We start from the raw sequence: 211,966 nt of genomic DNA on the forward strand, positions 1-211,966 counted from the left end.
TCCACAGCGGCGCGGCGGCGGCCCGCAGGCCGGCCTGCTCCAGCCGCGGCAGTGCCTTCGCGTCGACGATGTCGACCAGCCAGCCGTCGATCACGCCGCCTGCCGTGCGGGCACCGTAGTGCAGCCCGACGCCGGCCGCGCTCACCTCGGCGCCGACGGCGGCGAGCATCTGCTCGGCCATGCCGCGGACGTGGCTGCCGCCGATGATGGGGGAGACGCCCACGACCGGGGCCGACGTGGCCCGGAGCACCTCGCGCAGCCCGGGTACGCCGAGGATGGTGCCGACGGAGACCACCGGGTTCGACGGCGGTACGACGACGAGGTCCGCGTTCGTGATCGCGTCCAGCACGCCAGGTCCGGGCGTTGCCGCGTCCAGGCCGACGAAGACGAGCTGCTCGGCAGGTACGGCGGCGTGCAGCCGCACCCAGTACTCCTGGAAGTGCACCACCCGCCGGCCGGAGGGCGAGTCGGGGTCGGCGATCGCCACGTGCGTCTCGACCCGGTCGTCGGTCATCGGCAGCAGCCGGACGCCCTCGCCGTACTTGGGTCGGAGCCAGCGCTCGCACAGGGCGTCGGTCACCTGGGAGAGTGCGAAGCCCGCCTCCAGCATCTGGGTACGCACCAGGTGGGTCGCGATGTCGCGGTCGCCGAGCCCGAACCAGGTGTTGGGCGCGCCATAGGCCTCGAGGTCCTCCTTGACGCTCCACGTCTCCTGGGTGCGGCCCCAGCCGCGATCGTGGTCTAGACCGCCCCCCAGGGTGTACATCACCGTGTCCAGGTCGGGGCAGACCTTGAGACCGTGGATCCAGAGGTCGTCGGCGGTATTGGCGACGACGGTGACTGTCGCGTCGGCCGCGACGCCGGGCAGCGTGCCGGCAGCGATGCCGTGCAGCAGCCCATCGATGAACTTCGCTCCGCCGTGTCCGCCGGAGAGGACGGTGATGTGACGCATGGCGACAGCCTCTCAGACCACTGGATGTGACTGGTGTGACGGGTGGTGCTATAGCAGAGGTCGGGCTTGACTTCGGGTTACGACAGGCATGTAATTTCACTCGTGTCATTCCGTTGGAGCTGAATCACTCAAGCGTCCAGCCGACACGCCGAAACTGTGAACAAGGTTGCGCAACGGCGGACCGCTTGGGCGGCGCGTCGAGTATGACGAACATCGAAGGTCACTGCTAAGAGTCGGGAAGGGCTGAGATCGATGAGGGAACTCTTTCTCCTCGAGTCGAACGCCGACGACGGGGGCTGGCAGGAGCGTGCGCTCTGCGCTCAGACTGACCCGGAGGCGTTCTTCCCTGAGAAGGGTGGATCGACCCGGGAGGCCAAGAAGGTCTGCCAGACCTGCGAGGTGCGAGACGATTGTCTGGAGTCGGCGCTGATGAACGATGAGCGCTTCGGCATCTGGGGTGGGCTCTCCGAGAGGGAGCGCCGCAAGCTCAAGAAGCGAGCGGTCTGAGCCGGCCCTGGGCCGGCTCAGCACCGTGACAGATGTAGCAGGACCCCGGCACGTCCGGGGTCTGCTGCATTTCGACGGCTCGGGAAGGCGGTGAGCGCGCTGCGCGCGCTGACTCCCTCGCTCGCGAGCAGCGCCCGAGCTTCGTCCCTCGCTCGCTCCGTCGTCTAAGGTTGCCGATCGTGCGTCCAACGGTTGCCCTGCTCGTCGTCAGCCATGACGGAGCCCGCTGGCTGCCCACCGTCATCGAGGGCATCCAAGCGCAGACGGTCGCGCCCGATCGCGTGGTCGCGGTCGACACCGGCAGCAAGGACGACTCCTCCGAGCTGCTCGAGCAGGCCTTCGGTACGGCGCTGCGCGTACCCGGCTCGACCAGCTACCCCGAGGCGGTCACCCTCGGTCTGGAGCGCCTGACCGAGGACGAGCCGGACTGGATCTGGCTGCTGCACGACGACTCCACGCCTGCGCCCGACGCGCTCGAGCAGCTGCTCGCCGCCGCACAGGCGCATCCCGAGGCCAGCATCCTCGGCCCGAAGCTGCGCGAGTGGCCCTCGCTGCGACGCCTTCTCGAGCTGGGCGTCACCATCTCCGGGACCGGGCGGCGCGAGACCGGGCTGGAGCGCGGCGAGTACGACCAGGGACAGCACGACCAGGTCCGCGCCGTGCTCGCCGTCAACACCGCCGGCATGCTGGTGCGACGCACCGCACTGACCGAGGTGGGCGGCTTCGACACACAGCTGCCGATCTTCGGCAACGACATCGACTTCGGCTGGCGCGCTGCCTCGGCCGGCCATCCCACCGTGATCGTGCCGCAGGCGATCGTCTTCCACGCCGAGGCTGCCCACCGCGGCGTGCGACGTACGCCGCTGACCGGCAAGCACACCCACTACGAGGAGCGCCGCGCCGCCCTCTACACGCTGCTGGCCAACTGTCGGCCCGGCGTGCTGCCGTTCCAGCTGGTCAGGCTGGCTCTCGGCACGGTGCTGCGGATGATCGGCTTCCTCGTCGTGCGCGAGGTCGGTGCCGCGCTCGACGAGCTCGCCGCGCTCGTGTCCGTCTATCGCCGGCCCGGCCTGGTGCACGCCGCCCGCCGACGCCGTCGTGAACGTGCCACCGTCCCGTCCGCGCAGGTGCGCGAGCTGCTGGCGCCGCCCTGGCTGCCCTACCGACACGGCCTGGACTTCGTCGGCGATGTCGTCAGCGCGCTGACCAACCAGGCCTCCGACGTGGCCGAACGCCGTCGTACGGCGGTGGCCGAGGCCGATCCGGCATCGTTCGCCGCACGTGAGCTCGCGGCCCGCGAGGCAGCGGCCGTGGACGACGACGAGATCCCCGTGGAGAACGGCTGGATCGTCAGGTTCTTCACCAACCCGGTCGCGCTCGCGCTCACCGCGGTGGTCGTGCTCGGCCTGATCGGCTCGCGGCCGGCGTGGCACGCCATCGCCGGCGGTGGCCTCTCACCCGCCCCCACCGGAGTCGGGGAGTGGTGGCAGTTGCAGTACCAGTCCTGGCACCCGCTCGGGATCGGCACCGCGGTGCCGGCTCCGCCGTACCTGCTCCCGCTGGCGCTGCTCGGCACCATCCTCGGCGGCAACGCGGCCCTGACCGTCAGCGTCGTCCTGATCGTCTCCTTCCCGATCGCGCTGTGGGGCGCCTGGCGGCTGCTGCGGGTGGTCGGGCGACTGATCAGCCACCGTGGTGCGCCGCGCTGGCTGATCCTGTGGGGCGCCACCACCTATGCCCTGATCCCGGTCGTCAGTGGTGCCTGGGGCGACGGCAGGCTCGGTGCCGTCGTCGCCGCGGCCCTGCTGCCCTGGCTGGCGCACGCCGCGCTCGGGTTCGCCGAGCCGGACGCCGACCGCCGCTGGCGAGCTGCCTGGCGCACGGGACTCCTGCTCACCCTGACCAGCTGCTTCACGCCCTCGGCGTGGCTGGTCGCCCTGGTGCTGGCCCTCATCGTGGTGGTCGCCGCCTTCCGGATCGTTCCCGGCGCGATGCGCGAGCGTTCCGTGTGGGGCCCCCCGGCCGCCGCTCTCGGTACGGCGCCGATCCTGCTGCTGCCCTGGTGGCTGCCGGCGCTGATCCACGGTGCCGGTGCAGGTCTGGTCCTGGACGCGGGCCGCCTGCCGAGCCCGCAGCTCGGCGGCGCTCACCTGCTCGTCGCCCGGCTCGCCGACATGGGTGCGCCGTGGTGGCTGGGCCTCGTGGTTCCGGTGCTGGCCATCGTCGCGCTGGTCCCGGTGCGCACCCGGATCCCGGTGCTGGTCTGCTGGATCGGCCTCCTGGCCACCGCGGTGGTCGCGATGCTGCTCGGCTTCCTCTCGCTCCACCTCGCGCACGGCACCACGCCTGCGGGGCTGCTTTTCCCGATGGTCTGCCTGCAGGGCAGTGCCATCGTCGCCACGGTGCTCGGCGCGCAGGGCGTCCTCGCCGGCGGTCTGGCAGGCTGGCGGCGTACCACCGCTGGAGTCGTCGCCGTGGTGGCGGCCGTGGTGCCGCTGGTCGGTCTGGGCTGGTTCGTCGTGGACGGCAACGAGTCGCTGACCACGCAGTGGCACGACGGTGTGCCGTCGTACATGGTGGAGAACGCCGAACAGGATCCGCACAACGGAGTCCTAGTCATCCGCGGCAGCACGTCCGGCGGTCTGCGCTACTCGATCGTGCGCGGCGACGGCACCACCATCGGCGACGACGAGATCATCACCCTGACCCCCGAGAACCATGCGTTCACCGACCTGGTGCAGCAGCTGGTCTCCCATCCCACCGACCAGGTCGTGCAGGGTCTGGCGGACGCCGGCATCCAGTACGTCGTGCTGCCGCCGCGGGTGGACCGCTCGGTCGCGGCGGCCATCGATGCCAGTGGCGCCGTCACCCAGGCGAGCGCTGCCAATCGGGCCACCCGCGCGTGGCAGCTCGATGTCGATCCACGCGGCGACTTCGACGATCACCGCTCCTGGTTGCGGATCGGCCTGCTGGTGATCCAGGCTGCCGGCATCGTCCTGGTCGTGGTGCTGTGTCTGCCCACCCTGGAGCGGAGGCGCCGCCGATGAGCCGATCCACCCGATCCACCCGATCCGATCGCACCGGGCCGAGCCGCTCGAACCGCTCGAACCGCTCGAACCGCTCAAGCTCGAGCCGCATGCCGATCGATCTCACCTTCGGACTCGCGATCGCGCTGCCGCTGCTGGTCGCGTTGGCGCTGTTCCTGACCACCCCCGGCTTCGGCACCGGCTACTTCCACCCGCCCACGACCTCGCCGCTGACCCGCGCCACGCTGGTCTGCCCCGGTTCCCTGGGGAGCGGGGACCACACCGGTGTCGGCTCAGCGGGCTCCGGTGACGTCACCGCCGAGGAGCAGGGGGGCAGCCAGAGTGTGACAGTGCCGGCCGGCGGTGTCGGCACGGTGAGCGCGGGCAAGGATCCGGTCGTGATCACCGCCAGCGGCGCGGCCGCGCCAGGCCTCGTCGCGACGCGCTTCTCGACCAAGCCGGTCGCAGCAGCGTCGTGCGCACGACCCCGCTCGGACCAGTGGTTCACAGGCCTCGGCGCCGGGCCTACGCACGACTCCCACGTGGTGCTGGTCAACCCCAACCCCGGGCAGGCGATCGCGGACCTGACGGTCCTCGGCGACACCGGTCCGATCGACGTACCCGCGCTGCGCGGCATCGCGGTGCCCGGTCACTCCAGCCAGGAGATCGACCTCGGTGCGGTGATGCCGACCCAGAGCGCGCTCGCGCTGCATGCCGTCGTCGAGCGCGGCCAGGTCGCGGTGGCGGTCCGTGACCAGGCCGCCCACCTCGTGGGTAACCACGTGGACGAGGACTGGCTGCCGGCTCAGACCCGTCCGGCGCGACGGGCGCTGCTCCTCGGTCTCAGCTCCGGCAGCGGCAACCGGCAGCTCACCGTCGCCAACCCGTCGGACCGTGAGGTCACTGCCACCGTCCGGCTGGTCTCGTCCAACTCGGTCTTCACCCCGGACAACGCGCCGACGCTCGACATCGGGCCGCAGTCGGTCGCACGCGTCGACATCGGCAAGCTGCTGGAGTCGGCCGGGTCGGAGGGTGTGCTCGGCGTCCAGGTCGTCGCCACCGGCGTCGTGACCTCGTCGCTGCGCTCGGTCGTGGGTGGTGACGTCTCGCTCATCGCCCGATCCCAGCACAGCAGGACGGCCAGCAGCGCCATCGTGCCGACCGGGACCAAGCAGCTGATCGTCGGCGGTGCACCCCGTGTCGGTGCGCTCACGGTGGTGGCACGCGCCGCAGACGGCAGGCAGCTCAGCTCGCAGCGGGTCGCGATCAGCCCACGCCAGGCACTGAAGGTCTCGCTGCCGAACGGCGCCGTTCGGGTCGACGTGACGCCGGAGCGTACGGCGTTCCGCGGCTCGGTGCTGGTCAGCCTGCACGACGGCGACGCGGTGGTGCCGCTGTCTCGGCTGCAGGTCACCACCCGGGTGCCGTTCGTGAAGCCCGGCCTGCCGCGATAGCGCAGGCCGGTGCGGGCCGCTTGCGGCGTCAGCTCGAACGCTGGTCGTCGGCCACCACGATCAGGGCCCGACCGGTTGCCTTGGCCTCATACATCGCCGCATCGGCGCGGCGCATGGCTGCCTCGAGCGGCTCCTCGCCGCGCCAGTTGGCGATGCCGCCGCTGAACGCCACGGAGATCGACGCACCTTCGTAGGCGATCGGTTGATGGTGCAGCAGGCGGAGCGCGTTCTGACCGATCTGCTGCACACTGTCCACCGCCGCGGAGGGGAACGTCACCGCGAACTCCTCTCCGCCGAGGCGGCCGATGACGCTGTCCTGACCGCCGACGCTGCGCAGCGCGGTGACGAAGTGGCGCAGAGCGACGTCGCCGGCCGCGTGGCCGTACTGGTCGTTGACCTCCTTGAAGTGGTCGAGATCGGCCAGCAGGATCGGTAGGTCAGCGTCAGTCGAGGCCCGCAGCCGCTCGACGGCGCGATGCCAGCCCCGCGGAGTGAGGACGCCGGTGAGGAAGTCGGTGTCGGCTTCGCGGGCGCGCTCGCTGATCAGCCTGTCGTTGCCCACCAGCACGACCCCCAGGATCAGGGCGGCGAGCGCGAGTCCGTTGAGCGCCAGGAAGGCGGTGTTCCACGGCTGCGGATCGCCCAGTGTGCCGACCCGCTGCATCCCGGATGCGTAGACGACCGCGCGGGTGCCCTGCAGCAGGATGTCGAACAGCAGCGCGACGATGGTGAACCAGCGGCCGTAGGCCGCGCGATCGACGGGCGTCGTCGGCCAGACCACGCGCACCAGGCTCAGCATCAGCACAACGTGCCCCGCCGAGACGATGACGACCCGCGCGGTCATCGATGGCCAGATGACAAGCTCGGCGATGTAGGCGAGCGCGAAGACTGGCGTCCCGACGGCGAGAAGGCGCACTGGCACGCGACGCTCGCTGAGGCGGCACAACGCGACGTAGAGCAGCAACACCGCCGCGACGATGACGAAGTTGCCGACGAGCAGGGCCGGCGTGGTCGGCCAGTCCCACCGCAGGGTGGCCCACAGCACCGTCGTGGAGACGAATGCGAGCGCGTTGGCGGCCACGGCGAGCCGGATGCCCGGCAGCTGAGCGCGCGCCAGCGACATCAGCGCGCCGAGGCAGAGCAGGGCGAAGAACGCGGCGATGAAGAAGACGTCGGCCGGGCCGATGGACACGCTTCCCTCCTCGCATCTCCGCCGTGCGCCCACCGGCGGGCGCACGGCGGAGATGCGAGGGTACCGAGGAGAGGATCCGAGGAGGGGGTCCTGGGAGGGGGCTACTCGTCCTCGTAGCGCGGGTCGACCATCTCCGGGGTGATGCCGAGCAGCTCAGCCACCTGCTCGACGATCACCGTCAGCAGCATGGCCTCGAGGTCGGTGCGTGACTCGCAGCGGTGCTCGATGGGACGCCTGAAGACCACCAGTCGGGTGGGGGTGGTGCCGCTGCCGCGGATCAGCGAGGAGAGCGGGACGGTCTCGGTCGTCCAGTCGTCCGGGATCTGCGGGGTGTCCTCGACGGCGTACTCGACCAGTCCGAGCCGTTCCTGCCATCGCTCATCGATCTCGGTGACGATGCTGAGCACGAGGTCGTCGAAGCGCTCCCGGCGGGTGCGCAGCTCCGGGCGTCCGGGAACCCGCGGCATCACCGCCGGCCCACGCATCCCTCGCCCCCGACGATCGCGCAGGCCCCTCATCGGGACGCTCCCCGCACCGGTCGGGGCGGCGCTCCCTGCGCGCAGGAGGCGCACCCGGCGCCGTCATGAATGGCTCGCTCGCTCACGCCGCGAGCCTAATCCGACCCGGCCACAACCGGTTGTACCGTGTGGCCGTGACCCCTGCCCGTCGTTGTTCGCGTACTGCCTGCACCCGCCCCGCGACGTGCACGCTGACCTACGTCTACGCCGACCAGACGGCGGTCCTCGGTCCGCTCTCCACCTTTGCCGAGCCGCACGCCTACGACCTGTGCGAGGAGCACGCGGAGCGGCTGTCCGCCCCGCGCGGCTGGGAGGTCGTCCGGCTAGTTCGCGAGCACGTGCCGCCGGGTCCCTCCGACGACGACCTGCTGGCGCTGGCCAACGCGGTGCGCGAGGCGGGTCGGCCGGCGCCGTCCCCGCCGCCGCGCCCCGCTGCCGAGTCCGGCACCCGCGAGACCGGTCGCCGTGGCCATCTCCGCGTCCTCACCACGGACTGAGGCGCGTCCCGGAGGGTCGCGCGCGGCACCGCTAGGGTGAGCCTCATGCCTGAGCCCACCATCGATCCTGCGACCGTGCTGGCGATCTTCAAGGCCTACGACGTGCGCGGCACGGTCCCCGATCAGCTCGACGAGGACCTGGCTCGTGCGACCGGCCGCGCCTTCGCCAAGGTGCTCGGCGCGCCCAGGATCGTGGTGGGGCACGACATGCGGCCCAGCTCTCCCGGCATGGCCGCCGCCTTCGCCCAGGGCGCCTCCGAGCTGGGCGTCGACGTGGTCATCATCGGCTTGGCCTCCACCGACCAGCTCTACTTCGCCTCCGGCCACCTCGGCCTGCCCGGCGCGATGTTCACCGCGAGCCACAACCCGGCTCGCTACAACGGCATCAAGATGTGCCGCGCCTACGCCGTACCGATCGGTCTGGAGACGGGTCTGTCCGAGATCCGCGACCAGGTGATCGCCGGCGTACCGCTCGCTCCCACCATGGCTCCCGGGATCATCGAGCAGGGCGACGTCCTGGAGGCGTACGCCGCGCACCTACTCACCCTGGCTCCGATCAGGGGTCGCCGGCTCAAGGTGGTCGCCGACGCGGGGAACGGGATGGCCGGGCACACCGCGCCGGCCGTCTTCGGGCGGGTCGGCGCGGATCAGGTCGACCTCGTGCCGATGTACTTCGAGCTCGACGGCACGTTCCCCAACCACGAGGCCAACCCACTCGACGAGTCCACCCTGGCCGACCTGAAGGCGCGGGTGGTCGCCGAGCGCGCGGATGTCGGCCTGGCCTTCGACGGCGACGCCGACCGGTGCTTCCTGGTCGACGAGCTCGGCCAGGCGGTCAACCCCAGCGCGATCACGGCGTTGATCGCCGAGCGAGAGCTGGCCAAGCATCCCGGCGCTCACGTGATCCACAACCTGATCACCTCCCGAGCGGTCCCGGAGATGATCGCCGAACAGGGCGGCATACCCGTCCGCACCCGGGTGGGTCACTCCTACATCAAGGCCCGGATGGCCGAGACCGATGCCGTCTTCGGCGGCGAGCACAGTGGCCACTTCTACTTCCGCGACTTCTGGCGCGCAGACTCCGGCATGCTGGCTGCGCTGCACGTGCTCGCCGTGCTAGCCGACACCGACCGGCCGCTCTCCGAGCTGATGGCCCGCTACGCCCGCTACCCGATGAGCGGCGAGATCAACTCCACCGTGCCCGACCAGGCCGGCGCCATCGCCGCGATCAAGGCGGCGTACGGCGAACGCGACGGGGTCGAGCTCGACGAGCTCGACGGTCTGACCGTCAGCCACGCCGACTGGACGTTCAACGTGCGGGCTTCCAACACCGAGCCGCTGCTGCGGCTCAACGCCGAGGGCAAGGACCTGGCGACCATGGAGGGCGTCCGCGACGAGGCGCTCGCGATCATCCGGAAGGACAGCTGATGGCAACCACCCTGGGGCTCGACCCCACCCTGCTCGAGATCATCGTGTGCCCCAAGTGCCACGGGAAGCTCGAGCCCCGCGAGATCGCCGGCGCCGAGCCGGGCACCGGTGAGCTCGCCTGTCTGGGCGAGTGCGGACTGGTCTACCCGGTGCGTGACGGCATCCCGGTGCTGCTGGTGGACGAAGCGCGGAACTGATCCGAGCGAGAGGGGCGCAGCGGCGATGACGTGGTTCGACGAATCCCGACTCGACGACGAGCAGGCGCTGGCCATCGCCGACCTGCGACTGCGGGCGCTGGCCGAGTCGGGCGCGCGCGTACGCCGCGAGCTCGGCGCCACCCGTGACGCCGTCGCCGAGGCGGTCGACCGTCGCGACGGAGCCGGCCGCCCTCGCGCGGTCGTCGCAGCCGGACCCGACTCCCGGTTGCTGCGCGTCGTGCTCGAGCCCACCTGCCCGGTGCCGTTCGTTGCCTGGCCGGCGCCGGGGTTGCCCGGCTGGGTCGGCTCCCTGGACCTCGTCGTGGTGCTCGCGCCGAACGGTGGCGATCCAGGCGCGGCCGGTGCTGTCGCCGAGGCCGGTCGTCGCGGCGCCCAGGTCGTGGTCGCCAGTCCCGCCGCGTCACTGGTGGGGGAGCACGCGACCGGTCGTGACACCACGCTGCTGCCCGCCGAGACCGCCGATCCGCTCGCCCTCGCGGTCGTCATGCTGACCTTCCTCGACCAGGTCCAGCTCGGTCCGGCGACCGACGCCGAGGCGGTGGCCGTCGCTCTGGACGAGGTCGCCGTGGCGTGCTCGCCGTACCGCGACCTGGCGATCAACCCGGCCAAGGCGCTGGCGATCGCTGTCGCCGACACCACCCCGGTGGTGTGGGGAGGTTCGGCCCACGCCGCCCGTGCGGCGCGCCGGGTGGCCGAGGAGCTGCGCCGGGCGATGGGCCGATCCGCGATCGCCGGCGATGCCGAGCACCTGCTGCCCGTCCTGGAGGCGGCGCGAGTGCGTGACGTCTTCGCCGATCCGTTCGACATCTCGGCGGCCTCAGGGCCGCGGAGCGCCGGGGAGGCGCGTCCCGGTCTGCTCGTGCTCGACGACGGCGACACGGCGCCGCTGTCGGTGGAGCAGCGTCGCCGCCTGGTGGAGGTCGCCGACGCCCGTGGCGTACGCGTCGAGATCGTCTCCTCCGGGGGAGAGGGGCAGATGGCTCGCTACGCCTCGCTGCTCCTGCAAGGCCGCTACGCGGCCGAATACCTGCGCGTCGGCCTGGTCGAGGACTGATCGACCGGTGGGCCGACTGAGACATCGGTTACAGCGCCCCGCCTGTGGCCGAGGCGCTCTTGCTTGAATCACAGACTCCCCGGGTACACACGACCGGGTGTCACGACGCGATCCCTGGCTCGACAACGCCAAGATGCTGCTCGTCGCCCTCGTGGTGGTCGGGCACTCCCTGACGCTGCTCCCGTGGGGAGGCTTCCACGACCACCTCTACGACTTCCTCTACCTGTGGCACATGCCGGCGTTCGTGCTCGTCACGGGTTACCTCAGCCGCAACTTCAGCTACAGCCCACGCCGGCTGTGGGGGCTGGTGCGCGGGCTGCTCATCCCGTATGTCCTGGTGGAGGCGGCCCTGGTCGCCTTCCGCGAGATCGTCGGCGGAGAGCGGCACTTCCACCACCTGTGGATCGCCCCGCACTGGCCGCTCTGGTACCTGCCGGCGACCTTCTGCTGGCGGCTCGCGACACCGCTGTTCCGTCGATTGGGCATGCTGGCGCTGCCGGTAGCCGTCGCGATCAGCCTGGTCGGCGGCTTCGTCGAGTGGGACTACCTCGACGTGCGCCGCATCCTCGGGTTCCTGCCGTTCTTCGTGCTCGGCGTGGTGGCCACCCCAGAGGCGACGGAGCGGCTGCGCGCCGTGCCGGTCCGGGTCGCGGCCGTGGCGGTGCTGGCCGGAGTGTGGCTCTGGGCAGGCTCGCTCGGCGACTGGGCCCAGACGCGCTGGCTCTACTACTCCTGGACCTACGCGAACCTGCACTCCTCGCTCTCGCCCGAGCTCACCCGCGGCGTCCTCCTCGCGGTCGGTACGGCGGCGGCCCTCGCCGTACTCGCCCTCGTGCCCTCGCGTGGGGGCTGGTTCAGCCGGATGGGCGCGGCGAGCCTGGTCGTCTACCTGTGCCACGGCTTCGTGGTGAAGGGCGTCAGCTACACCGGCTTCCCGGACTGGGCGGCCGACCACGTCACCCTCTCCCTGTGGGTGACCGTCGCGGCGGCGATCGTGGTGGCGTTGCTGCTCGCCTCGCCGTGGCTGGCCCCGCGGCTGGAGCGCGCGATCGATCCGTTGACCTATGCCGAGAACCGGTTCGACCGGGCGCGGGACCTGCACGTTCACGCTGATGGGCTGGAACGTGAGAAGGTCCCCGCATGAGCGAGCGCAGCGAGCAAGGAGTCCGATGAGCGCGGGGCTCTTCGGACTCCTCGACGACGTGGCGGCCTTGGCCAAGCTGGCTGCGGCCAGTGTCGACGACGTCGGTGCTGCCGCGGGCCGGGCGACGGCGAAAGCTGCCGGCGTCGTGGTCGACGACACCGCCGTCACCCCGCAGTACGTCCAGGGCGTCACCGCTGAGCGCGAGATCCCGATCGTCAAGAAGATCGCCTGGGGATCGATCCGCAACAAGCTGCTGATCATCCTCCCGCTGGCGCTGCTGCTCAGTCAGTTCGCCGAGTGGGCGCTGGCGCCGATCCTGCTGGTCGGCGGCTGCTACCTGGCCTACGAGGGCGCCGAGAAGGTGTGGGAGCGGCTGTGCGGCCAGGAGGCCCACGGTCTCGGTCAGGACCCGGCCTCGGAGAAGGACCTGGTGGCGGGCGCCGTGCGCACCGACCTGATCCTGTCGACCGAGATCATGCTGATCGCGCTGGACCAGGTCGCCGACGAGTCGTTCTGGTCGCGGCTGGTGATCCTGATCGTGGTCGCGATCGCCCTGACCATCGGCGTCTACGGCGTGGTGGGCCTGATCGTGAAGATGGACGACGCCGGCCTCGCGCTCACCCAGCGCCGCTCGAGGCTCGCCCAGCGGGTCGGCCACGGGCTGGTCTCCGCCATGCCGAAGCTGCTCGAGACGATCTCGGTCGTGGGCATCGCCGCCATGCTGTGGGTCGGCGGTCACATCATGATCAACAGCCTGCATGACATGGGCTGGCATGCGCCTCATGACGCGATCCACCACCTGGTCCACGCCGTGCACGGCGGGGTGGCCGGCTGGCTCGTCGAGACGGTCGTCTCGGCGATCATCGGCGCCGTGGTCGGCGGCGTGGTGCTCGGGGTGCTGCACCTGCTGCCGCGGCGTCGGCGATGAGGGTGCCGTCTGGGGATTGAGAAATGGGTCACTCGGGGATCTAGGCTGGCGTTCGTCCGCGTGGGAGATCCCGTGAGTGCGCAGATGCGCGACGCAGACCCGCATCCGAGTCCTAGGAGACATCGATGGACTTCAAGGTCGCCGACCTGTCCTTGGCCGAGTTCGGCCGCAAGGAGCTCACCCTCGCCGAGCACGAGATGCCCGGCCTCATGGCACTGCGCGAGCGCTACGGCGCGAGCAAGCCGCTCGCCGGTGCGCGGATCGCCGGCTCGCTGCACATGACGATCCAGACCGGCGTGCTCATCGAGACGCTGACCGCGCTCGGCGCCGACGTGCGCTGGGCGTCCTGCAACATCTTCTCGACCCAGGACCACGCCGCCGCGGCGATCGTGGTCGGCCGCGACGGTACGCCGGAGGCGCCGCAGGGCACCCCGGTCTTCGCCTGGAAGGGCGAGACCCTGGCCGAGTACTGGGACCTCGCGGAGAAGGTCTTCGACTTCACCGACGAGGCCGGCAACGCCGTCGGTCCGAACATCCTTCTGGACGACGGTGGCGACATCACGATGCTCGTCCACCTGGGCGTCGAGTTCGAGAAGGCCGGCGCGGTGCCCGGTCAGGACACGACCGACAACGAGGAGTACAAGGAGGTCCTCCGGGTCCTCGCGCGCTCCCTCGGCAACAGCACGGGTCGCTGGACCGCGATCGCCAACGACATCAAGGGCGTCTCCGAGGAGACGACCACCGGTGTGCACCGCCTCTACGAGCGGTTCAAGGAGGGCTCGCTGCTCTTCCCGGCGATCAACGTCAACGACTCGGTCACCAAGTCGAAGTTCGACAACAAGTACGGCTGCCGCCACTCGCTCATCGACGGCATCAACCGCGCCACCGACGTGATGATCGGCGGCAAGGTCGCGGTCGTGTGCGGCTACGGCGACGTCGGCAAGGGCTGTGCGGAGTCGCTGCGCGGCCAGGGCGCCCGCGTCATCGTCACCGAGATCGACCCGATCTGCGCGCTGCAGGCGGCGATGGACGGCTACGAGGTCAAGCGCCTCGAGTCGGTCGTCGACACGGCGGACATCTTCGTCACCACCACGGGCAACTTCGACATCATCCGCACCGAGCACTTCGAGCGGATGAAGCACCAGGCGATCGTGGGCAACATCGGCCACTTCGACAACGAGATCGACATGGCCGGCCTGGCCAAGATCTCGGGCATCGTCAAGGACGAGATCAAGCCCCAGGTCCACCAGTGGATCTTCGCCGACGGCAAGAAGATCATCGTGCTGTCCGAGGGTCGTCTGCTCAACCTGGGCAACGCCACCGGTCACCCGTCGTTCGTGATGTCGAACTCCTTCACCAACCAGGTGCTCGCCCAGATCGAGCTCTTCACCAAGACCGACGAGTACGAGGTCGGCGTCTACGTGCTGCCCAAGCACCTCGACGAGGAGGTCGCCCGCCTCCACCTCGACGCCCTCGGCGTCGAGCTGACCGAGCTGACCCAGGTGCAGGCCGACTACATCGGCGTCCCTGTCGGGGGCCCGTACAAGCCGGAGCACTACCGCTACTGACGCTTGGCGGCGCCCAGCACCAACGCTGGGCGCCGCTAGCCAGCGTTAGTGCACAATCACCTCCATGAGTGCGTTGGGCGAGCAGATCTCCAAGAGCCGCGTCCTCGTCGTGGACGACGACGCCTCCCTTGCCGAGATGCTCTCCATCGTGCTGCGGCAGGAGGGGTTCGAGACGGCTACCGTGCACCGCGGCGACCACGCGCTCGAGTCGTTCCACCGTTACCGCCCCGACGTGGTGCTGCTGGACCTGATGCTCCCCGGCACGGACGGCATCGAGGTCTGCAAGCAGATCCGGCGCGAGTCCGGCGTCCCGATCGTCATGCTGACGGCCAAGGGCGACACCACCGATGTGGTCCGGGGCCTGGAGTCGGGCGCTGACGACTACGTCGTCAAGCCCTTCAAGCCGAAGGAGCTCATCGCGCGCATCCGGGCACGGGTGCGGCGCTTCGACGCCCAGGAGTCCGAGCCGCTGACCATCGGCGACCTCGCCATCGATGTGGCCGGCCACCAGGTGGCTCGCGACGGTACGCCGATCAGCCTCACCCCGCTGGAGTTCGACCTCCTGGTCTGCCTGGCCCGCAAGCCGAACCAGGTGTTCTCCCGTGAGGTGCTCCTGGAGCAGGTCTGGGGCTACCGCCACGCCGCCGACACCCGGCTGGTCAACGTGCATGTGCAGCGGTTGCGCTCCAAGGTCGAGCACGACCCGGAGAACCCGGAGATCGTGGTGACCGTGCGTGGCGTCGGCTACAAGGCCGGCAAGCCCTAGGACCATCGACATGCTCCGCCCCCGCGGGAGAGGCGCTCTGCGCCATGGCTGGACCTTCTGGCGCCGCTCGATCCAGGCGCGCGTCGTCGTCACCACCGTGCTGCTCTCGGTCGTCGCTGTCGGCGTGGTCGGCTGGTTCCTCCTGCAGCAGACGCGCTCGGGCCTGCTCGACCATCGCGTCTCGCTGGTCACGGCCGAGGCCGCCAGCGAGGTGCAGGACGCCCGGACGCGGCTCAGCGCCGCCTCCGGTATCGACGTGGACGCCTCGGGCCAGCGGCGCGACCTGGTAGAGCCGATCATCCAGCGCGGCCTGACCCGCGGCTTCGAGGTGGTGCTCGCCGGCCCGGTCACGGGTTCGAGCAGCGGCCGGATCGCCGACGGCGGTGCCGAGTTCTCACCCTCGCTCGACATCACGAGCGTCCCGACGTCGCTGGAGCGGCACTTCACCGACCCGCAGGCCAGCACCGCGTGGACCTACACCGTGATCCGCAACCAGCAGAGCGGCGGGGCCCCCAGCGCCGTACCTGGGATCGTGGTGGGCTCACAGGTCGAGCTGCCGGCCGACGGCCAGACCTACACGCTCTACCTCCTCTTCCCGCTCGAGGACGAGCAGGACACCCTGCACCTGGTGGTCCGGGCGATGCTGGCCGCGGCCGTGCTGCTGGTCCTGCTCGTGGGCGCGGTCGCCTGGTTGGTGGCGCGCCAGGTGGTGACCCCGATCAGGATGGCCCGCCAGGTCGCCGAGCGGCTCGCGGCCGGGCACCTCCAGGAGCGGCTGCGGGTGACCGGCGAGGACGACCTCGCCCGGCTGGCGCTCTCGTTCAACCAGATGGCCAGCGTGCTGCAGAACCAGATCCGCCAGCTCGAGGACCTCTCCCGCGTCCAGCGCCGCTTCACCGCCGACGTCTCGCACGAGCTGCGCACGCCGCTGACCACGGTGCGGATGGCCAGTGACGTCCTGCACGATGCGCGCGACAGCTTCGATCCGGCGACCGGTCGGGCGGCCGAGCTGTTGCAGAGCGAGCTCGACAGGTTCGAGGGCCTGCTCGTCGACCTGCTGGAGATCAGCCGCTTCGACGCCGGCGCGGCGGTGCTGGAGACCGACAACGTCAACCTGGTCGATGTGGCGCATCGGGTCGTGGATGCCTCCCGGCCGCTGGCCGACCAGCGGCACGTGCAGCTGAGCGTGCACGCGCCCGCCCATCCGTGCCTGGCCGAGGCCGACGTACGACGGGTGGAGCGGATCGTGCGCAATCTGGTCGCCAACGCGATCGACCACGCCGGGGAGTCCGACCATGTCGACGTGTACGTCGGCGGCGACGAGCACAGCGCCGCTATCGCGGTGCGCGACCATGGTGTCGGGCTGGCGCCCGGTGAGGCGGCGATGGTGTTCAACAGGTTCTGGCGTGCCGATCCCGCACGCGCCCGCTCGACGGGCGGCACCGGGCTCGGTCTGTCGATCTCGTTGGAGGACACCCATCTGCACGGCGGCTGGCTGCAGGCCTGGGGGCGCCTCGGTGAGGGCGCTCAGTTCCGCCTGACCCTGCCGCGCCGGGTGGGCGCGCCGCTGCGCCGCAGCCCCATCCCGCTGGTGCCGCACGATGCTCCGCACGAGGTCACACCGCCCCCGCCTCCGCCCTCGGCTGTCTCGGAGGTGGAGGAATGAGTCCGCGGCGTCGCTCCCTGCTGACGGTGCTGATGACGGCCTTCGCGCTGGTGCTCACCGCCTGCGCCTCGATGCCGACCTCGGGGCCGGTGGTGAAGATCGCGCACGTCAGCACGCCGACACCGGACGGCGGTTTCGCGATCACGCCGCGCGGCCCGCAGGCGGGCGCCTCGCCGACCGAGATCGTGCAGGGCTTCCTCGACGCGATGCAGGCGACGCCGGTGCAGACGTCGACGGCGCGGGAGTTCCTCTCCGCCGAGTTCGCCGACGCCTGGGACCCGCAGCGCGAGACAGTCACCTACAACGACCTCACACCACCGCACGGCTCCAAGATCGTCAGCGTCGACCTCAGCGACGCCAACCACCTCGACGAGCAGGGCGTCTGGCGCGGAGCCGCGGGGATGGCCGACTCGCAGCTGCACTTCGCGATGGTCCAGGAGAAGGGGGAGTGGCGGATCTCCTCGGCACCGAACGCCCTGATCGTGCCGCAGTCGTGGTTCGACGCCCGCTTCACCCAGGTCTCGCTCTACTACTTCGATCCGAGCGGGCGCATCCTGGTGCCCGAGCCCGTGTTCGTGCCGCGCGGCGAGCAGCTGGCCACCACGCTGGTGCGCGGCCTCCTCGCGGGCCCGAGCGATGCGCTGACCGGTGTGGTGCGCACCTTCCTGCCGACGGGTGTCAGCGCCGGACTCTCGGTACCGGTCGACCGCAACGGTGTCGCGAGTGTCGACCTGAAGGGCGACCTCGGACAGCAGAGCGACCATGCCGTTCACCTGATGAGTGCGCAGCTCGCCTGGACGCTGCGGCAGGACGACAGCATCCAGGCGATCCGGCTCTCGATCGGGGGCCGGCCGGTGGACCAGACCAGCAACGGCGTCATCGCCGTCGACACCGGCGCGCAGTACGACCCTGCCGGCTACGCCAGCAGCAGTCGCCTCTTCGGGATCGCGGCCGGTGCTGGGGTCGACGCCACGTCCGACAAGCTCGATCCGCTGCCTGGCCCGCTCGGCAGCGGCAAGCCCGCACTGCGGACGATGGCCGTCTCGCTCGACGCCGCTCAGGGCGCGGGCGTGACGGCGGACGGTCGCGAGCTGCGCAGCGGCTCGCTGGAGGAGGGCGCGACGGCCACGGTGCGCATGACCGGGACGGACCTGCTGCGGCCGGCGTGGGACTTCGCCGACCGGCTGTGGGATGTCGACCGCACCTCCGAGGGAGCCGTCGTGCACGTCAGCGACGGCAAGCGGATGCGACGCGTCGTCGTACCAGGGGTGACGGGGCAGGACGTACGACGGTTCCTGGTGTCGCGCGACGGCTCGCGGCTGATAGCACTGGTGCGGCACAACGACGGCGACGAGGTCGTGGTCAGCCGGATCCGGAGCAGTGACCAGGGCAGGGTGCTGGGTGCGGTCGGTACCCAGGTCATCTCCGACCTGGGTGAGGGCGCGCGGATCCGCGACATCGGCTGGCACTCTCCGACGTCGGTGGTGACGCTGCAGCAGCTCTCCGGCACAGCGCTGATCCGCACGCTCTCGGTGGACGGCGCTGTCTCGGGCTTCCCTGCGGTCACGCTCACCGTGGGCGACCGGCTGCGCGCACTGGCCGCCTCGCCGCTCGCCAGCGACACCCTCTACGGCGTCTCCTCCGGCAGCCTCGTCGACCTGTCCGGTGATACCGGGTCCACGGCGCTCCCGGGGCCCGTCACCGCCCTCGGGTACGTCGGCTGACCCGCTTGTCCACAGCTCCGGAATCGAGCGTTGTCCGAGCCGCCCGGTGCTGATCTGATCGGTCGGGTGAGCCTGCGCGACGCCTACGCCGACCTGATCCTCGGGGCCGTCTGCCTGGGCTGTGGCACGGCCGGCCGGATGCTCTGCCCGCGGTGTGCCGCCGCTCTGCCGACGACCGCCTACGACACCCGGCCGGTCCCGTGCCCGTCCGGCCTGGCCCGGGCGGCGGCCACCGCTCCCTATGAGGGCCTCGTCAAGGCGATGGTCCTCGGGCTCAAGGAGCGGCAGCTGCTCGGGCTGAGCCGTCCTCTGGGTGACCTGCTGGCGCTGGCCGTCGGCCGGCTGATCGCGGGGACCGCGCCGGGATCGCCTGTGGTGCTGGTCCCCGTGCCGTCGCGGCGCAGCAGCGTGCGCGCCCGCGGCTTCGACAGCACCCGCGCGCTCGCCACCCGGGCGGCTCGCGTCCTCGAGGGCGATGAGGTTGGTCGGGCCGCGGCCGCTCGGCCGATTCCCGTGGTGCCGCTGCTGCGCACGCGTGTCGGTCTGCAGGACCAAGCGGGCCTGGATGCGAGCGGTCGGGCCGCCAACCTGGCCGGTGCCCTGACCTGCCCCGCGGGTGGGTTGCGTCGGCTCGCCCGCACGCACCCCGCTGCCCTCGTCGTACTGTGCGACGACGTGATCACCACCGGCGCTACCGCACGCGAGGCGCAGCGAGCGCTGGCTGATGTCGGTCTGCCGATCGTCGGGATCGCCGCGGTGGCGGCGACCGTTCGCAGGACTTTGCCGGTGCATCCGCGTGGAAAACTTTCGCCAGGCGTCCAAGGGAACTAACGTCTGTGTATGGAGTCCGTCCGGGTCCGTGGTTGCGTCGTTCAGGCGCCCGGTCTCCGGGTGCGCGAGCGACTAGCCGATGCCAGTCGCAGGCAAAGCGGTCCACGTAACCCCGGCAACGGGGGATCACGGTGCGGCTTAGACGTAAGTCCTGCCTCGTGGCCATCGTCAGATACGACGGCGTACGGGAGAAGGCCGGTAGTGGCAGAGAAGCTGCGGAAGCCTCAGCAGGCGATTGTGGGGTCGAAGACCAGGTCGGCCGGACGGACTCCTCTCCTCACCCAAACCGACATGACGTCGGGCTACAGGAGGTTCACATGGAAGTTGTCGTCACGGCTCGCAACTGCGAGATCACGGATCGCTACCGCGCACACGTCTCGGAGAAGCTGACCCGGTTGGAGAAGCACGACCATCGCATCATCAGGGTGCACGTCGAGGTCGATTGCGAACCCAATCCGCGTCAGCACAAGGGCGCTGTACACGTGGAGCTGACCGCTTTCTCCAAGGGCCCGGTGATCCGGGCCGAGGCATGCGCCGAGGACAAGATGGGTGCCCTCGACCTCGCACTGGACAAGATGGCCTCGCAGATGCGCAAGGCGGCCGACCGTCGCCGCGTCCATCGCGGCCGCCATGCGCCGGTATCCGTCGGGCAGGCGCTCGCCGATGTCCCGGTCGAGGAGACCGACGAGGTCGACGAGGACTCGCTGGAGCGCAAGGTCGGACCGATCTCGGTGCTCGGCGATGGTCCTTTGGTGGTGCGCGAGAAGGCGCACACGGCAGCGCCGATGACCTTGGATCAGGCGCTGTACGAGATGGAGCTGGTCGGCCACGACTTCTTCCTGTTCGTGGACAAGGAGACCGAGCGACCCTCGGTCGTCTACCGGCGCCGCGGCTACGACTACGGCGTCATCACCCTCGATCTGGCCGTGGAGGCCTAGCCCCAGGTTCGGACCTAGTCCGAACAGGTGGCATCGACGGCAACGGGGTGGTCCGGACGGACCACCCCGTTACCGTGTCCGAACCGGCCCGCTCGGGGGGTAGGTATGGCTGAGTCGTGCCATGATTCGGTTGTGCCCACCACCACCGCCCCGAATGCCGAGCCGGTACGGGTCCTCGTCGTCGACGATCAGGAGCTGTTCCGGCGCGGCCTGACCATGCTGCTCGGCGCGGAGCCCGGGATCGAGGTCGTCGGCGAGGCCGGCGACGGAGACGAGGGGACGGCGCTCGCCGAGTCGGTCGCGCCCGACGTCGTCCTGCTCGACATCCGGATGCCCAAGCGATCCGGCCTGGAGGCGTGCTCCACGATCAAGCAGGTCGTGCCGTCGGCCAAGATCATCATGCTCACCGTCTCCGACGAGGAGGCCGACCTCTACGAGGCGGTCAAGTCCGGTGCATCCGGCTACCTGCTCAAGGACTCCTCGATCGAGGAGGTCTCGCAGGCGGTTCGCGTCGTCGCCGACGGCCAGTCGCTGATCAGCCCCTCGATGGCGGTCAAGCTGATCGACGAGTTCAAGCAGATGTCGCGGCCTGAGCGTGAGAGCCCCGGCGGCCTGCGCCTGACCGAGCGTGAGCTCGAGGTGCTTCGGCTGGTCGCCCGGGGGTTGAACAACCGCGAGGTCGCCAAGCAGCTGTTCATCTCCGAGAACACGGTCAAGAACCACGTTCGCAACATCTTGGAGAAGCTCCAGCTGCACTCGCGGATGGAGGCCGTCATGTACGCCGTCCGGGAGAAGCTGCTCGACATCCCGTGAGCAGTCGAGAGGTCAGTTTCCGCGGGTTGAGTGTCCAGCGAGCTGGACATTCAACCCGCGGAAACTGACCTCTCGACCGTGTCTAAGGTGTCCTCCGTGGAGTCGCTCTCACTCGCCCAGGCACGCCGGATCGCCCTCGCGGCTCAGGGCTTCCTCGACCCTGCTCACGAAACGCCCACGATGCGCACGCTGCAGCGCACCGTCGAGCGCACCGGGGTGCTGCAAGTGGACAGCGTCAACGTGCTGCAGCGCGCCCACTACATGCCGCTCTACTCCCGGATGGGCAGCTACGACATCGACCTGCTGAGGCGGGCCTCGACCGGCCCCAAGCGCCGCCTGGTCGAGTACTGGGCGCACGTGCAGGCGTTCATGCCGGTCGAGCTGTGGCCGGTGATGCAGCATCGGATGCAGCACTACCGTGACCGCCGCGGCAAGTGGTCGATCGTCGAGGCCGAACCCGGCCTCGAGGAGAGCCTGGTCGAGGAGATCAAGGAGCGGGGCGCCTCCACGGCGCGCGAGCTCGACGCGGGCCTGCCGCGCGTCAAGGAGCACTGGGGGTGGAACTGGTCGAACGCCCGCCGGGTGCTGGACTGGCTCTACACCACCGGCGACCTGGCGATCGCCGGCCGCAACAGCCAGTTCGAGGTGCTCTACGACCTGCCTGAGCGCGTCATCCCGGCCGAGATCCTGGCCCGCCCGACGCCGACGCCCGACGAGGCGCACCGTGAGCTGGTCCGGCGGGCGGCGCGGTCCCACGGCGTCGCCACCGTCGCCGACCTGCGCGACTACTACCGGATGAGCGTCGCGGACACCGCTCGCGCGGTGGCGAGCCTGGTGGAGGATGGGGAGCTGGAGCCGGTGACCGTCGAGGGTTGGCGGCGCCCGGCGTACCTGCATCGCGATGCGCGCCTGCCCCGCCGAGTGCAGGCGCGGGCGCTGCTCAGCCCGTTCGACCCGGTGGTGTGGGAGCGGGCCCGCACCGAGGCCCTGTTCGACTTCCTCTACCGCATCGAGATCTACACGCCGGCCGCCAAGCGGGTGCACGGCTACTACGTGCTGCCGTTCCTGCTCGGCGACCGGATCGTGGGGCGGGTCGACCTCAAGGCGGACAGGCCTGCGCGTCGCCTGATCGTGAAGTCCGCGTACGCCGAGCCGGGCGCTCCGACCGAGACCGCCGAGCATCTTCGGGCCGAGCTGGAGCGGCTGTCGGGGTGGCTCGGGCTCGACGACATCGTCATCGAGCAGCGCGGAGACCTGACTCCGGCCCTCGTAGCATTGGCGCGCGGGTAGAGTGAGCGCGCTCATAGCTTCGTCCTGACACAAGGAGCCAGCCCTCGTGGCCATTCTCGACAAGATCCTCCGCATCGGCGAAGGAAAGATCCTGCGCCAGCTGGAAGTGGTCGCCAAGCAGGTCAACGCTCTCGAGCCCGAGTTCGAGAAGATGACCGACGAGGAGCTCCAGGCCATGACGGCGGAGTTCCGGGAGCGCTACGCCAACGGCGAGCGTCTCGACGACCTCATGCCGGAGGCGTTCGCAACCGTGCGCGAGGCCGCGCGTCGCGTCCTCGGCATGCGTCACTTCGACGTCCAGATCATGGGTGGCGCGGCGCTCCACCTCGGCAACATCGCCGAGATGAAGACCGGTGAGGGCAAGACCCTCGTCGCCACGCTTCCGGCGTACCTGAACGCCATCTCCGGCGAGGGCGTCCACGTCGTCACCGTGAACGACTACCTGGCGACCTACCAGTCCGAGCAGATGGGTCGTGTCTATCACTGGCTGGGCCTCACCGTCGGCGTGATCACGCCCGACCTGGACCCGCCGGCCCGACGCGAGGCCTACAACTGCGACATCACCTACGCCACCAACAACGAGCTCGGCTTCGACTACCTGCGCGACAACATGGCGGGGTCGATCGACGACCTCGTGCAGCGCGGACACTTCTTCGCCGTGGTCGACGAGGTCGACTCGATCCTGATCGACGAGGCGCGCACGCCGCTGATCATCAGTGGTCCCACCGAGGACGACGTGAAGTGGTATGACGAGTTCGCTCGGATCGCGGCCAACATGCAGATCGACCTGCACTACGAGGTCGACGAGAAGAAGCGCACCATCTCGGTGCTCGAGGACGGCATCACCATCGTCGAGGACGCGCTCGGCATCGAGAACCTCTACGACAGCGTGAACACCCCGCTGATCTCCTTCATGAACAACTCCATTAAGGCCAAGGAGCTGTTCCGCCGCGACAAGGAGTACGTCGTCCAGGACGGCGAGGTGCTGATCGTCGATGAGCACACCGGCCGCATCCTGTCCGGCCGTCGCTACAACGACGGCCTGCACCAGGCGATCGAGGCGAAGGAGGGGGTGGAGGTCAAGGAGGAGTACCAGACCCTCGCGACCATCACCCTGCAGAACTACTTCCGCATGTACGACAAGCTCTCCGGCATGACCGGTACCGCCATGACCGAGGCGAGCGAGTTCGACAAGATCTACGGCCTCGGCGTGGTCCCGATCCCGACCAACATGCCGGCCGCGCGCATCGATCAGGCCGACCTCGTCTACCGGACGGAGGAGGCCAAGTACGACGCCGTCGTCGAGGACATCGTCGAGCGGCACGCCAAGGGCCAGCCGGTGCTGGTCGGCACCGTGTCCGTGGAGAAGTCGGAGTATCTCGGTCACAAGCTGCGCCAGCGCGGCGTGGCGCACACGGTGCTCAACGCCAAGTTCCACGCGGACGAGGCCAAGATCGTCGCTCTCGCGGGGCACAAGGGCGCCGTCACCGTCGCCACCAACATGGCCGGCCGAGGCACCGACATCATGCTCGGTGGCTCGGTGGAGTTCCTCGCCGACCAAGAGCTGCGCAAGCGCGGCCTGGAGCCGGTCGGCGAGAACGCCGAGGCCTACCAGGAGGCATGGCAGGCGACCGTCGACTCCTTCAAGGAGCGCGTCGCCGCCGAGCACGAGGACGTCACCGACCTCGGTGGCCTCTACGTCATCGGCACCGAGCGGCACGAGTCCCGCCGCATCGACAACCAGCTGCGTGGTCGTTCGGGCCGCCAGGGCGACCCGGGCGAGTCGCGCTTCTACCTCTCGCTCCAGGACGAGCTCATGCGGCTGTTCAAGTCCGACTGGGTCGATCGCATCCTGGTGATGCTGAAGATTCCGGACGACGTACCGATCGAGAACAAGCGCGTCACCAACGCCATCGCCTCGGCGCAGGCGCAGGTGGAGTCGCAGAACTTCGAGTCCCGCAAGAACGTCCTCAAGTACGACGACGTGATGGACCGGCAGCGCAAGGTCATCTATGCCGAGCGCCGCGAGGTGCTGGCCGGCCGAGACATCGAGGAGCAGGTCCGCGCCTTCCTCGACGACACCGTCACCGGCATCGTCACAGGTGCGACCCAGGACTTCGCCGAGGAGTGGGATCTCGACCAGCTCTGGACCGACCTGCGCCAGATCTGGCCGGTCTCGTTCGGACCTGAGACCCTCATCGAGGAGGTCGGCGAGAAGGCCAACCTGGATCGCGACGAGATCATCGCCGCGCTCAAGGAGGACGCCCAGGCCGCCTATGACCGCCGCGAGGAACAGGTCGGCGAGGAGATCATGCGCGAGCTGGAGCGGCAGGTGCTGCTCTCGGTGCTCGACCGCAAGTGGCGTGAGCACCTCTACGAGATGGACTATCTCCGCGAGGGCATCTACCTGCGCGCCTACAGCCAGCGCGATCCTCTGGTCGAGTACCAGAAGGAGGGCTTCGAGATGTTCGCCACCATGATGGACGGCATCAAGGAGGAGTCCGTCGGGTTCCTGTTCAACCTCGAGGTCGAGGTCGAGGAGCACGGCGACCACCAGCACCTCACCATCACCGGTCTGCCGGACGGCGGCGGCGAGGACGACGAGCTGGAGGACGTGGACGACGAGGTCGAACACGACCACGCCACCGACGCCGAGGCCGAGGCCGAGGCGATGATGGCGCCGCAGTTCCGCGCCAAGGGCCTGGAGCGTCCGAACGCGCCGCAGCAGCTGAGCTACAGCGCTCCGGCCGAGGACGGCGCGGCCGCCGTCGTGACGCAGGGCCTGCCGAAGGTCGACCCCTACGCAGGCGTCGGTCGCAACGAGCAGTGCCCGTGTGGCTCGGGCAAGAAGTTCAAGCAGTGCCACGGAGCGGTCGGCCGCTGATCCGCAGACCACGAGGGCCCAGCCGATCGGATCGGCTGGGCCCTCGTGGCGTCTGGCGTCTCAGGCCCACTCCAGCGCGGTGCACACCCATCGGGTGTGTCGCGCCTCGAAGCGAGCCGCCAGCGCGCGGGACCTGGCGCCGTACCGGATGTGGATGCTGGCCTCGACGACGCCGGGCGTGATGAAGGACGACCTTGCACTGACGACCTTGGGCCGGACCGGTTGCACCCGCCCCTGTCCCGGCTGATGGTGGCCGGCACGGGCGACCAGGAGTGCGCGCCGCTCGAGCTCGGCATAGACCCCGGCGCTGGTCCAGCGAAGCAATTGCGTGACCGGGCGGTCGCCCCCGACGATCTCCACCGCTGCCTGGGCGAACCTGCTCACCCACCCGTCGAGCTCGTGGCGCTCGTGGCGCTCCGCGCGATCGATGGGTACGACGTCGGCCTCGTCGTCACCGCCGTTCTGCGTGGCTCTGGGCGACATGCCGGCCGTGTTTCTGCTGCCGTCTGCAGGATCGCCGGCGCCATAGGTCATCCAGGTGGTGCGCGGCAGCCCAGAGGGCGGCGCCTGCCGGGGTTGGAGGTCGAGCGCGAGCGTGCCCTGCACTTCCGCGATCGGCACGCGGCGGGGGAGTCGAACGACTCTGTCCGGCTCGGTCATCTCACTCACCAGCCTTGCGGTCGGGCGAGTCGCTGGCCCGGCTCGACGTGATCGGGATCGGCGCCGATCAGCTCGCTGTTGGCCGCGTAGAGGCGCCGCCAGGCGTGCTCGATGGTGGCATCGTCGGCGTCGCGTGGGAGTCGATCGGCGGTGAGCCGCCACAGCGAGTCGCCGGCGTGGACCACGATGGCGTCGGCGTCGGCGACATCAGGGACGGGCGCCCGCAGATGCATCGGCGCGCGCGCCTGGGCCGACGGAGCAGCGGTCACGGCGGGTTGCGGACCCAGATGCACCGGCCCGGGTGTTGCCAGGGCGGGCGTCGCCGCGCCGGCGGAGAGGGCCAGACCACAGGCGCCCAGAACAAGGCGTCGGTACGCCGTGGGGATGCCGCGGCGCTGCGGCTGCAATGGCTGCAATGGCTGCCCACTCGGCATGCGGATGGCCTCGGCGAGCACGAGGCTGGTGAGGAGCCAGGCCCAGCCGGCGCACCCGAGCAGCACGACGGCACTCCACTGGGCGAGCAGGGCCGCGAACTGTTGGCCGGGATCGAGATCGATCGTCCGGCCGAGGGAGACGAGCAGACCGAGCAGGGTGGCCGTGCTGGCGACCGCGAGTGCGGTCGCTCGAAGAGCGACGCTGCGCTGTGAAGTATTCATCCCGAGATTCCTTGCGTTTGCGTTGGTTTGCCTATCTGAACTCTCGTACGATCTGTTGTCAACAGGATGAGTTGAATTGTGGAAAGGCTAGGCTCCGGGGATGGTCACGCGGTGACGGCTGCTGCATCCTGAGGCAGTGGTCACTCCACTCACCGCGGACCGCTTCCACGCGTTCTCGGCGCAGCACTACGTGCTGATGCTGATCACCGCCGTGGGCGTGGTGGTGGCCATCTGGTGGGGTCGGAGCCACCGCGGCACATCTCAAGAAGTCATGGCGCGCCGCGGATTCGCATCCGTGGGTCTGCTGGTCACTGTGGGGATGCAGATCTACTGGCTCACTCCCGGCGTCAGGGACGTGCGCAACTCCTGGCCTCTCCAGCTCTCCGACCTTGCCGACTACACCGCCGCCTACGCGCTATGGACCAGAGGGCTGCGGACCTCGGCCTTCACCTACTACGTCGGTCTCTCGCTGACCCTGGCGGCGGTGATCACACCTGCCCTCACCCAGCCCTTCCCGGATCCGCGCTGGTTCGGGTTCTGGGCGCGCCACATCTTCGTCGTGTGGGCAGCGGTGTATCTCGTCTGGGGCCTCGGAATCCGGCCGACCTGGCGTCTCTACCGAACGACGGTGGTGGCGGTCCTCGGGTGGGCGGTGGTGGCCTACGTCTTCAACGTCGTCATGGGCACCAACTACGGATACCTGGTCGAGACTCCATCCACGTCCACCCCGCTTGATCTGCTCGGACCGTGGCCCTGGTACGTCCTCGGAGCGATGGCGATCCTGCTCACCTTGTGGGCTGTGGTCTTCACGCTGCCGTGGGAGCGGGCGCGTGCCCGCGCGGCCGCTACCGGTGCGGGCAGCCTTCCCCGGGTCTGACGGCGCAAGGACGACTGCACGAAGTGACTCACCGGCGGTGGTGGAGGAGCGTCGTGGTCCTGCGGCGGTAGCGGTAGTCGCCGTTGGCGAGTCTGATGGTTTCGTAGGTGGGGTCGTGGGCGCGTCGGTGGTGGTGGCCGCAGAGGAGGGCGGCGTTGGTCAGATCCGTCGGGCCTCCCAGACTCCAGGGATTTTCGTGGTGGGCGTCGCACCAGGTCGCGGGGACGGTGCAGCCCTCGGCGCGGCAGTGCCGGTCGCGGATCTTGAGGGCTTTGTGTTGGGCGGGTGAGAAGAGGCGTCGGGCTCGGCCGAGGTCGAGGGGTTCGGATCTTCCGCCCAGCACGTAGGGGATGATCGCGGCGGTGCAGGCCAGTCGCCGTGCTTCTCCGGCGGGGACGTTGGTGTCGCCGAGTTGGGCGGTGCCGAGCTCGCTGCGCAGCTGGTCCAGGGGGATGGTCACGATCACGGCGGTGGCGTCCCCGCCGTGGGCGGGGACGCCGTCGCCGTTCACGCATTCGAGGAGTTGGGCGAAGGCGTCGGCGAAGAGCCGGTTGCGGGGGCGCACTTTGCCGTCGGCTTCTAGGGCGGCGACCCGGGGCTGGGCGAACGCCTCGAGCAGGGTGCGGAGGCGTTCGCCGACGGCTTCGGGCACGAGCGCGTGGATGCGGGTCATGCCGTCGCCGTGGTCGCTGATCGTCAGGCTGGCTTTGGCGTGTGCGGCTTCTTCGAGTCGGTGGATGGCTTCTGCTTCTGCTGCCTCGGCGATCTCTGGGGCGACGACCTCGAGGAGGTGCGATGCGAGGTGGCGCAGGTCCTTGGGGCGGTGCTGGGTGGCGAGGTCGCACAGGTGTGCCTCGGCCCGGGCGACGACATCGGTGGGTAGGTCCTCGGGCAGCGCCGCGATTCCGCCGAGGATGACGCGGGCATGCTCCACGCCGAACCGACCGTCGGCCAAGGCGGCGCGTACCACCGGCCGCTGCTCCAGGCCGCGCGCCAGGGCCAGCGCAGCATGTGCCGGGCGGCTGTCGGCGACCTCTTGTGCGACCAGCCAGGACGCCACGTCACGCGCGCCGATCTCCTCAGCGACGTCCTGGCTGGCGGCCATCACCCGCAGCCGCAGCTCGGCGAGCTGTGCTTCCAGCCGTGTCAGTGCGAGCAGCGCGGCGGTTTTGTCGGTGGTGGAGAGGAAGATCGGATTCGCATCCGCAGCCTGACTCAGGGCGGCATCGATCGCGACCACTGTGGTCTGGATCTGATGCATGGTCACCACCCGTGAGAATCGCTTCGAACACGTATTCGAACGATATCAACTCAGATGAGGCCGCACAACCCTCTTTCGAGGACGCGGCACGCCAATTCTTCGCCGTACCTGATCACAAGCGTGGTGGCCCGACGCAACCGATACGAAGGCACCCAACCCGGCCAAGACACGTGACCACGCTGGGACTGGCCCACGTCTTTCGTTTGTCTCAGCCGCCCTGCCACCTGGGGGCGCCTCGACAGGCTCGGCGGGCGTTGCTCGACGTGCGCGGGGCGCCTCGACAAGCTCGGCGGGCGTGGCTCGGCGGCCGGGGCGCCTCAACCCGCCGAAGCTGACCCCTCAACCCGCCGAAGCTGACCCCTCAACCCGCAGAAACTGACCCCTCAACCCGCAGAAAGTGACGTCTCGAGCGTCAGGAACTGACGTCTCGACCCCGCAGACGGATCCGAGCGAACGGAAGGCCGAACGCCAGCGCTGTCGCCGCACCCAGCACCCAGCCGACGAGTACGTCGCTGAGCCAGTGTGCGCCTAGGTAGATCATGGCTGCCCCCACCACGGCGACGACGAGGCAGAGGGACGCTACGGCGATGCGGCGTACGGCTCGGGTGGGCCAGCGCAATGTCACCAGGAGTGCGATCGCGGCGCCGGCGGTCAGGGCCGCGATCGTGGAGGGCATCGATGTCCCCGTCGTCGTCACCAGCGCGAGATCGGCAGGTGGGCGAGGACGGTCTGCGAGTGCCTTGAACGCTGTGGCGACCGCGCTGGCGGTACCGCCCGCCACGATCGCGATCCACACCGCACCGACCTGGTCGATGGCGATGCCGAGCACGAAGATCACGACCAGGCCCAGCCCGAGTGCACGAGAGCCCCCGCCGGCCATGATCGTGCGGGCGACATCGGTGAGCGCATCGGTGCGATGCGACGCGATCCACTGGAGCAGTCGCAGGTCGAGGTCCACGTCCTTAGGCTGTCAGGTATGTCTTGGGAGGAGGAGCTCTTCGCGCTCTTCGACGATCTCGAGTCGCAAGCATCGGCTGCGTTCGCCGATGATCGCGCGGCCGAGATCGCCGACCGGAGTCGGGCCGAGTATCAGCAGGTCACGCTGGCCGCTCGCCTGATGGCGAGTGTCGGGAGCGAGCTGAGCGTCGGCGTGTACGGCGTCGGGCTGCTGCGAGGGACCTTGGAGCGTGTCGCGACCGGCTGGCTCCTGCTGCGCACCGGTCCGGAACGGGACTGGGTCATCCGGGAGGCTGCGATCACCGGCGTCGTCGGCGCATCCGAGCGCGCGGTGCCGGCGGTGGCCTGGGAGGCTGTGGCTCGACTGGGCCTCGGCAGCGCCCTGCGTCGCCTGGCGGAGGGCGGCGAGCGCTGCGTGCTGCACCTGCTCGACGGCACCCGCCACGAGGGCGAGCTGCGCAGGGTGGGTGCCGACTTCGTCGAGGTGTACGACGCCGGACGCCTTGCCCTCGTGGCGTTCGCTGCGCTGGCTGCGGTGCAGCGTCGCGACTGAGGCTGCCTAGCCCGGCGCGCGGCCGTGCGGCGTCACGTCGCGTCGAGGTCGTACGGCGGCAGCTCGCCGGCACCGAGCGGCGGCAGCTCGGGACCGGCCGCCGCCTCGGCGGCGTCGGCGGCGAGGACCGCCTCGCGGACCTGGCGCGCCACGAAGCGGCGCGGGTCGAGATCGGTGAGCTCGAGGTCGGCGTACTCCGGGCCGAGCTCGTCACGCAGCTCGTCGCGGACGGTGTTGGCGATCGCGCGGCCGCGGCGTACGAGTGCTGCGGCCTGACGGGCGAGCTCAGGAAGCTTGTCCGGGCCGAAGACCAGCACCGCCACGAAGGCGATCACCAGCAGCTCGGGGAAGCCGATCCCGAACATCGGCTCAGAACTTGTTCGAGGGAGTGAGGCCGAGCTGCAGGCCAGCAAGGCCCCGACCGCGGCCGGCGAGCCGGGTCGCGATATCGGTCAGGACGACGGCCGCCGTCGCCGTCGGGTCGGACTCGACGATCGGCTTGCCGACGTCGCCGCCCTCGCGCAGCGAGGTGTCCAGTGGGATCTGCCCGAGCAGCGGGACCGGTGTGCCGAAGCGCTGCGAGAGCGTGTCGGCGACCCGCGCGCCGCCACCGGAGCCAAAGATCTCGATGCGGTGCTCGTCACCGCAGTGCGGACAGGGCAGGTAGGACATGTTCTCGACCACGCCGACGACGCGCTGATGCATCATCTCCGCCATCGTGCCGGCCCGCTCGGCGACCTCCGCGGCAGCCTCCTGCGGGGTGGTCACCACGAGGATCTCAGCATTGGGCAGGTGCTGGCCGAGTGAGATGGCGATGTCGCCTGTGCCCGGCGGCAGGTCGAGGAGCAGCACGTCCAGGTCGCCCCAGTAGACATCGGCGAGCATCTGGCGCAGCGCGCGGTCGAGCATCGGGCCGCGCCAGGCGACGACCTGGTCGCGCCGAGGCTTGAGCATGCCGATGGAGATGACCGAGACACCGGAGGCGGTCGGGACGGGCATGATCAGGTCGTCGACCTGCGTCGGCCGCGAGTCGGCCACGCCGAGCATCGCCGGGATCGAATGGCCGTAGATATCGGCATCGACCAGGCCGACCTTGAGGCCCTGCGTCGCCATCGCGACGGCCAGGTTCACCGTGGTCGAGGACTTGCCCACGCCGCCCTTGCCGGAGGCGATCGCGAAGACCTTTGTCAGCGAGCCTGGCTGGGCGAAGGGGATCTCGCGCTGGGCCGCACCGCCGGTGAGAGAGTTGCGCATCTCGGTGCGCTGCTCATCGCTCATCACGCCCAGCTCGATCACCACGTCGGTGACGCCGGGCACCCTGGAGACGGCAGTGGTGACGTCACGGTTGATGGTGTCCTTGAGCGGGCAGCCGGCAACGGTGAGGAGCACCTTCGTGCTCACGACACCGGTATCGGAGACGTCGACCGACTCCACCATCCCGAGCTCGGTGATCGGGCGCTTGATCTCCGGGTCGTTCACGGTGGCCAGCGCAGCGTTGACCTGGTCGAGGAGGGTGCTCACGGTGACCAAGGGTACGGCGTAGCCCTCAGCGGGCCGCTATCCGGCCTCCTCCTCGGGCGGGCCTGCCTGCGAGCCGCGATCCTCCAGCTCGGCGAGCAGCGAGCGCAGCTCGGAGCGGATGTAGTCACGGGTCGCCACCTCACCCAGCGCCATCCGCAGCGAGGCGATCTCGCGGGCGAGGAACTCCATGTCCGCCTGCGCCTGGGTGTTGACCCGGCGGTCCTGCTCGGCGATCACACGGTCGCGAGCCTCCTGGCGGTTCTGTGCCAACAGGATCAGGGGCGCCGCGTAGGAGGCCTGCAGCGAGAGCATCAGGGTCAGCAGGATGAACGGGTAGGTGTCGAAGTGCAGCGACTTCGGTGTGGCGATGTTCCAGATCAGCCAGACGAAGACGAAGACCGTCATCCACAGCAGGAAGCGCGCCGTACCCATGAAGCGGGCGAACTCCTCGGCAAACTTCCCGAACGCGTCGGGGGAGAAGGTCGGGCGTCGCACGAGGGGGCGGCGGCGCACCTCGAGCGGCGTGTCGAGGCGGGTGCGTCGGGTCTCAGCCACGGCCGCCCTCCTTCGCACGCTCGCGCCAGTTCTCCGGCAGCAGGTGATCGAGTAGGTCATCGACGGTCACGGCGCCGACGAGGTGGCCGCCCTCGTCCACCACGGGGGCTGCCACCAGGTTGTAGGTCGCCATCACCGCGGCGACGTCGTCGAGCGTGCTCGTCGGGTGCAGGGGATCGAGGGCGTCGTCCAGCGCCCCCGCGACCAACGAGGAGGGCGGCTCGCGCAGCAGCCGCTGGATGTGCGCGATGCCCAGGTACTTCCCGGTGGGGGTCTCCAGCGGCGGACGGCAGACATAGACCACCGCGGCCTGGGCGGGGGTGAGCTCCGGGTTGCGCACATGGGCGAGAGCGTCGGCGACAGTGGCGTCGGGACCGAGGATCACCGGCTCCGGGGTCATCATCGCGCCGGCGGTGTTCTCGGCGTACGACATCAGCCGCCGGACGTCTTCGGCCTCTTCAGGCTCCATCAGCTCGAGCAGCGTCTCCGCGGTCTCGGGAGGCAGGTCGGCGATGAGGTCGGCCGCATCCTCGGGCGACATCTCCTCCAGGACGTCGGCGGCGCGCTCGGAGTCCAGCAGGGCGACGATCTCGACCTGGTCGTCCTCGGGCAGCTCCTCGAGCACCTCGGCCAGGCGCTCGTCGTCGAGCGCCGTCACCACCTGCAGGCGGCGCTCGAGCGGCAGCTCGTGGATCATCGCCGCCGCGTCGGCGGCCTTCATCTCCTGGATGGCCTGCAGCAGGTGGGTCGCACCCTGGGTGGGGGAGCGGTGCGCGAGACCTTCGACATCGCTCCAGTCGACGGCGTGCGTCTGCCCGCGGCGGCGCAGGCTGGCCGGGCCGATCTTCTTGGTGGAGGGCTCCTGCACGGCGACCCGGGAGAGCACCCAGTCTCGGTTGCGGGCCTGCTCCATGGCCACGTCGTACACGATGCCGGTGACGCCGCTGGAGCGGATGGTGACCTGCCGGTCGAGCATCTGACCGATCACCAGGGTCTCGGTGGAGCGCTGCTCGAAGCGTCGCATGTTGAGCAGCCCGGTGGTGTACACCTGGCCGCTGTCGATCCCTGTCACGCGCGTCATCGGGACGAAGATCCGTCGCCGGCCGAACACCTCGGCGACGAGACCCAGGACGCGCGGTTGGCTTCCTTCGCGACGCATCGAGACCACGAGGTCACGCACCTTGCCGACCTGATCGCCCTGGGGGTCGAAGATCGGCAGGCCGACCATGCGGGCGGCGTAGACGCGGACGGGGGTGGTGCTCACGGCGACACGCTACCGGCCACCGGCCGTCGGGGGTGCCCCGGGCGGCCCGCGTCGGACGGCGCGTCGTACGTCACGAGCTGCGGGCGGCTGCTCCGGCGATCGGCTGAAGCGCGGGGTCGTGCGGGAGCGCGGTCACGGGAGCGTGGAAGACGTTGAGGTCGCGGCCGCTGTCGAAGATGCTGCCGGGAACCGCAGGCAGGCCCAGGGCGGAGGTCGCCAGGTCGGCGACCGCAGCGTTCCGGACCGGCTGGCCGACCGTCAGGCCAGGGTTGGCAGAGCCGGGACTCAACGTCGCCGGGTTCAGCGCGTAGAGGTCCTGGCCGGCGGCCACACCGTGACCCCAGACGATGAACGGCACCCGGAAGTTGGCCGTCTTCGTGCCGCCCGTGGAATGGCCCTTCCCGCCGGCGCTGGAGGTCACCACGACCAGGGTGTTGGTGGCCGTCGCCCGATTCGCCTGGATGGCGTGCACGATCGCGGCGATCCGGTGGTCGAGGGTCCTGACCGCCTTCTTGTACTTCTTGGTGCTCCACCCGCTGCGCTGGCCTGCGTGCACCGCACCCGTCAGCTGCACCAGCGAGAAAGCCTTGAGGTGGGCGATGTGCTTGCGGAAGGAGGCGGTCACCGACTTGTCGGAGGTGGAGATCACCGACTTGCTGATCTTGTTCCTGCCGTTGCTGGCGCCGATCCGGTCGGCCGCGCCGTGCGCCTTGGACCAGGACCGCTTGACCAGCTTGGCCACGGGGTCGCTGGAGTAGAGCGCGGTGCTCCGCCCGAAGTCGTGCACCACGTCGTAGACCGAGGAGACGTAGCCCTTGGCATGCGAGGCGACGGTCTTGCCGTCGTCGCCGGAGCCCTTCACGCCGTGTCCGCCGCCGCCCTTCTTCAAGACCTTGCGGCCGGTCAGGATGCCGATCGTGTTGGGCAGCAGCTTGGTGCTGTCCGGCTCGGTGCGCGCCGACAAGGTCGAGGTCCCGCCGCGGCGCATGGCGTTGAGATATGGCGCGTAGCGGCCTCCAGACGCCGTCAGCGCACTGGAGGTCAGCCCCTCGGCGTCGATCGCGACCACGTGGGTGATGCCTGGCCGAGGGGCCGCTGTCGCCTTGACCGTGGCGTCGGCCCAGTAGAGCGGGTGATCACTGGCCACGGCGACGACCGCGTCCTTGACCCGGGTGGCGCCGCTGAAGGCGACGTCGGGCGTCCCGACGATCCAATCGATCGGCTTGTACGTCGTCTTGCCGCTCACGAACGTCGGTGGCGTGCACTGATCGGCTGGTGAGAACGCGTGCGTTCCGCCGTACGCCGCGTGCACCGGCGCCGCGGCGGTGACAGGGCAGTAGAAGTTGTTCGAGTCGTTCATGTCGCCGGTGAGGAGCACCGGGATGTTCGGGTGCGTGGAGCGCAGCCGAGTGATCAGCGCGGCCTCGATCGCCACCGCCTTGTTGCGCCACGCCAGCGCGTTGCCGCGCACGTCGGCCGGGTTGTGCGTGTTCATCACGTACACCTCCTGGCCGGTGTGGATGTTCTGCAGCAGCACGAGCGGGCGACGGGAGTACTTGCCGTAGAAGTACGGCACCGTGAACGTCGTCGCCGACATCAGCCGCCAGGTGTCGTTGCGCCAGGCGATGTTGTTCGCCACCACCAGCTGGTCGGTGTCGTCGCCGGGATAGGTGCCGTAGGTGCTCCCGGTGAGGTGCTTGAACGCGGCGTACTGCACGCGCTCCATCTCCTGGAAGCCGATGATCGAGGGCCGGCCCTCGTTGATGGCCTGCACGGTCTGCGTCATCCGCTTGGTGCCCGACGGTCGGGTCGACTCGTCACCGTGCGTGGTGGTGTGGCTGTTGCCGAGCACGTTGAAGGTGGCGATGCGGAAGCTGGTGCTGCCAGCGGGTGTGCTCACCTGGTCGGTCGAGGCTGCCCCGACGGCGATCGCATCGTTGGCGGAGGCACTCGAGGTGCCGACGAGAAGGCCGGTGCCGAGCGTCGCCGCCACGACGCCCGCGAGGACGGATGCTCCGAGACGCATGGGAGCGAGGGTACGTCGTCGGCAAGCGACGCCAGTGCCGATTCCGCTGTGGCACTGCTGTGAGTCTCCCCGGGCGCGAGTCCGCGACGCAGGCACGGGCATGGTCCAATGGGGCCCCGGAAGACAGCCTGTGAAGAGGGGATCGGATGACGCCGCGACGTCCTCGTCCGTTGGACGCCGTGCTGATCGGTGCACTGGTCCTGATCGTGGCCGCAGTGGTCTTCCTGCAACTCCACCTCGGCGGCGACAAGACGTCGGCCACCTCGTCGCCGACCGCCACGCCGAGTTATCTGCAGACCTCCTCGGTGGGCAGCGCGGCCGCCTCGCCCTCCGGTGTGCCCAGCTCCACCCCGGTGCCGTCCACGAGCCCCGGCGCTTCGGGAGCGCCCAGCACCACCGTCGCCCCCGGTACGAATGCCCCGGGCCCCGGCGCGCTGGCGTCCTCGCTGGCCGCCCAGGCCCAGTCGCTGGCCGCGCAGCAGCCGGCCACCTTCCGGGTGGCCACCCTCAACGTGCTCGGCTCCTCGCACACCGGTGGTCATGGTGACGAGGCCAGCCGGCCGTCCGGGGTGTGGCGGATGGCGCGCTCGGTCTCGGTGCTGAGTCAGCACGACGTCCAGGTGGTGGGGCTGCAGGAGTTCGAGACCATCCAGGCGCAGACCTTCCTCGACCAGACCCACGGCGCCTGGCAGATCTACCCGGGCGTCTCAGGTGACACCCGAGACGCGATCGCGTGGCGCACCGACACCTTCGAGGTGGTGCAGGAGCAGGTCGTCCAGATCCCCTACTTCAATGGATCGAACGTCGACATGCCGGTCGTGCTGCTGCGTGACCGCAAGACCGGCAAGCAGGTCTACTTCTTCAACGTGCACAACTCGGCGGACACCTACAAGTACCACCACCAGCAGGGCAACCGCACCAGCGCTATGTCGCGGGAGGTGCAGCTGATCAAGCAGATGCACGGTTACAAGATCCCGGTGATCTTCACCGGTGACCTCAACGAGCGCGCCGACGCCTACTGCCTGCTCACTGCCGACGCGCCGCTGCACGCAGCGTACGGCGGTGGCAACGCGGCCACCGGCTGTCAGGCGCCCTCGATCGGCGGCAGCGTGCCGATCGACTGGATCTTCGGCACCCCGGACGTGACGTTCTCCGACCCGGTGATGGACCACTCCAGCCTCGTCCGTGCCGCGACCGACCACCCGTTCTACGCCGCCACCGTGACGCTGCGTTGAGCCTGCTCTCCGCCACTGCCGCCCGCGCCGCCTGACTCGCCCGCTCGCCTAGACTCCTCCCCATGCCGGTCACTGACGTCCGAGTGGACGACGAGGGCATCTATGCCCGCTCCGCTCGTGAGGTCATCCTCGACGTGTGCTTCGACGGGCGACGGATCTGGTCGTTCTGGTTGCAGCGCGACGGCGCCGTCCGCGACGGTGGCCACCTGGTCGCCTGGCCGGAGTCGCTGCGCGCCTACCTGGACGGCACCACCCGCCTGAGCCTCAACGAGCACGGCCAGGAGCGGGCGCTGTACGACGTCGACGTCCGCCTCGGCGCAGGCGAGGGACGGATCGCGGTGGTCGACAAGCAGGGCAACCCGCTGGCCCTGGACAAGGACAACCGCCGGGTCAAGACCTTCGCGGGTCGCAGCGCCGAGCACGTCCGCCCACTCATGGACGCGATCGAGGAGGTGCTGGCCGCTCTCGGCAAGGTCGGCATCGAGGGCTTCCTCGCCTATGGCACCCTGCTGGGCGCGGTGCGTGGCGGACGGCTGATCGGACATGACTCCGACGCCGACCTCGGCTACGTCTCGACCCATACCGAGCCGGCGGACGTGGTGCTCGAGTCGTTCCGGATCCAGCGCGACCTGGCCTCGCTGGGCTACCGGATCACCCGCTACTCCGGTGCGGCGTTCAAGATCCTGGTGCCGGAGAGCGACGGCAGCCTGCGCGGCCTCGACGTCTTCGGCGGCTTCCTGCGTGAGGGTCACCTGCACCTGATGGGGGAGATCCGCGCCCCCTTCGAGCGGGAGTGGGTCTTCCCCCTCGGCACCGCGACGCTGGAGGGCCGCGAGTTCCCCGTGCCTGCCGACACCGGTCGGTTCCTCTCGGTCACCTACGGTCCGCACTGGCGCACCCCGGATCCGGCGTTCAAGTTCGAGACGCCCCGCTCGACCACCCGTCGCCTCTCGGGTTGGTTCCGCGGCATCCGCACCAGCCGCAAGGAGTGGGACCGGGCCTACGCCCAGCGCGGCTACGGCCGCGGCAAGGGGCCCTCGGCGCTGCTGCGGCGCATCCACGGTCGCGAGGAGCCGCCCGCGTCGTACGTCGATGTCGGGTGCGGGCGCGGGCGCGACGTCTCGGCCGTCACCGAGTGGTACGCCGTGCCGAGCCTCGGCCTGGACGTGCAGCCGAACGCGCCCCGCGTGCAAGCCGAGCGCCAGGCCGGCAACGAGGACGTGCGGTTCTGGACGTTCAACCTGCTCGAGCACCGCCATCACGGTGCGGTCGCGGCGTACGCGGGGTGTGCGCTGCCCGCTCCCCGGCTGGTCACGGCCCGCCACCTGGTCGATGCGATCGCGCCCGATGGGTTGCCGGTCGAGCGGCTCGCCGAGCTCGGGCGAACCCTGCTGGTCGACGGCGCCGGACGCCTCCACCTGGAGTTCCTGGTTCGGTGGGGCAACGACGGCTACGGCGAGGAGCTGCACCTGGCCGCGGCCCTCGATCCCGACGCCGTGTCGGCGACGCTGGAGCTTGCCGGCGCTCGCATCCTCGGGCGCGAGCTGCATCCGGTCTCCGAGGACCCGGGCGCATCGATCACCTGTCACCTGGTCGCGGACTGGCCCGCGCGCACTGCTGGAGGTAACTGAGTTGAGCATCAAGGACCGGCTGAGCCGAGGCGCCGCACCGACCGCGGAGCTGGAGCGGCGCGTGGCCGAGCTCGAGGCCGAGGTGCAGGAGTGCCGCAACGTCAACCTGCGGGTGGCGGAGCTGACCGACCTGGTCACCCAGCTGCTGGTGCCGCTGGCCTCAGGCGACCAGGAGCGCGTCCGAGAGCTGGTTGAGCGCTACCACGCCTCACTCTGACGGTTGAGAGGTCACTTTCCGCGCGTCGAGTGGTCAGCGAACCCGGACACTCAACCCGCGGAAAGTGACCTCTCGGTGCGCGGGCACCACCACAGCTTCTTGCCGCCGACGGTGCGGGTGACGCAGGCCTTCTGGTCGGTGCGGGCGGCGACCGTGACGGCGGTGCGGATCATCTCGTGGTCGCTGACCTCGCGGTCGCGGGTGCTCCAGTCGGCCACGTGACCGCTGAACGAGACGTCGTGGGTGCCGAAGACCCAGTCGACGGTGGGATAGGGCTTCATCGGCACCGTGCAGCTCCCATCGGAGATCTGTGCGCCGTCGGAGGCATGCACGTCGGCCTGCGTCATCATCGGGCAGGCCGCCTCCTGCCGGTCGTTGAAGTCGCCGGTCTGGATCACCGGCGTGCCGTCGGCCGAGAGCTTCTTGACCAGCGCCGCCTCGATCTGGACCGCCGCGTCGCGCTTGCCCTGTGCGTTCCCGTGGTCGTCGGAGGGATTGTGGTAGTTCGCGAACCACACCAGCCTGCCGGTCCGCTTGTTGCGCAGCAGCACGTGCGGCATCCGCACCGGCGGCCCGTAGTAGGGGATGGCGGTCAGGTCGGCCTCGACCAGCGTCCAGTCGGCCGTGCGCCAGGCGATGGAGTTGTCTGAGGGCGTCCCGCCGACCGACGTACCGGGATAGACCGCGTACTGCGGCGCCACACTGGCGAAGGCGTGCGACTGCGGCGCCTCCAGCTCCTGCATGCCGACCACGCTGATGTCGTAGCTGCGCAGCAGACCGGCCACCCTGCCGATCCGTGAGGTCCCGGTGGGCCAGCGCGGGTGGGCGCTCTTCTTGGTCGAGGTGTGCATGGCGCCGAGGACGTTGAAGGAGGAGACCTTGAAGTCGGTCTCCTGTGTCGCGCCCTTGCCGACCCGCTCCAGGCCGCGCCTGGCGTACTTCGCGTCGAGCTCGGCCGCGGTGGGCACGTGTCGCGCAAGGCGCACGCCGGGCACCACTGTCGCCGCTGCCGCGACGGCGACATTCCCGGCCCGGTCGGGATGATCGGTGCTGGAGTGGCTGGCGGCGGTGGTGAACATGCCGCTGACCGGGCCGCCCGCGGTCAGGTCCACCACCAGTCCGGCGGCGACGGCGATCCCGATCAGGCCGGCGACGGTCGGCAGAAGGCGGACCCGTCGAGGCGGCCGGGTGGCGCGGTGGCCGCGATGGCTGCCCACGTCGTCTCCCGTCCCTTGTGCCTCGGTCGTGCTCGCCCCCGAACCGCGATGCTAGCCAGAGTCCCAAGCACAGCGAAATGAATCACACTGGGTATCGCAACGAAGTGGTGCTCGACATACTGATCGGCGCACAGGTTACTCGTGCGTTAACTAAGTCGTCGCTGAAGGGAAGTGCTCGATGGGCCGCCTTGCTCAGACCGAAGGTCTCACCGATATCCAGGAGGAGATCCTCAAGACCGTCCACGACTTCACCGAGGCGCGGATCATCCCGGTCGCCCAGGAGCTCGAGCACTCCGACACCTATCCCGCCGAGATCGTCGAGGGGCTCAAGGAGCTCGGTGTCTTCGGGATCATGATCCCCGAGGAGTACGGCGGCCTGGGCGAGTCGCTGCTGACCTACGCGCTGTGCGTGGAGGAGATCGCCCGCGGCTGGATGAGCGTGAGCGGTGTGATCAACACCCACTTCATCGTGGCCCACATGCTGATGAACCACGGCACCGAGGAGCAGAAGCAGAAGTACCTGCCCCGGATGGCCACCGGCGAGGTCCGCGGCGCGTTCTCGATGTCCGAGCCGGGGCTGGGCTCGGACGTCTCCGCGGTCTCGACGAAGGCGGTCAAGCAGGACGACGGCAGCTACGAGATCACCGGCAACAAGATGTGGCTGACCAACGGCGGCACCTCGACGCTGGTCGCCGTACTGACCAAGACAGACGAGGGCGCGGAGTCCGTCTATCGCAACATGACGACCTTCCTGGTGGAGAAGACGCCCGGCTTCGGCGAGGTCGAGCAGGGCATCACCGTGCCCGGCAAGATCGACAAGATGGGCTACAAGGGCATCGACACCACCGAGATGGTCTTCGACCACCACAAGATCGCCGCCGAGCAGATCCTCGGTGGTGAGCCGGGCAAGGGCTTCTTCCAGATGATGGATGGCGTCGAGGTGGGCCGGGTCAACGTCGCCGCGCGTGCGTGTGGCCTGGCGATCCGTGGCTTCGAGCTCGGCATCGCCTACGCGCAGCAGCGGCACACCTTCGGCAAGGCGATCGCCGAGCACCAGGCGATCCTGTTCCGGCTCGCGGAGATGGCCACCAAGGTCGAGACCGCGCACGCGATGATGGTCCGCGCCGCACGGCTCAAGGACACCGGCGAGCGGGTCGACGTCGATGCCGGCATGGCCAAGATGCTGGCCTCGGAGTACGCCAACGAGGTCGTCGAGGACTCCTTCCGGATCCACGGCGGCTACGGCTACTCCAAGGAGTACGAGATCGAGCGCCTGATGCGTGAGGTCAAGTTCATGCTGATCGGCGAGGGCACCTCCGACATCCAGAAGATGATCATCGGACGCCAGCTGCTCAAGGAGTACAAGGCCTGATCGGGGTCTGATCGCGGCCGGGGCCCGTCCCGGGTCGACCTGGCGTGGGCCGGGATGCAAGGGTGGAAGCCCGGCATCCCGGCCGACGTATCTTCGGAGGAACCCCCATGACCAACGACGACCTGAAGGCGAAGATGCGCGAGGCGCTGGAGAAGAAGAAGGGCGCCCAGCACGGATCCGCCGACTCGGCAGGGTCGAAGGAGAAGGCACACGGCTCCGAGGTGGTCGGCGGCGGCCCGAAGCTGCACCGCCGCAAGTCCGGCTGACCGCCCGCCGACGCATGGGTCTGCCGGAGCGGATCGCGGCGGGAGACAGCGGCCTGCTGCTCTTCAGCATCACACCGCCGAAGCTGGCGACCACGCCCGAACAGGCCCAGCGGATCGCCGACGCCGTCCTGGAGCGCCTCCGCGGGGTCGACGTGGATGCGTTGGTGCTCTATGACATCGACGACGAGAGCGACCGCAACGCCGAGGAGCGCCCCTTCCCCTACCTGCCGACCATGGATCCCGCCCGCTTCCTCGACGCCCATCTGAGTGGCTGGCAGCGATCGGTCGTGGTCTACCGCTGTGTCGGCAAGTACGACGAGCGCGAACTCGGCGCCTGGCTCTGCGAGCAGCCGGCGGCGTGGGTGCTGAGCGTCTTCGTCGGCGCCTCCTCGGGCAGCAAGGAGGTCCGCACCTCGCTGCCGGCCGCGCAGAAGCTCCGCGCCACCGAGCGGCCCGACCTGCGGATGGGCGGCGTCGCCATCCCCGAGCGCGGCACCGCTGAGCCACGGCGGATGCTGCGCAAGCAGGACGCAGGCTGCTCGTTCTTCATCACGCAGGTCGTCTACGACACCTCGGCGGCGAAGAGCATGGTCTCCGACTACCTCCTCGCCTGCCGTGATCGGGGCATCGCACCGGCGCCGGTGCTCTTCACCCTCTCGGTCTGCGGCTCGCTCAAGACGCTCGCGTTCTTGGACTGGCTGGGCGTGGACGTGCCGCGATGGATTCGCAACGACCTCGAGCACGCCCAGGACCCGCTGGCGACCTCCTTCGACCAGTGCGTAGCCACCGCCCGCGAGCTCGCCGCGTTCTGCGAGCGGCTGGGCGCGCCGTACGGGTTCAACGTGGAGAGCGTGTCGAACCGTCGCGTCGAGATCGAGGCGTCGGTCCGGCTCGCGGCCACGCTGAGGACACTGGCTCTCGCGTGACATTCGCCACCGTCGGCGCCGTTCACGAGGCGTTCGCTGTTCGGCAGGATGGCCTTTCGTGAGCAAGACCGTCAGCATGACACAGGGTTCGAAGACCGCCGCGGGCAACTTCTTCGAGGACTTCGCCATCGGCCAGGTCATCGTGCACGCCACGCCCCGCACGGTGACCGAGGGCGATCGAGCGTTGTACGGCGCGCTGTACCCGACGCGCTTCGCCGTACCGTCCTCGGCGCAGTTCGCCGCCGCGGTGGGTCTCCAGGCGCACCCGGTCGAGGAGCTGATCGGCTTCCACATCGCCTTCGGCAAGACCGTTCCGGACATCTCCCTGAACGCGGTGGCGAACCTCGGGTACGCCGAGTGCCGCTTCCACCAGCCGGTGGTTCCGGGCGACACGCTCTCGACCCGATCCGAGGTGATCGGCCTCAAGCAGAACTCCAACGGGAAGTCGGGCGTGGTCTACGTCCGCTCGACCGCCACCAACCAGCGTGGCGAGGTCGCGATCGAGTGGGTGCGTTGGGTGATGGTGCACAAGCGCTCTGCGCAGAGCCCGGCGCCGGAGACGGTGCTGCCCGTGCTGGCGCCGGCCGTGGAGCCGGCGGACCTGGTGGTGCCGGCGGGCCTGGACTTCACCTCCTACGACTTCGCCGCGGCAGGCGAGCCGCACCGCTACGACGACTACGAGGTCGGCGAGAAGATCGACCACGTCGACGGGGTCACGCTCACCGATGCCGAGCACATGATGGCGACGCGGCTGTGGCAGAACACCGCCAAGGTGCACTTCAACACCGAGGCCCGCGCCGACGGCACCCGGCTCGTCTACGGCGGCCATGTCATCTCGCTGGCCCGCGCGCTCTCGTTCAACGGTCTGGCCAACGCCCAGCTCATCGCCGCCATCAACGCGGGCTCGCACGTCGCGCCGGCCTTCGCGGGCGACACGATCTATGCCTGGTCCGAGGTGCTCGCCAAGGCGGCGACGTCGGCGCCGGGAGTCGGTGCGCTGCGACTGCGACTGGTCGCCACCAAGGGCCGTGACGAGGCGATGGCGCTGCGCGACGGCGAGGGCAAGTACGCCGCCGGCGTCCTGCTTGATCTGGACTACTGGGCCCTTATCCCGCGCTGAGTGTCCTTCGCTCGCTGAGCCTGTCGAGAGACGCCTCGACAGGCTCGGCGGCCGTGCCCTAGCGTCGCGGCCATGCTGGTAGTGACGACGAACGACCTGCCCGGGTGGGAGATCCAGCGGGTGTGCGGCGAGGTGATGGGCCTGACGGTCCGCTCGCGCAACGCTTTCTCACAGATGGGCGCCGGCTTCAAGTCGCTGGTCGGCGGCGAGCTGAAGGGCATGACCCAGAACCTCATCAACAGCCGGAACGACGTGATGACGCGGATGATCGAGGAGGCTCGCAACCGGGGTGGCAACGCGATCGTCGCGATGCGCTATGACACCTCGGAGATGAGCAACACCTGGACCGAGATCTGCGCCTACGGCACCGCCGTGGTCGCGAAGCCCGTTACCGATGCGGCACGTGAGACGGCGCGCCAGCTCGGCTATCAACGCTGACGGGCGGGCACCTCGACGGTGGTGACGGCGAACGCGCGGGCCAGCGGCAGCATCGCCAGGATCAGCACCATCGGTACGGCGAAGCCGATCCGCAACGAGCTCGAGCCGAAGACACCGGTCATCACCGATCCGAGCAGCGCGCCGACGTAGTTGAACTGGTTGAACCGCGCGATCACCGCATCCACCCGCTGCTGGCTGCCGCCGGCGATCCGGGCCGCGGCGGAGAAGCTGAGCGGTGCGATCACGGCGACCCCGGCGCCGAGCACGGTGAACCCGACGACAGCGACCGGCCACGACGGCGCGAAGACCACGACCGCCAGCGCGGCGCAGGCAACCACGGCGCCGATCCGCAGCACCGGGACGACGCCGTGCCGCGTCACCAGGGCGTCGCCGGAGAGCCGGGTGACCAGGGAGGCCAGCAGATAGGGGAACGTCGCCAGTGCCACCAGGTGGTGCGGCGTCGGGAAGACGTCGTCGAGGTAGATCGGTCCCCAGGTCTGCACGGCCGTGTCGACCATGTAGAAGAGCACCATGCCGAGCCCGACCAGCAGGATCGGTCGCCACGGGATGCCGCCGAGACCGACGTCGACGGTGGCGCCGACGCGGGGCAGCAGGGGGCCGGCCGCTGCGATGAGCGGCACCACCAGCAGGAACGCGTCCGCCCACAGCGGCGCGCCGCCGAGGGCGAGGGCGAGCGCGCCGCCGATCACCCCGCCCAGCGTCCAGGCCCCGTGGAAGGACGGCAGGATCGGGCGGCCGTAGGCATGCTCCAGCGCCACGGCCTGCATGTTCGTGCCGGCATCGACCGCGCCGAGCGCCACGCCGTACAGGGCCAGGCCGAGGATGAAGAAGGGCATCGCCGGTGCCGTGGTGATGATCGGGAGCGCGACGGCGATCAGCACGAGTCCGCCGCGCAGCAGGCGCCCGCTGGGATGCCGCTTGGCGAGGTTCTCGGCGACGACCGAGCCGACGCCGGCCAGCAGCACCATCATCAGCAAGAGCCCCGACAGGCCGAGGTCGGAGAGGTTCCAACGGTCCTGGAAGCGCGGCAGCCGGGCCGTCAGGCTGATGTACACCAGCCCCTGGGTGGCGAACGCGACCTGGGCGGCGCGGCGCGAGCGCGCCAGGTGCACCGATGGCGTCGGCGCAGCGTCGGGGATGGTCATGGGGTGATCGTGGCAGCAGTCTCGTCGGTTCGCCTGTCAGACTCGCGGCGTGAGTGAGCGAAGCGAGCGAACCGTCCGACACCGACTCCCTCGTGCCTCGGGCGCGCATGGAGCGCAGCGAGCGCGCGCATGAGCCTCTACCTCGCGCGTCATGGTGCCACCGAGTGGAGCGAAGCGGGGCGGCACACCTCGACCACTGACCTGCCGCTGCTGCCCGAGGGTGAGGAGTCCGCGCGCCGGCTCAGGCCGCGGCTGGCGGAGCACAGCTTCGAGCACGTGCTCACCTCGCCGCGGCAGCGTGCGCGGCGTACCGCCGAGCTGGCCGGCTTCCCCGACGCGGTCGTCGATGAGGACCTGGTCGAGTGGGACTACGGCAGCTACGAGGGCATCACCACCACCCAGATCCGCGAGCACGACCCGGACTGGAGCATCTGGACCGGCGTGACTCCCGGCGGCGAGACCGCCCAGCAGATCACCGCTCGGCTGGACCGTGTGATCGCGCGTGTGCGTGCCCTGGAGGGTGACACGCTGGTCTTCGCGCACGGACACTGCCTGCGGGCGCTCGCCGCGCGTTGGCTGGGGGAGCCGGTGTCCTTCGGTCGGTTCCTCGTGCTCGGCACCGCCACCCTCTCCGTGCTCGGCGACGATCGCGGCCAGCCCGCCGTGTTGACCTGGAACTGCTGACGTCGGCCCGCCGGTCGAGGTGCGAGCAGCGCACGTCCTGACGTGCGGGTCTCCACCTCTTGACCGGCGCCCGTGCGCGCGGGACGGTGGGGGACATGCCGCCGCTGGCCCCCGGTTGCCCGCGCTGCCCCACGCCCGTCGCCCGGGTGGGTGAGGGGGGCAGCTGGGCATGCCCCGACCACGGTCCGGTCCGTCCGTTGTGGCGGCCTGCACAACCCAGCTACGACGGGTTCGTCGCCCACCTGGATCAGGCGGACGGGTTTCCGACGTACCTGCCCTGGCCGTTGAGGCCCGGCTGGGAGGTCACCGACTTCGCTGTCGTCGGCGACGACCGAGGCGCGACCGCGACCCTGACCTGCGTCTCGGGGCCGAGCGAGCTGGACGGGCCGGTCGACGTGCTCGTGGTGGCGGAGGAGGCCGGGGTGGGCCTCGGCGCCCGCTGCGCCGGTACGTCGGGGGCCGACCCGGGCACCGAAGCGGGAGACGGGCCGCCGGCGGCCCGGCTGCGGATCGGCAGCCAGCCGGTGCCGCTGTGGCCGGTGGCGTCCTGGCACACCACGGGTGAGCCCTTCCCCGGCACCGGGTGGAGCGCCACGGATGGCGGCCCCGACGGCCCGGTCGACACCGCGGCGGCCGGCCTGAACGGCGAGTGGGACAGGTCGGTGGTGGTGGGCGAGGCCGCGGGCCGGTGGCTGTGGCTGGTGCTACGGCCCGCTTCCGCGATCCTCCTGCTGAACGACGAATGGCAGTTGCGTGACGTCTCCGGCCTCGGGATGGCGCTGGTGGAGGTTCCCTTCGGCGGACCGCACGGCACGTGGTGAGTACGCTCCCAGAGTGCGCATCGACCTCCACACCCACTCACGGGTGAGCGACGGGACCGATTCGCCCGCCGAGCTGGTGGCGGCCGCCGCCGCGAGCGGGCTCGACGTCGTGGCGATCACCGACCACGACAGCACAGCGGGCTGGCCCGAGGCCTTGGCCGCCGGAGCCGAGCACGGCGTGACGGTGGTGCCAGGCATCGAGATCAGCACCGAGTACGCCGGCCACAGCGTCCATCTGCTGGGCTACCTGCTCGACCCGACCCTCCCTGAGCTGGTCACCCAGCTCGACCACGTGCTGGCCGGCCGGTCCGCCCGGGTGCCGACGATGGTCTCCCAGCTCCAGGAGATCGGCATCCCGATCACCGAGGACGACGTCTACCAGCAGTCGGCCGAGGCGGCTGCGACCGGCCGTCCGCACGTCGCCGACGCGCTGGTGGCGCTCGGTGTCGTCGGCCACCGCAACGAGGCGTTCGACCGCTACCTGTCGTGGGGCCGGCAGGGGTTCGTGGACCGCTACAACGCACCGCTGGAGGAGGTCATCCGGCTCGTCGCCGAGGCCGGTGGCGTCACCGTGATAGCGCATCCCTGGGGTCGCAGCGGGCGGCACGAGCCGTCCGAGGAGCACATCGCCGGGCTGGTCGCACTCGGCCTCGGCGGTCTCGAGGTCGACCACCAGGACCATCCGCCATCGACCCGGGATGCCTTGCGCGCGATCGCGCGCAACCTCGACCTGATCGTCACCGGCTCCAGCGATTACCACGGCACCGGCAAGACCGGGCACCCTCTGGGCGTGAACACCACCGATCCCGCCGAGCTGCGTCGACTCCTGGACCGGGCTGCGGCGGCGTCGGCGGCCGCCGGACGTCCCACGCCGCAGGTGGTGCTGCCGTGATCACCGGTGCGTTGTTCGGCGAGACCTTCGTCACGCTGTTCGTGATCATGGACCCGATCGGCACCGTGCCGATCTTCCTGTCACTGACCAGCGGCCGCTCGGCGGCGACGGCGCGACGGGCCGCCTGGCAGGCCGTGCTGGTCGCCTTCGGCGTGATCGCGGCGTTCGCGTTCTTCGGGCAGGCGATCCTCGACTACCTCGGCATCTCGGTGGCGTCGCTGCAGTGCGCCGGTGGCCTGCTGCTGCTCCTGGTCGCGCTGGAGCTGCTGACCGGGAAGTCCGACGACCAGCCGGCGTCGGGGGACACCAACATCGCACTCGTCCCGCTCGGTACGCCGCTGCTGGCCGGACCGGGAGCGATCGTGGCGACGATGGTCTTCTCCCGCCGGGTGCACGAGTTCGCCGACTTCACCGCGGTCGCGCTGGGCGTCATAGCCGTCCACGTGGCGCTGTGGCTGGTGATGCGCTTCTCGCTGCCGATCCTGCGACTGATCCGGGAGGGCGGCGTCATGCTGGTCACCCGGATCGCCGGTCTGCTGCTGGCGGCGATCGCCGTGCAGATGGTCGAGGATGCGGTGCGGGTCTTCATCGAGAGCGCCTAGAACGGTCGCCTAGAACGGTCGCCGAACGTGTCGAGGCGCCTCGACACGTTCGGCGTACGTCGCTCGGCGTACGTCACTTGCGGCCCAGCGACTGGAACCGCTGCAGCACGCCCTTCGGGATCGCCCTGGTCACGCCCACGACCGCCTTGTACTGCGCCGACGGGATCGAGAAGACCTTCTTCTTCCGATAGTCCTTGAGGGCTGCGGCGACGAGGTCGTCGACCTCGAGCCACATGAAGCCGGGCGCCGAGCCGCGCGAGACGCCCATCCGCTCGTGGAACTCGGTCTTGGTGAAGCCGGGGCACAGCGCCATCACGTGCACGCCGCGCTCGGCATACTCGTGCGAGGCCCACTCGCTGAAGCTGTTCACCCAGGCCTTGGCTGCGCTGTAGGTGCCGCGGGGGAGGAAGGCCGCGACACTGGAGACGTTGATGATGCCGCCGCGACCGCGGGCCGCCATCGGGCCGAGGGCGGCGTGCGAGAGACGCAGTACGGCGACCACCAGCACGTCGAGCATCTCCTGCTCCTGGTCGGCGGTGTTGTCCAGGAACCGCTGCTTGAGTCCGAAACCGGCGTTGTTGACCAGGAGGTCGACCGGACGCTCCATGTCGGTCAGCCGCTCCTCGACGGTGCCCAGCTGGGCACGGTCGCCGAGGTCGGCCGCGAGGACCTCGACCTGCACGCGGTGCGTGGTGGTCAGCTCGGCCGCCACTTCCTCCAGCCGACCCTTGTCGCGGGCGACGAGGACCAGGTCGTGACCCTGGGCGGCGAGCTGGCGCGCGAAGGCGAGGCCGATGCCGGCGGTGGCGCCGGTGATGAGTGCAGTCTCGGACATACCGTCAGTCTGACACCGACTTCGCCAGCCGTCGGGCATGATGGACCTGATGACCACCACGCTCGCGATCGCCAACCAGAAGGGTGGCGTCGCCAAGACCACTTCCGTCGCCTCGCTCGGCGCCGCGCTTGCGGAGCTCGGTCACAGGGTGCTGCTCGTCGACCTGGACCCGCAGGCCTGCCTGACCTTCTCCCTCGGCATCGATCCCGAGGACCTCGAGCTGTCCGTGCACCACGTGCTCACCAAGCGCACCGACCCGGCCGAGGTCATCCTGCATACCGAGGACGGGGTCGACCTGCTGCCGGCGACGATCGAGCTGGCCCGCGCGGAGGCCGACCTGTTGACCCGGACCGGCCGCGAGCACGTGCTCAGCGCGGTGCTGGAAGACGTGGACGACTATGACTGGGTGCTGCTGGACTGCCCGCCCTCGTTGGGTGTGCTGACGGTCGCCGCACTCACCGCTGCCGACGGCGTACTTGTCCCACTGCAGTGCGAGACCCTCTCGCACCGTGGTGTCGGACAGCTGCTCGACACCGTCCACGACGTACGCCGCTTCACCAACAAGGACCTCGAGGTCTGGGGCGTCCTGCCGACGCTCTACGACGGTCGCACCACCCATGCACGGACCGTGCTGGAGACGATCTCGGAGACCTACGGTCTCGACGTGATCGAGCCGCCGATCCCGAAGACGATCAAGTTCGCGGAGGCACCGGCCGCCGGGAGGTCGATCCTGGCGACCTCGCGGTCGAGCAAGGGTGCGCAGGCCTACCGGGAGGTCGCGGTCCACCTCGCCGAGCGTGCCGCACGGAGCCGCCGGCCGTGAGCAAGCATCGCGCTGACGCCCGGCCCCGCTGGGGGCGGATCGGGCTGCTGACGGCCGCGATGGGGGTGACTCTCATCGCCGTGCTCGCGGGCTTCGGGATCTTCTCCGGCTCGCCCGACCGGTCGGTGGCGACCGATCCGGCCGCCGCTGCGGCGTCGCTGCCCAAGAGCGCCGTGTCGGCTGTGCCGACCGCCTCGCCGTCAGCGTCTCCGTCGTCGGCCGCCTCCTCCGATGCCGGGTCGGCATCGGCCGGTTCGTCTGCTGCGTCGGGCTCCAGCTCGTCGTCGGCACCCGCAGTCTCGGCGGATGCCGACACCGCGCTGCCGGCCGGCTCGGGTACGGGCAAGCGGGCCGTGTTCTCCCAGACCGAGCAGCGGGTGTGGATCGTCGGCTCCGACGGCACGGTCGAGCGCACCTACCCGGTCTCGGGCAGCGACGAGGACAACCTCGTAGCCGGCACCTATCACGTCTACGGGAAGTCCCGCTGGGCCGTCGGCATTGACGACTCGGGCGTCATGCAGTACTTCGTCCGGTTCGCGCACGGCACCGACAACGGTGCCTCGATCGGCTTCCACAGCATCCCGACCAAGGGCGGCAAGCCGCTGCAGACCGTCGCCCAACTGGGTCAGCGGCTCTCACACGGCTGCATCAGGCAGAAGACCGACGATGCGATAGCGATGTGGGACTTCGCCTCGGTCGGCACCGAGGTGGTCGTCGTCGCCTGAGGCGGCGGGGATATGGATTGACCCCCAGGGGTCAAAACCGCAGGTTGTCGGCCAAAGCTCTGCCCATCAACGTGCGGTTCTGACCCCCAGGGGTCAAAGCCGATTCACTCAGCGGCAGCCGGGGCGCCCTCGCCGGCCGGCTTGGCACCCGCCGGGCGACGGCGGCGACGGCGGTTGCGCGACGGCGTGCTCTCGCCGTCGGCACTCTCGGCACCCTCGGGGCTACCGGCCACAGCTGCCTGCGGGCTGTCGCCCGCGCCGTCCGGCGTACCGGCGACGACCTCGCCGCTGCGGGAGCGGGTGCGGCTGCGCGACCGGTTGCGCGGGGCGCGCTCGGAACGCTCACTGTCCTTGCTGGCGGGCCGCTCGGCCCTCGGGGCGGGCTCGGACTTCTTCAGCCGGCCCTTGGTGCCCTTCGGGATGCCCATGTCGTGCAGGAAGTGCTCGGAGGAGGAGTAGGTCTCCACGAGCGCGTCGAACGGCAGGTCGAGGGCCTTGTTGATCATCTTCCACTTGTGCAGGTCGGCCCAGTCGACCAGCGTGACGGCGATCCCGGAGGCGCCGGCGCGGCCGGTGCGGCCGATGCGGTGGACGTAGGTCTTCTCATCGTCGGGCGTCGTGTAGTTGATCACGTGGCTGACGCCGGTCACGTCGATGCCGCGGGCGGCCACATCGGTGCAGACCAGGATCTGCACCTTGCCGTCGCGGAAGCGCTGCATCGTCTTCTCGCGGGCGACCTGTGCCATGTCGCCGTGCAGGGCGCCGGCGTTGAAGCCGCGGTCGGTCAGGTCGTCGGCGACGCGCTGCGCCTGGCGCTTGGTCCGGGCGAAGACGACGACCTTGTCGACGCCCTCGGTGCCGACGAGGATGCGGCCGATCATCTCCGGCTTGTCCAGGTCGTGGGCCTGGTAGACGTACTGGGCGGTCGCCGGCACCATCGAGGTGTCGTACGACGACTCGGCGCGGATGTTCATCGGGTGCCGCATGTGGGTGCGGGCCAGCGCCACGATCGCGCCCGGCATGGTCGCCGAGAACAGCATCGTCTGGCGGGTCTCCGGCGTGAGGCTGAGCAGCTTCTCCACGTCGGGGAGGAAGCCGAGGTCCAGCATCTCGTCGGCCTCGTCGAGCACGAGTGCGTGCACGTGGGAGAGGTCGAGCACCTTGCGGTTGGCCAGGTCGATGAGGCGGCCCGGCGTACCGATCACGATGTCGACGCCGGTCTCCATCGCCTCGATCTGCGGCTCGTAGCCCACGCCGCCGTAGACGGCCACGGTGCGCAGGCCGCGCAGCGAGCAGGCCACTGTGATGTCGCCGTACACCTGCAGCGCCAGCTCGCGCGTCGGTGCCACGATCAGCGCCTGGGGCTTGCCCTGCGGAAGGTCGACGTAGTCGGGGTCGGTGGGGGAGACGCTGCGCTGCACCACGGGGATGCCGAAGGCGAGGGTCTTGCCGGTGCCGGTGCGGGCCTGGCCGATCAGGTCGGTGCCCTGCAGGGCGACGGAGAGGGTCATCTCCTGGATGGCGAACGGCTCGATGATGCCCTTGCTCTCGAGCGCGTCGCAGATCTCGGGCATGACGCCGAGGTCACGGAAGGTGGTCATGATTCAGCTGTCGCTTTCGCTTGACGGGGAGCGGCTCTGACGTCTCAACCAGGTCGTCTCAACCAGTCAGGGAAAGCGCAGTGCCGCGCACATACAAGTCCCAAGTCTATCGGTAGGGTGCTCCCGTGGTTGCATCTGTGGCTCCCGACCTGTCCGACCCGCACTATCGTGCGGCCATCGTCGACCTGCTCGGCGCCATCGGGTACGGCGAGATCTCCGCCTGCGAGCGGCTCACCGAGGACGCCGGCCGTGCGCCGTCGCTGGCCGACAAGCTGGAGTTGCTGCAGCTGGCCAATGCGCAGTTCGCCCAGGTGACGCCGATCCTTGAGGGGCTGCGCGAGCTCGGCGCCGACCCATACGAGGCGATGGCGCCCTTCCGGGTCCCGATCGACACCTTCCACGAGTACACCGCCCCCGCCGACTGGTGGGAGTCCCTCGTCAAGGCGTACGTCGGGGACAACCTGGTGCGCGACTTCTACCGCGAGTTCGCGGTCCACCTCGATCCTCGGACCCGATCGCTGATCACCTCCACACTGGTCGAGGACCGCAGCGAGTTCATCGTCGACCGGGTCCGGGCGGGCATCCGGGCCGACCACCTGATCGCCGGCCGGCTGGCGCTGTGGGGACGTCGGATCATGGGGGAGGCGTTGACCCAGACGCAGCACGTCGCGGCCGAGCGGGACACGCTCTCCGAGGTGCTGGCGGGCGACGTGATCGGCACCCTGGACCTGGCCTCGATCGCCGATATCTTCGGCCGCATCACCCAGCGGCACATCGAGCGGATGGGGCAGCTCGGGCTCGAGCACTGAGCGCGCGACCTGAACGCAGGGTGGCTGGAAAGTAAAGAGAAGCCGGTTCTTCTTCTCACCAGCCGGTGCCGGGGGCCGATCAGGAACACCGCGCCCGTCGCGCCTGGAGCTCTTCCGCGGACGGCCGCCGTTCCCGTCCGTCTCCTACGGAAGAGTCTTCATGCTCCGTATCACCACTCGGCTGCGCCGTTCCCTCGGCGTGGCCGTGGCCGGCTGCATCGCCGCCACAGGTCTCACTCTCGCTCTGCCGGTCGCCGCGCACGCCGGTGGGCTGCCGTCCCAGACGATCGACTTCCCAACGGTCCCGGCCACGCCACTCTCGGCCGGCAGCGTGACGGCGGCCGCTACGGCGCTGACCGGCGCTCCCGGGACACCGTCGGGTCTCTCGGTCAGCTATGCCTCCACCACCACTGGCGTCTGCACCACTGCCGGCGGTAGCCACATCACCCTCGTCGCCCGCGGTGACTGCACGATCGTGGCCAGCCAGGATGGGGACGAGGATTACGCGGCTGCTGCTGACGTGCCCCAGACATTCTCGGTCGAGGACGTTCCGGCGCTTGCGATTCCAGTGATCTCGACACAGCTGCTGAGCACCGGCAGCCTGATGATCCAGGCGACCTCGCCCTCAGGCGGCTTCATCCAGTACGGCTCCAACACCCCCGACGTCTGCTCGATGAAGGTCTACTCCCGCCGCCCGGCCGGCACTGTGCGTCCGGCGATGTCGAGCAACAGCAGTCTGCTGACGTTCAACAAGGTCGGCACGTGCACGGTCGCCGCTCTGCAGTACCCCGACGCCGACCACTACTGGCTTGCGGCCGGTACGGTGACGCGCTCCTTCCAGATCGTGGCCGCCAAGTCAGCCCTCTCGCTCCAGGTCCCCGCCGGCGTCGCGCTGTCGAAGCACACCGCGACGTACAAGGTGACGTCCTCGGCGGCGGTCGAGAACGTCCTGCGTCAGTCGACGAACACCACGATCGCGAAGATCACCACCACCTCGGACACCCCGTCGGTGTGCACCGTCGCCTCGGCTTCGTCGCTGAAGCTGGTCAAGGCCGGCACGTGCCGTGTCATGGCCGCTCAGGCAGGCGTGGGCATGGTGACCAAGTCGTTCCCGGTGTGGGGCGCTCCGGTCATCCCGGCAAAGGGCAAGACCACCCAGACCGTTCCGGTGCTGGGCAAGGGCGAGTCGGACCTGCGGGTCAAGGCCACGCCGGCCGCGGTCTGCCGCGTCGCCGACGGTGAGGTCACCCTGATCGCGCCCGGCACCTGCAAGATCGCGGTGACCGACGGCGCCGCCAAGGTGCGCGCGGGCAAGGTCAAGGTCGCGTTCGTGAAGGCGGCCACGCCGTCGAAGCAGCTCAAGCACGGCGGCAAGGTGCTGTTCGCGTTCGACTCCGCGGTGCTGACCCGGGCCGCGAAGAAGTCCCTGCGCGGTGACCTCGCCACGCTGCGCACCGCCCGCACGGTCATCGTGTACGGCAACACCTACGGCCCGGGCAAGAACAGCGCCCACAGCCGCAAGCTCGCCTCGAAGCGTGCTGCTGCGGTGGTCGCATTCCTCAAGGCGCACGGTGTGAAGGCCAAGGCCGTCACCGTCGCTGCCGCGATGGAGAACCCGGTCAGCAAGAACCCGGCGAAGAACCGCCGCGCCGACATCTACTACACCAAGTAGGGTCTCAGCAGAGACGACCGCGCCCTCACTCGATATCGGGTGAGGGCGCGGTCGTCTCCGTACGGGAAGGGTCAGGCCCTGCGGTCGCGTCCGGTGACGAAGGAAGCCCCCATCACGGCGAGCGCGGCCACGGCGATCTGCCAGACGTGGCGCCACCAGTCGATGCCCCGGGTCATGTTGTCCCACTTGTCGGAGGGGCTGTCCTTGAAGATGGCGTAGTAGAGCGTGTTGCCGACCAGCATGCCGATGATGCCGCAGACGACGGTCAGCCAGAAGGGGATGTTGTCGCGGTGGCCGGGCGCGAAGAACTTGCCGAGCGCGCCGATGATGATGCCGCCGACGAGGGTGACGATGATCGTCCAGAGCATGATGCTTGCCTTCCGTGTGGTCAGGCGGGGCAGGTACCCCACGGCTGATCTTCCACCCACGGTGACGTCTGTGCACTCACCCCATGACGCAGTACGCCGCCGCGTGTCGCGACGGCGTACTGGTGTGGTGAGGCTCGGTGTGGCGGGGTCAGCTCCGGAAGCCGACGGTGCCCAGGGTGCCGCCGCCGATCTCGACGTAGGCGATCTTCTCGGCGGGGACGATGATGTGCTTGCCCTTGCGGTCGCGCAGCGTCAGGACGCCGCCGGCGGCGACGGCGTCGGCCACGAGCTTCTCCACCGACTCCAGCGACTCGTCGGTCTCCACGACCAGCTCACGGGCGGCGTACTGGACGCCGATCTTGATCTCCACGGCGGGCTCCTTCTCGGGGGTAGGACGGCTCAATGCTCGTCGGTCTTCGGGTAGCCGGCGATGCCTCGCCAGGCAAGGCCTCCGACGAAGTCGGCGGCGGCGTCCTTGTCCATCCGCCGCTGGCTGTCGAGCCAGAACCGGGAGGAGACCTCTGCCATTCCCACCAGGCTCGAGGCGAGCAGCAGAGCGGCGGGCTCGGGCAGCGCCGTGTCGGCCGCGATCACCTCCGCGATCGCGGAGGAGCACTCGTTGGTGACCCGGTCGACCTGCTCGCGCACCAGCGGCTCGTTGGTGAGGTCGGACTCGAAGATGAGGCGGTAGGCGCCGGACTCGCTGGCGACGTAGTCGTAGAAGGCGTGCACCGTCCGGGCGACGCGCTCCTTGTTGTCGCTGGTGGAGGCGAGCGCCTCGCGGACGTTGCCGATCATGGCGTCACAGGACTGCTCCAGCAGTGCGAGGTAGAGCTCCAGCTTGCCGGGGAAGTGCTGATAGAGCACCGGCTTGGAGACGCCGGCCCGCTCGGCGATGTCGTCCATCGCGGCGGAGTGGTAGCCCTGGGCGACGAAGACCTCGAGCGCGGCGCCGAGAAGCTGCGTGCGGCGCTCGGATCGAGGCATGCGGGCGCCGCGGCGGCGTACCTCGTCGATGTCGTACTGGTCGGTGCTCACGCCGTCCTGCTCCCGCTCGGTCATGCCGTTGATGATCAGGCCCGCAGCCTACTCTTCGGTAGATCGATATCGGATGCCGGGACCATCGCCGCGCGCGTTGCCTCGTGCGGGAACATGGAGGCCAGGACACGTGTTGGGCCGGGTACCGCGGCGCACATCGCGCGGTCCGGAACGACAGACAGCCAGACCTAAGGAGGATCCCGTGCCGCTCGCACCGCTCGTGGAGCCCGCTGACGAGCTCAGCATCGACGAGGTACGCCGCTACAGCCGCCACCTGATCATCCCCGATGTCGGCATGGCCGGGCAGAAGCGGCTCAAGAACGCCAAGGTGCTGATCATCGGCGCCGGCGGTCTCGGCAGCCCCGCCCTGCTCTACCTGGCCGCCGCCGGCGTTGGCACGCTCGGCATCGTGGAGTTCGACGAGGTCGACGAGTCCAACCTGCAGCGTCAGATCATCCACAAGCAGTCGACCATCGGTCAGCCGAAGGCGCAGTCGGCCAAGGCCGCCGTGAACGAGGTCAACCCCTACGTCAACGTCGTGCTGCACGAGGAGCGGCTCGACAACGACAACGTGTACCGGATCTTCGAGGGCTACGACCTGATCGTCGACGGCACCGACAACTTCGCGACCCGCTACCTGGTCAACGACGCCGCCTACTTCCTCGGCATCCCCTACGTGTGGGGCTCGATCTACCGCTTCGACGGCCAGGCATCGGTCTTCGCCGCCGGCCTGCGCAACTCGAAGAACGAGGAGCTCGCCAAGGCTGCCGAGAACGCGCCCTGCTACCGCTGCCTCTACCCCGAGCCGCCGCCGCCGGGCATGGTCCCCTCCTGCGCAGAGGGTGGCGTGCTGGGTGTGCTGTGCGCCAGCATCGGCTCCATCCAGGTCAACGAGGCGATCAAGCTGCTGGCCGGGATCGGCGAGCCGCTGGTCGGCGAGCTGATGGTCTACGACGCGCTCGAGATGGAGTACCGCAAGCTCAAGGTCCGCAAGGACCCCAACTGCCGGCTGTGCGGTGAGCACCCGGACGTCACCGGTCTGATCGACTACGACTACTTCTGCGGCAACATCTCCGACGAGGCGGCCGACGCGGCCGCAGGCTCGACCATCTCGGTGGTCCAACTCGAGCACATGCTCAAGGAGCGCGAGGAGGGTGCCCGCGAGTTCGTCCTGGTGGACGTGCGCGAGCCCAACGAGTACGAGATCAACAGGATCCCGGGCTCGGTGCTGATCCCGAAGAACGAGTTCCTCAACGGCAACGCGTTCGACGAGCTCGGCAAGCTGACCGACAACGGCTCCAAGCAGTTGGTGCTGCACTGCAAGAGCGGCGTCCGCTCCGCGGAGTGCCTGGCGATCGCCAAGGGCGCCGGTTACGGCGACGCGGTGCACGTCGGCGGCGGCGTGGTCGCGTGGGTCAACCAGATCGACCCGTCGCAGCCCGCCTACTGAGGCGGCCGCGCTCGCTGAGATGACATCGGACCGCCTCGACGACTACGTCGAGGCGGTCCTGTCCATCGTGGAGCAGGTCCCGCGCGGACGCGCCACGACGTACGGCGCGATCGCCGATGCACTCTTCGACGAGTTCGGCGGTGGTCCACGGCAGGCCGCGGCAGTGATGGCGCGGCACGGCTCGCTGGTCACATGGTGGCGGGTGGTGCGCGCGGACGGCAGCCTGCCCGAGCGATTGGGCGACGAGGCCCGTCAGGCCTATCTGTCCGAGGGCACTCCGCTGCGGGGGACCGGTGCTGTCGACCTGCGCGATGCGCTCTGGCTGCCCACCTGATGGGCCCCGAGTCGTCGTTACCGGCCGGTCACCTCCATCATCGACCTCGTGCTCTACCGACTGCTGCACGCCATCGTCCCGCCGCTGCTCCGGCTGATCTGGCGCCCGCGGGTGACCGGCACCGAGCGGGTGCCCCGCACCGGCGGCGTGATCCTGGCCAGCAACCACCGCAGTTTCGTCGACTCGGTGGTGATCCCCTCGACGTCGCCTCGGCCGGTGCGTTTCCTGGCCAAGTCCGACTACTTCACCGGCACCGGCATCAAGGGCGGCCTGATGCGGGCCTTCTTCGCAGGTCTGGGCATGCTGCCTGTCGACCGCGACGACCCGCAGGCGGCGCTGGGGTCGCTGGACACCGCGCTGGAGGTGCTCGGACGCGGTGAGGCGTTCGGCATCTATCCGGAGGGGACCCGATCGCGCGACGGGCGGCTCTACCGCGGCCGCACCGGCGTGGCCCACCTCGCGCTGACCGCGGGGGTTCCCGTCGTACCCGTGGGGTTGAAGGGGACCGAGAAGCTTCAGCCGGTCGGCTCGAACGTCCCGCGGATCGTGCGGGTGGAGGTGGCCTTCGGCGAGCCGATCGAGGTGGCGGCCCGATTCGAGGGGATGGCGCCGGGCAAGGCCCGAAGGATCCTGACCGACGAGATCATGAGCGCGATCCAGGAGCTCTCCGGCCAGGAGGCCGCAGGCGTCTACAACGACCGGGCTCCCGACGCCTGAGCCGCGAGCCTTGAGAACGGCCTCGCACCGGCGCACCATGGAAGCAGCGCCCACATAACGAGGTGAGGTCGATGGGCTCGACCGAATGCTTGAAGGAATCTGTCCAGCGCACCTACGACGGTCTCGCCGATCGGCTCGATGCGGCCTGTCACGTGACGGCCAGCCCGGATCACTCCCGGCGCGGCTGCCCACCGATCGACATGCTCTGCGCGAGCGTGAGCCAGCACCTCCATGCCGTCGACGAGGTGCTCCTGCCGTCCCTGCCGGTGCACCACGACGCCCACGACTACCGTGCGGCCGAGCACCAGATGTCGATCGTGCTGAGTCACGTCAAGGCGCATGAGTTCGGATCGAGCTACGAGACCGGGTTCGCCTGGTCGCGGGTCTGGGACGACGTCCTCGAGGCGATGGCCGCGCTACGCCGGGAGGAGGAGACCATCGTGCTCCGCCTCGGCGACCTGCTCGGCGACGACGAGCTGCACAAGGTGACCGAGAAGATGCAGCGCAAGGAGCCTCGCGAGCCCACCAGGCCGCATCCCTACCTGCCGCACAAGGGCCCGGGCGGACAGATGGCGCGTCGGGTGATGCGCGTGGTCGACGGATTCTGGGACACCACCGAGGGCCGCTACGTGCCGGTGCCGGAGCATCCGGTCCGGAAGCCGCCGGGGCGGGTGTCTCAATACTTCATGGGCAATCCGCGGTTCGACCCGGAGGACTGAGCGGGTTCATCGATCCGGGTGCCAGCCCCACTCCATCTCGGCCTCGACGCGCTGTCGCACGTCCTCGCCCGCCAGCTCGGCGACCACGGCCAGCGAGAGGTCGATGCCGGCGCTGATGCCGCCGGATGTGCGGATCCGGTCCGAGCTGTGCACGAACCGCCTGTCGCGCACGATGGTGGTGCTCGGTGAGATCGCGGCCAGCTCCTCGAACGCGTCGTGATGGGTGGTCGCCTCCAGGCCGTCCAGCAGCCCCGCGGCGCCGATCACCAGGGCACCGGTGCACACGCTCAGGAGAAGCTCCACCGATGAGTCCCGGACGAAGTCCAGCACGCGGTCGTCGCGGGTGAGGGGGCGCGTGCCGGCGCCGCCCGGCACGATCAGGAGGTCGGGTCCGGGCGCCTGGTCCAGCGAGTACGCCGGCAGCACCGCGAAGCCGCCACGTCCGCGAGGCCGCTCGGTCACGCCGACCGAGACCACCTGGAAGTCACCGGTGATCTCGCCGGCCAGGTTGAACACCTCGTAGGGGCCGGCATAGTCGAGGACCTCCATGTCGTCGAAGGCCAGGATCGCCACGGTGCGTGTCATGAGGAGATGGTGCCGCACCGCGGACTGTCGGTGCACCATGATTCAGTGGTCCCATGGCCACGACGTTCCGCCTCGAGCGCCCACAGGTCGCCCCCGACGTGCCGGTGCTCGACGAGCACCAGCGCAGGGTAGTGGAGCACCCGGCGGGTCCATTGCTCGTGCTGGCCGGGCCGGGCACCGGCAAGACGACGACGTTGGTCGAGGCGATCGTCGACCGGGTCGAGGGACGCGGCGTGCCGGCCGACCAGATCCTGGCGCTGACGTTCTCCCGCAAGGCCGCGGAGCAGCTGCGTGACCGGGTGACCGCGCGGCTGGGCCGCACCACCTCCAGCGCGCTCTCCTCGACGTTCCACTCCTTCGCCTACGGGCTGGTGCGCCGCTACGCGCCTGCGGAGATCTACTCCGCGCCCCTGCGGCTGCTGTCGGCGCCCGAGCAGGACGTCGTCCTGCAGGAGCTGCTGACGGACCACCCCGAGTCGGTGCGGTGGCCGGACGCGATGCGGGCTGCGGTCGGGACCAGGGGTTTCGCCCGGGAGGTCCACGCGGTGCTCTCGCGAGCGCGTGAGCGCGGCCTGGACCCGGTCGACCTGGTCGCTCTCGGCCGGGCCGAGAAGGTGCCGGAGTTCGAGGCCGCAGGCATGTTCCTGGAGCAGTATCTCGACGTTCTCGGCGACCAGTCCGCCATCGACTACCCCGACCTGATCGCCCGTGGCGTGATCGAGGCGCAGCGGCACAGCGCCGACCTGCGGGCCTCCTACTCCTGCGTCTTCGTCGACGAGTATCAGGACACCGACCCGAGCCAGGTCGCGCTGCTGCAGGCGTTGGCTGGCGACGGCCGCGATCTCGTGGTGGTCGGCGATCCGGACCAGTCCATCTATGGCTTCCGCGGTGCGGACGTGCGAGGGATCCTTGACTTCCCCGACGCCTTCCGCACCGTCGCCGGTGAGCCGGCCGGGGTGATCGCGCTGGGCACCACCCGTCGCTTCGGCTCGCGGCTGCTGCGCGCCTCCCGCACGATCGCGGCCGGCATCACCGTCCGTGGGGCTATCCCACCGGCCGCCTACGATGCCTTCCGAAACCCGGCATCGGTCTCCGGAGAGCTGGGTCCGGGCTCGGTCCAGGTCCTCACCTTCGACACCGCCCGTGCCGAGGTCGAGCACGTCGCCGATCTCCTGCGCAGGGCCCACCTCGAGGACGGCGTCGACTGGGACGAGATGGCCGTGCTGGTGCGCTCGGGCCGCGCCTCCATCCCGGGGTTGCGGCGCTCGCTGACGGCGGCCGGGGTCCCGGTGGAGGTCGCCAGTGACGAGACGCCGCTGGTGCGGGAGCCCGCGGTCGCGGTGCTGCTCTCCGCGCTGACCCTCGTCGTCGATGCCGCCATCGACGACCCCGCCGACGAGCGCTACGTCGGCGCCGACCGCGCAGAGGAGCTGCTCACCTCGCCGTTGGGGGGCCTGGACGCCACCGACGTGCGAGCGCTGACCAGACTGCTGCGTGCCCAGCAGCCCGATGCTCGTCCGCGCGACCTGCTTCGGGCCGCGGTGCTCGATGCGCAGGCTCTGGCCGGGCTCGATGGCGAGTCGGCGCGGCGAGGTCGACGACTCGCCCAGCTCGTCGATCGGGCTCGCACGGAGCTCGCTGAAGGCTCCTCGGCCGAGGAGCTGTTATGGACCCTGTGGGACGGCACCGACTGGGGTGCCCGTCTGCGTCGGGCTGCCGAGACCGGTGGCCAGGCCGCCCGCCTCGCTCACCGCGACCTCGATGCGATGTGCGCCCTGTTCGAGACGGCAGCGAAGGTCGAGGAGCAGCGGGACCACACCTCGGTGGCGACGTTCCTGTCCACGCTGCGCGCCCAGGAGATCCCGGCTGACACGCTGGCGGACCGAGGTGTTCGCGGTGCCGCGGTGCGGCTGATGACCGCTCACCGCTCCAAGGGCCTGGAGTGGCGCCTGGTCGTCGTCGCCCACGTGCAGGAGGGCGCGTGGCCCGACCTGCGGCGCCGCGACGGCCTGCTCGGTGCCGACCGGATCGGACGGGACGGACTGGTGCCGCCGCTGAGTCGAGCCTCGATGCTCGCCGAGGAGCGTCGCCTCTTCTACGTCGCTGCCACCCGCGCCCGGCAGCGGCTGCTGATCACCGCCGTGGCCTCCCCGGACGACGACGGCGAGCAGCCCTCCCGCTTCCTGGCCGAGCTGGCCACGGAGCGCGACTTCGCCGCGACCCATCGCATCGGACGCCCCCGCCGGCCGCTGTCGATGGCGGGGCTCGTCGCCGAGCTGCGGCGCACGGTCGCCGATCTGGAGGAGCCCGAGCCCATCCGCCGCGCGGCCGCGTCCAGGCTGCGGCTGCTCGCGACCACCGAGGTGCACGGCCGGCCGGTGGCACCCGCCGCCGATCCGGCCACCTGGTGGGGCCTGCGGGCTCCGTCCAGGTCGGTGCAGCCGGTGCGGCCCGCCGAGGCGCCGGTGACTCTCTCGGCCAGCGCGCTGGAGGGGCTGCTGACCTGTCCGGCCCGCTGGTTCCTCGGGCGCGAGGCCGGTGGGGACGTGGTCGCCAGCGCCAGTCAGGGATTCGGCAAGATCGTGCACGCGCTCGCCGAGCGGATCGCCAAGGAGGAGATCGAAGCGACGTCGGTCGAGGAGCTGATGCCACTCGTCGACGAGGTCTGGGAGCGGATGCAGTTCCGCACGCCCTGGTCCGGTGCGCGTGAGCGCCAGGCGGTGATTGAGGTGCTGGCCCGATTCCTGGCATGGCATCGACGGCCCGGGGCTCGCGCCGTCGTCGCGCTGGAGCCGAGGCTGCGCGCGGATGTCACGCTGCCCAGCGGCGAGACAGTCCGCCTGCACGGCTTCGCCGACCGGCTGGAGCTCGACGAGGACGGCCGGGTGGTGGTCGTCGACCTGAAGACGGGGAAGTATCCGCCGACGGCGGCCCAGGTCGCCGAGCACGCGCAGCTGGGGCTCTATCAGCTCGCGGTCGATCACGGCGCTGCCGACGAGCTGGTCGGCGGGCCGGTCAGCTCCGGCGGAGCCGAGCTGGTTCAGCTGCGGCACGGAGGCGACTTCCCGAAGGTCCAGGTCCAGGAGGCCGGTCCTGCGCACATCTCCGGTCAGCTCGAGCGGGCGGTGGGAGCGGTGCGTGCCGAGGCGTTCGACGCACGTCCGGGCGACCACTGCCGCACCTGTGCCTTCACCGCAGTCTGCCCGGCCCAGTCGTCAGGATCGGTGTTGTCATGACCGACATCTCCACGCCGCTGCAGCTCGCCGAGCTGATGGGCCACGACTGGCTCTTCAGCGACGAGCAGTTCGCCGCCATCACCGCACCGCTCGAGCCGGCGGTGGTGATCGCCGGTGCGGGCTCCGGCAAGACGGCGGTGATGGCCGCGCGAGTGGTGTGGCTGGTCGCGACCGGCCGAGTGCTGCCGGGGGAGATCCTCGGCCTCACCTTCACCACCAAGGCCACCGCCGAGCTCCAGGGCAGGATCCGCGGCAGCCTCCAGCAGGCTGGTCTGTTGCCCAGTCGGGCCGAGCTGCTGCGAGTGGCCGCGGCCGGCGACGGCACCGGCGAGGGGGACATCGAGCCGGAGGAGCCGACCGTCTCGACCTACCACTCCTACGCATCCACTCTTCTCTCCGAGCACGGCCTGCGGGTCGGGCACGAGCCCGACACCCGGCTGATCGCCGACGCCGCCCGGTTCCAGCTGGCCGCCCGGGCCGTCCAGCGCCACACGGGCCGCGTCGACCAGCTCACCGACCATCCCGCGACGGCGATCCAGGCGCTGCTCTCCCTCGACGCGGAGATGGCCGAGCACCTGGTCGAGCCGGCGACCGTGCGGGCGTTCGACGCGACCGAGCGGTCTCGGTTCGAGGAGGGGATGGCGACCGAGCATCGCAAGACATATCGCGCCGAGTGCGAGAAGGCGATCTTCGCGATCGACCGGCGTGCGGAGCTGCTCGACCTGGTCGAGGGATACCGCAGGCTGAAGTCCACGCTGGGTCTGATGGACTTCTCCGACCAGATCGCGCTTGCCGCCCGGATCGCCGAGGACTGCCCCGAGGTCGCCCTCATCGAGCGGGCGAAGTTCAAGGTGGTGCTGCTCGACGAGTATCAGGACACGTCGGTCGCACAGGCCCGGATGCTCTCCAGACTCTTCGGCGACGGTCATCCGGTCACGGCGGTCGGCGACCCCAACCAGGCGATCTACGGTTGGCGCGGTGCGTCGGTGTCGAACATCCTCGACTTCGGTCGCGACTTCCCGATCCCCGGTGGCACCACCGGCGCCTACTCGCTGACGGTCAACCGGCGCTCGGACGCGCGGATCCTCGCCGTTGCCAACCGGCTTGCCGATGCCCTCTACGACGGCCGTGAGCACGAGCGGCTGCGTCCCAAGGCAGGGGCCGATGACGGCGAGGTGCGGGTGATCGTCCATGAGACCTACGACGACGAGCTCGCCTGGCTCGCGGCCGAGGTGCAGCGAGCGCACGACGCCGGCACCGACTGGCGGGAGGTCGGCGTGCTCACTCGTGACAACGCCCAGGCGGCAGCGGTCTTCGACGCGCTGGCCACCCAGGAGATCCCCGTCGAGATCGTCGGCCTCAAGGGGCTGCTGCGACTGCCGGAGGTTGCCGAGGTGGTGGCGACCCTCCAGCTGATCTCCGACGTGACGGCCAATGCGGCACTCCTCACCCTGCTGGCCGGCCCCCGCTGGGCGATCGGTCCCCGTGACCTGGCCCTGCTGGGTGCGCGGAGCCGGGAGCTGGCCGGTCTGGCCACCGGCGGCGAGAGCTTCCACGGTGTCCACGAGCAGCTTGCCGCTGCCGTCGAGGGTGCTGACCCGACGGAGATCCCCTCGTTGTGCGACGCGCTGGAGGATCCGGGCGAGCTCGACTACTCGGCCGAGGCGCGGGACCGGTTCACCCTGCTGGCCGGGGAGCTGCGCGCTCTGCGTCGGGCGGCCGGTGAGCCCATCCTCGACGTGGTGCGTCGCATCGTCGACGTCACCGGCATCGATGTCGAGCTCGCCTCGTCGGTCAGCCCGGCAGCTGCCTCGCGCCGGGAGAACCTCGATCTCTTCGTCCAGGCGGTCGCCGACTTCCAGGCTGTCGACGGCCAGGTCACGCTGCCTGCGCTGCTGGCGTGGCTCGAGGCCGAGGATGAGTTCGGCCAGGGACTGGACGTGGCGACGCCGTCCGAGGCCGACTCGGTCAAGCTGCTGACGGTCCACCGCGCCAAGGGTCTGGAATGGGATGTCGTCTTCCTGGTCGGCGTCAGCGAGAGGAAGTTCCCGACCAACCAGACCCGCTCGACCTGGCTCACCGTCCCGCAGTCGCTCCCGGTGCCTCTGCGCGGCGATGCCGCCGACCTTCCGCAGCTCACCGGCCACGACCCGACCGCGATCAAGGACGTCAAGCAGCGGCGCAAGGAGCACGAGCAGCTCGAGGAGCTCCGGCTCGCCTATGTCGCCTGGACCAGGCCGCGGCACCGGCTCTTCGTCTCCTGCTGGCGCTGGACGCCGGCCAACAAGACCGGAGCCGGCCCCTCGGAGTACGTCCGGCGTACGCGAGACGCGCTCGCGGGCTGGGGTGCCGAGCCCGACCGCTGGGTCGACGTCGTCACCAAGGGCGAGGAGAACCCCTACCGCGACCGTGACGTCGACCTGCCGTGGCCGATCGACCACCGCACCACCGAGGTCCAGCGCCGCGAGGTCGCGGCCGCGATGGTGCGCTCGGCAGCAGCACCGGCCGAGGATATCGGTCTGGACGACATGCTGCTGCTGGAGCGGGTCCATCAGTGGGATGAGGAGATCTCCCGGATGCTGGAGGAGGTCGCCCGCGACGGCGCCAGCGACGTGGCGATCACGCTCCCGTCCTCTCTGTCGGCCACGACCCTTGCGCGGCTACGGGAGGACCCGGACGACTTCGCCCGGGACTTGGCACGACCGATGCCGCGCCGGCCGTCCTCGGCCGCCAGGTTCGGCACCCGCTTCCATGCCTGGGTCGAGGCGCGTTTCGGCCAGCAAGATCTTTTCGACGTCGACGAGCTACCGGGTCGTGGTGACACCGGGATCGAGGACGAGACCGACCTCAAGGAGGTCATCGCGGCGTTCGAGTCCAGCGCGTTCGCGTCCCGGGTCCCGCACCGCGTGGAGGCGCCGTTCGCGCTCGTGCTAGCAGGACAGGTGGTTCGTGGCCGGATCGATGCCGTCTACCTCGACCCCGAGGCCGGGCCGGGGGAGCGCTACCTGCTGGTCGACTGGAAGACCAACCAGCGCGCCAGTGCCGACCCGCTCCAGCTGGCGATCTACCGCCTGGCCTGGGCCGAGCTGAACGGCGTACCTCTCGACCATGTTCGTGCCGGCTTCCTCTACGTTCGCAGCGGCGAGCTCGTCGAGCCGGATGCTCTGCCGGGCCGTGACGAGCTGGAGCGGATCGTTGTCTCGGGGGCAGGTCCGGGCGGGTAGGTCGAGGCGGCTAGCGTGCGGGTGTGAGCTACGTGCACGAGCGGTTGAGCAGCGCGCGCTACGACAGAGCCTCCGCCCACCGAGCGGATACCGAGTGGATCGCCGAGCAGTGGGCCGACCCCGCCTCCCGGGTGGTCGTTCTGGCCGGCACGCGCATCCGGCCGGTGGACGGCGCCATCGAGTGGCTCTCCCCGGCGCAGGCCCCCGGAGGCGCTCGTTTGATGCTCGGAGTCCGCGACGGCATCGCGCACTTCGCGGTGGTGACAACGGAGCTCGCCGCCACCGATGCCTGGCTGCCGCTGCGCTCGCTGCTGTCTTTCCTCACCCAGGAGGAGGCGCCGCTGATCCTGCACGCGGTCGGGCTGGCCGAGTGGATGAGTGCCACCCGGTTCTGCGCCCGCTGCGGCCTGCCGCTGGATCCGGTCAAGGAGGGCCACGAGCTGGTCTGCGGTCACGGGCACACGACGTTCCCGCGCACGGACCCGGCGGTCATCATGTTGATCACCCACGGCGAGCCCGGAACGGCCGTGGAGCAGTGCCTGCTCGGGCGCCATCCGACCTGGCCGGCCGGCCGCTTCAGCACCCTCGCCGGATTCTGCGAGCCGGGGGAGTCGCTCGAGGACGCGGTGCGACGCGAGGTGATGGAGGAGGTCGGGATCGATGTCGGTGACGTCGAATACTTCGGCAACCAGCCCTGGCCGCTGCCGGCGAGTCTGATGCTCGGCTTCACCGGCGTCGCAGCGAGCACCGACATCGTCTGTGACGAGGACGAGATCGAGGACGCGCGCTGGTTCACCCGCGAGGAGCTGCGCGCAGGGGCCGAGACCGGCGAGCTGATCCTGCCCGGCGGCGTCTCGATCAGCAGGTCGCTGATCGAGGCCTGGTACGGCGAGGCGCTGCCCGGGAGCTGGTGATCTCCACCAAAGCCGCTCCAGCAGACCAGCTCCACCAGACCCGGTCCACCAACGGGGCACTCGACCGGTCGGTGAGGCGGCTCAGTCCTCTCCGATCCAGCCCTTGTGCCGGAACCACGCCCACATCGTGGCCGCGGAGACCACCATCGAGCCGACGCCGAAGAGCCAGAAGGCGACCGCGCCGTGCAGCAGGTTCCCCGAGATCCAGTTGAAGTTCATCCCGAAGAATCCGGTCAGGAAGCTGAGGGGCAGGAAGACGCTGGCCACGATCGTGAGCTGCTTGCCGACCTCGCCCTGGCGGTTGGCGACGTTGGACAGGTAGAGATCCGTGCACCCGCTGACCAGGTCGTGGTAGGAGTCGAGCAGGTCGGTGATCCGGATCAGGTGGTCGTAGACGTCGCGGAAGTAGTCGTGGCTGTCCTTGTCCAGTCCCGCAAGGTCGGCGATGGTCTCGATCTCGCGCGCGAACAGGTCACGCATCGGGGCGACGGCCTTGCGCAGCTTCAGCAGCAGTCGCTTGAGCTTGAAGATCTTGAGCAGCTCGTCCTTGCGGGGACGGTCGACGATCGCGTCCTCGAGATCGTTGATCTCATCATCGAGGCCCGACAGGATCGGGAAGTAGCTGTCGACGATGGTGTCGATGATCCGGTAGACGTAGTACTGCTCGGATCGCGTCGACCCCGTCGAGGTCAGTTGACCCTTCAGCCGGTCCAGGTCGCGAAACTCGTTGCGACGTACGGTGACGACGAAGTCCCCGCTGATGTAGCAGTGGATCTCCTCGAGCGGATGCGGATTGTCCTCCTCCGGCTCGGCATCGACGCCGCCGTGCACGACCAGCAGCGCCTGCTGGCCGTAGACGTCGAGCTTGGGCCGCTGGCCGAAGGCAAGGGTGTCCTGGACCGCGAGCGGATGCAGCCCGAGGATCTCGCCGAGGCGCCTGACGTCGTCATCCGAGGGGCTGACCAGGTCGAGCCAGAAGAACTCTTTGCGCTCGCAGCGGCCGCGCAGCGTCGCCTCATCGATCTCGCCCAGGACTTCCACGGCCGCGACGCTACCAACCGCCCTGAGGGGAGGCCCGGGGGCACCGGCTCGCCACAGTCAGGACGCGAGCGTCAGGACGGCAGCGTCAGGACGCGAGGGCGGCCAGCTTCTCCTTGACCGAGGCGAGGGACGGATTCGTCATCGACGTACCGTCCGCGTAGACCAACGTCGGGACGGTCTGGTTGCCGTTGTTCACCGACTCCACGATCTGGGCGGCCTCGGGGACCTGCTCGATGTCGACGACGTCGTAGGTGATGCCCTCACGGTCCAGCTGGCCCTTGAGCCGCTGGCAGTAGCCACACCACGGGGTGGTGTACATCGTGAACGTCTCGGCAGCCATCTGGTGATCTCGCTTCGGCTTCTAGGGGTAACCGTCTGTCGTGGTCAACCTATCCGGAGGGTCGGTTGTTCCCGCGGCGACCGTGGGCAGCGGAACTGTCGGCGCCGACATCTAAGGTGTGCCCAGACCCCAACCCCGATCCGAGGAGTCGTCTGCTCATGGCCTCGCCCGTCGATCTGCTCGACGCCCTCGACCCGGAGCAGCGCCAGGTCGCCGAGGCGCTGCGCGGGCCGGTGCGCGTGCTGGCGGGGGCCGGCACCGGCAAGACCCGGGCGATCACCCACCGGATCGCGTACGGCGTGGCCAGCGGGGTCTATGCGCCCACCGAGATCCTCGCCGTCACCTTCACCACCCGCGCGGCCGGGGAGATGCGGCAGCGGCTGCGCACCATGGGCGCAGGCAGCGTCCAGGCCCGCACGTTCCACTCCGCCGCGCTGCGTCAGCTGCGCTACTTCTGGCCGCACATCTACGGCACCGAGCTGCCGCAGCTGATCGAGTCCAAGATCGGGCTGCTGGCCAGCGCCGCGCGTCGCCACCGCGTGCAGACCGACCAGGCGCTGTTGCGCGACCTGGCCGCAGAGGTCGAGTGGGCCAAGGTCAGCAACGTCCATCCCGACGACTACGCGAAGGTCGCTGCCCGGCGCGGGCGCGAGGTCACCAACCTCGACGCCGCGACCGTCGGCCGCGTCTTCGGCAGCTATGAGGAGGTCAAGCGCAGCCAGGGCCGGATGGACATGGAGGACGTGCTGCTGCTGACCGCCGGCCTGCTCGCCGACGACGAGCGGGTGGCGGCGCAGGTGCGCCGGCAGTACAAGTGGTTCGTCGTGGACGAGTTCCAAGACGTCTCGCCGCTGCAGTCGGCGCTGCTCGATCTGTGGCTCGGAGGTCGCAACGAGATCTGCGTGGTCGGCGACCCCGCCCAGACGATCTACTCCTTCGCCGGTGCCGACGCGCGCTACCTGCGCGACTTCGGCAAGAAGTATGCCGGCACCACCTCGGTGGAGCTGGTGCGCAACTACCGTTCCACGCCGCAGGTCGTCGAGATCGCCAACACCCTGCTGCGCGGCTCGGCGAGTCAGGGCGTCGAGCTGCGCGCCCAGCGACCCGCCGGTGACGCCATCACCTATCACCAGCGGTCGGACGAGGTCGCCGAGGCCGATGCCGTCGCCGCCGAGATCCAGCGACTGCACGCCTCCGGCCGACCGTGGTCGCAGATCGCCGTGCTGTTCCGGATCAACGCCCAGTCCGAGACCTTCGAGGAGGCGCTCACCGGGCGCAGCATTCCTTATGTCGTGCGTGGCGCGGCGCGCTTCTTCGACCGTCCCGAGGTGCGCGAGGCCGTGACGCGACTGCGCGGCGCGGCTCGCTCCGACGGCGGCGAGCTGCTCGAGACCGTGCACGCCACCCTGGCCGGCATGGGCTGGACGCAGCGGCCGCCCGAGGCTCGCGGTCAGACCCGCGACCGGTGGGAGTCGTGGCAGGCGCTGGTCGACCAGGCGCACGAGTTCGCCCAGACCGGTGGTGACCTCACCGAGTTCGTGGCCGAGCTGGACCGCCGTGCGGCGGAGCAGCACGCCCCGGTCGCCGAGGGCGTCACGCTGGCGACCTATCACGCGGCCAAGGGCCTGGAGTGGGACTCCGTCTTCCTGGTGGGCCTGCAGGAGGGCACGCTGCCGATCAGCTATGCGCTGGACTCGCCGACCGCGGTGGAGGAGGAGCGTCGACTGCTCTACGTCGGGGTCACCCGCGCCCGCCTGGATCTGCACCTCAGCTGGGCGCTGGCGCGCCAGCCCGGTGGTCGGGGTGCTCGCAAGCCTTCCCGATTCCTTGACCCGCTGCTGCCCGCCTCCGCCCGGCCCGAGCAGCAGCAGTCCGCCAACCGGCGCGCGCGGATGTGCAAGACCTGCGGTCGTCCGCTCGGCACCGCGGGGGAGAAGAGCCGCGGTCGGCACGAGGACTGCCCCGCGGCGTATGACGAGAAGCTCTTCGAGCGGCTGCGGGAGTGGCGCCGAGAGGCTGCCGGCAACAAGCCGGCCTTCACCGTCTTCACCGACGCGACCCTGGAGGCGATCGCCGAGGCCAAGCCCGGCTCGCAGACCGACCTGCTGCGGATCAACGGGGTAGGGCGCTCGAAGCTCGACGCCTACGGGGAGGACGTTCTTGCGTTGATCGCCGAATCCGCCTGAATTTTCGTGGCAGGAATTCGTCGAAAAAAGATCGTTTATTCGTTTGCCGCCCTATCGCGGGGCGGGATACGGTTCCCTTGCCCGAGTCCGCAGACGATGCACCGAAGGAGGTGGCCACTGATGAGCATGATCACGATCAACCCGTCCGTTGAGCCGTCCTTCGGTATGCCCACGTCCTGCCACGCCTTCGCCACTGTTGCGCGCACGGCTGTCTGGACCCTGGTCACCCCCGCCACGGCCGCCATCACGGGTGCTGACCGCACGTACGCCCTTTCCCAGGGATTCGTGGGCAACGGTTCCAAGCGCCGCGATGGCAAGGGTTCCCCCTGGAGAACACCCGACTGTTGAAAGACAGCCGAGTCGCCTCCAGGCCGCGGAACCCGAACAACGGGATCCGCGGCCTTCTTGTTTCTCAAGGACTCAGCAGCCGCGGGACGCACACCCACAGATGTCCAACACACCGCGATCAGGTCAAGGAAAGGAGGTGACACATGACCGCCGTACTCGAGCCCACCCTCGGCCTTCTGCACGACGAGGCCGACCGGGTCGACGTCGAGCTGTTGCCGTGCCGGGCGAACAACCCCGAGCTGTGGTTCGCCGAATCGCCGCACGACGTCGAGTTCGCCAAGGCCCTGTGCCAAGCGTGCCCCGTCCAGGAGCTCTGCTTGGAGGGCGCACTCAACCGCCGTGAGCCCTGGGGCGTCTGGGGTGGAGAGCTCTTCCTGCAAGGGATCGTGATCCCGCGCAAGCGTCCACGCGGTCGTCCGCGCAAGTCCGACGTAGCCGCGTGATCACCGGAGCAATCAACCACCTCAACACATCACCTCAGGACACACGAGAACTGACATGAAGACTGACCGAATCAGGAGCAACACGATGAACTTGATGTTCGAAGATCTGGCGCGCGCGCAAATGTCCGCGCGCCTGGGAGAGGCGCAACAGTGGCGCCGGGCTCACAACCTGACCCGGGCCCGCCGACTCAGCCGCAAGGCGGAGAAGGCGGCACAGCAGGCGCGTCTGGCCCTCGCTCGCGTCCTGTGAACGTGGGACGTCGGTGCACCGGCTCCAGCCGGTGACCGAACGCCTCCGACACCCCTGATCGCGGGAGTGTGAACGATCTGCCCGTCCGAGCCCGGCTCGGACGGGCAGATCCATGTCCGGGCCACGACGCGGGCCTAGATTTGGCGTCATGGCACGCACCTGCGACCTCTGCGGTCGCCTCGAGGAGGATCCCGAGGCGCTGCTGACCTGGTCGACGGCCGTCGAGCGCGGCCGGGAGAAGTGGTTCTGCACGGACTGCTCGCGACGGAACCTGCGAGCGATGGAGGGCAAGCTCGACTCCGAGTGGTGGTGAGGCTCAGCCCGTGAGGGCGTCCCAGGCGCAACCGCAGTGCGGGTGACGCAGCCAGTGCTGCTGGGCGGCGAGGTCGTCACCTGCCGGCTCACCGAGGTGCACTGTGGTCGACCACGTCGTCGGCCGCTCGCCGCGGGCGAAGGCGAGCAGATCCCGAGCCAGCCAGCCCAGGCCGATCGTCAGCGTCGGGGCGCTCAGCTCCGGCGGTGTTGCGGCCCTGGCGAGCTGGTCCACCACCACGCCGTGGCGCGGATCGCGCTCGCACCGTGCGGCGTCGACACAACGCAGGCATGCCGTCTCACCCGGCACGACGAAGGGTCCCAGCTCCCATCCCCACGGCGTCGCGGCTGCGGCAAGGTGGGCGACACCGGCGCGTAGCAGTCCGTCGGCGAGGTCTCGCCGTACGGCACCGTGCGCCAGCAGGAGGTGGACCGGCCCCTCGTCGGCTGCCCGCAGCCCGGCGTCGCGCAGCCTCGCGGCGACCAGGTCGGTGAGCGCCCGAGGGCCGCTCACCACCACCGTCAGCTGCGGAGGTGGCGTTGACGGGGGAGCGAGCAGATCGGCCTGCTCGAGCCGTGCCAGTGCGGCCTCGGCGCTCGGGGGCAACGGCCCCAGCGCTCGCCCGTGCCGCAGGTCTTCGAGGAGCTTGCGCACCTCGGGCAGATCCCGTAGCACCGCCCGACGAGGCGCCTCCAGCCCGACCTGCAGGTGCAGGTCATCGCGGCGTACGGCGGCAAGACCGGGGCGCAGGCGAAGAGTCACTCCGCCACTGTCACACGGATCCTCGACGGGCGTCGGGCGTCATCCACAGGCAGCCCGAGGAAGCCCAGGAAGCCCAGGAAGCCCAGGAAGCCCAGGAAGCATCGCGGCCCCTGCGACCAGCCGGTCGCAGGGGCCACGATGAGAAACCCTGGAAGGCTCAGGCCTTGCCGAGGATCCGGTTGAGGTTGGTGCCACAAACCGGGCAGACGGCCTTGGCCATCTTCGTGCCCTTGTCGTTCACCTTGATCTCACCGGTCGCCTCGCGCTTCTCCTTGCACTTGACGCAGTAGAACTCGCCGCTCCAGCTCTCCGCCATGACGGCCTCCTTGCCTATTTCTCTTGGTCGTCGCGACGGGGTCTGAGAGAGAAGCCCGCCGGTGCCCACGGCGTATGCCGTAGCCGGATCGACCATACGGCACACATGGGCGCCTTGTGCAACACGGAGGGCACACATGTTTCCGCGTGTCGCGAGCGTGAATCGCCCGGGAGGGGGCACATGAGAGACCCCCGGTGCCTGGATCGTCCTTCGCCTTCCCCTTGCGAAGGACGTCCGGCGGCGCCGGGGGTCTCGTCTGGACACGAACCTAGGAGACCCTGCCGAGTCGGTCAACGCCGGCCATCCTCAGCCTGTGGATGAAACTGTGGAAGACCTGGTGACAACTCACCGTTCCCCGTGGACGACCCGCGGCCAACCGTGGACGACGCTGTGGAATCCTGGAGTGAGTCAGCGCCGAATCCGGCGCTGACCTGCACAGACGAATCTCCACGGGTTGTGGAGGAGAAATTCCAGGACGAGGAGCGGCGTGTCGGGACATGAGTACGGCGCTGGACCGGTCGCGGCGCTGCGTCGGATCGCCTTCCTGCTCGAGCGGGGTCGCGAGGACACCTACAAGGTCAAGGCGTTCCGGGCCGCGGCCGCGGCGATCCTGCCGCTGAGCGAGCACGAGCTGCGCGCCCGGGTCGCCGACGGGACGCTCACCGAGCTGGCCGGGGTCGGATCGAGCACTGCGACGGTGATCACCGAGGCACTGGCCGGCGGCGTACCGAAGCGGTTGGCCGACGTCGAGTGCGAGCACGGGGGGCCGCTCACGGACAAGGGCCACGACCTCCGCGCCCGTCTCAAGGGAGACCTGCACTCCCACTCCGACTGGTCCGACGGCGGCTCGCCGATCGAGGAGATGGCGTTCACCGCGATGGAGCTGGGGCACGAGTACCTGGTGCTCACCGACCACTCGCCACGACTCAAGGTCGCCCACGGCCTCTCAGCGGAGCGATTGACCAAGCAGCTGGGTGTGGTGGACGCGGTCAACGAGCACATCGCGACAGGCTCGATGTCCGGGGCAGGCGGCTTCACCCTGCTCAAGGGCATCGAGGTCGACATCCTCGACGACGGCCGGCTGGACCAGACCGACGCGATGCTGGATCGGCTCGACCTGCGGGTGGCCAGCGTGCACTCCAAGCTCGCCATGGAGAAGGCGGCGATGACCAAGCGGATGGTCACTGCCGTCTCCACCACCCGGATGAACGTCCTGGGGCACTGCACCGGTCGCCTGGTGACAGGAAATCGCGGCACCAGGCCGGGATCGGCGTTCGATGCCCGGGCCGTCTTCAGCGCCTGCGCGGAGCACGGGGTCGCGGTGGAGATCAACTCCCGCCCCGAGCGCCGCGACCCGCCGACCACCTTGATGGAGCTGGCCCGGGATCTCGGCTGCCTGTTCTCGATCGACTCCGATGCGCACGCGCCCGGCCAGCTCGACTTCCTCGTCCTGGGCTGCGAGCGCGCCGAGGCCGCCGGCATCGAGCCCGACAGGATCGTCAACACCTGGTCGAGAGAACGCCTCCTGGCCTGGGCGAACGGGTAGTTTGCACTCCATGGACACCTCCGCTGCCGCCCGGCCGGAGGTGGAGGTACGCCGCAGCAAGCGCCGGCGGCGTACGGTCTCGGCCTACCGCGAGGGCGACCGCATCGTGGTGCTCATCCCCGCGTCGATGTCGCGCCGCCAGGAGGCGGAATGGGTGGAGACCATGGTCGCCCGGCTGGAGCGCTCCGAGCAGCGCAAGAAGCCCAGCGACGCCGACCTGCTCAAGCGGGCCCTCGGGCTCTCGGACCGCTACTTCGGTGGCCTGGCCATCCCCGAGTCGGTGCGCTGGGTGGAGAACCAGAACGCTCGCTGGGGCTCCTGCACGCCGATCGACCGCACCATCCGGCTCTCCGCGCGGCTGCAGGGCATGCCGTCGTGGGTGCTGGACTACGTGCTCGTGCACGAGCTGGCGCACCTGTTCGAGCCGAACCACAACGCACGGTTCTGGGGCTGGGTGGACAGGTTCCCGCAGGCTGAGCGGGCCAAGGGCTACCTGGCCGGATGGTCTGCCGCCGCCAAGCTCGAGGCGCCGCCGGGGGACGAGCTGGACTAGCCCGAGAGGTCACTTTCTGCGCTGCGAGAGGCCGGCCTCCGCCACCACGCTGTCGAAGGTGGGACGGTCCAGCGCGGAGCCTTCGCGGCGTACCTGTGCCAGGACCAGCACGCGGTCGAGCCGGATCTCGCTAGCGCGGTGGTCGTGATCCCAGGTGCCCGTGCCGATGTCGAGCCAGCGGTGGCCGAAGCGGTCGGTGGCGACCCCGCCGCGGCCCTGTCGGATCGCGTCGTGGTCGTGGTCCTTGCTGGTCAGCATCAGCGCAAGCCAGCTGCGCCCGCGCGTCCCGACGATCAGCACCGGCCGGTCCTTGCCGCGGGTGGCGTCCTCCTCGAAGGGCACCCAGGCCCAGCAGACCTCACCCGGCTGCGGCAGCCCGTCGGAACGTGGGGCGTAGAAGATCCGGTCCGGGGCGATCCGGCCGGCCAGCGGCGGGAAGATCCGGGCGAGGAATCGGCGCATGCCCGCGACCGTACCGCGAGAGGCGACCACTCGGTCGACCGAAGGTGACCACTCGAGCCACCAAAGGTGACCTCTCGAGCCGCAGAAAGTGACCTCTCGGGCGTCAGAAGGTGACCTCTCGGCGGCGGGCGAGCTCGATCAGGTCCAGCATGTCCGGATCGTCGTTGGGCAGCTCGGCGACCGGGAACCACCGCACGTCGAGCGACTCCTCGGAGACGGCAGGTACGGCGTCGGCAGGCGCCACCGCGACGAAGCGCACGTCGTAGTGATGCACCCCCTCACCGCAGAACGGCACCTCGTGGTCGCTGAGCTGCACAGGCACGGGGTCGAGCACCAGGCCGGTCAGGCCCGACTCCTCGCTCGCCTCGCGCGCGGCAGCGGCGAGCAGTGAGGCGTCGCGGGTCTCCAGGTGACCGCCGAACTGGAACCACCGCTGCGCCTTGGCGTGCAGCGTGAGCAGCACCGCGTCCCCGTCGGCGGAGAGCACGAGGGTGGAGGCGGTGAGATGGTGCGGCCGGTCCTCGCGCAGGACACCGGAGGCGTGTGCGGCCAGGTAGTCGACGTAGCGCTGCCGCAGCCCTTCCTGGCCGGCGGTGGGCGCCGTCCAGGACGAGAGGGTCAGCAGCGCCTCCTCACGCAGCTGGTCGCTGACCAGCCCGCGAGGAGCGAGCGGGCGTCTCGAAGCGCTCACACGTCCTCGCCGGCGTCGCCTGCCGTCGGGCCCGAGCCGCCTTCGAGGAGCTTGCGCAGCTCGGCGTCGAAGTCGGCCTCGGTCAGCGCCTCGGGAGCCTCGGCGCCCTCGCGGAACCCGAGCGGGTCGTCCAGGTCGGCCGAGGTGGGCAGCAGGGCCGGCGACATCCAGACGCCGTCGCGGGCCTCCACGCCCTGGCGGTTGCGCAGCGAGCCCCACAGCGTGGCGGCGTCGCGCAGCCGGCGCGGACGCAGCTCCAGCCCGACGAGGTTGGCGAAGGCCTGCTCGGCGGGGCCGCCCGCGGCGCGCCGGCGGCGTACGGCCTCTTGGAGCTTGGTGGCGGCCGGCATCCGATCCGCGGTGGCCATCGTGACCACCTCGTCGACCCAGCCCTCGACGAGGGCGAGCGCGATCTCGAGCCGCTCCAGCGCGGCCTTCTGCTTGGGTGACTGGGGCAGCTCGAACATGCCGCCCTCGAAGAGCTCCTGCAGCGCCTGGGGGTTGTTCACGTCCACGCCGCGCATCTGCTCCTCGATCCGCTCCTGGATCGCCTGCAGGTTGACCTCGACACCGGCCGCGTAGTCGCGGACCGCGCCGATCAAGTGGTCGCGCAGCCACGGCACACCGCCGAAGAGCCGCTGGTGGGCGGCCTCGCGCAGGGCGAGGTAGAGCAGCACGTCGTCCTCCTCGACACCGAGTCCCTCGGCGAACGGCGCGACGTTGGTGGGCAGCAGCGCCGCGCGACCGGGTGCGGCCAGCGGGACGCCGACGTCGGAGAGGCTGAGAACCTCGTTCGCGAGTGCCCCGAGCCCGGAGCCGACCTGGCTGGCCAGCAGCGCGCCGACGGCCTTGCCGAGGAAGCCGGCCATCGGGCCGGCCATCGCCGCCACCTCCTCGGGCAGGGCGCCGGAGAGCGAGGAGACCGAGGACTCCGCGACCGGCTCGACGAGCTGCTTCCACACGTCGGTGGTGTTGACGATCCACTCGGCCTTGCTCCACGCGGTGGCGGTGACGATGCCGGACGAGAAGGCGGTGGTCTCCTCGAGCCAGTGGTCGGCGAGGCGTACGGCGTCGGACACGGCGTCCTTCTGCCGCTGGGACGGCGTCGGGTCGGGCGTAGCCGCGGCGTTCTTGCGCGCGGTGTCGAGGGCGACGTCCCAGTTGAGCGGGCCGTCGTAGGGTTGCATGAGGGACTGGATCTGGCCGAAGATCTGGCTCAGGTCCATCCCGGCGGGAAGGCCGCCGCCGGCGCCGAAGAAGGCCTCGAACGGTGTGCCCTTGAACGGGTTCTGCGGGTCCTCTGGGCCTGGCGTCTCACTCATGCCCCCAACGGTACGCGGTCTTTGGACACGGCGGCGCGGGCGCCGCGTGAGGTGCGGGCGGCGGCGGATAGGGTCGTTTCGTGAGCGCTGTGCGACTCGTCGACATCCGCGAGACCCCCCTCGACACCGGCGAGGTGTGCGCCGCACTCGACGACCCGGCCAGCGGTGGCCTGACGCTCTTCGTCGGCCGGGTGCGCGACCATGACCACGGCGTCGGGGTGAAGGGGCTCGGCTACAGCGCCCACCCGAGTGCGCTGGAGCGGCTGCGCGAGGTCTGCGAGAGGGTCGCCGCGGATCACGATGTGCAGGTCGCCGCTGTGCATCGGGTGGGGGACCTGAGCATCGGCGACATCGCGGTGGTGGTGGCAGCGAGCGCCGGCCACCGCGGTGACGCGTTCGCGGCCTCGCGGGACCTGATCGACACCCTCAAGCAGACCGTGCCGATCTGGAAGCACCAGCTCTTCGCCGACGGCACCGAGGAGTGGGTCGGTACGCCCTGAGCACGCCCCGCGTGGCTGCGCCGTACCGCGGCTCGCACTGCCTAGGCTGAGCGGGTGGAGATCCTGCTCTGGCTCGTGCCGTCCGTGCTCGTCACGGCGGTGGCGATGGTGTGGGTCGGCTGGGTCGGGCGCGAAGGCCGCGGCGAGGTCGACCCCGAGGTCGCCATCCGCCGGATGGCGGCTGCGCTGAGCAAGCCCAGCCCGCAGCAGTACGCCGCCGGCAAGCAGCGTCGCGAGCGGTCCACCGGAGTCGCCGTCCGGCCCTCGCGGCGCCCCGCGCCGAAGAGCGAGCCGAAGGGCGAGTCCGGGGCTGCCGAGAAGCACGCCTCCTGATCGGCAGCGGCTCGGTCCGGCATCGGGTGCGTGAATCTTGGACCCGGATGAGAAGGTGGCGCCATGAAGCAGCGCTCCGTGGCGGCCATGATCGCGCTCTCGGCAGTCGTCGTGCTGCTGCTCGTCGCGTGGCTCGCGCCGCTGCCCTACAGCGTCTACCGCCCCGGCGTGACGCTCAACGTGCTGGGCGACGAGAGCCCCGACGGCAAGCCGATCATCCAGGTCTCGGGACACCCGGCCTACCGTGACGGCGGCCAGCTGCGGATGACGACCGTGTCCGTCACCCGACGCGAGACCCGTCTGGGGCTGTGGGACCTGCTCGGCGCCTGGTTCGACCGGGACGCGGCCGTCTATCCCCGCTCCGCGGTCTACCCGGACACCTCCGGCACCGAGCAGGAGGACACCAACGAGGGCGCGGTGGAGATGGCCAGCTCGCAGGACACCGCCACGGCGGTGGCCCTCAAGGAGCTCGGCATCTCGGTGCCGCAGATGTTGGAGATCGTCGCTGTCGTACCGAAGTCTCCGGCTGACGGCCACCTGCAGGCCCACGACCTGCTGGAGCAGGTCAACGGTACCGACGTGACCTCGCCCGACGCGGCGGTCAAGGCGATCCAGGCGGCGCCGGCAGGCAAGCCGGTCGAGCTGACAGTGCTGCGCGACGGCAAGCAGACCACCGTCTCGTTCACACCCGGGGAGAAGAACGGCAAGCCCTACCTCGGCGTCTCGCTCGGGATGGGCTACAAGTTCCCGTTCCAGGTCTCGGTGGACATCGACCCGGCGATCGGCGGCCCGAGCGCGGGCCTGATGTTCTCGCTCGGCATCTACGACACCCTCACGCCCGGATCGCTGACCGACGGCAAGCCGATCGCCGGCACCGGCGAGATCGAGACCGACGGCAGCGTCGGGCCGATCGGCGGCATCCAGCAGAAGATCCCGGCGGCGCGCGACGCCGGCGCCAAGCTCTTCCTGGTCCCGGCCGACAACTGCAACGACGCCGAGGGCGCCAACAACGGCAGCATGCGGCTGGTCAAGGTGACCACCATGGACTCGGCCGTGAAGGCGATCCAGACCTGGGTGAAGAACCCCAACGCGACCCTGCCGACCTGTGGGAGTGCCTCATGAGCGAGTACGACGAGCAGCGCGACAACGAGCTCGAGGGCGTCGACGGGTTCAGCGGCGAGCTCGACGACGACCTCGACACCGACCCGGCGCTGGCCGCCGCCGTTCTGGAGATCGAGGAGCATGCCGCGGGGGAGGGCTGGGATCGCCCGGCGCGGCTCTACGCGCTGGTCGACACCGCCACCCTGGTAGCGCAGGAGCCCGCCCTGGCCTCGCTGATGGGCCTGGACGCGGCCTCGGCCCAAGGGTCGCTGACACCGATCGAGCAGGACCAGCTCGCCCCGCACGTGCAGCTCGAGGACGTCCTTCCCACGCTGGTGTGGCCGGAGGGCGTGGTGGGCTGTGCTGCCGTCGTAGAGCGGCTCGTGCTGCCGCCGGACGTCAGCGGCGAGATCCCCGAGGACCCGAGCGCCGCGGCCGAGTTCGCCGCCAGTCATCCGGCCCGGCAGGAGGTGCGCATCATCGCAGGCGTCACCCGTGCCGGTGCCACCTACAGCGCGCTGCGGCTACGCTCGCACGACGACGCTGCCTCGGTCGCCGCGGGCGCCGACCTGGTGCCACAGCTGACCCAGCTGCTCGCGGCCACTCTGGAGAGCGACGCGTGAACACCCCCTTCGGCTCCTCGCTGCGCGACCCCGCTGGACCCGCCACGGCGTACGGGGACCCCGCATGAGCGAGCACTACGACGACGACCGCGCCGAGGCGCCCCGATCGTCGGGCCGGCTGCGGGTGCTCACCGCGAGCGCGCTCGTGCTCGTCATCGCCATCGTCCTGGTCAACAGGTTCGCGGTGTTCTACACCGATCGCCTCTGGTACGACTCGGTCCACGCAGGCCACGTCTTCACCACCCTGTTCTGGACCAAGGTGGGGCTGTTCGCCGTCTTCGGCGTGCTGATGGCGGTCGTGATCGGCGGCTCGATGGTGGCCGCGTTCCGGGTGCGGCCGTTCTTCACGCCGGAAGAGGAGCACAGCAGCCTGAGCCGTTACCGGGACGCGATCACGCCGATCCGCACCTGGCTGCTGATCGGCGTGAGCGTGGTCAGCGGCATCTTCGCGGGCGTCTCAGGTGCCGGCCGATGGCGCTCCTACCTGCTGTGGCGGCACGGCGGCTCCTTTGGACAGAAGGACCCGCACTTCCACAAGGACGTCGGCTTCTACGTCTTCGACCTGCCCTGGTGGCACTTCCTGGTCGACTTCGCCCTCACCGCGACCGCGCTCGGCCTGGTCGCAGGAGTGGTGGTGCACTACCTGTACGGCGGCATCAAGCTGCAGGGCAGCCAGCGGATGACACCGGCCGCGCAGGCGCACGTCTCGGTGCTGCTCGGCGTGTTCGTGCTGCTCAAGGCGGTCGACTACTGGCTCGACCGCTACGACCTGGTGCACAGCAGCGGGCCGCTGTTCACCGGCATCGGCTTCACCGACGATCACGCGGTGCTGCCGGCCAAGAACATCCTGACCGGCATCGCGGTGATCTGCGCGGTGCTGCTCTTCCTCAACGTCTGGCGCCGCACCTGGGAGCTGCCCTCGATCGGGCTGGCGCTGCTGGTGCTCTCCTCGGTGCTGCTCGGGCTGATCTGGCCGGCCATCGTGCAGGGGTTCCAGGTCAACCCGTCCCGCTCGGACAAGGAGCGGTCCTACGTGGCGGCCAACATCGCCGCGACGCGGACGGCGTACGCGATCGACGACGCGCACGTGCAGGAGCAGACCTACCCGGACACCGCGAACGCGTCGAAGGCGAACGCGGACGCCCTCGACGAGCAGGCATCCTCGCTGCCGGTCGCCGACCCGGTGGCGTTGCAGCCGCAGTTCGAGCAGACCCAGCAGGTGAAGTCCTACTACCAGGTGACCAACCCGCTCGACGTCGACCGCTACTCCGTCGACGGGCAGGACCGCGCCGTGGTGCTGGGTGTGCGCGAGGTCAAGGACAGCGGCATCACCGGCAGCGACCGCAACTGGACCAACCTGCACACCGTCTACACCCACAGCGACGGCGTCATCGCCGCCTACGCCAACCAGCGCGACCGGTCGAACACCACCGAGAGCCGCGACGTGCAATGGGCTCAGACCAGCGATGTCGACGACATCAGCGGCGGACCGTTCGAGGACCGGATCTACTACGGCGAGGACAGCCCGAACTACTCCGTCGTCGGGCGGCCGAAGGGCGCCTCCTCCGTCGAGCTGGACCTCGGCAGCAACGGTTCGGACAACGCCACCACCACGACGTACGACGGCGAGGGCGGGGTGGCGATCGACTCCACCTTCCGGCAGCTGCTCTACGCGGTGAAGTTCGGCTCTGCGAGCTTCCTGCTCAGCGAGCGGGTCAACGACCAGTCCAAGGTGCTCTACAACCGCGACCCGAAGACCGCCGTGCACAAGGTCGCGCCCTGGCTCACCCTGGACAACAACCCCTACCCGGTGGTGACCGGCGGACGGATCGTCTGGGTGGTGGACGGCTACACCACCACCGACGAGTACCCGGAGTCCGAGCGCAAGTCGCTGCGCGACATGACCGACGACGCCTCCCAGGCGACCCCGGGTCTGCGCGCGCTGCCCAACGACGACATCAACTACATGCGCAACTCGGTCAAGGCGACCGTGGACGCCTACGACGGCACCGTGACGCTCTACGAGTGGGACTCCGACCCGATCCTCAAGGCGTGGGAGTCCGCCTTCCCCGGCGTGGTCAAGCCCAAGGCTGACATCCCGGCCAACCTGCTCACGCACCTGCGCTACCCCGACTACCTCTACAAGGTGCAGCGCTACCAGCTGGCTCGCTATCACGTCACCAATGCCACCGACTTCCTGCGCGGCTCGGACCGCTGGCAGGTCCCGGAGTCGCCATCGGTGCCCGGCCACCTGCAGACCCCCGCGCGGATGTTCCTGGACTCCGCCGACGGCACCCAGACCTGGTCGATGACCTCGACGTTCGTGCCCGACAGTCGCAGCAACCTCGCGTCGATCATGACGGTGAACTCGGAGGCCGGGTCGAGCAACTACGGGAAGATCACCTTGCTCACCGGCTTCGACCAGAACGCGAGCGGGCCGGCGCAGGTCTACAACGCGTTCCGGAACAACACCAAGATCGCCGAGGTGATCGGTGCCTTCGCGCGCAGTGGCAGCTCGGCCGTCTACGGCAACCTGCTGACGGTGCCGCTGACCAAGGCGGGCTTGCTGTACGTGCAGCCGGTGTACGCGGTGCAGGCCACCGGGTCGCCCTCCTCCTACCCCGTGCTGGCCTATGTGCTGGTCTCCTACGACGGCCAGCTCGGCTACGGCCCGACCCTGGGCGATGCGCTGACCGACGCGCTGAAGAACGGGGGAGAGGGCAGCACGACCACGACCCCCGGCGGAGGTGCGACGGGCTCGCCCACGCCGTCGCCTACCGGCTCACCTTCGTCCGGTCCGTCAACGTCGCCCTCCACCTCGCCCGCCAACACCGGCGCGGCCGCGTTGCTCGAACAGGCCAAGGCTCTCTTCGCCCAGGCGGACGAGGCCGGCAAGGCCGGGCAGTACGTGAAGCGTGAGCGGTTGATCAAGCAGGCCGAGCAGAAGGTCTCGCAGGCTGCCGGGAAGCTGTCCGCCCAGCAGTGACCTGCTCCCGATTTGGCCCGGATGTGGGCCCGGGGTAGTGTTCTACCTACCGACGCGGGGTGGAGCAGCTCGGTAGCTCGCTGGGCTCATAACCCAGAGGTCACAGGTTCAAATCCTGTCCCCGCTACAAAGGTTCAGGCCCGGAATCCACGGATTCCGGGCCTGAAAGCATTTGCCGCCCGGCGGAGTGGGATGCGCGCCGCGGGATTGCGGCCGCTCAGGCTAATGGCACCCGACCCCCGCGATGGTGGCCGATGTGAGTGTCGTCGGGTCCCTCGGAGCGGCGGACAGGCACGTTCACCTGGATCGTCGGCGGCGAGGACACCGCTGGTCGGCCGGCATCCCGTTCGCCGTCCTCGCCGTGGTCGCGCGTGTCCTGATCGTCAGGCTGCCGCTCACCCCCGACGAGGGCGGCTATCTGCTGGCGGCCTCGCAATGGCATCTGGGCACGTCGACGTACGGCGCCTATTTCGTCGACCGGCCCCCGTTGCTGATGGCGATCTATGCCGGTGCGGACCTGCTGGGTGGTGGGCTGGCGCTGCGTGTCATCGGCGTGGTGGCGGCGGCGGTCGCGGTGCTGATCGCCGGCCGGATCGGTGGCCGCGCCGCTGCCGCTGCTGCGGCCGTCTTCGTGATCACGCCGTTGTTCGGCACCGGCAACGTGGACGGCGAGCTGCTGGCGCTCCCGCTCGTCCTCGGCGGCCTGTTGATGCTGGTGCGTGCCCTCACCCCGGCCGAGCCTCATCTGGGCCGTGTTGCGGCAGCTGCCGGGGTGCTGGCGATGGCGGCCGTCCTGGTCAAGCAGGACATGGTCGATGTCTTCGTCGGGGCGGTCGGGGCGAGCGCGGCGCTGGCGGTGGATCGGCGGTGGCAGCACCTCAGGGAGCTGCTCATCGGATTCGCGGTCGGCGCGCTGTCAACCGGGGTTTCGGCGCTCGGCCTGGCATGGCTGCGTGGCACCTCGCCGACCCGACTCTGGGACGCCTTGGTGACCTTCCGCGTCCAGGCAGGAGCGGTGATCTCCGCCAACGGCGACGCAGCGGGCGGAACCACGGAGCGCCTCCATGTCATGCTCCGGGCGCTGGTCCTCTCGGGCGCTCCGCTCGTCGCCGTCGTCGCTCTGGTGGCAGCGGGCATGCCGCCGATGGGCCCCTCCCGGGGAAGAGCACCCGAGCTCGACCTGCGGTGGGTCGCTGTGCCGGTGCTCACCTGGGAAGCCGTCGGCGCCCTCCTGGGCGGCAGCTACTGGCTGCACTACCTGATCGCGCTGATCCCAGGCATCGTCCTGCTCGTCGCCGCGGTGCCTCTGCACGCCTCGACCTGGAAGCGACGTCTGCTGGCCGGCGCGCTCGTCATCGCCGGGATCAGCACGTCGGACCTGTTCGCGCAGGGTGTGGCGCACCAGCCCGCCCCGAGCAGTGATGCCCAGGTCTCGGCGTACCTCGCCGCGCACCGGCGCTCGGGCACGACGGTGGTGGTGGCCTTCGGACATCCGAACATCGTCTATGACGCCGGCATGACGAGTCCCTATGAGCACCTGTGGAGTCTCTCGGTCCGGGTGCGCGACCCGAGACTGTCCGAACTGATGACGGTCATGGGCGAGCCTCAAGCCCCGCAATGGGTCGTGGTCGCAGGCGCCTCCCTCGACACGTGGGGCGTCGATGCCACTGCTGCGGAGCAGGTGCTGCGCCAGCACTATCGGCTGGCGACGACGGTCGAGGACTGGCGCGTCTTCGAGAGGAACTGACCGCGACGGCGTGGCTACTGATCTGCCGAGGTCGGTGCCGCGGCCGGAAGCCTGATCTCGAAGACGGCGCCGCCCGATGGCGCGCGCGTCTGCAGCGTCACGTCGCCGCCGACACTGCGCGCCACCCGGCGGGCCAGGGCGAGGCCCAGCCCACTCCCGCCGCTGCGCGTCTGGCCAGGGACGAAGATGGCCTCGGCATCGCGTTCCTGCACCCCCGGGCCGTTGTCGGCGACCCGGATGAGGGTCCAATCGCCTTGTTGCGCAGCGGTGATCTCGACGTGGTCCGCGTGCTGGACGGCATTCTCCAGGACGGGTGCGATGGCGCGCGCCGCCAGCGCGGGCGTCACAGCCACGCGGGGGTCGCAGGCGAGTGCCACCTCGATCCGCTCTGCGTCCGGAAGGTCTCGCAGGAGAGCGCGTACGACGGCCTCGACGTCCGCCTCGTCGGTGTGGGCGCCCGTCGCCTTGGAACGCGCCAGGTCGACCAGCCCGGTGATGGTGGCCGCCATGTCATGACACGACGCCGTGATGTATCCCAGGTCCTCGCGCAGCTCGTCGTCGAGGTCGTCGCGGTCGGAGATGACCTCGGCGGTGGCGAGCACGGCGGTCAGGGGCGTTCGCAGCTCGTGGGCCAGCTCTGAGGTGAGACGCTGTTCGTCGAGGATGGCGCGGCGTACGCGATCAAGGAGCCGGTCGAGGGTGTGGCCCAGCGCCCGGATCTCGTTGGACGGCGGTCCCAGACCGAACCGACGGTCGAGATCGTGCTCGCTCCATGCCTCGGCGGTGTGTGCCATCTGGGCCACCGGCGCGAGCGCGCGACGACTCGCCCAGGCGACCAGGATCGTGGCGAGGACGACGATGACGCCGCCGATGCCGACCGAGATCGCCAGCGCGCCGTGGATGATCTCCTGATAGCTGTCGAGGCGCTCGGAGATGACCACGACACCGTGCGCTCCGGTCGGGGTCGTGAACGGCTGCCCGAGCAGTTCGAAGGCGTCACCGATGTGCGTACGCCGAGCGACCTTCGTGGTCGACAGCTCGTCGAAGACGTGTGCCTGCGATGGCGGTACGACCCCCGCGACGAGCGCTCCGGTCTGGTCGTAGACGGCGACGCCGGGGTCCATCCGGGCGTCCGGGATGGCGAGCAGACCGCTGGACGTGCCCGCCTCGGCTGAGCTGATCACCGCGTCGGCGCGGTCGTCGAGCACCTTGACGACGGCGCTGTGCGAGGAGCGTGAGAGTGCGACCTGGATGACGAGGACGAGCAGCACCGCCACCGTCGTACCGAAGATGGCGGTCACGCTGACCAGCCGCCGCCGGTAGGACAGGTTGTCAGCGCCGAAGCCGAACCACGAGGCGACCCTTCGCAGGGGCGTCATCGCTGGCGAAGGCCGGGTGGGGGAGCTGTTCACGAGACCTTGAAGCCGACCCCGCGCACGGTCTCGAGGGACAGCGGCGACGCGATCGACTCCAGCTTCACCCGGACACGCCTGATGAAGCTGTCGATCGTGTTCTCGGCCACGATCGCACCATCGGGCCACGCTGCTGAGACGACGGCCTGACGGCGTACGACCTCGTCGGGCCGTGACAGGACCGCCGCCAGGATCCGGTACTCGGTCGGCGTCAGAGCCACCTCCCCGGTCTCGGACCGGACGGTGTGTCGCAACGGGTCGAGGACCAGGGCCGCGTCGACCGGATCGCGCCGCGCTGCGCGGCTGATCAGGACGTTGAGCCGGGCGACGACCTCCTTGATCTCGAACGGCTTGACGACGTAGTCCTCGGCTCCGACGGCGAAGCCCTGCAGCTTCTCGTGCGTGCCACCCAGCGCAGTGAGGAAGAGGACCGGGGCGTCCTGGCCGGCGGCCTTCAGCGCCTGGACCACGTCGCGACCGTCGGCGTCGGGAAGACCGATGTCCATGACGATGGCGTCCAGACCGGCTTTGGTGCCGAAGAGACTGATCGCCTCGGCTCCGTTGAAGGCTGCGACCACCGCCATGCCGGCCTGCTCCAGGCCGCGGCTCAGGGCGCGCCTGATGGCCGGCTGGTCCTCGCAGATCCCGATCGTCGCCATGTCCTGATCCTCGCATCCCCTACGCGACGGCGTCGGTGTCCGAGGGCATGGGCGCCTCCGTGCGATCGACGGACGTCGCGCTGAGATAGACCACGACGGCGAGGATCGCGGCGAGGAAGCCGAGGCTGGGCCACAGCGTGCCCAGGCCGAGGCCGCCCTCGGGCTTGTCGAGGGAGAGGTAGTCGCCGATGTTGGCGCCCAGGGGCCGGGTCAGGACGAAGGCGACCCAGAAGGCGGCAACGGCGTTGGCTCCGCTCCTCCAGGCGATGAATGTCAGTGCGATCAGGCCGAGTGGCAACAGGATCGAGACGCCGGGGGTCCAGCCGGTGAGCTCGACGGTCCAGTCGCCGAGCGCGGTGCCGAGGGCGAAGGTGACCAGGACGGTGAGCCAGTACCAGCCCTCGCGGGACCGGGTGTTGACGGTGTGGATGGACAGCGTCCGCTCGCGCACCCACCAGGCGGCGAAGACGGTGGCGAGCAGGACCGAGAAGACGGTGCTGCTGATCCACAGCGGCACGTTGTGCCCATCGGTGAGGTTGTCGGTCAGCAGCGTGCCCTCCACGCTCACCAGCACCACGGTCAGCCAGTAGATCCAGGGTGTGTAGCGGCGGGTCCGGAACTGCACTACCAGCGCCGCCACCAGTGCCACGCCGAAGAGGACCGCCGTGTTGAGCAGCCCGAAGCCGAGCGTCTCGTTGATGTAGTCGGCGAAGCTCTCACCGACGCTGGTGCACAGGATCTTGATGACCCAGAAGTAGACGGTGATCTCCGGGACCTTGTTGAGCATGGTGCCGCGCGTGATGGGCGGCGTGGTCTGCGTCGTCATACCGGGGAGCGTCACGGCCCGGTTGTGCCATTCGCCTGACCGCACGGGTGCCACTCGCGGGCCTCGAGCCCCGCCGGTCAGGTGAATGGCATCCCCGAGCCGTGGAAGATGGAGGCGTGCAGCAGGTCGAGTTCTGGGCGGGGCTCGCTGCGCTGTCGCTGGTGACCACCGGGTTGGCGCGTTGGGCGCGAGTGGGTCTCGGATGGCAACCGGCGCTCGCCCTGCTCCGTGCGACGGTGCAGCTCGGCGTCGTGGCGGCGCTGCTGCGCGGCGTCATCACCGTGCCGTGGACGGTCGTTGCGTTCATCGTCTTGATGCTGACCACGGCGTCGTGGACCTCGGGAGGCAGGCTCTCCCGCCTGCCGCGCGGCCGCCGGTCGGCGGCCCTGGGCGTGGTCGGGGGTGCGACCGCGGCTCTGGTGCCCGCACTGGGTCTTCGGCTGGTCACCCTCGACACCCAGCACGTCGTGGCGATCGGCGGCATCGTGATCGGTGGGGCGATGAACGCTGCCACCCTGTCCGGACGGGGCTTCCTGCACACCGCCGCGCTCCGCCGCGATGAGGTGGAGGGCTGGCTCGCACTGGGAGCGACCCCGGTCCGGGCCTACGACGACATCGCACGCCGGTCGGTGCGCGAAGCGCTGCTGCCGAACCTGGACCAGACGCGAGCCACCGGCCTGGTGACGCTTCCCGGTGCCTTCGTCGGTGCGCTCTTCGGCGGCGCCGGTCCCCTCGAGGCCGCGAAGTTCCAGCTGGTCGTGCTCGCGTCCATCGGTCTGGCGATGCTGGTCTGCGGTCTCGTGGTCACCGGTCTGGCGAGCCGATCGCCGTACGTGATCGTGGATTGAGGCCGGGCGCGCCGCCCGGCCTGCCATCTACCTGACCGGTGCGCATGCAACGGGCCCTTCGGCTGGTACGCCGTCCTCGCGGCACCTAGCGTCGTCGCCATGCCGCTGCGCAACCGCCCCTTCCCCGCACCCAAGGTCCCCGAGGTCTTCCTGATCTTCTGGGTCATCAAGCTGCTCACCACCGGTATCGGTGAGACGGCTTCGGACTTCCTCGGCACCTGGAGCATCCCGGCCGCGGCTGTCATCGGCGTGGGCGGGTTCTTCGCATCGCTGTGGTGGCAGACCCGCGCAGCGACCTACCACCCGATGCGGTACTGGATCACCGTCCTGTTCGTCGCCGTCTTCGGCACCATGATCGCCGACGGTCCACATGTAGCGCTCGGTACGCCGTACTACGTCGACTCGACGATCTACCTCATCCTGCTCTCCGGACTCCTCTACTGGTGGAAGCGGACGGAGGGCACGCTCGACATCCACTCGATCACCACCAGTCGGCGAGAGCGGTTCTACTGGGGCACGGTCCTGATGACCTTCGGCCTTGGCACAGCGCTCGGCGACACGACCGCGCAGAACCTCCACATGGGGTACGGCTGGTCGGTGGTGCTCTTCGCCGTTCTGATCGTGGTACCGCTGGTGGCCTGGCGACTGGGTGTCAGCTCGGTGATCTGTTTCTGGGCGTCTTACTCGCTCACGCGACCGCTGGGTGCCAGCATCGCCGATGGTCTCGCCGTCGGCCGGCACGCCAGTCCGCCCGGCCTCGGGTGGACGACAGGGCTGGTCACTCTTGTCGGCCTGGTGATCTTCGCCGCGCTGGTGGGCTATGTCGCGGCGACGCACACCGACATCGAGGGCTCACACGCAGCACATGGGATCCAGAGCGACGACGAGCTGCCGACGATGGACGCCGAGCTCGACTGACTCCTCTTCGTGCAGCCCCCCAGTGCACGCCGGCCATCAGCGTCCTGATCGGCCGGGTGGCGAGGAGTACGGCGGCGCCGGCGGCTATCGCGATCAGCCCGAGGAGCGGGGCGGTGTTAGTCGAGGGCCGTCGTGGGCCGAGTTTCGTCCCGACCGCGGCGAAGACCGGGGCGAGCGCGATGATCATGACCGGGTTGATCGACGGCACCCAGGAGACCGGCATCTTCCAGCCGAAGAGGTTGCGGTCGAGGCGCTTATCGAGCCTTGAGTGCCATGAAGCGCTTCTTCGCCGTACGAACGGCCAGGCTTGGCCTGACGCTACGCCCGCACACTCGCGACCGGCTACTGCGTGCTCGGAGGACCGCCCGGTCAGTCCTCGTCGCGGCCTTCGGCGTCCGGCGCGGCGCCGAGCCCGCTCTTCTCCAAGGTGCGGATCGCCCGGGTGAGGGCGAGCCGTTGCCGGTTCAGGGTCCGAAGCGCCGGCGCCCGCGGGTCGGAGAAGGGCGCCAGACGTGCGTGGTCGCGCCTGACCTCGCTCTCGACGCGGGTCAGCGTGAGGTAGACCTCCGGGTCGGAGTCGAGTCCTTCCTGCTGTCGTGCCAGCTCGGCGGCGACGAGCCGGATGGCGGTCAGCTCGACCGGGTCCAGCTGGCTCGGGCTCCTCGGCCGACGCGGGCGCAGCCAGGCGCGGTCGGCCCACGTCGGCGAGATCGCCATCGATGCCTGGGTGAGCGCACGCTGCAACGAACGGCCGTATCCGCTGTACAGGCCGACCCAGACGGCCACGTCGTACAGGGCCTGACGGCGGGCGGCGGTGGTGAGGTCGACGTGATAGGGCGCGATCGGGTTCGTCGTGGCCACGGCGAGCAGCGGCATCAACGCGGTCGACTTGGACAAAGTACGCAGCCGAGCCGGGTCGGGTGGCTCGCCGGTCTCGGTCAGGTCGAGGCGATCGGTGAGATCCGCACGGGTCACGTCGAGCGCCGCGCGGAAGCGGGCGCGCCGGTCGTGGGGTAGATGCTCGGCGAGGAAGTGACCGTAGGCCAGCAGCAGGTAGGCGTGCAGCTCGACGTCATCGATCCAGGGCTCGGGGAGACGCTGAGCGGTGGCGATCTCCCTGCTGCGGCTGCCGAACAGCGCGCGCCCGATCGCCGTGGCGACGACGGGGGAGCCCAGGTAGTTCTCCATCGGGTGTCGTGCTGCAGGCAAGGCGATGTCGAGCACCCAGGGGAAGCGGTGGGAGATGCCACGCAGGCCGGTGACGGGATCTGCCCCGCCCCAGACGTTGAGCCACCAGGCGAGGTTCTCCGGTGGGTCGCGCAGCACCTCGAGCCTGTCGCTGCCGCGGTGCAGCGCGAGGTGTCCGGCCGGGGAGCCGAGGGTGATCATGCCGGCCACCGTGACGCCCGCTGGCAGCCGCGTGAGCAGGTCAGCGGCGACGATGCTGCCCAGGCTGTGCGCGACGAGGACGATCGGGCCGGACTCGGGCAGGGTGGCGAGCACCCGGTGAAGGGTGTTGGCCCGGGTGGCGTCGTTCTCCAGGTAGCGGCGCGCCTGGGGGAGTGCGCGCATCGCTGCCGGCACCGTCTCGGCGGCCAGCGGCGTCAGCCGGCCGGCGCTGTGCGCGCCCAGTTCGTGCTCGAGCTCGGCGGTGGCTCGCTCCACCCGCCAGCGCAGCTCGTCTCGTTGGCTCGTGGTCAGGCGGCGAACCGTCTGAGGGGGCAGCGGATGGTTCTCGTCGCTGGGGTAGCGCAGGGTGTTGGGGTACTTCGGCGCTCTGGCGTCGACATCGTCGAGACCCGGGTAGCCGGCGGCGCGCAGCGCGTGGGCCAGTACGTCGCGCCAGGCGTCGTCGTGGTCGGTGCCGATGCCGTGGAGGTAGATCAGCGTGGGTGTCATGAGGGTCCCCATGATGCCCTGCTGGGCTGCGACGTCGGTGGTGGAGCCACGGGGCGGGCGGGCCGACTGCGTAAGCCGGCGGGCCCGCCCCGTCTGCACGCCGCTAGGCGTGCACGTCTTCACGCTCGCCCGTGGCGTGGGCGGTCTCCGCCGCCACGTCGGCGAGAAGCTTGCTGGCCGCGTCGAGCGGGGCGTCGGGAGCGATCACGCTGATCGACACACGCCGGCCGTCGAGCATCGAGAGGACCAGCACGTGGGTGTCGTCGTGCGGGAAGCAACCGGTCTTGACCCGGCGTCCCGTCACCTGCACCGAGCGCGGACGGTCCTCCCAGTCGGGGGGTGAGTAGAGCACCCGGGCGATCCGCCCTTGCTCCGCGGGCCAGAGGGCGAAGAGCCCGTCCAGTTCGTCGGTGAGCCGGCGACTCCGCGGCCACCACGTCCCGTCGGAGAGTCGAGGAGCCGGCGCTGTGCTCAGCGCCAGTCGGGTGGGTTGGCTGTCAGTGGCCATCGGCCACCGCCTGTCGGTTGCTGCCGTGCCGGGCTCGCGATGGAGCCGGCAGTCGCAGTCGTGGCCCCAGGGTACCGCTGCCGAGACGCCGGGCCCGACCCGTCCCATCGTGGCGACCCGATCGCAGTCGGAGCGCCCTGCTCCGGCGTACGTCTCCGCGCTGCGGTTGGACCCTTCGACAAGCTCAGGGACCGGAATGCTGTGATCAGTCGCTCGAGCTCGCGCGGAACGTCAGCGCATCGCCCCACGCCTTGTCCGCCGCCCCGGCCTCGAACGTGGCATCTCGATCGCTCCTCGTCGCAGCATCGCGGTGGTAACCGGCAAGCCCGACGGCCCCGAGATCGTCGGCGAAGTCGGCAGCGGCGCGGTGCGCTGTCGCCGCCGTCCGGTGAGCCTCTGCGGCTCCGTCGTGGGCGGCAGCAGCGGACTCCAGGGCGGTCTCCGCCTGGTGGCGAGCTGCCAGGACGCTGTCGACGTTGCCCGTGCGCCACCAACGGCCGAGTTTGGCACTCCATCCGGGTGCACGACCGGCGATGTCGGAGCGCGCATCGCGGGGCTCGGCCGCATCAGCCATGTCGCGCCGTCCGGTCCGGCCGCGAGCGAGGCACGGTCATCTCGACCATCATCTCGGCCTCGAAGCTCTGCTCATCCGCCCTATCCGGGGAGCCCAGCCCGGGCGGGGTGACGCGAACGCGAGCCGCTCGAAGGCCCCTGCGACCGCGTCGTCGGTCGCGTCGGGTGCGACGACGACCAGGCTCGTGCGCGACCCGTCGAGCATCGCCAGAGCGATGGTGTGCGCGGCCGTCGGCGGAAGTGTCCGGGCGCGGAGGAGGCCTCGTCGACGGGGGATCTCGACGAGGTCGGGGTGGTCGTCCCAATCCCATCGTGAGTACGAGACGCCGACGATGTGACCTTCCACGATCGGCCAGCTGCCGACCAAGGACGGCAGCTCCACGGTCAGGAAGCGCTCGTGGGGCCACCACAGGCCGCCGACGTCGGCACAGCTCGGCGAGCACTGAAGCACAAGCCTGGCGCTGCGAGGTCGTGCGCCTGCGTCGCTGCTCACCGCATCGCTCCCGTATCGCCCGCCCGCTCCTCGACGCCGACCGCTCGAAGCCGCGCCCACACGGTCTTGCCGCCGGAGGCATGCCGTTGCACTCCCCAGGCGCCGCTGAACGCTTCGACGAGGAGCAGCCCCCTCCCGGTGCTCACCGTCGGATACGGGCTACGGCGGACCGGCAGGAGATCGGAGGTGTCGAAGACACTGACGACGAGGTCTCCAGCGCGCAGCAGCAGACCGAGGGTGAAGGCGCTCCGTGCGTGCACGATGGAGTTGGTCGAGAGCTCGCTGGCGATGACGCGCGCGTCCGGGACGAGGTCGGCGAGCCCGCGCTCCACGAGCACGTCGGCGACGAAACCGCGTGCGAGCGAGACGCTCGGTGCCGCGCACGGCAACTCCATCGTTAGCTGCCACTCGTCCATCGCAAGCCGTTCACAGCACGTCGACACGGACGTCGTCGCGTGGTCCAGGCGAGACGATGAGGAAGTCATCATAAGCCCGTTCGGACGTCGAGGCCATGGCGCTGCAGTAGCGTGGAGGTGTTGCGACGGCTTCTCGTGCACTGGCCGCTATGAGTGCCACCCGGCGAGGAGCCGACATGGCCGGAAGCCGGTACGACGGCGATCGTTCGCGGGTCGCCGCTGCGTGCCGTGCATGCGTCCGTGACACCCGAGTCGACGGTGGTGGTGTGGTGATGCTGTCGAGCAGGCAGACCCGCGTCCTGCTCCATGCCACGGATCGGGTGGCCCGCGCGGTGGAGGACCTCCAGTTCGCGATGGGCGTCGGGCCCAGCTTCGACGCTGCGTCCAGTGGTCTGCCGGTGCTGGTGCCGGACACCTCGGTCTGCACCCCACAGACCGATCGATGGCCGGGTCTCGCCCCGGAGCTGGCGGCCTTGGAGGTCGGCGCGGTCTTCGCCTTCCCGGTCCGCGCCGGTTCGGTGGCGCTCGGAACGCTCGACCTCTACCGCCGCTCGCCCGGTGACCTGAGCGGGGACGAGATCCAGGTCGGGCTCGAGAGCGGCACGGTCATCGCCGAAGAGCTCCTCCGGCCGAGCACTCCGATGGAGGTCCCGAACGCCCGGCTGAGGTCTGGTGGCTATCCCATGAGCGTCCACCGCGCGGCTGGCATGGTCATGGTTCAGTTGGATACCACCATTGACGATGCGCTGAGTCGGCTGCGCGCGGCGGCTTACCGCGAAGGCGTGGAGGTCTCGGCTGTCGCAATCGAGATCTTGGATGGTGTGCGCAGGTTCGATGGGAAACAGTCATGAGCGCCGTACAGCAGCCTTTTCACCGTGACGCCGAGTTGGCGAAGCGCTTCGTCATGCTCGCCGACAGCCTGGTCGACGACTTCGACGTCGTCGAGCTCCTCGATCAGCTGACCCAGACATGCGTCGACCTGCTCGGCGTGACGACCGCAGGTCTGCTGATCGTCGACGCGGGCGGGGCCCTCCATCCGGTCGCCTCCTCGACCGAGACGACGCGCGTGCTCGAGCTCTTCCAGCTGCAGAACGACCAGGGACCCTGCCTGGAGTGCGTCAGAACGGGTGAGTTCGTCCAGGTCGATGACGTCGACACCGCGCTGCGCCGGTGGCCGCGGTTCGGGGCGGCCTTCCAGGACAGCGGATTCGGCTCAGTCGTCGCGCTGCCGATGCGGCTGCGGTCGGAGACGATCGGCAGTCTCAACCTCTTCAACGCCGAAGGTGTGGCGGCACTCTCGGCCAGCGACCGCAGGATCGCCCAGGCCCTGGCCGACGTCGCCACCATCGGGATCCTGCAACAGCGCACCGTGCAGCGCTCGTCGCTGCTCGCCGACCAGCTGCAGCGCGCCCTCGAGACGAGGATCGTGATCGAGCAGGCCAAGGGAGTCCTGGCCGAGTACGGCGCGGTGGACATCAGGGCCGGCTTCGAGGCCTTGCGTGACTATGCCCGCAAGAACCACCTCAAGCTCGGCGACGTCGCCACCATGCTCGTGCACCGCGAACTGCAACCGGGCGCCATCATCACGCAGGCCCGAACCTGAGGCACGAACCTTGCTCGACATCTGCCGATCCGAGGCTTCTGGGTCCGACCTGCTAGGTTGAACACGTCAAACGGCGCGGGGTGGAGCAGCTCGGTAGCTCGCTGGGCTCATAACCCAGAGGTCACAGGTTCAAATCCTGTCCCCGCTACCAAGGTGATGTCGCAAGACATCTGCAAGGCCCGAACCTACGGATGTGGGTTCGGGTCTTGGTCATTTCAGCGTCGGCTCGCGGCGGGTCGATGGTGAGTTCTCGTAGGAGTTGGCCGCCCCCTCGGCCACCGTGTGCCAGCACCCGTCCCGATGCTGCCGTTCACGACTGACTCGACCGTGGAAGACCTGGGCCAGACATGGCTCGGGTTGACGCTCGACACTCTCGATCGCGTGCTGAGAGTCCTCAACCGGGTGTCGTCGAAGGCGAGGCGAGCCAGCTGAGCTCACGGTGTCGACGGCGTACGCCGAGATGTGACCAGGAGAAGCAGGGCCGCGAAGGAGCCGCCGACGGCCGCGACGAGCGACCACAGCCGGCCCGAGACGGTGAGTGACAGCGCGTGGTCGAGCGACCATGCGCCGGGGCCCGTGGCGGCGAGACCGATCGCGACAAGGGCAACGAGGGCGACGTACTCCCATCCGCCCTTGAAGACGAAGAATCCCTTGCCGTGATGGTCGGTCAGCGCGGCGACGAGCATCAGCCCGACGAAGCCCGTCGCCGCCAGTCCGGTGAGCAGACCGAGGGTCATCAGCAGCCCTGCCCCGATCTCAGTTCCGGCGGCCAGCCGTGCGTGCAGCCAACCGGGCCGTAGGCCGAGCGCCTCGAACCAGCCCGCGGTGCCGCGCAGACCGCCGGACCCGAAGATCTTGTTCCAGCCGTGCGCGCACAGCATGCAGCCGAGCGCGACGCGGATGATGAGCAGACCCAGGTCGAGGTGCACCGCTGTCTCTCCGCCCCCGTCCTCAGAGGACGGCGCCGCTGACCTTCAGGTCGATGATCTCCTCCATCGACAGCCCGATCTCGCCGAGCACCTCGTCGGTGTGCTCGCCGTGCTCAGGGGCTCGACGTACGTCGCCGGGCTGCTCGTTGAACTGGATCGGCGCCGAGACCAGCTTGAACGGCGTGCCGTTGGCGTCCTTGAGGTCGGCGATGTAGTCGTTGGCGACCACCTGCGGGTCATCGACGACCTCGATCGGGTGCTGCACCTTGGCCCACGCGCCGTTGAGGGTGGCGAGGATCGGCTCCCATTCCTCCATCGTCTTGGCGCGGAACGCTTCCGAGAGGGCGGCGATGCAGGCGACGTTGTTCTGGCCACGCTTGGCATGGCTGTCGAACCGCTCGTCGTCGATCAGGCCGGGCACCCCGAGCGCGGTGACCAGCTCGGGCCAGAACCGGTCGGACTCGAGCATGACCAGTGTGACGAAGCGACCATCGGCGGTGGGGTAGCTGTTGACCAGCGGGTTGGGCGCCCGGTCGGGGGTGTGCTTGGGGTAGCTCGTCTGGTTGAACGCGTAGGCGCCGGCGATGGTGCCGCCCATCGCCCATGCGCCGGTCGCGAGCAGCGAGCCGTCCACGACGATCGACTCGCCCGTGCGCTCGCGGTGGAACAGCGCCGTCGAGATGGCCCCGGCGAGCGCCAGGCCGCCGAGCGTGTCGCCGAAGGCCGGGCCGGGCATCGTGACCGGGAATCCGAGGCTGTCCGGGCTCACGTTCGACGCGATGCCGGAGCGGGCCCAGAAGGAGGTCAGGTCGTAGCCTCCGCGCTCGGCCTCGGGGCCGCGCTGGCCGGCGGCCGAGCCGCGGACGTAGACGATCTTGCTGTTGCGGGCGCGGATGTCATCGACGTCGATCTTCAGCTTCGCGCGCGCCGAGGGCCGGAAGTTGGTGAGGAAGACATCGGCGCTCTCCACAAGCTTCATCAGCAGCTCGTGACCCTCAGGCGACTTCAGGTCGAGCGCGACGCTGCGCTTGCCGCGATTGGGGAGCTCGAACATGTGGGAGACTCCGCCCGCGGGAACCAGGCCGGAGCTGACGAGCCCGCGCTGGGGGTCACCGACCTCGGGATGCTCGATCTTCAGAACATCGGCGCCCCACTCCGTCAGGATGGCGCCTGCCACCGGCACGTACGTCCAGGCCGCAACTTCAACGACCCGGATCCCGTCCATCACACCGACCACAACGACACTCCGATCAAATCTGACTGCATGTGCATGAAAGTGTGCCATGAATGTGCGCTCCATCACAGAGTGTTGCGCGAGAAATCTCGCCAGGCCACCTGAATCGATGGTTGTCGACACTCTCTTTCTGACGCTACATTCATAATGGCGCAGCACTGCTTCGTGCGCCGCGACGTGAGGCCCGGAGGAAGTGGAGGCGGTTAGATGGCAGACCCGGAGGGGCGGATGCTCCCAGAGGTGACGGCGGAGTCCCGGGCGTTCTGGACGGGAGGGTTCGAGCAGGAGCTGCGCATCTATCGATGCCAGGCCTGCAGGAGCTGGATCCATCCGCCGGTGGGAGCCTGCTGGCGCTGCCGTAGCCGTGACGTCGGGCCGGAGGTGGCCTCGGGCCGGGCGAAGGTCGCGGCCTACTCGATCAACCACCACCCGTGGTTCCCCGCCTTCCCACCGCCGTATGTGGTGGCGGCCGTGGAGCTCGACGAGGATCCCAGCGTGCGCCTGACGACGTGCCTGGTCGACTGCGACGTCGACCAGGTCGAGGTCGGCATGGCGGTCGAGGTGGTCTTCGACGAGCAGGACGACGTGGCGCTCCCGCTGTTCCGGCCGGTGATGGCATGACCTTCGTCGAGGATCGCGCCGTCATCACAGGCGTCGGACAGTCGCAGATCGGGCGTCGGATCGGCCGCACCGGCATTGATCTCGCTCTCGAGGCGGCCGAGCGAGCAGTCGCTCATGCTGGGCTCACCTTCGACGACATCGACGGCATCGCGAGCTACCCCGGACCGGTCGCCGCCGAGGGCGGATTCGTCGGCGCGACGACCCATGACGTCCGCGACGCGTTCGGGTTGCGGACGACCTGGCACGTGAGCGGCGTCGAGACCTCGGGCCAGATCGGCACCATGCTCGATGCGGCGGCAGCTGTCGCCTCCGGCCGGGCCACGCACGTCCTTTGCTTCCGCTCGGTCTGGGAGGCGACCGCCCAGGCGGCGGGGCGGGCCGCGGCGTTGACCGGCAAGGCTGTGCGCGCCTCGGGGCACTCCGAGTTCCGGATGCCGTTCGGTGCCGCGTCTCCTGCCAACTGGATCGGCATGTACGCCCAGCGCTACATGCACGAGTTCGGCCTCACGCGCGAACAGCTCGGCAAGCTCGTCATCAACGCGCGGCACAACGCCGGTCTCAACCCCCAGGCGATCTATCGCGATCCGATGACGATGGACGACTACCTGAACGCGCGCATGGTGTCCTGGCCCTTCGGGCTCTACGACTGCGATGTGCCGGCGGACGGCGCCACAGCGGTGATCGTCTCCAGGCGGGAGGCGGCAGGGGGCCTCGCCAACGCGCCGATCTCCATCGAGGCTGCGGGCGCGGCTCTCTATGAGCGCCACAGCTGGGACCAGCGCGCGGATCTGACCACGATGGCCTCGCATGATGCTGCGGCGTCGATGTGGGAGACGACGAGCTTCACCGCCGGCGACGTCGACTTCGCGACCCTGTACGACGGGTTCAGCTATCTGTGCACACAGTGGATCGAGGCCTTCGGCTTCACCGAGCACGGCAAGGTCGGACCGTTCCTCGACGACGAGGAGAACTACCGCCTCGAGGGCCGGTTGCCGATCAACCCGCACGGTGGTCAGCTCTCGGCCGGCCGGCTGCACGGCTACGGCTTCGTCCACGAGGCCTGCGTGCAGCTGTGGCGGCAGGCCGGCGAGCGCCAGATCCCCAAGGACGTCGAGCTCGCCGCCGTCGGCGTCGGTGGCGGCCCGGAGGCCGGCTGCATGCTGCTCCACCTCGCCTAGTCGGCGAGCGCCGTCGGGCTCCGTTCGAACAGCCGTCTGCTCGAGCGGAGCCTGCCGCAGGTGGCGGGCTCAGTCGGCCCGCACTTCGATGACCGTCTTGCCGACGGCGCGACGCTCGGCGACGTAGGACAGCGCCTCCCGTGCCTGCTCGAGCGGGAAGACCGCGCCGACCATCGGATGGATGCGCTGCGAGGTCCACAGCTCGATGAACTCGGCGCGGTCTCGGGCGGCGCTGACCGGGTCGTGCCGATCGAAGGTCCGGACCTCGAGGCCCTTGATGGTCACGCCCTTGAGGAGAACGAGGTTGAGCGGGATCCGGGGGATCGCGTCGCTGGCATACCCGAGCGTGATGAACCGCCCGCCCCAGCGCATCTCGCGCAGCGCCTCCTCGGCACGATCGCCCCCGACGGGGTCCAGGACCACGTCCACCGCGCCGGGGCCGATGGCCTCGCGCAAGCCGGCCCGAAGTCCGTCGGTGGCGTAGTCGACGAGGTGCGTGGCTCCGCGGGACCCGGCAGCTGCCAGCTTCTCGCGAGTGGAGGCCGCCGCGACCACGGTGGCGCCGAGCCGGGCCGCCAGCTCGACCGCGGCAAGGCCCAGGCCGCCGCCGGCCCCGAGTACCAGCACCGTCTCGCCGGCCGTGACAGAGGCCACCGAGCGCAGCGCGTGGTAGGCGGTCAGGTGGCAGACCCAGGTCGCCGCGGCGTCGGCGAAGCCGATCGATGCCGGCACGCGCACGGCGGAGCGGGCGGACGCTACGACGTACTCCGCGAAGGCGCCGGGCGCGAGTACGGCGACGCGATCGCCGACCGCCCAGCCATTCACCTGCGGGCCGATCGCGACCACCACACCAGCGGACTCGTGCCCCGGGGTGAACGGCAACGGCGTCGGGGTCTGGTAGCGCCCCTCGATCATCAGCGTGTCCGGGAAGTTCACCGCGGCCGCGTGTACGGCGACCAGGAGCTCGCCCGGCCCTGGTACCGGGCGCGGGACGGTGTCCAGCTGCACCGCTTCGGGTGTTCCGAGCTGGTGGATGCGAGCGGCGAGCATCGTCGCCGCCCCGGGGATGCTCGTCATGGTCATCTCGCTTCGTCTCGCCTCACATCGCCCAGAGTAATTGCATTCTCGTATCCGGGTAACTAGATTCCCAAGCATGGACATCGAATCGCTCAGTAGGTGGATGGACGCCGAGGGTCTCCCTGGCGATGGCGAGCTGGCGGAGGTCACCTCCCTGTCCGGCGGATCCCAGAACGAGCTCTACGCCGTCACCCGGGGTGGTGCTCGGATGGCCCTCAGGCGTCCCTCCGCCCACGGCATCGAGGCGGGCACGAAGGTCCTGATGCGTGAGGCCCGGCTGCTCAAGGCGCTCACCGGCACCGACGTCCCGCATGCTGCCTTCCGGGGTGCGACGGACGATCTGGCCGTCATCGGCGCCCCCTTCTACCTGATGGACCTGGTCGACGGCTGGAGCCCCATGGCTGGCGGGTGGGCCGCGCCGTTCGACACTGACCTGGAGGCTCGTAGCGGCCTCGCCATCCAGCTCGCCGACGGAGCTGCCAAGCTCGCGCGGGTCGACTGGTTGGCTCAGGGCCTGGAGGGCTTCGGCAAGCCCGAGGGCTTCCTGGATCGACAGGTCGATCGGTGGCTCACCCACCTGTCGACGTACAAGTTCCGTGACATCCCCGGCATCGATGAGACCGCACGCTGGTTGCGCGACCACACGCCGAGGACCTTCGAGCCCGGCATCATGCACGGCGACTACCAGTTCGCCAACGTGATGTACCGCCACGGTGCTCCGGCGGAGCTGGCCGCCATCATCGACTGGGAGATGACCACGATCGGTGACCCGCTGCTCGACCTGGGCTGGGTCCTGGTCGGCTGGCCGCCCGAAGGTGACGCGATGGAGCACGCCCGCTACCTCAACTACGACGGCATGCCGGCTCGCGAGGACATGCTCGAGCACTATGCGAAGGTCAGTGGCCGCGACGTCTCCCAGATCGACTACTACGTCATCCTGGCCCGCTTCAAGCTCGCCATCGTGCTGGAGGCGAGTGTCGCCCGCCACGCCAAGGGCGAAGCCGACGACCGCGTCGCCCGCTTCGGCCCCATCGTCCTGGAGCTGATGGAGTTCGCGGCCTCGCTGTCGCGGACGACCTCTCTTCGCTGACCATCCGGACCTCGCGCAGCAACCAACAAGGAGCCATGCATCATGTCCTGGGACTTCGAGACCGATCCTGAATTCCAGAAGAAGCTGGATTGGGTGGACGAGTTCGTCCGCCACGAGGTCGAGCCACTCGACCTCGTCTGGCCGCACGACAACTACAAGCCGCTCGACGACGAACACCGCCGGATCGTCGACCCGCTCAAGCAGCAGGTCCGCGACATGGGGTTGTGGGGCTGTCACCTCGAGCCCGCGCTCGGTGGTCAGGGCTATGGCCAGCTCAAGCTGGCGCTGCTCAACGAGATCCTCGGCCGCTCGACCTGGGCCCCGGTCATCTTCGGGACCCAGGCACCCGACACCGGGAACGCGGAGATCATCGCCCACTTCGGCACACCCGAGCAGAAGGCGACCTACCTCCAGCCGCTGCTGGACGGCGAGATCTTCTCGACGTACTCGATGACCGAGCCCCAGGGCGGCGCGGACGTGTCCGGGTTCGAGACCACGGCGGTGCGCGACGGCGATGACTGGGTCATCAACGGATCGAAGTTCTTCTCCTCCAACGCCCGCTACGCGACCTTCTTCATCGTGATGGCCTACACCGACAAGGAGGCCGGACCGCACGACGGCATGTCGATGTTCCTGGTGGCCGCCGACACGCCGGGCATCACCATCGAGCGCAACCTCGCCCTCATCCACGAACCGGCCGAGGAGGGCTCCGAGGCCTACATCCGCTACGAGGACGTGCGGGTGCCGTCGACCGCGCTGCTCGGCGAGGAGGGCAAGGCGTTCCAGGTCGCGCAGGTGCGCCTGGGCGGGGGCCGGGTGCATCACGCGATGCGCACCGTCGGCCTGGCCCAGCGTGCGCTCGACATGATGTGCGAGCGGGCCCTGAGCCGGGTCACCCGCGGGCGTTCGCTCGCGGAGCGCGAGACCGTGCAGAGCTACATCGCGGAGTCGTACGCCCAGCTGACGCAGTTCCGTCTGTTCGTGCTGCGAACGGCATGGCTCATCGACAAGACCCAGGACTACGCGCAGTGCCGCAAGGACATCAGCGCGATCAAGTTCCTCACGCCCAAGGTGCTGCACGACATCGTCCAGCGGTCGGTCCAGGTGCATGGCGCCCTCGGCGTCACCCAGGACACGCCGCTGGCGAAGATGTGGATCACCGCTCCGGTGATGGGCCTCGTCGACGGCCCGACCGAGGTGCACCTGCGCCAGGTGGCCCGTGCCGTGCTCAAGGAGTACGACGCCACCGACAGCCTCTGGCCGACCGACCACATCCCGTCGAAGCTGGCCGCCGCCACGGCGAAGCTCGGCATGGCCTGAGTCGTGGGACTCAGCCCGACCAGTAGAAGGAGAAGGACATGGCAGAGGACCTGACAGGACGCCGGATCATCGTCACCGGCGGCGCCAGCGGGATGGGGGCCGGCCTCGTCCGTGCGCTGCCCGCCCTCGGCGCGGCAGTCGTGTCGGTGGACATCACCGCCGACCCGGGAGAGTCGATCGCCCGCGACGCCGGCGCCGGGTTCGTGACGTGCGATGTCGCAGACCCCGACGCGGTCGACAAGGCCTTCGGCGTGGCGGTGGACGGTCTGGGTGGCCTGGACGTCCTCATCCACGCCGCGGGCGTCGCGCCGGGCGCGCCGGCCGAGGAGATCGATCTCGCCGCCTGGGACCGCGTGATGCGGATCAACGCGACCGGCACGTTCGTGACCAATCAGGCGGCCTTCGGCCACCTCAAGGAGCACGGCGGCCGGATCATCAACTTCGCGTCGGCCGCCGGCATCAAGGGACTCAAGGGCAAGGCCGCCTATTCGGCCAGCAAGGGTGCCGTGGTCGCCTGGACCCGGACCGTGGCCCAGGAGTGGGCGCGCTACGCGATCACCGTCAATGCGATCGCGCCGGCGATCTGGACGCCCATGTACGACACGACGCGTGCCTCGATGACCCCGGAGCAGCTCGCGGCCCACGACGCCTACATGGCGACCGCCGTACCCCTGGGCGGCAAGCTGGGCGACGTCGACCAGGACTTCGTGCCCGTCCTCGCCTTCCTCGCGGGGGAGGGGTCGCGTTTCATGACCGGTCAGGTCTTCCCGGTCGACGGCGGCACCCTGATGATGCGCTGAGCCCGTACGCAGACGAAGGGCGCCGCAGCTCCAGCTGCGGCGCCCTTCTGTCTGGGTGTGCGTCCTACGGAATGCCGCCGTCCGAGCGCACGATCGTGCCCGACGTGTAGCTCGACGCGTCGCTGGCCAGGAAGAGCGCGGCCCCGACGATCTCGTGGGGCTCGCCGACCCGCTTGAGATGGAGCCGCTCCGACATCTTGTTGGTGTGCTCCATGTCCCACGCGGCGGCGACGTCGGTGAGGTACTGCCCGGGCATGAGCGTGTTGACGCGCACCTCGGGACCCAGCAGCTGGGCGAAGCCCTCGGTCATCGCGTTCAGACCGTTCTTGGCGGCCGCGTAGGGGATGATCGAGCCCATCGGACGTAGTGAACCGGTGCTGCTGACGTTGATGATGCTGCCGGACCCCTGCCCCTTCATCCGGGTGCCGACGAGCTGCGTCAACCGGAACGGCCCCTTCAGGTTGAGGTTGAGCACGCTGTCGTACATCTTCTCGGTGACGTCGGTGACCTTGTCGTAGACGGGGGACATGCCGGCGTTGTTGACCAGCACGTCGACGCGCCCGAAGCGCTCGTACGCCGCGTCGACGAGACCCTCGATCTCGTCCCAGCGACCCATGTGGCAGGCGTAGGCCAGGGCGGAGCGCCCGGTGGTCTGCTGGATCTCCGCGACCACCTGCTCGCAGGCGTCCAGCTTGCGACTGGCGACCACGACGTCGGCGCCGGCTGCAGCGAACGCCAGGCTCATCTCCCGACCCAGGCCTCGGCTGCCGCCTGTGATGAGGGCAACCTTGCCCTCAAGGCTGAACAGAGCGAACGGCGAGGGAGTGTCGCTACCGGACCGTGTCGTGGTCTCATGAGTTCCGGAAGTCATCGGTCTCCTCAGAGCAGAATTGGATTACCCGTGCAGAAGAACGATATACCACCCTCGGCCGCGCCGGCGGTCGGCGATCGGGTCGCGCGTGCGGCCGCGCGACGGCTCGAACGCCAGCGCCGCAACGCCGAGGACGAGGTCGGTCGCCTGCTGGACGTGACGATCGAGCTGATCGAGCGCTCGGCGCCGGTGATCCCGTCGGTCTCGGACATCGTCGCCGCCGCGGGCATCTCCAACCAGACGCTGTACCGCACGTTCGGCAGCAAGGACGAGCTGATCCTCGCCGTGCTCGAGCGAGGGACGCTGCGCGTGGCCGAGACGCTGCGTGAGCGGATGGCCGCTGTCGAGGACCCACGCGACCAGATCCTGACGTGGATCCACATCGTGCTGCGGCAGGTGAGCGACGAGGACCTCGCCCGCACGAGTCGCTCCGTGCTCGGATATCTCAACCAAGCGGGGGCGGCGGTGCAGGCGGGGAGCCAGACCGAGCTCCTCAAGCCGATCACCGACCTGCTCGCCGAGCCACTTCGCGCCCTCGGCTGCGACCCGGACCGTGACGGTGCATGCGTCTCGGACCTGGTCGTGGGGGCGATGCGGCGTCATCTCTGGAACGCCACCGCGCCGTCGGCCGAAGAGCTCGAGGAAATGGGTCGATTCGTGCTGCGCGGACTGCGAGCTGAGCGGTGAGCCCGGTGAGCCCGGGGAGCCCGGTGAGTCCTGCGAGCCCGGTGGGCTCTGCACGCCCTGCGAGCGGCGACTTCGACTTCACCGGCAAGGTGGCGGTCGTCACCGGTGGTGCCTCCGGCATCGGCTATGCGATCGCGCACGCGCTGCGAGCCGAGGGAGTGGCAGTGGTCATCGCGGACGTCGAGCGGTCATCGTTGGAGCGGGCGGCGGCCGAGCTGGGCGCCACCGGCGTGGTGACCGATGTGACGTCCCGCGCCGACATCGAGGCGCTGGCCGCCGAGGTGATCCGGCAGCACGGACGCATCGACATCCTTGTCAACAACGCCGGGGTGGCGAAGGTCGTGCCGTTCGACGAGCTGAGTCTGGACGACTTCGCCTGGATCATCGGGGTCAACCTCTGGGGCGTGATCAACGGGACCAAGATCTTCCTCCCGCTGATGGAGGAGACCTCCGAGGACGGCTACATCCTCAACACGGCCTCGATCGCCGGGCTGGTGGCCGGTCCGGGGCTGGCGGCGTACGCCACCTCGAAGTACGGCGTGGTCGCGTTCACCGAGGCGGTTTCGCAGGAGCTCGCCCAGCGGGGCGCACGGGTGAGCGTGGGTGTCCTGATGCCCGCGATGGTCCGGACCCGGATCGCCAGCAGCGCCCGGAACCGGCCCGGTGTCGATCCTGCGTCGGTGCCGGAACACGACATCCCTGCCGGCGTCCACGTGCTCGAGGCCGAGGACGTGGCCGCGATCGCCGTCGAGGCCATCGGCCGCCGCGACCTCTACGTGCTGACCCACCCCGAGACGCGCGAGGGCGTACGTCGTCGGCACGCCCGCATCGACGCCGCCTTCGACGCGATCGTCGGGTCCGCTCCCGCCGAGTGACACGATCGTCAGAGTCGAGCGATCGGCGGCGGTAGACGCGCGTCGCTATCGCCGGAAATGACGGGATGTTTCGGTGGAATCGTTGACGGCTGTGAGCCGAATCACTAAAGTGACGAACTGTCAGATGCGTCCCCTTCCTGTGTCTGCACGTTCACGGTCGAACCGGGCGCACGAACCTCGTCGAGGGAGGCACCATGCCGCTTCAGGACCACATGCAAATGATCTCCGTGGACGACCACGTGATCGAGCCCAAGACACTGTGGACGGACCGCCTGCCGAAGAAGTACCTGGACCAGGGCCCGCGGATCGTCGAGATGGACATGACCCAGAGCCATGGCGACGAGGGCCTCTCCGCGGCGCTGCTCGACGCCTCGCGCAACGGCAAGGAGGGCGAGAAGCCGGCCGCGCCGCGCCTCGCCGAGGTCTGGAACTACGAGGGTCGGATCTATCCGAACATCGGGCTGAACGCGGTGGCGGGCAAGAAGCCGCAGGAGTACGGCATGGAGCCGACGCGCTACTCCGACATGCTCCCGGGCTGCTACGACATCAAGGCGCGCATCGCCGACATGGACATCGACGGCGTCCAGGCGGCGATGTGCTTCCCGTCCTTCCCGCGCTTCGCCGGCACCGTGTTCCTGGAGCACAAGGACGGCGAGCTCGCGCTGCTCTCGGTGCAGGCGTGGAACGACTTCATCCTCGACGAGTGGTCGACGTACGCGCCCGGTCGGATCATCCCGATGATCATCCTCCCGCTTTGGGACCCGCAGCTCGCGGCGAAGGAGATCCATCGCTGCGCCGCGAAGGGCGCCAAGGCGATCACCTTCCCGGAGAACACGGTCAGCCTCGGCCTGCCCTCCTTCTACACCGATCACTGGGACCCGGTCTTCCGTGCTGCGGAGGAGACCCAGATGCCGCTGTGCATGCACTTCGGCTCCTCCGGCAAGCCGCCCATCACCTCGCCCGAGGCGCCGATGGCAGTGATGATCGCGCTCTTCGGGACGAACTCGATGGACGCGACCGCCGACCTCCTGTTCTCGCCGGTCTTCTACAAGTTCCCCAACCTCAAGGTGGCGCTGTCCGAGGGTGGTATCGGGTGGATGCCCTATCTGCTCGAGCGCATCGACCTCACCTGGGAGCGGCACCGCTGGTACCAGAACGTGAACAAGGAGGTCCGACCCTCCGACCTGTTCCGTGAGCACATGTACGGCTGCTACATCGACGACTTCGAGGGCATCGCCCGGCGCCATCAGATCGGTCTCGACAACATCTTGTGGGAGTGCGACTACCCGCACTCGGACTCCAACTGGCCCAACAGCCGCGAGTACGCCGCCAAGCTCCTCATCGACGTGCCCGACGACGAGGTGCACAAGATCGTCGAGCTCAACGCCCGCAAGCTGTACAACTTCCCGCGGATCTGAGGAACGGTCGGATGGCTGAGAAGGACATCGATGCGCCGGACTGGGTCGACCAGGACCTGCTGACCAAGGACGAGGCCGCCGAGCGTCTGGACGAGGAGATCGTGCTCGTCCGTGAGCGGCTCGCCCGGCTCGAGGCGGCGCCTGCCGGGCCGGACCCGGTGTCAGCGATCGAGATGGTGCGCCGTCGGCTGGTCGCGATGGAGAAACTGCGCGCGTCGTTGCTCGACGCGGCAGCTCACTGATCACGAAGGGATCCGTTGTGGGTATGAGGATGAGCGGCAAGGTCGCGCTGGTGACAGGTTCGACGCGGGGGATCGGGCGATCGATCGCCGAGCACTTCGCCTCGGAGGGCGCCAAGGTGGCGGTCACCGGCCGTACGGTCGAGCGTGGCCAGAAGGTCGTCGACCGAATCCGTGAGGCAGGGGGCGAGGCAGAGTTCTTCGAGCTCGACGTCACCTCGGAAGCCAGCATGCGAACTGTGGTCGAGGCCACCGTGGCGCGCTTCGGCGCGCTGCACACGCTGGTCAACAATGCCGCGCCCACCGGTGCTGTCGCCACCAGCGTCAAGCCGCTGCACGAATACAGCACCGAGGAGTGGGAGGCGATCCTGACCGGCACGCTGACGGGCAACGTCTTCTGGGCCTGCAAGTACGCCTGGCCGCACCTCGCCCGGGCGGAGGGCGCCTCGATCCTCAACATCTCCTCGGGTCAGTCCGTGGCCGGCTTCAAGGGCTTCAGCGCGTACGCCGCCGCGAAGGGCGGCGTCAACAGCCTGACCCGCTCGCTCGCTGCCGAGGGCAGCGCCGACGGCATCCGGGCCAACTGCATCCTCGTCGGTCGTGTGGTCGCGCTGAAGGGCGACATCGGCGGCCACAAGGGCGGCGGGCGGCTCACCCGGATCGGGAACCCGATGGACATCGCCTACGCCGCCACCTGGCTGGCATCCGACGAGGCCGAGTTCGCCACCGGCAGCCTGGTCACGGTCGACGGCGGCTTCTCCATCAACGGTGACGCGGCGTCCGAGTCGGAGCAGGACGCGGCGCTCGTCTGAGCGACGGGCGCCAGCTCCGACGGGCACCACCTCCGGCGGCGGCGTGGTCGGCGTACGGCGTCAGCCGTGGTTGACCAGGCCGCCGTCCACCCGGAAGTCGATTCCGGTGACGAAGGCCGCATCGTCGCTCGCTAGGAACACCGCCGCCTTCGCGATGTCGTCGGTCTGTCCGAGCCGCGGGACCAGCGACTGCCGAAGGAGTGCTTCGGTGGCCCCCGGCATGCCGAGCTGTTCGGCTGAGCCCGCCGTCTCGATCACTCCGGGACTGATGCTCACGGCACGGATGCCGCCGGGTGCGCCCTCCGCTGCCATGACGTGCGTCATGCCTCGTACCGCCCACTTCGTCGCCGAATGGGCTATGCCGCCGACCCCACCGCCATGACCTGCGACGGACGCGGTGTTGATCACCAGGCCATGGCTCTCATTGAGGTGCGGCCAGGCCGCCTTGGTGCCGAGGAACACCAGGCTCAGCTCGTTGCGGATCGAGAAGTCCCACTCCTCGACCGTCATGGTGTCGATGGTCTTGAAGGCGCATGCCGACGCGTTGTTCCACAGGACGTCGACCCGACCGAACTCGTCGATCGCGCGGTCGACCCAGGCCTGGCACCCGGCGAGCTCGCCGAGGTCGACGGGGGAGACGTCGACCATCGTGCCGCCGGCTGCGCTGATCATGCGGTGCGTCTCGGCGTTGTGCTCGGCATCGAGGTCGCAACCGACGACTGCTGCGCCTGCCTCGGCGAACCGTAGAGCACCGGCACGTCCGATGCCGCTGCCGGTGCCGCTGATCAGGACCACCTTGCCGTCGAGTGAGCTCGCCATCGCGCTTCCCTTCACTATGCGTCGCGTACCTCGCGCCGCCCGTCTTCGTAGGCGCAAGTGAACACTGTTGACAGGCTCGCTGTCGACGCCTAACTTCGGCGTAACGAGGCGTGACGTCCGTCATGTCCCGGTGCGTTGATCCGACCGAGGAGCGTGTCCCCTTGTCCGAACTCACCTGGTTGCCGGCATGGCAGATCGCCGCCCTCATCGCCAAGCGCGAGGTCTCCTGCCTCGAGGTGACGGAGCACTTCCTCGGCCGCATCGAGGAGTTCGATCCGACGTTGCACGCCTTCGAGGAGGTCGACCATGCAGGCGCGCTGGCGCAGGCGAGGGCGGCGGATCGTGCGGTCGCGGCCGGTGAGGAGCTGGGCGATCTCCACGGCATTCCCACCTCGGTGAAGTCGCACATCCGCGTCGAGGGTCTGCATCTGCGTCAGGGCGCTCAGGACGAGCTGTCGGACTTCGACGACATCGCCGTCGAACGGCTGCGCCGGGCCGGCGCGATCATCGTCGGCACCAACACGATGATGGGGGCCGGCGCCAACCTCGCGCACGACCGCGCCCAACCGGGAGTGTTCAGTCCCTTCAACTGGGACGCCGAGGCGCGCAGCCCGTGGGATCCCGAGCGCGTTCCCGGCTGGTCCAGCTCGGGCGGCGCCGCAGCCGCCGCCGCCCGGCTGTTGCCCGTCACGATCGGCACCGACGGTGGGGGATCGACGCGGCTGCCCGCGGCATATTCGGGCGTGGTCGGGCTGCACACGTCCCGCGGCCTGATCCCGCACGTCGACTACCGCAGGCCGACGATGATGCTCACGGCGAGCTACGGCCCGCTGGCGCGCGACGTCCGCGACGTAGCGCTCTTCACGCGCGCGATGGAGGGACCCGACGGGCGCGACTACGTCGCCGTACAGAACGAGCCCCTCGACTGCGTCGAGGGGCTCGATCGTGGTGTCGAGGACATGCGGATGGGGTGGACCGAGAACTTCGGGTTCGCCGACACCTATGCGACCGCCGACAGCAGTCGCGTGATCGATGTCGCCCGGGCGGCGGCAGCGGGCCTTGCCACGCTCGGGGCTCGCGTCGAGACGGTCGATGAGGTGTGGGAGGACCGGGCCGCGATCGGAACCGTGGGCTGGACCGTGGAGCCGTCCGCATACGAGGTCATGGTCGGCACCAACCAGACCCCCCTCCAACCGCTCGACCCCGACCTCTACCGGCAGCAGGCCGCCTCGCGCGCCCGAAACTGGGACCACTTCCGCGAGTTCTTCACGAGGTACGACGTACTCCTGTCCGTGACTGCTCAGCGGATCGCGGCGACCACGTCGGAATGGGATCGCATCTGGACCATCGACGGCCCATCGTTCCCCGGCGGCAGCTTCGCCCCGGTCTACTGCAGCCACACGATGCTCTTCAACTGGCTGGGGTTCCCGGCCGTCTCGGTGCCGTGTGGCTTCGTCGATGGCATGCCGGTCGGACTGCAGATCGCGGCCTGGCACGGGCGCGAGGACCTGGTGCTTCGCGTTGCCGCAGCCGTCCAGCGGGCATTCCCTCGCGACGAGCGGCCTCGCGTCAGCTGAGTGGCGGCGCGCCGGCGTCACCCGCCGCATAGCTGTGCAGGATGAAGTCGATACCGGTCACGATCAGCGACCGCGTGCTCAGACCGCTCGTGTTCTCGGCGTCCGATCGCCCCGACGCCATCAGCGCTCCGGCGGTGAACAGGGTGAGCACGAGGCCGACCATGTCGGCGTTCTCCTCGCTGTGTCCCGCCTGGATGAGCGACCTTCGCACGGCCTCCTGGAGTTCGGGGTCCACGTTGCCGGCGAAGACCGTGCTGCTGGCCATGCGGCTGGCCATGCCGGGGTGGGCCACCAACAGGTCGTAGAGATGCATGACCTGCTCGCGTACCCACAGCAGGGGGTCCTCGCCATGGTCGGGGCTGGTGTAGCTGCGTTCGTAGAGCGCGCGCCCGCAGAGGGTGAGCAGCGCTTCCTTGCTCGGCACGTGACGGTACGTCGCGCCGAGGGAGACCCCGAGCTCGGCCGAGAGCTGGCGCATCGAGAGACGGTCCGCGCCGTGCTTGGCGATGAGCTGCAGCGCGGTGTCGACGATCAGCTCAATGCTCAGGCCGGGCCGCGCGGCTGGACTCGTCACGTAATCTCCCATCGCAGCATGATCGCGCACCGCACCAGCATGCCACGGCCCGGTGAGGGCACCGCGACGTCATCGCGCCGTGACCAGCTCCGAGCCCGCGAGATAGGTCCGTTCGATCTCGTCGATCCGCCCCCTCAGGTCCCTCGCCTCGCCTTCGAGCACGATCTGTCCGTGGCTGAGAACGTAGGCTCGGTCAGCGACCTCCAGCGCGTCGCGGACGTTCTGCTCGACCAGGAGCACTGCTCCACCCCGGTCGGCCGCCGCGCGCACCGCGAGCAGAAGGCGCTCGAGCACGAGCGGGGCGAGGCCAAGTGACAACTCATCGGCGATCAGCACCTTGGGGTCCACCGAGAGTGCCCGCGCGAGAGTCAGCATCTGCTGCTCACCGCCCGAGAGCAGGGCCGCCTTGCGTCCCAGCAGAGGCTCCAGCTCGGGGAACAGCTCGAGGCAACGATGCCTGACGGCTCCGCCGAGGCGTAGGTTGTCGGCCGTCGACAGCCCCATGAACACCGAGCGTTCCTCGGAGATATAGCGCAGCCCGTGCTTCGCCCGCTGGTGCAGGGGACCGGTCACGCGCTGCCCGTGCAGCCGCACCTCACCGCCCATCGGCTTCAGGTCGCCGGCGAGCGCACGGACCGTCGTGGTCTTGCCGGCACCGTTGACGCCGAGCAGCGCGACGACCTCGCCGGCGGCGACGGTGAGGTTGACATCGTGGACCACCGGTACGGCGCCGTAGCCCACGGTGAGCTCGCGCGCCTCGAGCAGTGCGGTGTCGATGGCATCGGCAATGGTCATGACGAGCTCCCGATCGAGGTGGCGGTGGGCTGGGCAGGGGGTACGGCGGAGCTCGCGTCGCCAGCTTCGCTCACGCCGGCCGCAGCGTCTGCGGCGCTCTCCTTGGTGAAGCGGCTCGTGCCGAGGTAGGCGTCGATGACCTCGGCGTTGGTGCGGATCTCCTCGGCCGTGCCGGCGCCGATGAGTGAGCCGAAGGCGAGGGCGTAGACCCGGTCGCAGCTGCGCAGCACCATGTCGATGTTGTGCTCCACGAGGAAGATCGCCATGCCGTGCTCGGTGGCAAGGTTGCGCAGGACGTCGCCGAGGTGACGGGTCTGGACGTCGCCGAGACCCGCGGCGGGCTCGTCGAGCAGCAGAACCGAGTGGCCGCCCGCGACGGCACGGGCGACAGCAAGCATGCGTCGCATCGCGTAGTCGAGATCCTCGACGCGCACATCGAGGAAGGGGGCCAGGCCGAAGCTGTCGACCGCGGCGAGTGCGGCGGGGGTCAGCCGGTCGTGGCTCGGTACCACCAGGTTGGTCACATAGGCCTTGAGATCGCGGTCGTCACAGGCGGTGAGCAGGTTCTCCCGCACGGTCAGGTCGTCGAACAGCTCGAGCGATTGGAAGGATCGGCCCAAGCCTGCGCGGACCCGCCGTTCTCGGGACCAACGATCGATCCGCTCCTCACCGAGCCGGATCTCGCCCGAGGCGGGTGTGTTGAATCCGGTCACGGCGTCGATGCAGGTGCTCTTGCCCGCGCCGTTGGGCCCGATGAGCCCGACGACCTCGCCGGGCTGTACGTCGAGGGAGAGCGCGTCGAGGGCGACGACCCCGCCGAACCGGACCGTGACGTCGCGCAGCTGGAGGGCCTTCGGCGTCACCCGGTGCACGGAGGAGGGAACGGCCGGCTCCGAGGCCACCTCGGTCGCCCGGCCGACTGCGGCGGAGCGGGTGCCGGCCCTGGCGGCGCGTCGGCTCGCCAGGCGGTCCTGAACCTTGCGCGGCACCATCGTGAACGCCAGACCGTCAGGCGCGTAGGTGAGCATGAAGAGGAGGCCGACTCCGCTGACGAGACCGATCCACAGCGCCACCTTCGAGCCGAGGAAGCTGAAGATCTGCTGTCCCAGCGAATCGGGCTGGAAGCCGCTGCCGACGATCGGGCCGAGAGGGGTGCCGGCACCGCCGAGGACGGCGTTCTGCATTCCGGTGACCGACTGGAGACCGGAGAAGGCGGTGAACTGCAACAGCGGGCTGCGGAACGCCAACAGGATTCCGCCGAGGGACGCGATCATGCCTCCGAGAACGAACGCGTACAGCTTGGCTTGTGTCACGGAGATGCCGAGAGCAGCGGCGGCTCGCTCATTGGTGCGCACGGCGATGAGCCGACGTCCCGCCCGCGAGCGGCGCAGGTTCGTGATGACGAGACCCACCAGTGCAAGGACGATCAGGGTGAAGGTCGCATAGCGCTTGGGATAGAAGAGCCCGTTGACGTCGATCCCGAAGACGTGGGTGTCGCCGACGTCGTAGCCCGAGGGGCCCCCGGCGAGGGCCGAGTTGCCGAACACGACCGCCTCCAGCGAGATGGCCAGGCCGAGCGTCAGGATCGCGAGGTAGACGCCACGGGTGCGCACTCCTGCCAGGCCGACGACGACACCCACCGGGATCGCGGTGAGCATCCCGGCGAGCACGGCGACCTCGAACGGCCACCCGTGACTGGCCACCAGCCAGCCGGAGACCAGGGCACCAAGACCGGCGAAGCCGAACTGCATCAAGGACAGCTGACCCGCATAGCCGGTGACGACCACGAACGACATCAGGATCAGCGCGCCGAGGAGTTGCGCCTGGACCGCGTTGACCCACGTCAGGGGAAGTACCGTCCAGATGCAGACGAGCGTGACGGCGAGGGCCACCGCGACAGTGACCGGTGCCACCCGCCCGGTACCGAGTCGGGGCATCCGGCCGAAGGTCTCGTCCTTGCCCGCGACCCGCTTGCCACGGGCGAGCAGGACGACGGTCACCAGCAGGAACGGAACCGCCGTACCCCAGCCGGGTTGGGTCACGTAGCGGGTCACCTCGGACTGCGCGACCCCGATGACGAGACCGGCGATGACGGTCAGCGGGAACGAGGAGAACCGTCCCACCACAGCGGCGGCCAGCACCGGGATCACCAGGTAGGTCAGGTTCGCCGTCCCGAGTCCGGTGATGGGCACCAGCAGGATCGCCGCGAGGCCACCGAGCGCCGAGCCGACGGCCCAGTTCGCGGCCGCGATCAGGTTCGGCGAGACGGCGAGGGCCGCCGCGGCGCGCGGGTTCTCGGCTACGGCTGTGGTGGCGACCCCGAAGCGGGTGAAGCGGTAGATCAGCCAGAGACCGACCGTGGCGAGGATGACGATCCCGAAGATGTAGATCCGGTCCTGACCGATCTCCGCGCCGAAGATGCTGACCGGCGAGATCGGGAGCAACGACGGGATCACCTTCGGCAGATCGCCGTAGATGATCATGACAGCCGACTGGAGCACGACGAGGAGGGCCAGCGTCGCGACGATCTTCGCCAGCGCCGATGCGCCGTGCATCAGGCGAAGGATCAGCAGGTGGAAGAGAGCGCCCAGCAGGGCCGAGGCGAGGACGCCGATGACCACCGAGACGATCTGAGGCAGGCCGTGTTGCTCCCGGGCCTCGAAGTATCCGTAGGCACCGATCATGCCGACCGCGCCTTGCGCGAAGTTGACCACGCCCGAGCCGCGGTGGACCAGCACCAGGCCGATGGCGGCGAGGGCGTACAACGATCCCGCCCCCAGCCCCAGCGCGGCGAATCTCCAGATCTCGGTCATCGCAGATTCCTGTTCGTCCTCGCGCCGGCGTCCACTACTTGCCCGTCAGCAGACTGGAGATGTCGTAGAAGGTGCCCTGGCTGACGGGCTTGCCGTTCTCGACCTTGTAGGTGATGCCGTAGTGGTTGAAGATCCGCGAGAAGGTCTTGCTGTCCAGCGGTGCCGTCGACCACGGCGGAATGACGCCGTCGACGTCGACGTTGACCAGGCCGTCGAGCGCCTTGGTGAGCCCTGCGGCGTCGAGGCTTCCACGGGCGGTCGCAAAGGCTGCCGCGAGGACCTTCGCACTGACGAAGGCGGTCAGTGCCTGCTCGGTGAGGGGAGCCTTGGCGTCGACCGCCTGCATGGCGGTCTTGGCCTGCTGGACGCCGGCGGCCGGGTCATCGGCATTGAGCTGGGAGTCGGTCACGAGCAGGCCGTCGGTGAGCGGGCCGAGGGCGGCGAGCACCTGCTGGCTGAACACGGCCGAGATGCCGCCGACGGTGACCTTCGCGCCGCTCTGCTTCAACGCGGTGAGCGCCTGGGCGGCTCCTGTCGGGGCCAGGCTGATCGCGACGCACTGCGCGCCGGCGCCGACGACCTTCGCGACCGCGGGGGAGAGGTCGGCGGCGTTGGCGGCCACCGCTGCACGCGCTACCTCTTTGCCACCGAGTCCCTCGAAGCCTTCCTTGATGTAGTTGACAAGGAAGTCAGATCCATCGAGATAGATGATGCCTAGCTTGGTGCATCCGGAGTGCGCCAGACCCGCGCCGAGAGCGACGTACTGGGAGAACGACTCCGAGACCGGATAGCTGTTGGCGCTGTGGGCGTCACCCGTGCCGAGCACCGGGATCTTGGCCTTCGTGAGGATGCTCATGTCCTGGCCGCCGCCGCTGAAACCGATGACGGCTCCGGCGACCTTGTCGACCACCGCCTGTTGCTCACAGGCCAAGAACCCGGGTGCAGTCCCCTTGGCATCGCAGGTCTCGACCTCGACACCCGGGAAGTCCTTCAGGACTCCCTTCACCATCGGGACGATCTCCGGGAGCGTGAACGGGATCGTGCTGGTGAAATCGCCCGTGACCAGGATCTTTGCTTTGACCGAGCTCTGCGAACCACTCGATGCGGTCGTGCCGTCGGCATGCGGATCGTTGCCGCTGGCCGCGGAGTCGTCGCCGGACGAGCCGCATGCGGAGAGGGTGAGGAGCGCCGCTGCGCCCATCGCTGCCCACGCTGTCAGTGCCTTCTTGGGGTACATCAGATCTCCTGTGATTGGGATGTCACGGGCAGCGCCGATGCCGCCCGTGCCCTCGCAGCCGATAGCTCTCCCGAGTGATGCAGGCCCGCTCCCGTTACGGGGGCCTGGCCGTGATTGCGATGTGAGCCTAGACACACCCGGGCAGTGCGTCAACGTTGTTCACAATCCGTGACACTTCCGTTGTGAACGCTGTTGACACAAGGTGACGCTAGCGCCAGAGTCGCCCCCATAAGCACGTGCCTCAGAGCCGACTTCGGGCGCGACCTCGCGCATGCCGGGCCGACTCCGCACCGGACCGAAGGACAGCCATGACAACACTCACTGCCAGCATCGACTGCGAGAGCTACCGGGTCACCGACCAGCACTTCGGTGCGCCGTACATCGACCTTGACGAGGAGCGGGAGACGCCGGTTCCGCACCGCCAGATCCATGGCGGATTCGCCGACTGCGATACCCGCTTCACGTTCTACTTCCCCCCGAAGGACCAGTGGCAGGGTCGGCTGGTCATGCCGATGGAGGGAGCCCACGCCGGACACGAGGACTTCTTCGGGGGAGCGCTCGGCGAGGCCATGGGCGGCCTGCCGCTGACCGCACGCGTCGGCGGCTACATGGTCGAGACCAACATGGGACACATCGGCGACGACATCGACGCGAAGGGCGGCGAGGACGCGACGCTCTACGGCTGGCGGGCCGCGGTCGAGGGCGCGCGCTTCTCCAAGTACGTCGCCCGGCAGGTCTACGGGGTCGAGCCCCATCATTCCTACGTGTGGGGCGGCAGCGGCGGCGGACGTCGATCACCGCTCGTCCTGGAGAACGCGCCCGACGTCTTCGACGGCGCGATGCCGTTCATGGGTGGCGGCGACGTGCGGCCGTTCCCGGCCACCGAGCGCATCAAGGGTGCGCAGGTGATGAGCTTCGCGTGCATGTTCAACGTGCAGCGACTGCTTCGCGACCCCGGCACTGCGAGCCGACTCATCGACGCGATGCAGCCCGGTGGCACGGGCAACCCCTTCGAGGGACTCGACACCCACCAGGCCGAGGAGCTGGCCAGCCTGTACCGCCAGGGCTTCCCGCACGGCAACGAGTTCATGATCTTCACGCCGATGGGTCAGATCTGGCTCTGGTCGTCCATCGCCGACCTCCTGGTGGAGCAGGACCCGACCTACTTCGATGACTTCTGGACCAAGCCGGGCTACATCGGCCATGACCTCCCGACTGCGGTCGAGCGGGACGTGATCGACGTCAGGACCACGGTCAGCAGGGTCGTGACCGTGCGCGACCTGCTGACCGATCCGGCGTTCGAGGCGCCGGAGTACATGATGACCAAGACGATGGCCGGGCTGATGGCCGGCGAAGCCGGCATGGACATGGCCTACGCGATCGAGGTCAAGGGGCTACCGGAGGGGTATCGCCTCGGTGCCGGGCTGCAGCTCACCAGCGGTGAGGCGGCCGGGCGCCAGCTGTACGCCATCAGCACTGTCGGGGACCTGTTCGCCTGCGACGGGCACGGCGAGGCGAACCTCAAGCGATTCGAGGGGGTGAAGGCGGGCGACGAGATCCACGTCGACAACCGGAAGTTCCTGGCCTTCTGCTACTTCCACCGTCACCACCTCATGGAGGACGCCCAGTTCGACTCACTGCGCCACGACGGGCAGGCCATCTACCGTCAGCACCCGGTGCCGCTCATGTCGCCGCTGATGGGCGTGTCCTACACGGGCCACTACGCCGGCAAGCTGTTGTGGATGCAGCACACCCACGATTCCTCGCTCTGGCCCGGCCAGGGTCTGATCTATCGCGACGCGGTGATGGCAACCGGTGGTCCCGACTTCGCCGCGGACCACTACCGGTTGCAGTGGACGCAGAACGCAGAGCACATACCGCCGTCGTACCTGCCCAACGGCCCGACCCGAGCAACGGCTACATGGCTGATCGACTACTTCCCGATCATCGAGCAGGGACTCGCCGACCTGATCTCCTGGACCGAAGGCGGCGAGGCGCCGTCGAACACGGCCTTCGAGTGGGTCGACGGACAGGTGAAGCTGCCTGCCTCGGCATCCGCCCGGGGTGGCATCCAGCCCGTCGTCAGCGTGACCGCCGATGGCGGCGTGCGGACCCACGTCGCCGCGGGTGATCAGGTTCAGCTGGTCGTCGACACGGAGGTGCCGCCCCATGCTGGGACGATCGTCTCGGTCGAGTGGGACTGGGACGGTTCCGGCTCCTTCCCGTTCCAGCATGAGGTGACGGGTAGGGACACGGCGCTGACGCTCCAGGCCAGTCATGTCTACGACACGTCGGGCACGTACTTCGTCACGGCACGGGTGCGCTCGCAGCGGGACGGCGACGCGTCGCAGGTGCACCGGTTGATCACGAACGTCGCGTCCGCGCGCATCGTCGTCAGCTGAGCGCCGGCCACCCGGGGCGGCGACGGGCCGGCCCTGACCTCGATCGGGGTCACGGCCGGTCCCGCCGGCGCCCTTCGCGGCACCGAACCACAAGGCAGCCCGCCGATCCCATGGACCATGTCGCCCGCGTCTGCGACGATCTTGTAGCGCTCGACGCGGGCTGATGAGGAGAGAAGTGTCAGACAATCACCATCTCGACGTCATCGTCGTCGGGGCCGGCCCCTGCGGCATCACGCTGGCGAACCTGCTGGCGATGTGGGGCATCCGCGCGGTCGTGATCGATGCGGAGCCGGACATCTACGAACACCCCCGTGCGGTCGGGATCGATGACGAGTCGTTGCGGACCTATCAGACAGTCGGGGTCGTCGAGCGGTTGCTCGAGGACATCACCCAGAACACGCCGATCCGCTACTACACGTCCTGGGGCCGGTTGATGGCGCACGTCGAGCCAAGTGTTCGGCCGTTCGGCTGGCCGCGGCGCAACAACTTCCTCCAGCCCCTGTTCGAGGCGGCGTTGCGGGAGCGTCTGGCCGCCAGCGAGACCGTCGAGCTGCGTCTCGGCACCACGCTGACGGCGTACGAGCAGGACGTGGACGGGGTGCGTGCCTTCGTCGAGGACTCCGACGGCACCACCTCGTTGCTCACCGCTCGTTATCTCGTGGGCACCGATGGCGGGCGCAGCACCGTGCGCAAGGTCGCCGGCATCGAGATGGTCGGCAGCACCGCACCGCAGAAGTGGCTGGTGGTCGACGTCGAGGACGACGACCTCGATGCGCCGTACTCGGCCGTCTATTGCGATCCCCGACGGCCGGTGCTGATGGTGCCGCTGCCGTATGGCCATCGGCGCTGGGAGTTCAAGCTTCTCCCCGAGGACGACGAGGTGGCGTTGAGCGAGCCGGGGCGGGTGTTGCGTGACCTGGTCGCACCGAGGTATCCCGAGGGGTCGCGCCCCCGGGTGCTGCGCAGCACCGTCTACTGGCACCACTCGCGTACGGCGGAGCGCTTCCGTGACCGGCGGGTGTTCCTCGCCGGCGACGCGGCGCACCTGCAGCCGCCGTTCTTCGGTCAGGGCATGAACTCCGGCATCCGTGATGCCACCAACCTGGCCTGGAAGCTGGCGTACGTGATCGACGGCCACGCCGGTGACGCGCTGCTCGACACCTACGACGCCGAGCGGCGCGAGCACGCCAGCACGATGGTGCAGTTCGCCACTCGGATGGGGGAGATGTACGCCCCGCGCAATCGGGTCACGGAACGATTCCGCGATCTGGCCTTCCGCGGTGCGCAGCGGATCCCCGGTGCGCGCGACTACATCCTGCAGATGAAGTACAAGCCGATGCCTCGCTACCGGCAGGGCGCCGTGCTGCCCTATGTCGGTGGTCTGCCGGGGGCGCCGGTCGGCACGATGTTCGGCCAGCCCGACGTGGAGACCGCGAGTGGCGATCGGGTCAAGCTCGACGACGCTCTGGGCACGTCCTTCGCCGTGCTCGGCCTGCACCGCGATCCCGAGGTGTCGCTCAGCCCGCAAGCGGCGGACTGGTGGCGATCGATCGGTGCGCGCTTCGTGCAGGTGCTTGCTCCGCGAAGCGGTCCGGGTCCGGAGGCCGGAACCCGTCGCAAGCGCCCGAGCGAGAGCGCTGACGCTGGGTCCGTGCAGGTCGAGGACGTCGACGGGTTCTTCCGTGACTGGCTGCTGCGCCGGCCCGAGGATGAGGTGATCGTGTTGCGTCCGGACCGCTACGTCGCCGCGATCTGCTCGAAGGACGACCTCGAGCAGGTCACCGCGCAGATGCGGCGGCTGCTGGAGTGACGTGGCGGGGGAGTCGAGCAACGACCTCCTCGGCGCTGGAGATCCGTGCCGTCAGCGTGAGCTGGTTGGTGACCAGGAACTCGTGCGTCTGCGCCGAGGAGCCGGCCGTGCAGTCCTCGGCCAGGACGACGTCGTAGCCCCGGTTGACCGCCTCGACGGCGAGGCCGGGCAGCGCGAGGTTGGTGGAGACGCCGACCAGGACGAGTGTCCGCACGCCGTTGAGGCGCAACGTCGCGTCGAGGTCGGTGCCGTAGAACGCCGTGAGGCCGGTCGCACGGGTGCTGACGAAGTCTGAGGGTCGGGGGCCGAGCTCCGGCGGGATCTCCACGTCCGGCGTGCCGGCCGCCATGCTGTGCGCGCGCAGCGCCATCACACCGAGATAGGAGTTGGGCAGCATGCCCGCCTGGTCGGGCCTGTGCTCGATGATGCAGTGGACCACGGGGAGCCGGTGCTGGCGGAAGTGGTCGGCGAGCGCTCCGATGCGCGGCACGATGCCGCGGCTGGCGGCCTGCTCGGCCAGCCCGCTGGAGACCGAGCGGTCAGCGTCGAGAATGCCTCGTTGACACTCGCTGATGATCAGTGCCGGTGCTTCATAAGGGCTCACGAAAAGTGACACTAACGCCAGGTGTTCCAAGTCCTCAAGGGTTATCGAGCGCGCATATTACGCACAGAAGCGGTCTTGCCTCATGGTGACAGTAGTGCCAGAATCGCCACATGAATGGAGCAGAGTCGCTCGCCTTCAGCTCGCTCAACGACCTCAGCTGGTGGTTGGCGGACCCGGCCGAGCGCGAGGCCACCTTCGCCCGACACCGCCGCGACGACCCGAGGCCCTTCGTCAGGATCAGCCCGCAGGGCGAGGCCGGCTTCTGGGCGCTGACGCGTCACGCCGACGTGCTCGAGGTCAGCCGCAGGCCCGATGACTTCTGCTCGGGTGAGGGGGGCACGCAGATCTTCGACCAGCCCGAGCAGCTCCGCGCCTATCGAGGCTCCATCATCGACATGGACAACCCCGAGCACGCTCGCCTGCGCAAGATCGTGTCCCGCGGCTTCACCCACCAGTCGCTGGGACCGCTGCGCGGCGAGATCGACGCGACTTCCCGCGAGATCATCCGCGAGATGCCCCAGGGCGGCGAGTGCGACTTCGTCTCCGAGTTCGCGGCGCTGCTGCCGCTGCGGGTGATCAGCAACATGCTCGGTGTCCCGCGCGAGCACGAGCAGTTCATCTTCAACGCCACCAACGTCATCCTGGGCGCGACCGACGCGGAGTACATCTCCGACCAGTCGCGCGCGGGGATCGAGAAGGCGGTCACGGCTGCGAGCGTGGCGCTGATCGATCTGCTGAGCGGGCTGGCCGAGGAACGTGTCGCCCATCCGCGCGACGACGTCATCAGCAAGCTGGTGGCCGCCGACGAGGAGAACCTCACCCCTGCGGAGCTGGCGCGTTTCTTCATCCTTCTCGTCGGCGCCGGGAACGAGACGACCCGCAACGCGATCACCCACGGGCTGCTGGCGTTGACCCAGCACCCCGAAGAGCGCGATCGGTGGCAGGCCGACTACGAGCGCTACGCCGTCTCGGCCGTGGAGGAGATCTTCCGCTGGGCCACGCCGGTGATCCACTTCCGCCGTACGGTCACGCGTGACGGAGTGACACTGGGCGACCAGACCTTCGCCAAGGGCGACAAGGTCGTGCTCTGGTACAACTCCGCGAACCGCGACGAGCAGGTCTTCACCGACCCCTATCGGTTCGACATCGCCCGGGATCCCAATCCGCACGTGGCCTTCGGCGCACCGGGGCCGCACTTCTGCCTCGGTGCTCACCTTGCGCGCCTCGAGCTGCAGGTGGTCTTCAAGGCGCTCTTCGAGGAGTTGCCCGACATCCGTGCCGTCGGCGAGCCGCAGATGCTGCGGTCCAACTTCTTGCACGGTGTCAAGCATCTCCAGGCCCGCTACACCCGCCCTTGAGAAGGAGATCCACGTGACCGGGACAACGGTCGAGCACAGTCTCGGCACCACGATCGTGCACGCCGTCGCCGACGGTGTCATGACCATCACCCTCAACCGACCCGAGGCTGCCAACGCGCTGCGGCCGGACGACCGGGACGCACTCATCACCCTGTTCGAGCAGGCGAACGTCGATCCGGAGGTGCGTGTCGTCGTCCTGCGCGCCAACGGCCGGCACTTCTGTGCGGGCGCCGACGTCCTGCGGCTCGCCGGGGGCCGCACCACCGAGAAGCGCCCGCTCAACGCGATGCGGACGATCCTCGGCGGTGCTCAGAAGCTGGTCGCCTCCGTGCTCGACTGCACCAAGCCCGTCGTAGCGGCCGTTCAGGGGGGTGCTGCCGGCATCGGCGCGCACCTCGTCTACGCCTCCGATCTGGTCGTCGCGGTCGAGGACGCCTACTTCGCCGAGTCGTTCGTCAAGCGTGGACTGGTCATGGACGGCGGCGGCGCCTACATGCTGCCGCGACGGATCGGCATGCAGAAGGCCAAGGAGATGGCGTTCTTCGGCGAGAAGCTGACAGCCGCGGAGGCGCTGGCCATCGGCCTGGTCAACCGGCTCGTGCCGGCGGCCGACCTCGATGCCGCCGTCGCCGACTACGCCGATCGCCTCGCCGCCGGACCGACGACCGCGATCGGCCTGACCAAGCGGCTGCTCAACGACTCGCCGGACACCGATCGGGCCGGCTCGTTCGTGGCCGAGGCGATGGCGCAGGAACTGCAGTCGTATGCACACGACTCCACCGAGGGCGTCAGGTCCTTCGTGGAGAAGCGACCGACCGACTTCAAGGGCTGGTGACAGCGATGACCGACAAAAGCGTTGAGAGGCCTCGTGCCGACCTGCCGACCGTCGAGGCGGACACCCGTCCGTACTGGGACGCGGCGAAGGCGGGCACGTTGCTGATAGCCGAGTGTGGCGCATGCGGCAAGGTGCACCACTACCCGCGCCCGTTCTGCCCGTTCTGCTGGAGCGAGGACGTCCACCCGCGGGAGGCAAGCGGTCGCGGCACGCTCTACACCTATTCGACGGTCTACGTGAACGATCTGCACCCCTTCAAGACCCGGCTCCCGTACGTCGCAGCACTGGTGGAGCTCGAGGAAGGGCCGCGACTGATGACCAACATCGAGGGCTGCGCCCCCGATGACCTCTCGGTCGGCATGCCGGTCGAGGTCGATTTCCGATCGCTGACCGAGGAGCTCGACGCGATCGTGTTCCGGCCCGCCTCGTAGCAGACCACCACCCAAGCAAGGAGAGAAGAGAAGATGAGCGGCTTGCTCGAAGGAAAGATCGCCCTCGTGACGGGCGCCGGCCACGGCATCGGCCGCGGTCACGCGCTGGAGCTGGCCAAGCACGGCGCGACCGTGATCGTCAACGACCTCGGCACCTCCCTGGACGGATCCGGCACCGGGAAGGTGGCCGACGAGGTCGTCGAGCTCATCAAGGAGCGCGGCGGCAGCGCCGTACCGGACTTCAGCGACGTCGGTGACGAGGCACAGGTCGATGCGCTGGTCGAGCGCGCCTACGAGCAGCTCGGCCGCCTCGACATCGTGGTCAACAACGCCGGCATCGTGCGCGACAAGGCCATCTGGAACATGTCGGTCGAGGACTTCGACCTCGTCATGCGGGTCCACGTCCGCGGTACGTGGCTGCTCAGCCGCGCCGTTGCCCGCAAGTGGCGCGAGGAGTCCAAGGCGACCGGTGGAGCGGTCTACGGCCGGATCATCAACACCACCTCGGGCGCCGGCCTACAGGGCCACTTCGGCCAGACGAACTACGCCGCGGCGAAGGCCGGCATCGTGGGCCTGACCCAGACGCTCAGCCTCGAGCTGGCCTCGATCGGCGCCACCGTCAACGCGATCAGTCCCGGTGGCCGCACGCGCATGTCGGCCTCGATGCCGGGCTCGGCTCCGGCGATCGAGCCGGGCGAGCTCGCCGACGACGTGTTCGACCCGAAGGACCCCTCGCTCGGATCCCCGGTGGTCGCGTGGCTCGCCAGTCCGGAGGCCGGCCACGTCAGCGGGCAGGTCATCAAGGCGCTCGGCGAGAACATCCAATGGCTCCAGGGCTGGCAGCCGGTCGCGACCGTCTCCAGCGGCGGCAAGCGCTGGGATGCCACGAAGCTGGGCCACACGATGGGCGTCGACGTCTTCGGCACGCGGGCCAGTGGTCTTCGCTTCGGCGGCTGACCAAGGCGCTCACCGACCTCACCCAGAGCCCCTGGGCACCTCACCCGCTCCACGGGGGAGTGTGCGCAGGGGCTCTGCCACGTGGGCACCGAACCAGGCCAGCGTGTCCGGAGACGTGACGTGGAAGCGCAGGATGGCGAGCTCGACGCCACGCTCCTGCTCGCGAGCCAAGGACGTGACGAGCTCGTCCGCGGTCCCCACGAGCGGCTCTCCCCACGCCGCGCTCGGCAGCCGCTTGGCCACCGAGGCACTCACCCGTTCGCGATCGGACTCCTCGGCGATCACACCGACGGCGTACTGCGCCGAGATGCGGGCCCGGCCCCGAAGCAGAGCCAGCTCGTCCAACCGGTCGCGCGCGCTCCCCACGCAGTTCCACCAGTCGGCGTGACGGCGCACCAGCGGCATGGTCAGCTGGCGGCCGCCGCCGCCGACATGGACCGGGATCCGGTCCTGCACGGGACGGGGGAGTCCGTAGGCGCCCTTCAGGGTGAAGTGGTCGCCGGCATAGTCGAAGGGGGTGCCGGCGAACATGAGGTCGAGGATCTCGAGGGTCTCCCCGAGCGCCTGAGCGCGCTCGCGCCTGCTCGCCGCACCGAAGCCGTACGCCGTCAGCTCGCTCTCGACCGAACCCCAGCCGAGACCGAGCTCGAGACGCCCCGCGCTGACCTGGTCGAGGGTCGCGGCCATCTTGGCGAGCAGGGCAGGGTGCCGGAAGGGTGCACAGCCGACCAGGTGGCCCAGCCGGATCCGGGCAGTAGCGCACGCGACCGCCGTCAGCAGGGTCCAGCTCTCGAGGGTGTCGCAGGGCGGCGCCCCCGGCGTGAGCAGGTGATCCATCACCCAGAAGGAGTGGAACCCGGCCTCCTCCGCCGATCTGGCGAGGGTCACCATCGTGGTGACGTCGGTCTTGAACTGAGGGACGTAGACGCCGAGGGCGAGGGGACCGGCAGCACTCACCCGTCGGCGCCGTCGACGATGTGGATGATCCCCATCGGACAGGCACCCGCGCCGTCGACGGCGCTGTGCTCCAGGTCCGGCGGGACCTCGATCTCGCCCTGGGCGGCGAAGCCGTCGTCATCGAGCGCGAACAGGTCAGGGGCGGCGGCGTGACAACGGCCGTGGCCCTCGCAGTAGTCGAGATCGATCTGGACGCGCATGCAATCACTCCTGCTAGGTCGGGTTGAGCTGGCCTTCGTGGGCGTCGTCGGCCAGCAACGAGCGGAGCTGGACCCGATCGAGCTTGGACATCGCGGTGAGCGGCAGCTCCTCGACCAGCACCAGCCGATCCGGTGCCTTGTAGTCGGCGATCCGGCCGCGTGTCCATGCCCGCAGCTCGTCGAGAGTCGGCGGGTGCTTCGGGTCGGCGGCCACGACGAAGGCGACGCCGATCTCACCGATCACCGGCGCGGCGTGGCCGACGACGGCGGCCCCGCGCACTGCCGGATGCTCGGTGAGCACCTGCTCGACCTCGACCGGGTGGATGTTGAATCCGCCCCGGATGTAGAGATCGCCACGGCGGCCGACCAGCTGGAGGTCGCCGGCGGGTGTGAGCAGACCGAGATCGCCACTGACCAGATACCCATCCGCGTCGAAGGCGGTGCGGCTCAGCTCTGGCTCGCGCCAGTAGCCGCGCATGACACAGGGGCCCTTGACCCGGACCGTGCCCACCTCGCCGACCGGTAGCGCCTGTCCGTCGGCGTCGGTCACCTTCACCGACATCCCGGCCTGCGGGCGGCCCACCGTGCGGAACAGGACGTCCGCCGGGTCGCCCGGATCGGTTCCGCAGATCGTGGGGGACTCGGTCATCGCGTAGCGCACCACGAGAGGTACGCCGAGGCGCTCCGTGGTCTGCTCGATCAGCTGCGGGGAGGCGGGCGCAGTGGCGACGATGCCGATCCGCAGGTGCGGCAGGCTCGCGCGACTCACGCCAGGCTCCTCGAGGAGCTTCGCCCACTGCGTCGGGACGCCGCCGCCGACCGTGACCTGCTCGTCGCGGAGGGTCTCGAACATCCTGCGAGCCGACCAGGGTGTGGGGGAGGCGACCATGGCCATGCCCCAGATGAGCTGGTCCCACAGCTTGGCCATGTAACCGGCGTGGGGGAACGGCGTCGAGGTCAGGCGCCGCGCGTACGGCGCGCTCAGCACCCCAGCCGCATCGGCGAAGGCAGCCAGGTTGTCGCCGTCGAACACGGCCCCCTTCGGCAGGCCGGTGGTCCCGCTGGTGAAGATGATCGTCACCGGGTCGGACCGATCCAGCTCGACCGGAGGCACGGGAGCGACCGGAGCGGCGAGGCTGGCCCGCACGACCTCCGAGCGCGTGATCACCTCGATGCCGGGCGGAGCCTCGGGAACGCCGGCCTCGGCATCGCGGACGACCAGCCGGGGGCCGGCCTTGGCCAGGACCCCGGTGACCTCGTGGATGCCGTAGCGGGTGTTGAGGCCCGTGGTGATGCCGCCGAGCAGTGCGACAGCGGCGTAGCAGACCGCGTAGTCGATGCCCGAGGGCATCATCAGCGCGACGACGTCGCCCTTGCCGACGCCCCGCCGGGAGAGCAGTGCTGCGACCGAGGTGGCACGGTCGCGCCAGGAGGCGAAGCTCAGTCGGGTGCCGTCCTGGTCGACGTACGCGTCGCGATGGCCGTGGACCTCGGCGGCGGCCGCCAGGAGGTCGGCGGTGCTGGCGAAGTCGGCCGTGCGCAGCGGAGCAGCGCCCGCGTCGCGCTGCACCGCCGGCTGGCCGGTCATGGCCGGTCGGTCCCGAGGATGACGGTGCCGCTGGAGCAGAACCAGCCACCGGTGCCGCTGACACAGGCGATCCTCGCGTCCGGAACCTGGCGGGGACCGCACTCACCACGCAGCTGACGGACCGCCTCCACGATGAGGAACAGGCCGCGCTGACCCGGATGGCACGCGGACAGACCGCCCCCGTCGGTGTTGGTCGGGAGCGACCCGCCGAGTCGGAGACTGCCCTTCTCAACGAACGCGCCGCCCTCGCCCTTCTCGCAGAAGCCGAGGTCCTCGATGGTGGCCAGCAGCATGTAGGTGAAGGCGTCGTAGATCTCCGCCACGTCGACGTCGGCAGGGGTGAGCCCGGCTCGCTGGAACGCCAGCGGTCCGGTCACCGCCGCCGGGCCGACCGTCAGGTCCTCCCACTGGCTGGTGAGCATGTGCGAGGTGGCCTCGCCGGTGCCCAGCACCCAGGCGGGCTTGGTCTTGAGGTCGGTCACGCGGTCCTCGGCCACCAGGACCACCGCAGCACCGCCGTCGGAGCGGATGCAGCAGTGCAGCTTGGTGAACGGATCGGCGATCATCGGCCCGGACAGCACCTGCTCGACCGTGATGGGGTCGCGGTAGTAGGCCTCCGGGTTGTCCTGCGCGTTGTAGCGAGCGGAGACCGCCACCTCGGCGAGCTGCTCGATGGTGGTGCCGTACTCGTGCATGTGCCGGCGCGCGGCCATCGCGTACTTGGAGATCAGGGTGTGACCGTAGGGGGCATCCCACTGCAACGGTCCGCGAGAGCCCCAGTTGATGCTCGCGGTGCGCAGGCCCTTGCGGAGATCGGCGCGGGTGGTCGAGCCGTAGGTCAGCAGCACGACGTCGGCATGGCCGGCAGCGATCGCATCGGTCGCGTGGGCCAGCATGACCTCCCACGAGGCGCCGCCCACCGAGGTGGAGTCGATCCAGCGAGGCCGGAGCCCGAGGTACTCACCGACGTCCGTCGGCGGCAGCGTCCCCTGGCTGGTCGAGGCCAGCCCGTCCACCTGGTCGGGGCGCAGCCCCGCCTCGGCGAGTGCCCTGCGACTGGCCTGGGCCATCAGCTCGTAGGCGTTCTTGTCGTCCACCCGACCGACGTCGGAGAGGGCGACGCCGGCAATGGCCACCTTGCGATTCACTGGGGTGCTCCCTGGTCGAGAAGTTCGGCGAGCACCTCGGCCGGCTCGCCGAACAGATGGGCGAGGAGGTGGGCCCGCTTGAGGTAGAGGTGAGCGTTGTGCTCGTAGGTGTAGCCCATGCCGCCGTGGACCTGGATCGTCGCGGCACCGTTCCCGATGGCAGCCTTGGTGGCGACGGCCTTGGCGGCGTAGGCCTGGAAGGCGGCGTCCTCGCGACCCGACTGGACGCAGACGGCTGCGAAGAGCATCTGTGAGCGCGACGCGTCGGCAGCCACTGCCATGTCGGCACAGGCGTGCTTGATCGCCTGGTGCACCCCGATCGGGCGACCGAACTGGACGCGGAGCTTGGCGTGCTCGGTCGACATCGTGGTCAACGCATTGGCAAGGCCGGCCAGCCCGGCGGCGGCAAGCACGGTGCCGCGGAGCCAGAGCGGGTCGGTCTCGGCGGGCAGCCAGTGGCTCACCGTCGCGGCATCGACCGTGGCGGTCGCCAGCCGGGAGCCCGGATCGGCGGAGGGCAGGTCCCCGATGTCGGGGAACTGGGTGGCCCGGACCAGTGCCGTCCCCTGCCGGCTGGCCACCAGCAGGTACGCCGCGCCGGCGTGGTCGATCAGGTCGAAGGTGCCCTTGATCGAGTCCGGACCGATGCACCCGTCGCCGCGCAGCTCGGCGAGGCCGACCAAGGTGCTGCCCTCACCGATGGCGGTGGCGAGCGGAAGGTCGCCGCACTGCGCGGCCACACGTGCCCCCAGTGTGGAGGCCAGGTAGGGGCCGGGAGCGAGGTGCTCGGCCAACGTCGCGAAGAGCAGTGCCTCGTCGTCGAGCAGTCGGCCGGAGCCGCCGTACTCCTCGTCGAGGCCGAGGGTCAGGAGGCCGAGCTCGGCCCCCTCACGCCATGCGTCCGGGTCGACGGCGGACGGATCGTCCGCCCGCTGTCGTATCCCCTCGATCGGGAGGCGGCTCTCGAGGAAGTCCGAGGCCGCCGCGATCAGGTCCAGCTGGTCCTGGGAGGGAAGGAGGTCCATGTGATCAGCTCTCTCTCATCGCGGCAGCCCGAGCATGCGCTCGCCGATGATGTTGCGTTGGATCTCGGAGGTGCCGCCTCCGATGGACTGCGAGAAGGCGTAGTAGTAGTAGCCGACCCAGCCGTTGGGCTCCCACCGCGACGTACGACGCAGGGCGTCCGCCCCGACGATGTCCATCCCGAGGGCGGCGATCTCCTTGCACAGGTCGGCATAGACCAGCTTGAGCATCGAGCCGCGCGGCCCAGGTGTGTCGGTCCGCATCGCGTCGCAGATGCCGACGTAGGTCATCGCCCGCAAGGACGCGACGGCGGCCCGCACCTCGGCGAGACGGCGCGCGATCTGGTCGTCCGCGATGGCCGGTCGCCGACCGTCGGGGCCGAGGTGGTCGCGGGCGAAGTCGATGAGGTCCTCGACGATCTTGGCGAGCCGGACCTGGTTGGCGGTGAAGGCGGTGCCACGCTCGAAGGACAGCGTCGACATCGCGACGCTCCAGCCATCGCCGATGGTGCCGACCACGCTGCTCAGCGGGATCCTGACGTCGTCGTAGAAGACCTCGCAGAACTCCGCGCCGCCCTCGATGGTGGTGATCGGGCGGACGTCGATGCCGGGGAGGCGCATGTCGCAGATCGCCCAGGTGATCCCCTCGTGCTTCGACCCGGTCGCGTCGGTGCGGACCAGCAGCTCCTGGTAGTCGGCGATGTTCGCGAAGCTCGTCCAGATCTTCTGGCCGTTGATCACCAGCTCATCGCCGTCGATCACGGCACGGGTGCGCAGCGAGGCCAGGTCGGAGCCGGCGTCAGGCTCGGAGAATCCCTGGCACCACACCGCCTCACCCCTGAGGATGCGGGGGAGGTGGAAGGCCCGCTGCTCCTCGCTGGCGCGCGTCATCAGCGTCGGGCCGGCGTGGTTGAGACCGACGAAGGTCGCATCGATGCCGGGCAGCCCCTGGGCGGCGTACTCCTCGTACCAGATGAGCTGCTGGGTCAGGGACAGTCCGCCGCCGCCGTACTCCGTCGGCCAGGCGATGCCTGCCCAGCCGCCGTCCCACTGGGTCCGTTGCCAGCCGAGGTCGTATTCCCGGATGCCCGCGGCGTCGTCCGGACGCTGCTCGCGCGGCTTGTTCTCCGCGAGCCACGTGCGGACCTCGTCGCGGAACTCCACCTGCTCGTCCGTGAAGTCCAAATCCATGGAGGGACCTTCCTAGACCGGGGCTGTTCCCCTGATCATAAGTGACAGTAGCGTCAGATGAAAGAGTCAGTTGCGATCTTGCGCGTACGTCGAGGCGAGCGCTGCGCTGCCGTGGGCCAGCAGCGTGACGTCGGCGCCGACGAGGACGAAGCTCGCCCCGGCCGCGACGTAGCCTCGGGCGACCGGCTCGCGGAACGCATTCACGCCGGCTCTCTTTCCGGACTGCACGATCACGGCGATCGCCCGCTCAATGGCGGCGACGACGTCGGGATGCTCCGGGTTCCCGAGGTGTCCGAGCGAAGCCGCCAGGTCGGCAGGGCCGATGAAGACGGCGTCCACGCCGTCAACGGCTGCGATCGCCGGGAGTGCCTCGAGACCGGCGACCGACTCCACTTGGACGGTGACGCTGATTCGGGACCCTGCAGTGATGAGATAGTCAGAAATGCGGCCCCACCGTGAGGCGCGAGCCAGCGCGCTGCCCACCCCGCGGATGCCTTCGGGTGGATAGCGGGTCGCGGCCACCACTGCCGCCGCCTCCTCAGCCGAGTCGACCATGGGGACGATCAGGTTCGTCACCCCGATATCGAGAAGTCGCTTGATCTCGATCGGATCACTCGAGCCTGGACGGGCCAGGACCTCGATCGGGTAGGCCGCCGTCGCCTGGAGCTGGGCGAGCACGGCAGGAATGTCGTTGGGCACGTGCTCGGTGTCCAGCATCAGCCAGTCGAGCCCTGAGCCGGCGCAGATCTCGGCGGTGTAGGCGTTGCCGGCCGCGATCCACATCCCGAACTGCGGCCGCTCCTCGGTACGGCGGATCCACGCGTTGCGGGCCATCAGTCCACCTCACGGGCGAAGTGGACCGAGACCGTGCCGAAGGGGCCGTAGTCGGCGACGAAGGTGTCGCCGGGCAACGCGAAGACGGGTGTGGTGAAGGAGCCGGCCAAGATGACCTCGCCGGCCCTCAACGTCACGCCGTGCGGGGCGAGCCGGTTCGCCAGCCAGGCGACGCCGTTGCCCGGGTGGTTGAGCACGGCCGCCGCGACACCGGACTCCTCGATCACCCCGTTGCGCAGCAGGAGGGCAGCGACCCAGCGCAGGTCGACGTCCATAGGACGCGCCACCCGGCCGCCGAGCACGATCCCGGCGTCGGCGGCGTTGTCGGCGATGGTGTCGATGATCGTGCGCAGGTGGCCGGTCTCGGGGTCCTTCATCTGCACCCTCGCGTCGAGGATCTCGAGTGCGGGCGTGACGTACTCGCTGGCACGCAGGACGTCGTAGAGGGTGGCACCCGGCCCGGCGAGATCCTCGCCGAGCACGAACGCGAGCTCGACCTCGACGCGAGGCTGGATGAACCGCCCCGCAGGCACGGTGCCGCCGTCCTCGAAGAACATGTCGTCGTAGAGCACGCCGTAGTCAGGCTCCGCGATCGACAGCGCGCGTTGCATGACCTTGGACGTCAGACCGATCTTGCGTCCGAGGACGCGTCGGCCGTCGGCCTCCTGGAGTGCGACGCCGGCACGCTGGATGGCGTAGGCGTCCTCGATCGTCAGCTCGGGATGCTCCAGCGACGGCTGCCGGATCGGTGCACGGGAGCGCGCAGCCTCGTGGAGCCGGCGCGCGTAGTCGCGGATGACGCGCTCGTCGACCACCCGCCTCACCGCGCCAGGAAGTCGAGTGCGGCGCGGTTGAAGGAGGTCGCGTCCTCGAAGTGCGGCCAGTGGGCGACGCCCGGCATCTCGAAGACCTCGGCGTTCGGGATCAGGCGAGCGACCGTGTTGGCGGTGCTCATGTACTCCGAGTGGTCCTTGCCGGCGGCGATGACGAGGGTGGGCGCCTGGATGGCGGCCCACTTCTCCTCGGGAATGAGGTTGCGGTCGCGGGCGTCGGCGTCCTGCAGGATCAGGAGGCGCTCGATGGTCTCGCGGGTGTCGTCGCGCTGGTAGATCGCCTGACGCAGCGCGATCAGGTCGGGGAGGCGGTTGGCCTCGTCGGCGATGAGGTGGGCGAAGACCTTGTGGATCGACTCCCAGGTGGGGTTGTTGACCGCCGCCGTGCGCTCCGCTCGGATCCGGGCCATGTTGGACGCGGTGGCGATCAGGCCGGCCGGCGACATCAGGATCACCTTGTCGACCCGCTCGGGGTGGGTGACGGCGGTGGCGGCGCACACCCAGGCGCCGAGCGACATGCCGATGAAGTGGGCCCTCTCGACACCGAAGTGGTCGAGCACGCCGAGCGCCTGCTGGACGTAGACCGGGATCTCGTAGTCGTAGTCGGGCTTCTCGGAGAACCCGTTGCCCACCATGTCGATGGCGATGCAGTGGTAGTGCCGGCTCAGCGCGGCCAGGTTGGGGGCGAAGGTCTCCCAGTGCCCGCCGGTGCCGTGCAGCAGGATCGCGGTGGGCAGGTCGGGGGAGCCGGCCTCGGCGTACCGAGTGCGCACCCCGCCGACGTCGATGAAGCCCTGACGGAACTCCAGCTCGCGCAGGAAGCCCCAGATGCTCCGGTATGCCGTCTCCGGCCCCGTCGTCGCCTCGGGGGCACTCACTGTCGTCGTCTCGCTCATGTCATCCCTTCCAGGGCCGCCCCAGCAGCCGGCTCAACCAACTATCTGACGATAGCGTCTCTATTGTCCGTTTCGCCGCAGTCTGCCGCTCGTGAGCGTGAATTGCCAGGGGCAAGCGGCGATTCAGCTGAGAAATCGCTCGTGTCGCCGACGTGACCTGCTCCACAGAAGGGCTTGTTTCTGACAGTGGTATCCGATAAGACTTGTGCCATGGTCGATGACGAGCCGACGCCCGTGCCCGAGCGCCGCGAGCTAGCGGTGCTGATGAACGAGTTCGCTGTCGTCCGCCTATCCCTTGATCACGCCGGGAACGGCCCACGGCTGCTGGTCGAGGACGCTGAGACCGGCGACTCGATCTTCCTGGAGCCCCTCGAGCTAGCGAGCCTGTGCCTGGCCACCGCCGAGGACCGGCTGCAGTGGCTCAAGGTCGGTGCCTACCGCGACGAGCGGAGTACCTCGGAGCGACCGTCATGACGGCGAGCGATCGGGTCGACCTGGTCGGGCTGGGGATGACGGCGATGTCGACCACTCCGGGTGCCGCTCCCCAGGAGCTCGCCCGCGAGGCAGTGGACCTGGCCCTGGCCGACGCGGCGATCACCCGGGCGGACGTCGACGGCCTCCTGGTCGGCTCCTCGCAGGGGATCCGTCCGGACCGCCTCGGAGTCGCCTTCGCCGCCCAGGGCGGGTTCGGTGATCTGCGCCTTCTCGAGCATGTGGAGATCAAGGGCGCCACCACGATCGCGATGATCCAGCGTGCTGCCCTGGCCATCGCGGCCGGCGAGGCCCGGACGGTCGTCTGCGTCTTCGCCGACGCACCGCTCGTCGCGGGCAGGGGTGCCGGCTCGACCTACGCCCACAGCGGTGGCCAGTCGGGCACCCGCGGCCTCGAGCGAGCCTCGGGTGTCCTCGGCTCGGTGCCGACGTACGCGCTCCTGGCTCAGCGCTGGATGCACGTCTCCGGGGCCCGCCCGGAGGACCTGGCCGCGATCGTCACCACCCAGCGCGCGTGGGCGGTCGACAACCCGGCGGCGGTGGCACGGACGCCGTTGAGCGCGGACGACTATCTCGCCAGCCCGCTGATCTCGACGCCGCTGCGGCGCCTCGACTGTGCCCGTCCGGTGAACGGATCGGTCGCAGTGATCCTCAGCAACGACGTCGCCATCGGCCATCCGGCGCGACTCGCCGTGCGCGGCACCGGCAGATCCCACCCGGTCCGTCATCGCCGCGCCGGAGCCGAGTCCTGGTTCGGCGGCGGTCGACGCGCCGTCGACGACGCGCTCGAGCACGCCGGCATGTCGCGCTCCGACCTCGATCTTGCTGAGCTCTACGACCCGTTCTCCGTCGTCACCCTGATGCTCCTGGAGGAGTACGACCTGACCGGCGGCGCCAAGGCCGGCACCTTCGTCCGCGCGGGCGAGACAGGGCCGCGCGGCCGCCTTCCCACCAACACCGGGGGTGGTCAGCTCTCCGGGTTCTACCTCCAAGGCATGACGCCGCTGGCCGAGGCGATGGTCCAGCTCCGCGCTGAGGGTGGGGACCGCCAGGTCCCGGGTGCGTCGGTCGCCCTCGTCGGCGGCATCGGCGGTCGGCTCGATCATCACGCCGCCCTCGTGCTGGAGCGGGCCGCATGAGCGCCGGCCTCAGCACGGAGACCAGCCGAGAGACCGGCACCATGACCGGCTCGGACTGGCTTCTGGCGGACTCATTGGCCCCGATCATCGAGGGCGACGTCCTCCAGCCGCTCTACGACGGAGCCGCGCTCGGCCAGCTGGTGCTGCCGTTCTGCGCAAGCTGCTCCCTGCCCCTCGACCTCGAGCAGCAGGTCTGCGACGGCTGCGGCGGATCCGACATCGCCTGGCGCCGGGTCGAGCCGGTCGGCATCGTCCACGCGGCCACCATGATGCACCGTCGCGAGCCGGGTCTGGTCCTGGCTTCCGCGCCGTACCCGATCCTCGACGTGGAGCTCGGTAGCGGTCACCGCCTGGTCATGACCACGGCGGACGCGGAGCTGAGCGCTCCCGCCATCGGCGATCCCGTGCACATCACCTTCCGTGATCTCGGGGGTGTCCGGATCCCTTCGGCCCGCCCGCACAACCCCGAGCCAACCGTCACCACCAGCACCGCCCTCAGCCAAACGGAGGCTCCCGCATGACCACCACTGAAACCGACCGTCCGGCGGTCGAGCCGCCGACGCCCGACGCGTTCGACGTCGCGAGTGTCGTCCAGGACCACCGGGTCCACGGCTCGGTGTACACCTCGCCCGAGATCTTCCAGCGTGAGCTGGACACCATCTTCCGCACGGGCTGGGTCTACGTCGCCCACGAGAGCGAGATCGCCGAGTCGGGGGACTACCTGACCCGGCGGATCGGCTCGGAGCCGGTCGTGGTGGTGCACAGCAAGGACGGACAGATCCGGGTGCTCCTCAACCGGTGCAGCCACCGTGCCAACCGGTTGTGCAACGCCGATGCCGGCAACGCCAACTCCTTCCGCTGCCCCTACCACGGCTGGACCTTCAGCAACGACGGCTCGCTGACAGCGGTGCCGATGCGCGACGGCTACGGCACCGAGTTCCAGAAGGTGCGCTCGCAGCTCGGCATGGCCGAGGCGCCCCGCGTCGACAGCTACGGCGGGTTCGTCTTCGCTTCGCTGGCTCCCGAGGGGATCTCGCTCGCCGAGCACCTCGGCGGCGCCGCCAAGGCCATCGACCGCGTCCTCGACCTCTCGCCGACCGGGAAGATCGAGCTGCGCGCCGGCTGGATGAAGCACCTCCACCACGCGAACTGGAAGATGGTCGTCGAGAACAACGTCGACGGCTACCACGCCCTGTTCACCCACGCGTCGGTGTACGACGCGATCCGGCCGGCGAAGGTCTCGCACATCCCGGCCAAGGTCGACGTCGTCGTACGCGACATCGGCAGCGGACACTCCGAGATCGACTACTCCGCCGAGTACCGCAAGCTCGACGAGGAGTTCGTCTGGTACGGCCGGATCCCGCGTGCCAAGCTGCCCGACTACGTCGCGGCGCTCGAGGACCGCCATGGTCCGGAGAAGGCGCACGACGCCCTGGTCGTCGGGCCCTCGCACACGCTGATCTGGCCGAACCTGTTCCTCGCCGAGATGAACGTCATGTACGTCGAGCCGATCGCTCCTGACGAGACCGTCGCCTACACCACCGCTGTGCTGGTGCCCGGACAGGACAAGCTCAACCAGCGCACGCTGCGCCGCTCCGAGGGTGCGATGGGCCCGGCCGGCTTCCTGATCGCCGACGACGGCGAGATCGGCATGCGCAACCAGGCCGGCCTCGCCGCGCACGATCCGGAGTGGCTCGAGCTGTCGCGCGGCGTCGAGACCGATGTGATCGACGAGACCGGTGTCGTGAACAGTGACAAGAGCGCCGAGACCCCGCAGCGCGGCTTCTACCGCCAGTGGGCCAGCGTCGTAGGACAGGAGATCCGCGCATGACCGTCACCGCCGACGTGACCCAGGCCGCCGTCCCGGGACCCCTCCCGGTGCCCGATCCCGACGTCGCTGCGTTCCTGTACTACGAAGCCCGCCTCGCCGACGAGGCGCGCTACTCGGAGTGGGAGCAGCTGTGGGACGACGACGCCCTCTACTGGGTGCCGATGCACCCCGAGGACGACCCGCGCACGCGGCTCTCCTACATCTACGACAACCGCAACCGGATCAAGAGCCGCGTCGCCCAGCTCAACACCGGCAACAGGCACGCCCAGACACCTCCTTCGGTGATGCGCCGCGTGCTCGGCAACATGGAGGTCCTCGCCGCGGACGAGGAGACCGTCACGGTCGCCTCGAACTTCGTCCTGGTCGAGTACCGCCACGAGCAGCGGACCTGGGCCGGCCGTGTGGTCCACACGGTCCGACGTACGCCGGCCGGCCTCAGGCTCGCCGGCAAGACCGTGCACCTGGTGAGCGCCGGCGGCCCGGTGAACACGCTGGCCTTCCTGATCTGACCGGTCAGAACCAGGCACTCGACTCGTCTGCCGCCGCCGACCCCATCGTTCGACCCAAGTGAGGTAACTCGTGCTTATCGGTGAGATCTCGACCAACAACGCGCGCCGTGTCCCGGACAAGAAGGCGATCGTCGTGGACGATCGCACGCTCACCTGGTCGGATGTCGACGAGCGTGCGCTGCGGCTCGCCAACCACCTCGCCGCCGGCGGTCTGACCAAGGGTGACCGGGTCCTGGTGATCGCTCGCAACACCGTCGAGTGGCCGGAGATCGTCTTCGCGCTGGCGAAGGCGGGCTTCATCGCCGTGCCCGTCAACATCCGGCTCGCCGCCGACGAGCTGGCCTACGTGCGTGACGACTCAGGTGCTCGCGCCGCTGTCATCCATCACGACCAGGTCGAGCGGTTCGGCGCCGAGCTGAAGAACCTCGACGTCGTGCTCGAGATCGGGAGCGCCACTGTCGGCACCGACTACGAGTCCGCACTCGCCTCGTCGGTGACGACGAACCCGACGCCGGCCGACCTGGTGCCGGCGGACCCGCAGTTCATCCTCTACACCAGCGGCACCACCGGCAGGCCCAAGGGCGTGATCAACACGCACCGGGGCATGCTGGCCCAGGTCGTCGACACGACGATCGTCACCGAGGCCAATCGGTCCGATGTCTACCTCGCGACGACGCCGTTCTTCACCGCGGGCGGCATGGTCCGGACCCTGGCCTGGACCTACCTGGGCCAGACCATGGTGATCCACCACCGGTTCGACCCCCAGGCGGTGATCGACGAGATCGAGCGCAGCGGTATCACCTTCACCACCTTCATCCCGACCATGCTGCAGCGCACCCTGCGGATCCTCGAGGAGGGTCCGCCGCGCGACATGTCCAGCCTGCGCCGCATCAGCTACGGCTCCGCACCGGTGCCTCCGGGGCTGGCGGAGAAGGCGATGAACCTGCTCGGCTGCGACATGCAGCAGCGCTACGGCCTCACCGAGTGCGGCGGCCAGGCGACGATCCTCACCCCCCAGGACCACCGCGACATGGTGGCCGGCAAGACGTCGATCCTCACCTCGTGCGGCCAGGAGACGCCGATGTGCACGATCCGGATCGTCGATGGCGACGGCCGTGAGCTCCCGGCCGGTGAGATCGGCGAGATCGTGATGGTCAGCGACGCGTCAGCCGTCGGCTACTGGAACATGCCCGAGGCGACGGCGAAGACGTTCCGTCCCGAGGGGCTGTGGTCGGGCGATCTCGGCTTCCTCGACGAGGAGCGGTACCTCCACATCACCGGTCGAAAGACCGACATGATCATCTCGGGCGGCTTCAACGTCTATCCGGGCGAGATCGAGCGGGTGATCGCGAACCACGCCCAGGTCGATCTGGTCGCGGTCGTCGGCCTCCCCGACCCCGAGTGGGGCGAGACGCCGGTGGCTGTCGTGGTGCCGCGCGGCGAGGTGGACCTCGGCGTACTCGCCGGCGAGCTGCAGGCGCTGTGCCGCCAGGACCTGGCCGGCTACAAGCAGCCTCGCCGCTTCGAGTTCGCCACCGAGCTTCCGCTGGGGCCGGCCGGGAAGATCCTCAAGCGCGAGATCGTCGACCAGCTGCAGGGCGCGGTGAAGTAGATGAGCGAGATGGTGGCCGGGCCCGCCGGCGTGGCGCTCGACGAAGACATGCTGTCGACGTCCGGAGTCTGGCAGCTGGTCGTGGACCGCGCCGAGGCGACACCCGAGGCTGAGTTCTCGGTCGACGAGCACGGGCGCCGGGTCACGTTCGCTCAGCTGCGTGACCTGGCGGCGTCGTACGCCGAGGGCCTCGGCGCCCGCGGAGTGCGCGCCGGGGACGTGGTGTCGTGGCAGCTGCCGACGACGGTGGAGGCGATGGCGCTCGCCGCCGCGCTGTCGCGCCTCGGCGCCGTCCAGAACCCCATCATCCCGGCGCTGCGGGCGCCGGACGTGGAGTTCGTGGCGCGCCAGCTCGGCACGACCCTGCTCATCGTCCAGCGTGAGCATCGTGGCTTCGACCACGCCGCGATGGCCGAGACCGTGAAGGCAGCGGTCCCGGGTCTCGACGTCCTGATCCTCGAGGAGGACCTGAGCGCGCCCCTCGACGGCGGTCCCGATGCACGCCGCGTGCCCCATGCCCCTCAGGACGCCGATGCTGTCAGCTGGGTCTTCTACACCTCGGGCACGACGGCTGCACCCAAGGGCGTGCGCCACTCCGATGCCGGCCTGGTCGCAGCGGCGCGCACCTTCGTCACGAACATCGAGGTCACCGCGGCGGACAGGTGCGCTGCCTTCGTGCCGGTCGCCCATGTGGGCGGCATCGCCCACATGCTGCACGCCCTCCTGATCGGGCACGCCCTCATCGTCAGCGCCGCCTTCGACCCTGAGCGCAACGCTGACCTCCTCATCGAGGAAGGGGCGACCCTGATCGGGTCCGGGCTGCCCTTCACCAACGCCTACCTGCGCCTCGCCGCGGAGCGCGGGACGGTTCCGCTGTTCCCGTCGGCCCGCGCCACCCTCGGTGGCGGCTCGGGTCGCCCGCACGCGCTGAGCGCGGCCGCGTCCGCGAAGCTCGGTGGCGTCGGCATCATCTCGGGCTACGGCATGACCGAATGCCCCTACATCACCTGGGGCACCCCGGGCGACACCGAGGAGCAGCACGCCGCTTTCGAGGGCGTTCCCGGTCCCGGGGGTGAGGTCCGCATCGTCGGGGCCGATGGACGCCCTCTCGCCCGCGGCGAGGTGGGGGAGATCCGCGTTCGCGGTCCGCAGCTCTTCCACGGGTACGTCGACGAGACCCTCAACGCAGGAGCGCTCGACGACGACGGGTTCTTCCGCAGCGGCGACCTGGGCTTCCTCGATGCCGACGGTCGTCTGTGCGTGACCGGGCGGCTCAAGGACATCATCGTGCGCAAGATGGAGAACATCTCGGCCCAGGAGGTCGAGGCGGCTCTGAGCACCGATCCGGCCATCGCCGACGTCGCCGTCATCGGGCTGCCGGACGACGAGTCGGGGGAGCGGGTGTGCGCGGTCGTCGTCCCCGCTGACCCCGGACTGCCGCCGAGCCTCGCCTCGGTGCAGGCGCATCTCCGGACGACGTCGCTCAACATCCGCAAGTTCCCCGAGCAGGTCGAGATCGTGCCCACGCTGGCGCGCAACCCGCTGGGCAAGCTGGTCAAGTCCGATCTCCGGCGGCAGTTCCTGCCTGTCGGCACCGAGCCCACAGGAGCCTCGATGACCGCCCTGTCCACCCCTCAGGCCGAGCGCTTCGAGACGATCATCTTCGAGGTCGCCGACCACGTCGCGACGATCACCCTCAACCGTCCCGACAGGCTCAACAGCTTCACCGAGACCATGGCGCGTGAGATGTCCCAGGTCTGGGCCCGGGTCCGCGACGACGACGACATCCGGGTAGCGGTGCTGCGTGCGAGCGGCGAGCGCGCCTTCTGCACCGGCCTCGACATCCAGGAGGGTCCCTGGTGGGGCCACCTCAACGTGTGGAACCAGGTGGATCCCGGGATCGAGCTGGGGCCTCGGCACCACAGCGTCTGGAAGCCGGTGATCTGCGCGGTCCACGGGATGGCGGCCGGCGGGGCGGCGTACTTCCTCAACCAGTCCGACATCGTGATCTGCTCCGAGGACGCGACCTTCTTCGATCCGCACGCGAACGGCGGGATGGTCTCCGCCCTCGAGCCCATCGGGATGCTCGCCCGTGGTGTGGCTCTGGGCGAGGTGCTCCGCTGGGCACTGCTCGGCAGCGACGAGCGGATGACCGCTGAGACGGCGCTTCGCGTCGGCATCGTGACGGAGGTGACCTCCCGCGAGGAGCTCTGGCCACGCGCACAGGCGCTGGCGACCGAGATCGCCGGTCGGCGTCCGGAGGCGATCCAGGGCACTGTCCGGGCGATCTGGGAGGCGTTGGACATGACCCCGGCGATGGCGATGCGCAACGGTCTCTCCTACACCCAGATCGGGAACGCCGGGCCGGGCCGCTCCGACGCCCGACAGAACAAGCGCGCACCGCGGCTGCGCTGAGCGCCGCGGCACTGCCCATCCACGAGTTTCCAGGAGACCTGCCATGAGCATCGGCACCGAAGAGCACCTCGCCTTCTCCCTCATCATCGGCGGCGCGGAGGTCGCGGCCGGGTCCGGGCGGACCTACGAGAGCATCGATCCCTACACCGGTACGACGTGGGCGGTGGTGCCCGATGGCGACGCCGGCGACATCGACCGTGCCGTGCAGGCCGCGCGAGCGGCCCTGGACGGCCCGTGGGGCCGGCTCACCGCGACCGAGCGCGGTCGGCTGATCGGTCGGCTGGGCGACGTGATCGCCCGTCACGCCGACCACCTGGCCGATCTGGAGGTCCGCGACGGCGGGAAGCTGTTGCGCGAGATGGGTGGGCAGATGCGCAGCCTGCCCGACTACTACCACTACTTCGCTGGCATGGCGGACAAGCTCGAGGGGACCGTGATCCCCGGCAAGTCGAACTACCTCGTCTACACCACGCACGAGCCGGTCGGGGTGGTCGGCGCCATCACGCCGTGGAACTCGCCCCTTCTCCTGCTGACCTGGAAGCTCGCGGCCGGTCTCGCGGCCGGCTGCACCTTCGTCGTCAAGCCCAGCGACCACACGCCGGTCTCCACGCTGGCCTTCGCTCGTCTCTTCGAGGAGGCCGGGTTCCCGCCGGGCGTGATGAACGTCGTCACCGGGTGGGGCCCGGAGACGGGCGCGGCGTTGGCCTCTCACCCGGGGGTCGACAAGATCGCCTTCACCGGCTCGACCGGCACCGGCATCAAGGTCGGTGAGGCAGCCGTGCGCAACCTGACCCGCTTCACCTTGGAGCTCGGCGGGAAGTCGGCCCAGGTCGTCTTCCCCGACGCCGACCTCGAGGCCGCCGCCAACGGCATCGTCTCGGGGATCTTCGCCGCCACCGGGCAGACCTGCCTGGCGGGCTCGCGTCTCCTGGTCCACGAGAGCGTTGCCGACGAGCTCGTCGAGAGGGTCGTACGTCGCGCCAGCACCATCGTGCTCGGTGATCCCCGGGATCCCGCCACCGAGATGGGTCCGGTCTCCAACCAGCCGCAGTACGAGAAGGTGCTCTCGCACTTCGAGTCGGCGCGCGAGCAGGGCGCGACGATCGCGTACGGCGGCGAGCCGGCCAGCGACCTCGGTGGTCTCTTCGTCAAGCCGACGGTCCTGACCGGGGTGACTGCGGACATGCGTGCCGCGGCGGAGGAGATCTTCGGTCCCGTTCTCACGGTCTCGACCTTCGCCGACGAGGACGAGGCGATCGCCGCCGCCAACGGGACCGAGTTCGGCCTGGCGGGCGCTGTCTGGACCCGCGACGTGACCCGCGCCCACCGGGTCGCCGGACAGCTCCACGCCGGCACCGTCTGGATCAACGCCTACCGCGCGGTGGCTCCCAACGTGCCGTTCGGGGGCATGGGCGCCAGCGGGATCGGCCGGGAGAACGGCATCGATGCCGTCAAGGACTTCACCGAGACCAAAGCCATCTGGGTCGAGCTCAGCGGGCAGACCCGGGACCCGTTCACCCTCGGCTGAGGGACATCGAGAGGACATCACCATGAGCAGCACCACCCGCCAGGCCGGCCAGGACGCCGTCATCGTCGCCGCGGCCCGTACGCCGATCGGCACCGCCTACAAGGGCACCCTGCGCGACACCACCGCGATGGACCTCGCCGCGATCGTGGTGAGGGAGGTCCAGCAGCGCTCAGGCCTCGAGCCGTCCCAGATCGACGACATCATCCTGGCCGAGTCCAACTACGGCGGCGGAGACATCGCCCGCCACGCGGCGGTCGTCACCGGCATGCTCCAGGTGCCGGGGCAGGCGATCAACCGGCACTGTGCCGGCGGCCTGACCGCTATCGGCAACGCGGCCGCTCAGGTCGTCTCGGGGGCTGAGGACGCGATCATCGCCGGTGGCGTGCAGTCCAGCTCCACCTCACCGCTGCAGCGATTCCGTACGCCGGGCACCGTCGAGGAGTTCACCGAGCGCTGGATGCCGCCGACGCACCCGGACTCGCCCGAGGCGCCGAACATGGACATGTCGATCACCGTCGGCTGGCACACCGCCCGGGAGGTCGGCCTGACCCGCGAGGAGATGGACGCCTGGGCGCTGCGCTCGCACCAGCGTGCTGTCGCGGCGATCGACGGTGGGGTCTTCGACGAGGAGATCGTGCCGGTGCCCGTGCGAGCCGCGGACGGCACCACCGTGCTGTTCGAGAACGACGAGCACCCGCGCCGGGACTCGAGCGCTGAGAAGCTCGCCAGCCTCAAGCCGATCCACCCCGAGATCGACGGATTCTCGATCACGGCCGGCAACGCTAGCGGCATCAATGACGCGGCCGCCGCGGTGATGGTGACCTCCGCGGCTCTCGCCGCCGAGCAGGGTCTGAAGCCGCTCGCGACGATCAAGGCATGGGCGTCGACCGCGATCGATCCCGCCCGGATGGGGCTCGCCCCGCTCGACGCGATCCCGAAGGTGCTCGACCGCGCCGGACTCGGCGTCGGCGATGTCGACCTGTGGGAGATCAACGAGGCGTTCGCCTCGGTGCCGGTGGCGGCCTGCAAGAAGCTCGGCATCGACGAGACCCTGGTCAACACGGCCGGAAGTGGTTGCAGCCTGGGCCACCCGGTCGCGGCCTCGGGCGCCCGGATGATCGTCACGTTGATCCACGAGCTGCGCCGGCGTGGTGGCGGCGTCGGGCTCGCCACCATGTGCGCCGGCGGCGGCCAGGCCGGCGCCGTGGTGATCGAAGTTGCCGCACCCTGATCCCTAGAAAATGACGCAACTGTCAGATATGTTGGTCACGTGCTGAAGCCGCAATGAGGCGGCTCGTCGAGAAGGAGTGGCGTGCATGTCTGTGCAGGTCGCAACGCTGGAGCTTCCGGGCTCGGGGCTGAGCCTCGCGGGGGATCGATGGTCTGATCCCGATGCGGGTGATCCGCGCGGTATCGCGCTGCTGCTACACGGCGGCGGGCAGACGCGGCACTCGTGGCGTCGTACGGGGGAGCGGCTGGCCCGTGCGGGCTGGATCGCCTATGCCGTCGATCTGCGAGGGCATGGCGACAGTGCCTGGCCGGCCGATGGCGACTACGGCATGAATGCCATGACGGCCGACATCAGAGAACTGGCCGCACATGTCAGAAGAAGCGAACCGGGCGTGCCGATGGCCCTGGTGGGCGCCTCCCTGGGGGGCAAGGTCTCACTCCTCGTTGCCGGGGAGGACGCCGACCTGGTGCAGGCGCTGGTCCTGGTCGACATCGTGATCCGCGTCGAGACCGAGGGCAGCCGGCGCGTGCGTGACTTCATGCGGGGCGCGCCGGAAGGGTTCGGCTCCCTCGAGGAGGCGGCCGCGGCGATCTCGGCGTACAACCCCCATCGCAAGCACTCGGGCAATCTCGAAGGGCTGAAGAAGAACCTTCGGCTGCGAGACGGCCGCTGGCACTGGCACTGGGATCCGCGGATGTTCCGCCATGACGGCGACGACGACCTGCCCGGCGGGGATTCGCCGGTCAGCGTCGCGATCGCGAAGCGCTCCCGTGCGGCGGCGAGCGAGCTGCGGTGCCCGCTCATGCTGGTGCGCGGCGAGCAGTCCGACATCGTCTCCGACGAGGGCATCGCCGAGCTGCGCGAGCTGGTGCCGCACGCACGCGTCGTCGACGTGAACAACGTCGGCCACATGGTGGCCGGCGACGACAACGACGTCTTCAGCGCCAACCTGGTCGACTTCCTCGACGAGGCGGTCGCATCAGCGGGCTCCGCGACGGGCCCCTTCCCCGAAAGTGCAGGCAAACGGGCATGACCCAGACCTACGACCCCCGTGCCGCCGAGCCCGTCGGCTCCGGTGTGACCCGGCTCGACCAAGTCGTCATCCGGATCGCGGGCGACTCCGGCGACGGGATGCAGCTCGCTGGTGACCAGTTCACCGCCGAGGCGGCCGCTTTCGGCAACGACCTGGCGACCCAGCCGAGCTTCCCGGCCGAGATCCGGGCGCCTCAGGGCACCCTCCACGGTGTCTCGAGCTTCCAGATCCAGATCGCGGACTTCGATGTCCTCACCGCCGGTGACCGTCCCGACGTCCTGGTGGCGATGAACCCGGCAGCGCTGCGGGCCAACGTCGGCGACCTGCCCCGCGGCGGCATCTTGATCGTCAACACCGACGAGTTCACCAAGCGCAACCTGGCCAAGGCCGGCTACGACCACAACCCGCTCGAGACCGCCGACTTCGAGGACTTCCAGGTCCACGAGATCGCGATGGCGACGTTGACGGCCGGCGCGGTCGAGTCCGTGGGCCTCGGGCGCAAGGATGCCGAGCGGTCCAAGAACATGTTCGCCCTCGGCGTGCTCTCGTGGATGTACGGACGTCCGCTGGCGGCCATCGAGGAGTTCCTCGAGCAGAAGTTCGCCAAGCGGCCCCAGATCGCCAAGGCCAACATTCTGGCGCTGCGTGCCGGCCACAATTACGGCGAGACCACCGAGTCCTTCGCCACCAGCTTCGAGGTCGCCCCGGCTGCGCTTCCGGCCGGCACCTATCGCCAGGTCACCGGCAACACGGCGCTGTCCTACGGCCTGCTCGCCGTCGCCCAGACCTCCGGGATGGAGGTCTTCCTGGGCAGCTATCCGATCACTCCGGCCTCCGACATCCTGCACGAGCTGAGCGGTCACAAGCACCACGGCGTGGTCACCTTCCAGGCGGAGGACGAGATCGCGGCGGTCGGCGCGGCACTCGGAGCGTCGTACGGCGGTGCGCTCGGCGTCACCTCCACCTCGGGGCCCGGGCTGGCGCTCAAGTCCGAGGCCATCGGACTCGCGGTGATGACCGAGCTGCCGCTGCTGGTGATCAACGTCCAGCGTGGCGGACCCTCGACCGGACTGCCGACCAAGACCGAGCAGGCCGACCTGCTGCAGGCCCGGTTCGGTCGTAACGGCGAGTCGCCCGTGCCGGTGATCGCGCCGCAGTCCCCGGCGGACTGCTTCGAGGCCGCCCTCGAGGCGGCTCGGATCGCCATCACCTACCGCACGCCGGTGATCCTGCTCTCCGACGGAGCCATCGCCAACGGCTCCGAGCCCTGGCGGATCCCGAGCGTCGCTGCCCTGCCTCCGATCGATCCGGACTTCGCCGTGGCCCCTGAGGGCGAGAGCGCCGCGGGAACCCACCAGCCCTACGCGCGCGACGCCGAGACCCTGGTGCGGTCCTGGGCGATCCCCGGGGCGGCCGGGCTGGAGCACCGGATCGGCGGTCTGGAGAAGGAGAACGGCAGCGGCAACATCTCCTACACCCCCGAGAACCACGAGCTGATGACCCGGGTGCGAGCCGCCAAGGTCGAAGGCATCCCGGTGCCCGCGCTGGAGGTCGACGACCCCAGCGACGGTGCCGAGGTCCTCCTGCTCGGATGGGGCAGCTCGTACGGCCCCATCGGCGAGGCCGTACGCCGCGCGCGTCTCGCCGGCTACCAGGTGGCGCGAGCGCACCTGCGCCACCTCAACCCGTTGCCCTCGAACCTGGGGGAGGTGCTGGGTCGCTACCGCCGGGTCCTCGTGCCGGAGATGAACCTGGGCCAGCTCTCGCTGCTGCTCAAGGCGCAGTACGACGCCGACATCCAGCCGATCACGAAGGTGTCCGGTGTCGCCTTCCGCTCCGACGAGCTGCACGAGGCCCTCCTGGCCGAGTTCGCCGGCACCCTTGCGGCCCACGAGCGGGAGAAGACGCCGGCGTCCACCGCCGCGGTCGTCGTCCGCTAGTCGCTTCGACCACACGATGGGAGCACCAACCATGACCACCGTCGCCACTTCCGGCCTCGTGGGCACAGACCTCGGTCTGACCCCGGCCGCTCGCCACTCCGCCCTCGACCTGGTGCCCAAGGCGGAGGGGAAACAGACGGCCCGCGACTTCGCCAGCGCCGAGGAGGTGCGGTGGTGCCCCGGGTGCGGTGACTACGTCATCCTCGCGACCGTCAAGAGCATGCTGCCGCAGCTCGGCCTCAAGCGGGAGAACATCGTCTTCATCTCCGGTATCGGGTGCTCCTCACGGTTCCCGTACTACCTCGAGACCTACGGCGTGCACTCCATCCACGGCCGCGCGCCGACGCTCGCCACCGGCCTGTCGGTGACCCGCCCCGACCTCTCGATCTGGGTCGTGACCGGCGACGGCGATGCGATGTCGATCGGTGGGAACCACCTGATCCACGCACTGCGGCGCAACGTGAACATGCGCGTCCTGATGTTCAACAACCGCATCTACGGGTTGACCAAGGGGCAGTACTCGCCGACGTCCGAGACCGGCAAGGTGACCAAGTCGACGCCGTACGGGTCCGTCGACGCGCCGTTCAACACGATGTCGCTCACCGTCGGCGCCGAGGCCAGCTTCGTCGCACGTGCCCTCGACTCCGACCGAGCCGGGCTCACCGAGGTCCTGCTCGCCGCGGCTCAGCACCGGGGGACCGCGTTCGTCGAGATCCTGCAGGACTGCCCGATCTTCAACGACGGGTCCTTCGACGCCCTGCGCAAGGACGACGCGGCGAGCCACCTGATCCACGTGCGTCACGGAGAGCCGATCATCTTCGGAGCCGAGGGCGAGTACTGCGTCGTCAAGCAGGGATTCGGGCTCGGCGTCGCCAAGACCGTCGACGTGGCGCCCGAGGACATCGTCGTGCACGACGCGTACACCGATGACCAGGCGTACGCCTACGCCCTCTCGCGACTCTCGGAGCAGGACCTCACCTACAGCGTGACCGGCATCATCCGCGCGGTAAGCCGCCCGACGTACGACGACGGGGTGCGGACCCAGGTCGAGTACGCGAAGTCGGTGACCGCCCAGGACCTGCAGGAAACCTTGAACGGTCAGCACACGTGGACCGTCTCCTAGCCACCGACGAAGAGGAGAACGACATGACTCTCGACACCGGCGCGGCCGCCAAGGTCCTCGGCGGCCTGCGTCCCTATCCGGTCGCCATCACCACCGTGGACGGCGGCGTGGCGAACGGCCTGATGTCGCTGTCAGCGGGCGCAGCGAGCATCATCCCCGAGGCACCCCGTGCCACGATCAGCCTGACGAAGTACAACCTCACCCACGACATGGTGACCGGGTCGGGGATCTTCGTGATGCATCTGCTCAGCGCGGAGGACGACCAGATCGAGAAGTCGCTGGAGATCCTGATGACGCTCGGCGGCAGCTCGGGCCGCGACGGCGACAAGATCGGCAAGCTGCGGACCCGGCAGGGTCTCTCCGGTGCGCCTGTGCTGCTCGACGCCCACAGCTATGTGGAGGCTCGGGTCACCGGCACCCTCGATGTCCAGGAGAGCTCGATCTTCGTGGGCGACGTGATCGCTGCCGAGATCCTCAACCCCGGTCGCCGGCTGCAGATCGGCGAGGCCTGGGAGAAGCTGCCGGCCGAGTGGATCGAGCAGTACGACGCCAACCACGTGCCCCAGCTCGAGAGTGCGCGCGCGCACCGCTTCACGACTGTGCTCTGACGGCGTGTCGGCGACGGTGACGACAGCAGCGCCGACGGGCTCGTGGGAGCTCCCGGAAGAGTTCGTGGCGCTGCGGGAGACGGTCCGCAGGTTCATGGCCACCGAGGTCCACCCGCTCGAGGCGACCTTGCCGCACGATGCCGCCGGCCTGCCGCGCGAGCTGCTCCTCCCTCTGCAGGCGAAGGCGCGTGCACTCGGCCTCTGGTCGTTGCAGACACCCGAGGAGCACGGCGGGGCCGGGCTGAGCGTGCTGGGCCAGGCGGTCGTGCTCGAGGAGGCCTCCAAGTGCCGGATGGGGGCGTTCTTCCCGGCCCTCGGCGCGTTCGGAGGCAATCCGCCCGCGGTGCTGTTCGGGGCCAGCGCGGAGCAGTGGGATGCGTTCGCGCAGCCGATCCTGGACGGCACCATGACCAAGGCCTACACCGCGATCAGTGAGCCGACCGGCGGGTCGGATCCGGCACGCGCGATCCAGCTCAAGGCTGTCCGCGAGGGCGATCACTACGTCCTCAACGGCGCGAAGATGTGGACCAGCCATGCCGCGGGCGCCGACTGGGGCATCGTCTACGCGCGCACCGGTGAGGGTCGCCGTGGCATCTCGGCCTTCGTGGTCGAGAGGGACACCCCGGGCCTGACCATCAACCGCATCGACGTGATGGCCTCGTTCTCGCCGTACGAGCTGCACTTCGAGGATGCGCGCGTCCCGGCCGCGAACCTCATCGGCGAGGAGGGCGGGGGCTTCGCCCAGGCGAGCTCGACCCTCGTCACCGCACGCATCCTCTACGCGGCGGGCCCGATCGGGATCGCGCAGACCGCCCTCGACATGGCCTGCCGATGGGCCAAGGACAGGGACGTGTTCGGCGGCAAGCTCGCCGACAAGCAGGGCGTCCAGTGGATGCTCGTCGACAGCGAGGTCGAGCTCAGGGCCGCTCGGCTGCTGATGTACCAGGCCGCGTGGAACGCGGACCTGGGCAAGGACGTCCGGGTCGACGCCTCGGTCGCCAAGATGTACGGCACCGAGGCGGCCCACCGCGTGGTCGACCGGTGCATCCAGATCCACGGCGCCCTGGGGCTCGCCGACGAGCTCCCCCTCGAGCGATGGTTCCGCGATCTGCGGGTCAAGCGCCTGGGCGAAGGCGCCACCGAGGTGCAGCGCGTGGTGATCGCGCGCGAACTACTGAAATGAGCAGCCGATGAAGCTCAACCTGATGTTTCCCATGCGTGCGGTCAAGCACTATCCGCGCTGGATCGCGGGCAGCAGCCTGGGGGAGGTGGCTCGGCTGGTCGAGGACGCAGGCTTCGACGGCTTCTCGATGAGCGAGCACCCCTATCCCGACAAGGCGTGGCTGGCCAACGGCGGTCACCACGCGTTCGATCCCTTCGTGGCGTTGAGCATGGTCGCGCAGGCGACGGAGCGGATCCGGGTGATCACCTACGTCATGGTCGCGGGCTACCGCAACCCCTACCTCGCGGCCAAGGCGGCGGCGAGCCTGGACCTGCTCTCCAGCGGCCGGCTGACCCTCGGCATGGCAGCGGGGTACCTCGAGACCGAGTTCGCCGCCCTGGGCGCCGACTACCAGCACCGCGGTGCCCTGCTCGACGAGGCGGTGGCGGCGATGCGCGCGGCGTGGAGCGGCGTGGAGCACCAGGGCCCGGCGTACGGCGTCAGCGGTCACGAGGCACTGCCCCTTCCTGCGCAGGTGGGCGGCCCGCCGATCTGGATCGGCGGCAACAGCCGGGCGGCCCGCCGACGGGTCGTCGAGACCGCGGACGGTTGGATGCCGATGGCCCAGTCGGCCGCGACGGCGACGATCACCAGGACACCGCCACTGGAGGACCTCGCAACGCTGCGTGCGCTCATCGCCGAACAGAACCAGCGGCGATCCGAGCTCGGCCGACCGCCGGCGGAGATCAGCTTCGTTCCGTTCGAGAAGGAGCTCCTGCGCAGCGGGGGCGTGGAGGCCTTCTCCAAGGCGCTGGCGCCGCGCGTGGAGGAGTACGCCGAAGCTGGCGTCACCTGGCTGACGATCGAGCCCACGAGCCGCTCCGTCGCGGACTTCATCGCTGACCTCGCCGTCCTCGGCGACCTGCTTCCACACGCGTAGCCGAAACAAAACTGACATCTCTGCCCACTTTTGACGGGCAATGTTGAGCAGCATCTAGCGATCTTCGTCACACTCATCTAACGTGACTGTCACTTATCGCATGTGGTTCGGAAGGGATCGCCACGATGACGCAGCACCTGGTCTTCCTCCTCCTCGGCCTCGGAAACGGCGCCGTCTTCGGAGCTCTCGCCCTCGCAATCGTCCTGACGTATCGCAGCTCTGGCGTGCTCAACTTCGCCAGTGGCGCGATCGCCCTCTACACGGCTTACGTCTATGCGTTCCTGCGCCAGGGCAAACTGCTGATCCTGATCCCGGGTCTGCCCAACAGCTGGGACTTCGGCACCGAGCTCGGCCTGTGGCCGGCGATGATCATCGCGCTGGTCGTCAGCGCCGTGGTCGGCCTCGTCCTCTATGTCCTCATCTTCCGTCCGTTGAGGACGGCACCGCCCGTCGCCAAGGCGGTGGCCGCCCTCGGCGTCTCGCTGCTCGTCAGCAGCCTGGTGGCCGAGAAGCTCGGTACGACACCGATCGCCGTGCAACCGATCTTCCCGGTGAAGGTCTGGCGGCACGGGCAGCTCATCATCTCCTCCGACCGGGTCTACTTCGCGGCCACGATCGTGGTGGTGGCCATCGTCTTGATGGCCGTCTTCCGGTTCACGAAGTTCGGCCTGAACACGCGTGCTGCCGCCGAGACCGAGCGAGGCGCCTATCTCAGCGGCATCTCACCCGACCGGATCGCGGCGTACAACTGGATGCTCAGCTCGGCCGTGGCCGGTCTCGCCGGCATCCTGATCGCCCCGATCGTGCCGCTGGTCCCCGAGGCCTACACCCTCTTCATCGTCCCGGCACTCGCCGCCGCGATCGTGGCCCGCTTCGAGTACATCGTGTGGGCGGTCCTGGCCGGCATCGCCATCGGCGCCCTGCAGTCGGACGCGCAGCACCTGCAGGTCCAGTACACCAAGCTCCCCTCGGCCGGTCTGCCCGAGCTCATCCCGCTGATCCTGATCATGCTGGTGCTCGTCATCCGGGCGCAGTCGCTGCCGGGACGCGGGGCGATCATCCTGCAGTCGCTCGGGCGGGCGCCGCGCCCCCAGCGTCTGGTGTCGACGAGCATTGTGATGGCCGTGGTCGCCGTAGCCGCTCTGGTGCTGCTGCAGGACCGGTGGCGCAACGGTCTCATCGTCACCTTCATCATGGCGATCATCGCCCTGTCGATCGTCGTGGTGACCGGCTACGCCGGACAGGTCTCCCTGGCCCAGTTGACCATCGCCGGCACGGGCGGCTTCATCCTCGGTCCGATCAGCACCCATCTGCACGTGCCGTTCCCGATCGCGCCGCTGCTGGCTGCCTTGTTCGCGGCGGTGCTGGGCGTGCTGGTCGGTCTGCCGGCGCTGCGCATCCGCGGCCTGCCGGTCGCGGTCGTCACGCTCGCGATGGCCTTCGCGGTCGAGGCGTTCTGGTTCCGCAACAGTGACTTCGTCGGCATGGCCGGCGTGTCGGTTCCTGCGCCCTCCCTCTTCGGGTGGGACCTCGGCATCGGCTCGGGCCTGGACTATCCGCGTGTCCGGTTCGGCATCCTGTGCCTGATCGTGCTGTTCGCGGTGGCGATCTCCGTGGCGCTGCTGCGACGCAGCCAGCTCGGCTCACAGATGCTGGCGGTCAAGGCCAACGAGCGCTCGGCCGCAGCGGCCGGGGTGAGCGTGGTCCGGGTGAAGATCCTCGCGTTCGGGATAGCCGCCTTCATCGCCGGCCTCGGTGGCTGCCTGCTGGCCTACCAGCAGCAGACGATCACGGCGACGTCGTTCTCCGCGATGGCCGGGCTGGCCCTGTTCGGCACGGTCTACCTGTGTGGCGCCACCTCCATCTCCGGCGGCGTGCTCGCCGGTGTGACGGCGACCAACGGCGTCTTCTTCATCCTCATCGACGAGGTCTTCTCGGCCAGTGGGTGGTACCCGGTGGTCGCCAGCGTCCTGCTGATCTTCACGGTCATCCTCAACCCCGAGGGCATCGTCGGGCCGGCCCACTCGTTCCTGGCCCGGCGCCGCGACCAGCACGGTACGGCGATGGGCTCGGCCATCGCCCGTGCCGAGGCCGAGCGGACCGAGCCGATCCCGGCGACCTTCGACCCGGAGGCCAGCGTGGAGCTGGAGTTGCGCGACGTCTCGGTCCACTACGGCGGTGTCGTCGCGGTGAACGGCGTCTCCCTCGCGGTGCCGCGCGGCGCGATCGCGGGCCTCATCGGTCCGAACGGCGCCGGCAAGACGACGTTGATCGACGCGATCAGCGGATTCGCCGCGCACACCGGCGAGGTCCGACTGGCCGGTGTGTCGATCGAGGACAAGGTGCCCCACGAGCGCATCCGCGCCGGTCTGGGCCGCACCTTCCAGGCCATCGAGCTCTACGACGACCTCAGCGTGCTGGAGAACGTGAAGGTCGGGCTGACAGCCGCCGGTCATCGCCCCGAGGCTGAGGGCGTGGCCGAGCACGGAGACGCCGATCGTCTCGACGCGACCCTGCGACTGCTCGGTCTCAACGACGTGCGTGAGCGTCCTGCGGGGGAGCTCTCGCAGGGTCAGCGGCAGCTGGTCTCGATCGCGCGGGCGCTTGCCGGTCACCCGCGCGTGCTGCTGCTCGACGAGCCCGCCGGCGGCCTCGACACGGCCGAGAGCCAGTGGCTGGGGGATCGGCTCCGGCGCATCCGTGACGCGGGCGTCACGATCGTCATCGTCGACCACGACATGGGTCTGATGCTGGGGCTGTGCGACCAGATCACGGTCCTGAACTTCGGCGAAGTCATCGCCTCCGGTACCCCCGGCCAGATCCGGGCCGATCAGCGCGTGGCCGAGGCCTACCTCGGTACTCGTGCAGAGAAGGTTGTGACGGCATGAGCAATCTCCCCGAAGACCGGCCGGAGCCGGTCGAGCTGGATGGCGTCGCGCCATCGGAGGTGTCGGCCGAGCATGCCGCGGTCGATCTGAGTGTCGATCCCGCCCTCGATCCCGCCCTCGGTCCCGCCGTCGATCGTGCCGCGGAGACGCCGGTGCTCGAGGTCCGCGGGCTGACCGCCGGCTACGGGGCTGTCACGGTCGTGCGTGACGTCGACGTACGGCTGACCGCCGGCAAGGTCCTCGCCGTCCTGGGCCCGAACGGCGCAGGCAAGACGACGCTGCTGAGCACGATGGCAGGGCTTCTCCCGCGCATCGGCGGCGAGGTCCTGGTGGAGGGGAAGGCGCTGCCCAATGCCCGGCCGGGTGCCGCCAACCGGTCCGGCCTGGTGCTCGTGTCCGACGACCGGGCTCTCTTCACCCGGCTCACGATCAGGGAGAACCTCCAAGTCGCCCACCGGCCTGGCGGGCTCGATGTCGACGGGGCGATGGACATGTTCCCGGCACTGAAGAAGCGGCTGAAGGTCGCGGCGGGCGCCGTCTCCGGCGGTGAGCAGCAGATGCTCGCGGTGGCCCGTGCGCTCGTCCAGAGGCCGAAGGTGCTGCTGATCGACGAGATGAGCATGGGCCTGGCGCCGGTCATCGTCGAGGAGCTGTTGCCGGTCGTTCGACGGATCGCCGACGAGACGGGCGCCGTCATCGTGCTGGTCGAGCAGCATGTTCACCTTGCGCTCGAGGTGGCCGACGAGGCGCTGGTCATCGTGCACGGCGACGTCCGGCTCGCCACCGCGGCCGGGGAGCTGGCGGCCCACCCCGAGCTGCTCCAGACGGCCTACCTCGGCGGTGAGGCGGTCTCGGCATAGGTCGTCTTTCCGGATGGCCTCAGTGCAGCGCGTCGGAGTGCCGGGTGAAGCCGGTCGAGATCAGCGCGAAGGCCCGATCCACCAGGTCGACCAGGGTCGCGGGGTCCTGATCAGGCTGCCAGGCGGCGAAGGACGTGGTGAGCGTGGTCGCAGCCGTGTTCGCTGCCAGAGCGGCCACGTAGGGGTCGGCGCCGGGCTGCCGCGCGGTCCACTCGTGCAACGCGATCTCGACATGGTGGTGCGCGGTGCGGTGGTACTGGTCGAGCTCAGGGTGCTGTTCGATGAGGCGGCGTCGTACGGCGATGACGTTCTCGTGCCCGGTGACGAACGCGGTGCAGACCCGGCGGAGTGCGGGCCACAGCTCCGGCGCTCCGTCTGCGTCGGCCAGCAGCTGTGCCAGCCGCTCGGCGTCGTCGGGGTCGGGATCGAAGAGCGCGGCGGCCTTGGTCGGGAAGTAGTTGAAGAACGTACGCCGCGAGACGCCGGCCTCCGCGGCGATGTCGTCGACCGTGACGGCCGCGAACCCGTGCCGTTCGACCAGGGAGAGCGCCGCGGCCTGGAGCGCGCGGATCCCTTCGCGACGAATCTGCTCGCGGTGCGGACGTGTGGACACAGGGCACAGGCTACGCAAACGCCCATTGCGCCCCCGTGTGACGCGGCTTACTCTGATTGCACTGAGTGCAAATAGGCAGGGTTGCGCCAACAGCACCAACCCTGTCGCGGCCGAAGGAGTGGCGATGACGGCAGGACAGGCTTCGCGCGGGGGTGAGTCGCGGATGCTCATCGACGGGCAGCTCGCGCACGCCGAGTCGGGGGCGACGTTCGACAACATCAACCCGGCCACGGAGGACGTGCTCGGCCAGGTCGCCGATGGTTCGGCGGCCGAGATGCAGCGGGCGATCGCGGCAGCGCGCCGCGCCTTCGACCAGACGGACTGGTCCACCAACCATGCCTTCCGCAGGCACTGCATCGAGCAGCTGCAGGAGGCGCTCGAGGCTGAGCGTGAGCTGCTCCGTGCCGAGCTCGTCGCCGAGGTCGGCACGCCCCTGGCGGTGACCTACATGGCCCAGCTCGACTGGCCGTTGGACGACGGCCTGCGCTGGCCGACCAAGGAGATCGAGCAGTTCGGCTGGGAGCGCGAGCTGCCGAGCAGCAACCTGGCCGGGATGAACAGCCGCCGCATGGTCTGGAAAGAGGCCATCGGAGTCGTCGGAGCGATCCTGCCGTGGAACTACCCGTTCGAGGTGCTGATCGGCAAGCTCGGCCCGATCCTGGCTACTGGCAACACGGTCGTGATCAAGCCGGCCCCCGACACGCCCTGGAGCGCCACCCGGGTCGGGCGCCTCATCGCGGAGCGCACCGACATCCCCGCCGGCGTCGTCAACGTCGTGACCTCCTCGGATCATCTGGTCGGCGAGATGCTGACCCTCGACCCGCGGGTCGACCTGATCTCGTTCACCGGTTCGACGCTCACCGGCAGGCGGATCATGGAGAAGGGCGCTGCCACGCTGAAGCGCACCTTCTTGGAGCTGGGCGGCAAGTCCGCGGCGATCATCCTCGATGACGCCGACTTCGCCAGCGTGGTGCCAGCCGGCATGAGCGTGTGCATGCATGCGGGTCAGGGCTGCGCGATGCAGACCAGGATGCTGCTGCCGCGCTCGCGCTACGACGAAGGCGTCGAGCTGATCACCGCTGCGATGCAGCACGTTCCGTGGGGAGATCCGACCGACCCGAGCATGCTGATGGGGCCGCTGATCAGCGCACGTCAGCGTGACCGTGTCACCGGGCTGATCCGGACCGGCATCGAGGAGGGTGCGAAGCTCGTCGTCGGTGGTCCGGACCGCCCAGCGGGCCACGACAGGGGCTTCTTCGTGGAGCCGACCCTCTTCGTCGACGTCGACAACGCGATGAGGATCGCGCAGGAGGAGATCTTCGGACCGGTGCTCGCGGTCATCGCCTACGACGACGACGAGGACGCGATCCGGATCGCCAACGACAGCGCCTACGGCCTCTCCGGCGCCATCCACGGTTCGACCGATCGGGCGATGGCCATGGCGCGGCGGATCCGCACCGGCTCGCTCGCGGTGAACGCCAGCATCTGGTACGGAGCCGACTCGCCGTACGGCGGCTACAAGAACAGCGGCATCGGCCGCCAGAACGGCGTCGAGGGCTTCGAGCAGTACCTCGAGACGAAGGCCGTCTCGCTCCCCGCAGGCTGAGCGCCGGCGGCTTCACAACATCCCAACGAAGGAGCATCACTGTGACGGATCGTCTCGAGGGCAAGGTTGCGTTCATCACCGGTGCGGCACGCGGTCAGGGTCGCAGCCACGCCGTCCGATTGGCGCAGGAAGGTGCGGACATCATCGCGATCGACCTGTGCGAGCAGATCGAGTCCAACCCGTATCCGCTGGCTACGCCAGAGGACCTGAAGGAGACCGTGCGGCTCGTCGAGGACCTGGGTCGTCGCATCGTGGCCAGCAAGGCCGACGTACGCGAGCGGGGACAGCTGCGGAACGCGCTCGAGGCCGGTATCGCCGAGCTCGGCCGCGTCGACATCGTCGTGGCCAACGCCGGCATCCTGCCGATGGCGATGGGCGACCCGGACCCCCTGGACTTCGTCGACGCCACCGACGTCGACCTGGTCGGCGTGATGAACACGGTCGCGGTCGCGGTCCCGCACCTGGGGGAGTACTCGTCGGTCATCGTGACCGGATCGACAGCCGCGATGCTGCCCAACACGACCGACAACCCGGCGATGGGCCCCGGCAGCGCCGGCTACGGCTGGTCGAAGAAGACGCTCATCGGCTACACCGAGCAGATGGCGCTACACCTCGCCCCACGCTTCGTCCGGGTCAACTGTGTCCACCCGACGAACGTCGATACGGACCTGCTCCACAACGACGGCATCTACCAGCAGTTCCGGCCCGATCTGCCGCACCCGACGCGCGAGGACGCCGAGCCGGCATTCAACGTCTTCCAGGCGATGCCGATCCCGTACGTCGAGCCGGTCGACGTCTCGAACCTGGTGCTCTTCCTCGCCTCCGACGAGGCCCGCTACATCACCGGCCAGCAGATCCGGGTCGACGCCGGATCGCTGCTCAAGTTCCCGCACGGACCCGGCAACTGACCGCTCCCAGCGACGGAGGACGAGCGAGCGGGTGGGAGCACGTCGACGTGCTCCCACCCGCTCGGCGCGAGTGTGGCTCTGTTCCGAGCTCGCTCAGCTCTGCGTCGTCGTGACGACACCCATGCCGGTGATCCACTCAGGCACGGGCTCGTAGGCGACGACCTCCATCGCGGTGTCAGCCGCGGCGACGGCGGCGATCCACGTGCGGACCTCGTTGGCGCCGACGCCTGCCGGTGCGATGTCCTCGGCGGTCATGCCTGCCAGGCTCTTCGGGTCCTCGGTCAATTGGCGCAGGAAGGCGTGATCCCACGCAGGGTTGATCTTGTCCTTCGCGGCTGCCCTGCCGGCCTCGTTCATGGCGAGCCGCTCCTCGTCGGACATGCCCGCGGCCGGCACCTCGAGGCTGGGCGGCGAGTGGGAGAGGCCACCGGATCCGACGTACAGGACCTTGAGGCCGAGGCTCGCGAGCTCCTCGCCGACCCGACGGCCCAGCGCGTAGGCACGCCCGGGGTTGCCCAGCGGCGGGGTCGCACAGTTGAGGTAGATCGGGATGACCGGGACCGTCGGCAGGTCACCGATGAGGTGGGAGTAGGTCTGGCCGAACCCGTGGTCGAGGGCGACCCTGCGGACGGCCGTGACGTCGAACTCGTGGCCCAGGAGGGCCTCGACGAGGTGTTCGGCGGTCTGGGTGGGTACGTCGTAGCTGCCCTCGGGGGAGCCGAGGTCGCCGAGACCGTCGGCGTTGAGCATGACGGCGATCGCCGGCACGGAGTCGACGAAGGCACGACGGTGGTCGCTGCCGAAGAAGACCACCAGGTCGGGGGCGAACTCCGTGACCCGGCGGCGGGCCTCGTCGATGCCGGCGCGGAACGTGTGGCCGAACTCGGCAGTCACGTCACGTCCCATGCCGGGACTGTGGGACGCGCACACGACCATCGTCGCCGCGGATCTCTCAACCATGCGCCACCTCCGGTGCTTCTGACGATGTGATGACTCCTGGTGAGGCATCATATCGAGCGTTGAGCAGCCTTGAGTCTACGACCGCGGATGCTCCGACGCCAGGTGATCTGACGTCAATGTCACCTCTAGTCATACATCAGCCCGCCGTCGACGAGGAGCGGCACGCCGGTCACGAAGGCGGCCTGGTCGGAGAGTAGGAAGACCACCGATCGGGCGACCTCCTCGGGGGAGGCGATGCGGCCCATCGGGATCATGTCGCTCCACTGCTGTTGAAGCTCGGCAGGGAAGGAGCGGATCCCCTCGGTGCCGACGGTGCCGGGGCAGACGGCGTTGACGCGGATGCCACGACGGGCGTACTGCAGGGCGACGTTCTTGGTGAGCCCGACGACGCCGTGCTTGGCAGCGGTGTAGGCCGCCATGCCGGGCGCGTTCTTGAGGCCGGCGTTGGACGCGATGTTGACGATGGATCCGCTGCCGCTCATCCGGCGCAGCTCCTCGCGCAGGCAGAGGAAGGTGCCCCGCAGATCGACAGACACGACCCGGTCCCAGGTCTCCACGTCCAGGTCGACGATGTCTCCCGGGTGGTCGGCGATGCCCGCGTTGTTGACCGCGAGATCGATGCCTCCGAGCACGCGAGCCGCATGGTCGAAGAGCGCGACCACGGACGCCTCGTCGGCGACGTCGCAGACGGTGGCGGAGGCGGTACCCCCAGCGGCCGTGATCAGCTCAGCGGTCCGTGTTGCGGCGCCCTCGTCGAGATCGGAGACCAGCACGCGTGCGCCCTCCTCTGCGAGGCTCAGCGAGATGGCACGGCCGATGCCGGCGCCAGCACCGGTGACGACCGCCCTCTTGGCGTTGAGCAACATGTGGCTCTCCTTGTCGGTGAAGGTCATGCGTTGGGTCGTGATGGGACGGGAACAGACAGAGGTGGCCGTCATCCGGCGTGGATGACGGCCACCTCTTCGTGACGCATTCGTCAGCTGCCGAGCTGCTCGGCAGCTCAGCCGATCAGCTGGTCGGCAGCGAGTAGAGCGTCGGGTCGGCCGGGACCAGCTGGTAGTCGGTCAGCGTGCCGTCGGCCTTGGCGGAGGCCAGGATGCCGTCGGCGCTGCACTCGTTGGGTGAGAGCGACATCTGCTTGCCGTCGCACTGGAACTTCGCGCCGGCCGCCAGCGGGTAGGTTGTCGCCGGGGCGGACTTGATGGCCGCCGCGATCCCGCTCGCTGAGGTGTCGGTGACCTTGGCAGCGTTGAGGGCGTTGATCAGGCCGAGCATCGGCGAGTAGCCCTGGGCACCCAGGATCGTGGCCTTGCCCCCGTCGCCGTACTTGCCGACGACCGCGTTGAAGAGCTTGGTCTCCGAGTTGGCCGGATCGAGGTCCGAGGTGGTGACGACCTTGACGCCGGCGTACCCGCCGGGAATCGTCTGCGCCCCGGCTGCCGACATGCACTGCGAGATCGCGATGATCTGTGCCTTCGGGTCGACGGTCTTGATCGCCTGGATCGCCGGCGTGCAGAAGCTGTCGTTGCCGAACACGTGGTAGAGGCCCGGCTTCCCGGCTGACGCGGCGGTGATCTGCGGCGTCATGTCGGCGGTGCCCGGCGGGACGGCGGTGACGGTGAGGTCGATCCCGGCGTTCTTGTAGAGCGCCGTGCCGACCTGACGTGCCGGGCCCTCGGCTCCGGGGACGGCGATGACGACCATGTCGGCCTTGGTCACGCCGAGCTGCTTGCCCTCGGCGGCAGGGACGCCGAAGTAGGACAGGCCGTTGAAGAGCGAGAAGACGTAGGGCGCGGTGAGTGCGGACTGGGTGCTGGCGCTGCCCGCGACGAGCGGGATCTTGGCCGGCGAGAGCACCTTCACGGTCTGGTCGATCTCAGCCAGCGTTCCCTCCACCACGGCGGAGGCCCCGGCGGTGACCATCTGGTTGGCGCAGTCGGTGGCGGCGGCCGGGTCCTGGTGGGACTGACAGACCTTGACCACGATCTTGTGGCCGTTGATGCCGCCGAGATAGGCGTTCGCGTAGGCCGCAGCGGCCTGGGCGCCCTTGTACTCGTCGGTGTCGTCCAGCGCCGCACCCTTGCCGTCACTGATCACGCCGATCGTGACGGGCGATCCGGTCGCCGCGTTCGCGGTGCCCAGGACGGCGTCGCCGCCGTTCTTGGCGTTGTTCCCTCCGTCGCCGGCGCTCGCGGTGTCGTTGTTGCTCGAGCCGCAGGCGCTCACCGTGAGGGCCAGGACGGCAGGGAGCGCGACCCACCCGAGCCGACGACTCATTCTCGAAACGTGCATTGCTTCTCCTCTGCGAAAACTTCGCGGGCGGATGCGGTGGGCACCGCGGGTCAGTGAGGCCCGAACCTCGTTTTCGGCGGCGAGAACCTCGCTACCAAAAAAGAACAAAGCGTCAGAAACCCTGACGTGAGTGATCCTGACATGACGTGCATCACACTGGCAAGGGGTGGGGCGATTGTTGCGGGACAAAATCGTCCGGGCGACCCGCTTGAGTGCGGATCGTGCGGAGGTGCGCCGCCCATCGACGTTCCTCCGGGGTGCGCCAGTGCGCCTTTTCTTGCTCGCAAGAAGGGAACACCGGTGTCAGGTTGGCTGCCGGGAACGCTCACGCGAACAGTGCGACGAACCGCCAATCGAGCACCGGCCGAGCCTCGGCGGCCCCGGCGTGGGCGGAGACCAGCGAGCGCAGGTGAAGGGCAGTGCCCTCCGCCAGGGGTTGGGCGGCGATGACCTCGATCAGGCTGGTCAGGGTGTCGCCCTCGGTGACCGGTCCGGTGTGGTCGCACGACTGCCAGCCCAGGACGGTGACCAGTTCGGGGAAGGCGCGGGTGGCCTGTGCGAGGGCGAGGCTGATCGTGTGCCCGCCGTACACGAGGCGCGTGCCGCTGACGCGCTCGTCGTGATGGACGGCGGCGATGTTGAGGGTCAGGCGTGCCAGCTCCGGGGCGGAGGAGACGACGTCGCCGGAGACCGCGAACCGCTCACCGACCAGCTCGGCTGCTGGTCGCGTCCCGGGCCGGCGGAGCGGTGCGAGGTCCCAGCCGTCCGGCACTGTCCAGGTCGGGTTCGTGGAGGGGCCGATCGTGGACAGGTCCTGATGGGGGATGGTGCGGTCGGGGTCAGGCGCCCCGCCCAACGGCAGCATCGCGCAGCGGTAGAAGTCCAGAATGGCGCGATCGTGCTGATCGACGCAGGTGACCCGCAGGGCGGCGAGCCCCGTCGCTGCACGGCCCGGCCGCTCGGCGTTCTGGCGCAGCCCGACCACCTCGGCGCGGGTGCGCAGCGTGTCCCCGACATGGGCCTGGCGATGGAAGCGCAGGCCGCGGTAGAAGAGGTTCGCCTTGACGTGGTGGGTCGCCAGCGTCGACTGGCCGATCGCGACGTCCCATGCCAGGGCAGGACTGGCCAGCGGCGCCGCGGCCCCGGTCACCCTGCTGGAGAGCGGGTGGTCCAACGGCAGACGGAGGCGCTCGCCGCTGATGGCGCGGTGGGTGCTTGCCAGGCCGTCGGTGAGGGTGAGCGAGGGTGCGGAGTCGAAGCTCATCCCGACCTCGAGCTCATCGAAGTAGGGTCCGCCGACCTGCGTCGTCATGGGTTCCTCCCGTCGCGGAAGCGCGTCAAGAAGATGACGCACATGTCACACGATAGGGGACAACTGGCTCAATTCACGGTCAGAACGGTTGACCATGGATGTCAGATTGCGACAGGATCGCCGCATGAGCGACCTCAGCCCCGAAGAGTCCTCCCTCGTCGCCCTCGTCCATGACTTCGTCGATCGCGAGGTCAAGCCGGCCGTCCGCGACGTCGAGCATGCGAACGAGTACCCCGAGAAGTGGATCGAGCTGATGAAGCAGATCGGCATCTACGGGCTCGCCGTGCCGGAGGAGTACGGCGGTTCACCTGTCTCGATGCCCTGCTACGTCCGGGTGACCGAGGAGCTCGCACGTGGCTGGATGAGCCTCGCCGGCGCGATGGGTGGCCACACGGTGGTGGCCAAGCTGCTCGTCCTGTTCGGCACCGAGGATCAGAAGCGCACCTATCTGCCGCGGATGGCGACCGGCGAGCTGCGCGCCACCATGGCCCTGACCGAGCCCGGCGGTGGATCGGACCTGCAGGCCATGGCCACGGTGGCCCGCCACGACGGCGACGAGCTGGTCATCACCGGCGCCAAGACCTGGATCAGCAACGCGCGCCGTTCTGGCCTGATCGCGCTGCTGTGCAAGACGGACCCCGATGCCACGCCTCGGCACAACGGCATCTCGATCGTCCTGGTCGAGCACGGTCCCGGACTGACCGTCTCGCGCGACCTGCCCAAGCTGGGCTACAAGGGCGTCGAGTCGTGCGAGCTCTCCTTCGACGGCTACCGCACGCCGGCCGCGCAGGTGCTCGGTGGCGTGGAGGGTCACGGGTTCGGGCAGATGATGAAGGGACTGGAGACGGGACGGATCCAGGTCGCGTCCCGCGCACTCGGTGTCGCCGCAGCCGCTCTGGAGGACGCGCTGGCCTACGCCCAGGAGCGGAGGAGCTTCGGCAAGCCGATCTACCAGCACCAGTCGATCGGCAACTATCTCGCCGACATGGCGACCAAGCTGACAGCGGCGCGGCAGCTCACCCTGTATGCCGCCGAGCAGTACGACGCAGGCAAGCGCTGCGACATGGAGGCGGGCATGGCCAAGCTCTTCGCCTCGGAGACGGCGATGGAGATCGCGCTCAACGCGATGCGGATCCATGGTGGCTACGGCTACTCCACCGAGTACGACGTCGAGCGCTACTTCCGCGACGCGCCCCTGATGATCGTGGGCGAGGGCACCAACGAGATCCAGCGCAACGTCATCGCGAGCCAGCTGGTCGCGCGCGGAGGCCTCTCCTGACCCGCTCGCGCGAGGCCGCCGTCCTGCTGGACCTGCTGACCCGTCGCTACAGCTGCCGTGCCTACCTCGACCGTGAGGTGCCCCGCGCCGACATCGAGCGGATGCTCGCTCTCGCGCGATTGACGGCGTCGTGGTGCAACACCCAGCCGTGGGAGCTCCATGTCACCGGTCCTGCCGCGACCAGGCGACTCGCAGAGGCCCTGGGCCGCGCGGCGCGCGCGGGCGTGCGAAGCGCCGACCTGCCGTGGCCGGCCGCCTATGAGGGTGTCTATCGGGAGCGGCGGCGGGAAGCCGGATACGGCCTCTACGCGGCGGTGGGGGTGGCACGTGACGACGCCGAGGCCCGCGCGCGACAGGCGATGCTGAACTTCGAGTTCTTCGGTGCGCCCCACACCGCGATCATCACCTCGGATCGCGACCTGGGCACGTACGGCGCCGTCGACTGCGGCGCCTACGTGGCGAACCTTCTGCTGGCCGCGGAGAGCCTCGGGATCGCGGCGATCGCCCAGGCCGCGATCGCATCCGTGTCAGGCGTCGTCCGCGAGCAGCTGGCACTACCCGAGAGCCGGGTCGTGGTCTGCGCCGTGTCGTTCGGGTATGCCGACCACGATCACCCGGTCAACGGCTTCCGCACGACGCGGGCGAGCCAGGACGAGACCATCCACTGGGTCGACTGAGCGTCGCGGCCGATCGAGGGATGCGGGCCTCGCGCCACGGTGCGAGGCCCGCATCCTCACTTCGCGAACAGGGAGCTCGCGTCGATCGGGGAGTAGGTGGTCGGCGTACCGTCCGTCGCCAACGTGGTGATCTGCGCGCCGACCGAGCAGATCCCTGGCAGACCCGGAACGGCGGTGCCGTCACAGCTGAACGTGAGGCCGCCGCCGACGGGCAGCTTGACGTCCTTGGCATGCGTGATGGCGTTGGCGACGACCGTCGGGGTGACAGCCCCTGAGGTGACCCCCGCCATGATCCGCGCGAACCCGAGGACCGCGCCGTAGCCCTCGACCGCACCGGAGTCGGTCGCGTTCGCCGCGGCGGTGTCGGGGGAGTAGCGCTCGAGCACCGCCCGGTAGAGCCGGTACTCCTCGTCGGAGGGGCTGAGGTCGCTGATCGCGGACACGGTCACCCCGCGCCAGCCGCCGGGTATCGAGGTGGCGGAGGCCTTGTTCACGCACTGCGCCACGACGTACTTCCTGCCGTCGAAGCCGAGCGACTGTGCTGCCTTCAACGCCCCGGCGCAGATCGCCGAGTCACCGAACACCAGCAGGGCATCGGCGTGGCCGGAGAGCGCGCTCCCGATCTGCGGGCTGAGGTCGGCCGTGCCCGGGTCGACCGGCACCATCGTCATGCCCACGCCTGCCTTGGTGAAGGCGGCCTTCCCGATCGAGTCGACGCCCTGGATCACCGCCGGGATGTTCATACCGATCACGGCGACCTTGGTGACGCCCTGTTGCTTGGAGTAGGCGGCGAGGCCGCCGAGGAAGGACGCGATGCTGCCCGTCATGCTGTAGGCGCCGGGCGTGGTCAGCTCGGGCGAGGTGGTGCCGCTGAACGCCAGGTAGGGGATCCCGGCCTTGGTGACCACCGGGACGATGGAGGGCCCGACGCCCGTCAGGTCGTTGAGGACGACGGGAACGCCGTCCTTGACCATCTGGTTGGCGCACTCGGTCGCGGTCGCAGGGTTCTGCTGGGTCGTGCAGATGTCGAGCGAGATGGGGTGCCCGGCGACGCCGCCCAGGTGCTCGTTGACGTACCTGACCGCAGCCTCGGCGGTCTGCTGCAGGGCGGTGAAGTCGATGGTGCTGCTCTTGCCGTCGGTGATGTAGCCGATCTTGAGCGGTGCGCCGGTCGCGGCCTTGGCGGGACCGAGGACGGCTGGGTCCGACGTCGGGTCGCTGCCCGAGGACGTATCGCTTCCGCACGCGGCGAGCGCGGCCGCCGCGACGAGGCACACGGCGCCCGCCGCGATCCGTCGAGACAGGGGAGTGGCTGAGATGGTCAAGCGAACCTCCTGGTTGGGTGTGTGGCTCCGAGGCTCATGCGAATCGGTCGGGCATCGCCTGCCCCCACTCGCGAGAGCCCGCCTCGCCGCGCGCCCAGCGGGGGACGACGAAGATGCCCTCGGCCTCCACGGTCGGGCCGTCCGCGTCGACGAGATGGCCGGCGACGAACGTCTTGAATCCCTCGACGCGCTCGATCCAGCCCTCCGCACGCAGCGTGCCCAGAGGGGTGCCGCGCCGGTAGCGCAGGGTCAGGGTGCCGGTCATGCCGGGCTTGCCGCCCGCGGCGGCCGCGTCGCCGAGGATCTGATCCAGCAGCAGCGCCGACACCCCGCCGTGCACGAGGCCGGAGGGCCCCTCATACGCGGCGCCGAGGTGGAACTCCGCGCTGACCCGGCCGCTGTCGTCGTACTCGATGACGAGCGGAGGAGCGATCGCGTTGCGCACCCCGACCACGGGATTGCCCCAGAAGCGCGCGCTGCCGGCGGCGACCCGTTGCCCGTACGAGCCGGGCATCTGGCGCGCCTGCAGCCGCGCTGCGATCGCCGCGATCTCGCGGTGCGCGCGACGCAGCTCGTCGTCGTCGACCTCGGTGCGGACGGTGGCGTCGACCAGCTGGCGGATGCTGTCGGTGAGTGGCGCCAACAGCGGACGGTGGTACTCCGGGACGACGGCGTCGGGCCCTGCGACCGATGGACGTGCCGCGACCTTCTCGGCGTCCCTCATCGACCCTGCCAGATCGGGTCACGCCTCTCCGCGAAGGCGCGCGGGCCCTCCTTGGCGTCCTCCGACCGGGCGATGAGCGGCAACAGGCTGCTGGTCATCGCCCAGCCTGCGGCCTCCCTCGGGCGGCTGCCATCGGGCTCCTGCGCCAGCGCGATCTGCTTGGTGACCTGGACGGACAGGGGTGCGTTGGCGGCGATCGCGGCCGCGAGGTCGAGGGCTGCGGTAAGGACATCCGCGGCCGGCACCACCCGGTTGACGAGGTGGAGCGCCAGGGCCTCGGCGGCGCCGATCGGCTCGCCGGTCAGGAGCAGTTCCATCGCCACCACCGGGGGCAGCTTGTCGATGAGCCGGAAGGCTCCACCGGCCCCGGCGACCAGGCCGCGCTTGACCTCGGGCAGACCGAAGGTGGCGGTGTCCGCCGCGACGACGAGGTCGCTGGCGAGGACGAGCTCGGTGCCGCCGCCCAGCGCCGGACCGTTGACCGCTGCGATGGTGGGCTTGCTGATGGCATGGCCGACGTAGCCGGCGAGCCCCCAGGCCTCCCGGCCCTCCGGGATGACCCGCTCGCCGCGGCTGAGCGCCTTCAGGTCCGCTCCCGCACAGAACGCCTTGTCGCCGCTGCCGGTGAGAACGACGACCCTGACGTCGGGATCCTCGTCGGCTCGAGTCAGAGCGTCACCGACCACGACACACATCTCGGCATTGACGGCGTTGCGCGCCTCGGGCCGGTTGAGGGTGATGACCATGATGTGGTCGCGGACCTCGATCAGGGCCGGGGGAGCGAGCTCGTCCGCCGTCGTCGCGCCGGCGGTCTGGTCCAGGGTCATGTCGTCTCCTTCGGGGTGCTCGCGGGGGTGAGCGGGTGGTCAGTCGCTGGAGGGCAGCGGCTTGGCCGCCTTGATGACGAGCGGGCTGCCGTCCAGCGCCAGCGAGCCGGCGCCGCCCTTGGTCGCCAGCACCTCGACCGTGTCGGCGCCGTCGACGTACCGCTTGCCGATGGCCGTGCCCTCCGAGGCGTCAGGGGAGAGGCTGAGGGCAGCGTCGGGGGTCTCGCCGTGGGCGATCATCGGGGCTCCGCCGCAACTGAGCGCTCCGGCTGTCGCTCCTGCCCGGATCACGATCACCTCCGTGTCACACACCTGGCTTCGCAGTCGTGCACCGTTCGTCAGCATCGCTGTTCCTCCTCTGGTCGTGACAAGCAGCGGTCCATCCGCAACCGACGACCTCGAAGGTAGTGCGTGTCTGACAGATTTGTCCATGAATCTCTCCCGCTAAACCTGCGCATATTGCCTACCTTGGATCTTGATATCTGACAGTCGCGGTCATATATGCTGCACAGGTGTCCAGCCCGTCGATCCTCAGCTACCTCTATGTTCCCGGCAGCGCCCCGGAGCGCTTCGCCAAGGCGGAGGCCGCGGGTGCCGGGGCCGTGATCCTGGACCTCGAGGACGCGGTGGGCGACGCAGACAAGGTCGCGGCGCGGGCACACGTGGCAGCCCACCTGCGCAGCCGGGCGGACCAGGCCGGTCCGACACCCCAGGCCTGGGTGCGGATCAACTCCGGCGACCGTGGACGCGCCGACCTCGAAGCGCTTGTCGGTCCGGACCTCGCCGGTGTGGTGCTGCCCAAGGCCGACAGTGCCGACGAGCTCGGCGAGCTCGATGCCCGGCTGACCCGCCTCGAGGCCGACCTCGGTCTGCCGCGAGGCCGGATCGCCGTCTCGCCGCTGATCGAGTCCGGACGGGGTCTGGTCGAGGTCGCCGCGATCGCCGCCGCCCCGCGCGTCACCTTCCTTCAGCTCGGCGAGGTCGACCTCGCGGCCGACCTGGGTCTCGAGCCGAGCCTCGACGAGCGCGAGCTGCTCTACGCCCGCAGCCGCGTGGTCGTGGCGAGCAGCGCCGCCGGGATCGCGCGTCCGGTGGCTCCCGTCTCCACCGAGTTCCGAGACCTGGGTTGGTTCACGGCCTCGACCCAGGCGCTGCGACGTCTCGGCTTCTTCGGTCGGGCCTGCATCCATCCGGCTCAGCTCGCAGCCGTGGCAGAGGTCTTCGCCCCGACGGCGAAGGAGCTCGGTGCGGCCCGCGACGTCCTGCACCGGCTGGATGCCGCCGGCGGAGGCGCTGCGGTCGATGCCGCCGGCCGGATGATCGACGAGGCCGTTGCCCGTCAGGCGCGGCGCATCCTCGCCGTAGGCACCGTCGCGGCTCCGACCGCGCACGAGGCTGTTCCCACTTCCACGAAAGGCGAGCACCATGGCACTGGCCATCTCTGAGGACCACGAGGCACTCGCGGAGGTCGCGACGGCGCACCTCGAGCGGGTCCGGGCCCGGGCAGCAGCGCGGGCGACACTCGACGCCGATCCCTCGGCGACAAGCCTGCCCGACTTCTGGTCGGCGACGGCCGCTCTCGGCTGGCTGGGACTGCACCTGCCGGAGAAGCACGGGGGCTCGGACTACTCCCTGTTCGAGGTCGCCGTCGTTCTCGAAGCGCTCGGCCACGACGTCACCCCCGGCCCGTTCCTGCCGACCGTGCTGTGCTCGGCGGTGGTGGCCGCCTGTGCGGACGAGGCCGTCGCCGGCGAGCTCCTTCCCGGCCTGGCCGACGGTACGACGGTCGGGGCGCTCGGTCTCGGCGAAGGGCTCGTGCTCGACGACAGCGGGCGGATCAGCGGGACCTCGACCGCCGTCCTCGGAGCGCCCGATGCTGACATCCTCGCGCTGGTCGTGGGCGAGGACGTCGTGCTCCTCGACGCCGACGCGGCCGGAGTCGCCGTTCGTGCCCAGCGGGGGATCGACACCACCCGGTCGATCGGGGCGGTCGGCCTGGACGCCGTGCAGGTGGTCCCGGGTCGACTCCTGAAGGGGGCTGCTCGGCGCGCTGTCACGATTCTGCGCGTCCTCGCTTCGGCCGAGGCGGCCGGGAGCATGCGGGCGTGCCTGGACATGGCGGTGGACTACGCGCAGCTGCGCGAGCAGTTCGGCCGCACGATCGGCTCGTTCCAGGCGGTGAAGCATCACTGTGCCAACATGCTGGTCGACCTGGAGCTCTCGGTCGCCTCCGCGTGGGACGCCGCCCGGTCGGCCGATCTGGACGACGCGTGGTTCGCGGCCTCGGTCGCGGCGGTCCACGCCGTACGCGCGCAGACCCAGCTCGCCCGGCTCAACGTGCAGCTCCACGGCGGCATCGGGTTCACCTGGGAGCACGACGCGCACCTCTACCTGCGTCGAGCGGCGACCGTCGCTGCGCTGCTGACCGATGGCCGCGACCCGTCCCTCGACGTCCTCGCCGCCTACCGCGACGGTACGGCGCGAGGTGTTTCGTTCGAGCTCCCGGCAGAGGCCGAGGTGTTCCGGGCCGACGTGCGGGAGGTCGCCAGCACGCTGGCCGCTCTTCCCGAGGGCGAGCGCCGCGGCCACCTCCTCGACAGCGGCTACCTGGTCCCGCACTGGAGCCGTCCGTGGGGACGAGCCGCCTCCGTCGTGGAGCAGCTCGTCATCGAGGAGGAGCTGGCCGGGGTCGACGTGCCCGATCTCGGCATCTCCGGCTGGATCGCCCTGACCATCTCCCAGGAGGGGACCGCCGACCAGCAGGAACGCTGGATCGATCCGGTGCTGCGTGGCAGCTCGCTGTGGTGTCAGCTCTTCAGCGAGCCCGGCGCCGGTTCGGACGCGGCCGCCGTACGCACGTCGGCCAAGCGGGTCGAGGGTGGCTGGCGCGTGACCGGGCAGAAGATCTGGACCAGCTTGGCGATGAGCTGCCAGTGGGGCCTGGCCACGGTCCGCACGGATCCGTCGGCGCCCAAGCACGCCGGGGTGACCATGATGGCGATCGACCTCAGCTCGCCCGGCGTGGAGATCCGCCCGCTGCGTGAGCTCACCGGCGAAGCGCTGTTCAACGAGGTGTTCCTCGACGACGTCTTCGTCCCCGACGCTGATGTCGTCGGCGGGGTCGGCGAGGGTTGGAAGGTCGCCCGGGCGACGCTCGGCAACGAGCGTTTCTCGATCGGCGGTGGCAGTGGCTCGATCGCCTACGGCCCACGCCAGCTGGTCGAGCTGATCGACCGCCGACCCTCTGCCGCGGCGCACCTTCTGCACGAGGCAGGGTCGGTGCTCGCCGAGGCGCACACCCTGCGGCTGCTCAACCTGCGGCAGGCGACTCGTGCCATGGCCGGTGGCCGGGCGGGTCCCGAGGCCAACATCACCAAGCTGGTGAAGGCCGAGCACTCGCAGCGCATCACCAGCCTCGGGATGAGCATCGCCGGCACCGCCGCGGTGATCGGCGAGGATGCCGAGCTCGAGGAGCAGTACCTGTTCGCGCGTTGCCTCACGATCGCCGGCGGTACCTCGGAGATCATGCGCAACACCATCGCCGAGCGCCTGCTCGGTCTGCCCCGTGACCCGCTGACGAGGTGATGACGTTGACCGAGCTTCCCCTGGACGGCATCACCGTCGTGAGCCTCGAGCAGGCCGTTGCGGCGCCGTACGCCACCCGTCAGCTCGCCGATCTCGGGGCGCGGGTGATCAAGGTCGAGCGCCCCGACGCCGGCGACTTCGCCCGCGGCTACGACGAGACGGTGCATGGCCAGTCGAGCTACTTCGTCTGGCTCAACCGCTCCAAGGAGTCCCTGACGCTCGACCTCAAGGACGCCGAGGGGCGCGCCGTCCTCCAAGAGCTGCTCGACGGGGCCGACGTCTTCGTCCAGAACCTCGGTCCTGGTGCGACCGCACGGATGGGACTGAGCGCCGATGACCTCGCGACCTCGCACCCGCGCCTGGTGGTCTGTGACATCAGCGGGTACGGCGCCGACGGTCCGTGGCAGGCGCGGAAGGCCTATGACCTGCTCGTGCAGGCCGAGGCCGGCCTGCTCTCGGTGACCGGCTCCGGCGACATCGTCACCAAGGCCGGCATCTCGGTTGCCGACATCGCCGCCGGGTCGTTCGCCTACTCGGGGATCCTCGCCGCGCTGTTCACTCGGGCGACCACGGGGCGGGCGCGCGCCGTGCGGGTCTCGCTCTTCGAAGCGCTGGCCGAGTGGATGGGATCGCCCGCCTACTACGCGCGCTACGGCGGCAGCAGCCCGCTCCGTACCGGGGCACGACACGCGACGATCGCGCCGTACGGACCGTTCGTGGCCGGTGATGGTGAGACGGTGCTGCTCGCGGTGCAGAACCAGCGCGAGTGGGTCCGGCTCTGCGAGGAGGTCCTCGAGCTGCCAGGCCTGGCGATCGATCCGCGGTTCACCAAGAACTCCGACCGGGTGGCGAACCGCGGCGATCTCGAGTCGATCATCGCCGCCGGCGTGGGCGCCTACACCTCCGGTGAGCTGGAGGCTCGGCTGGAGCAAGCGGGTGTCGCCAACGCCCGGATGAACACGATGGCCCAGCTGTGGGACCACCCCGTGCTCGCCGAGCGCAAGCGCTGGCGCGAGGTGGCCACCCCGGGCGGTCCGGTCGAGGCGCTGGTGCCACCTGCCACCCTCGACGGCGTCGAGCCGCGGATGGATGCCGTCCCCGCGCTCGGCGAGCACACCCGGGCGATCCTGACCGAGCTGGGGCGCACGCCGGAGGAGATCGAGCGGCTGGTGTCGCGGCGTTGAAGTCCTCGGTCGACGACGCGGCACGTGGTGCCGACGGCAGCCTCTCGTTGGACCACGAAGGTCTCGTGAGGGAGCAGGACCGGATCTCGCGATGACGTGGCAAGGCCGGGTAGCCCGTGCGGGCGACCCGGCCCTGACCGTCGTGCGCAGAGTGCGGCGGTGGGCCTACTTGGGCTGGAAGCGCAGCGCGCCGTCGATGCGGATGACCTCGCCGTTGAGGTAGTCATTCTCGGCGATGTGGGCCACCAGCGCGGCGTACTCCGAAGGGCTGCCCATCCGGTTGGGGAACGGCACGGCCGTGCCCCAGGCCTGCTCGGCCTCCTCGCGCTCCATCCGGAACGCCGGGGTGAAGAACGTGCCGGGAGCGATGGCCATGACTCGGATCCCGAGCTTGCTGAGGTCGCGGGCGGCCGGCACCGTGAGACCGACCACGCCGCCCTTGGCGGCGGAGTAGGCGGTCTGCCCGATCTGTCCCTCGAAGGCCGCGATGCTGGCGGTGTTGACGACGACGCCGCGGCTGCCGCCCTCGTCGGGCTCGTTCTTCGCCATCGCCGCGGCACCGAGGCGCAGCACGTTGAAGGTGCCCGTGAGGAAGAGGTTCACATACCACTGGAACTGCTCCAACGGCGCCGGTGAGCCGTCGCGGCCGACGACCCGGGAGGCCCCGGCGCCGCCACCGTGGGCGTTGACGACCACGCGGAGCGGGGCCAGCTCGGCGGCGACCGCAAGCGCGTCCGTGACGCTCTTCTCGTCGAGTACGTCGGTCGGCACGTAGGTCGCCTGATCACCGAGCTCCTCGGCGAGCGCCTTGCCGCGCTCGTCGTTGAGGTCGGCGATCACGACCTTCGTGCCGAGCGAGGCGAGCTTGCGCACCGTGGCCTCGCCCAGGCCTCCGGCACCGCCGGTGACCAGTGCCGACGCGTGACTGATGTCCATGTCCAACTTCCTCTCGCGAAGACGATGCCGTCCGGCGACGTCCTCCCTAAGATGACATACCTGTCAGATAGGACGCAAGGGGTTGTGGGAGGTGAAGACTTTTACGCGTAGTGAGCGGCGCAAAGACGCAGCGATGATGTCAGATGTTGTGGGCGAAGAAGCCTCGGCGAAGGCAGACGACCAGGAGTTCGACGATCTGCTCGTCGGTGGCCTCCGGGCTGAGCTCGCGCAATGCCTCGGGGAGGCGCGTAAGGACGGCGCGGAGGATCAGCGCGGCAGCCGTCGGGTCGAACGGGTAGGGCCGCGTGACCGTCGTCAGCGCCGCCTCCGCGGCTCGGTCGAGCCGTGTCTGCGCATAGATACCGACGTCGGCCACGAGGGCGCTCTCGGTGTTCTGCTCCGCCCACACGTCGATCGAGCCGATGTAGGTGTCCATGAATGCCAGGAAGTCGTGGAGCCAGGCGCGCAGGTCGGTGTCGTCCTCGCTGGTGAGGTCGAGGTCCTGCAGACGGTCGGACAGCTCAACCGAGCGTGCGCAGGCCTCGCTGCTGACGGCAAGCAGCAGATCCTGCTTCTCACTGAAGTACTTGTAGAAGGTGCCGCGAGCGAAGCCGGCCTCAGCCACGATGTCGTCGACGCTCGTGCGGTAGTAGCCCTTGGTGGCGAACTGTGCCGCCCCGGCGTCGACCAGGCTGCGAATCGTGGCGGCGGCGCGCTTGCTGAGTCCGGCGCCGCGCTCCTCGACCGAGAGACCGGTCATCCGCGGTGCCACCGGGTCGGCGATGCGGGCACTGCCGACGGTCCGCGAGGCCAGCGAGGCGAGGATCTCGTCGGACGTCTCGGGGAAGGCCAGCAACTGCAGGAAGATCGAGAGGTTGGAGACCAGCACCTCGAGGTTCGCGTCGTAGGTGCGGCCGGTGTGGTGGAAGAGGTTGAGCCGGTGGACCACGGCGCTGATGACGGTGGCGGTGGTGACCGGGTCGAGGCCGTCGACCTCCGACTGCTCCAGTCGCGCGGCGAGACGCTTGTTGTACTCGGTGATGAACGCCATCACCTCGGGGCGGACCTCGGCGTCGACCGACGCCACGACCGCCCACTGCACGAACATCGTGCGGTACTTCTCGAAGACCCAGCTCCACTCGCCGAGCCACCAGTTGAGGTTGTCCAGGCCGCGCTCGGTCGGGCCGAGCTCGCCGATACGACGTGCCACCCGGATCAGGGCACCGCCGCACTCGTTCAGGAGCTCGACGAAGATCTCGTCCTTGCCGGGGAAGTACTGGTACAGCGTGGCGCGAGAGACGTCCGCGCCCTTGGCGATCGCATCGACGGAGGTGTTGAAGAATCCGTTCTCGGCGAAGAGCTGGAGCGACACGTCCACGATCTTCCGGCGCGTGTCAGCCCCCCGCCTACCGATCTCGGGGCTGGAAGGGCCATAGCTGGCCCGGCGGAGGATGGTGTTATCTGACACGGTGACCATCATAGGGTGCGGGTGCCGTCGCGCCGGGAGGTCGGCAGGTGACCCTCAGCACTGCGACCAGGGGCGCGGTCACGATCCGGCCTCGGGCCCGAGGAGGAAGTCGGCGGAGCCGCTGATCGCCACGCCGCCCGTCTGGCGTGTGCACGTCAGCTCAACCCTGACCCGGCGCGCGCCGCCATCGAGCTCCTCGACCTCGGTGACCGTGCCGGTGCACGTGAGCACGTCGTCGGGCCAGACCTGCTCCCGGAAGCGTACGGCGAAGCGCCGTACGTTCTCTGCGCCCAGCCAATCGGTGGCGTACGCCGCGAGCAGGGCCGCCTGGTGCATCCCTTGCGAGAAGACCGAGGGATTGCCGGCGGCCCGAGCCATCGTGTCGTCGTAGTGCATCGGGTTGAGGTCGCCCGAGGCCCCCGAGTACCGCACGAACATCTGCCGGGTCAGCGGTCCGAACGTCCTCGTCGGGCCGGCGGCACCGGCGACGATGGTGGCCTTCGTGTCGAGGATCGTCGTCGGCTCAGTCACGGGGTGCCTCCTCGGGGGTGGGGTTCTTCGGGGCGGTCTGGATGAAGGTGCCGTGGGCCTCTGCCACGAGCTCGCCCGCGGGGGAGCGGAACTCCGTGACGACAACGGCGAAGTGCATGTCGCCGCCGCGCTTGCCCGGCTTGCTGAAGCGCTCGGCCATCCGCTCCTGAGCGATGAGCACATCCCCGACGCGGGGGAGTGGTCCGTGGAAGACATACTCCTGCTCACCGTGCAGGAGGCGCTTGCGGTCGAAGCCGACGTTCACCCGCGCGCCGGGTGGCGCCCACTGGGTCGCCGTGGTCAGGAACGTCGGCGGGATGATCGCCTCCGGTCCCTGGTAGGCCTCGCTCTCGGACTGCATCGCGGCCGCGAACTCCCGGATCTTGCCGCGCTCGATCAGCACCTCGAACGGCGCGCCGACCGCGCCGAGGGGTGCGGGTTCGGGGGTGGCTGCTGTCATGGCAGGGAGCTCCTTCGGATGGTGTGGTCGTGGAGATAGCGCTCCACGAGGGAGACGGCCGTGGTCGGGTAGCTGCGCGCGATGTCGGGGGCGAGGCCGTCCCGCTCGAGCAGCAGCGCGAGCCGATTGGTGATCAGGCTGAGCGTCACCGCGGCGAGGAGAGTGAAGTAGTCGATGCCCACGACCCCCGCGCTGAGTCGTCCGCCGAGCTCCTCGTAGCGCTGGACGATCTGCTCGTCGTCGGGCATGCCCGGCGGTCTCGTGAAGCCGAGTGCCTCGCAGAGGTAGCGCTCGAACATCAGCCACCAGCCGACGTCGATGTCGGGCGGTCCGACGGTGGCGGTCTCCCAGTCGAAGAGTGCCGCGACGGACAGGTCGTCGGCGAAGCACATGTTGCCCACGCGCGCATCACCCCACACGACACCCGCAGCGGTGGTCGGCGGAAGTGAGGCGACCAGGACCTCGAGCCCACGGCCGATGGTGTCGGCGCCGATCCGGAGCTCGTCGCCGCACCAGGCGTGCCAGGCCACGAGCTGATCGACGTGTCGGCGCAGCGCCGTGACCTCGGCATCGCTCTCCTCGCCCGCGTTGCGGGCCAGGAAGGCCAGGTCGTCCGGGTCCTCGATCGCGTGGACCGCCACCAGGGCCGCCAGGGCGTTGTCGTGCATCCGGGCGCGCTCGGCAGCCGAGAGCGCCATCGTCCAGCCCTGCTTGTGCCAGCTCGGAACGTCGGACGGGACCCGTCCCTCGATCCGGTCCATCAGGTAGAAGGGCGTGCCCAGCACGTCGGGGTCGGCCTCGGTCAGCACGATCTCCGGGGTGGGAACCCCGGGGTGAGCACCCAAGCGCCGCATCACCTCGGCCTGGCGAAGCGCGTCGGGCTGCACGAAGAGCTGGTGGTCCGGCGACTGCATGCGCAGCACCAGGTCCCTGCGTACGGCGACGCCGTCCTCGTGCCACGATGCCGTGAAGAACGCCGTGCGGCCGGAGTAGCCGGCTGAGGGAGCGCGCAGTGCGGAGATGGCGACGTCGCTGCCACCGGGCGCGAGCCGCGCGGGCAGCTGCTCCGCGAGCGCTGCGGCCAGCTCCGCGTCCTGGCCCTTGACCGCGTTCGGATCCGTCATGCACGACCTCCTTGGGAACACTGGGTATATCTGACCATTACTGTCAGAATAAAGCCATGACTTCTGTCGAGAACCTTGCCGACGCGTCCGTTGAGACCATCGGATCGGCACTCCCGCCCTGTGGTGCGTATGTCCTTCCGGGGCGTGTTCCCGACCCTCGGCCGGCCATCGCGCAAGCGCGTGCGGCCGAGCAGCTGGGCCTGGCGACGGTATGGCTCAGTGAGCGTTGGGGGACCAAGGACTTCGGTGTGATCGCCGGTGCGCTGAGTCAGGCCACCGACCGCGTGGGGATCGCTGCGGGCATCACCCATCTTCAATCGCGCCACCCCGCGATGCTTGCCTCTCTGGCGATGACGGCGCAGGCTCTCTCGGGTGGCCGGCTGATCCTGGGCGTGGGCCGCTCGACCGACCGGATGTGGACCGCCGTCGGGCTCCCGCCGTCGACCAACGCCTCGATCGTGGACTCCGCGGACCTGTTCCGGAGGCTCTGCCGCGGGGAGAAGGTCTCCTACGACGGGCCCGCCGGGAGCTACCCCTCGCTGCGCCTGACGGATGTGCCGGACGAGCCGGTCCCGCCACTCGTCTTCGCCGCCATCGGCCCCCGCGGGCTCGCGCTCGCCGGGGAGCACTTCGACGGCGTGCTCCTGCATCCCTTCCTGACGCCGGAGGCGGTCGAGCGCTCGGTGCGCACGGTCCGCGACGCGGCCGACCGGGCCGGCCGTGACCCCGCCTCGGTGCGCGTCTACGCCACCGTGGTGGCGGCCTCCGGGCTGTCGCCGGAGGAGGAGATCGCGGTGGTCGGCGCACGGGCGGTCACCTACTACCAGATCCCCGGTATGGGCGATCAGCTGGCGCGGGTCAACGGCTGGGCCCAGGCCGACCTCGACCGGCTCCGCGCGCACCCGGCCCTCGTCGGTGTGAAGGGGGCGGCCGACTCGGTGATGACCCGCGGTCAGCTCGTCGAGGTGGCGAACGCGGTTCCCGCTCGCTGGCTCAGCGACGCGGCGGCTCTCGGCTCGGGCGCCGATTGCGCCCGGATGCTGGCGGCGTACGGCGCTGCTGGGGCGGACGAGGTGGTGCTGCACGGGAGCACCCCGGACCAGCTCGGGTGGCTCGCCGAACAGATGTGACCCCTTGCACACTGGTGACATGACTGCCAGAATCGCCGACAGCCGAAGCTTTGAGAGGGACGCTGTGTACCACTATGAAGGCACCTACGCCGCTGGCACCTGGGTGCCCGGCGAAGCCTCACGGATCGACGTGCACTCGCCGGCCACCGACGAGCTTCTCGGATCTGTGACCGACGCATCTGCGGCGGACGTGGCGGTCGCCGTCGCGGCAGCCCGCACGGCGCTCGACGATGCCGCCTGGGCGGGGCTCACGCCGGCTGAGCGCGGTGCTGCTCTGGGGCGTCTGGCTGACGGGATCGAGCGGCGGACCGAGGAGCTCGCCGCCCTGCTCTCGGCGGAGGTCGGCTCTCCGCTCCGCTGGGCGAGGTTCGCCCAGATCGGGACCACGGTCGGCGTGCTGCGCACCTACGCCAAGCTCGCCGAGGAGCACACGTTCGAGGAGGTCCGGCGCTCAGCGATGGGTGGCGAGGTCCTCGTGCGCCAGGTCCCGGTCGGCGTGGTCGGAGCCATCATCCCCTGGAACGCGCCGCTCTTCATCGCAGCTCTCAAGGTCGGGCCGGCCCTCGCCGCCGGCTGCACGGTGGTTCTCAAGCCGTCGCCGGAGGCACCGCTGGCCGTCTGCGCGCTGGCAGCCATCGCCGAGGAGGCCGGTCTTCCGCCCGGCGTGCTCAACATCGTTCCCGGCGGCGTCGCCACGGGGGAGGCGCTGGTGGCGGCGCCGGGCGTCGACAAGATCAGCTTCACCGGCTCCACCGCTGCAGGCAAGCGGATCGGCGCGGCTTGTGCCGCCGACGTGCGCCGCTGCAGCCTCGAGCTCGGCGGGAAGTCGGCTGCGATCCTGCTCGACGACCTGGAGCTGGACCGTCGTACGGTCTCCTCGATCGTCTCGGGCGTCATGGCCAACAGCGGCCAGGTGTGTGTCGCCCAGACCCGCCTCCTCATCCCCGGCAGCCGCTACGACGAGATCGTCGGCGTGCTTGCCGAGGCCGTGGACTCCCTGGTGGTCGGCGATCCGGCCGAGGAGGAGACGCAGGTCGGCCCCGTCATCTCCGCCCACGCCCGCGACCGGATCCTGGCGCAGGTCGGCGGTGCCGTCGAGGACGGTGCACGCGTCGTCGCCGGCGGGAGTCCGTACGCGATCGGCGCCGGGTCCTACGTGCGACCGACCCTCCTCGCCGACGTCGACAACGCCATGAGCATCGCCCGTGAGGAGCTCTTCGGTCCGGTGGGCGTGGCGATCCGCTACGAGGACGAGGCCGAGGCCGTGGCCATCGCCAACGACTCTCCCTACGGCCTCGCCGGCGCTGTCTGGTCGGCTGACGCCGAACGGGCGGCCGAGGTCGCGCTCCGTCTCCGGGTCGGATCCGTCGCCGTCAACTCGTCCGCGCCGCTCGACTTCGGCAGCCCCTTCGGAGGCTTCAAGCAGTCCGGCATCGGCCGTGAAGGTGGCCCCGAGGGGCTGGCTGCCTTCCTCGAGCCCCAGACCATCATCCGCTGAACTCAGCGCCGAACACGAAGGACATCACGTGGAGACCAAGGCCGCAGTGCTCTGGGAGCGTCATGCTCCGTGGTCCGTCGAGACCATCCAGCTCGACCCTCCCAAGGCGGAGGAGGTGCTGGTCGAGCTGCACGCCTCTGGCATGTGCCACTCCGACGAGCACATCGTCACCGGGGATATGCCGTTCAGCCTTCCGTGCATCGGTGGACACGAGGGCGCGGGCGTCGTCCTCGAGGTGGGCGACCACGTCTCATGGCTCAAGCCGGGTGACCACGTGGTCTTCGGCTTCATGCCCTCGTGCGGTCGTTGCCCGTCCTGCGCCAGCGGACACCAGAGCCTGTGCGACCTCGGCGCGAAGATCTATTCCGGTCGCCAGATCTACGACGACACCGCTCGCCACCACGCCAACGGGCAGGACCTGGCGCTCGCCTGCGGAATCGGCTCGTTCTCCCACCACACGGTGGTCCACGAGGCCAGCTGTATCAAGATCGAGCCGCACCACGCGCTCGACCGCGCCTGCCTCCTCGGCTGCGGATTCGTCACCGGGTGGGGTTCGGCCGTGTACGCCGCCGACGTCCGCCCCGGCGACACCGTGGTGGTCGCCGGCGTCGGCGGCATCGGAGCTGCCGCGGTCCAGGGCGCCCGGCTGGCCGGTGCTCGCACGATCACGGCGATCGACCCCTCGGAGTTCAAGCGCGAGCAGGCGCTCAAGATGGGGGCCACCCACGTCGCCGCCTCGTGGGACGAGGCCCGAGACGTCGTGGCCGAGGCGACGTGGCACCGCGGCGCCGACAAGTTCATCTGCGCGATGGGCGTCGGCGAGGGGGAGCTGATCGCGAAGGCACTGGCGATGACGGCCAAGCGCGGCAAGCTGGTGGTCACCAACATCCACCCGATGGCGGAGCGGAGCATCGCGGTGAGCCTCATGGATCTCACCTTGATGGAGAAGCAGATCGTCGGCACCCTCTACGGCTCGGCCAATCCGCGCTACGACATCCCGCGACTGCTGGAGCTCTCCAGCGCGGGCGACGTCGACCTCGACGCGATGGTCACGCGCACCTACCCGCTCACCGGCATCAATGACGGGTACGACGACATGCGCGCCAGCCGCAACATCCGCGGTGTCCTCCGATACCCGGCCGCCGGCTGACGAGGCAGAGGAAATCCGGCGATGACAGCCACGGCCGCGGGCGGCCCCCTCGCGGGTCTGCGGGTGCTCGAGCTCGCTGGGATCGGGCCGGCGCCGTACGTGTGCCTGCTGCTGGCCGAGATGGGCGCCGAGGTCATCCGGATCGACCGGGCCGCGAGCGTCGCCTCGGGCAAGGCCCCGACGCCGTTGCAGCGCAGCCGTCCCAACGTGGCGATCGACCTCAAGACCGAGGCCGGCCGTGCCTTGGTGCTGCGGATGGTGCGCGACGCTGACGTCTTCGTCGAGGGCCTGCGGCCGGGAGCGACCGAGCGGCTCGGACTCGGCCCCGACGCGTGTCTCCAGGTCAATCCGCGACTGGTCTACGGCCGGATGACCGGGTGGGGGCAGGACGGCCCGCTCGCGCAGACGGCCGGCCACGACATCACCTACGCAGCGCTGACCGGCGCTCTGCACATCACCGGTGGTGCCGACAAGCCCCGCCAGGCCGCCAACCTCGTCGGTGACTTCGGCGGAGGATCGATGTTCCTGCTCGCCGGGATCCTCGCGGCGCTGCACGAGCGCAGCTCGAGCGGGCGCGGCCAGGTGGTCGACGCTGCAATGGTGGACGGAGTCAGCTCGCTGATGACGACGATCTACGGTCAGCACGCCCAAGGCACGTGGCACGACCAGCGAGAGTCCAACCTGCTCGACGGGGGCCGTCCGTTCTACGACACCTATAGGTGCGCGGACGACCGCTTCGTCGCGGTCGGCGCCATCGAGCCCTCCTTCTTCGCGGCACTGATGGCGGGCACAGGACTCGACTTCGATCAGCACGACCCGGCCGGCTGGCCCGCTATGCGCGTCGCACTCACCGAGACGTTCGCCACCCGGACCCGCGACGAGTGGGCCGCCCACTTCGCCGGCACGGATGCCTGCGTCGCTCCGGTTCTCAGCCTCGCCGAGGCGCCGCGGCATCCCCACATGCGGGCACGCGGAGTCTTCGAGCCGGTCGCGGGCGGCGCCCAGCCCCGCGTGGCACCCCGTTTCTCCCGGACGCCCTGCCGGTCGCCCGGTGACCTGCACCGGGCCGGCCAGGACAGCCGCTCCGTCCTGGCGCACTGCGGTCTCACCGATGGCGAGATCGACGACCTCCTGGCCGTCGGCGCCGTACGGGAGGCAGACGACGACGTCGATCACTTGGACACACGAGAATGGATGGAGGGTCGGCGATGAACCTGACCATGCTGCTGGAGATGGCCGCCGACGGATTCGGCGACCGCATCGTGATCGGCCGTCGCGAGGACGGCCTAAGCGCTGTCGCGCTCCGCGAGGCCGCCCTGCGCGGGGCCGCACGGATCGAGGCGGCCGAGGCCGATGCCGTGGTCTATCTCGCCACCAACGGTCCGGCGTTCCCGGTCGCCATGTTCGCGGCCGCCTACGCCGGTGTTCCGCTGGTGCCGCTCAACTTCCGCCTCGGCGCAGAGCAGCTCGACAGCCTCCTGGACAAGCACCCGCGAGCGCTGGGCATCGGCGACGTCACGGCCCTGCCGGTGCTCGAGCGACACGGCATGACGGCGCTGAGCGCCGACGCATGGCTCGCCGCGACGACGACGGGCGCGGAGCCGCCCGAGCGCTTCGTCGACAACGACATCCCGGCCGTCATCATCTACACGTCCGGCACGACCTCGGCACCCAAGGGCGTGCTGCTGCGCCACGGGAACCTCACCTCCTACGTGCTCGGCACCGTCGAGTACGCCGCGGCCGGCGTGGAGGAGGCCGCGCTCGTCAGCGTGCCGCCCTACCACATCGCCGCGGTCGCGAACGTCATCACGAACCTGTACGCCGGCCGCCGGGTCATCGTGCTCGAGCGGTTCACCGCGGAGGAGTGGCTCGGGCTCGTCCGCGACCAGGGCATCACCAACGCCCTCGTCGTACCGACGATGCTCAGCAGGATCGTGGACAGCACGGCAGACCGGGCCATTCCGTCACTGCGGACGCTGGCCTACGGCGGCGCACCGATGCCGGGAGCGGTGATCAACCGGGCGCTGGCGCTGTGGCCGCACGTCGACTTCGTCAACGCCTATGGCCTGACCGAGACCAGCTCCACGGTCGCGGTGCTGACACCGGAGGACCACCGCGAGGCGCAGGCTGCCGACGACCCAGGCGCCCAGGCCCGGCTCTCGTCGGTCGGCCGTCCCGTGCCGGGGGTGGAGATCCAGATCCGCGACGCCGACGACCGTGTACTGATGCCCGGCCAGACCGGTCGGATCTGCGTGCGGGGCGAGCAGGTCTCGGCCGAGTACGCCGGCGTGGGGCGGCTCGTCGACGACGACGGCTGGTTCGACACCCGCGACGAGGGATACCTCGACGAGGAGGGCTACCTCTTCATCGGCGGACGCCGCGACGACACCATCATCCGGGGCGCCGAGAACATCGCGCCGGCCGAGATCGAGGACGTCCTCTTCCGTCACCCGGCGGTCTCGGACGCGGCCGTGGTCGGCATCCCCGACGATGAGTGGGGACACCGCATCGCCGGGGTCGTCGTCCTCCGCGAGGGACTCGAGGCAACCGCCGATGAGTTGAAGGACTTCGTGCGCGGCACGCTGCGGTCGAGCAAGACCCCCGACGAGATCGTGTTCTGGCCCGAGATGCCCCGCACCGAGACCGGCAAGCTGGTGAGGCGTCACGTGGTCGCACAGTTCCGAGCCGAGCGGGTCTGATGGACCTGTCGGTCTGGGCTGCGGCGCAGCCCGACAAGGCGGCGGTCGTGGACGCTGCAGGAGCAGTGCTCAGCTATGCCGACCTCGAGGCTCGCTCCAACCGGATCGCTCACCTGTTCCGCTCGCTGGGGCTGCAGCCCGGTGACCACGTCGCGATCCTGTCGGAGAACCGGCTCGACCTGTTCCCGGTGGTGTGGGCGGCACAGCGCACCGGCCTGCTCTACACGCCGGTCAACTGGCACCTCACCGCAGGGGAGGCGGCCTACGTCGTCGAGAACTGTGGCGCCACCGTGACGATCGCCAGCGCGACGCTCGCCGATCTGGCGATGGCCCTGCCCGAGGTCGAGCACCGCTTCTGCTTCGGTGGGTCCATCCCGGGGCACGAGTCGCTCGAGGACCGGGTGCGAGGGTTGCCGGCCACCCCGGTCCCGGATCAGTGCGAGGGCTCTCCGATGCTCTACAGCTCGGGCACGACCGGCCGGCCCAAGGGCATCCTGCCGCCGCTTCCCGAGGCACCGTTCGGCACGGGACTCCGGTTCGACCACCTGATGCAAGCCAGCTTCGGCTTCACCGCCGACACCGTCTACCTCAGCCCGGGGCCGCTCTACCACGCTGCGCCGCTGGGTTGGAGCCTCGGCGCGATGCGCAGTGGCGGCACAGCGGTCATCATGGACCGGTTCGATGCGGAGGACGTGCTCCGCCTGGTCGAGCGTGACCGGGTGACGCATGCGCAGTTCGTTCCGACGATGCTCGTCCGGATGCTCAAACTGCCTGCCGACGTACGCGCCCGGTACGACCTGCAGAGCCTGCGCCTGGTCATCCACGCGGCGGCTCCGTGTCCGGTCGAGGTGAAGCGGGCCATGATCGACTGGCTCGGCCCCATCCTGATCGAGTTCTACGCCAGCAGCGAGGGCAACTGCTTCTTCAGCATCGACAGCGTCACGTGGCTCGCGCATCCTGGCTCGGTCGGCCGATCGGTCCTGGGCGAGGTCCATGTCTGCGACGAGTCCGGCGCCGAGCTTGCGACCGGCGAGGTCGGCCAGCTCTGGTTCAGCGGTGCGGCACCGTTCTCCTATCACGGTGATCCCGACAAGACCGCCGCGGCGTACGACGCCCGGGGCTGGTCGACACTGGGCGACCTCGGCCGGGTCGACGAGGAGGGCTTCCTCTATCTCGCCGACCGGCGCACCGACCTGATCATCTCCGGAGGCGTGAACATCTATCCCCGCGAGGTCGAGGAGGCGCTCATCCTGCATCCGTCCGTCCTCGACGTCGCTGTCATCGGGGTTGCCGACGACGAGTTCGGTCAGCGTGTCCACGCCGTCGTCGCGCCCACGCCCGGCGTGGTGCCGGGCCCCGAGCTGGAGGCCGAGCTCGCCGCCCATGTGCGCCTGCACGTCGCCGGCTTCAAGGTCCCACGATCGTGGAGCTTCGAGGACGTCCCGCGTCTGCCCAGCGGGAAGATCCTGCGGCGGGTGCTGCTCGAGCGCTACCGCCCGAGCGCTGTCAGCTGACCGGGCTCTGAGCGAGGGACTGTCTCGACGAGCTCGTCGAAGGATGCACCCACGGCGGCGCGGGCCGCTCTGATCGCTGCCTGGTGAGCGGAGCAGCAGCCCCGGCCGGCACTACAGGACCAGCTCGGCCATCGTGCGCAGCACCGGCAGGTCGCCGGAGATCAGCAGGGTGGTCGCGGGCGACTCCTTCCATGCGTCGAGGTCGTCGCGGACCTTCTCCTTCGGGCCGATGAGGGACACCTCCTCGACCATCGCGGTGGTGATCGCCGCGATCGCGTCCTTCCTCCGACCGGCGAGGAAGAGCTCCTGGACGCGGGTGGCCTCGCGCTCGTAGCCCAGCCGAGCGAACTTCTCGGCATGGAAGTTCGCGCCCTTCGCGCCCATGCCGCCGATGTAGAGGGCGAGGGCCGGGCGCAGCCGATCGGCCGCGGCCTCGATGTCGTCGTCGATCGCGACGCTGGCCATCGGCAGGATCTCGAAGTCCTCGGCCGTACGTCGAGCGCCGGGCCTGGACCAACCGCGGCTCAGCTGCTCGAGCGCATCGTCCACCTGGCGCGGGGAGAACAGGATCGGCAGCCAGCCGTCGCCGATCTCCGCCACGAGCTCGACGTTGCGCGGCCCCTCCGCCGCCAGCAGGATCGGCGGCCCGGGTCGTCGGGGATGGGTGATCAGCCGCAGGGGCTTACCGAGGCCCGCGCCGCCGGGGTGGGGGAGCGGGTAGTGCGGCCCGGCGCTGACGACCGGCTGGTCGCGCGCCAGGGTCTGCCGCACGATGTCGACGTACTCGCGGGTCCGTGCCAGCGGTCGGGGGAACGGTGCGCCGTACCAGCCCTCGACGATCTGGGGGCCAGAGACGCCGAGGCCGAGGGCGAAGCGCCCCTCGGAGAGGTGGTCCATCGTCATCGCCGCCATCGCCATGGCAGTCGGCGTCCGTGCCGAGACCTGGGCGATGCTCGTGCCCAGCCGCAGCCGGGTGGTGGCGCTGCCGTGCCAGGCGAGGGGCGTGAGGGCGTCGGAGCCGTAGGCCTCCGAGGTCCACGCCGAGTCATAGCCCATCGCCTCGACGGCCAGGAGAGTCGTGCGTACGTCGTGGGGCGGGGTCGCACCCCAGTAGCCCAGGTGCCAGCCGAGCTTCATCGGACACCCGGGTCGCTCGCATGGGCGCGCTCCACGACCTGGTCGCGCCGGGAGGTGATCGTCGCGGCGGTGGCGCCGTGGAATCCGCCGCGGGCGGCGTGGTCGTAGTGCTCTCGCAGCGCCTGGTCGGCGGGGAGTCCGTCGTTCTCCCGCCAGTCCTGGCGCAGTGCTGTCACCATCCCGGCGTCCTGCTCGGCGATCGCCGCCGCGAGCCGCCGGGCCGTCGGCAGCAGCTCGTCATGGGGCACGACATGGTTGACCAGGCCGATCCGGAGCGCGGTGTCCGTATCGATGAAGTTGCCGGTCAGGGACAGCTCGCGGGCCCAGGCCGACCCGACCCGTCGGGGGAGCTGCACTGCGACGGGGCCCGGGTAGACGCCGACCCGCAGATGAGTGTCTGCGAAGCTCGCGCGCTCGGAGGCGACGATGAAGTCGCAGGCCAACGCGAGCTCGAGGCCGCCAGTCACGGCGGCGCCGTTGACCGCTGCGATGATGGGCACGCGCGAGGCGGCCGCCGTCGCGATGAACGGGGGGATGTCGATGATCCGTTCGACGCCCGGATCACGCAGGTCCAGGCCAGCGCAGAAGGCCGGGTCGGCGCCGGTCAGCACGATCGCCCGGGCGCTTTGCGCTTCCTCGAGTGCTCGGCACGTCGCGGCCGCGAGAGCCGCGTTCATCGCGTTGCGCCGGGTGGGTCGATCGAGAGTGATGACGACGACGTCACCGTCCTGCTCGATCCTGATCAAGCGGTCCTGGTCGGGTGCCATCACGCCTCCTTCAAATAGCACTACTGTCAGATCACCCGGCCGAGGGGAGTGCCTTGGTGTCGCTGCGGCGCCTGCGGTGCTGGTGGCTGCCCGGCTGGCCGGGCCTGATCAGGGTGTGGCTTCGTGGGCCTCGAGGCCGGCGACGTAGGGGGCATCCTTCTCGATCAGGCCGAGCTTGGCGGCGCCGCCCGGGCTGCCGAGGTCGTCGAAGAACGCCGCATTGGCCGCGGTGAACGCCGCCATCGGCGCTGGGACGTCATCCTCGTAGGCGATGGCCTCGACGGGGCAGACCGGCTCGCAGGCCCCGCAGTCGACGCATTCGTCCGGGTGGATGTAGAGCATGCGTGCGCCCTCATAGATGCAGTCCACGGGGCACTCGTCGACACAGGCGCGGTCTTTGACGTCGACGCAGGGTTGGCTGATGACGTAGGTCACGGACGTGACTCTAGATCAAAAGTGACATCACTGCCAGATGTGGGCCATTTGCTGCGTTGCTCGCCGTGCGCGCTCGACGCATGGCCAAGGTCACATCGCTCTATCCGGAATCATGGTTCCGAATCGGCTAGACTTGCGCAGTCAGATCCCGTTCGGAAGGAACCTCGATGGCCTTGGCAGGTCGGCGTCCGCATCATCAAGTCACCTTCGCGGTGTTGGCGCTGGGGGTGGGGGCGTATGCGTTGCTCCAGTCCCTGGTGACGCCGGTGCTGACCACCGTGCAGGCGGAGCTGCACACCACGCAGAGCGCAGCGACCTGGGTGTTGACGGCGTACTTGCTCTCGGCGTCGATCTTCACCCCGATCATGGGTCGGCTCGGTGACATGATCGGCAAGGAACGTGTGTTCGTCGCGGCCCTCATCGCACTGGCGGCCGGATCTTTGCTGGCCGCGCTGGCGTCCTCGATCACCGTGATGATCGTGGCCCGGGTCATCCAGGGGATCGGGGGCGGTGTGCTGCCGCTGGCCTTCGGGATCATCCGGGACGAGTTCCCCCGTGATCGGATCACGGGCGCGGTGGGAGCGATCGCTTCGCTGAGCGCGGTCGGCGCAGGGCTGGGCATCGTCCTGGCCGGCCCGATCGTGAACGCGCTGGACTGGCACTGGCTGTTCTGGATCCCGATGGTGATCACGATCATCGCGGCCGTGGCCGCCGTGCTGTTCGTGCCGGAGTCGCCGGTCCGTACGCCGGGTCGGATCAGCCCGCTTCCGGCCATCCTGCTCTCCGGCTGGCTGGTCGCGCTGCTCGTCGCGCTCAGCGAGGCACCGGACTGGGGCTGGGGCTCCGCGAAGGTGATCGGGCTGCTGGTTGCTGCGGTCGTCCTCGCGGCGGCGTGGATCTGGTCTGAGCAGCACTCGACGACCCCGTTGATCGACATGCGCATGATGCGGCTGACGGCGGTGTGGACCAACAACCTGGTCGCCCTGCTGATCGGCGTGGGGATGTATGCCACCTTCGCCTTCCTGCCGGAGTTCGTGCAGACCCCGAGCGACACCGGCTATGGCTTCGGTGCGAGCATCACCCAATCGGGCCTGATGCTGCTGCCGTCTTCGATCACGATGTTCGTGGTGGCGATGTTCGCCGGCCGGATGGCCCAGCGGGTCGGCGGCAAGGTGCTGGTCATCGCCGGGTGCGGCATCGGAGTCCTGGCCATGGCCATCCTCGCGTTCGCGCACGGTGAGAAGTGGGAGATCTACCTGGCGACAGCGGTGATGGGGGTCGGGTTCGGCCTGGCGTTCTCCGCGATGTCGGGCCTGATCGTCGCCGCGGTGCCGCCGGAGCAGACGGGTGTGGCCTCGGGTATGAACGCCAACATCCGGACCATCGGCGGCAGCATCGGCTCGGCACTCATGGCCAGCATCGTCACCTCGCAGATCGCCGCTGACGGCCTTCCGAAGGAGTCGGGCTACAGCGCAGGCTTCGCGATGCTCGGCGGTGGCCTTCTGCTCGCCGCCGTCGCCGGCCTGCTGATCCCGCAGCTGCGGGTGCGCCCTGCCCACGACGACACCGACGCTCCTCACCCCGAGCTCGCCATGGTGGCCGGCGGCACGCTGGTCGGAGACGAGAGCGAGTAGCGGCCGTCCGCCCCGGAACGGGCGGCCCGGTGCCCGTCGTCGACGTCGACGGGGCACCGGGCCGCCCGGCACGCACCTCGCGGCGTCGGCTTCGCTCGAAGCAGGCCAGCCGGTCCAGCGCGCCGCCGCCTCGCGATGCACGCACGCTGAGAAGCAGCGCCCGGGACTCCGACGACGCGACACTAGGATCGCACCGTGCCTGAGACTGTGCCTGCCACCGCGCCTGCCACCGCGCCTGGGACGAGGCCGTCGGGACGCGCGCCGCGCCGCGACGCGATCCGCAATGACGCCCGGGTCTTGGAGGCGGCTCGTGAAGTGCTCGCGGAGTCGGGGCCCCAGGCCAGCATGGAGGAGATCGCCGCGCGCGCCGGGGTCGGGGTCGGAACGATCTACCGGCGCTTCGCCAGCAAGGACGCTCTGATCGATGCCCTGGTCGGCCTGGTCGTCGACGAGCTGGCGGAGGCCGCCGACCGTGCGCTCGCCGATTCCGGGGGAGCGGGGCTGCAGAGCCTCCTGGTGGCGTTGGGCGAGTCGTTCGCGGCTCATCGCCGCTACGCCGGGCTGATGTTCGGTCGCGGAGACGAGGGCGGCGCCGAGCGCATTCGGGGTCGTATCGAGGAGCTCACGCGTCGTTCGGTCGAGGCGGGCGTCCTCAGCCCCGACACCACTGCCGGTGACGTGATGGCGCTGGTCTGGAGCCTGCGGGCCCTGGCCGAGATGACCAGCGACATCGCGCCCGATGCCTGGCGGCGCCATCTCGACATCCATCTCGCCGGCCTGTCCACGCCGGGCTCCCTCAGCCGCGAGCCGGCCATGAGCGCGGATCAGATCAGGCGGATCTCAGCCGTCCCGACCGCGGACAGCCGCGCACCGGGTCCTCTCGAGGCTTGACCCTTCGCGTCGAGGACCAGGCCGTCCGACCCCGGGCGAGCGGATGAACCCCTACACCTCGACCTGGTCCGGCGTCACCCCGGGCGACGGTCCGCAGGAGGTGCACGTGGTCCTGCTCGACAACGGCCGCACCCGTGCGCTGGCCGACCAGGTCGGCCGCCAGGCGCTGCGGTGCATCCGCTGCTCGGCCTGCCTCAACGTCTGCCCTGTCTACGAGCGCACCGGTGGGCACGCCTACGGCTCGGTCTATCCCGGCCCGATCGGTGCCATCCTCAACCCGCTGCTGCGTGGGGTGGGGCACGACGAGCAGGTCGACTCGCTGCCCTACGCCTCCTCCCTGTGCGGTGCCTGCTTCGAGGCGTGCCCGGTGCGCATCGACATTCCCTCGGTGCTGGTCGACCAGCGCGCGAAAGTGGTCGACGCCCGTCGCGGGCACAGGCCGTCGGGCCACACGGCGGAGGCGCTCGCCTTCAAGGGTGCCGCGGTCGCGCTCTCGGACGCCCGCAAGCTCGGCTTCGGCGAGCGGTTCACCCGGGTCGGTCTCGGGGCGGCGCGCCGGCTCGGATCGCTGCCGGGCCTGAGCAAGTGGGCAGGCGCCCGCGACCTGCCGCCGGCGCCGCCGGAGTCCTTCCGGGCCTGGTGGAGTCGCACAGACGGCGGTCGGTCGGAAGGAGAGGGACGATGAGCGCGCGAGCGGAGATCCTGGCCCGGGTCCGGTCGGCCCTGGCCGACGTCACCGAGGTGCCGCCGGTGCCGCCGGCGCCTCGACGGACCCCTGTCGAAGACGTCGTGGAGCACTTCGCCGAACGGGTGGCCGACTATCGCGCCACCGTCGTGAGGAGTACGCCGCAGGACCTCGCCTCGGCCGTGGCCGCGGCGCTGCCCGACGGCGCCTCGGTCGTGGTCCCCGCTGACCTGGCGGTGAGCGTGCCCGGAGCCACCGTAGACGACGGCACCCTGACGGCCGGCGAGCTGGATCGCATCGACGCGGTCGTCACGCTCGCGGCTGTCGGCATCGCCGAGACCGGCACCATCGTGCTCGACCACGGGCCCGGCCAGGGGCGTCGTGCGATCACGCTGGTGCCTGACACGCACATCTGCATCGTCACTGCCGAGCAGGTGGTCCTCGACGTACCTGACGCGGTGGGGCTGCTCGGCCCCAGCGTGCGTCAGGGCCGACCGCTGACGTGGATCAGCGGTCCCTCGGCGACCAGCGACATCGAGCTGAGCCGGGTCGAGGGCGTGCACGGCCCGCGGAACCTGCACGTGATCATCGTCGGGCCGGCCGCCTAGCGCAGGCGGTCGCCTGACGGGACTGCGGCCGGTCGCGCGTCGACCGCGCCGTTGCTCCCGGTCCGGGGCGGGCGCCGAGGTCCTACAGTGGGCCCATGGGGCTCGCGCTGGACGCGGAGTCCGCCGAGTGGGTGCGCGCCCTGTCCAGCAGCGGCGAGGACCGCGAGGCGGCCATCCGACGCCTGCACCAACGATTGCTCGCCGTCGCCCATCACGAGGCCCGACGGCGTGCGAGCGCGTCGCCGGTCGTGGGGCCGGAGCTGGACGACCTGGCCGACCAGGCGGCGGACGACGCCGTACTGGCGGTGCTGGCCAAGCTGCCGACGTTCCGCGGGGAGAGTCGCTTCTCGACCTGGGCCTATCGGTTCGTCGTGCTCGAGCTGTCGCACAAGATCGGCCGGCACTACTGGCGACACACCTCGCCCACCGACGCCCATGCCTGGGACCACCTGCCCGCGACGTTCGGGCTCGAGCCCAGCCACGAGGCGGAGGCGGCGGCCCTGGTCGCCGCGGTCGGGGTGTCGGTGCAGCAGTCCTTGACCCAGCACCAGCGCGAGGTGTTCGTCTCGGCGGTCGTCGACGGCGTACCCCTCGACGCCCTGGCCGAACGCCTGGGTGTCACGCGTGGAGCGGTCTACAAGGGCCTGTACGACGCCCGCCAGGCGCTGCGGACCGCGCTGGTGGCCGAGGGCTACCTCGAGGCGACACCGCCGCGGCGCCGGCTCTACCGGACCCCCGGGGTGAAGGTCAGGACGCGGTTGGAGGGCTTCCTGCACACCGATCCGGCGGACGTGGGCTGCGACGAGGCGCTCCAGCTCCTGCACGTCTACGTGGACCTGGTCCGCGCCGACCGCGGCTCGGCCGAGCAGCGCTTCCCGGGCATCGTCGCCCACCTGGCCGCCTGCGGGCCGTGCGGCGACGACTTCAGCGGCCTGCTGGCCGCCGCGTCCGGGGAGGTCCCGGACACGGCGGACCGGGTCAGTCGGCGGCGATCCCCTCACCGCCGACCGCGTTCGGAACGGTGACGGAGCCGATCCTGGTCAGCACTCCGCCACGGTGCACGGCGAACGTGTCGACGATGCCGGCAGCACCGGTCTGGACGTCGAGGAACCGCCCGTCGGGTGAGGTGGTGGCATCGACGGTCCCGGCATCAGTAGCCGTGGTCCCCGTCGCCGCGAGCCCGCCGAACGGGCTGATCGCGTAGCCGGACAGATTCGCGCTGCCCGCGTTGGAGGCGTACGCGTGCCGACCCGCCACGACGGCCCAGCAGGTGGCTGCCTGGCCGGTCGCCGCGGTGGCCAGCGGGGCCAGGCCGCCGGACGCGCGGAGGCGGAAGGTGGCGACGCTGTTGGTGCCCGCCTCGGTCAGGACCAGGTTGCCGTGGGCATCGAAGTCGAACCCGAAGGGGACGGCACCAGGCAGCGGGGTGGTGACCGGCGTCGCGCTCAGCCCGAATCGACCCAGACCGAAGACCAGCACCGCATTGCTGCCGTTCTTGGTCGTCACCACGAGGCGCCGCCCATCGGGGGTGAAGCCGATCTGTCCCGGAGTGCTGGTGAACTCGGGCGTCTGGTGGGGATCGAGACCGAGGTCGCGGTGCCATCCGGGCACCATGACCAGCCGGTCGCCGAACCGCAGGTAGCCCTGGATCGAGCCGCCGTCACGGGCGTTGAGGACGAACACCCGCTCGCCCGAGACCGCCACGCTCACCGGGAACGTGCCGCCGCTGGGGAGGACCTGGCGGCGCGCGAGCCGGTCGCCTGACGCCGCGAAGGTCGTGATCGTGTTGCTGCCGGCGTTGACCGCGACGAGCAGGCCGTGGTCGTAGCCGAGCGACCCTTCGGAGGCCAGGTGGTCGACGACCGAGCCGGCGAGGACGCCGCCGAGGCCTCCCGTCGGATAGCGGCCGACCTCGTGCAGCGTGCCGACGCGGGAGCGGGCGTAGGCGACGATCGTGTTGCCTGCGGGGTCATCGTTCTGGACGAAGACCGCGTGCCTGGCGCGGCCGTGCCACGGCGTACTGCTGTGCCCGGGGTTGTGCCGGGACGGGTGGCCGTGGGCGGTGGTCGCCGAGGCCGGTACGACGCCGGCCGCGACGGCGAGCCCGATGGTGAGGACCGCGGTGGCGGCCAAGGAGGTGGGACGGTGGACAGACATGATGCTCCTTCGGATCGAGGGTCTCTCATCACGTCTGCGCCCCCGGAAGTCGAGGTCTTACCCCGGATCGGTGTCTTTCTCAGCCGGCCGTCGCGCGTCGCCCCTCCTCAGGGGGCGGTGGGCTGGCAAGCCAGCGGTCGAGCTGCGCGATCGTGTAGTGCCACGACGACTCGCTCGAAGGCTCGCTGTGCGCGAAGCTCCCGGCGAGCTCGAGGCTGACGTAGCCGTGCACCAGGCTGCCGAGCAGCCTGATGGCGTGCGTCTGCTCCGTCGGGGCGATGCGGTAGCCGCTCAGCACGTCACGGGCGAGGTCGGCGTGCCGGCGCCCGGCGGCGATCATCGAGGTGGACCCAGCGCCGCCCGTCTCGGGGACCGGCTGCCGGGTCGCGTCGTAGCGGCCGGGGTGACGGCGGGCGAAGTCGCGCCACGCATCGGCGTACGCCGCCAGCGCCGCGGAGCCCCGCCGTCCCGAGAGCGCCGCTGTGACCAGGTCGGCGGACTCCTCGAGGGCGAGGGCGGCGATGCGCACGCGCAGGTCGGCGTTGCCCTCGACGTACGTGTAGAGGCTCGGTGTCCGGACGCCCAGGCGACGTGCGAGCACCGACACCGTGACGGCTCCGAAACCGGCTTCGTCGGCGAGATCCGCACCGGCGCTCGCGACCCGGTCGAGACTCAGCCCCGCTCGTGGCATCGCGCGCTCCTCAGGTTGCCTAATAGTGTTAGGCAACCTAGCATGCGCCAGCATGATCCCGTTGACCGAGACCGAGCTGCGCAAGGCCTTCGTCAACGTGACCAAGGGCGAGGTGGGCCGGCTCCACCTCCCCGTCGACCTGGCGTCGCAGCCCTGGGATGACCTGGACTTCCTGGGCTGGTGCGATCCGAAGGCGCCCCAACGGGCCTACCTCGCCACGCTCCACGACGACCGGCTGCTCGCGGTCGCGCTGCGGCTCTCCCAGGAGGCGCGGGGGCCGCGCAGGACGATGTGCTCGCTGTGCCTGACCGTCGGCGACGTGGCGCTGATGGTGGCGACGCGCGCGGGGCGTGCGGGGCAGACCGGCAACTCCGTCGGCACCTACATCTGTGCCGATCTCGCCTGCTCGCTCTACGTGCGCGGCAAGCGCCGGATCGCCACCCCGATCACCTACGAGACGCTCAGCACGGAGCAGCGGATCGCCCGGCTCGTCGCCAACCTCGAGACCTTTGTCGGCAGGGTGCTCCGTCCGGCCTGACCGGCTCACCCCCCATCGGGGCGGCATCGGCGGCGCCTCAGGGCGATGGATCGATGCGGACCCGGCGGCGCGGACCTATCGTCGGACCCATGACACAGACGCCGCTCGCCGAGCCGCTACGCCTGGCGACCAGCGCGGGTCGGTGGGTCCTGGTCGCGACGATCCTGGGCTCGGGGCTGGCCGGCATCGATGCGACGGTCGTCGGGGTGGCACTGCCGACCATCGGCCGTGACCTCGGCGCCACCTTCTCCGGGCTGCAATGGACGGTGAGCGCCTACACCCTGACCCTGGCGTCGCTGATCCTGTGGGGCGGGGCGATCGGCGACCGGTACGGCCGGCGGCGTGCGTTCCTGGCCGGCGTCGTCGCGTTCACCGCTGCGTCGGCGCTGTGCGCGGCCGCGCCGAACATCACCTTCCTGGTCGTCGCGCGCGCCGTGCAGGGGGTCGGCGGTGCCCTGCTGACGCCTGCCAGCCTGGCGATCATCGAGTCCGCCTTCGCGCCCGAGGACCGGGCGCGCGCGATCGGCACCTGGGCCGGGTTCAGCGGCGTGGCGACGGCGCTGGCGCCCTTCGTCGGCGGGTGGGTGCTCGCGGTCGCCTCCTGGCGGTGGGTCTTCCTGATCAACATCCCGATGGCGGCGCTCGTGATCGCCCTGACGACCCGGCACGTCCCCGAGTCCCGGCAGGACCGGATCGCTGGAGCGCGCTCCGGCGCCTCGGACTGGCAGGGCGCGGTCCTCACAGTGATCGGCCTGGGCACGCTCACCTGGGCCGCGCTCGGATCCTCCGGTGGGGGAGCCGTGCTCGAACGCGTCGTCGCGGTGTGCGTGGCAGTGGTCGCGTTCTCGGCGTTCGTCCTGGTCGAACGCCGTTCCGACCACCCACTGGTCCCGCTGGGACTCTTCGCCGACCGGGTCTTCAGCGTCACCAACGTGGCGACCTTCGTGCTCTACGGCGCGCTCGGCTGCTTCTTCTTCCTGCTGGTGATCGCACTCCAGATCATCTGCGGCTTCACGCCGCTCGCGGCCGGCGCCGCGACCCTGCCGGTGACGGTGCTGACACTCCTGCTCTCCGCACGCAGCGGTGAGCTGGCAGCCCGGATCGGTCCGCGCCTTCAGATGAGCGTCGGGCCGCTGCTGTGCGCGATCGGGGTGATCCTCACGCTGCGTCTCTCGCCGCACTCCAGCTACTGGGCCGACGTCCTGCCGGCGATCTGCCTCTTCGGTCTCGGGCTGGCGGCCTTCGTCGCACCGCTGACCTCGACCGCGCTCAGCACCGCGCCCATCGAGAACGCGGGGGTTGCCTCCGGGGTCAACAACGCGGTCGCCCGCTCCGGCACGCTGCTCGCGGTCGCCGTCATCCCTGTCCTCACCGGCCTGAGCGGTGCCGCCTACGAGGACGTGGGCAGCTTCCAGGACGGCTATCGGGCCTGTACGTGGGTGATCGCGGTCCTGCTGGTCGGCGCGTCGGCGATCGCAGTGGTGGGCCTGCCGCGGGTGTGCCGGCCGCTGCGGGCGCCGCGCTGCCGGCCCGATCCCGTCGCCGGGTCGCCGGGCCACTGAGGCAGGTCGGTTGTTGGAGGTGGGACGGCCCCGATCTGGCTTCGCGTGCCGGCTACCTCCCGGGTAACGCGGCATCCTGGCGCCGGGGCTTCCTCTCGTGACGTTCCGGCGCTCTGCCACGGACTCGCGGCAGAGCGCCCGATATCCCCGCTGCGCGCAACGGAGATGTCGAAGGGCTAACCGGGACGAATGATTTCCAGGTTGATTCCGAACCGCGCCGCTCTAGCTGCGCCCATGCGACGGCCCGCGCATCGGCGCGGTCCAGATCTCGCCGACCGAGGCAAACCCTCTCAGGAATGCTTCCAAGCGGCGCACTGAAGAATGGCCTTGGTGCCATATTCTCCCGTGCACGCACGGTAGTAAATTGTACCGCCTGATACAGCCTTCGTTGCCGGATCGCTCCCGGCGCCGCTGTGGTTCCACAATTTCGATACGGATCCACTGCTGCCAATCTTCCATTCCGCAACCGCTGAGTGTCCGTCTGGGCACTCGTCGATAGCTTCGACCTTGCCACCAAAGTAGAAAGCCCAAGCGCTGCCATAGCCGCCGGAGGTGCAGTTTCCGCTGTACAAGATAGACGGACCGTCAGCGGCGCTGGCCGAAGTGGTTGTGAGGCCGATCAAGGCCGCTGCCGAGGCAAGAATTGCCCCTATCGCAATGAGAATAGCGCGCATAATTTTCTCCTCTTTTCGGGGTGGGATCGGTGTCGTTGGCCTCAAGGGGATGGGTGCTGCCGAGGTGCCTACCTCTGTGCTGAGTCCTCGGAAGCCAAGTACAAGCAATTTGAATTCGAGCGCTTACATTCGATCTGCAGTGTCGAGCCATCCGGTGAACGAGTCGGATGGCGAAGTTAGTCGTGGGCTGATCTGCGCTGCGCGTCGGATTGTGGTCGGGTGCGTGCAGGCCCACCGAAACCGTTTTCGCCGAGGCTCGGTCGGCTCTGGCCCGGCCGCGATGCAATCGGTGATCCATCGCCGGACCCTGATAATGGCGAAAGCCGCTTGCGAATGAGTCCCCTTTGCGCATCGCCAGGGGTTTCGATAGTGCCGTTGACGCTTCTTCAACGGGTCCTCGTGTCTGGCGCGGTCGCCACCCACGGCGGAACGGGGTGCGCGGAGCCAACTCATCCCATCGGCTTTGCGCTGGAGTCAAGGCCCATCGCACTCACTGCCATAGCATGTCTCAGTAAGGCATGTTTTGTCAATTGATGGTCGTTGTCGGTTGATCGCCGGCGGGGACGAAGTGCGCGGGGCCGGCGCGACCGTCCTCGTCGGTCAGTCGGCGCCACGGTGGCGCCTCATGGCGCGATGTGACTCGGTTGGTGAACCGCTGTCAACGTGAATGTGGCGCGTGTCGCCTCGACACGAGGTCGCACAAAAGTGGGGTACGACGATCAGATTCGTGTGGAGGGGCCGGGGGCCGAGCCGGGGAGCGACGGCAGATCGTGCCTCGTGTCGCGGATATCTGTTCGGACATCCGGCCGGGGCGTCGTAGATGACGCCCAAGGGTGAACGACAGGCCGTGCCGTGAAGTGCCCGAATTTGGGCGAGGCTGGACCAGATCGGAGTGACCTAGGACTGAAGATCTTGGGTCGCCCGAGGCCTCCCGGGCCATCGGCCCTGGTGTTCGAGGCGCCGTCGAAGATGTCCGCTGCCTGTCGCTGCGCCAGCGAGTTCGGCCGGAAGTAATCGAAGAACAAGCTGCAGACGTCTTGCACGAGCTACGAGATGGAGTTGGCTTTCCTCAAAATTCGATGCCAGTCCAGTGGTCTGTCAGGTGCGACTGCAGCCATTGGATTCCGTACGACCACCAGCCGGAGATGAGTGCGAGCCCGACCACGATCATCATTGCTCCGGCGACACATGGGACGACGCGTCCGTGGCGGCGGAAAAAGCTTAGGGCTCCGAGGGCTTTGCGCCAAGCGAGAGCGAAGACAATGAATGGGATCCCGAGGCCTAGCGAATATATGGATAAAAGTAGACCGCCTCGTACGGCGCCGCCGGAGATGGAGGCCAGCGTCAGGATCGCGCCCAGCGTAGGGCCGGTGCAGGGGAGCCATCCGAGGCCGAAGAGCGCGCCGATGACGGGAGCAGCGGCGAGCCCGACCGCTGGAATCCGATGGATCCGATATTCTCGGCTCAATAGCGGAATCGCGCCGATTGTTGCAGCCCCGAAGATGATCGTCATGCATCCGAGTGCAATCTCTAAAGTGCGATCGTGGGCGCTTTCCCATCGGCCGAGGCTCCCGGCCCCAAGGCCTAGCAAGGTGAAGACAAGGCCGAACCCAAAGACGAAGAGACATGCGCCCGCCACCATGCGTCCACGGCTGGCGCTACCGGAGGCAATCTCTCCGCCGGAGAGGCCGGAGGTATACGAGAAGTAGCCCGGCAGCAGCGGAAGAACGCACGGCGAGAAGAAGGACAGCAGGCCGGCGACCAAGGCAACGGGTGCGGCAACCAGCAACGATCCGGAGAAAACCGTTTCTCCCAGCCACTGATGCATGCAGCACCCTTTCCGTTGCGCTTGCGGCGAAGCGCTTTGTCATCCGCCTTGTTGGTGCGCTGTCGCAGCCCGCGGGCGAACATACGATGCGCTGGTAGGCCCCCACCTGTTCTCCAGCCCGCCGGTGAGGATACCGGAGGTTATTGCGCCGCATCGCTTGTGCCTCGTGATGCCCGATCCCGTCGCCGGGTCGCCGGGCCACTGAGACGACCTCGTCGAGGCGGGTCGGTTGGATCGCCGACCCGCCTCGGCGTACGCCGCATCCGGTGTGGCTACGGCGTGCCCGCCGGCTTGAACGCCACCGTGGTCAGGAAGTTGTAGAGCAGCTGGCGCCACGTGTACCACTCGTGGCCACCGAGGACCATGTCCGTGGTGAACGGGACCCCGTGACCGGTCAGGCTGGTCTCGAAGGCCGTGATGCTCGGGACCGTGATGGAGTCGAAGAGCCCGCCGCCGACCTGCAGGCCGAGGAGCTGGTGCAGGGCGGGGTTGCTCCACAGCGGATCGCTGTCGGCGGGGACGTTGCGGTTGCCGATGCTCCAGCTGGCGTAGTAGCCGAACAGCCCGGTGTCGTGGAACAGCAGGTAGTTGGCTCGAGCGGCTCCGGCCGAGAGTCCGGCGAAGGCGCGCTGGGCGGGGTCGTCGCTCACGTTGAAGTGCGCTTGGACATAGGGCAGCACGTAGTTGCGCAGGTCGGTGTCGTAGCAGCTCACGTCCTGCCCGGTGCAGGTGCCCAGGTTGTTGAAGTTCGTCATCACCACCACCATCGGAGCGATCTTCCGCGAGCCGATGAGGTTGTCCAGGATCGCTCCCGCGGCTCCCTGGGTCGACCAGTCGACCTCGTTGCCGCCTCCGCCATGGCTGAGGACCAGGACGGGGTACGGCGCGTGTCGCCGCTGGCTGTAGCCCGGCGGCAGGTAGACCGCGAGCGGGTGCGTGCCGACCGGGGAGGTCGACTGGGCGTCGGGGTAGGAGACGTCCAGCAGTCGGCCGTGGGTGCGCGTGCGCGGCGACTGCCAGGACAGGTCGAGGGTGCCGAACCGTGGGTCGGAGGGCACGTAGACCTGGCTGGTGGGCTCCACGGATCCGGAGGTGTTCCAGGGTGGGTTCGCCGGGTCGGACAGCTCGGTGCAGCCGCTCAGGGCCGGCGCTGCGCTGGTGCAGTCGACGTAGAACCCGTAGGTGAAGGTGCCCGAGGGCAGCGGCGTCGTGTAGGACCACACGCCCGTCGCCTTGTCCTGTGTCATGTCGACCACGGGCCAGTTGGGTGCGGCGCCCTGGTTGGGGTTGGCGATGGGGAAGTCGCCGGGCCGCCACTGCGTCGGCAACCGGCCCTCTGAGCTGGTGGTCGTCGTGGCGGCGGGGCTGGAGAGGAACCATTCCCCGCGCAGGCGCACCGACGTCGCAGTGGGGTCGTCGTAGCGGAAGGTGACCTCGTAGCCTGTCGGGGCCTTCCCGGTGTGGATCACTTCGGGAGAGATGATCCGGTGGCCGTGGTGCTTCGCGGCCGGCGCCTTCTTGGCGTGCGTGCTCGCGCCTGCGGGCCGGCCGTGGCCGGCCGATGCCCAGGAGGGGGAGGTGAGACCGGCTGCGGTCAGCACGAGGACGGCGGCGGCGATGGTGGCGCCGAACAGGCGGCGATTCTTGGTGGAGGGGTGGGACATGAGGCCTCCTTTCGGAGGGTTCCGAGATGTGGTCGATGTCACACGGCACCGACCGATCGACGCTACGTCCGGCGCATTTGAGCGTCAAGGACGTCCGTGACCACGGTCACGATCCACGGCGGACCGACCGCGGCGCAGCGACCTGGAAATGGTTTCGGCACAGGCATTGCAACGATGCAAAACGGTGCGTAGTCTCTGCATCCAACGCGGCCGACAAACCGGCTCCGCTCCGCTCGGGTCTCCTCAACGACGATGGGAATTGCAGCAATGAACGTTCCGAACACCCGCGCGGTCGGCCGCGTCGGCGCGCGCCGTACCTCGGCCCTGGCGGCCATCGCGGCGGCCTCGGTCCTCGCGCTCTCAGCCTGTTCGGGTTCCAACGACGACACGGCGAGCTCTGCCGGCTCCGACGCCGCGAAGAGCTCGCCGACCTCGACCGCCAGCTCCACCACAGCGTCCTGCTCAGCGGGTGCCACCAAGCTCACGTTCTGGGGCTGGCCGACCGGCTACGACCTGGCGGTCGACAAGTTCAACCAGACCCACCCCGACATCTGTGTCGACCTGGAGAACGCCGGCGCCGCGGGCGACGAGTACACCAAGCTGAGCGACACCATCAAGGCGGGCAGCGGCGCGCCGGACATCGCCACCATCGAATACTTCGAGCTGCCCTCCTTCGAGGTCAGCAACAGCCTGGTCGACCTCTCCGACTACGGCATCGACTCGGCCAAGTCCAACGAGGCCTCGATCGCCTGGCAGCAGGTCTCGCAGGGCTCGCACGTCTACGCCATGCCGGTCGACCTCGGGCCGATGGCGCTGTTCTACAACCAGAAGCAGCTGACCGCCGCCGGCATCACCCAGCCGCCAGCGACCTGGACCGACTTCGCCGCCGCGGCGGACAAGCTGCACGCGAAGGACCCGAAGGCGGCGATCACCAACTTCGACCCCGAGAGCCCGCAGGACGTGCTCGCCCTGATGCAGCAGTACGGCGCCTTCCCGTTCACCTACAGCGGCGGCTCGAAGCTCGGTATCTCCTTCACCGGCGAGAAGCAGCTGGCCTTCGCCAAGTACTGGCAGGACCTGATCGACAAGAAGGAGGCCACCACCGCGGCCGACTTCTCGCCCCAGCAGTGGTCGAACTTCGACAGCGGCGCCACCGCCTCGCGGCTGAGCCCGGCCTGGGGCCCGGTCGGCATGCAGCTGAGCATCAAGAAGACCATCGGCGACTGGCGCACCGCGTCGCTGCCGCAGGTGACAGCGGGCAGCAACGCCTCGGGCAGCTGGGGCGGCTCGACCCTCGCCGTGGTGAAGGGCACGCCGCACGCCAAGGAGGCGGCCGAGTTCGTGAAGTGGTTCGGTGGCAGCGACGACGCGTGGCAGATCCTCAGCGGTGACGTCGCCGGCGCGTTCCCGGCGTACGTGCCCCTGCTCAACGACAAGACGTTCCAGAGCAAGACGCTCCCGATCACCGGCGACTCCACGCCCAACGCCGTCTTCGCGACTGCCGCGCAGCATGTCCAGGCCGCCGAGTGGCCGCCGATCATGACGGCTGCTCTGACGCAGTGGACCTCGACCTTCGCCGGGGTCACCAAGGGCACCGAGACGCTCCAGGAGGCGTTCACCGAGTTCCAGTCCCAGCTCACCAAGTACGCCACCTCGCAAGGATTCACTGTCAGCGGTTCGAACTGACAGATCGTCGACGGGTGCCCCGCCCTGGGTGGGGCACCCGTTCGTACGGCTTCACACAGAAGACGGCTTCACCAGGAGGGGCCACTCCATGTCGCAGCAGTTGATCCACCCGCCAGCGCTCGGCTCCACCGGCAATGTCCGCATCGGAGCGCCCAAGCCGCCCGTACGGCGCCGTACGGCCTCGTCCCGGCGCGAGCGCACCGGAGCCTTGTTCATCGCCCCGCACATGCTGATGCTCGGGCTCTTCATGCTCGTGCCGACCGTCTACGCGGTCTACACCAGCCTGTTCGCGACCAAGCTCATCGGCGGCCGGCAGTGGGTCGGCCTGGAGAACTACCGCACGGTGCTCCACGCGGGCGAGTTCTGGTCGGGCGTGGTCCGGGTGCTGGTCTTCGGTGCGATCCAGGTGCCGCTGACGCTGGCGATCGCCTTCGGCTTCGCGGCGCTCTTCGATGCCGGTGTCATCCGCGGCAGCAGGTTCTTCCGGACGGTCTACTTCATGCCCTTCGCCGTACCCGGCGTGGTCGCGTCGGTGATGTGGTCCTTCCTGCTGCTGCCCGGCTTCGGGTCCTACGCCAAGGCGCTGTCGTGGCTGGGGCTCGGCAACGTCGACTTCTTCTCCAGCCGGCTGATCCTGCCCACGATCATGCTGATCGTGATCTGGGAGTGGACCGGCTACAACATGACGATCCTCTACACCTCGCTGAAGTCGATCCCGAAGGAGGTCACCGAGGCGGCGATCATGGAGGGCGCGTCGCTGTGGCGGATCATCGTCCACATCAAGCTGCCGATGGTGATGCCGTCGATCGTGATGCTGGCCTTCCTCAATGCCGTCGGTGCGTTGCAGCTCTTCACCGAGCCGTCCATCCTGGCGTCCTTCCAGCCGCAGGCGATCTCCTTCGGGTTCACCCCGACGCTGTTCGTCTACCACACCGCCGTGGGCAGCGGGGAGTACGAGCTCGGCGCCGCCGCAGCGGTGATCCTCGCGCTGATCATCGGCGCCATCTCTGTCGCCGGCTTCGCCGTGCGCCGTAGGAACGGAGAATTCCGATGACGAGGACGTCCGCGCGCGGCGCGAAGGCAAAGGCCGGCTCCGACCAGGTCTCGCCGCACCTCTACGGCCTGCGCCGCAGCACGACGGTGGTGCTCAACCTGATCGCCGTCGGTTTCGCCGCCTTCGTCCTCGGCCCGCTGGTGTGGCTGTTCTTCAGCGCCACCAAGAGCCAGGCCGAGATCTACGACAGCTTCGGCTTCTGGTTCGCCGGCCCGTTCCGGCTGTGGCACAACCTCTCCGCCCTCGGCCAGAACGTCAGCGGCACCGGCATCTTCGTGCACTGGCTCGGCAACACCCTGCTCTACGCCATCGGCGGCGCGGTGGGGGCGACGATCCTGTCCGCACTTGCCGGGTACGGCTTCTCCCGCTACTCCTTCCGCGGCGCGAACACGATGTTCCTGCTGGTGATGGCAACTCTGCTGGTGCCGCTGACAGCGATCGCGCTGCCGCTCTTCCTCTTCTACTCCAAGGTCGGCCTGGTCAACTCCGTGTGGGGCATGATCCTGCCGAGCATGGTCTCGCCGATCGGCATCTACCTGATGCGCACCTTCATCGACGCCTCCGTGCCCAAGGAGCTGATCGAGGCCGCCCGGCTCGACGGTGCCTCGGAGCTGTGGATCTTCTGGCGGATCGCGCTGCCGCTGGCCTTCCCGGGCCTGATGACGGTGCTGCTGATCTCGATCGTGGCGATCTGGAACAACTACTTCCTGCCGCTGATCATCTTCAGCAAGGCCAGCCTCTATCCGCTCACCGTCGGTCTCTCCGCGCTCTCCCAGGCCGCCGAGACCGGCACCAAGGCCGAGCTGGTCCCGGTGCTGATCACCGGTGGCCTGGTCACCGTGGTGCCGCTGATCCTGCTCTTCCTCGTGCTCGAGCGATACTTCCGCGGCGGCATGCTGCAGGGCAGCGTGACCGGCTGACGTGACGGCTGCTTCCGACGACACGACTCCACCCCGATATCCACGGTGTCGGGGTGGATTCGTCGTACACACGGCAGGATGAGGGCATGGTGGGCAATGCGCAGAACGGCCAGATGAAGGGGCCGGCCAGGCTTCGCGATGTCGCCGAGCGGGCCGGCGTGTCCATCCGCACGGTCTCCAACGTGGTCAACGGCTACGCCCCGGTCTCGGAGAAGAAGCGTCAGCTCGTGGAGGCGGCGGTGGCCGAGCTCGGCTACCGCCCCAACATCCTCGCGCGCAACCTCAAGAACGGCCGCAGCGGGCTGATCGCCCTGGTGGTGCCGGAGCTGGACGTCCCCTACTTCTCCGAGCTGGCGCGGGCGGTCGTCACCAAGGCCCGCGAGTTCGGCTACACCGTCGTGGTCGACCAGACCGATGCCGAGCCCGACCGTGAGCGCGAGCTGATCCAGGGGGAGGGTGACGCAGCGCTGTTCGACGCCGTCATCCTGAGTCCGCTCGCGCTCTCGCACAAGGACCTGCCGCAGCGTGACCCGAAGCATCCGCTGGTGCTGCTCGGTGAGCGGATCGCTGAGAGCGAGTTCGACCACGTCACGATCGACAACGTCGCGGCCGCGCGTGATGCGACCTCCCACCTCTTCGACCTCGGGCGGCGTCGGATCGCCGCGATCGGCGACCAGCCGTACGAGACCGGTGAGACGGCTCAGCTGCGTACCCGCGGCTACGAGCTCGCGCACGCGGAGCGGGGCGTGCCGGTGGACAGGTCGCTGCTGGTTCCGCGGCGGACCTTCCACTTCGCTGACGGCGCCGATGCGATGGAGCAGCTGCTGCGTCATCCTGACGGCCGGCCCGACGCTGTCTTCTGCTACAACGACCTGGTCGCCATCGGAGCCGTCCGGACGCTGCTCTCGCGCGGCCTGCGGGTCCCTGAGGACGTCGCCGTGATCGGCTTCGACGACATCGAGGCGGCCCGGTACCAGACCCCGTCCCTCACCACGATCGCGCCGGACCGGCGCCAGATCGCGCGGCTGGCCGTGGAGCGGGTCATCGCCCGGCTCGGCGGCGCCGCGGACGAGGAGCCGGCGGAGTTCTACGCCGACTACGAGCTGGTCGTCCGAGAGAGCACCGCCGGCATCGTCCGGTAGCCGTGCTACGGCGGGGCGGGCGCGGGACCGAACGATCGTTCGGGAGATGCCGACCATTGTGGGCGGCCGAACAAACGTCCAGCGCGCGCCACCCACCCGTGGTGGGCGAACGAACGTTCAGCGCGCAGCACCCACCCCGGGTGTCAAGGTGCGCAGCGAGCTCACCGTGCTCAGCGACCGTGCTCAGCCGCGGACGACGTCGATCGCGCCGCGTCCGACCAGTCGCCCCTCTGCGTGCAGCAGGACATGTAGTCGCGCCGACGGCGTACCGGCGGGGAGCTCGGCGCGCAGGCGGACGCTCTTGCTCAGCACGAACGGCTCGACCTGTACGGCGTCGACATCGCGCACCTCGGTCGTCGGCTCGAGACCGAAGACCGGACCCCAGGCGGCCGTGAGGCTGACATCGAGAGCGTCGCTGCCGTGGTGGGAGACGGCGACCTCGAAGTCGACCTGGCCATCGGAGGTCACGATGTCGCGTCCGGGCGCGATGGGGGAGACGCCGAAGACCGGGACCGTCTCGCTGTTCGCGTGCTGCGGCGGGCGGCCGCCGTGGTCCTTCATCGTACGGTTGCAGTCGACGATGCCCGCCGACTCGTGCTCGATGTCGTTGAGCTCGGTCCACACCCAGCCGGCGATGGTGTCGTAGCGGCGCAGCTCCTGGGTCTGCCAGTGCAGGTTCCACCCGCGGTCGATCGAGGTCCAGCCGCCGCCGAACTCGCTGTTGACGAAGGGGATGTCGCGCGGCACGGGGCCCTCGACCATCAGCCGCTTCTCCACGATCGTGTCGACCGCGATCGCCACCGGGAAGGTGGGCTCGTCGTCGGCGACAAGATCGGCGACCTTCCTCGCCCAGCCGGCAGGGGTCTCGTCGTAGACGTGCCAGTCGATCAGGTCCGACTCGAGGTGGGTCCAGCCCGAGTTGTCCACCACCGGACGGGTCGGGTCGAGCGCCTTGAGCGTGCGGTAGTCGTTGCGGACGACCTCCTGCTTGGCGGGGTCCTCCGGCAGCGCCCAGTCCAGGCCCCACTCCTCGTTGTACAGACCCCACACGACGATGCTCGGGTGGTTGCCGTCGCGGGCCACCATCGGCTCGATCTGGGCGGTGAAGGCGGCTGCGGCGGCGATGGAGAACCGTCCGGTCGAGGCGGGTTCCGCCCAGACCAGCATCCCGAGCCTGTCCGCGTGGTGGTGGAATCGCGGGTCCTCAAGCTTGAGGTGCTTGCGGACCATGTTGAAGCCGGCGTCACGGGCGACCTCGAGGTCGCGGACGAACGCCTCGTCGGTCGGCGCCGTGATGCCCGTCGTGGGCCAGTAGCCCTGGTCCAGCACGCCGCGGAGCGAGATGCGCTGGCCGTTGAGGAAGATCTGTCCTGCCCGGGTCTCGATGCTGCGCAGGCCGGTCGTGCCCACGACGAGGTCCTCGCCGTCGGCGGAGACCACCGTCGCCCGCACGCGGTACAGGTGCGGATCGGCCGGCGACCACAGCCGCGGCTCGGCCAGGGTGAGCGAGACGCCTGCCCGGAGGGCCGCCGCATCGCCTGTCCAGCTGAGGTCGGCTCCCTCGACGGAGACGACGACGGTGGCGTTGTCGGCATCGGGGCCGGCTACGTCTCCCAGGACCCGGATGCCGTCGAGGCCGACGGTCGGCACGAGCCGCAGGCCGCTCAGGTGGGTCAGCGGACGCGACTCCAGCCAGACCGGCTGCCAGATGCCGCTGGAGGCGGTGAAGGCACAGCTGTCGTAGTCGTCGCGGGGTGTGCTGCGCTGCTTGCCGTGGGCGATGTGCAGCTTGTCGGCCGGGGCGTGCACCGAGACGACGAGGGTGTGCTCCTCGTGGTCGGTCAGGGCGTCGGTGATGTCGAACTCGAACGGCGTCGAGCCGCCGGTGTGCGTGCCGACCTCGGTCTCGTCGACCCATACCCGGGCATCGTGGTGGACGGCCCCGAAGTGCAGCACCACCCGCTCGTCGCGCCAGCCGCTGTCGACGGTGAAGGTCCGTCGGTACGCCGCGTGCTCGACCCAGTGCGCCTCGACGCCGGATGCGGGCGTCTCCCAGGCGAAGGGCACCTGGATCTGCTCGTCCCAGCCGTCCGAGACGGTCGGGTCGCCGCTCGGGTCGCCGGTCGCGCCCCTGCGGAACTGCCAGGTCCCGTTGAGCGGCATCCACCGGTGCGAGCGGTCGAACTGGGGGCGCGGGTACTCAGGGCGCGGGATGCCCTCGGACGAACCCACGCCTGCCGTGGCCCCAGAGGTGATCGTCATGGTCAGGTCCTTCAAGTCAAGTGTGCGGCCGGCTGGAGGTTGGAAGATAGCAGCATTTTTGCAACGTTGCAGCACTCTACTGAGTCGATCAAGGGAGCGTGCTGCCCCAAACCCTTGCGGGGCTTCTCCGGGCAGCCCTGCAGTGCGTGGCGAGAGACTCTGCAGCGCTGCAATTTCGCACTCGATGTCGACGCCCCTGTGCGGGCTACCCCGCGCCGCTCCTCGCCGACGCGGTCCATTCATCGTGGAGTGTTAGGCGCACCAGGTGCGCCTAACACTCCACGATCTACGGGGATCACGGGGATCACGGGGATCACGGGGATCACGGGGATCACGGGGATCACGGGGATCACGGCGACCCCGGCGACCCCGGCGACCCCGGCGACACGAGGTCGACGATCTCGCCGAGCTGCGTCAGGCGCGGATCGCGAAGATCGTCCAGCCGGCCTCGGTCTGCTGCCCGGGCGCGAGCACGATCAGGTCCTCGCCGGAGTTGAAGGCGTCCGGCGCGCAGGTCATCGGCTCGACCGCGAGCCCGATCCGGCTCAGCTCGGGTGCGTCCGGTCGATCGGCGGTGTGGACCTGCACCCACGGACTTGCGGCGTCCCAGGCGAGGCCGACGCCGTCGCCGTCCGGTGCGACCAGCCGGACTGTCGCGATGCCGTCCGGATCGCGGTCCAGCGCGGTGAAGGCGTGGTCGATGAAGGTGGTGCCGATGCGGCGCGGTGAGCGGAAGTCGAAGGCGCTGTGGCTCGCGACGCTCTCGTCGTACTGCGGGACGAGTCGCTCGTCGTCGACCACCAGGTAGCGGGCGGCCGGCAGCTCGAGCGTCCAGTCGTCCACCCGGCCGCTGCCGGTGATGAGGTAGGGGTGCCCGGACAGGCCCACCGGGGCCGGCGTGGCGCTGTCGTTGCGGGCGGCGACCTCGGTGTGCAGCCCGCTGTCGTCGAGGGCGTAGCGGACCCTCACGTGCACCCGCCACGGATAACCGGCCTGAGCCTCGATCGTGGCGGCCAGCACCACCTCGGAGACGCTCTGCTCGACGATGTCGAAGTCGAGCCAGATCGCTAGCCCGTGCAGCGCGTGACGGCGGTCCGGCTCGGTCAGCGGCAGCTGGTGGGAGACGCCCTCGAAGGCGTACCGGCCGTCGACGACACGGTTCGGCCAGGGCGCCAGCACGACCCCTCGGTAGGCCGGCCGCACCTCGTCCGCACCGAACGGCACGACCAGGTCGCGGCCGTCGTGCTGCAACGCGCGCAGCGACGCGCCCACGCTGGCGACGTACGCCGTGTAGGGGCCGTGACGCAGCTCGACCTGGTCGCCCGAGAGTGGTCGGAGGTCGGTCGTCACTGCTCGCTCCCGGGCTCGCGGCGGGCACCGGCCGAGGGCGTGACCTCGAAGATCCGGGGCTGGGTGAAGCCCTGGTCGGCGAACGCCTTGGTGACCCGCTCGGCGACGTCGTCGGCGCTCTCGGCGCGCACGAGCGCGATCGCGGAGCCGCCGAAGCCACCGCCCGTCATCCGGGCGCCGACCGCGCCGGCGGCCAGCGCTGTCGCGACGGCCAGATCGAGCTCGGGGACGCTGATCTCGAAGTCGTCCCGCATCGAGTCGTGCGAGGCGACCAGGAGCTCGCCGATCCCGCTCGCGCCCACCGTGTCGAGCAGGTGGACGGTGTCGAGGACCCGCTGGTCCTCGGTCACGATGTGGCGCGCCCGCCGGAACGTCTCGTCGTCGAGTACGTCGCGGGCGCGGTCGAGGTCGGCCACCGACACGTCGCGCAGCGCGGCGACACCGAGCGCCGCCGCCGCTGCCTCGCACGAGGCCCGGCGTGAGGCGTAGCCGCCGTTGGCGTGCGCATGGGTGACCTGGGTGTCGATCACGAGCACCGTCAGTCCGGTGTGCGCCAGGTCCAGCGGGACGGTCCGGCTGGTGGCATCGCGACAGTCCAGGAACAGCGCCGCATCCTGCTCGCTGAGCAGTGACGCGGACTGGTCGAGGATCCCGGTCGGTGCGCCCACCACCTCGTTCTCGGCGATGTGCGCCGCTCGCACGAGCGTCCCGCCGTTCAGGTCGAGGTCCCAGCTGTCGTTGAGCGCGACGGCCAGCGAGCACTCGAGCGCAGCCGAGGAGGACAGACCGGCCCCGGTCGGGACATCGGAGACGAAGTAGGCATCGAAGCCGCTCACCGCGGTGAGGTCGGCACCCGTCCGGCCCAGGGCCCAGGCGGTGCCGAGCGGGTAGGCCGACCAGCCGGAGACCGACTCGGGTCCGAGCTCGTCCAGGGTGGTCTCGCCGACCCCGTCGGCGGACTCGGACGCCACGCGCACCTGGCGGTCGGTACGCAGGGCCAGCGCGACGTAGGTGCGCCGGTCGATGGCGAAGGGCAGCACGAAGCCCTCGTTGTAGTCGGTGTGCTCGCCGATCAGGTTCACCCGCCCGGGCGCCGACCAGACGCCCTCGGCTTCGTAGCCGTAGCGCTCGGAGAAGCCGGCGAGGACGCGGTCGAGCGGGGTGGTCATACGGGGTTCTCCTTGTCGGCGCGGGCGATCGCCTCGCGGATCCGGCCGGCCTGGGTCTCGGGAGCGATGTCGGCGACCCAGGCGCCCATCGCGGCCTCGCTGCCGGCGAGGTACTTCAGCTTGTCCGCACCACGCCGCGGAGAGGTGAGCTGCAGGGTCAGCCGGACGGCGTCACGGTGCTGGTGCACCGGCGCCTGGTGCCACGCCGCGATGTAGGGCGTCGGCGTGTCGTAGAGCGCGTCGATGCCACGCAGGAGCCGCAGGTAGAGGACGGAGAGCTCGTCGCGCTGCTCGGCGGTGGTGGCGGCGAAGTCGGGCACGTGCTGGTGCGGCATCAGGTGCACCTCGATCGGCCAGCGTGCGGCGAACGGGACGTAGGCGGTCCAGTGCTCGCCGGCGAGCACCACCCGATCGCTGCTCCGCTCGAAGTCGAGCACGTCCGCGAGCAGGCCGGCGCCGTACTGCTCGATGGAGGCGAGCAGGCGCTGGGTCCGCGGCGTCACGTAGGGATAGGCGTAGATCTGCCCGTGCGGGTGCTGGAGGGTCACGCCGATCTCGCGGCCGCGGTTCTCGAAGGGGAAGACCTGGGCGACACCGGGGAGCGCGGACAGGGCTGCGGTCCGGTCCGCCCACGCCTCGATCACCGTCCGGGCGCGCGAGCGGCTGATGCTGCCGAAGGAGCCCTCGCGCTCGGGGCTGAAGCAGACCACCTCGCACCGGCCGACGGCGGGCGCGGTGACGCCCAGGCCGAGGTCGGGGAGCCCCTCGCCCGCGGCGGCGGGCCCGAAGCTGGGGGAGCGGTTCTCGAAGACGGCGACGTCGTAGTTCGACGGCACCTCGCTCGGGTTGCCGGCGGCCTGCGGTGCCAGCGGGTCGAGCTGCGCCGGCGGCATCACGACGCGGGTCTGGCGCGCGGTCGCGACGGAGATCCACTCACCGGTCAGCACGTCGAGCCGCATGTCGGCCGTCGGCGGACGCGGCTCCAGGTCGCGCAGGTCCGGAGCTCGCTCCGGCGGCAGCGCCGTGTCGGCGTCGTCGAAGTAGATCAGCTCGCGGCCGTCGGCCAACGCATAGGTGCGCTTGATGATCGAACTCACGATCCCACGCTAGGAACTTTCGATAGCGAAAGCAAGACGGGTTTCGCATTGACAACACCGTCTCGTGCGATGAACGATGCCGAGGTGCCTGTCCCCGACCAGTCCTCCGCAGCCGAGCGGCGGGCCCGGATGCTGGCCGCCATCGAGCAGCGTGTCTTCGTCCGGGTGATCGACCTGAGCGAGCAGTTCGGCGTCTCTGCGGTCACCGTCCGCGCCGATCTGGACGCGCTCGAGGCCGAAGGACAGGTACGACGCGTGCGTGGCGGCGCGATGCCGGCCGCAGCGGTGCCCGAGCTGCAGGAGCGCCCCTACGAGCTCGGGCTGGAGACGCTCGGCGAGGACAAGCGGTCGATCGCCGCCCGGGCGGTCGATGAGATCCGGCCGGGCATGAGCATCCTGCTCGACGTCGGTACGACGGCAGCGGCGGTGGCGCGAGAGCTGCTGCGCCGCGACGCGCTGAGCGACCTCACGGTGATCACCAGTGGCCTGTCCATCGCCCTGCTGCTCGAGCCCGCCATCCCGCGGCTGCAGGTGGTGGTCACCGGCGGGACGCTGCGGCCGTTGCAGCACTCCCTGGTCGCGCCGCTCGCGGACGGGGTGCTGCCGAGGCTGCGGGCCGATCTGGCCCTCATCGGCTGCAACGGCGTCGATGCCCGGGCCGGGATCACCAACATCAACCTCCCCGAGGCCGAGGTCAAGCGGGCCATGATCGCCTCCGCCTCGCGGACCGTCGTCCTGGCCGACGGCTCCAAGATCGGTCGGGTCCATCTCGGCCAGGTGGCCGAGATCGCGAACGTCGACGTACTCCTCACGACCGCGTCGGCGCCCGCCGAGGCGCTGGGTGAGCTGCGCGCCGTCGACGGGCTCCGGACGATCGTGGTTCAGTAGCGGAAGGTGCCGACCAGGCGGTCCAGGGTGGTGGCCATCCCGGCGAGCTCGCCGGCGGCCGCGGAGGTGCCGTGCGCGCCCTGCTGGGTCTCCGCGGCAGCACCGGCGACCTTGGTGATGTCAGCGGCGATCCCGTTGGCACCGGTCGCGGCCTCGGTCACCGACCGCGCGATCTCATTGGTGGTAGCGGTCTGCTCCTCCACCGCAGAGGCGATGGTGCCGGTGATGTCGTTGATCTGACCGATCACCGCAGTGATCTGGGTGATCGCCTCCACCGCATTGGTGGTATCACCCTGGATCGCCTCGATCCGACGCCCGATCTCCTCGGTCGCCTTCGCGGTCTCACCCGCCAGCTCCTTGACCTCGTTGGCCACCACCGCGAACCCCTTACCGGCATCCCCGGCCCGGGCCGCCTCGATGGTCGCATTCAACGCCAACAGGTTGGTCTGCTGGGCGATCGAGGTGATCAGCTTGATCACCTGAGAGATCTCCGCCGAGGAGGCATCCAACGAGTTCACCGCACCCCGGACCTGCTCGGCGACCCGGACCGCGTTCGCGGCCACACTGGAGGCATCGGTCGCATTACGCGCGATCTCCCG

Annotated in this window: 201 protein-coding genes and 2 tRNA genes (1 of these 203 only partly in view); 121 read left to right on the forward strand and 82 right to left on the reverse strand. The window is 69.7% G+C overall.

All coding sequences use genetic code 11. From position 1 onward, the window contains the following. A protein-coding gene (gene cofD, locus H036_RS22565; RefSeq protein ID WP_036488085.1) for a 2-phospho-L-lactate transferase crosses the window boundary here: on the reverse strand, positions 1 to 952 show its 5' portion. It extends 59 nt beyond the left edge of the window; 952 of the gene's 1,011 nt are visible here — the first part of the coding sequence; its start codon is at positions 950 to 952; the stop codon falls past the left edge of the window. A gap of 252 nt (positions 953 to 1,204) precedes the next feature. Between cofD and H036_RS0110930 the strand changes: the two genes are divergently transcribed. The 3 genes from H036_RS0110930 to H036_RS0110940 all read left to right on the forward strand — a co-directional run bounded on the left by H036_RS0110930 (position 1,205) and on the right by H036_RS0110940 (position 5,939). Continuing rightward, positions 1,205 to 1,459, forward strand: a complete 255-nt coding sequence (locus tag H036_RS0110930; protein ID WP_017934826.1) for a WhiB family transcriptional regulator — start codon at positions 1,205 to 1,207, stop codon at positions 1,457 to 1,459. Between the two features lie 179 nt (positions 1,460 to 1,638). Continuing rightward, positions 1,639 to 4,506 carry a glycosyltransferase family 2 protein gene (locus H036_RS0110935; protein WP_026145950.1) on the forward strand — a complete coding sequence of 956 codons (2,868 nt, stop codon included), beginning with the start codon at positions 1,639 to 1,641 and terminating at the stop codon, positions 4,504 to 4,506. A gap of 89 nt (positions 4,507 to 4,595) precedes the next feature. Beyond that, a complete protein-coding gene (locus H036_RS0110940) occupies positions 4,596 to 5,939 on the forward strand; it encodes a DUF5719 family protein (RefSeq protein ID WP_017934827.1) in 1,344 nt (447 codons plus the stop codon). A gap of 28 nt (positions 5,940 to 5,967) precedes the next feature. Here the strand turns inward: H036_RS0110940 and H036_RS0110945 are convergent, their stop codons facing one another. After that, on the reverse strand, positions 5,968 to 7,131 hold the full coding sequence (locus tag H036_RS0110945) for a GGDEF domain-containing protein (RefSeq protein WP_017934828.1): 1,164 nt from the start codon (positions 7,129 to 7,131) through the stop codon (positions 5,968 to 5,970). Between the two features lie 101 nt (positions 7,132 to 7,232). Then, positions 7,233 to 7,616, reverse strand: coding sequence for a metallopeptidase family protein (locus tag H036_RS0110950; RefSeq protein WP_017934829.1), 384 nt, complete (start codon positions 7,614 to 7,616; stop codon positions 7,233 to 7,235). 161 nt (positions 7,617 to 7,777) lie between these two features. Between H036_RS0110950 and H036_RS0110955 the strand changes: the two genes are divergently transcribed. From H036_RS0110955 to secA, 15 genes are all read left to right on the forward strand, one after another. Then, on the forward strand, positions 7,778 to 8,146 hold the full coding sequence (locus H036_RS0110955) for a DUF3499 family protein (RefSeq protein ID WP_017934830.1): 369 nt from the start codon (positions 7,778 to 7,780) through the stop codon (positions 8,144 to 8,146). A 45-nt stretch (positions 8,147 to 8,191) separates the two neighbouring features. Further along, the gene (locus H036_RS0110960) at positions 8,192 to 9,574 is read left to right on the forward strand and encodes a phosphomannomutase/phosphoglucomutase (RefSeq protein WP_017934831.1); all 1,383 of its coding nucleotides are present in this window, start codon (positions 8,192 to 8,194) and stop codon (positions 9,572 to 9,574) included. Continuing rightward, complete coding sequence (locus tag H036_RS0110965) at positions 9,574 to 9,771, forward strand: Trm112 family protein (protein ID WP_017934832.1); 198 nt, start codon at positions 9,574 to 9,576, stop codon at positions 9,769 to 9,771. Before H036_RS0110960 ends, H036_RS0110965 begins: the two co-directional genes overlap by 1 nt. Positions 9,772 to 9,796: 25 nt before the next feature. Next, positions 9,797 to 10,846, forward strand: a complete 1,050-nt coding sequence (locus tag H036_RS0110970; protein ID WP_017934833.1) for an SIS domain-containing protein — start codon at positions 9,797 to 9,799, stop codon at positions 10,844 to 10,846. A 97-nt stretch (positions 10,847 to 10,943) separates the two neighbouring features. Then, positions 10,944 to 11,990 (forward strand): acyltransferase family protein, encoded by a 1,047-nt coding sequence (locus tag H036_RS0110975; protein WP_017934834.1) that lies wholly within the window; start codon positions 10,944 to 10,946, stop codon positions 11,988 to 11,990. 25 nt (positions 11,991 to 12,015) lie between these two features. Next, positions 12,016 to 12,918 carry a DUF808 domain-containing protein gene (locus tag H036_RS0110980; protein WP_017934835.1) on the forward strand — a complete coding sequence of 301 codons (903 nt, stop codon included), beginning with the start codon at positions 12,016 to 12,018 and terminating at the stop codon, positions 12,916 to 12,918. 125 nt (positions 12,919 to 13,043) lie between these two features. Continuing rightward, entirely contained in the window at positions 13,044 to 14,486 is a 1,443-nt protein-coding gene (gene ahcY, locus H036_RS0110985) for an adenosylhomocysteinase (RefSeq protein WP_017934836.1), read from the forward strand. 64 nt (positions 14,487 to 14,550) lie between these two features. Beyond that, a complete protein-coding gene (gene mtrA, locus H036_RS0110990) occupies positions 14,551 to 15,252 on the forward strand; it encodes an MtrAB system response regulator MtrA (RefSeq protein ID WP_017934837.1) in 702 nt (233 codons plus the stop codon). A gap of 10 nt (positions 15,253 to 15,262) precedes the next feature. After that, complete coding sequence (gene mtrB / locus H036_RS22570) at positions 15,263 to 16,918, forward strand: MtrAB system histidine kinase MtrB (protein WP_017934838.1); 1,656 nt, start codon at positions 15,263 to 15,265, stop codon at positions 16,916 to 16,918. Further along, positions 16,915 to 18,642, forward strand: coding sequence for an LpqB family beta-propeller domain-containing protein (locus H036_RS0111000; RefSeq protein WP_017934839.1), 1,728 nt, complete (start codon positions 16,915 to 16,917; stop codon positions 18,640 to 18,642). The genes mtrB and H036_RS0111000 overlap by 4 nt, the downstream gene beginning before the upstream one ends. Positions 18,643 to 18,708: 66 nt before the next feature. Continuing rightward, positions 18,709 to 19,473, forward strand: a complete 765-nt coding sequence (locus H036_RS0111005; RefSeq protein ID WP_232421848.1) for a ComF family protein — start codon at positions 18,709 to 18,711, stop codon at positions 19,471 to 19,473. A gap of 317 nt (positions 19,474 to 19,790) precedes the next feature. Further along, complete coding sequence (gene hpf / locus H036_RS0111010; RefSeq protein ID WP_017934841.1) at positions 19,791 to 20,411, forward strand: ribosome hibernation-promoting factor, HPF/YfiA family; 621 nt, start codon at positions 19,791 to 19,793, stop codon at positions 20,409 to 20,411. Positions 20,412 to 20,543: 132 nt separating this feature from the next. Beyond that, on the forward strand, positions 20,544 to 21,224 hold the full coding sequence (locus tag H036_RS0111015; RefSeq protein WP_017934842.1) for a response regulator: 681 nt from the start codon (positions 20,544 to 20,546) through the stop codon (positions 21,222 to 21,224). A 96-nt stretch (positions 21,225 to 21,320) separates the two neighbouring features. Beyond that, positions 21,321 to 22,514: a winged helix-turn-helix domain-containing protein gene (locus H036_RS0111020; protein WP_017934843.1), complete on the forward strand. Its 1,194-nt coding sequence runs from the start codon at positions 21,321 to 21,323 to the stop codon at positions 22,512 to 22,514. Positions 22,515 to 22,560: 46 nt separating this feature from the next. Further along, positions 22,561 to 25,398: a preprotein translocase subunit SecA gene (gene secA / locus H036_RS0111025; RefSeq protein ID WP_017934844.1), complete on the forward strand. Its 2,838-nt coding sequence runs from the start codon at positions 22,561 to 22,563 to the stop codon at positions 25,396 to 25,398. 60 nt (positions 25,399 to 25,458) lie between these two features. On the opposite strand, the gene H036_RS24410 is transcribed toward secA, so the two are convergent. Next, a complete protein-coding gene (locus H036_RS24410; protein WP_051068662.1) occupies positions 25,459 to 26,019 on the reverse strand; it encodes an Rv3235 family protein in 561 nt (186 codons plus the stop codon). A 44-nt stretch (positions 26,020 to 26,063) separates the two neighbouring features. Beyond that, on the reverse strand, positions 26,064 to 26,714 hold the full coding sequence (locus H036_RS0111035) for a hypothetical protein (RefSeq protein ID WP_026145956.1): 651 nt from the start codon (positions 26,712 to 26,714) through the stop codon (positions 26,064 to 26,066). 136 nt (positions 26,715 to 26,850) lie between these two features. On the opposite strand from H036_RS0111035, the gene H036_RS0111040 reads away from it, so the two are divergent. Beyond that, a complete protein-coding gene (locus H036_RS0111040) occupies positions 26,851 to 27,591 on the forward strand; it encodes a YwaF family protein (protein ID WP_017934845.1) in 741 nt (246 codons plus the stop codon). A gap of 28 nt (positions 27,592 to 27,619) precedes the next feature. On the opposite strand, the gene H036_RS24415 is transcribed toward H036_RS0111040, so the two are convergent. Together H036_RS24415 and H036_RS22585 are read right to left on the reverse strand one after the other, a co-directional pair. Next, positions 27,620 to 28,852: an HNH endonuclease signature motif containing protein gene (locus tag H036_RS24415; RefSeq protein WP_232421849.1), complete on the reverse strand. Its 1,233-nt coding sequence runs from the start codon at positions 28,850 to 28,852 to the stop codon at positions 27,620 to 27,622. 412 nt (positions 28,853 to 29,264) lie between these two features. Then, positions 29,265 to 29,810 (reverse strand): phosphatase PAP2 family protein, encoded by a 546-nt coding sequence (locus H036_RS22585; protein ID WP_017934847.1) that lies wholly within the window; start codon positions 29,808 to 29,810, stop codon positions 29,265 to 29,267. An 18-nt stretch (positions 29,811 to 29,828) separates the two neighbouring features. Here H036_RS22585 and H036_RS0111055 point away from each other — a divergent pair, with 18 nt between their 5' ends. Then, the gene (locus H036_RS0111055) at positions 29,829 to 30,362 is read left to right on the forward strand and encodes a hypothetical protein (protein WP_017934848.1); all 534 of its coding nucleotides are present in this window, start codon (positions 29,829 to 29,831) and stop codon (positions 30,360 to 30,362) included. A gap of 32 nt (positions 30,363 to 30,394) precedes the next feature. Here the strand turns inward: H036_RS0111055 and H036_RS0111060 are convergent, their stop codons facing one another. The 5 genes from H036_RS0111060 to H036_RS0111080 form a co-directional block, all read right to left on the reverse strand. Then, entirely contained in the window at positions 30,395 to 30,727 is a 333-nt protein-coding gene (locus H036_RS0111060) for a sec-independent translocase (protein ID WP_017934849.1), read from the reverse strand. 4 nt (positions 30,728 to 30,731) lie between these two features. Beyond that, on the reverse strand, positions 30,732 to 31,892 hold the full coding sequence (locus tag H036_RS0111065; RefSeq protein ID WP_017934850.1) for a P-loop NTPase: 1,161 nt from the start codon (positions 31,890 to 31,892) through the stop codon (positions 30,732 to 30,734). Between the two features lie 27 nt (positions 31,893 to 31,919). Continuing rightward, a complete protein-coding gene (locus H036_RS0111070; protein WP_017934851.1) occupies positions 31,920 to 32,438 on the reverse strand; it encodes a DUF1003 domain-containing protein in 519 nt (172 codons plus the stop codon). Further along, a complete protein-coding gene (locus tag H036_RS0111075; RefSeq protein ID WP_017934852.1) occupies positions 32,431 to 33,702 on the reverse strand; it encodes a magnesium transporter MgtE N-terminal domain-containing protein in 1,272 nt (423 codons plus the stop codon). Before H036_RS0111075 ends, H036_RS0111070 begins: the two co-directional genes overlap by 8 nt. Before the next feature lie 70 nt (positions 33,703 to 33,772). Continuing rightward, on the reverse strand, positions 33,773 to 35,728 hold the full coding sequence (locus H036_RS0111080) for an endonuclease/exonuclease/phosphatase family protein (protein WP_017934853.1): 1,956 nt from the start codon (positions 35,726 to 35,728) through the stop codon (positions 33,773 to 33,775). A gap of 146 nt (positions 35,729 to 35,874) precedes the next feature. On the opposite strand from H036_RS0111080, the gene H036_RS0111085 reads away from it, so the two are divergent. The 3 genes from H036_RS0111085 to H036_RS0111095 all read left to right on the forward strand — a co-directional run bounded on the left by H036_RS0111085 (position 35,875) and on the right by H036_RS0111095 (position 38,811). Further along, entirely contained in the window at positions 35,875 to 36,963 is a 1,089-nt protein-coding gene (locus tag H036_RS0111085; RefSeq protein WP_157417266.1) for an endonuclease/exonuclease/phosphatase family protein, read from the forward strand. Between the two features lie 62 nt (positions 36,964 to 37,025). Beyond that, complete coding sequence (locus H036_RS0111090; protein WP_017934855.1) at positions 37,026 to 38,594, forward strand: hypothetical protein; 1,569 nt, start codon at positions 37,026 to 37,028, stop codon at positions 38,592 to 38,594. Position 38,595: 1 nt separating this feature from the next. Next, positions 38,596 to 38,811, forward strand: a complete 216-nt coding sequence (locus H036_RS0111095; RefSeq protein ID WP_017934856.1) for a DUF6752 domain-containing protein — start codon at positions 38,596 to 38,598, stop codon at positions 38,809 to 38,811. 50 nt (positions 38,812 to 38,861) lie between these two features. On the opposite strand, the gene H036_RS0111100 is transcribed toward H036_RS0111095, so the two are convergent. Further along, on the reverse strand, positions 38,862 to 40,028 hold the full coding sequence (locus H036_RS0111100) for an endonuclease/exonuclease/phosphatase family protein (RefSeq protein ID WP_017934857.1): 1,167 nt from the start codon (positions 40,026 to 40,028) through the stop codon (positions 38,862 to 38,864). Between the two features lie 178 nt (positions 40,029 to 40,206). Between H036_RS0111100 and H036_RS0111105 the strand changes: the two genes are divergently transcribed. The 5 genes from H036_RS0111105 (at position 40,207) to H036_RS0111125 (ending at position 44,150) form a co-directional block, all read left to right on the forward strand. Further along, positions 40,207 to 41,400 carry an acyl-CoA dehydrogenase family protein gene (locus H036_RS0111105; RefSeq protein WP_017934858.1) on the forward strand — a complete coding sequence of 398 codons (1,194 nt, stop codon included), beginning with the start codon at positions 40,207 to 40,209 and terminating at the stop codon, positions 41,398 to 41,400. Positions 41,401 to 41,507: 107 nt separating this feature from the next. After that, positions 41,508 to 41,666 (forward strand): DUF5302 domain-containing protein, encoded by a 159-nt coding sequence (locus H036_RS25695; RefSeq protein WP_017934859.1) that lies wholly within the window; start codon positions 41,508 to 41,510, stop codon positions 41,664 to 41,666. 14 nt (positions 41,667 to 41,680) lie between these two features. Then, the gene (locus H036_RS0111115) at positions 41,681 to 42,592 is read left to right on the forward strand and encodes a methylenetetrahydrofolate reductase (RefSeq protein ID WP_017934860.1); all 912 of its coding nucleotides are present in this window, start codon (positions 41,681 to 41,683) and stop codon (positions 42,590 to 42,592) included. Between the two features lie 58 nt (positions 42,593 to 42,650). Then, positions 42,651 to 43,712: a MaoC family dehydratase gene (locus tag H036_RS0111120; RefSeq protein WP_017934861.1), complete on the forward strand. Its 1,062-nt coding sequence runs from the start codon at positions 42,651 to 42,653 to the stop codon at positions 43,710 to 43,712. 72 nt (positions 43,713 to 43,784) lie between these two features. Beyond that, complete coding sequence (locus H036_RS0111125; RefSeq protein WP_017934862.1) at positions 43,785 to 44,150, forward strand: YbjQ family protein; 366 nt, start codon at positions 43,785 to 43,787, stop codon at positions 44,148 to 44,150. Here H036_RS0111125 and H036_RS0111130 read toward each other — a convergent pair. Then, a complete protein-coding gene (locus tag H036_RS0111130; protein WP_017934863.1) occupies positions 44,141 to 45,316 on the reverse strand; it encodes an MFS transporter in 1,176 nt (391 codons plus the stop codon). The two genes, H036_RS0111125 and H036_RS0111130, sit on opposite strands and share 10 nt — an antisense overlap. A 129-nt stretch (positions 45,317 to 45,445) precedes the next feature. Here H036_RS0111130 and H036_RS0111135 point away from each other — a divergent pair, with 129 nt between their 5' ends. From H036_RS0111135 to H036_RS0111150, 4 genes are all read left to right on the forward strand, one after another. Further along, positions 45,446 to 46,000 carry a histidine phosphatase family protein gene (locus H036_RS0111135; RefSeq protein WP_017934864.1) on the forward strand — a complete coding sequence of 185 codons (555 nt, stop codon included), beginning with the start codon at positions 45,446 to 45,448 and terminating at the stop codon, positions 45,998 to 46,000. 95 nt (positions 46,001 to 46,095) lie between these two features. After that, positions 46,096 to 46,821, forward strand: a complete 726-nt coding sequence (locus H036_RS0111140; RefSeq protein ID WP_081615522.1) for a DUF6758 family protein — start codon at positions 46,096 to 46,098, stop codon at positions 46,819 to 46,821. Positions 46,822 to 46,834: 13 nt separating this feature from the next. After that, positions 46,835 to 47,713, forward strand: a complete 879-nt coding sequence (locus H036_RS0111145; protein WP_017934866.1) for a PHP domain-containing protein — start codon at positions 46,835 to 46,837, stop codon at positions 47,711 to 47,713. Then, entirely contained in the window at positions 47,710 to 48,315 is a 606-nt protein-coding gene (locus H036_RS0111150; protein WP_017934867.1) for a MarC family protein, read from the forward strand. The genes H036_RS0111145 and H036_RS0111150 overlap by 4 nt, the downstream gene beginning before the upstream one ends. A 73-nt stretch (positions 48,316 to 48,388) precedes the next feature. On the opposite strand, the gene H036_RS0111155 is transcribed toward H036_RS0111150, so the two are convergent. After that, the gene (locus H036_RS0111155) at positions 48,389 to 49,150 is read right to left on the reverse strand and encodes an SDR family NAD(P)-dependent oxidoreductase (RefSeq protein ID WP_017934868.1); all 762 of its coding nucleotides are present in this window, start codon (positions 49,148 to 49,150) and stop codon (positions 48,389 to 48,391) included. A 49-nt stretch (positions 49,151 to 49,199) separates the two neighbouring features. Between H036_RS0111155 and H036_RS0111160 the strand changes: the two genes are divergently transcribed. Further along, on the forward strand, positions 49,200 to 49,973 hold the full coding sequence (locus tag H036_RS0111160; RefSeq protein ID WP_017934869.1) for a ParA family protein: 774 nt from the start codon (positions 49,200 to 49,202) through the stop codon (positions 49,971 to 49,973). Then, complete coding sequence (locus H036_RS24420; protein WP_017934870.1) at positions 49,970 to 50,698, forward strand: L,D-transpeptidase; 729 nt, start codon at positions 49,970 to 49,972, stop codon at positions 50,696 to 50,698. The genes H036_RS0111160 and H036_RS24420 overlap by 4 nt, the downstream gene beginning before the upstream one ends. A 104-nt stretch (positions 50,699 to 50,802) precedes the next feature. Here the strand turns inward: H036_RS24420 and H036_RS0111170 are convergent, their stop codons facing one another. After that, the gene (locus H036_RS0111170) at positions 50,803 to 52,299 is read right to left on the reverse strand and encodes a DEAD/DEAH box helicase (RefSeq protein ID WP_017934871.1); all 1,497 of its coding nucleotides are present in this window, start codon (positions 52,297 to 52,299) and stop codon (positions 50,803 to 50,805) included. A 125-nt stretch (positions 52,300 to 52,424) separates the two neighbouring features. Here H036_RS0111170 and H036_RS0111175 point away from each other — a divergent pair, with 125 nt between their 5' ends. Together H036_RS0111175 and H036_RS0111180 are read left to right on the forward strand one after the other, a co-directional pair. Then, positions 52,425 to 53,108 (forward strand): ferritin-like fold-containing protein, encoded by a 684-nt coding sequence (locus H036_RS0111175; RefSeq protein WP_036488088.1) that lies wholly within the window; start codon positions 52,425 to 52,427, stop codon positions 53,106 to 53,108. A 160-nt stretch (positions 53,109 to 53,268) separates the two neighbouring features. Next, positions 53,269 to 54,780, forward strand: coding sequence for an OmpA family protein (locus H036_RS0111180; protein WP_017934873.1), 1,512 nt, complete (start codon positions 53,269 to 53,271; stop codon positions 54,778 to 54,780). 71 nt (positions 54,781 to 54,851) lie between these two features. Here the strand turns inward: H036_RS0111180 and H036_RS0111185 are convergent, their stop codons facing one another. The 3 genes from H036_RS0111185 to H036_RS0111195 form a co-directional block, all read right to left on the reverse strand. After that, on the reverse strand, positions 54,852 to 55,148 hold the full coding sequence (locus tag H036_RS0111185; RefSeq protein ID WP_026145962.1) for a membrane protein: 297 nt from the start codon (positions 55,146 to 55,148) through the stop codon (positions 54,852 to 54,854). Between the two features lie 148 nt (positions 55,149 to 55,296). Further along, on the reverse strand, positions 55,297 to 55,518 hold the full coding sequence (locus tag H036_RS0111190; RefSeq protein WP_017934875.1) for a DUF3107 domain-containing protein: 222 nt from the start codon (positions 55,516 to 55,518) through the stop codon (positions 55,297 to 55,299). Positions 55,519 to 55,547: 29 nt separating this feature from the next. Beyond that, positions 55,548 to 56,210, reverse strand: coding sequence for a TetR/AcrR family transcriptional regulator (locus H036_RS0111195; RefSeq protein ID WP_017934876.1), 663 nt, complete (start codon positions 56,208 to 56,210; stop codon positions 55,548 to 55,550). 178 nt (positions 56,211 to 56,388) lie between these two features. On the opposite strand from H036_RS0111195, the gene moeZ reads away from it, so the two are divergent. The 4 genes from moeZ to H036_RS0111215 all read left to right on the forward strand — a co-directional run bounded on the left by moeZ (position 56,389) and on the right by H036_RS0111215 (position 59,406). Further along, positions 56,389 to 57,636 carry an adenylyltransferase/sulfurtransferase MoeZ gene (gene moeZ, locus H036_RS0111200; RefSeq protein ID WP_017934877.1) on the forward strand — a complete coding sequence of 416 codons (1,248 nt, stop codon included), beginning with the start codon at positions 56,389 to 56,391 and terminating at the stop codon, positions 57,634 to 57,636. A gap of 19 nt (positions 57,637 to 57,655) precedes the next feature. Then, the gene (locus tag H036_RS0111205) at positions 57,656 to 57,970 is read left to right on the forward strand and encodes an MGMT family protein (protein WP_017934878.1); all 315 of its coding nucleotides are present in this window, start codon (positions 57,656 to 57,658) and stop codon (positions 57,968 to 57,970) included. A 48-nt stretch (positions 57,971 to 58,018) separates the two neighbouring features. Then, the gene (locus tag H036_RS0111210) at positions 58,019 to 58,687 is read left to right on the forward strand and encodes a lysophospholipid acyltransferase family protein (protein WP_017934879.1); all 669 of its coding nucleotides are present in this window, start codon (positions 58,019 to 58,021) and stop codon (positions 58,685 to 58,687) included. A 71-nt stretch (positions 58,688 to 58,758) separates the two neighbouring features. Beyond that, positions 58,759 to 59,406, forward strand: coding sequence for a hypothetical protein (locus tag H036_RS0111215; RefSeq protein ID WP_017934880.1), 648 nt, complete (start codon positions 58,759 to 58,761; stop codon positions 59,404 to 59,406). Between the two features lie 6 nt (positions 59,407 to 59,412). Here the strand turns inward: H036_RS0111215 and H036_RS0111220 are convergent, their stop codons facing one another. After that, on the reverse strand, positions 59,413 to 59,991 hold the full coding sequence (locus H036_RS0111220) for a DJ-1/PfpI family protein (RefSeq protein ID WP_036488200.1): 579 nt from the start codon (positions 59,989 to 59,991) through the stop codon (positions 59,413 to 59,415). 53 nt (positions 59,992 to 60,044) lie between these two features. Between H036_RS0111220 and H036_RS0111225 the strand changes: the two genes are divergently transcribed. The 3 genes from H036_RS0111225 to nudC are packed head-to-tail and all read left to right on the forward strand — an operon-like array spanning position 60,045 to position 67,365. After that, the gene (locus H036_RS0111225) at positions 60,045 to 63,227 is read left to right on the forward strand and encodes an ATP-dependent helicase (protein WP_017934882.1); all 3,183 of its coding nucleotides are present in this window, start codon (positions 60,045 to 60,047) and stop codon (positions 63,225 to 63,227) included. Beyond that, on the forward strand, positions 63,224 to 66,451 hold the full coding sequence (locus H036_RS0111230; protein WP_017934883.1) for an ATP-dependent DNA helicase: 3,228 nt from the start codon (positions 63,224 to 63,226) through the stop codon (positions 66,449 to 66,451). Before H036_RS0111225 ends, H036_RS0111230 begins: the two co-directional genes overlap by 4 nt. A gap of 23 nt (positions 66,452 to 66,474) precedes the next feature. After that, positions 66,475 to 67,365 carry an NAD(+) diphosphatase gene (nudC, locus tag H036_RS0111235; RefSeq protein WP_017934884.1) on the forward strand — a complete coding sequence of 297 codons (891 nt, stop codon included), beginning with the start codon at positions 66,475 to 66,477 and terminating at the stop codon, positions 67,363 to 67,365. Positions 67,366 to 67,446: 81 nt separating this feature from the next. On the opposite strand, the gene corA is transcribed toward nudC, so the two are convergent. Next, on the reverse strand, positions 67,447 to 68,406 hold the full coding sequence (corA, locus tag H036_RS0111240; protein ID WP_017934885.1) for a magnesium/cobalt transporter CorA: 960 nt from the start codon (positions 68,404 to 68,406) through the stop codon (positions 67,447 to 67,449). Between the two features lie 85 nt (positions 68,407 to 68,491). Beyond that, positions 68,492 to 68,746, reverse strand: coding sequence for a mycoredoxin (locus H036_RS0111245; RefSeq protein WP_017934886.1), 255 nt, complete (start codon positions 68,744 to 68,746; stop codon positions 68,492 to 68,494). A 158-nt stretch (positions 68,747 to 68,904) separates the two neighbouring features. On the opposite strand from H036_RS0111245, the gene H036_RS0111250 reads away from it, so the two are divergent. The 5 genes from H036_RS0111250 (at position 68,905) to H036_RS25700 (ending at position 72,286) form a co-directional block, all read left to right on the forward strand. Then, positions 68,905 to 70,932 carry an ATP-dependent DNA helicase UvrD2 gene (locus H036_RS0111250; RefSeq protein ID WP_017934887.1) on the forward strand — a complete coding sequence of 676 codons (2,028 nt, stop codon included), beginning with the start codon at positions 68,905 to 68,907 and terminating at the stop codon, positions 70,930 to 70,932. 120 nt (positions 70,933 to 71,052) lie between these two features. Continuing rightward, a complete protein-coding gene (locus H036_RS25370; RefSeq protein ID WP_157417268.1) occupies positions 71,053 to 71,280 on the forward strand; it encodes a hypothetical protein in 228 nt (75 codons plus the stop codon). Positions 71,281 to 71,423: 143 nt separating this feature from the next. Further along, positions 71,424 to 71,723, forward strand: a complete 300-nt coding sequence (locus H036_RS0111260; RefSeq protein ID WP_017934889.1) for a WhiB family transcriptional regulator — start codon at positions 71,424 to 71,426, stop codon at positions 71,721 to 71,723. Between the two features lie 85 nt (positions 71,724 to 71,808). Continuing rightward, complete coding sequence (locus H036_RS0111265) at positions 71,809 to 71,973, forward strand: hypothetical protein (protein ID WP_232421850.1); 165 nt, start codon at positions 71,809 to 71,811, stop codon at positions 71,971 to 71,973. 148 nt (positions 71,974 to 72,121) lie between these two features. Further along, positions 72,122 to 72,286 carry a hypothetical protein gene (locus tag H036_RS25700; RefSeq protein ID WP_017934891.1) on the forward strand — a complete coding sequence of 55 codons (165 nt, stop codon included), beginning with the start codon at positions 72,122 to 72,124 and terminating at the stop codon, positions 72,284 to 72,286. A 3-nt stretch (positions 72,287 to 72,289) separates the two neighbouring features. Here the strand turns inward: H036_RS25700 and H036_RS0111275 are convergent, their stop codons facing one another. The 3 genes from H036_RS0111275 to H036_RS25705 are packed head-to-tail and all read right to left on the reverse strand — an operon-like array spanning position 72,290 to position 73,364. Then, positions 72,290 to 73,048, reverse strand: coding sequence for a hypothetical protein (locus H036_RS0111275; RefSeq protein WP_017934892.1), 759 nt, complete (start codon positions 73,046 to 73,048; stop codon positions 72,290 to 72,292). After that, entirely contained in the window at positions 73,045 to 73,185 is a 141-nt protein-coding gene (locus H036_RS25375) for a hypothetical protein (RefSeq protein WP_017934893.1), read from the reverse strand. Before H036_RS25375 ends, H036_RS0111275 begins: the two co-directional genes overlap by 4 nt. A 20-nt stretch (positions 73,186 to 73,205) precedes the next feature. Further along, a complete protein-coding gene (locus tag H036_RS25705; protein ID WP_017934894.1) occupies positions 73,206 to 73,364 on the reverse strand; it encodes a DUF5679 domain-containing protein in 159 nt (52 codons plus the stop codon). A 487-nt stretch (positions 73,365 to 73,851) separates the two neighbouring features. On the opposite strand from H036_RS25705, the gene H036_RS0111290 reads away from it, so the two are divergent. Together H036_RS0111290 and H036_RS0111295 are read left to right on the forward strand one after the other, a co-directional pair. Continuing rightward, the gene (locus H036_RS0111290; protein ID WP_017934895.1) at positions 73,852 to 74,910 is read left to right on the forward strand and encodes a PHP domain-containing protein; all 1,059 of its coding nucleotides are present in this window, start codon (positions 73,852 to 73,854) and stop codon (positions 74,908 to 74,910) included. Between the two features lie 10 nt (positions 74,911 to 74,920). Next, positions 74,921 to 75,463, forward strand: coding sequence for a M48 metallopeptidase family protein (locus H036_RS0111295; protein ID WP_017934896.1), 543 nt, complete (start codon positions 74,921 to 74,923; stop codon positions 75,461 to 75,463). A 9-nt stretch (positions 75,464 to 75,472) separates the two neighbouring features. On the opposite strand, the gene H036_RS0111300 is transcribed toward H036_RS0111295, so the two are convergent. The 3 genes from H036_RS0111300 to H036_RS22595 all read right to left on the reverse strand — a co-directional run bounded on the left by H036_RS0111300 (position 75,473) and on the right by H036_RS22595 (position 77,938). After that, positions 75,473 to 75,925, reverse strand: a complete 453-nt coding sequence (locus H036_RS0111300; protein WP_017934897.1) for a hypothetical protein — start codon at positions 75,923 to 75,925, stop codon at positions 75,473 to 75,475. A gap of 103 nt (positions 75,926 to 76,028) precedes the next feature. Then, positions 76,029 to 76,616 (reverse strand): NUDIX domain-containing protein, encoded by a 588-nt coding sequence (locus tag H036_RS0111305; RefSeq protein ID WP_017934898.1) that lies wholly within the window; start codon positions 76,614 to 76,616, stop codon positions 76,029 to 76,031. Beyond that, the gene (locus H036_RS22595) at positions 76,613 to 77,938 is read right to left on the reverse strand and encodes a zinc-dependent metalloprotease (protein WP_017934899.1); all 1,326 of its coding nucleotides are present in this window, start codon (positions 77,936 to 77,938) and stop codon (positions 76,613 to 76,615) included. The genes H036_RS0111305 and H036_RS22595 overlap by 4 nt, the downstream gene beginning before the upstream one ends. Positions 77,939 to 78,018: 80 nt before the next feature. On the opposite strand from H036_RS22595, the gene H036_RS0111315 reads away from it, so the two are divergent. The 7 genes from H036_RS0111315 to H036_RS0111345 all read left to right on the forward strand — a co-directional run bounded on the left by H036_RS0111315 (position 78,019) and on the right by H036_RS0111345 (position 85,228). Further along, positions 78,019 to 78,438, forward strand: a complete 420-nt coding sequence (locus H036_RS0111315) for a molybdenum cofactor biosynthesis protein MoaE (RefSeq protein ID WP_017934900.1) — start codon at positions 78,019 to 78,021, stop codon at positions 78,436 to 78,438. Positions 78,439 to 78,492: 54 nt separating this feature from the next. Further along, positions 78,493 to 78,771: a hypothetical protein gene (locus H036_RS0111320; RefSeq protein ID WP_017934901.1), complete on the forward strand. Its 279-nt coding sequence runs from the start codon at positions 78,493 to 78,495 to the stop codon at positions 78,769 to 78,771. A gap of 63 nt (positions 78,772 to 78,834) precedes the next feature. Beyond that, positions 78,835 to 79,893, forward strand: coding sequence for a YlbL family protein (locus tag H036_RS0111325; RefSeq protein ID WP_017934902.1), 1,059 nt, complete (start codon positions 78,835 to 78,837; stop codon positions 79,891 to 79,893). After that, the gene (locus H036_RS0111330; protein WP_017934903.1) at positions 79,890 to 80,495 is read left to right on the forward strand and encodes a PPA1309 family protein; all 606 of its coding nucleotides are present in this window, start codon (positions 79,890 to 79,892) and stop codon (positions 80,493 to 80,495) included. Before H036_RS0111325 ends, H036_RS0111330 begins: the two co-directional genes overlap by 4 nt. Before the next feature lie 64 nt (positions 80,496 to 80,559). After that, a complete protein-coding gene (locus H036_RS0111335; RefSeq protein ID WP_017934904.1) occupies positions 80,560 to 83,481 on the forward strand; it encodes a UPF0182 family membrane protein in 2,922 nt (973 codons plus the stop codon). A 53-nt stretch (positions 83,482 to 83,534) separates the two neighbouring features. Next, positions 83,535 to 83,608 (forward strand) — tRNA-Met (locus H036_RS0111340). Positions 83,609 to 83,737: 129 nt separating this feature from the next. Next, a complete protein-coding gene (locus H036_RS0111345; protein WP_157417270.1) occupies positions 83,738 to 85,228 on the forward strand; it encodes a hypothetical protein in 1,491 nt (496 codons plus the stop codon). Between the two features lie 14 nt (positions 85,229 to 85,242). On the opposite strand, the gene H036_RS22600 is transcribed toward H036_RS0111345, so the two are convergent. The 3 genes from H036_RS22600 to H036_RS0111360 are packed head-to-tail and all read right to left on the reverse strand — an operon-like array spanning position 85,243 to position 88,125. Continuing rightward, complete coding sequence (locus tag H036_RS22600; RefSeq protein ID WP_017934906.1) at positions 85,243 to 86,607, reverse strand: sensor histidine kinase; 1,365 nt, start codon at positions 86,605 to 86,607, stop codon at positions 85,243 to 85,245. Between the two features lie 29 nt (positions 86,608 to 86,636). Continuing rightward, positions 86,637 to 87,299: a response regulator transcription factor gene (locus tag H036_RS0111355; protein ID WP_017934907.1), complete on the reverse strand. Its 663-nt coding sequence runs from the start codon at positions 87,297 to 87,299 to the stop codon at positions 86,637 to 86,639. Between the two features lie 19 nt (positions 87,300 to 87,318). Then, entirely contained in the window at positions 87,319 to 88,125 is an 807-nt protein-coding gene (locus H036_RS0111360; RefSeq protein ID WP_017934908.1) for a COG4705 family protein, read from the reverse strand. A gap of 116 nt (positions 88,126 to 88,241) precedes the next feature. Here H036_RS0111360 and H036_RS0111365 point away from each other — a divergent pair, with 116 nt between their 5' ends. Together H036_RS0111365 and H036_RS22605 are read left to right on the forward strand one after the other, a co-directional pair. Further along, positions 88,242 to 88,973: an ABC transporter permease gene (locus H036_RS0111365; protein ID WP_017934909.1), complete on the forward strand. Its 732-nt coding sequence runs from the start codon at positions 88,242 to 88,244 to the stop codon at positions 88,971 to 88,973. A 99-nt stretch (positions 88,974 to 89,072) separates the two neighbouring features. Further along, positions 89,073 to 89,891, forward strand: a complete 819-nt coding sequence (locus H036_RS22605; RefSeq protein ID WP_017934910.1) for a COG4705 family protein — start codon at positions 89,073 to 89,075, stop codon at positions 89,889 to 89,891. A gap of 369 nt (positions 89,892 to 90,260) precedes the next feature. Here the strand turns inward: H036_RS22605 and H036_RS24425 are convergent, their stop codons facing one another. The 5 genes from H036_RS24425 to H036_RS22620 all read right to left on the reverse strand — a co-directional run bounded on the left by H036_RS24425 (position 90,261) and on the right by H036_RS22620 (position 93,759). Next, a complete protein-coding gene (locus H036_RS24425) occupies positions 90,261 to 91,802 on the reverse strand; it encodes a hypothetical protein (RefSeq protein ID WP_026145968.1) in 1,542 nt (513 codons plus the stop codon). 91 nt (positions 91,803 to 91,893) lie between these two features. After that, the gene (locus H036_RS22615) at positions 91,894 to 92,298 is read right to left on the reverse strand and encodes a DUF5994 family protein (RefSeq protein ID WP_017934912.1); all 405 of its coding nucleotides are present in this window, start codon (positions 92,296 to 92,298) and stop codon (positions 91,894 to 91,896) included. Positions 92,299 to 92,503: 205 nt separating this feature from the next. Continuing rightward, positions 92,504 to 92,872, reverse strand: a complete 369-nt coding sequence (locus tag H036_RS0111385) for a hypothetical protein (RefSeq protein ID WP_017934913.1) — start codon at positions 92,870 to 92,872, stop codon at positions 92,504 to 92,506. A 48-nt stretch (positions 92,873 to 92,920) separates the two neighbouring features. Beyond that, the gene (locus H036_RS0111390) at positions 92,921 to 93,364 is read right to left on the reverse strand and encodes a DUF5994 family protein (protein WP_017934914.1); all 444 of its coding nucleotides are present in this window, start codon (positions 93,362 to 93,364) and stop codon (positions 92,921 to 92,923) included. Beyond that, positions 93,361 to 93,759 (reverse strand): ATP-binding protein, encoded by a 399-nt coding sequence (locus H036_RS22620; protein WP_017934915.1) that lies wholly within the window; start codon positions 93,757 to 93,759, stop codon positions 93,361 to 93,363. Before H036_RS22620 ends, H036_RS0111390 begins: the two co-directional genes overlap by 4 nt. 197 nt (positions 93,760 to 93,956) lie before the next feature. Between H036_RS22620 and H036_RS22625 the strand changes: the two genes are divergently transcribed. The 3 genes from H036_RS22625 (at position 93,957) to H036_RS0111410 (ending at position 95,534) form a co-directional block, all read left to right on the forward strand. Next, the gene (locus H036_RS22625) at positions 93,957 to 94,631 is read left to right on the forward strand and encodes a GAF and ANTAR domain-containing protein (RefSeq protein ID WP_157417271.1); all 675 of its coding nucleotides are present in this window, start codon (positions 93,957 to 93,959) and stop codon (positions 94,629 to 94,631) included. Next, positions 94,628 to 95,383: a GAF and ANTAR domain-containing protein gene (locus H036_RS0111405; RefSeq protein ID WP_017934917.1), complete on the forward strand. Its 756-nt coding sequence runs from the start codon at positions 94,628 to 94,630 to the stop codon at positions 95,381 to 95,383. Before H036_RS22625 ends, H036_RS0111405 begins: the two co-directional genes overlap by 4 nt. A gap of 74 nt (positions 95,384 to 95,457) precedes the next feature. Next, positions 95,458 to 95,534: transfer RNA gene (locus tag H036_RS0111410), tRNA-Met, on the forward strand. A 283-nt stretch (positions 95,535 to 95,817) separates the two neighbouring features. Here the strand turns inward: H036_RS0111410 and H036_RS0111420 are convergent. Beyond that, positions 95,818 to 96,312, reverse strand: coding sequence for a DoxX family protein (locus H036_RS0111420; protein ID WP_017934919.1), 495 nt, complete (start codon positions 96,310 to 96,312; stop codon positions 95,818 to 95,820). 22 nt (positions 96,313 to 96,334) lie between these two features. Further along, positions 96,335 to 97,549 carry a CaiB/BaiF CoA transferase family protein gene (locus H036_RS0111425; RefSeq protein ID WP_017934920.1) on the reverse strand — a complete coding sequence of 405 codons (1,215 nt, stop codon included), beginning with the start codon at positions 97,547 to 97,549 and terminating at the stop codon, positions 96,335 to 96,337. A 204-nt stretch (positions 97,550 to 97,753) separates the two neighbouring features. Here H036_RS0111425 and H036_RS0111430 point away from each other — a divergent pair, with 204 nt between their 5' ends. Both H036_RS0111430 and H036_RS0111435 read left to right on the forward strand, forming a co-directional pair. After that, positions 97,754 to 98,167, forward strand: a complete 414-nt coding sequence (locus H036_RS0111430) for a Zn-ribbon domain-containing OB-fold protein (protein ID WP_026145970.1) — start codon at positions 97,754 to 97,756, stop codon at positions 98,165 to 98,167. Further along, positions 98,164 to 99,345: a thiolase family protein gene (locus H036_RS0111435; protein ID WP_017934922.1), complete on the forward strand. Its 1,182-nt coding sequence runs from the start codon at positions 98,164 to 98,166 to the stop codon at positions 99,343 to 99,345. Before H036_RS0111430 ends, H036_RS0111435 begins: the two co-directional genes overlap by 4 nt. A gap of 69 nt (positions 99,346 to 99,414) precedes the next feature. Here H036_RS0111435 and H036_RS0111440 read toward each other — a convergent pair whose 3' ends face one another. Then, positions 99,415 to 100,422 carry an NADPH:quinone oxidoreductase family protein gene (locus H036_RS0111440; RefSeq protein WP_232421851.1) on the reverse strand — a complete coding sequence of 336 codons (1,008 nt, stop codon included), beginning with the start codon at positions 100,420 to 100,422 and terminating at the stop codon, positions 99,415 to 99,417. 76 nt (positions 100,423 to 100,498) lie between these two features. Between H036_RS0111440 and H036_RS0111445 the strand changes: the two genes are divergently transcribed. The 3 genes from H036_RS0111445 to H036_RS0111455 are packed head-to-tail and all read left to right on the forward strand — an operon-like array spanning position 100,499 to position 103,632. Further along, positions 100,499 to 101,512 (forward strand): phosphotransferase family protein, encoded by a 1,014-nt coding sequence (locus H036_RS0111445; protein ID WP_051068663.1) that lies wholly within the window; start codon positions 100,499 to 100,501, stop codon positions 101,510 to 101,512. A gap of 42 nt (positions 101,513 to 101,554) precedes the next feature. Beyond that, complete coding sequence (locus tag H036_RS0111450; RefSeq protein ID WP_017934925.1) at positions 101,555 to 102,832, forward strand: acyl-CoA dehydrogenase family protein; 1,278 nt, start codon at positions 101,555 to 101,557, stop codon at positions 102,830 to 102,832. Between the two features lie 38 nt (positions 102,833 to 102,870). After that, positions 102,871 to 103,632, forward strand: coding sequence for an SDR family NAD(P)-dependent oxidoreductase (locus H036_RS0111455; protein WP_017934926.1), 762 nt, complete (start codon positions 102,871 to 102,873; stop codon positions 103,630 to 103,632). A gap of 64 nt (positions 103,633 to 103,696) precedes the next feature. Here H036_RS0111455 and H036_RS0111460 read toward each other — a convergent pair whose 3' ends face one another. After that, positions 103,697 to 104,503 (reverse strand): SDR family NAD(P)-dependent oxidoreductase, encoded by an 807-nt coding sequence (locus H036_RS0111460; RefSeq protein WP_051068664.1) that lies wholly within the window; start codon positions 104,501 to 104,503, stop codon positions 103,697 to 103,699. Positions 104,504 to 104,533: 30 nt separating this feature from the next. Between H036_RS0111460 and H036_RS0111465 the strand changes: the two genes are divergently transcribed. The 5 genes from H036_RS0111465 (at position 104,534) to H036_RS0111485 (ending at position 108,534) form a co-directional block, all read left to right on the forward strand. Next, positions 104,534 to 105,190 (forward strand): TetR/AcrR family transcriptional regulator, encoded by a 657-nt coding sequence (locus H036_RS0111465; protein WP_017934928.1) that lies wholly within the window; start codon positions 104,534 to 104,536, stop codon positions 105,188 to 105,190. A gap of 23 nt (positions 105,191 to 105,213) precedes the next feature. Beyond that, positions 105,214 to 106,065 carry an SDR family NAD(P)-dependent oxidoreductase gene (locus tag H036_RS0111470; protein WP_198289951.1) on the forward strand — a complete coding sequence of 284 codons (852 nt, stop codon included), beginning with the start codon at positions 105,214 to 105,216 and terminating at the stop codon, positions 106,063 to 106,065. Positions 106,066 to 106,283: 218 nt separating this feature from the next. Further along, on the forward strand, positions 106,284 to 107,483 hold the full coding sequence (locus H036_RS0111475) for an amidohydrolase family protein (RefSeq protein WP_017934930.1): 1,200 nt from the start codon (positions 106,284 to 106,286) through the stop codon (positions 107,481 to 107,483). Positions 107,484 to 107,494: 11 nt separating this feature from the next. After that, positions 107,495 to 107,725, forward strand: a complete 231-nt coding sequence (locus H036_RS0111480; protein ID WP_017934931.1) for a hypothetical protein — start codon at positions 107,495 to 107,497, stop codon at positions 107,723 to 107,725. Between the two features lie 29 nt (positions 107,726 to 107,754). After that, positions 107,755 to 108,534, forward strand: coding sequence for an SDR family NAD(P)-dependent oxidoreductase (locus H036_RS0111485; protein ID WP_198289953.1), 780 nt, complete (start codon positions 107,755 to 107,757; stop codon positions 108,532 to 108,534). 60 nt (positions 108,535 to 108,594) lie between these two features. Here H036_RS0111485 and H036_RS0111490 read toward each other — a convergent pair whose 3' ends face one another. Next, positions 108,595 to 109,353, reverse strand: coding sequence for an SDR family NAD(P)-dependent oxidoreductase (locus H036_RS0111490; protein ID WP_017934933.1), 759 nt, complete (start codon positions 109,351 to 109,353; stop codon positions 108,595 to 108,597). 161 nt (positions 109,354 to 109,514) lie between these two features. On the opposite strand from H036_RS0111490, the gene H036_RS0111495 reads away from it, so the two are divergent. Continuing rightward, the gene (locus H036_RS0111495; protein ID WP_017934934.1) at positions 109,515 to 110,930 is read left to right on the forward strand and encodes an amidase; all 1,416 of its coding nucleotides are present in this window, start codon (positions 109,515 to 109,517) and stop codon (positions 110,928 to 110,930) included. Here the strand turns inward: H036_RS0111495 and H036_RS0111500 are convergent. The 4 genes from H036_RS0111500 to H036_RS0111515 all read right to left on the reverse strand — a co-directional run bounded on the left by H036_RS0111500 (position 110,923) and on the right by H036_RS0111515 (position 116,349). Continuing rightward, positions 110,923 to 111,504, reverse strand: coding sequence for a TetR/AcrR family transcriptional regulator (locus tag H036_RS0111500; protein ID WP_017934935.1), 582 nt, complete (start codon positions 111,502 to 111,504; stop codon positions 110,923 to 110,925). The genes H036_RS0111495 and H036_RS0111500 overlap by 8 nt on opposite strands. Before the next feature lie 69 nt (positions 111,505 to 111,573). Beyond that, positions 111,574 to 112,299, reverse strand: a complete 726-nt coding sequence (locus H036_RS0111505) for an ABC transporter ATP-binding protein (RefSeq protein ID WP_017934936.1) — start codon at positions 112,297 to 112,299, stop codon at positions 111,574 to 111,576. After that, positions 112,296 to 115,112: a branched-chain amino acid ABC transporter permease/ATP-binding protein gene (locus H036_RS0111510; protein WP_017934937.1), complete on the reverse strand. Its 2,817-nt coding sequence runs from the start codon at positions 115,110 to 115,112 to the stop codon at positions 112,296 to 112,298. The genes H036_RS0111505 and H036_RS0111510 overlap by 4 nt, the downstream gene beginning before the upstream one ends. 34 nt (positions 115,113 to 115,146) lie before the next feature. Further along, the gene (locus H036_RS0111515) at positions 115,147 to 116,349 is read right to left on the reverse strand and encodes an ABC transporter substrate-binding protein (RefSeq protein WP_017934938.1); all 1,203 of its coding nucleotides are present in this window, start codon (positions 116,347 to 116,349) and stop codon (positions 115,147 to 115,149) included. 308 nt (positions 116,350 to 116,657) lie between these two features. Between H036_RS0111515 and H036_RS0111520 the strand changes: the two genes are divergently transcribed. Both H036_RS0111520 and H036_RS0111525 read left to right on the forward strand, forming a co-directional pair. Continuing rightward, on the forward strand, positions 116,658 to 118,751 hold the full coding sequence (locus H036_RS0111520) for a PKD domain-containing protein (protein WP_017934939.1): 2,094 nt from the start codon (positions 116,658 to 116,660) through the stop codon (positions 118,749 to 118,751). A 175-nt stretch (positions 118,752 to 118,926) separates the two neighbouring features. After that, positions 118,927 to 120,561: a bifunctional 3-(3-hydroxy-phenyl)propionate/3-hydroxycinnamic acid hydroxylase gene (locus tag H036_RS0111525; RefSeq protein ID WP_017934940.1), complete on the forward strand. Its 1,635-nt coding sequence runs from the start codon at positions 118,927 to 118,929 to the stop codon at positions 120,559 to 120,561. Here the strand turns inward: H036_RS0111525 and H036_RS0111530 are convergent. Continuing rightward, positions 120,530 to 121,165, reverse strand: coding sequence for a cysteine hydrolase (locus H036_RS0111530; protein WP_017934941.1), 636 nt, complete (start codon positions 121,163 to 121,165; stop codon positions 120,530 to 120,532). The two genes, H036_RS0111525 and H036_RS0111530, sit on opposite strands and share 32 nt — an antisense overlap. A 110-nt stretch (positions 121,166 to 121,275) precedes the next feature. Between H036_RS0111530 and H036_RS0111535 the strand changes: the two genes are divergently transcribed. From H036_RS0111535 to H036_RS0111550, 4 genes are read left to right on the forward strand one after another with little or no spacing between them, the layout of a single operon-like run. After that, a complete protein-coding gene (locus tag H036_RS0111535; RefSeq protein WP_017934942.1) occupies positions 121,276 to 122,523 on the forward strand; it encodes a cytochrome P450 in 1,248 nt (415 codons plus the stop codon). Between the two features lie 13 nt (positions 122,524 to 122,536). Continuing rightward, positions 122,537 to 123,358, forward strand: a complete 822-nt coding sequence (locus tag H036_RS0111540; RefSeq protein WP_017934943.1) for an enoyl-CoA hydratase/isomerase family protein — start codon at positions 122,537 to 122,539, stop codon at positions 123,356 to 123,358. Positions 123,359 to 123,363: 5 nt separating this feature from the next. Further along, positions 123,364 to 123,789: a Zn-ribbon domain-containing OB-fold protein gene (locus H036_RS0111545; protein ID WP_017934944.1), complete on the forward strand. Its 426-nt coding sequence runs from the start codon at positions 123,364 to 123,366 to the stop codon at positions 123,787 to 123,789. Positions 123,790 to 123,822: 33 nt separating this feature from the next. Next, positions 123,823 to 124,746, forward strand: coding sequence for an SDR family NAD(P)-dependent oxidoreductase (locus H036_RS0111550; RefSeq protein WP_017934945.1), 924 nt, complete (start codon positions 123,823 to 123,825; stop codon positions 124,744 to 124,746). Positions 124,747 to 124,764: 18 nt separating this feature from the next. Here the strand turns inward: H036_RS0111550 and H036_RS0111555 are convergent, their stop codons facing one another. The 9 genes from H036_RS0111555 to H036_RS0111595 all read right to left on the reverse strand — a co-directional run bounded on the left by H036_RS0111555 (position 124,765) and on the right by H036_RS0111595 (position 133,415). Continuing rightward, the gene (locus H036_RS0111555) at positions 124,765 to 125,703 is read right to left on the reverse strand and encodes an LLM class flavin-dependent oxidoreductase (RefSeq protein WP_017934946.1); all 939 of its coding nucleotides are present in this window, start codon (positions 125,701 to 125,703) and stop codon (positions 124,765 to 124,767) included. Then, positions 125,700 to 125,903, reverse strand: a complete 204-nt coding sequence (locus H036_RS0111560) for a ferredoxin (protein WP_017934947.1) — start codon at positions 125,901 to 125,903, stop codon at positions 125,700 to 125,702. The genes H036_RS0111555 and H036_RS0111560 overlap by 4 nt, the downstream gene beginning before the upstream one ends. Before the next feature lie 13 nt (positions 125,904 to 125,916). Further along, positions 125,917 to 127,491, reverse strand: a complete 1,575-nt coding sequence (locus H036_RS0111565; RefSeq protein WP_017934948.1) for a class I adenylate-forming enzyme family protein — start codon at positions 127,489 to 127,491, stop codon at positions 125,917 to 125,919. After that, positions 127,488 to 128,639, reverse strand: coding sequence for an acetyl-CoA acetyltransferase (locus H036_RS0111570; RefSeq protein WP_017934949.1), 1,152 nt, complete (start codon positions 128,637 to 128,639; stop codon positions 127,488 to 127,490). The genes H036_RS0111565 and H036_RS0111570 overlap by 4 nt, the downstream gene beginning before the upstream one ends. Then, positions 128,636 to 129,664, reverse strand: a complete 1,029-nt coding sequence (locus tag H036_RS0111575; RefSeq protein WP_017934950.1) for an acyl-CoA dehydrogenase family protein — start codon at positions 129,662 to 129,664, stop codon at positions 128,636 to 128,638. Before H036_RS0111575 ends, H036_RS0111570 begins: the two co-directional genes overlap by 4 nt. Positions 129,665 to 129,679: 15 nt before the next feature. Continuing rightward, positions 129,680 to 130,852, reverse strand: a complete 1,173-nt coding sequence (locus H036_RS0111580; protein WP_017934951.1) for an acyl-CoA dehydrogenase family protein — start codon at positions 130,850 to 130,852, stop codon at positions 129,680 to 129,682. A gap of 66 nt (positions 130,853 to 130,918) precedes the next feature. Beyond that, entirely contained in the window at positions 130,919 to 131,686 is a 768-nt protein-coding gene (locus H036_RS0111585) for an aldolase/citrate lyase family protein (RefSeq protein ID WP_017934952.1), read from the reverse strand. Beyond that, entirely contained in the window at positions 131,686 to 132,510 is an 825-nt protein-coding gene (hpaH, locus tag H036_RS0111590) for a 2-oxo-hept-4-ene-1,7-dioate hydratase (protein ID WP_198289954.1), read from the reverse strand. The genes H036_RS0111585 and hpaH overlap by 1 nt, the downstream gene beginning before the upstream one ends. Then, positions 132,507 to 133,415, reverse strand: coding sequence for an alpha/beta fold hydrolase (locus H036_RS0111595; RefSeq protein ID WP_017934954.1), 909 nt, complete (start codon positions 133,413 to 133,415; stop codon positions 132,507 to 132,509). Before H036_RS0111595 ends, hpaH begins: the two co-directional genes overlap by 4 nt. A gap of 210 nt (positions 133,416 to 133,625) precedes the next feature. Here H036_RS0111595 and H036_RS0111600 point away from each other — a divergent pair, with 210 nt between their 5' ends. From H036_RS0111600 to H036_RS0111685, 17 genes are all read left to right on the forward strand, one after another. Further along, positions 133,626 to 133,889, forward strand: a complete 264-nt coding sequence (locus H036_RS0111600; protein WP_017934955.1) for a hypothetical protein — start codon at positions 133,626 to 133,628, stop codon at positions 133,887 to 133,889. Next, positions 133,886 to 135,046: a thiolase family protein gene (locus H036_RS0111605; RefSeq protein ID WP_017934956.1), complete on the forward strand. Its 1,161-nt coding sequence runs from the start codon at positions 133,886 to 133,888 to the stop codon at positions 135,044 to 135,046. Before H036_RS0111600 ends, H036_RS0111605 begins: the two co-directional genes overlap by 4 nt. Next, entirely contained in the window at positions 135,043 to 135,567 is a 525-nt protein-coding gene (locus H036_RS22630) for a Zn-ribbon domain-containing OB-fold protein (protein WP_017934957.1), read from the forward strand. The genes H036_RS0111605 and H036_RS22630 overlap by 4 nt, the downstream gene beginning before the upstream one ends. Next, the gene (locus tag H036_RS0111615) at positions 135,564 to 136,877 is read left to right on the forward strand and encodes an aromatic ring-hydroxylating oxygenase subunit alpha (protein ID WP_017934958.1); all 1,314 of its coding nucleotides are present in this window, start codon (positions 135,564 to 135,566) and stop codon (positions 136,875 to 136,877) included. The genes H036_RS22630 and H036_RS0111615 overlap by 4 nt, the downstream gene beginning before the upstream one ends. Next, the gene (locus H036_RS0111620; protein ID WP_017934959.1) at positions 136,874 to 137,386 is read left to right on the forward strand and encodes an aromatic-ring-hydroxylating dioxygenase subunit beta; all 513 of its coding nucleotides are present in this window, start codon (positions 136,874 to 136,876) and stop codon (positions 137,384 to 137,386) included. Before H036_RS0111615 ends, H036_RS0111620 begins: the two co-directional genes overlap by 4 nt. Positions 137,387 to 137,456: 70 nt before the next feature. Further along, positions 137,457 to 138,998, forward strand: coding sequence for a class I adenylate-forming enzyme family protein (locus tag H036_RS0111625; protein ID WP_017934960.1), 1,542 nt, complete (start codon positions 137,457 to 137,459; stop codon positions 138,996 to 138,998). Continuing rightward, positions 138,999 to 141,413 carry an AMP-binding protein gene (locus H036_RS0111630; RefSeq protein WP_017934961.1) on the forward strand — a complete coding sequence of 805 codons (2,415 nt, stop codon included), beginning with the start codon at positions 138,999 to 139,001 and terminating at the stop codon, positions 141,411 to 141,413. Positions 141,414 to 141,456: 43 nt separating this feature from the next. Next, a complete protein-coding gene (locus tag H036_RS0111635; protein ID WP_017934962.1) occupies positions 141,457 to 142,941 on the forward strand; it encodes an aldehyde dehydrogenase in 1,485 nt (494 codons plus the stop codon). A gap of 22 nt (positions 142,942 to 142,963) precedes the next feature. Further along, a complete protein-coding gene (locus tag H036_RS0111640; RefSeq protein WP_017934963.1) occupies positions 142,964 to 144,172 on the forward strand; it encodes a thiolase family protein in 1,209 nt (402 codons plus the stop codon). An 85-nt stretch (positions 144,173 to 144,257) separates the two neighbouring features. Continuing rightward, the gene (locus H036_RS22635) at positions 144,258 to 145,205 is read left to right on the forward strand and encodes an alpha/beta fold hydrolase (protein ID WP_036488093.1); all 948 of its coding nucleotides are present in this window, start codon (positions 144,258 to 144,260) and stop codon (positions 145,203 to 145,205) included. Continuing rightward, on the forward strand, positions 145,202 to 147,145 hold the full coding sequence (locus tag H036_RS0111655) for a 2-oxoacid:acceptor oxidoreductase subunit alpha (RefSeq protein ID WP_051068667.1): 1,944 nt from the start codon (positions 145,202 to 145,204) through the stop codon (positions 147,143 to 147,145). Before H036_RS22635 ends, H036_RS0111655 begins: the two co-directional genes overlap by 4 nt. 31 nt (positions 147,146 to 147,176) lie before the next feature. After that, positions 147,177 to 148,268, forward strand: coding sequence for a 2-oxoacid:ferredoxin oxidoreductase subunit beta (locus H036_RS0111660; RefSeq protein WP_017934966.1), 1,092 nt, complete (start codon positions 147,177 to 147,179; stop codon positions 148,266 to 148,268). A 23-nt stretch (positions 148,269 to 148,291) separates the two neighbouring features. Continuing rightward, positions 148,292 to 148,876, forward strand: coding sequence for a flavin reductase family protein (locus H036_RS0111665; RefSeq protein WP_017934967.1), 585 nt, complete (start codon positions 148,292 to 148,294; stop codon positions 148,874 to 148,876). A gap of 4 nt (positions 148,877 to 148,880) precedes the next feature. Beyond that, on the forward strand, positions 148,881 to 150,059 hold the full coding sequence (locus H036_RS0111670; protein ID WP_017934968.1) for an acyl-CoA dehydrogenase family protein: 1,179 nt from the start codon (positions 148,881 to 148,883) through the stop codon (positions 150,057 to 150,059). A gap of 7 nt (positions 150,060 to 150,066) precedes the next feature. After that, the gene (locus H036_RS0111675) at positions 150,067 to 150,978 is read left to right on the forward strand and encodes an LLM class F420-dependent oxidoreductase (protein ID WP_017934969.1); all 912 of its coding nucleotides are present in this window, start codon (positions 150,067 to 150,069) and stop codon (positions 150,976 to 150,978) included. A 125-nt stretch (positions 150,979 to 151,103) separates the two neighbouring features. Continuing rightward, complete coding sequence (locus H036_RS0111680; RefSeq protein ID WP_017934970.1) at positions 151,104 to 153,866, forward strand: branched-chain amino acid ABC transporter permease/ATP-binding protein; 2,763 nt, start codon at positions 151,104 to 151,106, stop codon at positions 153,864 to 153,866. Beyond that, positions 153,863 to 154,726 (forward strand): ABC transporter ATP-binding protein, encoded by an 864-nt coding sequence (locus H036_RS0111685; protein WP_017934971.1) that lies wholly within the window; start codon positions 153,863 to 153,865, stop codon positions 154,724 to 154,726. Before H036_RS0111680 ends, H036_RS0111685 begins: the two co-directional genes overlap by 4 nt. A 19-nt stretch (positions 154,727 to 154,745) precedes the next feature. Here the strand turns inward: H036_RS0111685 and H036_RS0111690 are convergent, their stop codons facing one another. Continuing rightward, a complete protein-coding gene (locus H036_RS0111690; protein ID WP_017934972.1) occupies positions 154,746 to 155,339 on the reverse strand; it encodes a TetR family transcriptional regulator in 594 nt (197 codons plus the stop codon). 124 nt (positions 155,340 to 155,463) lie between these two features. Here H036_RS0111690 and H036_RS0111695 point away from each other — a divergent pair, with 124 nt between their 5' ends. Further along, positions 155,464 to 156,945 (forward strand): aldehyde dehydrogenase family protein, encoded by a 1,482-nt coding sequence (locus tag H036_RS0111695; protein ID WP_026145980.1) that lies wholly within the window; start codon positions 155,464 to 155,466, stop codon positions 156,943 to 156,945. A gap of 41 nt (positions 156,946 to 156,986) precedes the next feature. After that, positions 156,987 to 157,853, forward strand: coding sequence for a mycofactocin-coupled SDR family oxidoreductase (locus H036_RS0111700; protein ID WP_017934974.1), 867 nt, complete (start codon positions 156,987 to 156,989; stop codon positions 157,851 to 157,853). A gap of 93 nt (positions 157,854 to 157,946) precedes the next feature. Here the strand turns inward: H036_RS0111700 and H036_RS0111705 are convergent, their stop codons facing one another. The 4 genes from H036_RS0111705 to H036_RS0111725 all read right to left on the reverse strand — a co-directional run bounded on the left by H036_RS0111705 (position 157,947) and on the right by H036_RS0111725 (position 162,417). Beyond that, positions 157,947 to 158,864 carry a 3-carboxyethylcatechol 2,3-dioxygenase gene (locus H036_RS0111705; RefSeq protein WP_332308793.1) on the reverse strand — a complete coding sequence of 306 codons (918 nt, stop codon included), beginning with the start codon at positions 158,862 to 158,864 and terminating at the stop codon, positions 157,947 to 157,949. Between the two features lie 74 nt (positions 158,865 to 158,938). Beyond that, positions 158,939 to 159,706 carry an SDR family NAD(P)-dependent oxidoreductase gene (locus H036_RS0111710; RefSeq protein WP_017934976.1) on the reverse strand — a complete coding sequence of 256 codons (768 nt, stop codon included), beginning with the start codon at positions 159,704 to 159,706 and terminating at the stop codon, positions 158,939 to 158,941. A gap of 115 nt (positions 159,707 to 159,821) precedes the next feature. Further along, the gene (locus tag H036_RS0111720; protein WP_017934977.1) at positions 159,822 to 161,090 is read right to left on the reverse strand and encodes an ABC transporter substrate-binding protein; all 1,269 of its coding nucleotides are present in this window, start codon (positions 161,088 to 161,090) and stop codon (positions 159,822 to 159,824) included. 340 nt (positions 161,091 to 161,430) lie between these two features. Continuing rightward, positions 161,431 to 162,417 carry a hypothetical protein gene (locus tag H036_RS0111725; RefSeq protein ID WP_017934978.1) on the reverse strand — a complete coding sequence of 329 codons (987 nt, stop codon included), beginning with the start codon at positions 162,415 to 162,417 and terminating at the stop codon, positions 161,431 to 161,433. 124 nt (positions 162,418 to 162,541) lie between these two features. Here H036_RS0111725 and H036_RS0111730 point away from each other — a divergent pair, with 124 nt between their 5' ends. Together H036_RS0111730 and H036_RS0111735 are read left to right on the forward strand one after the other, a co-directional pair. Beyond that, positions 162,542 to 163,696, forward strand: a complete 1,155-nt coding sequence (locus H036_RS0111730) for an acyl-CoA dehydrogenase family protein (protein ID WP_017934979.1) — start codon at positions 162,542 to 162,544, stop codon at positions 163,694 to 163,696. A gap of 35 nt (positions 163,697 to 163,731) precedes the next feature. Further along, positions 163,732 to 164,373, forward strand: coding sequence for a nitroreductase (locus H036_RS0111735; RefSeq protein WP_269745922.1), 642 nt, complete (start codon positions 163,732 to 163,734; stop codon positions 164,371 to 164,373). A gap of 56 nt (positions 164,374 to 164,429) precedes the next feature. Here H036_RS0111735 and H036_RS22640 read toward each other — a convergent pair whose 3' ends face one another. From H036_RS22640 to H036_RS0111760, 4 genes are read right to left on the reverse strand one after another with little or no spacing between them, the layout of a single operon-like run. After that, a complete protein-coding gene (locus H036_RS22640; protein WP_036488095.1) occupies positions 164,430 to 165,698 on the reverse strand; it encodes an ABC transporter substrate-binding protein in 1,269 nt (422 codons plus the stop codon). Positions 165,699 to 165,732: 34 nt separating this feature from the next. Next, the gene (locus H036_RS22645; protein ID WP_017934982.1) at positions 165,733 to 166,422 is read right to left on the reverse strand and encodes a PaaI family thioesterase; all 690 of its coding nucleotides are present in this window, start codon (positions 166,420 to 166,422) and stop codon (positions 165,733 to 165,735) included. Continuing rightward, complete coding sequence (locus tag H036_RS0111755; RefSeq protein WP_017934983.1) at positions 166,419 to 167,249, reverse strand: enoyl-CoA hydratase-related protein; 831 nt, start codon at positions 167,247 to 167,249, stop codon at positions 166,419 to 166,421. Before H036_RS0111755 ends, H036_RS22645 begins: the two co-directional genes overlap by 4 nt. A 39-nt stretch (positions 167,250 to 167,288) precedes the next feature. Beyond that, on the reverse strand, positions 167,289 to 167,594 hold the full coding sequence (locus tag H036_RS0111760) for a hypothetical protein (protein WP_017934984.1): 306 nt from the start codon (positions 167,592 to 167,594) through the stop codon (positions 167,289 to 167,291). A 167-nt stretch (positions 167,595 to 167,761) separates the two neighbouring features. Here H036_RS0111760 and H036_RS0111765 point away from each other — a divergent pair, with 167 nt between their 5' ends. Genes H036_RS0111765 through H036_RS0111775 form a run of 3 tightly spaced genes read left to right on the forward strand, consistent with a single transcriptional unit; the run spans position 167,762 to position 172,018 of the window. Further along, positions 167,762 to 168,694 carry an HpcH/HpaI aldolase/citrate lyase family protein gene (locus H036_RS0111765; protein WP_017934985.1) on the forward strand — a complete coding sequence of 311 codons (933 nt, stop codon included), beginning with the start codon at positions 167,762 to 167,764 and terminating at the stop codon, positions 168,692 to 168,694. Then, positions 168,675 to 170,834, forward strand: coding sequence for an acyl-CoA dehydrogenase (locus tag H036_RS0111770; protein ID WP_017934986.1), 2,160 nt, complete (start codon positions 168,675 to 168,677; stop codon positions 170,832 to 170,834). Before H036_RS0111765 ends, H036_RS0111770 begins: the two co-directional genes overlap by 20 nt. Then, positions 170,834 to 172,018 (forward strand): CoA transferase, encoded by a 1,185-nt coding sequence (locus tag H036_RS0111775; protein ID WP_017934987.1) that lies wholly within the window; start codon positions 170,834 to 170,836, stop codon positions 172,016 to 172,018. Before H036_RS0111770 ends, H036_RS0111775 begins: the two co-directional genes overlap by 1 nt. A gap of 165 nt (positions 172,019 to 172,183) precedes the next feature. Here the strand turns inward: H036_RS0111775 and H036_RS0111785 are convergent, their stop codons facing one another. The 5 genes from H036_RS0111785 to H036_RS0111805 all read right to left on the reverse strand — a co-directional run bounded on the left by H036_RS0111785 (position 172,184) and on the right by H036_RS0111805 (position 176,537). Beyond that, positions 172,184 to 172,954 carry an SDR family NAD(P)-dependent oxidoreductase gene (locus H036_RS0111785; RefSeq protein ID WP_017934989.1) on the reverse strand — a complete coding sequence of 257 codons (771 nt, stop codon included), beginning with the start codon at positions 172,952 to 172,954 and terminating at the stop codon, positions 172,184 to 172,186. A gap of 139 nt (positions 172,955 to 173,093) precedes the next feature. Continuing rightward, entirely contained in the window at positions 173,094 to 174,326 is a 1,233-nt protein-coding gene (locus tag H036_RS0111790; protein ID WP_198289955.1) for a TetR/AcrR family transcriptional regulator, read from the reverse strand. Between the two features lie 174 nt (positions 174,327 to 174,500). Beyond that, the gene (locus H036_RS0111795; protein WP_017934991.1) at positions 174,501 to 174,953 is read right to left on the reverse strand and encodes a MaoC/PaaZ C-terminal domain-containing protein; all 453 of its coding nucleotides are present in this window, start codon (positions 174,951 to 174,953) and stop codon (positions 174,501 to 174,503) included. Beyond that, positions 174,946 to 175,413, reverse strand: coding sequence for an FAS1-like dehydratase domain-containing protein (locus H036_RS0111800; RefSeq protein WP_017934992.1), 468 nt, complete (start codon positions 175,411 to 175,413; stop codon positions 174,946 to 174,948). Before H036_RS0111800 ends, H036_RS0111795 begins: the two co-directional genes overlap by 8 nt. Then, complete coding sequence (locus H036_RS0111805) at positions 175,410 to 176,537, reverse strand: phosphotransferase family protein (RefSeq protein ID WP_017934993.1); 1,128 nt, start codon at positions 176,535 to 176,537, stop codon at positions 175,410 to 175,412. Before H036_RS0111805 ends, H036_RS0111800 begins: the two co-directional genes overlap by 4 nt. A gap of 56 nt (positions 176,538 to 176,593) precedes the next feature. On the opposite strand from H036_RS0111805, the gene H036_RS0111810 reads away from it, so the two are divergent. From H036_RS0111810 to H036_RS0111835, 6 genes are all read left to right on the forward strand, one after another. Next, on the forward strand, positions 176,594 to 177,667 hold the full coding sequence (locus tag H036_RS0111810; protein WP_081615527.1) for a TIGR03857 family LLM class F420-dependent oxidoreductase: 1,074 nt from the start codon (positions 176,594 to 176,596) through the stop codon (positions 177,665 to 177,667). A 64-nt stretch (positions 177,668 to 177,731) separates the two neighbouring features. Then, positions 177,732 to 179,165, forward strand: coding sequence for an aldehyde dehydrogenase (locus tag H036_RS0111815; protein WP_017934995.1), 1,434 nt, complete (start codon positions 177,732 to 177,734; stop codon positions 179,163 to 179,165). A gap of 28 nt (positions 179,166 to 179,193) precedes the next feature. Then, positions 179,194 to 180,315, forward strand: coding sequence for an NDMA-dependent alcohol dehydrogenase (locus H036_RS0111820; protein ID WP_017934996.1), 1,122 nt, complete (start codon positions 179,194 to 179,196; stop codon positions 180,313 to 180,315). A 21-nt stretch (positions 180,316 to 180,336) separates the two neighbouring features. Continuing rightward, positions 180,337 to 181,527 carry a CaiB/BaiF CoA transferase family protein gene (locus tag H036_RS0111825; protein ID WP_017934997.1) on the forward strand — a complete coding sequence of 397 codons (1,191 nt, stop codon included), beginning with the start codon at positions 180,337 to 180,339 and terminating at the stop codon, positions 181,525 to 181,527. Next, the gene (locus H036_RS0111830; RefSeq protein WP_017934998.1) at positions 181,524 to 183,014 is read left to right on the forward strand and encodes a class I adenylate-forming enzyme family protein; all 1,491 of its coding nucleotides are present in this window, start codon (positions 181,524 to 181,526) and stop codon (positions 183,012 to 183,014) included. Before H036_RS0111825 ends, H036_RS0111830 begins: the two co-directional genes overlap by 4 nt. After that, positions 183,014 to 184,528, forward strand: a complete 1,515-nt coding sequence (locus H036_RS0111835; RefSeq protein WP_017934999.1) for an acyl-CoA synthetase — start codon at positions 183,014 to 183,016, stop codon at positions 184,526 to 184,528. The genes H036_RS0111830 and H036_RS0111835 overlap by 1 nt, the downstream gene beginning before the upstream one ends. Before the next feature lie 111 nt (positions 184,529 to 184,639). Here the strand turns inward: H036_RS0111835 and H036_RS0111840 are convergent, their stop codons facing one another. The 3 genes from H036_RS0111840 to fdxA all read right to left on the reverse strand — a co-directional run bounded on the left by H036_RS0111840 (position 184,640) and on the right by fdxA (position 186,867). Then, positions 184,640 to 185,665 (reverse strand): LLM class F420-dependent oxidoreductase, encoded by a 1,026-nt coding sequence (locus tag H036_RS0111840; protein ID WP_017935000.1) that lies wholly within the window; start codon positions 185,663 to 185,665, stop codon positions 184,640 to 184,642. Beyond that, positions 185,662 to 186,432: an enoyl-CoA hydratase gene (locus tag H036_RS0111845; protein ID WP_017935001.1), complete on the reverse strand. Its 771-nt coding sequence runs from the start codon at positions 186,430 to 186,432 to the stop codon at positions 185,662 to 185,664. The genes H036_RS0111840 and H036_RS0111845 overlap by 4 nt, the downstream gene beginning before the upstream one ends. A gap of 108 nt (positions 186,433 to 186,540) precedes the next feature. Further along, positions 186,541 to 186,867: a ferredoxin gene (fdxA, locus tag H036_RS0111850; RefSeq protein ID WP_017935002.1), complete on the reverse strand. Its 327-nt coding sequence runs from the start codon at positions 186,865 to 186,867 to the stop codon at positions 186,541 to 186,543. Between the two features lie 167 nt (positions 186,868 to 187,034). Here fdxA and H036_RS0111855 point away from each other — a divergent pair, with 167 nt between their 5' ends. From H036_RS0111855 to H036_RS25710, 5 genes are all read left to right on the forward strand, one after another. Then, positions 187,035 to 188,501, forward strand: a complete 1,467-nt coding sequence (locus H036_RS0111855) for an MFS transporter (protein WP_017935003.1) — start codon at positions 187,035 to 187,037, stop codon at positions 188,499 to 188,501. Positions 188,502 to 188,696: 195 nt separating this feature from the next. After that, positions 188,697 to 189,392, forward strand: coding sequence for a TetR/AcrR family transcriptional regulator (locus H036_RS22650; protein WP_198289957.1), 696 nt, complete (start codon positions 188,697 to 188,699; stop codon positions 189,390 to 189,392). 43 nt (positions 189,393 to 189,435) lie between these two features. After that, the gene (locus H036_RS22655; protein ID WP_017935005.1) at positions 189,436 to 190,077 is read left to right on the forward strand and encodes a 4Fe-4S dicluster domain-containing protein; all 642 of its coding nucleotides are present in this window, start codon (positions 189,436 to 189,438) and stop codon (positions 190,075 to 190,077) included. Beyond that, on the forward strand, positions 190,074 to 190,685 hold the full coding sequence (locus H036_RS0111870) for a LutC/YkgG family protein (protein WP_017935006.1): 612 nt from the start codon (positions 190,074 to 190,076) through the stop codon (positions 190,683 to 190,685). Before H036_RS22655 ends, H036_RS0111870 begins: the two co-directional genes overlap by 4 nt. 95 nt (positions 190,686 to 190,780) lie before the next feature. Continuing rightward, positions 190,781 to 191,710, forward strand: coding sequence for an RNA polymerase sigma factor (locus tag H036_RS25710; protein WP_017935007.1), 930 nt, complete (start codon positions 190,781 to 190,783; stop codon positions 191,708 to 191,710). Here H036_RS25710 and H036_RS0111880 read toward each other — a convergent pair. Together H036_RS0111880 and H036_RS0111885 are read right to left on the reverse strand one after the other, a co-directional pair. Beyond that, on the reverse strand, positions 191,664 to 192,842 hold the full coding sequence (locus H036_RS0111880) for a lactonase family protein (RefSeq protein ID WP_017935008.1): 1,179 nt from the start codon (positions 192,840 to 192,842) through the stop codon (positions 191,664 to 191,666). The genes H036_RS25710 and H036_RS0111880 overlap by 47 nt on opposite strands. A gap of 79 nt (positions 192,843 to 192,921) precedes the next feature. Beyond that, positions 192,922 to 193,533 (reverse strand): TetR/AcrR family transcriptional regulator, encoded by a 612-nt coding sequence (locus H036_RS0111885; RefSeq protein WP_017935009.1) that lies wholly within the window; start codon positions 193,531 to 193,533, stop codon positions 192,922 to 192,924. Between the two features lie 52 nt (positions 193,534 to 193,585). On the opposite strand from H036_RS0111885, the gene H036_RS0111890 reads away from it, so the two are divergent. Both H036_RS0111890 and H036_RS0111895 read left to right on the forward strand, forming a co-directional pair. After that, on the forward strand, positions 193,586 to 194,071 hold the full coding sequence (locus tag H036_RS0111890; RefSeq protein ID WP_017935010.1) for an FBP domain-containing protein: 486 nt from the start codon (positions 193,586 to 193,588) through the stop codon (positions 194,069 to 194,071). A gap of 89 nt (positions 194,072 to 194,160) precedes the next feature. Then, positions 194,161 to 195,633 carry an MFS transporter gene (locus tag H036_RS0111895; protein ID WP_017935011.1) on the forward strand — a complete coding sequence of 491 codons (1,473 nt, stop codon included), beginning with the start codon at positions 194,161 to 194,163 and terminating at the stop codon, positions 195,631 to 195,633. A gap of 290 nt (positions 195,634 to 195,923) precedes the next feature. Here the strand turns inward: H036_RS0111895 and H036_RS25385 are convergent, their stop codons facing one another. The 3 genes from H036_RS25385 to H036_RS0111905 form a co-directional block, all read right to left on the reverse strand. Further along, the gene (locus H036_RS25385) at positions 195,924 to 196,307 is read right to left on the reverse strand and encodes a hypothetical protein (RefSeq protein ID WP_157417273.1); all 384 of its coding nucleotides are present in this window, start codon (positions 196,305 to 196,307) and stop codon (positions 195,924 to 195,926) included. A 1,069-nt stretch (positions 196,308 to 197,376) separates the two neighbouring features. Then, positions 197,377 to 198,135, reverse strand: coding sequence for a cytochrome c biogenesis CcdA family protein (locus H036_RS0111900; RefSeq protein ID WP_017935012.1), 759 nt, complete (start codon positions 198,133 to 198,135; stop codon positions 197,377 to 197,379). A gap of 272 nt (positions 198,136 to 198,407) precedes the next feature. After that, positions 198,408 to 199,799 (reverse strand): alpha/beta hydrolase-fold protein, encoded by a 1,392-nt coding sequence (locus H036_RS0111905; protein WP_017935013.1) that lies wholly within the window; start codon positions 199,797 to 199,799, stop codon positions 198,408 to 198,410. A gap of 267 nt (positions 199,800 to 200,066) precedes the next feature. Here H036_RS0111905 and H036_RS22665 point away from each other — a divergent pair, with 267 nt between their 5' ends. From H036_RS22665 to H036_RS0111925, 4 genes are all read left to right on the forward strand, one after another. Continuing rightward, positions 200,067 to 201,485: an extracellular solute-binding protein gene (locus H036_RS22665; RefSeq protein WP_017935014.1), complete on the forward strand. Its 1,419-nt coding sequence runs from the start codon at positions 200,067 to 200,069 to the stop codon at positions 201,483 to 201,485. An 88-nt stretch (positions 201,486 to 201,573) separates the two neighbouring features. After that, on the forward strand, positions 201,574 to 202,539 hold the full coding sequence (locus tag H036_RS0111915) for a carbohydrate ABC transporter permease (RefSeq protein WP_017935015.1): 966 nt from the start codon (positions 201,574 to 201,576) through the stop codon (positions 202,537 to 202,539). After that, positions 202,536 to 203,459: a carbohydrate ABC transporter permease gene (locus H036_RS0111920; protein WP_017935016.1), complete on the forward strand. Its 924-nt coding sequence runs from the start codon at positions 202,536 to 202,538 to the stop codon at positions 203,457 to 203,459. The genes H036_RS0111915 and H036_RS0111920 overlap by 4 nt, the downstream gene beginning before the upstream one ends. Positions 203,460 to 203,545: 86 nt before the next feature. Then, positions 203,546 to 204,601 (forward strand): LacI family DNA-binding transcriptional regulator, encoded by a 1,056-nt coding sequence (locus tag H036_RS0111925; RefSeq protein WP_017935017.1) that lies wholly within the window; start codon positions 203,546 to 203,548, stop codon positions 204,599 to 204,601. A gap of 183 nt (positions 204,602 to 204,784) precedes the next feature. On the opposite strand, the gene H036_RS0111930 is transcribed toward H036_RS0111925, so the two are convergent. The 4 genes from H036_RS0111930 to galT form a co-directional block, all read right to left on the reverse strand. Further along, the gene (locus H036_RS0111930; RefSeq protein ID WP_017935018.1) at positions 204,785 to 206,863 is read right to left on the reverse strand and encodes a glycoside hydrolase family 2 protein; all 2,079 of its coding nucleotides are present in this window, start codon (positions 206,861 to 206,863) and stop codon (positions 204,785 to 204,787) included. Positions 206,864 to 207,277: 414 nt separating this feature from the next. After that, positions 207,278 to 208,213, reverse strand: coding sequence for an aldose 1-epimerase family protein (locus tag H036_RS0111935; RefSeq protein WP_017935019.1), 936 nt, complete (start codon positions 208,211 to 208,213; stop codon positions 207,278 to 207,280). Continuing rightward, complete coding sequence (gene galK / locus H036_RS0111940; protein ID WP_017935020.1) at positions 208,210 to 209,382, reverse strand: galactokinase; 1,173 nt, start codon at positions 209,380 to 209,382, stop codon at positions 208,210 to 208,212. The genes H036_RS0111935 and galK overlap by 4 nt, the downstream gene beginning before the upstream one ends. Beyond that, complete coding sequence (galT, locus tag H036_RS0111945) at positions 209,379 to 210,479, reverse strand: galactose-1-phosphate uridylyltransferase (protein WP_017935021.1); 1,101 nt, start codon at positions 210,477 to 210,479, stop codon at positions 209,379 to 209,381. Before galT ends, galK begins: the two co-directional genes overlap by 4 nt. Positions 210,480 to 210,548: 69 nt before the next feature. Between galT and H036_RS0111950 the strand changes: the two genes are divergently transcribed. After that, positions 210,549 to 211,367 carry a DeoR/GlpR family DNA-binding transcription regulator gene (locus H036_RS0111950; RefSeq protein ID WP_017935022.1) on the forward strand — a complete coding sequence of 273 codons (819 nt, stop codon included), beginning with the start codon at positions 210,549 to 210,551 and terminating at the stop codon, positions 211,365 to 211,367. Here H036_RS0111950 and H036_RS0111955 read toward each other — a convergent pair. Beyond that, a partial coding sequence (locus tag H036_RS0111955; protein ID WP_017936762.1) for a methyl-accepting chemotaxis protein occupies positions 211,361 to 211,966 on the reverse strand: 606 nt, incomplete at its 5' end. The two genes, H036_RS0111950 and H036_RS0111955, sit on opposite strands and share 7 nt — an antisense overlap.

The organism is Nocardioides sp. Iso805N, assembly GCF_000364605.1.
In the GTDB taxonomy this organism is placed as follows: domain Bacteria; phylum Actinomycetota; class Actinomycetes; order Propionibacteriales; family Nocardioidaceae; genus Nocardioides.

What these genes read in the sequence shown, in the direction of transcription:
- H036_RS0111460 (WP_051068664.1), bottom strand. Translation starts at nt 104,503, where the DNA reads ATGACTTCCGGAACTCATGAGACCACGACACGGTCCGGTAGCGACACT.
- H036_RS22600 (WP_017934906.1), bottom strand. Translation starts at nt 86,607, where the DNA reads ATGACGCCCCTGCGAAGGGTCGCCTCGTGGTTCGGCTTCGGCGCTGAC.
- H036_RS0111215 (WP_017934880.1), top strand. Translation starts at nt 58,759, where the DNA reads ATGGGCTCGACCGAATGCTTGAAGGAATCTGTCCAGCGCACCTACGAC.
- H036_RS0111680 (WP_017934970.1), top strand. Translation starts at nt 151,104, where the DNA reads ATGACGCAGCACCTGGTCTTCCTCCTCCTCGGCCTCGGAAACGGCGCC.
- H036_RS0111835 (WP_017934999.1), top strand. Translation starts at nt 183,014, where the DNA reads ATGGACCTGTCGGTCTGGGCTGCGGCGCAGCCCGACAAGGCGGCGGTC.
- H036_RS0111115 (WP_017934860.1), top strand. Translation starts at nt 41,681, where the DNA reads ATGGGTCTGCCGGAGCGGATCGCGGCGGGAGACAGCGGCCTGCTGCTC.
- H036_RS0111660 (WP_017934966.1), top strand. Translation starts at nt 147,177, where the DNA reads ATGACCACCGTCGCCACTTCCGGCCTCGTGGGCACAGACCTCGGTCTG.
- H036_RS0111170 (WP_017934871.1), bottom strand. Translation starts at nt 52,299, where the DNA reads ATGACCACCTTCCGTGACCTCGGCGTCATGCCCGAGATCTGCGACGCG.
- H036_RS0111560 (WP_017934947.1), bottom strand. Translation starts at nt 125,903, where the DNA reads ATGCGCGTCCAGATCGATCTCGACTACTGCGAGGGCCACGGCCGTTGT.
- H036_RS0111485 (WP_198289953.1), top strand. Translation starts at nt 107,755, where the DNA reads ATGAGCGGCAAGGTCGCGCTGGTGACAGGTTCGACGCGGGGGATCGGG.
- H036_RS0111125 (WP_017934862.1), top strand. Translation starts at nt 43,785, where the DNA reads ATGCTGGTAGTGACGACGAACGACCTGCCCGGGTGGGAGATCCAGCGG.
- mtrA (WP_017934837.1), top strand. Translation starts at nt 14,551, where the DNA reads ATGAGTGCGTTGGGCGAGCAGATCTCCAAGAGCCGCGTCCTCGTCGTG.
- H036_RS25695 (WP_017934859.1), top strand. Translation starts at nt 41,508, where the DNA reads ATGACCAACGACGACCTGAAGGCGAAGATGCGCGAGGCGCTGGAGAAG.
- H036_RS0111090 (WP_017934855.1), top strand. Translation starts at nt 37,026, where the DNA reads ATGCCGGTCACTGACGTCCGAGTGGACGACGAGGGCATCTATGCCCGC.
- H036_RS0111685 (WP_017934971.1), top strand. Translation starts at nt 153,863, where the DNA reads ATGAGCAATCTCCCCGAAGACCGGCCGGAGCCGGTCGAGCTGGATGGC.
- H036_RS0111545 (WP_017934944.1), top strand. Translation starts at nt 123,364, where the DNA reads ATGACCGACAAAAGCGTTGAGAGGCCTCGTGCCGACCTGCCGACCGTC.
- H036_RS0111505 (WP_017934936.1), bottom strand. Translation starts at nt 112,299, where the DNA reads ATGACCATTGCCGATGCCATCGACACCGCACTGCTCGAGGCGCGCGAG.
- mtrB (WP_017934838.1), top strand. Translation starts at nt 15,263, where the DNA reads ATGCTCCGCCCCCGCGGGAGAGGCGCTCTGCGCCATGGCTGGACCTTC.
- H036_RS0111330 (WP_017934903.1), top strand. Translation starts at nt 79,890, where the DNA reads ATGAGCGAGTACGACGAGCAGCGCGACAACGAGCTCGAGGGCGTCGAC.
- H036_RS0111770 (WP_017934986.1), top strand. Translation starts at nt 168,675, where the DNA reads ATGGCACTGGCCATCTCTGAGGACCACGAGGCACTCGCGGAGGTCGCG.
- H036_RS0111640 (WP_017934963.1), top strand. Translation starts at nt 142,964, where the DNA reads ATGAGCAGCACCACCCGCCAGGCCGGCCAGGACGCCGTCATCGTCGCC.
- H036_RS0111295 (WP_017934896.1), top strand. Translation starts at nt 74,921, where the DNA reads ATGGACACCTCCGCTGCCGCCCGGCCGGAGGTGGAGGTACGCCGCAGC.
- H036_RS0111575 (WP_017934950.1), bottom strand. Translation starts at nt 129,664, where the DNA reads ATGGACCTCCTTCCCTCCCAGGACCAGCTGGACCTGATCGCGGCGGCC.
- H036_RS0111915 (WP_017935015.1), top strand. Translation starts at nt 201,574, where the DNA reads ATGTCGCAGCAGTTGATCCACCCGCCAGCGCTCGGCTCCACCGGCAAT.
- H036_RS0111445 (WP_051068663.1), top strand. Translation starts at nt 100,499, where the DNA reads ATGGACATCGAATCGCTCAGTAGGTGGATGGACGCCGAGGGTCTCCCT.
- H036_RS0111035 (WP_026145956.1), bottom strand. Translation starts at nt 26,714, where the DNA reads ATGAATACTTCACAGCGCAGCGTCGCTCTTCGAGCGACCGCACTCGCG.
- H036_RS0110965 (WP_017934832.1), top strand. Translation starts at nt 9,574, where the DNA reads ATGGCAACCACCCTGGGGCTCGACCCCACCCTGCTCGAGATCATCGTG.
- H036_RS0111245 (WP_017934886.1), bottom strand. Translation starts at nt 68,746, where the DNA reads ATGGCTGCCGAGACGTTCACGATGTACACCACCCCGTGGTGTGGCTAC.
- H036_RS0111595 (WP_017934954.1), bottom strand. Translation starts at nt 133,415, where the DNA reads ATGAGCGAGACGACGACAGTGAGTGCCCCCGAGGCGACGACGGGGCCG.
- H036_RS0111585 (WP_017934952.1), bottom strand. Translation starts at nt 131,686, where the DNA reads ATGGCCCGCAACGCGTGGATCCGCCGTACCGAGGAGCGGCCGCAGTTC.
- H036_RS22665 (WP_017935014.1), top strand. Translation starts at nt 200,067, where the DNA reads ATGAACGTTCCGAACACCCGCGCGGTCGGCCGCGTCGGCGCGCGCCGT.
- H036_RS25370 (WP_157417268.1), top strand. Translation starts at nt 71,053, where the DNA reads ATGAGCATGATCACGATCAACCCGTCCGTTGAGCCGTCCTTCGGTATG.
- H036_RS0111185 (WP_026145962.1), bottom strand. Translation starts at nt 55,148, where the DNA reads ATGCTCTGGACGATCATCGTCACCCTCGTCGGCGGCATCATCATCGGC.
- H036_RS0111085 (WP_157417266.1), top strand. Translation starts at nt 35,875, where the DNA reads ATGACGCCGCGACGTCCTCGTCCGTTGGACGCCGTGCTGATCGGTGCA.
- H036_RS0111450 (WP_017934925.1), top strand. Translation starts at nt 101,555, where the DNA reads ATGTCCTGGGACTTCGAGACCGATCCTGAATTCCAGAAGAAGCTGGAT.
- H036_RS0111675 (WP_017934969.1), top strand. Translation starts at nt 150,067, where the DNA reads ATGAAGCTCAACCTGATGTTTCCCATGCGTGCGGTCAAGCACTATCCG.
- H036_RS0111880 (WP_017935008.1), bottom strand. Translation starts at nt 192,842, where the DNA reads ATGTCTGTCCACCGTCCCACCTCCTTGGCCGCCACCGCGGTCCTCACC.
- H036_RS0110980 (WP_017934835.1), top strand. Translation starts at nt 12,016, where the DNA reads ATGAGCGCGGGGCTCTTCGGACTCCTCGACGACGTGGCGGCCTTGGCC.
- H036_RS0111580 (WP_017934951.1), bottom strand. Translation starts at nt 130,852, where the DNA reads ATGGATTTGGACTTCACGGACGAGCAGGTGGAGTTCCGCGACGAGGTC.
- H036_RS0111730 (WP_017934979.1), top strand. Translation starts at nt 162,542, where the DNA reads ATGAGCGACCTCAGCCCCGAAGAGTCCTCCCTCGTCGCCCTCGTCCAT.
- H036_RS0111205 (WP_017934878.1), top strand. Translation starts at nt 57,656, where the DNA reads ATGACATCGGACCGCCTCGACGACTACGTCGAGGCGGTCCTGTCCATC.
- H036_RS0111620 (WP_017934959.1), top strand. Translation starts at nt 136,874, where the DNA reads ATGACCGTCACCGCCGACGTGACCCAGGCCGCCGTCCCGGGACCCCTC.
- H036_RS0111510 (WP_017934937.1), bottom strand. Translation starts at nt 115,112, where the DNA reads ATGACCGAGATCTGGAGATTCGCCGCGCTGGGGCTGGGGGCGGGATCG.
- H036_RS0111695 (WP_026145980.1), top strand. Translation starts at nt 155,464, where the DNA reads ATGACGGCAGGACAGGCTTCGCGCGGGGGTGAGTCGCGGATGCTCATC.
- H036_RS0111635 (WP_017934962.1), top strand. Translation starts at nt 141,457, where the DNA reads ATGAGCATCGGCACCGAAGAGCACCTCGCCTTCTCCCTCATCATCGGC.
- H036_RS0111840 (WP_017935000.1), bottom strand. Translation starts at nt 185,665, where the DNA reads ATGAAGCTCGGCTGGCACCTGGGCTACTGGGGTGCGACCCCGCCCCAC.
- H036_RS0111720 (WP_017934977.1), bottom strand. Translation starts at nt 161,090, where the DNA reads ATGAGTCGTCGGCTCGGGTGGGTCGCGCTCCCTGCCGTCCTGGCCCTC.
- H036_RS0111550 (WP_017934945.1), top strand. Translation starts at nt 123,823, where the DNA reads ATGAGCGGCTTGCTCGAAGGAAAGATCGCCCTCGTGACGGGCGCCGGC.
- H036_RS0111725 (WP_017934978.1), bottom strand. Translation starts at nt 162,417, where the DNA reads ATGACGACGCAGGTCGGCGGACCCTACTTCGATGAGCTCGAGGTCGGG.
- H036_RS0111160 (WP_017934869.1), top strand. Translation starts at nt 49,200, where the DNA reads ATGACCACCACGCTCGCGATCGCCAACCAGAAGGGTGGCGTCGCCAAG.
- H036_RS0111600 (WP_017934955.1), top strand. Translation starts at nt 133,626, where the DNA reads ATGGTCGATGACGAGCCGACGCCCGTGCCCGAGCGCCGCGAGCTAGCG.
- H036_RS0111250 (WP_017934887.1), top strand. Translation starts at nt 68,905, where the DNA reads ATGGCCTCGCCCGTCGATCTGCTCGACGCCCTCGACCCGGAGCAGCGC.
- H036_RS0111615 (WP_017934958.1), top strand. Translation starts at nt 135,564, where the DNA reads ATGACCACCACTGAAACCGACCGTCCGGCGGTCGAGCCGCCGACGCCC.
- H036_RS0111895 (WP_017935011.1), top strand. Translation starts at nt 194,161, where the DNA reads ATGACACAGACGCCGCTCGCCGAGCCGCTACGCCTGGCGACCAGCGCG.
- H036_RS22630 (WP_017934957.1), top strand. Translation starts at nt 135,043, where the DNA reads ATGAGCGCCGGCCTCAGCACGGAGACCAGCCGAGAGACCGGCACCATG.
- H036_RS0111335 (WP_017934904.1), top strand. Translation starts at nt 80,560, where the DNA reads ATGAGCGAGCACTACGACGACGACCGCGCCGAGGCGCCCCGATCGTCG.
- H036_RS0111180 (WP_017934873.1), top strand. Translation starts at nt 53,269, where the DNA reads ATGCTCCGTATCACCACTCGGCTGCGCCGTTCCCTCGGCGTGGCCGTG.
- H036_RS0110960 (WP_017934831.1), top strand. Translation starts at nt 8,192, where the DNA reads ATGCCTGAGCCCACCATCGATCCTGCGACCGTGCTGGCGATCTTCAAG.
- H036_RS0111515 (WP_017934938.1), bottom strand. Translation starts at nt 116,349, where the DNA reads ATGTACCCCAAGAAGGCACTGACAGCGTGGGCAGCGATGGGCGCAGCG.
- H036_RS0111665 (WP_017934967.1), top strand. Translation starts at nt 148,292, where the DNA reads ATGACTCTCGACACCGGCGCGGCCGCCAAGGTCCTCGGCGGCCTGCGT.
- H036_RS0111060 (WP_017934849.1), bottom strand. Translation starts at nt 30,727, where the DNA reads ATGTTCGGGATCGGCTTCCCCGAGCTGCTGGTGATCGCCTTCGTGGCG.
- H036_RS0111265 (WP_232421850.1), top strand. Translation starts at nt 71,809, where the DNA reads ATGAACTTGATGTTCGAAGATCTGGCGCGCGCGCAAATGTCCGCGCGC.
- H036_RS0111155 (WP_017934868.1), bottom strand. Translation starts at nt 49,150, where the DNA reads ATGTCCGAGACTGCACTCATCACCGGCGCCACCGCCGGCATCGGCCTC.
- H036_RS0111950 (WP_017935022.1), top strand. Translation starts at nt 210,549, where the DNA reads ATGAACGATGCCGAGGTGCCTGTCCCCGACCAGTCCTCCGCAGCCGAG.
- hpf (WP_017934841.1), top strand. Translation starts at nt 19,791, where the DNA reads ATGGAAGTTGTCGTCACGGCTCGCAACTGCGAGATCACGGATCGCTAC.
- H036_RS24415 (WP_232421849.1), bottom strand. Translation starts at nt 28,852, where the DNA reads ATGCATCAGATCCAGACCACAGTGGTCGCGATCGATGCCGCCCTGAGT.
- H036_RS25385 (WP_157417273.1), bottom strand. Translation starts at nt 196,307, where the DNA reads ATGCGCGCTATTCTCATTGCGATAGGGGCAATTCTTGCCTCGGCAGCG.
- H036_RS0111870 (WP_017935006.1), top strand. Translation starts at nt 190,074, where the DNA reads ATGAGCGCGCGAGCGGAGATCCTGGCCCGGGTCCGGTCGGCCCTGGCC.
- H036_RS0111105 (WP_017934858.1), top strand. Translation starts at nt 40,207, where the DNA reads ATGGGCCGCCTTGCTCAGACCGAAGGTCTCACCGATATCCAGGAGGAG.
- H036_RS0111755 (WP_017934983.1), bottom strand. Translation starts at nt 167,249, where the DNA reads ATGACCCTGGACCAGACCGCCGGCGCGACGACGGCGGACGAGCTCGCT.
- H036_RS0111360 (WP_017934908.1), bottom strand. Translation starts at nt 88,125, where the DNA reads ATGACGACGCAGACCACGCCGCCCATCACGCGCGGCACCATGCTCAAC.
- H036_RS0111080 (WP_017934853.1), bottom strand. Translation starts at nt 35,728, where the DNA reads ATGCGTCTCGGAGCATCCGTCCTCGCGGGCGTCGTGGCGGCGACGCTC.
- H036_RS0111520 (WP_017934939.1), top strand. Translation starts at nt 116,658, where the DNA reads ATGACAACACTCACTGCCAGCATCGACTGCGAGAGCTACCGGGTCACC.
- H036_RS0110950 (WP_017934829.1), bottom strand. Translation starts at nt 7,616, where the DNA reads ATGCGTGGGCCGGCGGTGATGCCGCGGGTTCCCGGACGCCCGGAGCTG.
- H036_RS0111455 (WP_017934926.1), top strand. Translation starts at nt 102,871, where the DNA reads ATGGCAGAGGACCTGACAGGACGCCGGATCATCGTCACCGGCGGCGCC.
- H036_RS22595 (WP_017934899.1), bottom strand. Translation starts at nt 77,938, where the DNA reads ATGAGTGAGACGCCAGGCCCAGAGGACCCGCAGAACCCGTTCAAGGGC.
- H036_RS0111475 (WP_017934930.1), top strand. Translation starts at nt 106,284, where the DNA reads ATGATCTCCGTGGACGACCACGTGATCGAGCCCAAGACACTGTGGACG.
- H036_RS22655 (WP_017935005.1), top strand. Translation starts at nt 189,436, where the DNA reads ATGAACCCCTACACCTCGACCTGGTCCGGCGTCACCCCGGGCGACGGT.
- H036_RS0111705 (WP_332308793.1), bottom strand. Translation starts at nt 158,864, where the DNA reads ATGATGCCTCACCAGGAGTCATCACATCGTCAGAAGCACCGGAGGTGG.
- H036_RS0111925 (WP_017935017.1), top strand. Translation starts at nt 203,546, where the DNA reads ATGGTGGGCAATGCGCAGAACGGCCAGATGAAGGGGCCGGCCAGGCTT.
- H036_RS0111775 (WP_017934987.1), top strand. Translation starts at nt 170,834, where the DNA reads ATGACGTTGACCGAGCTTCCCCTGGACGGCATCACCGTCGTGAGCCTC.
- H036_RS0111355 (WP_017934907.1), bottom strand. Translation starts at nt 87,299, where the DNA reads ATGGCGACGATCGGGATCTGCGAGGACCAGCCGGCCATCAGGCGCGCC.
- H036_RS0111230 (WP_017934883.1), top strand. Translation starts at nt 63,224, where the DNA reads ATGACCGACATCTCCACGCCGCTGCAGCTCGCCGAGCTGATGGGCCAC.
- H036_RS0111130 (WP_017934863.1), bottom strand. Translation starts at nt 45,316, where the DNA reads ATGACCATCCCCGACGCTGCGCCGACGCCATCGGTGCACCTGGCGCGC.
- H036_RS0111920 (WP_017935016.1), top strand. Translation starts at nt 202,536, where the DNA reads ATGACGAGGACGTCCGCGCGCGGCGCGAAGGCAAAGGCCGGCTCCGAC.
- H036_RS0111480 (WP_017934931.1), top strand. Translation starts at nt 107,495, where the DNA reads ATGGCTGAGAAGGACATCGATGCGCCGGACTGGGTCGACCAGGACCTG.
- H036_RS0111760 (WP_017934984.1), bottom strand. Translation starts at nt 167,594, where the DNA reads ATGCTGACGAACGGTGCACGACTGCGAAGCCAGGTGTGTGACACGGAG.
- H036_RS0111900 (WP_017935012.1), bottom strand. Translation starts at nt 198,135, where the DNA reads ATGCATCAGTGGCTGGGAGAAACGGTTTTCTCCGGATCGTTGCTGGTT.
- H036_RS0111140 (WP_081615522.1), top strand. Translation starts at nt 46,096, where the DNA reads ATGCCGCCGCTGGCCCCCGGTTGCCCGCGCTGCCCCACGCCCGTCGCC.
- H036_RS25705 (WP_017934894.1), bottom strand. Translation starts at nt 73,364, where the DNA reads ATGGCGGAGAGCTGGAGCGGCGAGTTCTACTGCGTCAAGTGCAAGGAG.
- H036_RS0111830 (WP_017934998.1), top strand. Translation starts at nt 181,524, where the DNA reads ATGAACCTGACCATGCTGCTGGAGATGGCCGCCGACGGATTCGGCGAC.
- H036_RS0111260 (WP_017934889.1), top strand. Translation starts at nt 71,424, where the DNA reads ATGACCGCCGTACTCGAGCCCACCCTCGGCCTTCTGCACGACGAGGCC.
- H036_RS0111565 (WP_017934948.1), bottom strand. Translation starts at nt 127,491, where the DNA reads ATGACCGGCCAGCCGGCGGTGCAGCGCGACGCGGGCGCTGCTCCGCTG.
- H036_RS0111885 (WP_017935009.1), bottom strand. Translation starts at nt 193,533, where the DNA reads ATGCCACGAGCGGGGCTGAGTCTCGACCGGGTCGCGAGCGCCGGTGCG.
- H036_RS0110970 (WP_017934833.1), top strand. Translation starts at nt 9,797, where the DNA reads ATGACGTGGTTCGACGAATCCCGACTCGACGACGAGCAGGCGCTGGCC.
- H036_RS0111805 (WP_017934993.1), bottom strand. Translation starts at nt 176,537, where the DNA reads ATGACGGATCCGAACGCGGTCAAGGGCCAGGACGCGGAGCTGGCCGCA.
- H036_RS25700 (WP_017934891.1), top strand. Translation starts at nt 72,122, where the DNA reads ATGGCACGCACCTGCGACCTCTGCGGTCGCCTCGAGGAGGATCCCGAG.
- H036_RS0111300 (WP_017934897.1), bottom strand. Translation starts at nt 75,925, where the DNA reads ATGCGCCGATTCCTCGCCCGGATCTTCCCGCCGCTGGCCGGCCGGATC.
- H036_RS0111845 (WP_017935001.1), bottom strand. Translation starts at nt 186,432, where the DNA reads ATGGCACCCGACCAGGACCGCTTGATCAGGATCGAGCAGGACGGTGAC.
- H036_RS0111605 (WP_017934956.1), top strand. Translation starts at nt 133,886, where the DNA reads ATGACGGCGAGCGATCGGGTCGACCTGGTCGGGCTGGGGATGACGGCG.
- H036_RS0111055 (WP_017934848.1), top strand. Translation starts at nt 29,829, where the DNA reads ATGTCTTGGGAGGAGGAGCTCTTCGCGCTCTTCGACGATCTCGAGTCG.
- H036_RS0111855 (WP_017935003.1), top strand. Translation starts at nt 187,035, where the DNA reads ATGGCCTTGGCAGGTCGGCGTCCGCATCATCAAGTCACCTTCGCGGTG.
- ahcY (WP_017934836.1), top strand. Translation starts at nt 13,044, where the DNA reads ATGGACTTCAAGGTCGCCGACCTGTCCTTGGCCGAGTTCGGCCGCAAG.
- H036_RS0111405 (WP_017934917.1), top strand. Translation starts at nt 94,628, where the DNA reads ATGAGCGCCGTACAGCAGCCTTTTCACCGTGACGCCGAGTTGGCGAAG.
- galK (WP_017935020.1), bottom strand. Translation starts at nt 209,382, where the DNA reads ATGACCACCCCGCTCGACCGCGTCCTCGCCGGCTTCTCCGAGCGCTAC.
- H036_RS22615 (WP_017934912.1), bottom strand. Translation starts at nt 92,298, where the DNA reads ATGGCCACTGACAGCCAACCCACCCGACTGGCGCTGAGCACAGCGCCG.
- H036_RS0111800 (WP_017934992.1), bottom strand. Translation starts at nt 175,413, where the DNA reads ATGACAGCAGCCACCCCCGAACCCGCACCCCTCGGCGCGGTCGGCGCG.
- H036_RS0110940 (WP_017934827.1), top strand. Translation starts at nt 4,596, where the DNA reads ATGCCGATCGATCTCACCTTCGGACTCGCGATCGCGCTGCCGCTGCTG.
- H036_RS22635 (WP_036488093.1), top strand. Translation starts at nt 144,258, where the DNA reads ATGTCTGTGCAGGTCGCAACGCTGGAGCTTCCGGGCTCGGGGCTGAGC.
- H036_RS0111000 (WP_017934839.1), top strand. Translation starts at nt 16,915, where the DNA reads ATGAGTCCGCGGCGTCGCTCCCTGCTGACGGTGCTGATGACGGCCTTC.
- H036_RS24425 (WP_026145968.1), bottom strand. Translation starts at nt 91,802, where the DNA reads ATGGGGACCCTCATGACACCCACGCTGATCTACCTCCACGGCATCGGC.
- H036_RS0111535 (WP_017934942.1), top strand. Translation starts at nt 121,276, where the DNA reads ATGAATGGAGCAGAGTCGCTCGCCTTCAGCTCGCTCAACGACCTCAGC.
- H036_RS0111435 (WP_017934922.1), top strand. Translation starts at nt 98,164, where the DNA reads ATGACCTTCGTCGAGGATCGCGCCGTCATCACAGGCGTCGGACAGTCG.
- H036_RS22645 (WP_017934982.1), bottom strand. Translation starts at nt 166,422, where the DNA reads ATGAGGGACGCCGAGAAGGTCGCGGCACGTCCATCGGTCGCAGGGCCC.
- H036_RS0111930 (WP_017935018.1), bottom strand. Translation starts at nt 206,863, where the DNA reads ATGACGATCACCTCTGGGGCCACGGCAGGCGTGGGTTCGTCCGAGGGC.
- H036_RS0111440 (WP_232421851.1), bottom strand. Translation starts at nt 100,422, where the DNA reads ATGACGAGCATCCCCGGGGCGGCGACGATGCTCGCCGCTCGCATCCAC.
- H036_RS0111490 (WP_017934933.1), bottom strand. Translation starts at nt 109,353, where the DNA reads ATGGCGAGCTCACTCGACGGCAAGGTGGTCCTGATCAGCGGCACCGGC.
- H036_RS0111135 (WP_017934864.1), top strand. Translation starts at nt 45,446, where the DNA reads ATGAGCCTCTACCTCGCGCGTCATGGTGCCACCGAGTGGAGCGAAGCG.
- H036_RS0111810 (WP_081615527.1), top strand. Translation starts at nt 176,594, where the DNA reads ATGACTTCTGTCGAGAACCTTGCCGACGCGTCCGTTGAGACCATCGGA.
- H036_RS0111195 (WP_017934876.1), bottom strand. Translation starts at nt 56,210, where the DNA reads ATGACCGAGCGGGAGCAGGACGGCGTGAGCACCGACCAGTACGACATC.
- H036_RS0111890 (WP_017935010.1), top strand. Translation starts at nt 193,586, where the DNA reads ATGATCCCGTTGACCGAGACCGAGCTGCGCAAGGCCTTCGTCAACGTG.
- H036_RS0111630 (WP_017934961.1), top strand. Translation starts at nt 138,999, where the DNA reads ATGAGCGAGATGGTGGCCGGGCCCGCCGGCGTGGCGCTCGACGAAGAC.
- H036_RS0111225 (WP_017934882.1), top strand. Translation starts at nt 60,045, where the DNA reads ATGGCCACGACGTTCCGCCTCGAGCGCCCACAGGTCGCCCCCGACGTG.
- H036_RS0111385 (WP_017934913.1), bottom strand. Translation starts at nt 92,872, where the DNA reads ATGGCTGATGCGGCCGAGCCCCGCGATGCGCGCTCCGACATCGCCGGT.
- H036_RS0111785 (WP_017934989.1), bottom strand. Translation starts at nt 172,954, where the DNA reads ATGGACATCAGTCACGCGTCGGCACTGGTCACCGGCGGTGCCGGAGGC.
- H036_RS0111430 (WP_026145970.1), top strand. Translation starts at nt 97,754, where the DNA reads ATGGCAGACCCGGAGGGGCGGATGCTCCCAGAGGTGACGGCGGAGTCC.
- H036_RS25710 (WP_017935007.1), top strand. Translation starts at nt 190,781, where the DNA reads ATGGGGCTCGCGCTGGACGCGGAGTCCGCCGAGTGGGTGCGCGCCCTG.
- H036_RS22605 (WP_017934910.1), top strand. Translation starts at nt 89,073, where the DNA reads ATGCCGCTGCGCAACCGCCCCTTCCCCGCACCCAAGGTCCCCGAGGTC.
- H036_RS0111710 (WP_017934976.1), bottom strand. Translation starts at nt 159,706, where the DNA reads ATGACCTTCACCGACAAGGAGAGCCACATGTTGCTCAACGCCAAGAGG.
- H036_RS22620 (WP_017934915.1), bottom strand. Translation starts at nt 93,759, where the DNA reads ATGGAGTTGCCGTGCGCGGCACCGAGCGTCTCGCTCGCACGCGGTTTC.
- H036_RS0111905 (WP_017935013.1), bottom strand. Translation starts at nt 199,799, where the DNA reads ATGTCCCACCCCTCCACCAAGAATCGCCGCCTGTTCGGCGCCACCATC.
- H036_RS0111325 (WP_017934902.1), top strand. Translation starts at nt 78,835, where the DNA reads ATGAAGCAGCGCTCCGTGGCGGCCATGATCGCGCTCTCGGCAGTCGTC.
- H036_RS22625 (WP_157417271.1), top strand. Translation starts at nt 93,957, where the DNA reads ATGGCCGGAAGCCGGTACGACGGCGATCGTTCGCGGGTCGCCGCTGCG.
- H036_RS0111655 (WP_051068667.1), top strand. Translation starts at nt 145,202, where the DNA reads ATGACCCAGACCTACGACCCCCGTGCCGCCGAGCCCGTCGGCTCCGGT.
- H036_RS0111220 (WP_036488200.1), bottom strand. Translation starts at nt 59,991, where the DNA reads ATGACACGCACCGTGGCGATCCTGGCCTTCGACGACATGGAGGTCCTC.
- H036_RS0111825 (WP_017934997.1), top strand. Translation starts at nt 180,337, where the DNA reads ATGACAGCCACGGCCGCGGGCGGCCCCCTCGCGGGTCTGCGGGTGCTC.
- H036_RS0110930 (WP_017934826.1), top strand. Translation starts at nt 1,205, where the DNA reads ATGAGGGAACTCTTTCTCCTCGAGTCGAACGCCGACGACGGGGGCTGG.